Origin of the sequence: Pseudescherichia sp. (assembly GCF_031987975.1) — a bacterium.
Taxonomy (GTDB): domain Bacteria; phylum Pseudomonadota; class Gammaproteobacteria; order Enterobacterales; family Enterobacteriaceae; genus Pseudescherichia.
On record NZ_DALZYX010000008.1, the window covers coordinates 57,672 to 288,357 of the forward strand.

202 protein-coding genes, 1 tRNA gene, 2 pseudogenes and 1 riboswitch (2 of these 206 only partly in view) are annotated in these 230,686 nt (G+C 57.2%); of the genes and pseudogenes, 75 read left to right on the forward strand and 130 right to left on the reverse strand.

From position 1 onward, the window contains the following. The 22 genes from rfbB to RTN40_RS15375 form a co-directional block, all read right to left on the reverse strand. Positions 1–601: the 5' portion of a dTDP-glucose 4,6-dehydratase gene (gene rfbB / locus RTN40_RS15270; protein ID WP_312229205.1), read on the reverse strand. The gene continues 473 nt to the left of window position 1, outside the view; the window shows 601 of its 1,074 coding nt (coding positions 1–601); it begins with the start codon at positions 599–601; the stop codon falls past the left edge of the window. A gap of 362 nt (positions 602–963) precedes the next feature. After that, positions 964–1,866 (reverse strand): GalU regulator GalF, encoded by a 903-nt coding sequence (galF, locus tag RTN40_RS15275; protein ID WP_312229206.1) that lies wholly within the window; start codon positions 1,864–1,866, stop codon positions 964–966. A gap of 165 nt (positions 1,867–2,031) precedes the next feature. Further along, a complete protein-coding gene (wcaM, locus tag RTN40_RS15280) occupies positions 2,032–3,432 on the reverse strand; it encodes a colanic acid biosynthesis protein WcaM (RefSeq protein ID WP_409418534.1) in 1,401 nt (466 codons plus the stop codon). 12 nt (positions 3,433–3,444) lie between these two features. Continuing rightward, a complete protein-coding gene (gene wcaL / locus RTN40_RS15285) occupies positions 3,445–4,665 on the reverse strand; it encodes a colanic acid biosynthesis glycosyltransferase WcaL (RefSeq protein WP_312229207.1) in 1,221 nt (406 codons plus the stop codon). Beyond that, the gene (wcaK, locus tag RTN40_RS15290; RefSeq protein ID WP_312229208.1) at positions 4,662–5,939 is read right to left on the reverse strand and encodes a colanic acid biosynthesis pyruvyl transferase WcaK; all 1,278 of its coding nucleotides are present in this window, start codon (positions 5,937–5,939) and stop codon (positions 4,662–4,664) included. The genes wcaL and wcaK overlap by 4 nt, the downstream gene beginning before the upstream one ends. A 25-nt stretch (positions 5,940–5,964) precedes the next feature. Continuing rightward, complete coding sequence (locus tag RTN40_RS15295; RefSeq protein ID WP_312229209.1) at positions 5,965–7,443, reverse strand: MOP flippase family protein; 1,479 nt, start codon at positions 7,441–7,443, stop codon at positions 5,965–5,967. A gap of 11 nt (positions 7,444–7,454) precedes the next feature. Beyond that, positions 7,455–8,849 carry an undecaprenyl-phosphate glucose phosphotransferase gene (gene wcaJ, locus RTN40_RS15300; RefSeq protein ID WP_312229210.1) on the reverse strand — a complete coding sequence of 465 codons (1,395 nt, stop codon included), beginning with the start codon at positions 8,847–8,849 and terminating at the stop codon, positions 7,455–7,457. A 49-nt stretch (positions 8,850–8,898) separates the two neighbouring features. Continuing rightward, the gene (cpsG, locus tag RTN40_RS15305; protein ID WP_312229212.1) at positions 8,899–10,269 is read right to left on the reverse strand and encodes a colanic acid biosynthesis phosphomannomutase CpsG; all 1,371 of its coding nucleotides are present in this window, start codon (positions 10,267–10,269) and stop codon (positions 8,899–8,901) included. A gap of 54 nt (positions 10,270–10,323) precedes the next feature. Continuing rightward, complete coding sequence (gene cpsB / locus RTN40_RS15310; RefSeq protein WP_312229381.1) at positions 10,324–11,766, reverse strand: mannose-1-phosphate guanyltransferase; 1,443 nt, start codon at positions 11,764–11,766, stop codon at positions 10,324–10,326. After that, a complete protein-coding gene (gene wcaI / locus RTN40_RS15315; RefSeq protein ID WP_312229213.1) occupies positions 11,763–12,980 on the reverse strand; it encodes a colanic acid biosynthesis fucosyltransferase WcaI in 1,218 nt (405 codons plus the stop codon). The genes cpsB and wcaI overlap by 4 nt, the downstream gene beginning before the upstream one ends. After that, positions 12,977–13,450: a GDP-mannose mannosyl hydrolase gene (locus RTN40_RS15320; RefSeq protein ID WP_312229214.1), complete on the reverse strand. Its 474-nt coding sequence runs from the start codon at positions 13,448–13,450 to the stop codon at positions 12,977–12,979. Before RTN40_RS15320 ends, wcaI begins: the two co-directional genes overlap by 4 nt. Positions 13,451–13,452: 2 nt before the next feature. Then, on the reverse strand, positions 13,453–14,418 hold the full coding sequence (locus RTN40_RS15325) for a GDP-L-fucose synthase (protein WP_312229215.1): 966 nt from the start codon (positions 14,416–14,418) through the stop codon (positions 13,453–13,455). Positions 14,419–14,420: 2 nt separating this feature from the next. Continuing rightward, positions 14,421–15,542 (reverse strand): GDP-mannose 4,6-dehydratase, encoded by a 1,122-nt coding sequence (gene gmd, locus RTN40_RS15330; RefSeq protein WP_312213173.1) that lies wholly within the window; start codon positions 15,540–15,542, stop codon positions 14,421–14,423. A gap of 27 nt (positions 15,543–15,569) precedes the next feature. Next, a complete protein-coding gene (wcaF, locus tag RTN40_RS15335) occupies positions 15,570–16,118 on the reverse strand; it encodes a colanic acid biosynthesis acetyltransferase WcaF (protein ID WP_312229216.1) in 549 nt (182 codons plus the stop codon). A gap of 15 nt (positions 16,119–16,133) precedes the next feature. Continuing rightward, the gene (wcaE, locus tag RTN40_RS15340; RefSeq protein ID WP_312229217.1) at positions 16,134–16,880 is read right to left on the reverse strand and encodes a colanic acid biosynthesis glycosyltransferase WcaE; all 747 of its coding nucleotides are present in this window, start codon (positions 16,878–16,880) and stop codon (positions 16,134–16,136) included. Positions 16,881–16,892: 12 nt separating this feature from the next. After that, on the reverse strand, positions 16,893–18,113 hold the full coding sequence (gene wcaD / locus RTN40_RS15345) for a colanic acid polymerase WcaD (RefSeq protein WP_312229218.1): 1,221 nt from the start codon (positions 18,111–18,113) through the stop codon (positions 16,893–16,895). Next, positions 18,088–19,305 (reverse strand): colanic acid biosynthesis glycosyltransferase WcaC, encoded by a 1,218-nt coding sequence (gene wcaC, locus RTN40_RS15350; RefSeq protein ID WP_312229219.1) that lies wholly within the window; start codon positions 19,303–19,305, stop codon positions 18,088–18,090. The genes wcaD and wcaC overlap by 26 nt, the downstream gene beginning before the upstream one ends. Next, a complete protein-coding gene (gene wcaB, locus RTN40_RS15355; protein ID WP_312229220.1) occupies positions 19,302–19,793 on the reverse strand; it encodes a colanic acid biosynthesis acetyltransferase WcaB in 492 nt (163 codons plus the stop codon). Before wcaB ends, wcaC begins: the two co-directional genes overlap by 4 nt. Further along, on the reverse strand, positions 19,793–20,638 hold the full coding sequence (wcaA, locus tag RTN40_RS15360) for a colanic acid biosynthesis glycosyltransferase WcaA (protein ID WP_312229221.1): 846 nt from the start codon (positions 20,636–20,638) through the stop codon (positions 19,793–19,795). The genes wcaB and wcaA overlap by 1 nt, the downstream gene beginning before the upstream one ends. Before the next feature lie 28 nt (positions 20,639–20,666). Then, a complete protein-coding gene (gene wzc / locus RTN40_RS15365; RefSeq protein ID WP_312229222.1) occupies positions 20,667–22,829 on the reverse strand; it encodes a tyrosine-protein kinase Wzc in 2,163 nt (720 codons plus the stop codon). A gap of 2 nt (positions 22,830–22,831) precedes the next feature. Beyond that, positions 22,832–23,275 (reverse strand): low molecular weight protein-tyrosine-phosphatase Wzb, encoded by a 444-nt coding sequence (wzb, locus tag RTN40_RS15370; protein ID WP_312229223.1) that lies wholly within the window; start codon positions 23,273–23,275, stop codon positions 22,832–22,834. A gap of 5 nt (positions 23,276–23,280) precedes the next feature. Further along, positions 23,281–24,420, reverse strand: coding sequence for a polysaccharide export protein (locus tag RTN40_RS15375; protein WP_312229224.1), 1,140 nt, complete (start codon positions 24,418–24,420; stop codon positions 23,281–23,283). A 476-nt stretch (positions 24,421–24,896) separates the two neighbouring features. On the opposite strand from RTN40_RS15375, the gene RTN40_RS15380 reads away from it, so the two are divergent. Continuing rightward, positions 24,897–26,477, forward strand: coding sequence for a TerC family protein (locus tag RTN40_RS15380; protein ID WP_312229225.1), 1,581 nt, complete (start codon positions 24,897–24,899; stop codon positions 26,475–26,477). A 103-nt stretch (positions 26,478–26,580) separates the two neighbouring features. Here the strand turns inward: RTN40_RS15380 and asmA are convergent, their stop codons facing one another. The 3 genes from asmA to udk form a co-directional block, all read right to left on the reverse strand. Next, positions 26,581–28,431, reverse strand: a complete 1,851-nt coding sequence (asmA, locus tag RTN40_RS15385; RefSeq protein WP_312229226.1) for an outer membrane assembly protein AsmA — start codon at positions 28,429–28,431, stop codon at positions 26,581–26,583. 41 nt (positions 28,432–28,472) lie between these two features. Further along, positions 28,473–29,054: a dCTP deaminase gene (gene dcd, locus RTN40_RS15390; protein WP_042389830.1), complete on the reverse strand. Its 582-nt coding sequence runs from the start codon at positions 29,052–29,054 to the stop codon at positions 28,473–28,475. A gap of 118 nt (positions 29,055–29,172) precedes the next feature. Beyond that, entirely contained in the window at positions 29,173–29,814 is a 642-nt protein-coding gene (gene udk / locus RTN40_RS15395; RefSeq protein ID WP_103819136.1) for a uridine kinase, read from the reverse strand. Between the two features lie 343 nt (positions 29,815–30,157). Here udk and RTN40_RS15400 point away from each other — a divergent pair, with 343 nt between their 5' ends. After that, on the forward strand, positions 30,158–33,487 hold the full coding sequence (locus RTN40_RS15400; RefSeq protein WP_312229227.1) for a diguanylate cyclase: 3,330 nt from the start codon (positions 30,158–30,160) through the stop codon (positions 33,485–33,487). Here RTN40_RS15400 and alkA read toward each other — a convergent pair. After that, positions 33,458–34,324 carry a DNA-3-methyladenine glycosylase 2 gene (alkA, locus tag RTN40_RS15405; RefSeq protein WP_312229228.1) on the reverse strand — a complete coding sequence of 289 codons (867 nt, stop codon included), beginning with the start codon at positions 34,322–34,324 and terminating at the stop codon, positions 33,458–33,460. The genes RTN40_RS15400 and alkA overlap by 30 nt on opposite strands. A 113-nt stretch (positions 34,325–34,437) precedes the next feature. Between alkA and yegD the strand changes: the two genes are divergently transcribed. The 12 genes from yegD (at position 34,438) to yegS (ending at position 53,075) form a co-directional block, all read left to right on the forward strand. Continuing rightward, a complete protein-coding gene (gene yegD, locus RTN40_RS15410) occupies positions 34,438–35,787 on the forward strand; it encodes a molecular chaperone (RefSeq protein ID WP_312229229.1) in 1,350 nt (449 codons plus the stop codon). Positions 35,788–35,943: 156 nt separating this feature from the next. Continuing rightward, positions 35,944–37,188: an MdtA/MuxA family multidrug efflux RND transporter periplasmic adaptor subunit gene (locus RTN40_RS15415; RefSeq protein WP_312229230.1), complete on the forward strand. Its 1,245-nt coding sequence runs from the start codon at positions 35,944–35,946 to the stop codon at positions 37,186–37,188. Next, a complete protein-coding gene (locus tag RTN40_RS15420; protein ID WP_312229231.1) occupies positions 37,188–40,322 on the forward strand; it encodes an MdtB/MuxB family multidrug efflux RND transporter permease subunit in 3,135 nt (1,044 codons plus the stop codon). Before RTN40_RS15415 ends, RTN40_RS15420 begins: the two co-directional genes overlap by 1 nt. Further along, complete coding sequence (mdtC, locus tag RTN40_RS15425) at positions 40,323–43,400, forward strand: multidrug efflux RND transporter permease subunit MdtC (RefSeq protein ID WP_312229232.1); 3,078 nt, start codon at positions 40,323–40,325, stop codon at positions 43,398–43,400. 20 nt (positions 43,401–43,420) lie between these two features. Beyond that, positions 43,421–44,836, forward strand: coding sequence for an MFS transporter (locus RTN40_RS15430; protein ID WP_312229233.1), 1,416 nt, complete (start codon positions 43,421–43,423; stop codon positions 44,834–44,836). Continuing rightward, positions 44,833–46,236, forward strand: a complete 1,404-nt coding sequence (gene baeS / locus RTN40_RS15435) for a two-component system sensor histidine kinase BaeS (protein ID WP_312229234.1) — start codon at positions 44,833–44,835, stop codon at positions 46,234–46,236. The genes RTN40_RS15430 and baeS overlap by 4 nt, the downstream gene beginning before the upstream one ends. Continuing rightward, positions 46,233–46,955 carry a two-component system response regulator BaeR gene (gene baeR / locus RTN40_RS15440; protein ID WP_312213215.1) on the forward strand — a complete coding sequence of 241 codons (723 nt, stop codon included), beginning with the start codon at positions 46,233–46,235 and terminating at the stop codon, positions 46,953–46,955. The genes baeS and baeR overlap by 4 nt, the downstream gene beginning before the upstream one ends. A 158-nt stretch (positions 46,956–47,113) precedes the next feature. Continuing rightward, positions 47,114–48,475 carry a tRNA 5-hydroxyuridine modification protein YegQ gene (gene yegQ / locus RTN40_RS15445; RefSeq protein WP_312229235.1) on the forward strand — a complete coding sequence of 454 codons (1,362 nt, stop codon included), beginning with the start codon at positions 47,114–47,116 and terminating at the stop codon, positions 48,473–48,475. A 653-nt stretch (positions 48,476–49,128) separates the two neighbouring features. Further along, the gene (locus RTN40_RS15450; RefSeq protein ID WP_312229236.1) at positions 49,129–50,442 is read left to right on the forward strand and encodes a hypothetical protein; all 1,314 of its coding nucleotides are present in this window, start codon (positions 49,129–49,131) and stop codon (positions 50,440–50,442) included. Positions 50,443–51,321: 879 nt separating this feature from the next. Next, positions 51,322–51,837, forward strand: coding sequence for a type VI secretion system amidase effector protein Tae4 (locus tag RTN40_RS15455; protein ID WP_312229237.1), 516 nt, complete (start codon positions 51,322–51,324; stop codon positions 51,835–51,837). Beyond that, on the forward strand, positions 51,834–52,076 hold the full coding sequence (locus tag RTN40_RS15460) for a hypothetical protein (protein WP_312229238.1): 243 nt from the start codon (positions 51,834–51,836) through the stop codon (positions 52,074–52,076). Before RTN40_RS15455 ends, RTN40_RS15460 begins: the two co-directional genes overlap by 4 nt. A 99-nt stretch (positions 52,077–52,175) precedes the next feature. Continuing rightward, positions 52,176–53,075: a lipid kinase YegS gene (yegS, locus tag RTN40_RS15465; RefSeq protein WP_312229239.1), complete on the forward strand. Its 900-nt coding sequence runs from the start codon at positions 52,176–52,178 to the stop codon at positions 53,073–53,075. A 16-nt stretch (positions 53,076–53,091) separates the two neighbouring features. On the opposite strand, the gene RTN40_RS15470 is transcribed toward yegS, so the two are convergent. The 14 genes and pseudogenes from RTN40_RS15470 to RTN40_RS15530 form a co-directional block, all read right to left on the reverse strand. Next, positions 53,092–53,865, reverse strand: a complete 774-nt coding sequence (locus RTN40_RS15470) for an ABC transporter ATP-binding protein (protein WP_312229240.1) — start codon at positions 53,863–53,865, stop codon at positions 53,092–53,094. A 10-nt stretch (positions 53,866–53,875) separates the two neighbouring features. Then, entirely contained in the window at positions 53,876–54,739 is an 864-nt protein-coding gene (locus tag RTN40_RS15475) for an ABC transporter ATP-binding protein (RefSeq protein WP_312229382.1), read from the reverse strand. Continuing rightward, entirely contained in the window at positions 54,711–55,616 is a 906-nt protein-coding gene (locus RTN40_RS15480) for an ABC transporter permease (protein ID WP_312229241.1), read from the reverse strand. Before RTN40_RS15480 ends, RTN40_RS15475 begins: the two co-directional genes overlap by 29 nt. Continuing rightward, positions 55,613–56,650 carry an ABC transporter permease gene (locus RTN40_RS15485; RefSeq protein ID WP_312229242.1) on the reverse strand — a complete coding sequence of 346 codons (1,038 nt, stop codon included), beginning with the start codon at positions 56,648–56,650 and terminating at the stop codon, positions 55,613–55,615. The genes RTN40_RS15480 and RTN40_RS15485 overlap by 4 nt, the downstream gene beginning before the upstream one ends. Next, positions 56,647–58,275 (reverse strand): ABC transporter substrate-binding protein, encoded by a 1,629-nt coding sequence (locus tag RTN40_RS15490; protein ID WP_312229243.1) that lies wholly within the window; start codon positions 58,273–58,275, stop codon positions 56,647–56,649. Before RTN40_RS15490 ends, RTN40_RS15485 begins: the two co-directional genes overlap by 4 nt. A gap of 36 nt (positions 58,276–58,311) precedes the next feature. Further along, positions 58,312–59,466, reverse strand: a complete 1,155-nt coding sequence (locus tag RTN40_RS15495; RefSeq protein WP_312229244.1) for a mandelate racemase family protein — start codon at positions 59,464–59,466, stop codon at positions 58,312–58,314. Between the two features lie 330 nt (positions 59,467–59,796). Beyond that, the gene (gene fbaB / locus RTN40_RS15500; RefSeq protein ID WP_312229245.1) at positions 59,797–60,849 is read right to left on the reverse strand and encodes a class I fructose-bisphosphate aldolase; all 1,053 of its coding nucleotides are present in this window, start codon (positions 60,847–60,849) and stop codon (positions 59,797–59,799) included. Between the two features lie 157 nt (positions 60,850–61,006). Then, positions 61,007–61,372 carry a hypothetical protein gene (locus RTN40_RS15505; RefSeq protein ID WP_312229246.1) on the reverse strand — a complete coding sequence of 122 codons (366 nt, stop codon included), beginning with the start codon at positions 61,370–61,372 and terminating at the stop codon, positions 61,007–61,009. A gap of 123 nt (positions 61,373–61,495) precedes the next feature. Further along, entirely contained in the window at positions 61,496–62,296 is an 801-nt protein-coding gene (thiD, locus tag RTN40_RS15510; protein ID WP_312229247.1) for a bifunctional hydroxymethylpyrimidine kinase/phosphomethylpyrimidine kinase, read from the reverse strand. Continuing rightward, positions 62,293–63,081: a hydroxyethylthiazole kinase gene (thiM, locus tag RTN40_RS15515; protein ID WP_312229248.1), complete on the reverse strand. Its 789-nt coding sequence runs from the start codon at positions 63,079–63,081 to the stop codon at positions 62,293–62,295. The genes thiD and thiM overlap by 4 nt, the downstream gene beginning before the upstream one ends. A 32-nt stretch (positions 63,082–63,113) precedes the next feature. Beyond that, a riboswitch (TPP riboswitch) is annotated at positions 63,114–63,210 on the reverse strand. 125 nt (positions 63,211–63,335) lie between these two features. Then, positions 63,336–63,401, reverse strand: a pseudogene (locus RTN40_RS21025) (DUF1493 family protein); the annotation flags it as partial. Positions 63,402–63,523: 122 nt separating this feature from the next. Continuing rightward, complete coding sequence (locus tag RTN40_RS15520) at positions 63,524–64,102, reverse strand: hypothetical protein (RefSeq protein ID WP_312229249.1); 579 nt, start codon at positions 64,100–64,102, stop codon at positions 63,524–63,526. Positions 64,103–64,473: 371 nt separating this feature from the next. Further along, positions 64,474–64,614, reverse strand: a pseudogene (locus tag RTN40_RS15525) (hypothetical protein); the annotation flags it as partial. Between the two features lie 346 nt (positions 64,615–64,960). Continuing rightward, a complete protein-coding gene (locus RTN40_RS15530) occupies positions 64,961–65,854 on the reverse strand; it encodes a LysR family transcriptional regulator (protein WP_312229250.1) in 894 nt (297 codons plus the stop codon). 164 nt (positions 65,855–66,018) lie between these two features. Here RTN40_RS15530 and RTN40_RS15535 point away from each other — a divergent pair, with 164 nt between their 5' ends. From RTN40_RS15535 to RTN40_RS15545, 3 genes are all read left to right on the forward strand, one after another. Then, a complete protein-coding gene (locus RTN40_RS15535; protein WP_312229251.1) occupies positions 66,019–67,026 on the forward strand; it encodes a zinc-binding alcohol dehydrogenase family protein in 1,008 nt (335 codons plus the stop codon). Between the two features lie 225 nt (positions 67,027–67,251). Next, positions 67,252–67,581, forward strand: coding sequence for an RcnB family protein (locus RTN40_RS15540; RefSeq protein ID WP_312229252.1), 330 nt, complete (start codon positions 67,252–67,254; stop codon positions 67,579–67,581). Next, the gene (locus tag RTN40_RS15545; RefSeq protein ID WP_312229253.1) at positions 67,578–68,003 is read left to right on the forward strand and encodes a GNAT family N-acetyltransferase; all 426 of its coding nucleotides are present in this window, start codon (positions 67,578–67,580) and stop codon (positions 68,001–68,003) included. The genes RTN40_RS15540 and RTN40_RS15545 overlap by 4 nt, the downstream gene beginning before the upstream one ends. A gap of 58 nt (positions 68,004–68,061) precedes the next feature. Here RTN40_RS15545 and apbC read toward each other — a convergent pair whose 3' ends face one another. Beyond that, positions 68,062–69,171, reverse strand: coding sequence for an iron-sulfur cluster carrier protein ApbC (gene apbC, locus RTN40_RS15550; RefSeq protein ID WP_312229254.1), 1,110 nt, complete (start codon positions 69,169–69,171; stop codon positions 68,062–68,064). A gap of 135 nt (positions 69,172–69,306) precedes the next feature. Between apbC and metG the strand changes: the two genes are divergently transcribed. Together metG and RTN40_RS15560 are read left to right on the forward strand one after the other, a co-directional pair. Next, positions 69,307–71,340 carry a methionine--tRNA ligase gene (metG, locus tag RTN40_RS15555; protein WP_312229383.1) on the forward strand — a complete coding sequence of 678 codons (2,034 nt, stop codon included), beginning with the start codon at positions 69,307–69,309 and terminating at the stop codon, positions 71,338–71,340. Positions 71,341–71,425: 85 nt separating this feature from the next. Then, positions 71,426–71,884: a YehR family lipoprotein gene (locus RTN40_RS15560; protein ID WP_312213251.1), complete on the forward strand. Its 459-nt coding sequence runs from the start codon at positions 71,426–71,428 to the stop codon at positions 71,882–71,884. Between the two features lie 44 nt (positions 71,885–71,928). Here the strand turns inward: RTN40_RS15560 and RTN40_RS15565 are convergent, their stop codons facing one another. The 3 genes from RTN40_RS15565 to RTN40_RS15575 are packed head-to-tail and all read right to left on the reverse strand — an operon-like array spanning position 71,929 to position 74,846. Continuing rightward, on the reverse strand, positions 71,929–72,396 hold the full coding sequence (locus RTN40_RS15565) for a DUF1456 family protein (protein WP_312229255.1): 468 nt from the start codon (positions 72,394–72,396) through the stop codon (positions 71,929–71,931). 48 nt (positions 72,397–72,444) lie between these two features. Continuing rightward, the gene (gene btsR / locus RTN40_RS15570) at positions 72,445–73,164 is read right to left on the reverse strand and encodes a two-component system response regulator BtsR (RefSeq protein ID WP_312229256.1); all 720 of its coding nucleotides are present in this window, start codon (positions 73,162–73,164) and stop codon (positions 72,445–72,447) included. Further along, entirely contained in the window at positions 73,158–74,846 is a 1,689-nt protein-coding gene (locus RTN40_RS15575) for a sensor histidine kinase (protein WP_312229257.1), read from the reverse strand. Before RTN40_RS15575 ends, btsR begins: the two co-directional genes overlap by 7 nt. Positions 74,847–75,062: 216 nt before the next feature. On the opposite strand from RTN40_RS15575, the gene mlrA reads away from it, so the two are divergent. Together mlrA and RTN40_RS15585 are read left to right on the forward strand one after the other, a co-directional pair. Then, positions 75,063–75,794 (forward strand): HTH-type transcriptional regulator MlrA, encoded by a 732-nt coding sequence (gene mlrA, locus RTN40_RS15580; protein ID WP_312229258.1) that lies wholly within the window; start codon positions 75,063–75,065, stop codon positions 75,792–75,794. Positions 75,795–75,852: 58 nt separating this feature from the next. Then, the gene (locus RTN40_RS15585) at positions 75,853–75,960 is read left to right on the forward strand and encodes a protein YohO (protein ID WP_312229259.1); all 108 of its coding nucleotides are present in this window, start codon (positions 75,853–75,855) and stop codon (positions 75,958–75,960) included. Here RTN40_RS15585 and RTN40_RS15590 read toward each other — a convergent pair. The 5 genes from RTN40_RS15590 to bglX form a co-directional block, all read right to left on the reverse strand. Continuing rightward, positions 75,941–76,672, reverse strand: a complete 732-nt coding sequence (locus tag RTN40_RS15590) for an ABC transporter permease (protein ID WP_312229260.1) — start codon at positions 76,670–76,672, stop codon at positions 75,941–75,943. The two genes, RTN40_RS15585 and RTN40_RS15590, sit on opposite strands and share 20 nt — an antisense overlap. Further along, entirely contained in the window at positions 76,656–77,603 is a 948-nt protein-coding gene (locus tag RTN40_RS15595) for an ABC transporter ATP-binding protein (protein WP_312229261.1), read from the reverse strand. Before RTN40_RS15595 ends, RTN40_RS15590 begins: the two co-directional genes overlap by 17 nt. After that, a complete protein-coding gene (locus RTN40_RS15600; protein WP_312229262.1) occupies positions 77,600–78,754 on the reverse strand; it encodes an ABC transporter permease in 1,155 nt (384 codons plus the stop codon). The genes RTN40_RS15595 and RTN40_RS15600 overlap by 4 nt, the downstream gene beginning before the upstream one ends. A 21-nt stretch (positions 78,755–78,775) precedes the next feature. Further along, entirely contained in the window at positions 78,776–79,693 is a 918-nt protein-coding gene (locus tag RTN40_RS15605) for an ABC transporter substrate-binding protein (RefSeq protein ID WP_312229263.1), read from the reverse strand. A 98-nt stretch (positions 79,694–79,791) separates the two neighbouring features. Next, positions 79,792–82,089, reverse strand: a complete 2,298-nt coding sequence (bglX, locus tag RTN40_RS15610; RefSeq protein ID WP_312229264.1) for a beta-glucosidase BglX — start codon at positions 82,087–82,089, stop codon at positions 79,792–79,794. A gap of 186 nt (positions 82,090–82,275) precedes the next feature. On the opposite strand from bglX, the gene dld reads away from it, so the two are divergent. Both dld and RTN40_RS15620 read left to right on the forward strand, forming a co-directional pair. Beyond that, positions 82,276–84,006: a D-lactate dehydrogenase gene (gene dld / locus RTN40_RS15615; RefSeq protein WP_312229265.1), complete on the forward strand. Its 1,731-nt coding sequence runs from the start codon at positions 82,276–82,278 to the stop codon at positions 84,004–84,006. Positions 84,007–84,020: 14 nt separating this feature from the next. After that, entirely contained in the window at positions 84,021–84,575 is a 555-nt protein-coding gene (locus RTN40_RS15620; RefSeq protein ID WP_312229266.1) for an N-acetyltransferase family protein, read from the forward strand. Positions 84,576–84,586: 11 nt separating this feature from the next. On the opposite strand, the gene pbpG is transcribed toward RTN40_RS15620, so the two are convergent. Together pbpG and RTN40_RS15630 are read right to left on the reverse strand one after the other, a co-directional pair. Next, the gene (gene pbpG, locus RTN40_RS15625) at positions 84,587–85,534 is read right to left on the reverse strand and encodes a D-alanyl-D-alanine endopeptidase (protein WP_312229267.1); all 948 of its coding nucleotides are present in this window, start codon (positions 85,532–85,534) and stop codon (positions 84,587–84,589) included. A gap of 154 nt (positions 85,535–85,688) precedes the next feature. Then, a complete protein-coding gene (locus RTN40_RS15630) occupies positions 85,689–86,276 on the reverse strand; it encodes a Yip1 family protein (RefSeq protein WP_312229268.1) in 588 nt (195 codons plus the stop codon). 162 nt (positions 86,277–86,438) lie between these two features. Between RTN40_RS15630 and RTN40_RS15635 the strand changes: the two genes are divergently transcribed. Further along, the gene (locus RTN40_RS15635) at positions 86,439–87,017 is read left to right on the forward strand and encodes a DedA family protein (protein WP_312229269.1); all 579 of its coding nucleotides are present in this window, start codon (positions 86,439–86,441) and stop codon (positions 87,015–87,017) included. A gap of 16 nt (positions 87,018–87,033) precedes the next feature. On the opposite strand, the gene RTN40_RS15640 is transcribed toward RTN40_RS15635, so the two are convergent. Then, complete coding sequence (locus tag RTN40_RS15640) at positions 87,034–87,804, reverse strand: SDR family oxidoreductase (protein WP_312229270.1); 771 nt, start codon at positions 87,802–87,804, stop codon at positions 87,034–87,036. A 180-nt stretch (positions 87,805–87,984) separates the two neighbouring features. On the opposite strand from RTN40_RS15640, the gene yohP reads away from it, so the two are divergent. Beyond that, positions 87,985–88,068: a small membrane protein YohP gene (gene yohP / locus RTN40_RS15645; RefSeq protein WP_000698460.1), complete on the forward strand. Its 84-nt coding sequence runs from the start codon at positions 87,985–87,987 to the stop codon at positions 88,066–88,068. A 69-nt stretch (positions 88,069–88,137) separates the two neighbouring features. On the opposite strand, the gene RTN40_RS15650 is transcribed toward yohP, so the two are convergent. From RTN40_RS15650 to dusC, 3 genes are all read right to left on the reverse strand, one after another. Beyond that, positions 88,138–89,037, reverse strand: a complete 900-nt coding sequence (locus tag RTN40_RS15650) for a hypothetical protein (protein WP_312229271.1) — start codon at positions 89,035–89,037, stop codon at positions 88,138–88,140. Between the two features lie 312 nt (positions 89,038–89,349). Continuing rightward, positions 89,350–90,789, reverse strand: coding sequence for a multidrug resistance outer membrane protein MdtQ (gene mdtQ, locus RTN40_RS15655; protein WP_312229272.1), 1,440 nt, complete (start codon positions 90,787–90,789; stop codon positions 89,350–89,352). Between the two features lie 138 nt (positions 90,790–90,927). Continuing rightward, complete coding sequence (gene dusC, locus RTN40_RS15660) at positions 90,928–91,881, reverse strand: tRNA dihydrouridine(16) synthase DusC (protein WP_312229273.1); 954 nt, start codon at positions 91,879–91,881, stop codon at positions 90,928–90,930. A 208-nt stretch (positions 91,882–92,089) separates the two neighbouring features. Between dusC and RTN40_RS15665 the strand changes: the two genes are divergently transcribed. The 4 genes from RTN40_RS15665 (at position 92,090) to sanA (ending at position 95,080) form a co-directional block, all read left to right on the forward strand. Beyond that, positions 92,090–92,488: a CidA/LrgA family protein gene (locus RTN40_RS15665; RefSeq protein WP_312229274.1), complete on the forward strand. Its 399-nt coding sequence runs from the start codon at positions 92,090–92,092 to the stop codon at positions 92,486–92,488. Next, on the forward strand, positions 92,485–93,180 hold the full coding sequence (locus RTN40_RS15670) for a CidB/LrgB family autolysis modulator (RefSeq protein ID WP_312229275.1): 696 nt from the start codon (positions 92,485–92,487) through the stop codon (positions 93,178–93,180). The genes RTN40_RS15665 and RTN40_RS15670 overlap by 4 nt, the downstream gene beginning before the upstream one ends. A gap of 129 nt (positions 93,181–93,309) precedes the next feature. Continuing rightward, on the forward strand, positions 93,310–94,197 hold the full coding sequence (cdd, locus tag RTN40_RS15675) for a cytidine deaminase (protein ID WP_312229276.1): 888 nt from the start codon (positions 93,310–93,312) through the stop codon (positions 94,195–94,197). A gap of 163 nt (positions 94,198–94,360) precedes the next feature. Beyond that, positions 94,361–95,080, forward strand: coding sequence for an outer membrane permeability protein SanA (sanA, locus tag RTN40_RS15680; RefSeq protein WP_312229277.1), 720 nt, complete (start codon positions 94,361–94,363; stop codon positions 95,078–95,080). Positions 95,081–95,083: 3 nt separating this feature from the next. On the opposite strand, the gene RTN40_RS15685 is transcribed toward sanA, so the two are convergent. Both RTN40_RS15685 and RTN40_RS15690 read right to left on the reverse strand, forming a co-directional pair. Further along, entirely contained in the window at positions 95,084–96,310 is a 1,227-nt protein-coding gene (locus tag RTN40_RS15685; RefSeq protein WP_312229278.1) for an EAL domain-containing protein, read from the reverse strand. 89 nt (positions 96,311–96,399) lie between these two features. After that, positions 96,400–96,732, reverse strand: coding sequence for an EmrE family multidrug efflux SMR transporter (locus RTN40_RS15690; RefSeq protein ID WP_312229279.1), 333 nt, complete (start codon positions 96,730–96,732; stop codon positions 96,400–96,402). Positions 96,733–96,845: 113 nt separating this feature from the next. Between RTN40_RS15690 and RTN40_RS15695 the strand changes: the two genes are divergently transcribed. The 4 genes from RTN40_RS15695 to RTN40_RS15710 are packed head-to-tail and all read left to right on the forward strand — an operon-like array spanning position 96,846 to position 98,799. Further along, positions 96,846–97,043: a hypothetical protein gene (locus RTN40_RS15695; protein WP_312229384.1), complete on the forward strand. Its 198-nt coding sequence runs from the start codon at positions 96,846–96,848 to the stop codon at positions 97,041–97,043. Between the two features lies 1 nt (position 97,044). Beyond that, a complete protein-coding gene (locus RTN40_RS15700) occupies positions 97,045–97,812 on the forward strand; it encodes a hypothetical protein (protein WP_312229280.1) in 768 nt (255 codons plus the stop codon). Between the two features lie 18 nt (positions 97,813–97,830). Then, positions 97,831–98,343 (forward strand): hypothetical protein, encoded by a 513-nt coding sequence (locus RTN40_RS15705; protein WP_312229281.1) that lies wholly within the window; start codon positions 97,831–97,833, stop codon positions 98,341–98,343. A 9-nt stretch (positions 98,344–98,352) separates the two neighbouring features. Next, on the forward strand, positions 98,353–98,799 hold the full coding sequence (locus RTN40_RS15710) for a YetF domain-containing protein (RefSeq protein ID WP_312229282.1): 447 nt from the start codon (positions 98,353–98,355) through the stop codon (positions 98,797–98,799). 137 nt (positions 98,800–98,936) lie between these two features. Here the strand turns inward: RTN40_RS15710 and RTN40_RS15720 are convergent, their stop codons facing one another. The 9 genes from RTN40_RS15720 to RTN40_RS15760 all read right to left on the reverse strand — a co-directional run bounded on the left by RTN40_RS15720 (position 98,937) and on the right by RTN40_RS15760 (position 108,249). Further along, positions 98,937–99,416, reverse strand: a complete 480-nt coding sequence (locus RTN40_RS15720) for a ferritin-like domain-containing protein (protein WP_312229283.1) — start codon at positions 99,414–99,416, stop codon at positions 98,937–98,939. A gap of 144 nt (positions 99,417–99,560) precedes the next feature. After that, complete coding sequence (locus tag RTN40_RS15725; protein ID WP_042389732.1) at positions 99,561–99,740, reverse strand: general stress protein; 180 nt, start codon at positions 99,738–99,740, stop codon at positions 99,561–99,563. 314 nt (positions 99,741–100,054) lie between these two features. Then, a complete protein-coding gene (mglC, locus tag RTN40_RS15730; RefSeq protein ID WP_312213307.1) occupies positions 100,055–101,065 on the reverse strand; it encodes a galactose/methyl galactoside ABC transporter permease MglC in 1,011 nt (336 codons plus the stop codon). A 15-nt stretch (positions 101,066–101,080) separates the two neighbouring features. Next, a complete protein-coding gene (gene mglA, locus RTN40_RS15735) occupies positions 101,081–102,601 on the reverse strand; it encodes a galactose/methyl galactoside ABC transporter ATP-binding protein MglA (protein ID WP_312213309.1) in 1,521 nt (506 codons plus the stop codon). Positions 102,602–102,679: 78 nt separating this feature from the next. After that, positions 102,680–103,678 (reverse strand): galactose/glucose ABC transporter substrate-binding protein MglB, encoded by a 999-nt coding sequence (gene mglB, locus RTN40_RS15740; protein ID WP_312229284.1) that lies wholly within the window; start codon positions 103,676–103,678, stop codon positions 102,680–102,682. 282 nt (positions 103,679–103,960) lie between these two features. Further along, positions 103,961–105,001: an HTH-type transcriptional regulator GalS gene (gene galS, locus RTN40_RS15745; protein WP_312229386.1), complete on the reverse strand. Its 1,041-nt coding sequence runs from the start codon at positions 104,999–105,001 to the stop codon at positions 103,961–103,963. Between the two features lie 140 nt (positions 105,002–105,141). Then, positions 105,142–106,299: a DUF418 domain-containing protein YeiB gene (gene yeiB / locus RTN40_RS15750; protein WP_312229285.1), complete on the reverse strand. Its 1,158-nt coding sequence runs from the start codon at positions 106,297–106,299 to the stop codon at positions 105,142–105,144. A gap of 33 nt (positions 106,300–106,332) precedes the next feature. Then, positions 106,333–106,995, reverse strand: a complete 663-nt coding sequence (gene folE, locus RTN40_RS15755) for a GTP cyclohydrolase I FolE (RefSeq protein ID WP_312229286.1) — start codon at positions 106,993–106,995, stop codon at positions 106,333–106,335. A gap of 120 nt (positions 106,996–107,115) precedes the next feature. Continuing rightward, positions 107,116–108,249 (reverse strand): YbfB/YjiJ family MFS transporter, encoded by a 1,134-nt coding sequence (locus tag RTN40_RS15760; RefSeq protein WP_312229287.1) that lies wholly within the window; start codon positions 108,247–108,249, stop codon positions 107,116–107,118. A 141-nt stretch (positions 108,250–108,390) separates the two neighbouring features. Between RTN40_RS15760 and fghA the strand changes: the two genes are divergently transcribed. The 3 genes from fghA to RTN40_RS15775 all read left to right on the forward strand — a co-directional run bounded on the left by fghA (position 108,391) and on the right by RTN40_RS15775 (position 110,836). Further along, positions 108,391–109,230, forward strand: a complete 840-nt coding sequence (fghA, locus tag RTN40_RS15765; RefSeq protein ID WP_312229288.1) for an S-formylglutathione hydrolase — start codon at positions 108,391–108,393, stop codon at positions 109,228–109,230. Between the two features lie 426 nt (positions 109,231–109,656). Beyond that, positions 109,657–110,541 carry a LysR family transcriptional regulator gene (locus RTN40_RS15770; protein WP_312229290.1) on the forward strand — a complete coding sequence of 295 codons (885 nt, stop codon included), beginning with the start codon at positions 109,657–109,659 and terminating at the stop codon, positions 110,539–110,541. Beyond that, entirely contained in the window at positions 110,525–110,836 is a 312-nt protein-coding gene (locus RTN40_RS15775) for a phage holin family protein (RefSeq protein WP_312229291.1), read from the forward strand. The genes RTN40_RS15770 and RTN40_RS15775 overlap by 17 nt, the downstream gene beginning before the upstream one ends. 48 nt (positions 110,837–110,884) lie before the next feature. Here RTN40_RS15775 and cirA read toward each other — a convergent pair whose 3' ends face one another. The 3 genes from cirA to yieE all read right to left on the reverse strand — a co-directional run bounded on the left by cirA (position 110,885) and on the right by yieE (position 115,550). Then, positions 110,885–112,867, reverse strand: coding sequence for a catecholate siderophore receptor CirA (cirA, locus tag RTN40_RS15780; RefSeq protein ID WP_312229292.1), 1,983 nt, complete (start codon positions 112,865–112,867; stop codon positions 110,885–110,887). A 217-nt stretch (positions 112,868–113,084) separates the two neighbouring features. Then, positions 113,085–114,554, reverse strand: a complete 1,470-nt coding sequence (locus tag RTN40_RS15785) for an amino acid permease (protein ID WP_312229293.1) — start codon at positions 114,552–114,554, stop codon at positions 113,085–113,087. Positions 114,555–114,683: 129 nt separating this feature from the next. Further along, entirely contained in the window at positions 114,684–115,550 is an 867-nt protein-coding gene (gene yieE, locus RTN40_RS15790) for a DNA-binding transcriptional regulator YeiE (protein ID WP_312229294.1), read from the reverse strand. Between the two features lie 124 nt (positions 115,551–115,674). Between yieE and RTN40_RS15795 the strand changes: the two genes are divergently transcribed. Continuing rightward, positions 115,675–116,721 carry a YeiH family putative sulfate export transporter gene (locus RTN40_RS15795; protein WP_409418535.1) on the forward strand — a complete coding sequence of 349 codons (1,047 nt, stop codon included), beginning with the start codon at positions 115,675–115,677 and terminating at the stop codon, positions 116,719–116,721. A 75-nt stretch (positions 116,722–116,796) separates the two neighbouring features. Then, complete coding sequence (gene nfo, locus RTN40_RS15800) at positions 116,797–117,654, forward strand: deoxyribonuclease IV (protein ID WP_312229295.1); 858 nt, start codon at positions 116,797–116,799, stop codon at positions 117,652–117,654. Positions 117,655–117,713: 59 nt separating this feature from the next. On the opposite strand, the gene fruA is transcribed toward nfo, so the two are convergent. Genes fruA through fruB form a run of 3 tightly spaced genes read right to left on the reverse strand, consistent with a single transcriptional unit; the run spans position 117,714 to position 121,495 of the window. Beyond that, complete coding sequence (fruA, locus tag RTN40_RS15805; protein WP_312229296.1) at positions 117,714–119,411, reverse strand: PTS fructose transporter subunit IIBC; 1,698 nt, start codon at positions 119,409–119,411, stop codon at positions 117,714–117,716. Between the two features lie 15 nt (positions 119,412–119,426). Continuing rightward, entirely contained in the window at positions 119,427–120,365 is a 939-nt protein-coding gene (fruK, locus tag RTN40_RS15810; protein WP_042389694.1) for a 1-phosphofructokinase, read from the reverse strand. After that, positions 120,365–121,495, reverse strand: a complete 1,131-nt coding sequence (gene fruB, locus RTN40_RS15815) for a fused PTS fructose transporter subunit IIA/HPr protein (protein ID WP_312229297.1) — start codon at positions 121,493–121,495, stop codon at positions 120,365–120,367. Before fruB ends, fruK begins: the two co-directional genes overlap by 1 nt. Positions 121,496–121,866: 371 nt before the next feature. On the opposite strand from fruB, the gene setB reads away from it, so the two are divergent. Beyond that, positions 121,867–123,048 (forward strand): sugar efflux transporter SetB, encoded by a 1,182-nt coding sequence (gene setB, locus RTN40_RS15820; protein WP_312229298.1) that lies wholly within the window; start codon positions 121,867–121,869, stop codon positions 123,046–123,048. On the opposite strand, the gene RTN40_RS15825 is transcribed toward setB, so the two are convergent. Continuing rightward, positions 123,045–123,299 (reverse strand): YkgJ family cysteine cluster protein, encoded by a 255-nt coding sequence (locus RTN40_RS15825; protein ID WP_312229299.1) that lies wholly within the window; start codon positions 123,297–123,299, stop codon positions 123,045–123,047. The two genes, setB and RTN40_RS15825, sit on opposite strands and share 4 nt — an antisense overlap. A 169-nt stretch (positions 123,300–123,468) precedes the next feature. Between RTN40_RS15825 and yeiP the strand changes: the two genes are divergently transcribed. Next, positions 123,469–124,041, forward strand: coding sequence for an elongation factor P-like protein YeiP (yeiP, locus tag RTN40_RS15830; protein ID WP_312212227.1), 573 nt, complete (start codon positions 123,469–123,471; stop codon positions 124,039–124,041). Positions 124,042–124,102: 61 nt separating this feature from the next. Here the strand turns inward: yeiP and uxuA are convergent, their stop codons facing one another. Then, positions 124,103–125,293: a mannonate dehydratase gene (gene uxuA, locus RTN40_RS15835; RefSeq protein ID WP_312229300.1), complete on the reverse strand. Its 1,191-nt coding sequence runs from the start codon at positions 125,291–125,293 to the stop codon at positions 124,103–124,105. Between the two features lie 209 nt (positions 125,294–125,502). On the opposite strand from uxuA, the gene RTN40_RS15840 reads away from it, so the two are divergent. The 8 genes from RTN40_RS15840 to yejF all read left to right on the forward strand — a co-directional run bounded on the left by RTN40_RS15840 (position 125,503) and on the right by yejF (position 135,556). Beyond that, a complete protein-coding gene (locus tag RTN40_RS15840; protein WP_312229301.1) occupies positions 125,503–126,969 on the forward strand; it encodes a fructuronate reductase in 1,467 nt (488 codons plus the stop codon). 131 nt (positions 126,970–127,100) lie between these two features. Further along, positions 127,101–128,087, forward strand: coding sequence for a GTP-binding protein (locus RTN40_RS15845; protein ID WP_312229302.1), 987 nt, complete (start codon positions 127,101–127,103; stop codon positions 128,085–128,087). Between the two features lie 33 nt (positions 128,088–128,120). Then, positions 128,121–128,834, forward strand: a complete 714-nt coding sequence (locus tag RTN40_RS15850; RefSeq protein ID WP_312229303.1) for a phosphatase PAP2 family protein — start codon at positions 128,121–128,123, stop codon at positions 128,832–128,834. Positions 128,835–129,249: 415 nt separating this feature from the next. Beyond that, entirely contained in the window at positions 129,250–129,816 is a 567-nt protein-coding gene (mepS, locus tag RTN40_RS15855) for a bifunctional murein DD-endopeptidase/murein LD-carboxypeptidase (RefSeq protein WP_312229304.1), read from the forward strand. Positions 129,817–130,024: 208 nt separating this feature from the next. Next, the gene (locus tag RTN40_RS15860) at positions 130,025–131,833 is read left to right on the forward strand and encodes an extracellular solute-binding protein (RefSeq protein WP_312229305.1); all 1,809 of its coding nucleotides are present in this window, start codon (positions 130,025–130,027) and stop codon (positions 131,831–131,833) included. A 15-nt stretch (positions 131,834–131,848) separates the two neighbouring features. Continuing rightward, positions 131,849–132,943 (forward strand): microcin C ABC transporter permease YejB, encoded by a 1,095-nt coding sequence (locus tag RTN40_RS15865; RefSeq protein WP_312229306.1) that lies wholly within the window; start codon positions 131,849–131,851, stop codon positions 132,941–132,943. Next, complete coding sequence (locus tag RTN40_RS15870; protein ID WP_312229307.1) at positions 132,943–133,968, forward strand: microcin C ABC transporter permease; 1,026 nt, start codon at positions 132,943–132,945, stop codon at positions 133,966–133,968. The genes RTN40_RS15865 and RTN40_RS15870 overlap by 1 nt, the downstream gene beginning before the upstream one ends. A 1-nt stretch (position 133,969) precedes the next feature. After that, positions 133,970–135,556, forward strand: a complete 1,587-nt coding sequence (yejF, locus tag RTN40_RS15875) for a microcin C ABC transporter ATP-binding protein YejF (RefSeq protein WP_312229308.1) — start codon at positions 133,970–133,972, stop codon at positions 135,554–135,556. Between the two features lie 24 nt (positions 135,557–135,580). On the opposite strand, the gene RTN40_RS15880 is transcribed toward yejF, so the two are convergent. From RTN40_RS15880 to rsuA, 3 genes are all read right to left on the reverse strand, one after another. Further along, on the reverse strand, positions 135,581–135,925 hold the full coding sequence (locus RTN40_RS15880) for a YejG family protein (RefSeq protein ID WP_312229309.1): 345 nt from the start codon (positions 135,923–135,925) through the stop codon (positions 135,581–135,583). Positions 135,926–136,255: 330 nt separating this feature from the next. Further along, a complete protein-coding gene (locus RTN40_RS15885) occupies positions 136,256–137,446 on the reverse strand; it encodes a Bcr/CflA family multidrug efflux MFS transporter (RefSeq protein ID WP_312229310.1) in 1,191 nt (396 codons plus the stop codon). Between the two features lie 15 nt (positions 137,447–137,461). Then, positions 137,462–138,169: a 16S rRNA pseudouridine(516) synthase RsuA gene (gene rsuA, locus RTN40_RS15890; protein WP_312229311.1), complete on the reverse strand. Its 708-nt coding sequence runs from the start codon at positions 138,167–138,169 to the stop codon at positions 137,462–137,464. A gap of 153 nt (positions 138,170–138,322) precedes the next feature. Here rsuA and RTN40_RS15895 point away from each other — a divergent pair, with 153 nt between their 5' ends. Together RTN40_RS15895 and rplY are read left to right on the forward strand one after the other, a co-directional pair. Further along, positions 138,323–140,083 (forward strand): DEAD/DEAH box helicase, encoded by a 1,761-nt coding sequence (locus RTN40_RS15895; RefSeq protein WP_312229312.1) that lies wholly within the window; start codon positions 138,323–138,325, stop codon positions 140,081–140,083. A gap of 122 nt (positions 140,084–140,205) precedes the next feature. Then, on the forward strand, positions 140,206–140,490 hold the full coding sequence (gene rplY, locus RTN40_RS15900; RefSeq protein WP_312229313.1) for a 50S ribosomal protein L25: 285 nt from the start codon (positions 140,206–140,208) through the stop codon (positions 140,488–140,490). A gap of 48 nt (positions 140,491–140,538) precedes the next feature. On the opposite strand, the gene yejK is transcribed toward rplY, so the two are convergent. Beyond that, positions 140,539–141,543 carry a nucleoid-associated protein YejK gene (gene yejK, locus RTN40_RS15905; RefSeq protein WP_312229314.1) on the reverse strand — a complete coding sequence of 335 codons (1,005 nt, stop codon included), beginning with the start codon at positions 141,541–141,543 and terminating at the stop codon, positions 140,539–140,541. Between the two features lie 133 nt (positions 141,544–141,676). Here yejK and RTN40_RS15910 point away from each other — a divergent pair, with 133 nt between their 5' ends. From RTN40_RS15910 to RTN40_RS15925, 4 genes are all read left to right on the forward strand, one after another. Continuing rightward, positions 141,677–141,904, forward strand: coding sequence for a YejL family protein (locus RTN40_RS15910; protein WP_312229315.1), 228 nt, complete (start codon positions 141,677–141,679; stop codon positions 141,902–141,904). A gap of 19 nt (positions 141,905–141,923) precedes the next feature. After that, positions 141,924–143,681 (forward strand): LPS biosynthesis-modulating metalloenzyme YejM, encoded by a 1,758-nt coding sequence (gene yejM, locus RTN40_RS15915; RefSeq protein WP_312229316.1) that lies wholly within the window; start codon positions 141,924–141,926, stop codon positions 143,679–143,681. A gap of 75 nt (positions 143,682–143,756) precedes the next feature. Continuing rightward, positions 143,757–143,833: transfer RNA gene (locus RTN40_RS15920), tRNA-Pro, on the forward strand. Between the two features lie 183 nt (positions 143,834–144,016). Continuing rightward, on the forward strand, positions 144,017–145,066 hold the full coding sequence (locus tag RTN40_RS15925; protein WP_312229317.1) for a hypothetical protein: 1,050 nt from the start codon (positions 144,017–144,019) through the stop codon (positions 145,064–145,066). Between the two features lie 70 nt (positions 145,067–145,136). Here RTN40_RS15925 and mqo read toward each other — a convergent pair whose 3' ends face one another. Continuing rightward, positions 145,137–146,795, reverse strand: a complete 1,659-nt coding sequence (gene mqo / locus RTN40_RS15930) for a malate dehydrogenase (quinone) (protein ID WP_312229318.1) — start codon at positions 146,793–146,795, stop codon at positions 145,137–145,139. 257 nt (positions 146,796–147,052) lie between these two features. Here mqo and RTN40_RS15935 point away from each other — a divergent pair, with 257 nt between their 5' ends. After that, a complete protein-coding gene (locus RTN40_RS15935) occupies positions 147,053–148,300 on the forward strand; it encodes a SulP family inorganic anion transporter (RefSeq protein WP_312229319.1) in 1,248 nt (415 codons plus the stop codon). On the opposite strand, the gene mgtE is transcribed toward RTN40_RS15935, so the two are convergent. The 6 genes from mgtE to RTN40_RS15965 all read right to left on the reverse strand — a co-directional run bounded on the left by mgtE (position 148,263) and on the right by RTN40_RS15965 (position 155,525). Further along, the gene (gene mgtE / locus RTN40_RS15940; RefSeq protein ID WP_312212248.1) at positions 148,263–149,699 is read right to left on the reverse strand and encodes a magnesium transporter; all 1,437 of its coding nucleotides are present in this window, start codon (positions 149,697–149,699) and stop codon (positions 148,263–148,265) included. The genes RTN40_RS15935 and mgtE overlap by 38 nt on opposite strands. Positions 149,700–149,722: 23 nt before the next feature. Beyond that, positions 149,723–151,366 (reverse strand): multidrug ABC transporter permease/ATP-binding protein, encoded by a 1,644-nt coding sequence (locus RTN40_RS15945; protein WP_312229320.1) that lies wholly within the window; start codon positions 151,364–151,366, stop codon positions 149,723–149,725. A gap of 80 nt (positions 151,367–151,446) precedes the next feature. Next, positions 151,447–152,091, reverse strand: a complete 645-nt coding sequence (gene alkB, locus RTN40_RS15950) for a DNA oxidative demethylase AlkB (RefSeq protein ID WP_312229321.1) — start codon at positions 152,089–152,091, stop codon at positions 151,447–151,449. After that, positions 152,091–153,155 (reverse strand): bifunctional DNA-binding transcriptional regulator/O6-methylguanine-DNA methyltransferase Ada, encoded by a 1,065-nt coding sequence (ada, locus tag RTN40_RS15955; protein WP_312229322.1) that lies wholly within the window; start codon positions 153,153–153,155, stop codon positions 152,091–152,093. Before ada ends, alkB begins: the two co-directional genes overlap by 1 nt. Before the next feature lie 79 nt (positions 153,156–153,234). Then, on the reverse strand, positions 153,235–154,281 hold the full coding sequence (gene apbE, locus RTN40_RS15960; protein WP_312229323.1) for an FAD:protein FMN transferase ApbE: 1,047 nt from the start codon (positions 154,279–154,281) through the stop codon (positions 153,235–153,237). A gap of 113 nt (positions 154,282–154,394) precedes the next feature. Further along, positions 154,395–155,525, reverse strand: a complete 1,131-nt coding sequence (locus tag RTN40_RS15965) for a porin OmpC (RefSeq protein ID WP_312229324.1) — start codon at positions 155,523–155,525, stop codon at positions 154,395–154,397. A gap of 753 nt (positions 155,526–156,278) precedes the next feature. On the opposite strand from RTN40_RS15965, the gene rcsD reads away from it, so the two are divergent. Together rcsD and rcsB are read left to right on the forward strand one after the other, a co-directional pair. Continuing rightward, entirely contained in the window at positions 156,279–158,945 is a 2,667-nt protein-coding gene (rcsD, locus tag RTN40_RS15970) for a phosphotransferase RcsD (protein ID WP_312229325.1), read from the forward strand. Between the two features lie 16 nt (positions 158,946–158,961). After that, entirely contained in the window at positions 158,962–159,612 is a 651-nt protein-coding gene (gene rcsB / locus RTN40_RS15975; RefSeq protein ID WP_103819029.1) for a response regulator transcription factor RcsB, read from the forward strand. 54 nt (positions 159,613–159,666) lie between these two features. On the opposite strand, the gene rcsC is transcribed toward rcsB, so the two are convergent. Continuing rightward, positions 159,667–162,513, reverse strand: coding sequence for a two-component system sensor histidine kinase RcsC (rcsC, locus tag RTN40_RS15980; protein WP_312229326.1), 2,847 nt, complete (start codon positions 162,511–162,513; stop codon positions 159,667–159,669). A 127-nt stretch (positions 162,514–162,640) separates the two neighbouring features. Then, positions 162,641–165,277 carry a DNA topoisomerase (ATP-hydrolyzing) subunit A gene (gene gyrA, locus RTN40_RS15985; RefSeq protein WP_312229327.1) on the reverse strand — a complete coding sequence of 879 codons (2,637 nt, stop codon included), beginning with the start codon at positions 165,275–165,277 and terminating at the stop codon, positions 162,641–162,643. Positions 165,278–165,434: 157 nt separating this feature from the next. On the opposite strand from gyrA, the gene ubiG reads away from it, so the two are divergent. The 4 genes from ubiG to yfaE all read left to right on the forward strand — a co-directional run bounded on the left by ubiG (position 165,435) and on the right by yfaE (position 170,245). Then, the gene (gene ubiG / locus RTN40_RS15990; RefSeq protein ID WP_103819026.1) at positions 165,435–166,163 is read left to right on the forward strand and encodes a bifunctional 2-polyprenyl-6-hydroxyphenol methylase/3-demethylubiquinol 3-O-methyltransferase UbiG; all 729 of its coding nucleotides are present in this window, start codon (positions 165,435–165,437) and stop codon (positions 166,161–166,163) included. Between the two features lie 348 nt (positions 166,164–166,511). Beyond that, positions 166,512–168,797, forward strand: a complete 2,286-nt coding sequence (nrdA, locus tag RTN40_RS15995) for a class 1a ribonucleoside-diphosphate reductase subunit alpha (RefSeq protein WP_312229328.1) — start codon at positions 166,512–166,514, stop codon at positions 168,795–168,797. Positions 168,798–168,860: 63 nt separating this feature from the next. After that, complete coding sequence (gene nrdB, locus RTN40_RS16000; RefSeq protein ID WP_312229329.1) at positions 168,861–169,991, forward strand: class Ia ribonucleoside-diphosphate reductase subunit beta; 1,131 nt, start codon at positions 168,861–168,863, stop codon at positions 169,989–169,991. Continuing rightward, the gene (gene yfaE / locus RTN40_RS16005) at positions 169,991–170,245 is read left to right on the forward strand and encodes a class I ribonucleotide reductase maintenance protein YfaE (RefSeq protein ID WP_312229330.1); all 255 of its coding nucleotides are present in this window, start codon (positions 169,991–169,993) and stop codon (positions 170,243–170,245) included. Before nrdB ends, yfaE begins: the two co-directional genes overlap by 1 nt. 88 nt (positions 170,246–170,333) lie before the next feature. On the opposite strand, the gene RTN40_RS16010 is transcribed toward yfaE, so the two are convergent. After that, positions 170,334–170,771: a helix-turn-helix domain-containing protein gene (locus RTN40_RS16010; protein WP_312212260.1), complete on the reverse strand. Its 438-nt coding sequence runs from the start codon at positions 170,769–170,771 to the stop codon at positions 170,334–170,336. Between the two features lie 354 nt (positions 170,772–171,125). Then, positions 171,126–172,475: a glycerol-3-phosphate transporter gene (gene glpT / locus RTN40_RS16015; RefSeq protein WP_312229331.1), complete on the reverse strand. Its 1,350-nt coding sequence runs from the start codon at positions 172,473–172,475 to the stop codon at positions 171,126–171,128. Between the two features lie 256 nt (positions 172,476–172,731). On the opposite strand from glpT, the gene glpA reads away from it, so the two are divergent. The 3 genes from glpA to glpC are packed head-to-tail and all read left to right on the forward strand — an operon-like array spanning position 172,732 to position 176,790. Next, on the forward strand, positions 172,732–174,357 hold the full coding sequence (gene glpA, locus RTN40_RS16020; protein ID WP_312229332.1) for an anaerobic glycerol-3-phosphate dehydrogenase subunit A: 1,626 nt from the start codon (positions 172,732–172,734) through the stop codon (positions 174,355–174,357). Next, positions 174,347–175,600: a glycerol-3-phosphate dehydrogenase subunit GlpB gene (gene glpB, locus RTN40_RS16025; RefSeq protein ID WP_312229333.1), complete on the forward strand. Its 1,254-nt coding sequence runs from the start codon at positions 174,347–174,349 to the stop codon at positions 175,598–175,600. Before glpA ends, glpB begins: the two co-directional genes overlap by 11 nt. Continuing rightward, positions 175,597–176,790 (forward strand): anaerobic glycerol-3-phosphate dehydrogenase subunit GlpC, encoded by a 1,194-nt coding sequence (gene glpC, locus RTN40_RS16030; protein ID WP_312229334.1) that lies wholly within the window; start codon positions 175,597–175,599, stop codon positions 176,788–176,790. Before glpB ends, glpC begins: the two co-directional genes overlap by 4 nt. On the opposite strand, the gene RTN40_RS16035 is transcribed toward glpC, so the two are convergent. From RTN40_RS16035 to RTN40_RS16075, 9 genes are all read right to left on the reverse strand, one after another. After that, on the reverse strand, positions 176,787–177,989 hold the full coding sequence (locus RTN40_RS16035; protein ID WP_312229335.1) for a nicotinamide mononucleotide deamidase-related protein YfaY: 1,203 nt from the start codon (positions 177,987–177,989) through the stop codon (positions 176,787–176,789). The genes glpC and RTN40_RS16035 overlap by 4 nt on opposite strands. A 112-nt stretch (positions 177,990–178,101) precedes the next feature. Beyond that, on the reverse strand, positions 178,102–178,644 hold the full coding sequence (locus tag RTN40_RS16040; protein WP_312229336.1) for a YfaZ family outer membrane protein: 543 nt from the start codon (positions 178,642–178,644) through the stop codon (positions 178,102–178,104). A 116-nt stretch (positions 178,645–178,760) separates the two neighbouring features. Continuing rightward, a complete protein-coding gene (gene menE, locus RTN40_RS16045; protein ID WP_312229337.1) occupies positions 178,761–180,131 on the reverse strand; it encodes an o-succinylbenzoate--CoA ligase in 1,371 nt (456 codons plus the stop codon). Continuing rightward, positions 180,128–181,090, reverse strand: a complete 963-nt coding sequence (menC, locus tag RTN40_RS16050) for an o-succinylbenzoate synthase (protein WP_312229338.1) — start codon at positions 181,088–181,090, stop codon at positions 180,128–180,130. Before menC ends, menE begins: the two co-directional genes overlap by 4 nt. Continuing rightward, entirely contained in the window at positions 181,090–181,947 is an 858-nt protein-coding gene (gene menB, locus RTN40_RS16055) for a 1,4-dihydroxy-2-naphthoyl-CoA synthase (protein ID WP_312229339.1), read from the reverse strand. Before menB ends, menC begins: the two co-directional genes overlap by 1 nt. Before the next feature lie 13 nt (positions 181,948–181,960). Next, positions 181,961–182,719, reverse strand: a complete 759-nt coding sequence (menH, locus tag RTN40_RS16060; RefSeq protein WP_312229340.1) for a 2-succinyl-6-hydroxy-2,4-cyclohexadiene-1-carboxylate synthase — start codon at positions 182,717–182,719, stop codon at positions 181,961–181,963. Further along, complete coding sequence (gene menD, locus RTN40_RS16065; protein WP_312229341.1) at positions 182,716–184,386, reverse strand: 2-succinyl-5-enolpyruvyl-6-hydroxy-3-cyclohexene-1-carboxylic-acid synthase; 1,671 nt, start codon at positions 184,384–184,386, stop codon at positions 182,716–182,718. The genes menH and menD overlap by 4 nt, the downstream gene beginning before the upstream one ends. A 150-nt stretch (positions 184,387–184,536) precedes the next feature. Further along, positions 184,537–184,839, reverse strand: a complete 303-nt coding sequence (gene elaB, locus RTN40_RS16070) for a stress response protein ElaB (RefSeq protein WP_312229342.1) — start codon at positions 184,837–184,839, stop codon at positions 184,537–184,539. Between the two features lie 53 nt (positions 184,840–184,892). Then, entirely contained in the window at positions 184,893–185,366 is a 474-nt protein-coding gene (locus RTN40_RS16075) for a GNAT family N-acetyltransferase (RefSeq protein ID WP_312229343.1), read from the reverse strand. 60 nt (positions 185,367–185,426) lie between these two features. On the opposite strand from RTN40_RS16075, the gene rbn reads away from it, so the two are divergent. Further along, positions 185,427–186,344, forward strand: coding sequence for a ribonuclease BN (gene rbn / locus RTN40_RS16080; protein WP_312229344.1), 918 nt, complete (start codon positions 185,427–185,429; stop codon positions 186,342–186,344). Positions 186,345–186,419: 75 nt separating this feature from the next. Next, positions 186,420–187,424 (forward strand): chemotaxis protein, encoded by a 1,005-nt coding sequence (locus tag RTN40_RS16085; RefSeq protein WP_312229345.1) that lies wholly within the window; start codon positions 186,420–186,422, stop codon positions 187,422–187,424. Between the two features lie 62 nt (positions 187,425–187,486). On the opposite strand, the gene nuoN is transcribed toward RTN40_RS16085, so the two are convergent. From nuoN to lrhA, 14 genes are all read right to left on the reverse strand, one after another. Next, complete coding sequence (gene nuoN, locus RTN40_RS16090; protein ID WP_312229346.1) at positions 187,487–188,944, reverse strand: NADH-quinone oxidoreductase subunit NuoN; 1,458 nt, start codon at positions 188,942–188,944, stop codon at positions 187,487–187,489. Between the two features lie 7 nt (positions 188,945–188,951). Beyond that, positions 188,952–190,481: an NADH-quinone oxidoreductase subunit M gene (gene nuoM / locus RTN40_RS16095; RefSeq protein WP_312229347.1), complete on the reverse strand. Its 1,530-nt coding sequence runs from the start codon at positions 190,479–190,481 to the stop codon at positions 188,952–188,954. A gap of 66 nt (positions 190,482–190,547) precedes the next feature. Continuing rightward, positions 190,548–192,389, reverse strand: a complete 1,842-nt coding sequence (gene nuoL / locus RTN40_RS16100) for an NADH-quinone oxidoreductase subunit L (protein WP_312229348.1) — start codon at positions 192,387–192,389, stop codon at positions 190,548–190,550. After that, positions 192,386–192,688, reverse strand: a complete 303-nt coding sequence (nuoK, locus tag RTN40_RS16105) for an NADH-quinone oxidoreductase subunit NuoK (protein ID WP_312212278.1) — start codon at positions 192,686–192,688, stop codon at positions 192,386–192,388. The genes nuoL and nuoK overlap by 4 nt, the downstream gene beginning before the upstream one ends. After that, on the reverse strand, positions 192,685–193,236 hold the full coding sequence (nuoJ, locus tag RTN40_RS16110; RefSeq protein WP_312229349.1) for an NADH-quinone oxidoreductase subunit J: 552 nt from the start codon (positions 193,234–193,236) through the stop codon (positions 192,685–192,687). The genes nuoK and nuoJ overlap by 4 nt, the downstream gene beginning before the upstream one ends. Positions 193,237–193,247: 11 nt before the next feature. Further along, positions 193,248–193,790: an NADH-quinone oxidoreductase subunit NuoI gene (gene nuoI / locus RTN40_RS16115; RefSeq protein WP_268107331.1), complete on the reverse strand. Its 543-nt coding sequence runs from the start codon at positions 193,788–193,790 to the stop codon at positions 193,248–193,250. Positions 193,791–193,804: 14 nt separating this feature from the next. Then, positions 193,805–194,782: an NADH-quinone oxidoreductase subunit NuoH gene (nuoH, locus tag RTN40_RS16120; protein ID WP_312229350.1), complete on the reverse strand. Its 978-nt coding sequence runs from the start codon at positions 194,780–194,782 to the stop codon at positions 193,805–193,807. Beyond that, positions 194,779–197,505: an NADH-quinone oxidoreductase subunit NuoG gene (gene nuoG, locus RTN40_RS16125; RefSeq protein ID WP_312229351.1), complete on the reverse strand. Its 2,727-nt coding sequence runs from the start codon at positions 197,503–197,505 to the stop codon at positions 194,779–194,781. The genes nuoH and nuoG overlap by 4 nt, the downstream gene beginning before the upstream one ends. 31 nt (positions 197,506–197,536) lie before the next feature. After that, positions 197,537–198,874 (reverse strand): NADH-quinone oxidoreductase subunit NuoF, encoded by a 1,338-nt coding sequence (gene nuoF, locus RTN40_RS16130; protein WP_154058074.1) that lies wholly within the window; start codon positions 198,872–198,874, stop codon positions 197,537–197,539. Beyond that, a complete protein-coding gene (nuoE, locus tag RTN40_RS16135) occupies positions 198,874–199,374 on the reverse strand; it encodes an NADH-quinone oxidoreductase subunit NuoE (protein WP_042389573.1) in 501 nt (166 codons plus the stop codon). The genes nuoF and nuoE overlap by 1 nt, the downstream gene beginning before the upstream one ends. Before the next feature lie 2 nt (positions 199,375–199,376). After that, the gene (nuoC, locus tag RTN40_RS16140) at positions 199,377–201,179 is read right to left on the reverse strand and encodes an NADH-quinone oxidoreductase subunit C/D (RefSeq protein WP_312229352.1); all 1,803 of its coding nucleotides are present in this window, start codon (positions 201,177–201,179) and stop codon (positions 199,377–199,379) included. An 87-nt stretch (positions 201,180–201,266) separates the two neighbouring features. Beyond that, positions 201,267–201,941 carry an NADH-quinone oxidoreductase subunit NuoB gene (nuoB, locus tag RTN40_RS16145; protein ID WP_042389571.1) on the reverse strand — a complete coding sequence of 225 codons (675 nt, stop codon included), beginning with the start codon at positions 201,939–201,941 and terminating at the stop codon, positions 201,267–201,269. A gap of 15 nt (positions 201,942–201,956) precedes the next feature. Next, positions 201,957–202,400 carry an NADH-quinone oxidoreductase subunit NuoA gene (gene nuoA, locus RTN40_RS16150; protein ID WP_042389569.1) on the reverse strand — a complete coding sequence of 148 codons (444 nt, stop codon included), beginning with the start codon at positions 202,398–202,400 and terminating at the stop codon, positions 201,957–201,959. 648 nt (positions 202,401–203,048) lie between these two features. Continuing rightward, entirely contained in the window at positions 203,049–203,987 is a 939-nt protein-coding gene (lrhA, locus tag RTN40_RS16155) for a transcriptional regulator LrhA (protein ID WP_312229353.1), read from the reverse strand. Positions 203,988–204,846: 859 nt separating this feature from the next. On the opposite strand from lrhA, the gene alaA reads away from it, so the two are divergent. Together alaA and yfbR are read left to right on the forward strand one after the other, a co-directional pair. Beyond that, positions 204,847–206,061, forward strand: a complete 1,215-nt coding sequence (gene alaA, locus RTN40_RS16160; RefSeq protein WP_103819002.1) for an alanine transaminase AlaA — start codon at positions 204,847–204,849, stop codon at positions 206,059–206,061. An 81-nt stretch (positions 206,062–206,142) separates the two neighbouring features. Next, positions 206,143–206,748 carry a 5'-deoxynucleotidase gene (gene yfbR / locus RTN40_RS16165; RefSeq protein WP_312229354.1) on the forward strand — a complete coding sequence of 202 codons (606 nt, stop codon included), beginning with the start codon at positions 206,143–206,145 and terminating at the stop codon, positions 206,746–206,748. A gap of 17 nt (positions 206,749–206,765) precedes the next feature. Here yfbR and RTN40_RS16170 read toward each other — a convergent pair whose 3' ends face one another. The 4 genes from RTN40_RS16170 to yfbV all read right to left on the reverse strand — a co-directional run bounded on the left by RTN40_RS16170 (position 206,766) and on the right by yfbV (position 210,389). Beyond that, a complete protein-coding gene (locus RTN40_RS16170) occupies positions 206,766–208,598 on the reverse strand; it encodes an SLC13 family permease (RefSeq protein ID WP_312229355.1) in 1,833 nt (610 codons plus the stop codon). An 89-nt stretch (positions 208,599–208,687) separates the two neighbouring features. Then, entirely contained in the window at positions 208,688–209,359 is a 672-nt protein-coding gene (locus tag RTN40_RS16175) for a sugar phosphatase (RefSeq protein WP_312229356.1), read from the reverse strand. Next, on the reverse strand, positions 209,359–209,853 hold the full coding sequence (locus RTN40_RS16180) for a YfbU family protein (RefSeq protein ID WP_103818998.1): 495 nt from the start codon (positions 209,851–209,853) through the stop codon (positions 209,359–209,361). Before RTN40_RS16180 ends, RTN40_RS16175 begins: the two co-directional genes overlap by 1 nt. 80 nt (positions 209,854–209,933) lie before the next feature. Next, positions 209,934–210,389, reverse strand: coding sequence for a terminus macrodomain insulation protein YfbV (gene yfbV, locus RTN40_RS16185; RefSeq protein WP_312229357.1), 456 nt, complete (start codon positions 210,387–210,389; stop codon positions 209,934–209,936). A gap of 338 nt (positions 210,390–210,727) precedes the next feature. Here yfbV and ackA point away from each other — a divergent pair, with 338 nt between their 5' ends. From ackA to RTN40_RS16200, 3 genes are all read left to right on the forward strand, one after another. Beyond that, on the forward strand, positions 210,728–211,930 hold the full coding sequence (ackA, locus tag RTN40_RS16190) for an acetate kinase (RefSeq protein ID WP_312212287.1): 1,203 nt from the start codon (positions 210,728–210,730) through the stop codon (positions 211,928–211,930). Positions 211,931–212,010: 80 nt separating this feature from the next. Beyond that, positions 212,011–214,152 (forward strand): phosphate acetyltransferase, encoded by a 2,142-nt coding sequence (gene pta / locus RTN40_RS16195; protein WP_312229358.1) that lies wholly within the window; start codon positions 212,011–212,013, stop codon positions 214,150–214,152. Between the two features lie 125 nt (positions 214,153–214,277). Next, the gene (locus tag RTN40_RS16200; RefSeq protein ID WP_312229359.1) at positions 214,278–216,671 is read left to right on the forward strand and encodes a phosphoketolase family protein; all 2,394 of its coding nucleotides are present in this window, start codon (positions 214,278–214,280) and stop codon (positions 216,669–216,671) included. Positions 216,672–216,733: 62 nt separating this feature from the next. Here RTN40_RS16200 and yfcD read toward each other — a convergent pair whose 3' ends face one another. The 3 genes from yfcD to yfcF all read right to left on the reverse strand — a co-directional run bounded on the left by yfcD (position 216,734) and on the right by yfcF (position 218,590). Beyond that, complete coding sequence (gene yfcD, locus RTN40_RS16205; protein ID WP_103818993.1) at positions 216,734–217,279, reverse strand: NUDIX hydrolase YfcD; 546 nt, start codon at positions 217,277–217,279, stop codon at positions 216,734–216,736. 56 nt (positions 217,280–217,335) lie between these two features. Continuing rightward, complete coding sequence (gene yfcE / locus RTN40_RS16210; protein WP_312212291.1) at positions 217,336–217,887, reverse strand: phosphodiesterase; 552 nt, start codon at positions 217,885–217,887, stop codon at positions 217,336–217,338. Positions 217,888–217,951: 64 nt separating this feature from the next. Further along, the gene (yfcF, locus tag RTN40_RS16215) at positions 217,952–218,590 is read right to left on the reverse strand and encodes a glutathione transferase (protein WP_312229388.1); all 639 of its coding nucleotides are present in this window, start codon (positions 218,588–218,590) and stop codon (positions 217,952–217,954) included. A 133-nt stretch (positions 218,591–218,723) separates the two neighbouring features. On the opposite strand from yfcF, the gene yfcG reads away from it, so the two are divergent. From yfcG to RTN40_RS16235, 4 genes are all read left to right on the forward strand, one after another. Further along, positions 218,724–219,353, forward strand: a complete 630-nt coding sequence (yfcG, locus tag RTN40_RS16220; protein WP_312229360.1) for a GSH-dependent disulfide bond oxidoreductase — start codon at positions 218,724–218,726, stop codon at positions 219,351–219,353. A 74-nt stretch (positions 219,354–219,427) separates the two neighbouring features. Beyond that, positions 219,428–219,790 (forward strand): dihydroneopterin triphosphate 2'-epimerase, encoded by a 363-nt coding sequence (folX, locus tag RTN40_RS16225; RefSeq protein ID WP_312229361.1) that lies wholly within the window; start codon positions 219,428–219,430, stop codon positions 219,788–219,790. Positions 219,791–219,809: 19 nt separating this feature from the next. Next, on the forward strand, positions 219,810–220,703 hold the full coding sequence (locus RTN40_RS16230; RefSeq protein ID WP_312229362.1) for a TIGR01777 family oxidoreductase: 894 nt from the start codon (positions 219,810–219,812) through the stop codon (positions 220,701–220,703). A gap of 76 nt (positions 220,704–220,779) precedes the next feature. Continuing rightward, on the forward strand, positions 220,780–221,307 hold the full coding sequence (locus RTN40_RS16235) for a GNAT family protein (protein WP_312229363.1): 528 nt from the start codon (positions 220,780–220,782) through the stop codon (positions 221,305–221,307). A gap of 16 nt (positions 221,308–221,323) precedes the next feature. Here RTN40_RS16235 and hisP read toward each other — a convergent pair whose 3' ends face one another. The 11 genes from hisP to accD all read right to left on the reverse strand — a co-directional run. Further along, positions 221,324–222,097, reverse strand: coding sequence for a histidine ABC transporter ATP-binding protein HisP (gene hisP, locus RTN40_RS16240; RefSeq protein ID WP_312229364.1), 774 nt, complete (start codon positions 222,095–222,097; stop codon positions 221,324–221,326). 7 nt (positions 222,098–222,104) lie between these two features. Further along, positions 222,105–222,821, reverse strand: a complete 717-nt coding sequence (locus RTN40_RS16245) for an ABC transporter permease (RefSeq protein WP_312229365.1) — start codon at positions 222,819–222,821, stop codon at positions 222,105–222,107. Next, a complete protein-coding gene (locus tag RTN40_RS16250; RefSeq protein WP_312229366.1) occupies positions 222,818–223,504 on the reverse strand; it encodes a histidine ABC transporter permease HisQ in 687 nt (228 codons plus the stop codon). The genes RTN40_RS16245 and RTN40_RS16250 overlap by 4 nt, the downstream gene beginning before the upstream one ends. Before the next feature lie 85 nt (positions 223,505–223,589). Then, a complete protein-coding gene (hisJ, locus tag RTN40_RS16255; protein WP_312212300.1) occupies positions 223,590–224,372 on the reverse strand; it encodes a histidine ABC transporter substrate-binding protein HisJ in 783 nt (260 codons plus the stop codon). A 249-nt stretch (positions 224,373–224,621) separates the two neighbouring features. Next, complete coding sequence (gene argT / locus RTN40_RS16260; protein WP_042389536.1) at positions 224,622–225,404, reverse strand: lysine/arginine/ornithine ABC transporter substrate-binding protein ArgT; 783 nt, start codon at positions 225,402–225,404, stop codon at positions 224,622–224,624. A gap of 286 nt (positions 225,405–225,690) precedes the next feature. Continuing rightward, positions 225,691–226,272 carry a UbiX family flavin prenyltransferase gene (locus RTN40_RS16265; RefSeq protein ID WP_144816925.1) on the reverse strand — a complete coding sequence of 194 codons (582 nt, stop codon included), beginning with the start codon at positions 226,270–226,272 and terminating at the stop codon, positions 225,691–225,693. Between the two features lie 95 nt (positions 226,273–226,367). Continuing rightward, complete coding sequence (gene purF / locus RTN40_RS16270) at positions 226,368–227,885, reverse strand: amidophosphoribosyltransferase (RefSeq protein WP_312229367.1); 1,518 nt, start codon at positions 227,883–227,885, stop codon at positions 226,368–226,370. Between the two features lie 34 nt (positions 227,886–227,919). Then, the gene (gene cvpA / locus RTN40_RS16275; protein WP_103818980.1) at positions 227,920–228,408 is read right to left on the reverse strand and encodes a colicin V production protein; all 489 of its coding nucleotides are present in this window, start codon (positions 228,406–228,408) and stop codon (positions 227,920–227,922) included. 184 nt (positions 228,409–228,592) lie between these two features. After that, positions 228,593–229,291, reverse strand: a complete 699-nt coding sequence (dedD, locus tag RTN40_RS16280; protein ID WP_312229368.1) for a cell division protein DedD — start codon at positions 229,289–229,291, stop codon at positions 228,593–228,595. Continuing rightward, complete coding sequence (gene folC / locus RTN40_RS16285) at positions 229,281–230,549, reverse strand: bifunctional tetrahydrofolate synthase/dihydrofolate synthase (RefSeq protein WP_312229369.1); 1,269 nt, start codon at positions 230,547–230,549, stop codon at positions 229,281–229,283. The genes dedD and folC overlap by 11 nt, the downstream gene beginning before the upstream one ends. Before the next feature lie 69 nt (positions 230,550–230,618). Next, positions 230,619–230,686 carry the 3' portion of an acetyl-CoA carboxylase, carboxyltransferase subunit beta gene (gene accD / locus RTN40_RS16290; RefSeq protein WP_312229370.1) on the reverse strand. Its footprint extends 847 nt past the window's final position, so 68 of the gene's 915 nt are visible here — the last part of the coding sequence; its start codon lies beyond the right edge, outside the window; the stop codon is at positions 230,619–230,621.

The window sequence follows — 230,686 nt, forward strand, 5'->3', positions numbered from 1 at the left end:
ACGGACCGTAGTTATTGGAGCAGTTGGTGACCAGCGTCGGCAAGCCATAGGTACGACGCCATGCACGCACCAGATGATCGCTGGATGCTTTGGACGAGGAGTAAGGACTGCTGGGGGCATAGGCGGTCTGCTCGGTAAAGAGCGGCAGCGCCGTGCCCTGCGGGTGTTCATCTGGATGCGGCAGATCGCCGTACACTTCATCAGTGGAGATGTGGTGGAAGCGAAACGCTTTTTTCGCTTCATCGCTTAAGGTCAGCCAGTAAGCACGGGCGGCCTCCAGCAGAACGTAGGTTCCAACAATGTTGGTTTCAATAAAATCAGCCGGGCCGGTAATGGAGCGGTCAACGTGGCTCTCTGCCGCCAGGTGCATCACCGCATCAGGCTGATGCTCGGCAAAAACGCGCGCTACCTCTGCGGCATCGCAAATATCGACACGCTCAAAGGCATAACGATCGCTGTGTGCGACATCAGCTAGCGATTCCAGATTACCGGCGTAAGTCAATTTATCAACATTCACAACGGAATCTTGGGTATTTTTAATAATATGTCGGACGACCGCAGAGCCAATAAAACCTGCTCCGCCAGTAACAAGGATTTTCACGCTATCAATTCCGTCAATTCAAGAAGTTGCGGGTCGAGGCATGGCGGCTCAAAGAGCAGACACGCTACCGCCCCAGGCTCAACAGCTACCAGTGGACTGATTCAGACCAGATTGTGCAGAAACTCACGCCCAAACCAGTGCTGCTGGGCGATAAATCAGTTGCTAATTGTCATCTTAAACGCGTAGAGAAACAAGGAAAATTCTTAGCGTTTTGCTGTATGAATAATCAACACAACCCTTTGATCTACAAGAATTTGGGGGTTGTAAAACAAAAACGGCAAGGGATTGTTTAGCGCATAATAAAAATGCGTTATGAACAATCTCTTGCCGTCCGGATAAAACAGCGCTTACTTAAGCGTGGCTTAGGCCTGGCTTTGGCTCAGCAGCTTCTGAATGCTATCGCGGAACTTCTGCCCTTCCTTCAGGTTGCGCAGACCATACTTAACAAATGCCTGCATGTAACCCATTTTTTTACCGCAGTCATAGCTGTCGCCGGTCATCAGCATAGCGTCAACGGACTGTTTTTCCGCCAGTCGGGCAATGGCGTCGGTAAGCTGAATACGGCCCCACGCGCCCGGCTCGGTTTTCTCCAGCTCTGCCCAGATATCTGCCGACAGGACATAGCGACCTACCGCCATCAGGTCGGAGTCCAGCGTCTGCGGCTGATCCGGTTTCTCGATAAAGTTAGTAATACGGCTCACTTTACCTTCGCTATCCAGCGGCTCTTTGGTCTGAATGACGGAGTACTCGGAGAGATCGCCCTTCATGCGTTTTGCCAGCACCTGGCTGCGGCCGGTCTCGTTAAAACGGGCCACCATCGCGGCGAGGTTGTAGCGCAACGGATCGGCAGTCGACGTGTCCAGAATGATATCCGGCAGCACCACCACAAACGGGCTATCACCCACGATAGGACGCGCGCAGAGAATGGAGTGGCCCAGACCCAGCGGCTGCGCCTGACGCACGTTCATGATGGTTACGCCCGGCGGGCAGATAGATTGAACTTCCGCCAGCAGCTGACGCTTAACGCGCTGCTCCAGCAGGGCCTCAAGCTCATAGGAGGTGTCGAAGTGGTTCTCTACCGCATTTTTAGACGAGTGCGTAACCAGAACAATCTCTTTGATCCCTGCAGCAACCACTTCATCGACGATGTACTGGATCATCGGCTTATCGACGATCGGCAGCATCTCTTTAGGGATCGCCTTGGTGGCAGGCAGCATGTGCATCCCCAGACCCGCTACCGGAATAACCGCTTTCAAATTAATCATTATCACTTCCACCTATAAAATGGTTGCTGAATTATAGCCCTTTGATCTCGTTTAGCCAGCACGATTTAGCTGGCTAAACGAGATCAATTGCGGCATCTGTAATAGATGTAATACGAAGCCGCGGGTTGAGGCTCCAGGAATCCTCGCAAAGTGGCTCTGGAACTATTATGAGCGCTTTGCTGGCAGGGGAAAGTTTAATTTTTCAGCATTAATTACCTGCTGATCGAGCCGGTCAATATCCACCGAACTCTGCCCTTTCTCATTCACTGCATGAATATTTGCCAGTGAAAGCAGCGTGTCCCGCTTCGCCATAAAGCGTCCGCGAACGTCCTTACGCAGGTCGAAATGGAGCTTCAGCGCCGGGCCTGTCGCCGCCTCCTGCATTACCTGAATATTACGCATAAACAGGTGCTGGGGCTTATTATGCATCTCCAGCGAAGCACGCTGAATATTGAGGTTGGTGAGAGAGACAAACGAGGCGGCATTTCCTGATGAGATCTGAATCCCGCGTAATTTTCGCGTCTCGCCCGCGTTGTCTAAATGAATCGCATTCAGTCTAAAATTTTGTGGTATTGAAAGATAATTACCTTTAATTACCCCGTACCCAATTAGCATTCCGGCGCTGTTGCGCATTTTTACATCATCGATAACGAAATTATCGCAGCCGTAAATGGCAACCGTGGCGTTATCAATCCCCGCCTTTTTACTGTAGTCGGGGGTGATATCCGTGGCGGTGATATGGCGAATCACAAAGTGCTTGCCGTTTTCAACGTGCACCAGCTGACGGCAGTGGCTGCCGGTAATGTTGGCGACGGTAAAATGCTTTACCGCCTGGTCTTCTGGGTAGTCATTGTCGTAGGTGCTGCCCGCCAGCCCAATGCCGATCCCCCAGTTAATTTTGCCGTTGGTACAGTCGATATGGTCGATGATATGGTCAGAGATTAGCAGATTACGATCGTTAATCGCCACGTTCCACTCAATGGCGTCCCCCTGCAGATAGCTGAAACGCCCGTTAGTGATGCGTGCCCCGTCAATCTGGTTGTGAAAGCCCTGCCGCAGAATAGCGTAGTTGGCTTTGGTCACCGTAATGTTATCAATGACGAGGTTGCGCATCACCCGCTTCTCTTTGCCGCCGATATAGATCTGCGTTACCGGACCGTAGCCGCTCATCGCCACGCCCTCGATAGTACAGTCCGATCCGCGCACGTCGAGAGTGATATTATAGAGGCTGCCGCCCTCTTCCCCCCGAACCCGGCAGCCATCCTGCAACACGAAGCGCCCCCGGCCGTTGCCTTTGAGCGCCCCACGGATCAGCAGCGTTTTACCCGCCGGGATAAAAATAGCCGTATTGATATTCTCGCAGACCACGCCCGCTGGAACCAGCACGGTGCTGGCCTCGGCAAAAGCCTGCTTAAAGGCGGCGATAACGTCATCTTTCAGGTAGCGGCGGATATCAACGCTGCCGGACTCTTGGGCATGAAGCAGCGGCGAATGTAACAGGGGCAGCGCCGCCAGGGCAGAGCCTGCACCGATAAAGCGGCGGCGGGAGAGTAAAATATCTGGCATATAACCTCTGGCTTAGAGCGCTTGCAGCAGCGTGGCAAGCCGCTGGTTAATGATCTGCTGATTGAACTCGGTCTCGACTTTCTCCCGCGCGCGGGTTACGACAGGAACCAGAGACTCCTGCTGGATAGCGCTCAGCGCCGCCAGCCGGTCCGCAAGCGCCTCGGGATCGTTCTCCGGCACCAGCCAACCGGATTGGTCGGCGTCAATCAGCTCCGGAATACCGCTGTGTACGGTGGAGACCACCGGCAGGCCCACCGCCATCGCCTCCATCAGCGCTACCGGGATCCCTTCCATATCGCCATCCGCACCGGTGACTGAAGGCAACAGGAAGATATCGGCCTCGTCCAGCATCGCCTTCACCTCGTGGCTCGGCTTGAAGCCCGGCATTTCAATCATCTCCTGCAGATCATATTTTTTGATCATGTCGCGCAGGCGTTGCTCCCATGGCCCGATGCCCAGAATGCGATAGTGAAAATCAATGCCTTGCTCCTTGAGCAGACGACAGGACTCAATGGCCACGTGCAGTCCCTTCTTCTCGGTCAGACGGGCAACGGAGATGATATTCAGCCGGTTCGCTGGTGCCTGCACCGGCCGTCGGGAGAAGCGTGACATATCCACTCCCATTCGCGAGACGGCAATCTTATGCGCCGGGCAGCCCATATTCATTAACCGTCCGGCCCACAGTTCGCTGATGGGCAGCATCAGGTCGCCCCGGCGGAAGAGCTGCTGATATTCCGGCGTGTAGTGGCTGAGCACCGCCCGGCTGGAGACGTCGATGCCGTGGAAGACGGTAGCAATTTTCCCATTCAGCACGCCCAGCTCGCGCAGCTTGGCCGCCGTGACGCCCGCCGGGCCAAAGTGGGCGATAAAGACATCGGCATGGAACGTGCGCGGCGCAAGGCCGCACATCGCCGCCAGGATCAGGTTGCGCGCCTCGGCTCCGTAGCGCCCGACGTTGAGCGCCCGCCAGGTTGCGCCCCGCCCTGCCCCACGCAGCAGCGCCGCACCGCGATAGCGCAGCTTCGCCAGCTTGCCCTGCGGCTCGTCCAGCAGCCAGTGGGTTCTCTCCGCCAACCGATAGTGCTGAAATGCCGCGTGGGTATTGCTCAGATCCCCTTTATGCATCGCCACGATTTCAACGTCGTAGCCCATCTCTATAAAGGCGACAATCTGATCCAGCACGAAGGTTTCCGACGAGAGGGGAAACTTCAGCAAAAAGAAACTGACCTTCATTTACCCTCCCGGACGCGCTTCAGCACCGACTCCACCATCTCCATGCCGTGCTGCCGCTCGTGCGCCACGGCATCGCTGAGACGCTGCTCCAGGGCCGGAAGCTGGCCAAGGGTGTCAGCCACCATCGCCTCCAGCGAGCCGTCCAGCAGGTGACGAATATCGATCGCCATTTCCGGCATGCCCAGCTGCTGCATAATGCCCGCCGACTTGTGTTCGTAGTTGATAGCGATCGCCGGGGTGCCAAAGTTCATGGAGATAATGGCCGAGTGCAGGCGGGTTCCCACGGTCAGATCGCAGGCGGCAAAGATTTTGCCCATCTCAAGGTCGTTCAGCTCGTCCATCACCACGTGATAGCGCGAAGGATCGCTGACGTGCTCGCGCAGGTTGAGCGCCACCATGCGATCGTCCTTGTTGTAGCTGTCGATGCCGGTACAGGTCGAGAGAGCCAGCACCTGGTAGCCGGCATCAATAATGCGGTTCACCACCCCGGCAAAGGCCTGCTCGTAGGCTTTCTGCGTAGTGCCGAGTCGCTTGTCGAAGGGGGCCAGCTCACGCAGGGTAATGGCGACCGTTTTCTCTTTTGCCGCCACGTCGAGCCAGTGGGCGACTGCATAGCCCGGCACAAAGGCCTCGTCGTGATCCACCAGCCAGGCGGTATCCACCCCCTGCTCGACTTTCGCGGTGGTGATCTGGCTGTGCTCCATCAGCTCAAGGCTGACGCGCTCGCGGAGGATCAGCGCGTCGCAGTGGCCGAAGACGTAGTTCGCCAGCTGGTTGAACTGGGCGTCCTGGAAGGGACCAACGCTGTGGCCGATCATATAGATCGGTTTTTTCGCCATAAAGGTGCAGAGGGCATGCTCAAACTGCGGTACGCCATAGAGATCGACAAAGAATGAGCCGCCCACCTGAATGATGGCGTCGTAGCCTGCCAGCAGGCGGACAAAATCAGTGAAGCCCTGGGCGATGGCAATGTTACGCAGCTTGCCGCTGTCGGTGACCCGGGAGAGCAGCACCTGATGCTGGTAGCGGCGGCGCAGGACCTTTTTGACCCGTCCCATCAGCCCGGCGGCGTTGTTGTGCTGTTTCATCTGGCTATAGAGCGGATCGCCCATCACCGGGCGGTTCAGCAGCCAGGAGGAGCTAACCGGGTAGCGGCTCATTACGTCCACTTCGGCATCTGGCTCCAGCACGGAAATTGCGTCCAGCAGCCCGCGCAGGATGGCACTGTCGCCACGGTTCCCGCAGGTATGGTTGCCCAGAATCAATAGTTTCATTATGACCTCATTAGACGAAATTAGATTAGCCCGCCCGCAGGAGCGTTCTTAATTTTTCATTGCGGCATAGCTGGCGTTTGATCTCCACCACCAGCGCGTTACGCGACAGCGCGAGGGTGACCGCAAACGTCAGCGCCCCGGCGGCGATCTGGACGATCAGCAGGGTCACCAGCGGCAGATGGCCGCTCAACGCCAGTCCCAGCCCATAGCTCACCGCCAGCATCGGCAGCGACAGGTAAAACGGTAGCCAGAGACTCAGCACATACTGGCGGTAGCTTGGGCCGAGCACCGGCCTAATCATGACGAAGTAGCTCAGCACGGTATTGATAATCTGCACCAGCAGGAAGCCCAGGGTAACGCCCAGCGCTCCCGCCAGCTGGCCGCCGATAATGATGGCTGGCACAAATAAACAGGTTTTAAAGACGTTGAATTTAAAGCTGATATCAACCCGCGCTTTAGCCATCAGCAGGGAGCCAATCGGGTTCCCCACGGCACGCAGCAGGCCGACGATGCACAGCAGCTGCAGGATGGGGATAATGCCGCGCCATTTCTCGCCAAACACCAGCGGGACCATGTTATTGGCGACCACCATCAGGCCCAGCAGCACCGGGAAGTTGATGATCCCCACCGCCGACAGCAGCTTGTAGAAGTTCAGCCGCAGCTTTGCCGTATCGTCCTGAATTTTGGCAAAGGCCGGAAACAGAACGCGGGTGATGATGGGGTTCAGCTTCATCGGCGGCACCACCGCCACGTTGTAGGCGAGGTTATAGCCCCCGGCAACGCTGGCCCCGAGAATGCGCGCCAGCACCAGCGTGGAGAGGTTAGTGTTGACGTAGTTGATGACGCTGTCCGCCGTCAGCCAGGCCCCGAAGCGCAGGTTGGCGCTGACCGAGGCAAGGGAGAAGTGCAGGCCCGGACGGTAGATTTTTCGGCCGAAGAAGCTAAACAGCAGGGTGCGCACGACAGTGTTGACCAGGTAGCCCACGATGGCGGTCATCGCCAGCGGCCAGAACCATGCGCCAACCACCGTCACGCTAAACCCCGCCACGACGGAGAGCGTTTCGATTGCGCCAATTTTGCCGAACTCTAACTCTTTTTGCATCAGAGCGCGGAACTGCTGGCCGTGGGGGATCGCCACAAAGGCCAGCGACAACGTTTTGATCAGCGGGGCGATGTCCGGGTTGTGCAGCACCCGTGCGAGGGTATCGCTCAGCAGGAACATCGTCACGCAGACCAGCAGCCCCAGCCCGACGTTGAGCCAGTAGAGGGTGGTTAGCTCCAGCTGGCTTATCTCTTTGCGCTGGATAATCGAGTTGGCGATGCCGAAATCGGACAGCGTATCGGCGAGGGCGATAATCGTCAGCGCCACGGTCAGCAGACCAAACTGATGGCTGTCGATAATGCGCGCCAGCCAGGTCATCTGCACCAGCCCGAGGCCAATGATCGTTACGGTGGCCATCGCTGACCACTTGGCCCCGCTCAGGGTTTTCTCTCTCAGGCTCACAGTGTACTCACTCAGTAGGCCGCTTTGTTAACAAAGCCTTTGAAAATGGTCAGGAAAACGATTTTGATATCGAACCAGAGGCTCCATTCGCGAATGTACTCCAGGTCAAATTCGATCCGTTTTTCCATCTTCTCCAGGGTATCGGTCTCCCCGCGCCAGCCGTTGATCTGCGCCCAGCCGGTAATGCCCGGCTTGACCTTATGGCGCAGCATATAGCCCTGGATCAGCGTCCGGTACTGCTCGTTATGGGCGACGGCGTGCGGGCGGGGACCAACAATCGACATGCCACCGGTCAGGACGTTAATAAACTGCGGCAGCTCGTCGAGGGAGGTGCGGCGCAGGAAGTTGCCGACGCGGGTGACGCGCGGATCGTTCTGCGTCGCCTGGGTGACTACGCTGTCGTTCTCCATCACCTTCATGGAGCGGAACTTCCACACCATGATCGGCTTGCCGTCCATGCCGTAGCGGGTCTGACGGAAGATCACCGGACCCGGCGAGGTGAGCTTCACGGCAGCGGCAATGCTGAGCAGCACCGGGGAGATCATCAGCAGGATCAGCGACGACAGCACGATGTCCTCGACGCGCTTCAGCACTCGATTCAAGCCGGAGAGCGGCGTGTCGTACAGCGGCACTACCGGAATGCCGTTCATCTCCTCAATGCGCGAGTGGAGAATGTTAAAGGTAAAGACGTCCGGAATGAGGATCACCGAGCAGGTGGTATCCGCCAGCTCGTTCACCAGCGTTTTAATGCTGGCAGCGTCGTTCATCGACATGGCGATATAGACGTTATGAATTTTGGCGGCCTTAGCATCCTCAATCAGCTGCTCAATATTGCCCGCCCAGTCCGCCGAGACGCCCTCGGGACGCACGTCGTGATAGACGCCCACCACCTCGAAGCCCAGCCACGGCTCGTTACGGAAACTCTCCAGCAGCATCTGGCCCACGGGCAGATCGCCCGCGATGGCGACCCGCCGGGTGTTATACCCCCGGTTACGCAGCCAGCCTGCACCGAAGCGGATCAGCGAGCGGCAGACTACTAAACCAATGCTGCTCAGTACGTACCAGGCGAGAAACAGCGAGAAGTCGTCATTAAAATCTGAATTAAAGGCCATCAGGCCGGCGCTGAAGATCAGGCTCAGGGTCCAGTTTTGCAGCAGCAGCACCAGCTCGGTGGAGATTTTTACCCCGCGCCACGAGCGGTAGAAGTCGGTCATACCGCCAATCATCTGGAAAACCACCAGCGCCATCAGCGCCATCAGCAGATGCAGATAGAAAAAAGGTAAGGCGTTTGCCTTACAAACCACCCAAAGCCCACCAAACAGGATGGTGATGTCCGAAAATCGCTGCACCATAGAGATTAACGATGCATTCGTTTTGGCTCGCTCGCGCTTTTTTAAGTTTGTCATCGTTGTTCCTGTTCATTAATGCCCTCTCCGGAGAGAGGGCTCGCAACGGCTATCTGTCGAGCAGCGCCAGAATTTCCCGCGTCTTCGCCTCCATCAGCGAGGGATCGCCGCACGACTCAACGTTGAGGCGCACCACTGGCTCGGTGTTGGAGGAGCGCAGGTTAAAGCGCCACGATGGGAAGGCGACGCTGAGGCCGTCGGTACGGTCAATCTCCTGCGCCCCGCTGGCGAAGTGCTGTTCCACGCGGGCAATGGCCTGCGCTGGTTCGCTGAGGGTACGGTTGATCTCGCCGCTGGCCGGAAACGCCGCCATGCGATCGCGCACCAGCGCCGACAGCGGCTGGCCGGAGAGGCACAACAGCTCGGTGACCAGCAGCCACGGGATCATGCCGCTGTCGCAGTAGGCGAAATCACGGAAGTAGTGGTGGGCGCTCATCTCCCCGCCGTAGATCGCATCTTCGGCGCGCATCCGCTCTTTAATGAAGGCGTGGCCAGTTTTGGACATCACCGGCGTGCCGCCAGCCTGGGTCACTACGTCCACCGTGTTCCACGAGAGACGCGGGTCATGGATGATCTTCGCCCCGGGGTGCTTCTCCAGAAACGCCTGGGCCAGCAGGCCAACGATGTAATAGCCCTCGATAAACTGGCCGTCACCGTCGAACAGGAAGCAGCGATCAAAGTCGCCGTCAAAGGCGATGCCCATATCGGCACCGTGCTCAACTACCGCGTCGCGGGTACTGTCCCGGCACTCCGGCAGCAGCGGGTTAGGAATACCGTTCGGGAAGTTGCCGTCCGGGGTGTTGTGCACTTTGATAAAGGTCACCGGCACCTTCAGCGCCTGGAAACGCGCCTCAATGGCGTCGATTACTGGCCCTGCCGCGCCGTTACCGGAGTTGATTACCAGCTTTAACGGCTTGAGATTCGCGATGTCGATATAGCCCAGCAGGTGGTCGATATAGACGTCGCGCAGGTCGATCTGCTTATAGCTGCCGCGCTTTGCCGGATTAACCGGCGGGAAGTCGTTGGCCTCGGCCAGGCGTTGCACGTCGCGCAGGCCAGTGTCCCCGCTGATTGGGCGCGCACCCTTGCGTACCAGCTTCATGCCGTTGTAATCCATCGGATTGTGGCTGGCGGTGACTTCGATACCGCCGTCAATGCCGAGATGGAAGGTGGCGAAGTAGATCTCCTCCGTGCCGCACAGGCCAAGATCGAGCACGTCCACCCCGGCGTCCTGCAATCCCTTCGCCAGCGCCAGCTTCAGCGCCTCGCTGGTCAGGCGCACGTCGCCCCCCAGCACAATGGTTTCCGGCTTCAGGTATTCGCCATAGGCGCGGCCAATGCGCCAGGCGATCTCTTCATTCAGCTCCGTACCCAGCCTGCCGCGAATATCGTAGGCTTTAAAACAGGTTAATTTTTCCATAATGGCCTCCATAGGCCCGACTGGCGCAGCGCCGCCGGGCAGAGTTAATGCGTATTAAACTCGCCCGTAGCGGTCTTCAAAGCGCACCACGTCGTCCTCTTCGAGATAGCCGCCGGAGCGCACCTCAATCAAATCCAGCGGGATCTTGCCGGGGTTCTCCAGGCAGTGGGTCGCGCCGAGGGGAATGTAGACCGACTCGTTCTCGCCGATCAGGCGGATCTCGTCGTTGATGGTCACCTTTGCCGTGCCCGCCACCACAATCCAGTGCTCGGCCCGGTGGTGGTGCATCTGTAATGACAGTCCCTCCCCCGGCTTGACGGTGATGCGTTTCACCTGGTAGCGATCGCCGGAGTCGATGGAGTCATATTTGCCCCATGGACGGTAAACCTCGCGGTGAATATGGTGCTCGTGGCGGCCATCGGCTTTGATCTGCTCAACCACCTTTTTGACGTCCTGCACCGCGTTGCGGTCGGCGATCAGCACCGCGTCTTTGGTCTGGACGACCACCAGATCCTTGACCCCGACGGTGGTCACCAGCCCGGATTCGGCGTAGACATAGCTATTTTCGGTTTTGTGGCTGATGACGTCGCCGTGGTGGACGTTTCCCTCCGGCGTATGGGGACTGATCTCCCACAGGGAGGACCAGGAGCCAACGTCGCTCCAGCCTGCGTCCATCGGGACCACCACCGCATCGGCGGTCTTCTCCATCACCGCGTAGTCCACCGACTCCTCGGGGCAGGCGAGAAAGGCCTCTTCATCAACGCGGATAAAGTCGAGATCGGGATCGAGCGTGCGCATGGCGTTTTCACAGGCTTCGAGAATGTCCGGGCGGAAGCGCTTTAACTCTTCGAGATAGCGTCCGGCACGGAACAGGAACATGCCGCTGTTCCAGTAGTATTCGCCGCTGGCAACATAGGCCTGCGCCGTTTCAAGATTGGGTTTTTCGACAAACTGCGCCACTTCGAAGGCCACGGCATCGATCCCGCTCTGGCTCACCTCGCCGCGGCGAATATAGCCGTAGCCGGTCTCCGGCAGATCCGGCACGATGCCGAAGGTCACCAGCTTGCCGCTTTCGGCATAGGGCATCGCCGCCCGCACCGCGTCACGGAATGCTTCTTCCTGTTGAATCACGTGATCGGCAGCGAGTACCAGCAGAAGCGGATCCGCCTCCGGGCTGTTGCGCGTCGCCGCCAGTGCCGCGAGGGCGATGGCAGGCGCGGTGTTGCGTCCCGCCGGTTCGAGAATGATGTTTTCGGTTAGCTTGTTGAGCTGACGCAGCTGCTCAGCAACGATAAAGCGGTGCTCCTCGTTGCAAATAACCACCGGGCTTTCGCACTCGACGCCGTTCAGGCGATTAATCGTCGCCTGCAGCATCGTCAGCTCGCCCTTCAGGCAGAGAAACTGTTTGGGGTAGAGCACGCGGGAGAGCGGCCACAGGCGGCTACCCGAGCCGCCAGCCATGACTACCGGAAAAAGGGTTGTTTGATTCATGATTATCCCTGGATATCGGCAATAAATTGGCTTAACACGCTCTCTTTCTCGAGCGTGCGTTCGGCATATTCACGTGCCACCGTGTTATTTTTAGGCAGGGCAAGCGCCTGCTCGATCCCGAGTATCAGCGCATCGACTGACTCCGGCTCCACGCAAACGGCAATGCCCGGGAACGCCGTGCAGAGCTGCCCCAGCTCGGTATCCGCTTCAGCAGTGATCACCGCGTTACCGCCTACCGCCAGAATGTTGGTTAGCTTGGAGGGCAGCACCGCGTCCGCCGCGCCGCGCTTCTGGATCACCAGATGGCAGTCGCCCATCTTCAGGAGGGCGGGCAGCGCCTCGTAGGGCTGTAGCGGGAAGAATTTGATGTTGTCCAGCCCACGCTCGCGGGCCAGTTTTTCCAGCCGCACCTTGCCGCCGCCATGACCGACAATGACAAACAGCATCGGCTGGGTGCGCAGCCGCTCTGCGGCCTCAATCACGCTCTCCAGGCCCTGCTTCTCACTGATGTTGCCGGAGTAGAGAACAATTCTTTTGTCATTCGGCAGGCCAAGGGAGGCGCGTAGCTGGGCAACCTCGCTCTCGCTGACATCACGAAAGCGCGCCACTTCCGACCAGTTGGGGAAGAAGATGACCCGCTCTTCGGCAACGCCCTTCTCCCGGGCTTTGTTCATCATTGACCGGGAGATGGTGGAGACGTTATCCACCCCAAGCAGGCCGCGGCGCTCAAAGGCGCTGGCCAGCTTCGCCAACTTGCCGCCCTTGCCCGCCATTCCCAGGCCGAGCATGGCGTCTACCTCATAGTCCTGAATGTGCAGCAGCGTGCGCGCCCCGGAGAGCTTCGCCAGCAGGCGCATCCCCGGCGTACAGAACAGCGTCGGTACTACGCCGATGATGCGATCCGGCTTCCAGCGGCGCTGGGCCAGCAGCGGAAAGAAGCTGCTCAGGGCAAAGCTGCCGAGGTGAACCAGACGCTTCAGGGTTGAGAGCTGCTTTGGCACATAGAGCGGACAGCGCCAGACGGTCGCCGCCCCCTCTTCCCGACGGTAGCGCCAGGCCGAGTAGCGTTCACCCACCTTCCACTCCGGATAGTAGGGCGGCGCGGTGATGACCCGCACGTCATGACCCTGGCGAGCCATCCACTCCACCATCTCGCCGGTGTACTTGCCGATACCGGTAAGCTCCGGCGAGTAGTTGATGCCGTACACGAGGATCTTCATATGCCAACCGCCTGACGGTCGGCGAGAAAGTACGCCCGGCTGTTATCGTGTACGTTTTCTTCCGCAATCAGCGCCTCTGGCGTCAGCCAGCGGTAGTCCTCGTGCTGCGCATCCGGCAGGGCCAGGTCCGCCTGGTTTACCTTCAGGCGGAAGCCGAGCACGATGTAGTGGGTGCTGAAGTCAGTGCCGGAGAAGTTGTCGTCATAGAAGTGCTGCCAGACGCCGTAAAACTCCCCCGCTGCCAGCGGCAGGCGAATGCCAAGCTCGGCCAGCGTCAGGCGCTCAAACGCCTCCGCCAGCGGCTCATCCTTCTGCACGCGCCCGCCGGGCACAAACCAGAAGCCCTGCGCCGGGCGGTTGGTCCGCTTGCCCAGCAGAAACTCGCCATTCGCATTCTCGACGATCAAATCGATAGAGATCAGCGGTGTGGCGCGCACCACGGTGGCAAAATCTTCCTGACGTAAAAACATGCCTACCCCCGGAACCGGTGCTGGTTTTCAAGGAACCACTGGTAGGTGCTGGCCAGCCCCTGCTCCAGCGAGATCTCATGACGCCAGCCCAGGGCGTGCAGGCGCGACACGTCCAGCAGCTTGCGCGGCGTACCGTCGGGTTTCGAGGCGTCAAAGACCACCCGCCCCTTAAAGCCCGTCACTTGGGCAAGCGTCTGCGCCAGCTCGCGGATGGTGCAGTCAACCCCGGTTCCGACGTTGATGTGCGACAGCATCGGCTCGGTGTTCTCCAGCCACACCTCGCGATCCAGCTCCATCACATGGATGCTGGCCGCGGCCATATCATCGACGTGGAGAAACTCGCGCATCGGCGTGCCGCTGCCCCACACCACCACGTCGGTGGCGTTCTGCTCGGTCGCCTCGTGGAAGCGCCGAAGCAGCGCCGGGATCACGTGGGAGTTGCTCGGGTGGAAGTTGTCGTGCGGACCATAGAGGTTGGTCGGCATCACCGAGCGATAGTCGCGGCCATGCTGGCGGTTGTAGGATTCGCACAGCTTGATCCCAGCAATTTTGGCAATGGCGTACGGCTCGTTCGTGGCTTCCAAAGTACCCTGCAGCAGCTCGCTCTCAGCGATAGGCTGGGTCGCCAGCTTCGGATAGATGCATGAGGAGCCAAGGAACAGCAGCTTGTTCACGCCGTGCATATGCGCAGCGTGAATGATGTTGCTCTCGATCATCATGTTTTCGTAGATGAAATCAGCCGGATAGGTATTGTTCGCCACAATACCGCCCACCTTCGCCGCCGCCAGGTAGACCTGATCGATACGCTGGTCAGCGAAGAAGGCGTTAACGGCGGCCGCATCCAGCAGGTTCAGCTCATCACGGGTGCGCAGGATCAGCTCGACGTTATCGCGCTGCTCCAGCTGGCGCACGATAGCTGACCCCACCATGCCGCGATGGCCAGCGACAAAGATACGTTGTTTACTCATGCTCAGGACTCCAGCGCGATGGCAACCTCGTAGCCGTGGGACTTCAGCAGCGAGTGTTTCTTAGCCGCTTCAAGATCCTTGGCTACCATCTCAGAGACCATCTCCTGCAGGGTGGTTTCTGGCTTCCAGCCCAGCTTCTCGTGCGCCTTGGTCGGATCGCCGAGCAGAGTCTCTACCTCCGCCGGACGGAAATAACGCGGATCGACGGCAACAATCACATCGCCTGCCTTCACGCCCGGTGCGTCGTGGCCGGTAACAGAAACCACAATGCCCTTCTCGTCTACGCCGGTGCCCTCAAAGCGCAGCTTGATGCCCAGCTGAGCGGCAGCCATCTCAACGAACTGGCGCACCGAGTACTGGACGCCGGTAGCGATAACGAAATCTTCCGGATGATCCTGCTGCAGCATCATCCACTGCATCTTCACGTAGTCTTTGGCATGGCCCCAGTCACGCAGGGAGTCCATATTGCCGAGATAGAGGCAGGACTCGAGGCCCTGGGCAATGTTGGCAATACCACGGGTGATTTTACGGGTTACGAAGGTCTCGCCGCGGCGCGGGGATTCGTGGTTGAACAGGATGCCGTTGCAGGCATACATGCCGTAGGATTCACGGTAGTTAACGGTGATCCAGTAGGCGTAAAGCTTCGCCACCGCGTACGGCGAACGTGGGTAGAATGGGGTGGTCTCTTTCTGCGGGATCTCCTGCACCAGACCATACAGCTCAGAGGTAGAAGCCTGGTAGAAACGGGTTTTCTTCTCAAGCCCGAGGAAGCGGATCGCCTCCAGCAGGCGCAGGGTGCCCATGCCGTCAACGTCGGCGGTATACTCCGGGGACTCAAAGGAGACCGCAACGTGGCTCATCGCCCCCAGGTTGTAGACCTCGTCCGGCTGCACTTCCTGCAGGATACGCGTCAGGTTGGAGCTGTCAGTCAGATCGCCATAGTGCAGATGGAATTTCGGGTTGCTGGCGTGCGGATCCTGATAGATATGGTCCACGCGCTCGGTATTAAACGAGGAAGCGCGACGTTTGATGCCGTGAACCTCATAGCCTTTCTCCAGCAGCAGCTCCGCCAGATAAGAGCCATCCTGCCCGGTCACGCCGGTGATGAGAGCGACTTTAGACATAGTTATTTTCTCCAGACTTATCAGAAATTATTCAGTTTCTACGCGTTCGCGTATCACCACTGCGGGATTGCCACGGCAGACGACATTGGCCGGTAGCGATTTAAAAACGCTGCTTCGCGCCCCTACCACCGTGCCGTTGCCAATCGTGACCCCTGGGGCAACAAACACATCCGTTGCCAGCCAGCACTTCTCGCCAATCACGATAGGCGTCGCGTTAATTGCAAAATGCGCGCTTAAATAGTCGTGACTGCCGGTACACAAATAACACTTTTGTGACACTACCGAATTAGCGCCGAGGGTAATCTCACCCAGCGTATATAAAACGGCTTCGTCTCCTACCCAGCTATAGTCTCCGAGGGTTAATTTCCACGGATAGGTGATCTTTACCGATGGGCGAATGACTACGTTTTTTCCGATTTTTGCGCCAAACAGACGCAATAAAAAAGCGCGCCAGCGATACATAACCTGTGGCGACCAGGCAAATAACGTTGCCTGCACCGCCCACCACAGCTGAACTTTAATAGCTCCCGCCCCCCGGAACCCTTTCGGCACCGAGAATCCTTTTAAATCCTGCATGGTTATCCCTTATATTTAGGCTTTGTGATATAAGGCTTTTGTCTTTCCGGTAGTGCGTACGCGTAAGAAATAAGAGAGCTGCGCCCAGAATCCTGGCACGCGCAATATCTTACGCTGAACTTTTCTGGCATCGTTACAGAGTTCAAGATTATTAGATGTTGAGACGCCGCCCATTGAAAATTCAGACACCAACCCCTTTACACGTTTAAAGGGATAGCCCGCTTTAAACATTCTGGCGGCCAGCGCATAATCTGATGAAACTTTATATTGCAGATCGTAAGGATACGTTTTTAAGCCGCTCACTGGGAAAAAGATCGCCTGATGGCTGGCAGGCAGGCTGTGATAGATATACCAGCCATGCTTGGCGCTGCGGCGTATTTTTGTACCGTCGCCAAAATCCAGCAGCGCGTCGCCAATATACATCGCCTTTTCACGCTCGTCCGCCAGCTGGCGAACCACGTCGGCAACATCCTCATGGAAGATATCGCCCGAATTGAGGAACAGGGCAAAGCGCCCTTCGGCCAGCGCCACGCCCTTGTTCATGGCGTCATAGATGCCGTTATCTCTCTCGCTAACAAAGCGTAAGTTATACTCACCGTTAAGATTTTCCAGAAACTCCCGGGTGCCGTCGTTAGAGCCGCCGTCCACCACAATCCACTCAAAAGTGATATCAGTTGCCCGGGCCAGGTGGGCCAGTGAGGCATGCGTTTTCACCACGCCCGCATAGTTACGGAAGGCAACGGTAATGACACTGAGCAGCATGTTTTTACCTCGTCAGGATTGAGTAATATTTAGCGCTTTGCGCAAAATAAACGGGCAAACGATCAAGAACGCGTATTCCGGGCTAAAAATCGAACCGGTAAAAAAGAGCGACACCGGCATAAAAAGATACAGCTGAACACGATAATTCTGATTATTACCAAATGCGTTGATCATCATTTTTAAGACTTTACTCATGTACCATACGGTCAGTACTACAGCGCACCATGAAAAATAAATAATCAGCAGATACAAGCCATTGTCTATTGTTTTTCCGACGTCCGCACCGTTAAAGATTCCGAATGATGCAACATATTCATAAAGTGAACCAAAACGTACTGCGCCATCAATATTGGTTAACGCGCTGCCGACCATCGCCAGCGGACCGATGATTCGATAATAGGAAGAGGAGCCTTCCGTACCGAGATCGCCGAGTCGTTCGGAAATATACGGAAATGCAAACACGATACCGACCATAAAAACGGCTAACGATATTATTGCCAGCGGCAGCTTTTTCTTAATCGCCTCTTTATTCAGATACTGAAACGCCCACTCCAGCAAATAAAACAGAATAAAGGTCATCACGCCGGAGAAAGAACCTGAAAGAACTATCCCTGCCAGAATCATACCATCAGTTTTAGGGGTCTTGATACCAAACTGTTTGATGCTCAGCCAAATTGAGATTAATGCCAGAGCGAAGAAAGCCGGTTCGAAATAGAGCGCCGTGGTTCGCTTCCCGCCGAACTTGATAAAATTCAGCACGTAGCTGTTGGAGTAGATCAGATATTTCGAAATGGTCTCCATCAGGCTGCTGCCGCCGGAGAGAATAATCTGCGCCATCTCCATTGCCGCCAGGGTCACTATCAGCCCCACTACCATGTAGAAGAAACGCAGGATCTTACGGTAGTTGTGGGGCGAGACGACCTTAAAGCGAATGCTCCACACCATGCCGATAATGATCACAATGTTAATAAACAGCAGCGTGGAGGTGGCATACTTACTGGCGTTAAACGACCGGCCAAACAGATAGTTGAAAACGGTTAGCCCGGTCCCTATCCCCAGCGCAATCAGCAACTTCTTCACGCTGATCTTATCGACAAAGAGCAGCAGCAGCACCGGTAAAAAGGTCACAATGGTGATGGGGAAGCTCTCCCCCAGCTGGGCTATTTTAACGTTGACCAGCAGGTAGGTCAGCGGCAGCAGCAGATAGCTACAGACTCTGATAGAACGCGACATACTCCTCCAGCATCTGCTCTCCGCTATAGGCCTGACGGCTGCGCGCTCTGAACGCCTCAAGCGAGGTACCAAACACCGCTTCGGCAATCTCCGCTTTTGGCCGCTGAACCAGCTCCAGCACCGCCTTCTCGTCAAAGGTTATGCCGCCGGATTTGCGCAGCACCTCATGCGCCGCGTCGCTGTGGGTGGCAATGACCGGCACACCAATCGACAACGCCTCGCACAGGATCAGCGGATAGTTATCGACCCGGGAGCTAAACACCAGGGCATCCATCTGGTTCAGCTCGCTCATCAGCTGGCGCTTGTCGGTTAAGAAGCCGTGATTAGTGACGTTCTCTCCTTCAAAAGGAGAGAACTTGCCAAAGGTGTGCAGCTCAATGCCATTGCCGAGGGCCATCATCTTTCGCACCAGCGCCTGGTTGGTTTTACCGTCGTAGCGCAGATCGTGAGCAACAACAGCAATTTTTGGTGCGCCCTGGGAGTGGGCTACCGGCGTTAGCTCAGCGAGGATCGCTTCGGTAGCGACATCGATACCGTTATTGATGATCTTGCAGCGGCCCCGGCCATAGATGCTGTTAAAGGCGTCGGCCACGTGCTGGCTGGGGGAGATAAAGTGACACCCGAGAGCAATCATCTCGCTGAACAGGCGACGCTTGCCCGCCACCAGGCTATGGGCGCGATCCACCTTCACCGGGGGATAGTTATCCAGCGTCGGGCACGCCTGGCAGTGCGTTTTCCACCCCTCGCAGCCGTCGGTAAAGGCGCAGCGTCCGGTCACGCTCCAGTGATCGTGCAGGGTCCAGACCAGGGTCACATCGCGCCGGCTGGCGGTGATCCGCTGGCAAAATGCGACTACCTTGTCCAGCTTTAGCCAGTAGCTGTGCATCACGTGAAAGTGCAGCACCACCGGCCCCTGGGCGCGGATAACCTCAAGATAGAGGTCGTTGAGATCGCCAAACATATCGCGATTGAAGAGGCGGAACAGCGCCAGATTGGCGATGGAGGTCAGGCGCGGCGTGTGCTTAATGACTTCTGGAAAGCTGTCGTGGCTCACGCTCTTCTTGCCGCCTTTGCCGTAGCCGTAGACGAAGCGCGAGCGCATTCCTTGTTGCAGCGCCCGCTGATGCAGGTCGAGGGCCACGCCAGCCGCGCCGCCTTCGGCCAAACGCACGTTGAACTGTAAAATATTCATTTTCTCACCTTCACCCGCGCTTTCTCTCCTACTACCAGCGCGTTATCCGGGACGCTGTCCAGCACCACGCTGCCCGCGCCGATGGTGACGCCGTTGCCAATGGTGATATCGCCAATGATGACCACATTTGCCCCCAGCTCCACGCCGTTACCAATGACCGGGCAGGCGAGGCTGTCGTCGCCCCGGTTGCCGATGGTGACGCCGTGGCGAATGGTGAAGTCATCCCCCGCCACAACGTTTTTATTGATCACTACGGCATAGCCGTGATGGATGGTAAAACGCCGTCCGATAGTGGCTGCGGCCTGGATCTCATAGCCAAACAGGCACTCGGTCATAAAGCGATAGAGCAGCAGCACCGGCGCGGCCCACACATTGTTAATGACGCTTTTTTTGCGCCACACCGAGCAAAAATGAGCGATACGGTAGGCCAGCACCATGCAGCAGGGGCGCAGGCTCCAGTGGTTAGCGCGAAAATCTTCCAGGCGCATTATTTACTCCGCAGCCCGTAGGCCAGCCGCTTGCCGTTGCGCAGAGAGAACAGGGTCAGCAGCGTGCGCAGGGTCATTCGCTTGTTGCGGATCTGGTAGAGCGTAAAGAGCTGGTACTTCTTGCTGGCCCGATCAAATTTATCTTTATGCTTGCGGTAGAAGTGGAAGTAGCCGGAAAATTTCTTCGGCGACGTGGTGATCTGCATCTCACCGTGGTTGACGTGCAGGATCTGCGTCGCCTCCTCGACCTTCCACGGCTCGCCATACTCCACTACCATTCGCAGGAAGATGTCGTAGTCCTGGGCCGCCTTCAGTTCTACGTCAAACAGGCAGGCTTTGAAGCGCGAGGCCAGCGTAAACACCTGGTTGCCAATAATGTTGCGCTTATAGAACAGCGTCCGCGAATAGGGCGACTTCGGGTAGAGCGGCAGACTAGCCGGCTGAGCATAAACTTCGCCCTCGCAAACGTAGTCGTTAGCATAAAGGAAGGCATGGGTCACCAGCTGGTGCTTATGCTCAAGAAAGACCGACAGGCGGTTCGGCGTCCACTCGTCGTCGTCATCGATACCGGTAATATAGTGGCCACGCGCCTGCAAAATGGCCTGGTTTCGCACCGCGCAGGCCCCGGAGTTGAACGGGTTACGGACGTAAGTCACGCGCGGATCGTTAAGGTCCGCAACGTACTGCTCAAGCTGCTCATAATTCGCCGAGCAGTCATCCACGACGATCATCTCCCAGTGCGGATAGTCCTGGCGTAAAACCGACTTGATAGCGCGGATCGCCAGCTGCTGACGGTTCCATGTCGGCATATAAATAGAGATCGTTGGGTAGTTGGCTGTTGTCATTTCTTTTTTCCCAGGTTGCCTGTAGGTCTTACTTAGAATCCGACTTATATTCGTATTCGTAATAGCCGTAGTCCTGATATCCCGTCGCCCGACGGAAGATAGAGTTCAGGATCACGCCTTTTACCTGAATACCGTTCTGCGCAAAGCGGCTCAGGCTGGTCTCCACCTCTTTCAGGGTGTTAACCGCATAGCGCGCCACCATCAGGGTGGTGCCGGCATGGCGTCCAACTACCGCCGCATCGGTTACCGCCAGGATCGGCGGGGTATCGATCAGCACCAGGTCGTAGCGGCTGCTGGCCCACGCAATCAGCTGCGAGAAACGTTCGCTCATCAGCAGCTCAGAAGGGTTAGGTGGCACCTGGCCACGCGGCACCAGATCGAAATGGGTAATGGCGGTCGGCTTCACGCAGCTGGAGAAATCGCCCTGCCCTGCCAGGATATCGGAGAGACCGTTGACGTTATCGGTGCCGAGCAGCTCGTGGGTGTAGCCTTTACGCATATCGCAGTCGATCATCAGCACGCGCTTGTTGGTCTGGCTGATCACTGCCGCCAGGTTGGCACAGACGAAGGTTTTCCCGATCGATGGGCTAACACCGGTCATCATCAGCACGTTATTGCTGGCCTGCATCATGGCGAAGTGCAGGCTGGTACGCAGGCTGCGGATCGCTTCAATAGCCAGGTCGGTTGGGTTACCCACCGCCAGTAGCTGGCTCTGCTTGAAGCGCTTGCTGCCTTTATGGGTATTGACGCTGTCGCGCGCTTTTTGCCACTCGGAGAGCGGAATGCTGGCATAGACGCTGATGCCGTTCTCCTCCAGCACCTGCGGACTCTCAATTCCACGGTTAAACAGCGAGCGCAGCAGCACGCCAACGATGGAGAGCATCAGGCCGAGAATAATGCTGCCGAGAATAATCAGCGCCTTCTTCGGCTTCAGCACGCCGGGCTGATCGATAGCCGGATCGACAATACGCACGTCCCCTACCGTACTGGCCTCGGTGATCTTCAGCTCCTGCTGTTTATTCAGCAGCTGCATATAGACCTGCTGCCCGGACTCCACGTCACGGGTCAGACGCACGATCTCCTGCTGGGTTTTTGGCATCGCAGAGACGCGCCCGCTGAGGCGACCCTTCTCCTCCTCCAGCGCGCGGCGTTTCTCCAGCAGCGTGCGATAGGCCGGGTGCGCTTTGGTATAGAGTTTGGAGATCTCCGCCTCTTTAAAGGTCAGCTCGTTAAGCTGGGCGTCAATGTTGACCATAGAGTCCAGCACCGCCTTAGCCTCCAGCGGCAGGTCTACCGAATCCTTATCCTGACGGAAAGCGTTAAGCTTGTTCTCCGCCTCATCGAGATTCGCCCGCACCTCCGGGAGCTGTTTCGCAAGGAAGGCCAGGCTTTTCGCCGCCTCTTCCGACTTACGTTCCACGTTCTGCGCCAGATAGTTACGGGTGATGCTGTTAAGAATGGCGCGGATCTGGTTGCGATCCTCACCGGTAAAGCTCAGGCTGAGTACGCCGGTATCCTTACCGTTCTCGGTCACCGACAGGTTATTTTGCAGATTATTGATCACGCCCAGCGTCGAGAATTTCGTCACCGTAAACTCGCTGCCTTCGGAGGCTTTAATCGCGCTAACCTCAAAGGTCACCCCCTCCTTTTGCAGCAGCTTGCCGACTTCGCCACGGGCGCTAAACCCGGCATCGCTGGTTAGCTGATACTGCTGCGGCCCCAGCACGCTGAGGGTAAAGATCTGCTCATTCGCGCCCTTGGGGAGCGTAAAGGTGGTCACCTTAACGGTTTCATTCTGGCGACCCTGTAAACGATCCCAGCCCGCGCCGAAGATCGGGAAGGTGTTTTTCGTCACGCCGATGTCGAGATCCAGATCGTCAACCGTTTTGCCCAGCACCATACGGGACTTAATCAGCTGGATCTCCGCATCCGAGGCGGGAGGCTTATTAGAGAGTGCGCTGTTGAGGTTCTGCACCAGCGAGCCGCCGGCGTCCTGCTCAATCTGTACCAGCGCATCGGCGCTGTAGATCGGGGTAGCGAACAATGTATAGACCGCCGCCGCCAGCGCAAACAGGGCCGTAATGCCCAGCACCCACCAGCGCGCCTCAATAATGGTTCCCACAAGGCGGCCGATATCGATCTCATCACCGCCCGTCTGTGGGGCAGCAGCATGGTGTAATTTCTCTGTCATGGTTATCCCTGCTGAACGTGCAACGCCTGCGCCCACTGGCGGGCCGAGCGATCGAGTAAGGTGTAGACGGCCTCAAAGGCCTCGCGGCTTTTGCGGTAGGGGTCTGGGATCTCGCGCTCGCCGTCCCAGTGACCGAACAGCATCACCTTGCCGCGCATCTCCGGTGCGATTTCACACAGCGCGGCAATATGGCGCTTCTCCATCACCAGGATCAGGTCATACTCCCGGCACATCCGCCCGGTAATCTGCCGCGCGCTGTGCCCGGCCAGCGACAGCTGATTATCCTGCGCCACGCTGGTCGCCGTTGCGTCTGCACCTTTACCTACCAGCGCTCCCAGACCGGCAGACTCCACCGTCAGGGCGGGCTGATAGTGCTTCAGCAGACGCTCCCCCGTCGGGGAGCGGCAGATATTGCCCACGCATACCACCAGAATTTTGTTAAACATGAGCGTTACCAGTTGTGAACGTCGCTGGCGGTGTCGGTCATGTAGCGAACGCCACTGATCGTCGGCAGCAACTGATTGATAAGGCGGTTCCAGCGGGTAACCGGCGCGGTAGTCACGTAGACCACGTCGTAAGGTTGAAGCCGGAACTCCGTCGCCATCACCAGCGAGGTGGCATCGGACATATCGAGCTGGTAAATATTGGCCATCTTGCCGCTGCGGCCGCCCTCGCCTTTCAGCGGACGGATCACAAAGATGCCGCTGGCATCCGACGAGGTGAGATCCAGACCTTCGGCCTGGCCCAGCGCTTCGGTCAGGGTCATGCCGCTGAAGTCCATCTTGAGGGTGCTCTGTTTTTTCACTTCGCCCATCACGAACACTTTCAGATCGTCATTGCGCGGCACGAACAGAATGTCACCCGGATAGAGCAGACGGTTCTGGCTCAGGTCGCCGTTTTGCATCAGCGCCTGCAGGGAGATACGCTGCTCGCGGCCCTCATGGGTGAGTACCACGTTGCGCCAGTCGGCGGCGTCGGTCAGGCCGCCGGCGGCGTTAATCGCATCCAGCACGGTAAGCGGCACGTTGGTAATGGCCTGCTGGCCCGATTTATTGACCTGCCCGGAGATATAGGCTTTCTGCGAGCGGAAAGCGGCGATATTAACGTCCACCTGCGGGTCGGCGATGTACTGCGCTAAGCGGCCGGTAATATCACTGCGAATTTCGCCAAGGGTTTTGCCCACGACGTGGACTCTGCCAATGTAGGGGTAGAACATGGTGCCGTCGGGCTGTACCCAGTTACCGGCGTCGCTGGAGCTGCGGTACTGCCCGGCGGGGGTGGTCAGTTCCGGGTGATCCCAGACGGTGACGTTAAGGACATCACCTGGGCCAACGCGGTACTGGTAGCTGGAGATCTCCTGGTCCAGCGACATATTAGGTTGGGCGACGTTGGGTCGGGGTCGAAGCTGTTCTACCAGTCGGGGAGTCAAAGGATAAACATTCACCATGCGGTCGAGATCGAAATCAGCATCTTGCTGTTTAATCACATCCTTACCCATTGTGGTCATATTGCTTCCGGGGAAAACCGTGCAACCACTCATCAAGGCCACAGATACCAATAATGGCATCAATTTCATTTTGGATTTCATCATTGATTATTTATCACTTTGGCAGAGTAATTATCCTGTGCAATTTAAATAGCGCTGCGTTCGCCGCACATTTAACAGAATGCATTTAATGTCTGTTAAATATAACTGGCATCAGTCCTAAAAAGCGCCTGGTCAAATGCAGCCGACTGATAGTATTAGCAAAGGTGATTAATACCCCTTATGATCCAGAGACATAACGTTAAACCACGGGCGGACAACGCCGGGCAGGACAACGGGAAAATAGTTTAGTAAAGTAGCGCGTTAACGCTGGAAGAATTGTTGCAGCTAAAGGAATTACAGGCAAGGTTCCGCTTTACCTGATGCCAGTTTTTAAGAATAAGATTAAGTCGCTATTTTTAGTGTTTTAGGAATTACTTCATATTGACAAAAAAAATAGACACTTTTACATCTGCGATATATCCTAATTTACATTCCCGCAGAGTCGGGTAATTATTTTTCTGGAGGGTACGAAACGTATTATGGAATGGATTGCCGATCCATCAATCTGGGCCGGGCTGCTGACGCTGGTGGTTATCGAGCTGGTGTTAGGTATTGATAACCTGGTCTTTATCGCCATCCTGGCGGAGAAGTTGCCTCCCGCTCAACGCGACCGGGCGCGGGTTACCGGCCTGGTGCTGGCCATGCTAATGCGTCTGTTGTTGCTGGCCTCTATCTCCTGGCTGGTGACCCTCACCACGCCCCTCTTCTCGCTGCGCGGCTTCAGCTTCAGCGCCCGGGATCTGATCATGCTGTTTGGCGGCCTTTTCCTGCTCTTTAAGGCCACCGTCGAACTCAACGAGCGGCTGGAGGGTAAGGACAGCGATAACCCCACCCAGCGGCGCGGGGCTAAATTCTGGGCAGTAGTGGCGCAAATTGTGGTGCTGGACGCGGTCTTCTCGCTGGACTCAGTGATCACCGCCGTGGGGATGGTCGATCATCTGGCGGTAATGATGGCGGCGGTTGTCATTGCTATCGCACTGATGCTGCTGGCCAGCAAGGCCCTGACGCGCTTTGTTAACAGCCACCCGACGATTGTCATTCTCTGTCTCAGTTTCCTGCTGATGATCGGCTTCAGCCTGATTGCCGACGGCTTCGGCTTCCACATTCCGAAAGGCTACCTGTATGCCGCCATTGGCTTCTCGGTAATGATTGAGGCCCTTAACCAGCTGGCGATCTTTAACCGCCGCCGCTTTCTCTCCGCTAACCAGACGCTGCGCCAGCGCACGACCGACGCGGTGATGCGCCTGCTGAGCAACAGGAAAGAGGATGCCGAGCTGGACGTAGAAACCTCCTCCCTGCTGGCGGATCATGATAATCACCAGATCTTCAATACCCAGGAGCGGCTGATGATTGAGCGGGTATTGAACCTTAACCAGCGCACCGTCAGCAGCATCATGACCTCCCGTCATGATATTGAGTATATCGATCTCAGCGCACCGGAAGAGGAGATCCGTGCCCTGCTGGATAAAAACCAGCATACCCGCATGGTAGTGACCGGTGGCGATGAGCATGAGGATCTGCTGGGCGTGGTGCATATTCTCGACCTCCTTCAGCAGTCGCTGCGCGGTGAGCCGCTCAACATTAACGTGCTGATCCGCCAACCGCTGGTCTTCCCCGAGGGGCTGCCGCTGCTGCAGGCGCTGGAACAGTTCCGCAACGCGCGGACGCACTTTGCCTTTGTGGTAGATGAGTTTGGTTCTATCGAGGGGATCGTAACCCTCAGCGACGTGATGGAGACCATTGCCGGCAACCTGCCGAACGAAGTGGAAGAGATTGACGCCCGCCACGACATTCAGAAAAACGCCGACGGCAGCTGGACGGCAAACGGTCACATGCCGCTGGAGGATCTGGTTCAGTATGTGCCCCTGCCGCTGGATGAGAAGCGCGAGTATCACACTATCGCCGGGCTGCTGATGGAGTATTCACAGCGCATTCCCAAAGTAGGGGAAGAGGTACAGGTGGGTGACTACCTGCTGAAGACGCTGCAGGTCGAAAGCCACCGGGTACAGAAGGTGCAGATTGTGCCGCTGGAGACAGCGGACGAGGAGTACGAAGTTTAACGCCGGGCGGCACTGCGTTTGCCCGGCCTACGGGAACTCGGTGCCGGTTGTATTTTGTAGGCCCGGCAAGCGAAAGCGCCGCCGGGCATCATCATGCAGAGTATTAGAGCTTATCGATCAGCTTCTTAATATCTTTACTGCGCTGGCTATCTTTGTTGCGATCCGCCCAGTCGTTAAGACGGCGTTTCGCCTCATCCTGGAGATGCTTACGTAGCACCTGATCCACCTGCAGATTGTAATTGAGCGCCTGCCATTTACCATAGACGCGCAGCGGGATCGGCGTGTCACGCAGGAACTCAATCAGCTTCCCGTCGCCTTTCCAGCCTTCAGTAACCTGCACGTTAAAGCGGGTATCACAGAGCTGTTTCACCAGGTCGAGCGTGCCCTGGCCGGAAAGATTCAGCAGCGCGGAGTGCCCCTGCATATCGTCGAGCGCCATCTGTCCGCGATCGAGGGTTAAATCAGTACTGAAGCTATCGAGCCGGGTCGCGCTATCGTAGTTCTGCTGCGCTTCTACATCGCTGCTGCGGGCCACCGCCTGCTGGATAAGCTGCTGGAAGTTCAGCCCCTCCATCCGGGTGTTAGCCATCTCAACGTGGGCGCTGCCCTGCCAGCTGCGACGAAACGCCTCGGCGTCCACTCTGTCGCCGTTAAAATCTCCTGCCAGAGAGAGCTTGCCGGTCAACGCCAACGGATAGTCAAAGGCTTTCAGTACCGTGCCAATCTCAACGTTATCAAGCTGCGGCTGAAAGGTGCTTTTCGGCGCTTTACCCCGGACATCAAGGCTGCCCGGCAGGGAGAGCGTGCCCTCCCCCAGCTTCCCGGTCAGGGTCGAAAGGGTTAACAGGCCCGCGTTATTGGTGATGTGGCTGCTGACATCGGTAAAGTCCATCCCCCGCCAGCGGGCTTTTTTCGCGGTCAGCGCCAGGTTTGCCGTAAAGCCGCGCAGGCTGCTGTAATCATCGCTGTCAACGTCCCGGGCAATAACAGGGCGCGGCAGCGTCATCAGGCTCTGGCCCTGCTGCGTCGCGGTGGCGTTGGTGGCCGGGTTAGTCACCGCGCCCAGCAGATTCTCCATGTTCAGATTGTCAAAGGCGAGATCCAGCGCCCAGTCGGGTTGATCTCCCAGCCTCACGCTGCCGCTGCCGGTCACCGCGCTGTCGTTGGCGGTCATAGTCAGCTGGCTAAAGGTGAGCTGCTTTTGTGCTTCCCGCCACTGGGCCTGGAAGCTGCCCTGCCCGGTAACGCCCTGGGCAGGCAGGTCGCCGCCCTGGAGCTGCCAGTTAAGCTGCTCCACGACGGCGGTCAGGTTATAGGGGTAGTCGGCGGCATTAACGTTCGCCTTTAGCGCCAGAGTCAGATCGCGCTGGTTGCGGTTAATCCGCCCGGAGAAATCCACGCTGGCATGGTAGCTTTCATCCTGATCCATTTTGAGATGGATATTACGCACCGTCACCTGCTCGTCATCCTTATGCTGGAAGACAAGCACGCTGTCGGCGATTTGCAGGTGGGAGACCGCCCAGGACCAGCCGCGATCGCTCTCCATCTGCGGCAGCGAGTTCTCCTGCGGCGCAACCGGCGCACCCTCAGGCTCCGACGCCTCGGTCTGCGGGGTAAGCTGAACAACCGCGCCTTTTAACATCACCTGCTTAACGTGCAGCTGATGGGAAAGCAGCGGCAGCAGCTCCACGTCCAGCCGCATATTGTCCGCCGTCACCAGCGACTGTGATGCGCCGGGCGCGGTCAGCGACATGCGTCCAGAGAGAATGCTCAGCCGGGGCCAGACGTGCCAGCGTAGCGGCTCGTCAAGCTTCAGCTGATAACCGCTGCGCGACTCAACCTGTCGCACCATGTAATCCCGAAAGTCGTTCGGGTTCACCAGCAGCACCAACGCAGAAAGGCCGGCGACCAGCACGACCAGTAAAATCATCAGCGTGGTTAACACTCTTCTCATGGCATCCTCAACGAGCAGCTATCACAAGGCGCAACAGGCGCTCAGTCTTTATCGATTCGGCTGGCCACCGCGCCCTGCTGATCGCGGTACTTTGCGTCCTGGCGACGGTTATAGGGGCGCGCGGCCGGACCGGAAAGCGGCTCAAAGCTGAGCGCGCCGATAAGCATTCCCGGACGCAGCGCCAGCGGCAGCTTACCGGAGTTATAAAATTCGAGTACGATGCAGCCAGACCAGCCCGGATCGATACGGTGGGCGGTGACGTGCACCATCAGGCCCAGCCGAGCCAGCGAGGAGCGACCGTCCAGCCAGCCCACCAGATCCGCAGGCAGGGTCACGGACTCAAAGGTCACCGCCAGCGCCAGTTCGCCCGGGTGCAGGAAGAAAGCATCACCTTCCGCGAGCACAATCTCATCGCTCATCACGCGATCCAGTGCGGCGCTCACCTCATCCTTGGGACCACTCAGATCGATAAAGGCAGCAGTGTGGCCACGGAAGGTGCGAAACTTGTTGCCCAGACGAACATCCACCGTCGCACCGTTGATGCGCTCCACCGGGGGGCGCGGAGTGATCGACAGGCGACCATCGTCCAGCCAGGCTTCAATATCGCGGTCACACAAACGCATAGCACTTTCTCCTTAGGTGCTGCCTGCCCGGCTAAGTTCGCCCTGGGCAGACAAGTTATCTCTGAACGGTACACAATTCGCGCCGTTTATTCAAAACCAGACGGCTCAAAAAACCCGGTTATTCAAAAAACTGGCTGATTTTGGCCTTGAGGATATCGATAGCAATGCGGTTTTTCCCGCCGCGCGGCACGATAATGTCAGCGTACTGTTTAGAAGGCTCAATAAACTGCAGGAACATCGGACGCACTGTCTTCTGATATTGTGCCATCACCGAGTCCATAGAGCGGCCGCGTTCGTTAACGTCGCGCTTAATACGGCGCATCAGGCAGATGTCCAGCGGGGTATCGACAAAGATCGAGAAGTTCATTGCCTCGCGCAGGCGCGCGTCGGTCAGCAGCAGAATGCCCTCAAGAATGATCACCTTCTTGGGTTCAATATGGATGGTCTCAGCGGTACGGGTATGCTCAACGTAGCTGTAAACCGGCAGCTCAATGGGATTGCCGCCTTTCAGCGTCTGCAAATGTTCGAACAGCAGATTGTGATCCATGGCGCTGGGATGGTCGTAGTTCGTTTTGACACGCTCTTCCATCAACAGGTGACTTTGATCCTTGTAGTAGCTATCTTCTGGGATAACGCCAATATGTTCATCACCAACCTGTTCGCGCAACTCGCGGTAAAGCGTACTGGCAATGAGACTTTTACCTGAAGCGGATGCGCCGGCGATGCCGATAATGACGCACTGATGGGACTTATCAGTCATAAATTTTGCGACCTGATTAACCTGGAAGTAAAGAAGGGAGACGCTATAGCGTCAAACGCGGCAATTATAGGGATTTCGCTCTCGTGATACCAGTCGAATGCGCAAACGTCTGCCACAACGGCTTCAATCCGGCATAATTACCTTTTCGCAAATTAAAACGGCTATTTTTCCAGCGTTCAGCCGCCTTTTTTGGCAGACTAAGTGATTAATAACACTATGATGTCAAATTATGAGCGGTCACCATAGGAATTGTAAATTGTTTGTACTAGCATAATCCAAATTTCAATTTTACCCGTCCAGGCTTTATGAACCTGGCGGCACAGGGACTGCGGATAAAGCGGTAATGAATAAACAATACCAGCGCGTTTTGGTTACTACCCCAAATCCCCTACTGAGGCTGCTCAGTTTAGGACTGGTGACCTTTATCTTCACCCTGTTTTCCCTTGAACTGACCCGTTTCGGCACCATCCTTGCGCCGCTGTGGTTCCCCACCTCCATTATGATGGTCGCCTTCTACCGCCACGCCGGACGCATGTGGCCGGGTATCGCTATCGCCTGCTCGCTGGGTAGCCTGGCCGCGTCGTCTCTGCTCTTGCAGTCGCACGAAATGAATCTCTGGTATCCGGCAATCAATATTATTGAGGCGCTGGCCGGGGCGGTGCTGCTGCGCAAGATGCTGCCCTGGTACAACCCGCTGCAAAACTTGGGGGACTGGATCCGTTTGACCATCGGCAGTGCCGTGGTACCTCCCCTGCTCGGCGGGCTGCTGGTATGCATGTTACCCGGCAACGAGAACCTGCTGCGCACCTTTATGATCTGGGTACTCTCGGAATCTATCGGCGCGCTGGCGCTGGTTCCTCTCGGGCTGATGTTTAAGCTGCACTACCTGCTGCGCCACCGCAAGCCGCAGCTGCTGCTGGAGACGCTGGTGACGCTGGCGGTTACCCTTTTCCTGAGCTGGCTCTCTATGCTGTATCTGCCGTGGCCCTTTACCGCCGTTATTGTTCTGCTGATGTGGACCGCAGTCCGTCTACCGCGGCTGGAGGCGTTTCTCATCTTCCTCGTCACCATCATGGTGGTGTCGCTGATGATGACCCACGGCCCGATGGAGCTAAACAACTTTAACAGCAGCGCCATGCTGAATGCCCCCTGGCTGCCGTTTATGATGATCCTGCTGCCGGCCAACGTCATGACCATGGTGATGTACTCCTTTCGCGCCGAGCGCAAGCACATTACTGAAAGCGAAGCCCGCTTCCGCAACGCCATGGAGTACTCGGCCATCGGCATGGCATTGGTGGGCACCGACGGCCAGTGGTTACAGGTCAACAAGGCGCTGTGCAATTTTCTTGGCTACTCCCAGGATGAGCTGCGCCTGCTCACCTTCCAGCAGCTCACCTGGCCGGAAGATCTCAACAGCGACCTCGAACAGCTTGAGATGCTGGTGCGCGGCGAAATCGACAGCTACTCCATGGAGAAGCGCTACTATACCCGCACGGGGGATATCGTCTGGGCGCTGCTGGCAGTGTCGCTGGTACGCCATCCGGACGGCACGCCGCTCTACTTCATCTCCCAGGTGGAAGATATCAACGATCTGAAACACACCGAATGGGTCAACAAGCGGCTGATGGAGCGCATTACGCTGGCCAACGAAGCCGGGGGGATCGGCATCTGGGAGTGGGATCTGGAGCCGGACATTATCAGCTGGGATAAGCGCATGTTTGAGCTTTACGAGCAACCGCCGCACGTGAAGCCCACCTGGAAGCTCTGGTATGAGTGCGTGGTTCCGGAGGACAGAGCCGAGGCCGAACGCATTATCCGCGACTCGCTGGTGGCAAGAACCGCGTTTAAGCTTGAGTACCGCATCCATGTTAAAGAGGGCGTTCGCCATATCCGTGCCCTGGCGAACCGGGTGCTGAATAAAAACGGTGAAGTTGAACGGCTGCTCGGCGTCAATATGGACATGACCGAGGTGAAACAGCTCAACGAGGCCCTGTTCCAGGAGAAAGAGCGGCTGCACATCACCCTCGACTCCATCGGTGAAGCGGTGCTCTGTACCGATGTAGATATGAATGTCACCTTTATGAATCCGGTGGCGGAAAAAATGAGCGGCTGGCAGCAGGAGCACGCCATCGGCCAGGCTCTGCTGAACGTGCTGCGCATCACCTTTGGTGATAACGGCCCTACGCTGGAAAACATCCATAGCGGTGATATGTCGCGTTCAGCCATTGAACAGGACGTGGTGCTGCACTGCCGCAACGGCGGCACCTACGATATTCACTACAGCGTAACGCCCCTCAGCACCCTGGACGGGCAGAACATCGGCTTCGTTCTGGTGATCCAGGACGTGACCGAGTCGCGGAAGATGCTGCGCCAGCTGAGCTACAGCGCCTCCCACGATGCGCTGACCCATCTGGCGAATCGCGTTAGCTTCGAGAATCATCTTAAGCGCCTGCTGCTGACGGTGCAGGAGACGCATCAGCGCCACGCGCTGGTCTATATCGATCTCGACCGCTTTAAGGCAGTTAACGATACCGCAGGCCATGCGGCGGGCGATGCCCTGCTACGGGAACTCTCTTCCCTGATGCTCAGCATGCTGCGCTCTACCGATGTGCTTGCCCGCCTCGGTGGGGATGAATTTGGCCTGCTGCTGCCAGACTGCAATATCGAGAGCGCACGCTACATCTCCGGGCGCATCATTCACGCCATCAACGACTACCGCTTTATGTGGGAGGGCCACCTGCACCGCATCGGGGCCAGCGCCGGCATCACCCTGATTGATGAGAACAACTGCCAGGCTTCCGAGGTAATGTCCCAGGCAGATATCGCCTGCTACGCCTCAAAAAACAATGGCCGTGGCGTGGTAACGGTGTACGAGCCGCAGCAGGATCATATGCATCACAACCGCAGCCTGATCTCCCTTGAGGAGCAGACGCGGATGATCCGCGATAACCATCTGCTGCTGGTGGCGCGCGGCGTCGCCTCCCCGCGTGTACCGGAGTCCTGCAACTTCTGGCTGCTCTCGCTGCGCCTGTGGACCAGCGAGGGGGAAGCCATGGAGGAGCGCGCCTTCCGCTCGGGTCTGGCCGAGCCGGAGCTGATCCGCGCCCTTGACCGTCGTGTGATCCATGAGTTCTTTACTAACAGCGCCGCTGGTGTCGTACGCAAAGGGGTCAGCGTCGCGCTGCCGCTCTCCAGCGCCGGGCTGGCCAGCCGGACGGTAGTCAATGAGATCGTCGAGAAGCTGGAGCAGAGCGGGATGCCGGGCCGCCTGCTGCACTTTGTGATCCATGCCGATGCCCTGATGCGCGAAGAGAGCAGCATTGGTGACGGCCTCGCCAAACTTCGTCAGGCAGGCTGCCGACTGATTATCAGCCATATTGGCCGCGATCTGGAGATCTTCAACCATCTTATGCCGCAGATGGCAGACTACATCCTGCTTGAGCCGGAGCTGGTAACCAACGTACACGGTAACCTGATGGACGAGATGATGGTCACTATCGTGCAGGGCCATGCGCACCGTTTGGGAATGAAAAGCATCGCCGGACCAACCAACCAGCCGATGATGATGGATACCCTCTCCGGCATTGGGATTGACTATATCTACGGGGATACTATTTCCCAGGCTCAGCCGCTGGATCTCATGCTAAACACCAGCTACTTTGCCATTAACTGACGGCTGCCAGTCCGGGGTGTACCAGATGTGCAGCAGCGCATAGGAGCGCCAGGGGTGCCAGCGCACCGCATAGTGGCGGATTTGCGCCGGAGTCATTCCCGCGAAACGCTGTTTGATAGCATAGTCATCGGCTAAAAAGACATCTTTCGCCTGCCAGCCACGCATTGCCAGATAGTTTGCCGTCCAGCGCCCGATACCGGGAAAACTCTGCAATAGCTTCACGCCCTGCTCGATATCCGTTGGAGCCTGCAACGGAAACTCGCCCTCAAGGGTAGCGCGGGCCAAATTAATCAGCGCCTCGGCCCGCTTAAGCGGCATCCCCAGCGCTTTTAACGCTACGGGGTCGGCCTTAACCAGCGCCTCTGCCGTCGGGAAGCAGATAAAGCCCGGCGCATCCGCCAGCGGCTCGCCTAAGCTCGCCACCACCTTACCGGTCAGCTTCGCCGCCATCGCCACGCTCACCAGCTGCCCAAGGATTGCCCGCACGCCCTGCTCAAAGGTATCCATCGAGCCAGGCAGCCGCAGGCCTGGTCTTTGCTCGCCCAGCGAACCGAGGGTCTGAACAATCTCCTGCGGATCGCAGGCGAGATCGAACAGACGCTCCAGCCGGGCCAGGCAGGTGTCAGCCACCGGCATTAGCCCGTCGCTGAGGGTGACCCGCAGCGTATGGTTAGCCTCGTCCGGCTCGGCGGTAACGATCCCCCGGTGCTCCCCCAGCGCAAAACTGCGCACGTAGCGACCTTCGCTGACCACCTCCACGCCGGTCACCGCACGCGCCTGTAAAAAACCTAACATCCACGCCCAGTCGTAGGGCGGCTTCCAGCTCAGTGTATACATAGTTACTCCTCTCACTCTCTTTTCAGCTTAAGCCCCCCACCACTTTTTTGCTTTGCTTTCATAATCCTTTCGGCTAAAGTCGCCCCCCTTCTTCACCGGCATGGGGAACTTTCATGTTTATTGGTTTTGACTACGGCACGGCAAACTGCTCCGTTGCGGTGATGCGCGACGGCATCCCGCAGCTATTAAAAATGGAAAACGGCAGCACGCTACTGCCGTCAATGCTCTGCGCCCCGACGCGGGAAGCGGTCAGCGAGTGGCTCTACCGTCACCATGACGTTCCGGCCACCGGCGGCGAAACCCAGGCGCTGCTGCGCCGGGCGGTAAACTTTAACCGCGAGGAAGATATCGAGGTGCTGCCGGGCAGCGTCCAGTTTGGTCTTCAGTCGTTGCAGCAGTACGTTCAGGATCCGGAAGAGGTCTACTTCGTTAAATCGCCAAAATCCTTCCTTGGGGCCAGCGGCCTGAAGCCGCAGCAGATCGCCCTGTTTGAGGATCTGGTCTGCGCCATGATGCTGCATATTCGCCAGCAGGCGGAGAGCCAGCTGCCGGAGGCGATCGATCGGGCGGTGATTGGCCGACCCATCAACTTCCAGGGGCTGGGCGGCGATGACGCTAACGCCCAGGCGCAGGGGATCCTCGATCGTGCCGCGAAGCGTGCAGGCTTTAACGAGGTGGTGTTCCAGTACGAGCCGGTCGCGGCAGGACTGGATTTTGAAGCCACGTTGCAGGCGGAGAAGCGCGTGCTGGTAGTGGATATCGGCGGCGGGACCACCGACTGCTCGCTGCTGCTGATGGGGCCGCAATGGCATCAGCGTCAGGATCGCGACAGCAGCCTGCTGGGACACAGCGGCTGCCGCGTAGGCGGTAACGATCTCGATATTGCGCTGGCCTTTAAGCACCTGATGCCGCTGTTGGGCATGGGCGGTCAGACTGAAAAAGGTATCGCCCTGCCGATCCTGCCGTGGTGGAACGCGGTGGCGATCAACGACGTTCCGGCCCAGAGCGACTTCTACAGCAGCGCCAACGGCCGCCTGCTCAATGACCTGGTGCGTGATGCCCGGGAGGGCGATAAGGTGGCGCGGCTGGTGAAGGTGTGGCGTCAGCGCCTCAGCTACCGCCTGGTGCGCAGCGCGGAAGAGAGCAAGATTGCCCTCTCCGACAACGCGCAAACCGAGGCCCGGCTGCCGTTTATCAGCGACGAGCTGGCGACGGCGATTACGCAAGAGGGGCTGGAGACCGCCCTTAACCAGCCGCTGACGCGCATCCTTGAGCAGGTGCAGCTGGCGCTGGCGAGCAGCAACGAGACGCCGGATATCATCTACCTGACCGGCGGCAGCGCCCGCTCCCCGCTGATCAAAAAGGCGCTGGCCGACGCCCTGCCCGGCATTCCGATTGCCGGCGGCGACGATTTTGGCTCGGTCACCGCTGGCCTCGCCCGCTGGGCGCAGGTGGTGTTTTAAGCAACATGCCCGGCGGCGTTTCGCTTGCCGGGCTTACGCATGTCCCCATTCAGACGATTCCATACGGTCTTTCATATTTCCTCCATTTTTCTGCGGCGTTGCATTACTAAACTAGTATCATTCTGTGAAATGTTTCAGGAAGAGATACGGATAACAATGAAAGGTCGTGTTAATGCCCGCTGGGCGATGGTCATCGGCGTGGCGATTGTTGCTATTGCTGCACTTTGGTACTGGCATAGCCACAACGATACCCAAACCGCCCCGGGCGCCCATGCCCCGCAGGCTGGACGGGGTGCAGCAGGCGGTCGCCGCGGCATGCCGCTGGCTCCGGTACAGGCGGCCACCGCCGTTGAAGGCGAAGTTCCTCGCTACCTGTCGGGACTTGGCACGATCACCGCCGCCAATACCGTCACCGTACGCAGCCGCGTTGACGGTCAGCTGATGGCTCTGCACTTCCAGGAGGGCCAGCAGGTGAAAGCGGGCGATCTGCTGGCAGAGATCGACCCCAGCCAGTTCAAAGTCGCGCTCGCCCAGGCCCAGGGCCAGCTGGCGAAGGATAAAGCCACGCTGGCAAATGCCCAGCGCGATCTGGCCCGCTATCAGCAGCTGGTTAAAACTAACCTTGTCTCCCGCCAGGAGCTGGATGCCCAGCAGGCGCTGGTGAGCGAATCTCAGGGCACTATCAAGGCAGATGAAGCCTCGGTCGCCAGCGCCCAGCTACAGCTCGACTGGAGCCGGATCACCGCCCCGATCGATGGTCGCGTGGGCCTGAAGCAGGTCGATATTGGCAACCAGATCTCCAGCGGCGACACCACCGGGATCGTGGTGATCACCCAGACTCACCCTATCGATCTGGTCTTTACCCTGCCGGAGAGCGATATCGCCACGGTGGTGCAGGCGCAAAAGGCCGGGCAGACCCTCAGCGTTGAAGCCTGGGACCGCACCAACAAGCAGAAGCTGAGCGACGGTACCCTGCTGAGCCTCGACAACCAGATCGATACCACCACCGGCACCATCAAGCTGAAGGCCCGCTTTACCAATCAGGACGATGCCCTCTTCCCTAACCAGTTCGTTAACGCCCGAATGCTGGTCTCTACCGAACAGAACGCGGTGCTGATCCCTACCGCTGCGCTGCAGATGGGCAACGATGGCCACTTCGTCTGGGTGCTGAACGAGCAGAACAAAGTGAGCAAGCACACCGTGACGCCAGGCATTCAAAACAGCCAGCAGGTGGCCATTAGCGCCGGGCTGTCGGCGGGTGACAAAGTGGTCACCGACGGTATCGACCGCCTAACCGAGGGTGCTCAGGTCGAGGTGGTCACCGCCCAGAGCGCCGACGCCGCCCCTGCCGCACAGGCGAAAACTCACGGCACGCGCGCCGCACAGGGAGCCGGTTCCTGATGCAGGTGTTACCTCCCCGCGCCACCGGCGGCCCGTCCCGCCTGTTTATTCTCCGTCCGGTCGCCACCACCCTGCTGATGGTGGCGATCCTGCTGGCCGGGATCATTGGCTACCGTTTTCTGCCGGTCTCTGCTCTGCCCGAGGTAGACTATCCCACCATTCAGGTGGTGACCCTCTACCCCGGAGCCAGTCCGGACGTGATGACCTCTGCCGTCACCGCGCCTCTTGAACGCCAGTTTGGCCAGATGTCTGGCTTGAAGCAGATGTCCTCGCAAAGCTCCGGCGGCGCGTCGGTGGTGACGCTCCAGTTTCAGCTGACGCTGGGCCTGGACGTTGCCGAGCAGGAGGTGCAGGCCGCGATTAACGCCGCCACTAACCTGCTCCCCTCCGATCTGCCTAACCCGCCGGTCTATAGCAAGGTCAACCCGGCGGATCCGCCGATCATGTCGCTGGCGGTGACCTCAACCGCGATGCCGATGACTCAGGTGGAGGATATGGTCGAGACCCGGGTGGCACAGAAGATCTCCCAGGTCTCCGGCGTCGGGCTGGTTACCCTCTCTGGCGGCCAGCGTCCAGCCGTACGGGTGAAGCTTAATGCCCAGGCTATTGCCGCGCTCGGGTTGACCAGCGAAACCGTGCGCACCGCGATCAATAACAACAACGTTAACTCGGCGAAGGGTAGCCTCGACGGCCCGACGCGGGCAGTGACCCTCTCTGCGAACGATCAGATGCAGTCCGCCGACGATTACCGTCGCCTGATTATTGCCTACCAGAACGGGGCACCGATCCGCCTCGGCGATGTGGCAACCATCGAGCAGGGTGCGGAGAACAGCTGGCTGGGGGCATGGGCCAACAAGCAGCAGGCGATTGTGATGAACGTCCAGCGCCAGCCGGGAGCCAATATTCTCTCGACTGCGGACAGCATCCGTACCCTGCTGCCCCAGCTCACCGAGAGCCTGCCGAAGTCGGTCACGGTTAAGGTTCTGTCCAATCGCACTACCAACATTCGCGCCTCGGTGGACGACACCCAGTTTGAGCTGATGCTGGCCATCGCCCTGGTGGTAATGATCATTTACCTGTTTCTGCGTAACGTTCCGGCCACCATTATTCCCGCTGTGGCAGTACCCCTGTCGCTGGTGGGCACCTTTGCGGTGATGGTGTTCCTCGACTTCTCGATCAACAACCTAACGCTGATGGCCTTGACCATCGCCACCGGCTTCGTGGTCGATGATGCCATCGTGGTGATTGAGAACATCTCCCGTTATATCGAAAAAGGCGAGAAGCCGCTGGCGGCGGCGCTGAAGGGCGCGGGAGAGATTGGCTTTACCATTATCTCCCTCACCTTCTCGCTGATCGCGGTGCTGATCCCGCTGCTGTTTATGGGCGATATCGTCGGCCGCCTGTTCCGCGAGTTTGCCGTCACCCTGGCGGTGGCGATTCTGATCTCCGCCGTGGTCTCCCTGACCCTGACGCCGATGATGTGCGCCCGGATGCTCAGCCACGAATCTCTGCGCAAGCAGAACCGGTTTTCCCGCGCCTCGGAGCGCTTTTTCGACCGCGTGATCGCCGCCTATGGCCGCGGGCTGACCAAAGTGCTTAACCATCCATGGCTGACCCTCAGCGTGGCGGTAGGTGCGCTGCTGCTGTCGGTGCTGCTGTGGGTAACCATCCCGAAAGGTTTCTTCCCGATCCAGGATAACGGCATTATTCAGGGCACCTTGCAAGCCCCGCAGTCGGCGTCATTTGCCAGCATGGCGGAGCGCCAGCGTCAGGTAAGCGATATCGTGCTGAAGGATCCGGCGGTAGAGAGCCTGACGGCCTTTGTCGGAGTTGACGGCACCAACCCGTCGCTGAACAGCGCCCGGCTGCAAATCAACCTTAAGCCGCTGGATGACCGGGACGATCGTGTCCAGGCGGTGATCGCCCGGCTTCAGCAGGCGGTAGCGAAGGTGCCGGGCGTGGATCTCTATCTCCAGCCGACTCAGGATCTGACTATCGATACCACCGTCAGCCGCACCCAGTATCAGTTCACTCTCCAGGCGACAACCCTGGAGGCGCTGAGCACCTGGGTGCCACAGCTGATGAGTGAGCTACAGACCCTGCCGCAGCTGGCCGACGTCAGCAGCGACTGGCAGGACAAGGGGCTGGCCGCCTACGTTAACGTGGATCGGGACAGCGCCAGCCGCCTCGGCATTACCATGGCGGACGTGGATAACGCCCTCTATAACGCCTTCGGCCAGCGGCTGATCTCTACCATCTATACTCAGGCCAACCAGTACCGCGTAGTGCTGGAGCACAATACGGCGGCAACGCCGGGCCTGGCGGGGCTGGACTCTATCCGCCTGACCAGCAGCGACGGCGGCGTGGTGCCGCTCAGTGCCATTGCGAAGGTGGAGGAGCGCTATACCCCGCTGGCGATCAATCACCTCGACCAGTTCCCGTCTACCACCATCTCGTTTAACGTCCAGGACGGTTACGCGCTGGGGGATGCGGTACAGGCGATTCTGGATAGCGAGCAGAACCTCAGCCTGCCGGGGGATATTACTACCCAATTCCAGGGCAGCTCGCTGGCGTTCCAGGACGCGCTGGGCAGCACCGTGTGGCTGATCGTCGCGGCGGTGGTAGCGATGTATATCGTGCTCGGCGTGCTCTACGAGAGCTTTATCCACCCGATCACCATCCTCTCTACCCTGCCCACCGCCGGGGTCGGCGCGTTGCTGGCGCTGATGCTGGCGGGCAGCGAGCTGGACGTGATCGCCATTATCGGCATCATTCTGCTGATTGGTATCGTCAAGAAGAACGCCATCATGATGATCGACTTTGCCCTTGCCGCCGAGCGGGAACAGGGCATGTCGCCACGGGAGGCGATCTTCCAGGCCTGCCTGCTGCGTTTTCGTCCGATCCTGATGACCACCCTCGCGGCGCTGCTGGGTGCCCTGCCGCTGATGCTGAGCACCGGGGTGGGGGCGGAGCTGCGCCGTCCGCTGGGGATCGGCATGGTTGGCGGCCTACTGGTGAGCCAGGTGCTGACCCTCTTTACCACGCCAGTGATCTACCTGCTGTTTGACCGTCTGGCCCTGCGGGTTCGCCACCGCTTCCCCCGCCGCGAAGAGCGTGAAGGGGAGGAGGCGTAAGTGAAGTTTTTTGCCCTGTTCATTCATCGGCCGGTCGCCACTATTCTGATTTCGCTGGCGATCACGCTGTGCGGGATCCTCGGCTTCCGCCTGCTGCCGGTAGCCCCGCTGCCGCAGGTAGATTACCCGGTGATCATGGTGAGCGCCTCCCTGCCGGGGGCCTCGCCGGAGACCATGGCCTCCTCGGTGGCGACGCCGCTGGAGCGCTCCCTCGGGCGTATCGCCGGAGTCAATGAGATGACCTCCTCCAGCTCGCTGGGCAGCACGCGCATCATTCTGGAGTTCAATTTCGATCGCGACATCAACGGCGCGGCGCGAGACGTGCAGGCGGCGATCAACGCCGCGCAAAGCCTGCTGCCGAGCGGGATGCCGAGCCGTCCGACCTATCGGAAAGCGAACCCGTCCGATGCGCCAATAATGATCCTGACGTTAACCTCGGACACCTACTCCCAGGGGCAGCTGTATGACTTCGCCTCGACGCAGCTGGCGCAGACCATCTCGCAAATAGAGGGCGTCGGTGACGTTGACGTCGGCGGCAGCTCCCTGCCCGCCGTGCGGGTGTCGCTTAACCCGCAGGCGCTGTTTAACCAGGGCGTATCGCTGGACGACGTACGCAGCGCGATCAATGACGCCAACGTGCGCAGGCCGCAGGGCGCCATTGAAGATGGCACCCACCGCTGGCAGCTGCAAACCAACGACGAGATCAAAACCGCCGAGGCCTACCAGCCGCTGATTGTTCACTACAGCAACGGAGCGGCGGTGCGCCTCGGCGACGTCGCCAGCGTTACCGATTCGGTGCAGGACGTGCGCAACGCCGGGATGACTAACGCCAAGCCCGCGATCCTGCTGATGATCCGTAAGCTGCCGGAAGCCAATATTATCCAGACGGTGGACAGCATCCGCGCCCGGCTGCCGGAGCTACAGGAGACGATCCCGGCGGCCATCGACTTACAGATCGCCCAGGACCGCTCCCCTACCATCCGCGCCTCGCTGGATGAGGTGGAGCACAGCCTGATCATCTCCGTAGCGCTGGTGATCCTGGTGGTCTTTCTCTTCCTGCGCTCGGGCCGGGCGACGCTGATCCCTGCGGTGGCGGTGCCGGTGTCGCTGATCGGCACCTTTGCCGCCATGTACCTGTGCGGATTTAGCCTCAACAACCTCTCCCTGATGGCCCTGACCATCGCCACCGGCTTCGTGGTAGATGACGCCATCGTGGTGCTGGAGAACATCGCCCGCCATCTGGAGGCCGGGATGAAACCCCTCCAGGCAGCCTTGCAGGGCACGCGGGAGGTGGGCTTTACCGTGCTCTCCATGAGTCTGTCGCTGGTGGCGGTCTTCCTGCCGCTGCTGCTGATGGATGGCCTGCCGGGCCGCCTGCTGCGGGAGTTCGCCGTCACGCTGTCGGTGGCGATCGGTATCTCGCTAGTGGTCTCCCTGACCCTGACGCCGATGATGTGTGGCTGGCTGCTGAAAAGCGGCAAACCGAAAGCGCAATCGAAAGTGCGGGGCTTTGGCCGCCTGCTGCTGGGCCTCCAGCAGGGCTACGCTAAATCGCTGAAGTGGGTGCTGAACCATACCCGGATGGTGGGCGTGGTGCTGCTCGGCACCATCGCGCTCAACGTCTGGCTCTATATTGCGATCCCTAAAACCTTCTTCCCGGAGCAGGACACCGGGGTGCTGATGGGCGGTATCCAGGCCGACCAGAGCATCTCTTTCCAGGCGATGCGCGGCAAGCTGGCGGACTTTATGAAGATTATCCGTGACGATCCGGCGGTAGATAACGTCACCGGCTTTACCGGCGGCTCGCGGGTCAACAGCGGGATGATGTTTATCACCCTCAAGTCCCGCGACCAGCGCAGCGATAGCGCCCAGCAGGTCATCGACCGTCTGCGGGTCAAACTGGCGAAAGAGCCGGGAGCCAACCTGTTCCTGATGGCGGTGCAGGATATCCGCGTCGGCGGTCGCCAGTCGAACGCCAGCTATCAGTACGCCCTGCTGTCGGACGATCTCAGCGACCTGCGGGAGTGGGAGCCGAAGATCCGCAAGGCGCTGGCCGCCCTGCCCCAGCTGGCGGACGTTAACTCCGACCAGCAGGATAACGGCGCGGAGATGAACCTGATCTACGACCGGGAGACCATGTCCCGGCTGGGCATCAGCGTGCAGGACGCCAACGGCCTGCTGAATAACGCCTTTGGCCAGCGGCAGATCTCGACCATCTACGAGGCGCTCAACCAGTACAAGGTGGTAATGGAGGTCGATCCGCGTTACACCCAGGACATCAGCGCCCTGGACAAGATGTTTGTGATCAACAGCGAGGGCAAGCCGATCCCCCTCTCCTATTTTGCGAAGTGGCAGCCCGCTAACGCGCCGCTGTCGGTGAACCATCAGGGGCTTTCCGCCGCCTCGACCATCGCCTTTAACCTGCCGACCGGCGTCTCGCTGTCCGAAGCCAGCGAAGCGATTGACCGGACGATGACCCAGCTGGGAGTGCCCTCCAGCGTGCGCGGCAGCTTTGCCGGGACCGCACAGGTCTTCCAGGATACCATGCGCTCCCAGCTGATCCTGATCCTTGCAGCCATCGCTACGGTCTACATCGTGCTCGGCATTCTCTATGAGAGCTACGTCCATCCGCTGACCATTCTCTCGACCCTGCCCTCGGCGGGCGTGGGGGCGCTGTTGGCGCTGGAGCTGTTCGATGCCCCATTTAGCCTCATCGCCCTGATCGGAATTATGTTATTGATAGGTATCGTCAAGAAGAACGCCATCATGATGGTCGACTTCGCTCTTGAGGCGCAGCGCACCGGCAACCTGACGCCGCAGGAGGCCATCTTCCAGGCCTGCCTGCTGCGCTTCAGGCCGATCATGATGACCACCCTGGCGGCGCTGTTTGGCGCGCTGCCGCTGGTGCTGACCTCCGGCGACGGTTCCGAGCTGCGCCAGCCGCTCGGGATCACCATTGTCGGCGGCCTGGTGATGAGCCAGCTGCTGACGCTCTACACCACGCCGGTGGTCTATCTCTTCTTTGACCGGCTACGGCTGCGTTTCACCCGCAAGCGCCAGCCGCTATTGAGTGAGTAAAGGGTAAAGAGGCAGGTGAGATGACCGATCTTCCTAACCAGGTCCGCTGGCAGCTATGGATAGTGGCCTTCGGCTTTTTCATGCAGGCGCTGGATACCACCATCGTCAACACCGCCCTGCCCTCGATGGCGCAGAGCCTCGGCGAAAGCCCGCTGCACATGCACATGGTCGTCGTGGCCTACGTGCTGACGGTAGCGGTGATGCTCCCCGCCAGCGGCTGGCTGGCGGATAAGGTCGGGGTGCGCAACGTCTTCTTCAGCGCGATTGTACTCTTTACGCTGGGATCGCTGTTCTGCGCTCAGGCCAGCACGCTGGACGGACTGGTGATGGCGAGAGTATTACAGGGCGTCGGCGGCGCAATGATGGTGCCGGTGGGCAGGCTGACGGTGATGAAGATCGTTCCCCGGTCGCAGTATATGGCGGCGATGACCTTCGTCACCCTGCCGGGGCAAATTGGCCCCCTGCTCGGCCCGGCGCTGGGGGGTATTCTGGTGGAGTACGCCTCCTGGCACTGGATCTTCCTGATTAACCTGCCGGTGGGCATTGTCGGGGCCATCGCCACCCTCTGGCTGATGCCCAACTACACCCTGCAAACCCGCCGCTTCGATATGCCCGGCTTTCTGCTGCTGGCCTTCGGCATGGCGGCGCTGACTCTCGCCCTCGACGGCCAGAAGGGGTTAGGCATCTCAACGCTTACTCTTATCGCGCTGGTCATCGCGGGCGTCATCGCGCTGGGGGCGTACCTGTGGCACGCCAGACGCAACGAGGCGGCACTCTTTCCCCTCGGCCTGTTTGGTACCCGCTCCTTCTCCCTTGGCCTGGCCGGCAGCTTTGCCGGACGCATCGGCAGCGGCATGCTGCCCTTTATCACCCCGGTGTTTTTACAGATCGGCCTGGGCTTCTCGCCGTTCCACGCCGGGCTGATGATGATCCCGATGGTGCTGGGCAGCATGGGCATGAAGCGAATTGTGGTGCAGATCGTCAACCGCTTCGGCTACCGCCGGGTGCTGGTGGCCAGCACGCTGGGGCTGGCGCTGGTGAGCCTGCTGTTTATGGCAACGGCGCTGGCGGGCCTCTACTATCTGCTGCCGGTGGTGCTTTTTGTGCAGGGGATGATCAACTCGATGCGCTTCTCGACCATGAACACCCTGACGCTGAAGGATCTGCCGGATGCGCAGGCCAGCAGCGGCAACAGCCTGCTGTCGATGATCATGCAGCTGTCGATGAGTATCGGTGTCACCGTCGCCGGGCTGCTGCTCGGCCTGTTTGGTCAGCAGCATCTGGCGACCGACAGCACGCTGGTGCACCACGTTTTCTTTTCCACCTATCTGTGCATGGCGGTGATCATCGCCCTGCCCGCGCTGGTCTTTGCCCGCGTGCCGAATGACGCCGGCACCAATACCGTGATTGCCCGGCGCAAAAGGAGTTCACGATGAAATTCTGGCGACCCGGTATTACCGGCAAGCTCTTTCTGGCGATCCTCGCTACCTGTATTGCGCTGCTAATCACCATGCACTGGGCGGTGCGGATCAGCTTTGAGCGCGGCTTTATCGACTACATCAAGCACGGCAACGAGCAGCGGTTACAGATGCTCAGCGACGCGCTGGGGGAGCAGTATGCGCTGCACGGCAACTGGCGTTTTCTGCGCAATAACGACCGCTTCGTCTTCCAGATCCTGCGCTCCTTTGAGCATGAAAGCGACGACGATCGGCCCGGCCCCGGCATGCCGCCCCACGGCTGGCGGACGCAGTTCTGGGTGACCGATCAGAGCGGCGACGTGCTGGTTGGCCCGCGCTCCCCGGTGCCGAAAGAGGGTACCCGGCGGGCGATAACGGTTAACGGTGCGGTGGTTGGCTCGGTCATCGCCTCCCCGGTGGAGCGGCTGACGCGCAACACCGATATCAACTTTGATCGTCAGCAGCGGCGCACCAGCTGGCTGATTGTCGGCCTCGCTACGCTGCTGGCGGCGCTGGCAACCTTCCCGCTGGCGCGCGGCCTACTCGCCCCGGTCAAACGGCTGGTAGAGGGGACGCACCGGCTGGCAGCCGGGGACTTTACCACCCGCGTGGCGACGTCCAGCCCGGATGAGCTGGGCAAGCTGGCCCAGGACTTTAACCAGCTCGCCAGCACCCTGGAGAAGAACCAGCAGATGCGCCGCGACTTTATGGCCGATATCTCCCACGAGCTGCGCACCCCGCTGGCGGTGCTGCGCGGTGAGCTGGAGGCGATTCAGGACGGCGTGCGCCAGTTCACCCCCGAGTCGGTAGCCTCCTTACAGGCCGAAGTGGGCACGCTGACCAAGCTGGTTGACGATCTGCATCAGCTCTCGATGTCCGACGAGGGGGCGCTGGCCTACCAGAAGGCCCCGATGGATGTGATAACCCTGCTGGAGATTGCCGCCGGGGCGTTCCGGGAGCGCTTCGCCAGTCGGGGACTAAGCCTTAACGTCTCGCTGCCGGAGAGCGCCATCGTGTTCGGCGACCGCGACCGTCTGATGCAGCTCTTTAATAATCTGCTGGAGAACAGTCTGCGCTATACCGATGCCGGGGGCCAGCTGATGATTAGTGCGACCGTGAAGCCAGATGCCATGGCGATGACCTTTGCCGACAGCGGCCCCGGCGTCAGCGACGAGCAGCTCAGCCGCCTGTTTGAGCGTTTCTACCGCACCGAAAGCTCGCGCAACCGCGCCAGCGGCGGCTCCGGACTGGGGCTGCCTATCTGCGTAAACATTGTTGAAGCCCACGGCGGCACCATCCACGCGGCCCATTCGCCTTTTGGCGGGGTTAGCATTACAGTTGAACTACCGCTGGAACGCGATTTACCGAGAGATGTATGACTGAGTTACCGATTGACGAAAATACCCCGCGCATTTTAATCGTGGAAGATGAGCCGAAGCTGGGACAGCTGCTGGTGGACTATCTGCGGGCGGCGGGCTATGCCCCGACGCTGATTAACCACGGTGATAAGGTGCTGCCCTACGTGCGCCAGACGCCGCCGGACCTGATGCTGCTGGATCTGATGCTCCCCGGCACTGACGGCCTGACCCTGTGCCGGGAGATCCGCCGCTTCTCCGATCTGCCGATTGTGATGGTGACCGCCAGAATTGAGGAGATCGATCGCCTGCTGGGGCTGGAGATTGGCGCCGATGACTACATCTGCAAACCCTACAGCCCTCGGGAGGTGGTCGCGCGGGTGAAAACCATTCTGCGCCGCTGCAAGCCCCAGCGCGAGCTGAAAGAGCTGGATGCAGTCAGCCCGCTGATGATCGACGAGAGCCGCTTCCAGGCCAGCTGGCGCAGCAAGGCGCTGGATTTGACGCCCGCCGAGTTTCGCCTGCTGAAGACCCTCTCCGGCGAGCCGGGGAAAGTCTTCTCCCGCGAGCAGCTGCTGAACCACCTCTATGACGACTACCGCGTAGTAACCGACCGCACCATCGACAGCCACATCAAAAACCTGCGCCGCAAGCTGGAGGCGCTGGACGAGGAGCAGTCGTTTATCCGCGCGGTATATGGCGTTGGCTACCGCTGGGAGGCGGACGCCGGCCGAATGGCATAAGTCGCGAATTAACCCAAGCCGGGTAAGGCGCAGCCGCCACCCGGCGCTTTACCTGCCAGCCCCGCAGCGCTATAATTCCCGCCCTTAAAACAGGGGATTACCCCCTGCCCGCCCACTGAACTGCGGCGGATCTGACCTGTCATCAGAACGAGAACATCATGTTTAAACCGGAACTCCTCTCCCCGGCGGGAACGCTGAAAAATATGCGTTACGCCTTCGCCTATGGCGCGGATGCCGTCTACGCGGGCCAGCCCCGTTACTCCCTGCGGGTGCGCAATAACGAATTTAATCACGAGAACCTTCAGCTGGGGATCAACGAAGCCCATCAGCTTGGGAAAAAGTTCTACGTGGTGGTGAATATTGCGCCGCACAACGCCAAGCTGAAGACATTTATCCGCGATTTAGCGCCGGTGGTAGCGATGGGACCGGATGCGCTGATCATGTCCGATCCCGGTTTAATCATGCTGGTGCGCGAGAACTTCCCGGAGATGGACATCCACCTCTCGGTGCAGGCTAACGCGGTTAACTGGGCGACGGTGAAGTTCTGGCAGCAGATGGGCCTGACCCGGGTGATCCTCTCCCGCGAGCTGTCGCTGGATGAGATCGCCGAGATCCGCCAGCAGGTGCCGGAGATGGAGCTTGAGATCTTCGTTCATGGTGCGCTGTGTATGGCCTACTCGGGCCGCTGCCTGCTCTCGGGCTACATCAACAAGCGCGATCCTAACCAGGGCACCTGCACCAACGCCTGCCGCTGGGAGTACAACGTGCAGGAGGGTAAAGAGGACGCCGTGGGTAATATCGTCCACGTCCACGAGCCGATCCCGGTGAAAAACGTCGAGCCGACGCTGGGTATTGGCGCGCCTACCGACAAGGTGTTTATGATCGAAGAGGCCCAGCGTCCTGGCGAGTACATGACCGCGTTCGAAGATGAGCACGGTACCTACATCATGAACTCGAAGGATCTGCGCGCCATCGCCCACGTTGAGCGCCTGACGCAGATGGGCGTGCACTCGCTGAAGATCGAGGGCCGCACCAAGTCATTTTACTACTGCGCCCGTACCGCGCAGGTTTACCGCAAGGCCATTGACGACGCCGCCGCGGGTAAACCGTTCGACACCAGCCTGATGGAAACCCTGGAGGGGCTGGCACACCGGGGCTATACCGAAGGCTTCCTGCGCCGCCATACCCATGACGACTATCAGAACTACGAGCAGGGCTACTCGATCTCCGATCGCCAGCAGTTTGTTGGCGAGTTTACCGGCGAACGCAACGGCGCGCTGGCGGCGGTGAAGGTGAAGAACAAGTTCTCCGTGGGCGACAGCATGGAGCTGATGACCCCGCACGGCAACGTCAACTTTACCCTCGAGCATATGGAGAACGCCAAAGGCGAAGCGATGCCGGTTGCACCGGGGGATGGCTATACCGTCTGGCTGCCGGTGCCTCCCGATATGCAGCTGGAGTATGGCCTGCTGATGCGTAATTTCAACGGCCAGACGACGCGCAATCCGCACGCTGCTTAGCCGCTAACTAGTTCATTCGGGTTATTTTTTCAGATGATATGAATCTTAGAATCGGATCACATACCGTTTCGTTTGTTAAGGGTATTATCTCAGCGCTGAAAAACATAACCCATAAATGCTAGCTCTACCAGGAACCACCTCCTTGGCCTGTGTAATCTCCCTTACGCAGGCCTATTTTTTTCAATCATATGAAATTAAAGGGTTTTTTGAAATCACACCCGAAGGTTGGCTATATCAGCAAAAAAGTCGCATAAATGCGGGGCTTTGATTTGTGATGTAGATCAATTTCCAAATTTCATTGATATTTCCCTAGGCTCCACTGTCCTCAGCACAATATCTATCAGCCCATAAACATTATATGGTAATGCAAACAAATTTTGAGGCAGACCATCATAACCATTTGATAAATAATGCAAAGCCAAACCTACTGTCGTGGTATTCTAGACTTAAGTATGATTTTTTTATCCCAATTTGATGTAATCTCTTTTCTGTCTGCTTTGATAAAGAGGGTGAAAAAGACTCCAAAAGAAGTTATCATTAGGGTAACAATTGTGATGATTCTATGATTTAATGCCAATAGTACAAATAACGACAAAAAAATGTTATAGGATCTTCAATAGCTTTGATTCTTATTTACTTTAACTTGGAAAAAGATGAAATTTTTAGACGATATTTTTTCCTCTATAGCCGGGAATGCTAAAACAAGGATAAATGACCCATTCATTGGAACTTTTATCTGTACTTGGATTGCTTGTAACTGGAATCACTTAGCCCTACTTTTTTGGGGCGATGGAAAAGTTACCGAGCGCATTAATTTTTTCTACAATTACCTCTATGAAACACCATTATTAAGAATAAATTACATATTTACAATTCCATTTGCAATTACATTATTCTATCTCTTAGCATTTCCCTGGGTGTCAGTAGCTATTAATTTTATGCAACGCTGGGCCAGCGAAAAATTACATGGGCAAGCGGTGAGCATAGAATTAGCAAAAATAAATCAGCAAAAGGAACTTAATAAAGAAAAACTTAGAGCAAATCCAAATAAACAATTTTTGGAACAATTGGTTCAGCAAGACATTAATAAAAGGAATGAAATACAAGAACATCTAAGACAAAGAGGAATACGTTTAGCAGCGAAAAGTGATGAGGCTAATAATAAAGCAAAAGAACAAGCGGCAAGAACACAAGATGCAGAAAATACAGAAAAATTGTCCGCTTTAGATCTAGACAAAAAAATTAAACAAGCTGAATTAGAAAAGATCCGTTTTGAAAGCAGCACTGCCAAGGCGAGGGCGACTTTGGCTTCTCACCGCTTCCCTTCAGCTTATTTTCTTATGCTTAAAATTGAAGAAAGTTTAAAAGAAGATGATATTAAGATATCATTACAATCATTAGGAAATATTGTAGCTGCGCTCTTCGGATATGATCACTTTGATGAACTACTTGCAGATAAAAACTTTAACAATGAGAACTTAGATAAAATTGAATATGTTTATTATGATGATGAGCTAGCTAAACGACTAGAGCAAATTATCTTAGAAGAGGATTCTGAAAATGATGATTTATCTGCAGACATGCTTTTTGATCATTTTGAAAACCTCTTTGCTGATATACCTTTTAAATTAATCTCTGGTGATGAGCTTGCTGAGAAATGTAAAGAAAGTTTCGAAAGTAATCGATATGACGTATTCCAATCTGAGGGGCTCTCAGATGCGATAGCAGAATCAAATACTATTTTTGATGAGATTGAAGATATTAATATTGAGCAATTTGAATTTGATAATGGCTTCTATACAGATCTTTCGGCGAGTGCAAGCGGTTATCATTATAAAGAGGAAGGAGTTACAGGCCGGACAATGTCAGTAATCATTCAAATGCAGAGTAATGTATTAATTGGTAAATTTGGTCTTGGTGCAATAGAAGAAGGGCAAACCTCAGGTACTCTAGATGATTATGAATAAGTCTCTACAATTTTTTTGTAGGTACAAAAGCGAGAAATTTTTAGAACAGTGTTCTAAATACTATTTTATGGGAACGTTCATATTAGCTACATCTCGCACATTCATTCTGACCTCAACATTTCCGGTGCGTTTGGGCTATAGTTAACACTGCAGTTGAAACGAGCCACGCTACTGTAGTAATGCTTAAAGATCTAAATGGTTAGCTCTGGATGAAAGTGCCTCGCTTTAAATATTCAACATTAATACTACTGTTCAACCTTGTTTCGGCTGCACGATTCATTTTTTTTAATGCAATTGCCTTTTAGGCGTACAAATTTTTGACGTCCATAAAAATGAAAGCACGCCCCCTGCGCTTTGCTTCATACCGCTGTCGTGTGATTCCCTGTAAAGCCTGCTTGAATTCATAGCCATTGACCTCATCTGTCTCATACGCACAACTCTCAAGGCCTGAGCATTACGCGGCATTTTGTCCACCCAGAGTAATGACTTAAAGATTTAAAGCATCACCATTTTCAGCAACTCGCGTATCCTTGACCCTATCTTCAAATCAGCTTGCGGTACTCCCACCACACGGCAGATTGCGAAGTTAGCGATACAATCTATCGTTGGGAGGAGAGTCGATTTCAACTAAGGCATACGCAATCTAGCTCCCCATGCGGTTACGGTTACAGCTGAAAGAATATAATCTCCCTTACGCAGGCCTATTTTTTTGTGTGATACCTTTAAACCCCCTACTCACCCAAGTCATTCACGCCTGACTGATAAGATAACCTTATATTATTTGTTGCTTTTTGTTCAAACTCCCGTATCGCTTTTACTTATAGTAGATAACGGCAAGTGATTGTATCTATTAGATGTTTTAGTAACAGGAGATTACCGATGAGTATAACTTTCTCAGCACTTTGGAATGCGCATCCGGAAGTTAATGGGGATGATAATCCCTGTCGGCGGCGTGATGGACATAAAGCGTTTGATGATCAATGTGCCATTAGGCTTGGCACCGCCCTTGCCCGTTGTGGTTACGATGTAACAAAACTTCATGTTCACTTTTGCTGGTTACATCCTAAAAGTGCGGGCCATATTTTACGTGCAGAAGAACTGGCCGATGCGCTTAAACGTACACCAATACCCGGTGTGTTCCCTGCAATAAAAGTTCACGCAGATAATTTTGCAGATGTGCTGGAAAACCGGACCGGTATCATCTTCTTTAAGGATTACTGGCGGCGCGGAAATGAGAGTTTTGCAAACCGCAGCGGTGATCATATAGATTTATGGAATGGCTCTCGTTTAACCTCTTTCTTTAGCTATGCTCGCATACAGTGGGGCCTCAGCGTCGAAGGGTATCTAAGTGATTTTTTCAACTCTAAAGAAGTCTGGTTTTGGAGAGTGTTATGAGAAAGCTAAAAATCTCCATCTGCGCTATCGTCGGTGCCCTCTGCGGTGCTCTTTTGATGTACCTGTTATTGCCAACGATATGTGACTACTTTGTTGGCCCCATCTACGGCGAAGATCAGATGTCGGTTAATGCATCTATCTTTTTTATCGGCACGCCTGTGATGTTTATCATTGGCGCAATCGTTGGGTGGTTCCTGGGTAGGAAGTACATCAAACGTACCGAGCATCGTTCGTGCTAAGCAAGGCCTATTTTTTTTCGTGCCTTTCAGCCTCTTCTTACACGCTCCCGTTCCAGCTAAGATACACTCTTTCCATTCTCTCTAATTCAGGGTGTTAGGATGACCAGCGATCCGTCGAGTTTACTTATTCTGAATGGCAAAAGTGCAGGTGATGACACCCTGCGCGAGGCGGTTACTCTGTTGCGTAACGAAGGTATCGAACTTCACGTCAGGGTCACCTGGGAAAAGGGTGACGCAGCCCGCTACGTCGCGGAGGCCGTGGAGCTTGGGGTTGCCACGGTGATCGCCGGCGGCGGCGATGGCACCATTAACGAGGTCGCCACGGCGCTGGTCAACACCGCGAGCGAAAACGTTCCGGCACTCGGCATTTTACCGCTCGGCACCGCCAACGACTTCGCCACTAGCGCGGGCATACCGGAAACGCTCGATAAAGCCTTGCAGCTGGCAATTATCGGCAAGGCTGTGCCAATAGATGTTGCCCGGGTGAATGGCGAGACCGGGTTTATCAACATGGCTACCGGCGGGTTCGGCACGCGCATTACCACCGAAACGCCGGAGCGGCTGAAGGCTGCGCTGGGCAGCGTGTCCTACGTCATTCACGGCCTGACACGCATGGATACTCTGAAAGCCGACAGCGTAGAGATCCGCGGTGAGAACTTCCAATGGCACGGTGACGCATTGGTGATCGGTATCGGCAACGGCCGCCAGGCGGGCGGCGGACAGCAGCTCTGCCCGAGCGCGCTGATCAACGACGGTCTGTTACAGATACGCATTTTTACCGGCGATGAGATCCTGCCTGCGCTCTTTACCACCCTTATTAATCCGGATGAAAATCCGAACCTGGTAGACGGCGAATCGGCCTGGTTTGAGGTGACCTCCCCTCACGAGATCACCTTCAACCTTGACGGCGAACCGCTGAGCGGGCAGCATTTCCGGATGGAGATCCTGCCCGGCGCATTGCAGTGCCGCCTGCCGCCAGATTGCCCGTTGCTGCGGTAGAGTAGATGCCCTGCGGCTAATAGGCCGCCACCTCCCGCGCCATCTCCCGGCTATACTGCTGACTGGCATTGACCAGCATCCGCGTATAGTCGGTTTTTGCCTGACCGCTCACCAGCTCATCCACCGCCAGCGTCTCGAGGATCTTGCCGTACTGCATCACGGCAATCTTCTGGCACAGGTGGGCGATCACCCCAAGATCGTGGGTCACCATCAGGTAGGTCAGCTTCGACTCCTGATGCAGCTCCGCCAGCAGGTTGAGGATCTCCGCCTGCACCGACACGTCCAGCGCCGAGGTTGGCTCATCCAGCAGCAGCACCTGCGGCTCAAGGATTAATGCCCGGGCGATGGCCACGCGCTGGCGCTGACCACCGGAGAGCTGGTGCGGGAAGCGATCGCGGAAGGCGCGGTTTAGCCCGACCCGATCCAACAGGCGGTTTACCCGCCGGTCCCGGTCGCCAATGCCGTGAATAAGCAGCGGCTCCTCCAGAATATCGCCGATGGTATGCCGCGGATGCAGCGAGCCGTAGGGATCCTGAAACACCATCTGCACCAGCCGGCAGCGCTGCGGATTGAGTCGGTGCTCTAACGGCTGGCCGTTGATAGCCAGCTCGCCGTCCCAGTGGGTAAACAGCCCCGCCAGGCACTTCAGCACCGTGGTTTTACCCGAGCCGGACTCCCCCACCAAGCCGTAGATCTCTCCCGGCTGCACGTTAAAGCTCACGTCATACAGCACCTGGTTACGCTTCTCCCCTTCGCCAAAGGCCAGGTTCAGGTTTTTCACATCGATCATAATGCGCTCCTCACTCGCTAAGCCAGCTGGCCTGGCGCTGCAATACCGGCAGCACAGGACGGCGATGGTGGATCTCCGGCAGGGCGCTGATCAGCCCCTGAGTATAGGGATGCTGGGCGTTATGCAGATCGCGGGCGGCAATCGACTCCACCACCCGTCCAGCGTACATCACCAGCACCCGGTCACAGAAGCTGCGCACCAGGTTGATATCGTGACTGATAAAGATCAGCCCCAGCCCGCGGGACTGGACCAGATCGTCCAGCAGCCCCAGCACCTGTAAACGCACCGAGACGTCGAGCGCAGAGGTAGGCTCGTCGGCGATCACCAGCTCAGGATCGGTGATCAGCATCATGGCGATCATGATGCGCTGGCCCTGCCCGCCGGAAATCTCGTGCGGATAGAGGTTATAGACGCGCTCCGGCTGGCGAATGCGCACCACGTCGAGCATCTCCAACACCTTAGCCTTCGCCTCGGCCTTGCGCCCCGGATGATGGGTCAGCCAGGCCTCGGCAATCTGATCCCCGACGCAGACCACCGGGTTCAGAGAGTATTTAGGGTCCTGCATAATCATTGAGATGCGTTTCCCGCGCACGGTGCGCATCTGCGCCTCGCTGGCGCTGCGCAGATCGATATCGCCGAAGTGCATCCGTTCAGCGGTGATGCGGGCCTTGGCCGGATGCAGGCGCATCAGCGCCCGTCCGACCGTGGATTTACCGGAGCCGGACTCACCGACGATGGCGAGCTTCTCCCGGCCCAGCTGAAAGGAGACGCCGCGCACCGCGTTGGTGACCGCGCGTCCGTTAATAAAATCGACATGGAGATTGCGCACGTCGAGCAGAGGTACGTTATTCGCTGCGAGGATCGAGGATGTCACGTAGGCCATCTCCTAAGAAGTTAAACGCCAGACTGTTGATCAGGATCGCCAGCCCCGGAATAGTCACTACCCACCAGCACTCCATCATGTAGGTGCGGCCGCTGGAGATCATTGCCCCCCACTCCGGCTCCGGCGGCTGCGCGCCAAGGCCGAGGAAGCCCAGCCCGGCAGCGGTCAGGATAATCCCCGCCATGTTCATAGTGATGCGGATGATCACCGACGGCAGGCAGAGCGGTACAATATGCCGCCACAGCACGCGTACCGGTGATGCCCCCTGCAAGCGCACCGCCGAGATAAAGTCGGCCTGGCGTAGGGAGAGGGTTTCAGCCCGCGCCAGACGAGCAATCGGTGGCCAGGCGGTCAGGGTAATGGCGATCACTACATGCTCAAGGCCGGGGCCGAGGGCGGCAACGAATGCCAGAGCCAGCACCAGGCTTGGGAAGGAGATAAAGATATCGGTGACGCGCATCAGCACCATATCAACCTTGCCGCCGAAGTAGCCCGCGCTCACGCCCAGCAGCAGACCCAGCGGCCCGACGGTGACCGACACCAGCAGCACAATGTAGAGCGTAATGCGCGCCCCGTAGACCAGGCGGCTAAAGATATCCCGGCCAAACTCGTCGGTACCAAACCAGTGCTGGGCGTTTGGTGCCTGCAATGCCGCGTTAAGATCCTGCACCAGCGGATTATAGGGGGCGATCCACGGCGCAAAGGCAGCCACCACCAACAGCAGGAAAATAATTCCTCCCCCGATGGCAGTTAGCGGATTGCGGGCCATTTTGCCAATGAAACCGCCGGTGCGGGCCAGGGTACGTTTGAGACGCAGGCGGCTTTCATTTCCGCCACCGGTTACGGGCGTATCCAGAGAGACCGTCATGATTTCGTCCTCGGGTCAAAGAGTTGGTAAAGCATGTCGGAGAGCAGGTTGAGCATCACGAAGATCACCCCCACCAGCAGCACACAGCCCATTACCGCATTCATATCCCCCAGCAGTAGGCTGCCGGTAAGGTATGAGCCAAAGCCCGGCCAGGAGAAGACGGTTTCGATCAGCACCGCGCCCTCCAGCAGCGAGCCGTAGGCCAGCGCCACCACCGTTAGAAGCTGCACGAGGATGTTGCGAAACGCGTGATTCCAGATCACCTGCCGCTCGGTTAAGCCTTTAACCCGGGCGGTGATGATGAACTCCTGAGAGAGCTGAGCCAGCATAAAGCTGCGGGTCATCCGGCTGATGTAGGCCAGGGAGTGGAAGCCGAGCAGCGATGCGGGCAACACCAGGTGATTGATGGCGTTCCAGAACACCTGCCCGTTCCCCGCCAGCAGAGCATCGATGGTAAACAGCCCGGTGCGGCGCGGCACCAGCCCTTCAAGGCCCATATCCAGCCGTCCGGCCCCGCCTACCCAGCCCAGCCAGGCGTAGAACAGCAGCAGGCCCATCATCCCCACCCAGAAGATCGGCGTGGAGTAGCCCGCCAGGCTGATAATGCGTACCACGTAGTCGGAGACCGAGTTGCGGCGCGCCGCCGCCAGCACCCCCAGCGGAATGCCGAGGCCCGCACCGACGATGATCGCCATCGTCGCCAGCTCCAGCGTCGCCGGGAAGACGCGCAGAATATCGTCCGTTACCGGCTTGCCGGTCAGCAGCGCGTTACCAAGATCGCCATGCAGCAGGTTGTTAAAATAGATACCAAACTGGGTCAGGAGTGATTTATCAAACCCCAGTTGCTGGTAGACCTGCTGGTAGGTGCTCTGGTCGGCGTCCGGGCCGACGATCGCCAGCACCGGATCCACCGGCATCACCCGGCCAATAAAGAAGGTCAGCAGCAGCAGGCCGAACAGGGTGATCGCTACCTGGCCGAGCCGGTTTGAGAACCGTCTGGCGCGGGAGCCAGGCGCTAAGATTGCTACACTCATCCTTTGGTTCCTCCGGTATGAATCGGCTCTTTATAAACCTCACGCAGGAAGGTAGTGGCGGAGGGGTGAGACTGGAAATTTTTCACCTCGTTACGCACCACCACCGAATCCACCATCTGGGAGAGCGGCACCAGGGCGGGGATCAGCTGGTCGTAACGGGTCTGGATCTGCTGATAGTCAGCAATCTGTTTTTGCGGATCGCGCTCCAGCAGCGCCCGGTCGATCATCTCGTTGAGCGGCTTATCGTAAAAACCGGTGCGCCAGCCCTGGAAATTGGTCAGCCGCGCCTCGTCGCTGTTGTCCGGGTTGTAGACCAGCGCACGCAGGCTGGAGTGCGGATGCGGCTCCACGCCGCTGCCGCCGCGCCCGACCAGGATGTCAAACTTACGCTCGCGCATCGCGCCGTAGATCTGGTTCCCGGTGCCGGTGATGATTTTGGCGTTAATGCCCGCCTGCATCAGGGTGGACTGCACGGCAATGGCGATATTGAGGAACGGCTGATCCGCCAGCACCCGCAGGGTGGTATCAAAGCCGTTCGGGTAGCCCGCCTCGGCCAGCAGCTTTTTTGCTTTCGCAATGTCCAGCCGGTAGCCAGGGTCTGGCAGCGTGGACGGCATCCCGGCCTTGATCGGGCGCTGGTGCAGCACGCCATAGCCCGGCATCAGCGCCTTATTGATCCCCTGGTAGTCAATCAGGTAGCGCACCGCCTCACGCACCTTCGGATTAGCAAAGTGCGGCTCCTTCATGCTCATCGCCACGTAGTAGACCGTCCCGCGCTGCACCGCCTCAACGGTGACGTCGGGATCCTTACGCAGGGCGTTGATGTCTGACACCGCCATGCTGTTAGCGATATCGAGATCGCCCTTGGCAATCATCAGGCGCAGGGTCTGAGACTCCTGGAAATGACGCAGCACGATGCGGCTCATCTTCGGCTCTTCCCGCCAGTAGCTCGGGTTACGCTTCATACGCAGCACATCTTTTGCCTGCCAGGTCTCGAGCATAAAGGGACCGGAGCCAGCTTCGTTGGTGGTCAGCCAGCGGTTGCCCCAGTCGTTGTTTACCTCGTGGCTCTGCACCGTTTTGCTGTCGAGCACGCCAAGGTTGCCCAGCGCGCCAAGGGAGTAGATCACCAGCTGCGGATCGTTGGCCTTCGGCAGGACGATCTGCACGGTATAGTCATCCGGGGCGCTTACCTGATCGTCAATGTTCTTTTTGCTAAAGCCGTAGGATTTCCACACTGAAGCCTGGGCAAGGTTGAGATGCAGCAGGCGGCGCATCGACCACACCACGTCCTGGGCGGTTAGCGGATTGCCGGAGTGAAACTTTACGTCCTTGCGCAGGTGAAAGGTTAGGGTTTTGCCATCCGGACTGATGGCCCAGGATTCGGCCAGCGCCGGGCGGACGTTGGTGAGCTGGTTGGGATCCAGCTCGACCAGCGAGTCGTAGAGATTAACGACGATGCCGACCACTTCGTTGCCGGTCATCGCCGCCGGATCGAGGCTCAGCAGGTTGTTCATGTTCATGCCGATGATGAGCTGATCCGGCGGCGTGGCCGCCAGCGTCGCCCCACTCCCCATCATCAGCGAGAGCGCCAGCAGGCTAGCCCTCAACACGTTTTTTTTCATGTATACCGCCATAAGGTAAGAGGTTTTTATTATTTGTCAGTCGTGGCTGACGGTATTGGCTTCGATATACGCAAAATTGATGTCTTCGCCGAGGCCGGGACGCTGCGGCAGGTGAACAAAGCCCTCGTCATCCATCGGATCGACAATGCTGTTGAGATAGGCGGCAGGTTCGTCGTAGTCGAGGAACGGGTGCAGCAGTCCGCGTTCATACCAGCGGCAGTTGCGGATCGCCCCGACCACCGCCAGGCTGGCCGCACCGTTGCCATGCACTTCGCAGTCCATGCCAAAAGCTTCCGCAAGGCTGGCGACCTTCAGCGTCGGTGAGATACCGCCTACGCCGTTGGATCCGGCACGCAGGATGTCGCAGGCGCCAGCTTTTACCCAGTCGGCGCGGCTATGGTGCTTGCCGCCCAGGCTCTCCGGCCCAATGATTGGAATAGAGAGGTTCTCTGCCAGCCAGGCGTAGGAAGACATGCTCTCCTCCTCCATTGGCTCTTCAAACCAGGCAAAGTTGAGCTTCTCCAGCTCTTTGCCGATATAGAGCGCCTCGGTACGGCTATACCAGTGGTAGCCGTCGATCATCAGGTCGATATCCGGCCCGACGGCTTCACGCACGGCGGCACAGGCCTTAACGTCCATCTTAGGATTAGGGGCAAACGACACCGGCGGCATCCAGGTGTGCAGCTTGATCGCCTTATAGCCACGGGCGACCAGGGTTTCGGCAAAGGCGGCGTACTCCTCTGGCGTGGATAGTCCACCCGGCAGATCGTCCCCGCACATGGTGCTGCCGTAGGCCGGAACCTTGTCACGGAAACCGCCGAGCAGCTTATAGACCGGGACGTTAAGCTTGCGACCCATCAGATCCCACAGCGCCTGTTCAACAAAGGAGAGCGCCCGCTCGGTGAGCTGATGAGCGCTGCCGCGCTGCCAGTGAACCAGATCCTGCCAAATGCGCTCGCGGTTGAACGGATCCTGGCCCACCATCACCTTGCGGAAGAAGGTGTTCACGACAAAGGGACGCACCACTTCCGACGGCGCAAAAGAGAATCCCTGGCTGCCATCATCAGCGGTGATGGTCAGCATCGCCATCTTAGCCATGCTCTCCGGGCCAGGATGGGAGTGACCTGCGCTATCGGAAACACGACGGGTGGGATACTGAAAAACGGTGACGTTTACAGATTCAATTTTCATTACGGATCCTTGTCTCAGGTGGTCTGCTTCATTTTGAAAAGCTGTTTCAGGTGTAAATGTATGCAGATTTTTTAGCCGATGCCTCAGACAATTTCCGCTAAGCAGCAGGTGATTTTTGGGCAATAGCACAGGGCTGAGTGACACTTTTCACAAAAGAGAGGGGAAATGTGATGCAGATCGGGAGGGAGTTAACTGCGAATTGAAATGGTGTTTCGTTCTGTAGGCCGGGTCGGCATCAGCGCCGCCCGGCATTGCAGCTGTAGCACATTCACGCCCGGTGGCGCTACGCTTACCGGGCCTACTAACCTGTTATTAGTATGTTGTAACTAACTACGCGATGGTCACTTTATTGTCCAGGTAGACATCCTGCACGGCATTTATCAGTTTCACACCGTCGGCCATCGTTTTCTTAAACGCTTTCCGGCCAAGGATCAGCCCCATGCCGCCCGCGCGCTTGTTGATTACTGCGGTACGCACCGCTTCGGTGAGGTCAGCCTCGCCTCCCGATGCGCCGCCGGAGTTGATCAGCCCCGCCCGGCCCATGTAGCAGTTAGCCAGCTGGTAGCGCACCAGGTCGATAGGATTATCGGTGGTGAGTTTGCTATAGACGCGCTCGTCGGTATAACCATACTTGACCGCGTTATAGCCGCCGTTATTTTCCGCCATCTTCTGCTTAACGATATCCGCCCCGATAGTTGCCGCCAGGTGGTTAGCCTGCCCGGTCAGGTCAGCAGAGACGTGATAGTCCACGCCATCCTTTTTAAAATCGGCGTTGCGCAGATAGGCCCATAGCACGGTTACCATTCCCAGCTCATGAGCGCGCTCAAAGGCGCTGGAGATCTCTTCGATCTGGCGGCGCGACTGCTCGGAGCCAAAATAGATTGTCGCCCCCACGGCAACCGCCCCCATATTAAACGCCTGCTCTACGCTGGCGTAGAGCGTCTGGTCAAAGGTATTGGGGTAGCTCAAGGTCTCGTTATGGTTAAGCTTCACAAGGAACGGAATGCGGTGCGCGTAGCGACGCGATACCGAAGCCAGCACGCCATAGGTTGAGGCCACGCAGTTACAGCCCGCTTCAATGGCCAGCTCAACGATGTTTTTCGGATCAAAATATTGCGGGTTAGCGGCGAACGACGCGCCCGCCGAGTGCTCCACGCCCTGGTCAACTGGCAGAATCGACAGGTAGCCGGTTCCTGCCAGACGGCCGGTATTGTAGAGGGTTTGCATGTTACGCAGTACGGCGGGGGGACGGTTATTATCGACCATCACGCGATCGACATAGTCGTGTCCTGGCAGGTAGAGCTGGTCGGCTGGAATGGTCATACAACGATGCTGCAACAGGCTGTCGGCATCTTTGCCAAGCAGCTGCGTAATATCAGTCATGATGAGGCTCCCGTAAGGTTCGCCCGCAGGCGAACGTGGTTAGTCCTGCCCTGAGTTTGCAGGCAGAGTAAGCCTGGTACCGGGGGGCGGATTTTTCCAGCGTGCAGGGAATTTTGGTACTTTTGAATTAATGAAAATTTATCTCTAAACGGCTTCTTTAAGACGCTTTTAAAACGGTTATCCTGCCATTTTCATCGCTGAAAAAGCGAAAGTGATACCAGTCGCCTTCCACTTGATAATTAAATGAGTAGATATAGCCCTTATCAAAGCGTGCTAAAAAGCAGACGCCCGGAGCATGGACACGAATAGGTTCCTCTCCTACAGGGGAATAGGTGGACTTGAAGTTATCTTTAGATGAGGTGAGGTTGTACGCCTCTATCTCTCCATTCTCAGCCGCCGTTAAGCAGATATAGTTTTCATAGTGCTTAGTGCCAATGTGGCCCGTATAGGGGGATGGCCCTTCGCTCGCGCAGGCGCTCAGTAAGAGAGCGACCAACGGTAATAGTAAAGCGTGTAGTTTCATATCATCAGCCCCTTATTACGCGTTGATGCTTCCGAGAGCCTGTGACAATATCTGAGAATAGTTAATTACAGTAAATATTAAATCCCCTTCCGTAAGCCGGAAGGGTTATTTATGTGTCAGCTTTTACCACCAGGCGTGGAAATGGTGCACGGGACCGATGCCCTTCCCTACCTCCAGCGAGTCCGCCTGCGCCAGAGCGTTAGTTAGCCAGGCTTTGGCTTCGGCCAGGGTATCGGCCCAGTTAGCGTGACGCGGGCGCAGCGCCGCCAGCGCCGCCGAGAGCGTACAGCCGGTGCCGTGGGTGTTTTTAGTGGCGATGCGCGGGGCGGTGAAGCGCGTTGCTCCCTCTTGAGTAAAGAGCCAGTCCGGGCTTTCCCCGTCGGTCAGATGGCCGCCCTTCATCAGCACCGCTTCACAGCCGAGGGCCAGCAGCGCCCTTCCCTGCTCATGCATATCCTGCTCATTGCGGGCGTGATCGGCATCCAGTAGTGCCGCCGCCTCCGGCAGGTTAGGCGTGATCAGCGAGACCTGCGGCAGCAGCCGAGTACGTAGGGTAGCGACCGCCGAAGGCGTTAAAAGCGGATCGCCACTTTTTGCCAGCATCACCGTATCCAGCACGATATTCTCTACCCGATAATAGGCCAGCCGCTCGGCCACTGCCTCAATGATATCGGTATCTGCCAGCATACCGATCTTAGTGGTATCGATACGTACATCGCTGAGTACAGAATCCAGCTGTGCGGCGACAAACTCCGGCGTAATACGGTAAACCGACTGCACGCCGAGGGTGTTCTGCGCCACCAGCGCGGTAATGACCGAACAGCCATAGGCTCCGAGGGCGGAGAAGGTTTTCAGATCCGCCTGGATGCCCGCCCCGCCGCTTGGATCGGTTCCGGCAATGGTCAATGCATTAACTCTTTTCATGCTGACGCGCCTCCATCCAGGGTATAGAGAGCATCAAGAAAAGCCGCGACAAAGGATCCGGGACCATGGCTGGCTGCTGCCGCCTCGCCTCCCGCCTGGGCGAACAGGCCGCAGGCCGCGGCGACGTTGACCATCCGCTCGCCGGGCAGCGCACAGCCTGCCGCCACGACCGCCGACAGCGCGCAGCCGGTGCCCACAACACGGGTCATTATCTGCGCACCGCCGATGACCTTCAGCGTGCGGCTGCCATCGGTGATGTAGTCCACCTCTCCCGTTACTGCGACCACGGCTCCGGTTTCCCGTGCCAGTTGCCCGGCCGCCGGAAGCGCCGCGCTGGCTGAGTCAGTGGTATCCACCCCGCGCCCGCCCGCGCTCACGCCCGCAAGGGCCATGATCTCAGAGGCATTACCGCGAATTGCCGCCGGACGGAGAGAGAGGATCTCCCGGCAGAAGCGGGTGCGAAAATCGAGCGCGCCAACGGCCACCGGATCGAGGGTCCAGGGCTTGCCCGCTTCATTAGCGCTGTGGATCGCTGCGCGCATGGCATCGGCGCGATCGGCGGTGAGCGTACCGACGTTAATCAGCAGTGCATCGGCGATAGCGCTGAACTGAGCGGCCTCTTCGTGCTCAATCACCATAGCCGGGGAAGCGCCGAGGGCCAGCAGAACGTTAGCGGTAAAGGTCTGCACAACATCATTGGTCATGCAGTGAACAAGCGGGGAACAGATACGGAATTGCTGTAAAACAGACGCGATATGCGCGTGGCTCAGCAGGTCAGGTTGCATAGTTAGCTCCTGCCCGGCGCGAAGAAGGGACGCCGGCAGGCATCTGACTTCCCTACGCTGGCATTATCCAGATCAGGTGGTACGGGTATTTCTCAGCCTTCACAAAGAAGGGCACCCCGAGTCATGTTGATTACATCTTTGAACTTTTTGCCAGATTAGGGGAAGTGGCTTGTTGATGCAAGCGTGCTTTCGGGGTTGTCGCTTCTTCATACTGTACTTCCCTTTACACAAAAATATTGATAGCAAGACAAATTTTAATCGTTCAACCATTCGCCTGCTTTTGCAGATTCGACCAGCATGCGTATTGTTAGCAGTTTTAGCGGCCGCTGACGATGCCCGTCAGGCTATTACCGGTGGTCGGCTCGACATTTATGTCAGGATACTCGTGGAGAAAATGTTCTCTCCCATCTTCCTTTTCTCATGCAATTGTTTATTAAGATCATTAACTCGTTGTGATCTGGCTTATAAAAATCCCTTGAATTACCGCTCCTTTAAGATAATACTGAACACAGTTCCCCCGTATGTAATCACCCGAGACCTTTGTATCATTACAATACATAACAATATCTTTTTTTGGCTTGTTAGAAAAATAAGAAGATACTTTTTCTTTAGACGCATTTAATAATGGCACATCATTAATGGACACCTCCAACCTATCCTTAAATGCTTTACAGCTTGAATTCCCCGCTGCGATACCTATCGCAGTAAGATTCCCCTGACCCATTTCATTATCCGATATAAACCAATAATTGATACCTTCACTTTTTAGACAAATCCAGGATGCTTGATCATCTTTATTTACAGTAATGCCAGTATGTTTAGCAATATCATCCAGCGTACTAGACTCCATTACATAACTATTCCCCCCTATAATAACATCAGGTATCAGAGACTTATTTGTATCATGTTCATCTGAGTAATTCTCTGTATCCTCATCATAGTACCTTGCCCCAAAACCTTCCATACGGACAGCAAAACAAGCATTACTCAACAGGATTAATATTAACAGAGTATATTTCATATTAATCTTCAACCACTAGAATCTTATCTGAACTATCATTAATTTCTTTACGATACCGAATATCTAAGATAATGCACCCATCAGAAGCATCTCGTGGGTGCTTCCCACTATTGTCATGTATCATAAATCCATCCCTTCCACACATTTGATTCTCGATAAAGGGGGGGTCAAACGCATTGTCATGGCCCGTGTTTTATGATGATAGAAAGCAGGCCCAATAGAGTAAGTACCTCTTGGCAAAGGACCTTTACCACTTACACACTCATTTGCAGAATCATTCCAGTATCCCGGCCTGCCTGAGTATTCAGCATCAAATTTATAAGTACCATTTAGGTAGAATGCGTGTGCCCTAACTTTATATACCCACGGCATTATGTGACCTCCATGCTGTTCCATGAGTCGGAATGAATAATATTCCCGTCCAGGTAGTGCCACGTAATCTTTTCATAGGCCAGGTAGAAAGCCTCAAGATGGTTGTGTTTCTCGTAGCGGGGATTCTTTATATCCATCATAAAGGTTCAACTTGGTTTACCTTTAACAAGGTTGCCCCTATCATCCTTTGGCCATAAATAAACTGGAATTGCCATCCTTTTCCCTCATTTAATATTTCTAATAAAACATTAATTTCAATATCGGCACTAACATTTATAGGATTTTCATGGAAGCCTATTCCTTCCGAAAAGAATATCAATAAATTAATGGTAACAAAATTTAATCGATTAACAGATAAGAATGCTAAAGTGCAACTTGCTTGATTGAAAAGAACGCCGTTAAGATAAGTGTATTTCTCTTACTGCTTAAGTTAATAACTACCGGAGCTTAAGAGTGCCTTTTGCCATACATCTTGCCAGCCACCCCCTACCCCTTATACCTCAGCGCCTCGATAAGCCGTGCAAAGGCCTGGGTGTGTTGCTTACGGCTAGGATAATAAAGGTAATACCCCTGAAACGGTTCGCACCATGGCTCCAGCACCGCCTCCAGTTTCCCCTCGGCAAGCGCATCCGCGACCGTATCCTCTGGCACAAAGGCCAGCCCCATGCCGGAGATCGCTGCATCAATACGGGCAGGCAGATGATTAAACGTCAGTTGCCCCTCGACCCGTACCCGTAAATCCTGTCCATTGCGGGAGAACTCCCAGGCGTAAAGCCCGCCCAGGGTCGGCAGACGGATATTGATGCAGCGGTGATGCTGAAGATCGTGCGGCGTGTCTGGTCTGCCATGACGGGCAAAGTAGTCCGGGGAGCCGACCACCAGCATCCGCCAGTCCGGCCCGATCCTTATCGCCACCATATCCTTCGCGACCTGCTCCCCCAGCCTTACGCCGGCATCAAAGCGGCCGCTGACGATATCCGTCAGGCTATTATCGGTAGTCAGCTCTACGTTGATGTCAGGATAGGCGTTGAGAAAAGGCTTCAGCGCCGGCCAGACTGTAGATTGCAGGGCGTGCTCGCCAAGGTTGATACGAATATTACCGGCAACGCGATCGCGCATCTCGGTCAGCGAAGTTAGCTCGCTCTCGATCTCGCTAAAGCGGGGTGCGATGGTGTTAATGAGCCTCTCCCCCGCCTCGGTTGGGGCAACGCTGCGGGTAGTGCGCGTTAACAGGCGGATCTCAAGGCGCTCCTCCAAGCCCTTAATAGCATGACTCAGGGCAGACTGAGATACGCCAAGCTTTGCCGCCGCCCGGGTAAAGCTCCGCTCCTGCGCCACCACGGTCAGATAGTAGAGATCGTTAAAATTATCTTTGAGCATCAATACCGTCTCACTATTTATGAGTAAGGCTCAACAATAGCGTATTCGCAGGCTATTTTCACTCCTGGAGGATAAGTGCTGCTGTTTTAAGCCGCTGTTTCCCGCGCCCCGCGCTGGTTACCCTAAACTCATTCATCTGAAGCCACTCATGCTATGGAGTATTTATGAAAGCTATTGCTATTACCGCAGCGGCGCAGGCCGACGGCAACGTTGATGCCCTGCAGGAGATTGAGATTGAAAAACCGGTCGCGCAAGGCCACGACCTGCTGGTACAGGTTAAAGCCATCTCCGTTAATCCGGTCGATACCAAAGTTCGTGCGGGCTTTAACGCCGATAAGCCGCGTATTCTCGGCTGGGATGCAGTAGGGGTTGTCGCCGAAGTGGGTGACGCGGTCACCCTGTTTAAGCCAGGCGACACCGTGTGGTACGCCGGGGCGCTGACCCGTCCGGGCAGCAATAGCGAATATCAGCTGGTGGATGAGCGCATCGTAGCCCTGAAGCCCACTTCCCTGGATAACGCCTCTGCCGCCGCGCTGCCGCTAACGGCTATCACCGCCTGGGAGATGTTATTCGATCGCCTGGGCGTGAGCGAAAACGGTAACGAAGGCGACGTGTTGCTGATCGTCGGTGCGGCGGGCGGCGTCGGTTCAATCATGACCCAGCTTGCCCGTAAGCTCACCAAAATGACGGTGATCGGCACGGCTTCACGCCCGGCAAGCCAGAAGTGGGTGACCGATCTCGGGGCGCACCACGTTATCGATCACAGCAAACCGCTCAGTGAAGAGCTGGCCCGAATCGGTATTCAGCATGTTACCCACGTTGCCAGCCTGAACAGTACCGATGAGCACTATCAGCAGCTGATTGAGGCGCTAATCCCGCAGGGTAAGCTGGCGCTGATTGACGATCCGGAGACGCTGGACGCGCGTCCGCTGAAGGCAAAGAGCATCTCTCTGCACTGGGAGTTTATGTTTACCCGCTCGATGTTCGAAACCGAGGACATTATTGAGCAGCACCGTCTGCTGACCCGCGTGGCCTCGCTTATCGACAGCGGCGTGATCCAGACCACCCTGGGCGAACACTTTGGTACAATTAACGCCGACAATCTGCGTAAGGCTCATCGTCTGCTGGAGTCCCGACGGGCGGTTGGCAAGATTGTGCTGGAAGGCTTTTAACGCCAGGATTTTTCCCAAAAGATATTTCCCCCGCCAGCGGATGGCTATTTTAGCGATCCGCTGCTTCTGCTTTCTCCGGCATTTGCTTACACTTTTTTTCTAAGGCACGCGCGGGCATGACAGCTTTTGCTATTGCTTTCAGAGAGAAATCGCAGCGATGATAGCGCGCACGTAATACGAAAGGGCCAGATGAAAACAGCCCGCCCGGCAAAATATGGAGAGACCATGGGTAAGACTAAACTGATGCTTCTTGGTGCGCTGCTGGTATCAGCAAGCGCCGCTTTCGCAGCGCCACAGACTGCTGCTGCCACGGGCATATCAAAATATGAACTGCAGGAATTTGTTGCTGACTTTACCAAATTCAAAATCGGCGACACCGTTCCGCCGATGTACCTCACCGACGAATACAACATCAAAGCGTGGCAGCAGCGCAACCTGCCCGCGCCGGATGCCGGCAGCCGCTGGACCTATATGGGCGGCAACTACGTGCTGATCACCGAACCCGAAGGTAAGATCCTCAAAGTCTATGACGGCGAGATTTTCTACCACCGATGATTATTCGTCCCTGGCAGGAGAGCGATCGCCCTTTCCTACGCACGCTCTACCTGCATGCCCGCCGCACCTGCTGGACCTGGAAAGATGGCCGTGACTGGCAGCTGGAAGATTTTGATGCTGCTACCCTCGGGGAGCGCATCTGGGTTGCCGAAGAAGATGGACACCGTCTGGGCTTCGCCTCGGTCACGCTGAACGATAACTTCGTCCACAACCTGTTTGTTGACCCGGCGTATCAGGGCCAGGGCGTGGGCAGCGCGCTGCTGAAGAAGGTGCAGTCGAATTTTACCAGTTCGGGGTCGCTGAAGTGTCTTGCTGAGAACAAAGCCGCGCTGGCGTTTTATCGCCATCACGGCTGGCATATCGAGGCGCGAGGCGAAGCGCCGGAAGGGGATTACTTTTTACTGCACTACAAATTGCTTTAAGTAACGCCGGGTGGCGGCTTCGCCTGACCCGGCCTACAAAATGCAAATTCGACCCCGCTTACACCGCGCGGAAGGCGATCTCGGACGGGATCACGTCGCCCTGCCAGTAGAGCTGAGCGGCTACGCGCCCGGCAAGTTTACGGTAGAGCGCAGTAAATTCGCTATCCGGACGGTGGATCACCGTCGGCGTACCGTTATCGAGATCCTCACGCAGGGTAATATGCAGCGGCATCTGCCCAAGCAGTTCTGTATGGTACTGCTGCGCCAGCTTCTCTGCGCCACCGGCGCCGAAGATGGCTTCGTGGTGGCCGCAGTTGCTGCAAATGTGCATGCTCATGTTCTCAACGATGCCCAGCACCGGGACCTCCACCTTCTCAAACATCACGATGCCTTTTTTGGCGTCGATCAGCGCAATGTCCTGCGGCGTGGTCACCACCAGCGCCCCGGTCACCGGGATGTTTTGCGCCAGGGTCAGCTGAATATCCCCGGTGCCCGGCGGCATATCCAGCACCAGGTAGTCGAGGTCCGGCCACATTGACTCCTGCAGGAGCTGCAACAGCGCCTTGCTGGCCATCGGGCCACGCCACACCATGGCGTTATCGTCGGTAACCAGATAGCCGATAGAGTTGGTTGCGAGGCCGTGGGCCATGATCGGTGCCATATGGGTGCCGTCCGGGGAAGTAGGACGATTGCCCTCGGTCCCCAGCATTGCCGGGATTGACGGGCCGTAGATATCGGCATCCAGAATACCGACCTTCGCTCCTTCGGCGGCCAGCGCCAGCGCCAGGTTGACGGCAGTAGAAGACTTCCCTACCCCACCCTTGCCGGAGCTAACGGCAATAATGTTCTTCACGCCGTTGATGCCCGGCTGATTTTTTACACGCTTCAGCGTGGCGATGGTATGGGACAGCTTCCAGTCGATGGCTTTTGCGCCGGTGATGCGCAGCAGCTCGGCGCTGCACTGCTCCTTCAGCTCCTCAAACGCGCTGCGCCAGGCGAACGGCATCAGCAGTTCAATGTGCACGGTATCATCCAGCCAGGCAACGTGGTGCACAGCTTTAAGCGCGGTGAGATTATGCTTCAGGGTGGGGTGCTGAAAATTCGCCAGCGTTCCGGCAACCATTGCTCGCAGGGCTTCCGGTGATTTGGCCTGGGATTGAGAGTTCATCCCGACTCCTCTGTTCTTGTAGGTGAAAAGCTCGTGTAGCAAGTTTACCTGAAAGAAAAAGGTTTGTGCTTACTTAATAGTGCCCCATTTGGTAATATCAAAACCCCTTTTTTTACAGAAGACGTAATGCTCACTATGACTCAAGTCGCGAAAAAAATTCTGGTAACGTGCGCGCTGCCGTACGCAAACGGCTCAATCCACCTCGGCCATATGCTGGAGCACATCCAGGCTGATGTCTGGGTCCGTTACCAGCGAATGCGCGGCCACGAGGTCAACTTCATCTGCGCCGACGACGCCCACGGTACGCCAATCATGCTGAAAGCTCAGCAGCTGGGCATCACCCCGGAGCAGATGATCGGTGAGATGAGCCAGGAGCACCAGACCGATTTTGCTGGCTTTGATATCAGCTATGACAACTACCACTCCACGCACAGCGAGGAGAACCGCGAGCTGTCCGAGCTGATCTACGGTCGCCTGAAAGAGAACGGTTTTATCAAGAACCGCACTATCTCTCAGCTCTACGATCCAGAGAAAGGCATGTTCCTGCCGGACCGTTTTGTGAAAGGCACCTGCCCGAAATGTAAGTCACCGGATCAGTATGGCGATAACTGCGAAGTCTGCGGGGCAACCTACAGCCCGACCGAGCTGATCGAGCCGAAATCCGTGGTTTCCGGCGCGACGCCGGAAATGCGTGACTCCGAGCACTTCTTCTTTGATCTGCCGTCGTTCAGCGAAATGCTGCAGGCGTGGACCCGCTCCGGCGCGCTGCAGGAGCAGGTTGCTAACAAAATGCAGGAGTGGTTTGAATCCGGCCTGCAGCAGTGGGATATCTCCCGCGATGCGCCCTACTTCGGCTTTGAAATCCCGAACGCGCCGGGCAAATACTTCTACGTCTGGCTGGATGCGCCGATCGGCTACATGGGCTCCTTCAAGAACCTGTGCGACAAGCGCGGCGACACCGTAAGCTTCGACGAATACTGGAAGAAAGACTCCAGCGCCGAGCTGTATCACTTCATCGGCAAGGATATTGTCTACTTCCACAGCCTGTTCTGGCCAGCAATGCTGGAAGGCAGCAGCTTCCGCAAGCCGACCAACCTGTTCGTTCATGGCTACGTAACGGTAAACGGCGCGAAAATGTCCAAATCGCGCGGCACCTTCATTAAGGCCAGCACCTGGCTGAACCACTTCGATGCCGACAGCCTGCGCTACTACTACACCGCCAAGCTCTCTTCGCGCATCGATGATATCGACCTGAACCTGGAAGATTTCGTTCAGCGCGTGAATGCCGACATCGTCAACAAGGTGGTGAACCTCGCCTCCCGTAACGCGGGCTTTATTGCCAAGCGCTTTGACGGCGTGCTGGCGGCCGAGCTGGCGGATCCGGCGCTGTATAAAACCTTCACCGATGCGGCTGCCAGCATTGGCGAAGCGTGGGAGAGCCGCGAGTTTGGTAAAGCGGTGCGTGAGATCATGGCCCTGGCCGACGTGGCTAACCGCTACGTTGACGAGCAGGCACCGTGGGTGGTGGCCAAGCAGGAGGGCCGCGATGCCGATCTGCAGGCTATCTGCACCATGGGGCTTAACCTGTTCCGCGTGCTGATGACCTGGCTGAAGCCGGTGCTGCCGCAGCTGTCTGCGCGCGCCGAAGCGTTCCTGAACACCGAGCTGAGCTGGGATGCTATCCAGCAGCCGCTGCTGGGCCACAAGGTGAATACCTTCAAGGCGCTCTACAACCGCATCGAGATGAAGCAGGTTGAAGCCCTGGTCGAGGCCTCAAAAGAGGAAGTGAAAGCCGCCGCTGCCCCGGTTACCGGCCCGCTGGCGGACGATCCGATTCAGGAGACCATCAGCTTTGACGATTTCGCGAAAGTCGATATGCGCGTGGCGCTGATCGAGAACGCCGAGTTCGTTGACGGCTCCGACAAGCTGCTGCGTCTGACCCTCGATCTCGGCGGCGAGAAGCGTAACGTCTTTTCCGGCATTCGCTCTGCCTATCCGGATCCGGCCGCGCTGGTGGGCCGCCTGACGGTAATGGTCGCCAACCTGGCGCCGCGTAAGATGCGCTTTGGTATTTCCGAAGGCATGGTGATGGCTGCCGGTCCTGGCGGGAAGGATATCTTCCTGCTTAGCCCGGACAGCGGTGCACAGCCGGGACAACAGGTTAAATAATCCGCAAAGGGTGCTCTAAACAGAGCACCCTTTTTTTATTGCGCTATGATTTTAGGGACAGGGTTATTTTAAATAAGGGAAAAGTATGAATATCGTAAAAAAAATCATTGCTACGGCGTTTACTGCACTGCTGGTAATTACCTTGAGCGGCTGCGGCGACAAAGAAGAGAGTAAAACCTTCACCTGGTCAGACGGTAAAACCAACGTTGAGCTGACCTACTACTATAAAAACGATGTGGTGCTGCGCCAGACGGCGAAAAATACCCTGCACTATGATGCGCTGGGGATCCCAAATAAAGAGGCGGCCATGCAGCGTCTGGGACCAATCAGCGAGCAGTATAAAGAGATTAAAGGCGTGGATGAGAGTCTGGACTATCAGGATACCTACGCCACCGAGACCTTAACCGTTGATTACACGAAGGTCGATCGCGATGCGCTGCAGAAAGTGCAGGGCACGGCGTTTACCGGTGAAATCAAAGAGGGTATCAGCATGAAGAAATCAGAGGAGCTGCTGGAGTCCCGTGGTTTTAAAGAGGTGAAATAACCTGCTTAATGCCCGGCAGCGCCAGCTGCCGGGCCAGTCATATCTTATTTAGCCGCGTGCAGACGCACGGCCAGACCCCGCAGGAAATAACGGAAGAACTGATCCCCACACTCACGATAATTCTTATGATCGGGTGCCCGCATCATGGCGGTAATTTCTGGCATCGACACACGGAACTGCTGCTCGGTCAGAATAGCCAGAATATCGTCGGTTTTTAACGCAAAGGCGATACGCAGCTTTTTCAGCACGATATTATTATTTAGCTTGCGCTCGGCTTTCAGCTCCGGAGCTGTTTCGTCTTTGCCCCGGCGAGCGTAGATCAGCCCGTTGAGAAAGGTTGACATGACGATGTCCGGACAGGCCTGAAAACCTGCCTCCTCCTCTTTACGCAGCCAGGCGGCAATTTGCTGCTCGCTGGCCTCTGCGCCGCCAAGGGTAAAGATCCGTTGCAGCTCGGTGTTGTTGGCTTTCAGGGTGTAGCGCAGGCTACGTAAAATATCATTGTTCAGCATAGTCTCTTCAGCGGTGATTTTCGCAAACGCACAGTGTACCACTGAAGTTTACAACCCCAGCGCCTCTTTTAAATTTTTCAGGTAGCGGCGGCTGACCGGTACGGTGTGACCGTCCCGCAGCAGCAGTTCCGCCTGACCGTTATCCTCAAGGCGGATCTCCTGCAGATGGGCCATATTCACCAGATACTGACGATGGCAGCGTATCAGCGGCGTCCGTTGCTCCAGGGTGCGTAGCGTCAGCTCGGTAAAGCCCTCTTTGCCTTCGTGGCTGGTGACGTAGACGCCGCTCATCCGGCTGCTGACAAACGCTACGTCATCCATTTGCAGAAGCCAGATGCGGCTATGGCCGGTACAGGGAATGAACTTCAGCGCCTGCTGGTTCTCCGGCAGCAAGGAGATGTCCTGTACGCCGCGCTCCTGGCGCAGGCGCTGGAGTGTCTTTGCCAGCCGCGGTGCCTCAATAGGCTTGAGCAGATAGTCAAAGGCATGCTCTTCAAACGCCTTCACCGCATACTCGTCAAAGGCGGTGAGAAATACCACCCAGGGACGCTGGTCTGGATCGAGCATGCCAACCATCTCCAGACCGCTGATGCGCGGCATCTGGATATCGAGAAATAGCACGTCCGGGCGCAGCTTATGCACCGCCCCCAGCGCCTCTATCGCGTTGGCGCACTCACCGACGATCTCAATGTCGCTCTCATCCTCAAGCAGCACGCGCAGGTTCTCCCGCGCCAGCGGCTCGTCATCGACAATCAACACTTTTAGCATGCGTTCTCCTCCAGGGGCAGTCGCAGGGTAATACGGGTAAAACTGTCCGGCTCGCACTGCACTGTAATGCCGCAGGTATCACCAAACCGCGCCCGCAGGCGCTTGTCTACAAGGCTCATACCCAGCCCGCTGGCGTCGGCTTTTGGCTGGTAGAGTCCTGCGTTATCTTCGATATCCAGCACCAGATAATTTTCCTGCTGGCTGGCCTGTATCGTAATCATCCCAACCCCCAGCAGCTGCGAGGTACCGTGCTTAATGGCGTTTTCCACGATTGGCTGTAGAGTGAAGGCCGGGAGCTGCTGATGGGCCAGCGCATCGGGCACGAACAGCGTTACCTGCAAATTGGCCTGAAAACGCGCCTTCTCAATTTGCAGATAGGCGTTCACATGCTCAATCTCATCCGCCAGGGTGACCACCTCCGACGGACGCTTGAGGTTTTTACGGAAAAAGGTCGAGAGATACTGTACCAGCTGGCCTGCCTGATCGCTGTCGCGGCGGATCACCGCCTTCAGGGTATTAAGGGCGTTAAACAGAAAGTGTGGATTCACCTGGGCATGGAGCAGTTTGATCTCCGACTGGGTTAGCAGTGCCTTCTGCCGCTCATACTGCCCGGCAAGGATCTGCGCTGACAGCAGCTGAGCGATCCCCTCCCCTAGCGTACGGTTGATGGAGCTAAACAGACGGTTCTTGGCTTCGTAGAGCTTGATGGTGCCCATCACCCGCTGATTTTCCCCGCGCAGCGGGATCACTAGCGTTGAGCCGAGCTTGCACTGAGGATGCAATGAGCAGCGGTACGGCACCTCGTTGCCATCAGCATAAACCACCTCGCCGGTCTCCAGCGTTTTTTTGGTCCAGGCCGATGAGATGGGGCGGCCCGGCAGATGGTGATCGTCACCAATCCCCTTGAAGGCCAGCAGCTTTTCCCGATCGGTGATCGCTACCGCGCCGATATCCATCTCCTGATAAAGCACCTGGGCCACCTTCATACTGTTCTCTTCGTTAAACCCCTGGCGCAAAATCCCCTCCGTGGAGGCTGCCACCTTTAAGGCGGTGGCGGAGAAGGCCGAGGTGTACTTTTCGAACATGGCGCGCTTGTCCAGCAGAATGCGCATAAACAATGCCGCCCCCACGGTATTGGTGACCATCATCGGCGCGGCAATACTGCCCACCAGATGCAGGGCGTCAGCAAAGGGCCGGGCGATGAGCAGAATAATCAGCATCTGCACCAGCTCCGCCACCAGGGTGATCGCCCCTGCCGTCAGAGGGTTGAAGACATAGTCGGTGCGGCCACGTTTGATCAGCATGCTGTGCACCAGCCCGCCGAGCAGCCCCTCCACCATAGTGGAGATCATGCAGCTCAGGGCGGTCATGCCGCCCATTGAGTAGCGGTGCAGACCGCCGGTGAATCCCACCAGGCCACCCACCAGCGGGCCGCCCAGCAGGCCACCCATGACTGCACCTATCGCCCGGGTATTGGCGATAGAGTCTTCAATATGCAGGCCAAAGTAGGTTCCCAAAATGCAAAAGATCGAGAAAGTGACATAGCACAGCAGCTTGTGGGGTAGCCGGACGGTAACCTGCATCAGCGGGATAAAGAGCCGGGTTTTACTCATTAGCCAGGCGATAACCAGAAAAACGCACATCTGCTGTAGCAGCAGCAAAACCAGGTTAAATTCATACATAACTGTGCGTCCATCACGGTAAAAACGCGTAACATACAGTGAGTGAGTGTAACTTTCTTTTAAGCATTGCAATAAATCGGCAAATCGTGCTCACTATCACAAAATCGGACCGCTGATTTGACGAAATTGTTACGAAGAGAATAAGACGGTCAATCTCCTCTGCTACGCTAGATATTGACCTCCGGACAAATGGAATATCCTGGCAAAGGTGGGATCATGGCGCTTTACACGATAGGTGAAGTGGCTTTGCTCTGTGATATCAATCCCGTTACGCTGCGCGCCTGGCAGCGGCGTTACGGACTGTTGAAGCCGCAGCGCACGGATGGCGGACATCGGCTATTTAACGATGCGGATATCGATCGCATCCGGGAGATAAAACGCTGGATCGACACCGGCGTACCGGTGAGTAAAGTTCAGGCCCTGCTGCTTAATGAGTCGCTGGACGGCTCGAGCGGCTGGCGCGATCAACAGGAGGTGCTGCTCCAGCTACTGCAGAACGGCAATATTCCTCGCCTGCGCCAGTGGCTCAAGGAGCGAACGCGTGACTATCCTGCAGAAACGCTTACCCTCCACCTGCTTATTCCCCTTCGCCGCCGTCTGCGCTGTCAGCAACCGACCCTGCTGGCAATGCTCAGCCTGCTTGACGGCATTCTGATCAACCACATCTCGGCCTCCCTGGCTTCAGCCCGAAAGAAGCACAATAAGGATGCGCTGGTGGTGGGCTGGAACATTCACGATACTACCCGGCTATGGCTGGAAGGGTGGCGGGTGAGCGAGCAGGGATGGCGCGTGGAGGTGCTGGCCAACTCGTTAAACCAGCTGCGTCCGGATCTGTTTGAGGGCCAGACTATGATGGTGTGGTGCGGCGACGCCCCCTCTACGGCCCAGCGTCAACAGCTGGCGGCGTGGCAGGCGGCCGGGCATGCCATCTATCCGCTCGGCATTTAATGTTTTATTAACAGCTGCGCTTCACGTTATACTTATTCGCCTAAATAAGGAGCACACCATGAACGCAGCCAAAATTTCCATCATTACCCTTTTCTTTCTTATGGCCGTGGGCGGCATCGGCGGCGTGATGCTAGCGGGCTACACCTTTATTTTGCATGCTGGCTAAGACGGCGCGCCAGCCGTTCAAAGCAGCGATCGACAATAATTGCCGCCAGCGCCACCAGCAGCGCGCCCTGTAGAACGTAGGCGGTATTAAACCCGCTCAGGCCGATAATAATCGGCGTCCCCAGCGTATTTGCCCCTACCGTTGAAGCAATCGCCGCCGTGCCAATGTTAACGATCACCGACGTCCGCACGCCGGCCAAAATCACCGGTGCGGCCAGCGGTAGCTCAACCTTGATCAGGCGCTGCCATCCGCTCAGCCCCATTCCTTCCGCCACGCTAACCACCCCACCGGGAAGCGCAGCCATGCCCGCCAGTGTCCCCTGCAACACCGGTAGCACGCCGTAAAGAGTAAGGGCAATGATAGCTGGCTCTTTGCCGAAGCCCATCACCGGCACGGCAATCGCCAGCACCGCCACCGGTGGAAAGGTCTGCCCTACGGCGGCAATCGTCTCCACCAGCGAGCGAAACTCCAGCCCCGCTGGACGGGTGACGGCGATGCCCGCCCCGATACCAAGCACGACCGCTATCGCGCTGGAGACGCCCACTAGCCAGAAGTGGGCCAGCGTCAGGGAGATAAAGCTCTCCTGCTGGTAGAGCGGCCGGGAAAGCTCGGGAAAGAGTGCGCTAAACAGGCTGCCGCTGTAGGGCAGCGCCAGCAGCAGGGCGACAAACAGCGCGATAAGCCACAGAAGCGGATCACGAATGGCTTTCACGGCTGGCCTCCGCACGCAGCAGATCCTGGAAATGGACCGCGCCGCAGGGCACTCCCTCAGCGTTAGCTACCGGCAGCACCTCACAGCGCCGGGCAACAAACGCAGAAAGCGCATCACGCAGGGTCATGGCGGCATCGAGCGGCTCCCCGGCGACCTGTTCGCCTGGGCGGACGTAGTCACCCACGCTGCGCAGGGAGAGCAGACGCACCCCCAGCTCGCTGCGGCCAAAAAAGGTACGAACAAACTCATTGGCGGGCCGGGTGAGCATCTCCAGCGGCGTCCCCTGCTGCACTACCCTGCCCTCATCCATCAGCACCAGATTATCCGCCAGCTGCAACGCCTCGTCGATATCGTGGGTCACCAGCACAATGGTGCGTCCCAGCAGACGGTGGATACGCTTCATCTCCTGCTGGAGCGCGCCGCGGGTCACCGGATCCAGCGCGCCAAAAGGCTCGTCCATCAGCAGCACCTCCGGATCGGCCGCCAGGGCTCGCGCCACCCCGACGCGCTGCTGCTGCCCTCCCGAGAGCTGATGCGGATAGCGCCCGCGCAGCTGCGGATCCAGCCCCAGCAGGGCCATCAGCTCGTCAATGCGGGCGTCGATTTTTGCCCTGGGCCACTTCAGCAGCTGCGGTACGGTGGCGATGTTCTGCGCCACCGTCCAGTGGGGAAAGAGTCCGATGGACTGAATGGCGTACCCCATGCGTCGCCGCAACGCCAGCAGGGGCAAGCTGCGGATCTCCTCTCCGGCAAAGCGGATAGTGCCCGCGTCGTGCTCCACCAGACGGTTGATCATCTTGAGGGTGGTGGATTTTCCCGAACCTGAGGTGCCGATGAGTACCGAAAAAGCCCCGGTTTTGAAGTGCAGATTGAGATCGCTGACCGCGCTCTGCCCGTTGAACGTTTTGCTAACCTGCGTGAATTCGATCATGGCTGTTTTACCTTCAGCAGCGCTATCCATAAGCCAAAAAGCGCGTCGACGACCACCGCCAGCGCGATGGTTGGGATCACCCCCAGCAGGACCAGATCCAGCGCGCTGCTCAGCAGCCCCTGGAAGACCAGCGCCCCGAAGCCACCTGCGCCAATCAGGGCGGCAATTACCGCCATGCCCACCGTCTGCACCGTTACTACCCGCAGGCTGCGCAACAGCACCGGCAGAGCCAGCGGCAGGCGTACCTGGAAAAAGCGCTGACGCGCGCTCATTCCCATCCCGGCGGCGCTCTCCAGCACCTCCCGGGGAACCTGGTTCAGGCCCGCCACTACCCCGCGCACCAGCGGCAACAGCGCGTAGAGCACAAGGGCGATCAACGCGGGCGTCAGGCCCGTTCCGGCGATGCCGATGCGGCCAAGAGCGGGAAAGTGCTCAACCAGTCCGGCCAGGGGGGCGATCAGCAGACCAAACAGCGCCACGGAGGGCACGGTCTGGATAATGTTGAGCACGGTAAACACCGGCGCCTGACGCGCAGGATGGCGATAGCACCACAGCCCCAGCGCGCCGCCCAGCAGCAGCGCCGGGACCAGCGTCCCCAGCAGCAGAACCAGGTGCTGGGCCAGGGCGTTGTTAAACACGTCCTGGCGGTTGGCGTACTCTTTCATCAGCGAGAGATGATTCAAGGCCCCTAAGTGCAGGAGCAGCAGCGGCACCAGCCAGATCTGAGCCTGTAACAGCCAGCGCCAGAGGGGATTGGCGGTAAGACGGCGGATAGCATCGCTACAGACAAGCAGCGCAAGGGCCATCCACAGCCAGAGGCCGCTGCCGATAGAGGTGCGTGCCAGCGCGCTGCCAGACTGGGCCAGATCGGTGGCCGCTTTACCCGCTCCCCACACCAGCGCAATGAAGCACAGCTCCGCCAGCACCAGCGTCGCCGCCAGCGGCCAGCGGCGGGGGAGAAAACAGAGCACAAGAAAGAGCAGCGGTACGGGAAGCCACAGCGCGGGCGAGTGCGGCCAGATCTGCCACAGCGCCCGGCTCTCGCCGGACACCAGCCGGTTTGGCGCGTAGTTAACAAAAGGCAGCATGGCTGCCGCCAGGGCAAGCGCCACCAGCAGCAGCACGACGCGGTTATGACAGCGTATAGACACGTTCCTGTCCTGTCGGGCGGGTTACTTCACCAGCCCTTTCTGTTTCAGGTAGTCGGCGGCGACTTTTTTAGCATCCAGCCCTTCAACGGCGATACTGGCATTGAGCTGCTGGAGCGTTTTCTCATCCAGGCTGGCAAAGACCGGCTTCAGCCACGCCTCCATCTGCGGATACGCCTTCAGCACCGCCTCGCGCACCACCGGCGTCGGGGCGTAGATCGGCTGGACGCCTTTCGGATCGCTCAGGGTTTGCAGGCCCAGCGCTGCAACCGGGCCATCGGTACCGTAGGCCATCGCTGCGTTCACGCCGGACGTCTGTTGGGCCGCCGCTTTAATCGTTACCGCCGTATCGCCCCCGGCGAGGGAGAGAAGCTGCTTCTGATCCAGCTTGAAGTCGTAGGCTTTCTCAAACGCTGGCAGGGCATCAGCGCGCTCGATAAACTCTGCCGATGCCGCCAGCTTAAAGTCGCCGCCCTTTTTCAGATAGCCGCTGAGATCGGCCAGCGAGGTGAGCGTGTTCTTCTCCGCCAGATCCTTACGTACGGCTATGGTCCAGGTATTGTTAGCCGGGGCCGGGGTCAGCCACACCAGCTTGTTCTGCTCAAAATCGAGCTTTTTCACCTTCTCGTAGCCCTGCTGAGCGTTTTTCCACGCCGCATCGTTCTCGTCCTTAAAGAAGAACGCACCGTTGCCGGTATATTCAGGGTAGATGTCCAGCTCGCCGGAGGTGATCGCTCCGCGCACCACCGGCGTGGTCCCCAGCTGAACCTTATTGACGGTTTTTACGCCATGGCTCTCCAGCACCTGGAGGATAATATTCCCGAGCAGCGCCCCTTCCGTATCAATCTTCGAGCCGACTTTGACCGGCTCAGCCGCCAGCGCAGGCAGGCTCACGGCTGCCATCAGTACCAGTGAGCCGAGACTTCCTTTAATCATTGCCATTGCACTTTCCTCATTATTGTTGAAATTGCGGGTCGCTATTACTCTTCTCATAAAACGAAGGGCCAGTAAACTGACCCTTTTGGTTATTGCTATTCTGATTATTGCAATTCGAACTGCGCCTGTTTCACGCGGGCGGAGTCGGTACCGATAAAGACGTTAAACTTGCCTGGTTCGGCGTCGTACTTCATCTTCTGATTCCAGAACTTCAACGCGTTAATATCGATCGGGAAGCTGACGGTCTGGGTCTCACCTGGCTTAAGGGTAACCTTATCGAAGCCCTTCAGCTCCTTCACCGGACGGCTCAGGGAAGCGGTCACGTCCTGAATGTACATCTGCATTACCGTGGCCCCTTCCCGCTTGCCGGTGTTGGTCACGTCAACGCTGGCGGTGACCGTACCGTCACGCGACAGAGTCGGTGCCGAGAGCTTCACGTCAGAGACGCTAAAGGTGGTATAGCTCAGGCCGTAGCCAAAAGGATAGAGCGGGCCGTTAGCCTCGTCAAAGTAGCGCGAGGTATACTTGTTCGGGTGTTCGGCATTGTACGGACGACCGGTATTCAGGTGGCTGTAGTAAACCGGGATCTGCCCTACCGAGCGCGGGAAGGAGATCGGCAGCTTGCCGGACGGATTGTAGTCGCCAAACAGCACATCGGCCACGGCATTGCCGCCTTCGGTACCGGCGAACCAGGTTTCCAGAATGGCGTCCGCCTGCTGATCCTGCTTCACCATCGCCAGCGGACGGCCATTCATCAGCACCAGCACCAGCGGCTTGCCGGTGGCTTTCAGAGCGGTAATCAGATCCTGCTGGCTCTGAGGAATAGTGATGTCAGTCCGGCTGGACGCTTCGTGCGCCATTCCCTGAGACTCGCCGACCACCGCAACCACCACGTCGGACTGATTCGCCGCCTTAACCGCTTCGTCAATCATCGCCTGCGGCGTGCGCTCGTCAACCTGGATTGCCGGCTCGTACTGGTTGAGGAACTCAACAATATCTTTGTCGTTGGTGACGTTCGCGCCTTTGGCGAAGATCACTTTTCCTTCGCTGCCAACGGCATTTTTGATCCCGGTGAGAACGGTGACTGACTGTTCAGTGACCCCGGCCGCAGACCAGCTGCCCATTACGTCACGCTTGCTGTCGGCCAGCGGACCGACCACGGCAACGGTGGCGGATTTTTTCAGCGGCAGCGTCTCGAGGCGGTTCTTCAGCAGCACCATACTTTCGCGTGCCACCTCACGGGCCTCTTTACGGTGCAGCCGGCTCTCGGCGTTGGTATCCTGCGGATCGCTCTCTTTCGGACCAAGGTGGCTATAGGGATCGTTAAACAGCCCCATATCATATTTAACGTTCAGCACGTGGCGGGTAGCATCGTCCAGCTCGGCCATGGTCACCTTACCGCTCTTGATCAGTCCCGGCAGGTATTTGCTGTAGTACTCATCGGCCATGCTCATATCGACGCCGGACTTGATCGCTACGCGCACCGCGTCCTCAGGATCCGCCGCCGTACCGTGCTTGATCAGCTCTTTAATCGCCCCGTGATCGGAGATGGTAATGCCTTTAAATTTCCAGTCGCCGCGCAGCAGATCCTTCAGCAGCCAGGAGTCTGAGGAAGCCGGGGTACCGTTGAGGGAGTTAAGGGCGATCATTACCCCGCCGCTGCCGGCATCAAGAGCCGCTTTATAGGGCGGCATATAGTCGTTGAACAGGCGCTGCAGGCTCATGTCCACGGTGTTGTACTCCTTCCCGCCCTCCACGGCACCGTAGGCAGCAAAGTGTTTGACGCTGGTCATGACCGAGTAACGATCCGCCGGGCTTTTGCCCTGCATCGCTTCGACCATGGTTTTGCCCATCATCGCGGTGAGGTAGGTATCCTCCCCGAAGCCCTCAGAGCCACGGCCCCAGCGCGGATCGCGCGTCACGTCTACCATCGGCGCCCAGGTCATGTTCAGACCGTCGTCCGCCGCTTCCCAGGCGGAAATGCGGCCCACGGTTTTTACCGCATCAAGATTAAAAGAGGAGGCCAGGCCTAAGCTGATAGGAAAAACGGTACGCTGACCGTGTACCACGTCATAGGCGAAGAAGAGCGGGATCTTCAGGCGGCTAAGCTGCATCGCCTGATCCTGCATCGCACGAATATCCTGGCGGGTAACGGTATTAAAAATCGCCCCTACCTGGCTGGCCTTGATCATGTCGCGGATCGCCTCTTTCGGGTTATCCGGGCCTACGCTTATCAGGCGCAGCTGACCAATTTTTTCGTCAACCGTCATTTTTTTGAGCAAATCCGTGACGTAGGCATCCCGGGCCTGCGGCGTCAGGGGATGGTTACCGGACGTATCCTCTGCCAGTGCGGGTTGCAGCGCCAGCCCTACGGCGACACCTACTGAACATAGCCATTTCATGTCGTTCACTCTCTTGTGTTAACAGCCGACTCAGCGGCCTGACCGTGCGAAAAAACGCAGTGTGCCATAATCGTAGCGCGCCTTGCAGGGTTATTCTCTTATTTTTCTGACGATTAGTCCGTCCGGATAGATTTTCCCGCGCTATGCTTTATCAGATGATTCTGGCCCTGCCACAAGGAGTGGAAAATGTCTGCTGTCTCCCTACAAAATAACAACCTCTTTCTTAGCGAACTTGCCCGGCTGGTAGGGCATGCGCAGCTGCTTACCGATCCGGCTAAAACCGCCCGCTACCGTAAAGGCTTCCGCTCCGGCGAGGGCAAGGCGCTGGCGGTGGTGTTCCCTGAAACGCTGCTGCAGCTCTGGCACGTGCTCAACCTCTGCGTGCGTAACGATAAGATCATCTTAATGCAGGCGGCGAATACCGGCCTCACCGAAGGCTCGACGCCGAGCGGCAACGACTACGATCGCGATATCGTGATTATCAGTACCCTGCGCCTTGACCAGCTTCAGCTGATTGATGAGGGCAAGCAGGTGCTGGCATGGCCTGGTGCAACGCTCTATTCGCTGGAGAAGGCGCTGAAGCCGCTGGGCCGGGAGCCACACTCGGTAATTGGCTCGTCGTGCATCGGGGCGTCGGTGATTGGCGGAGTGTGTAATAACTCCGGCGGCTCGCTGGTGCAGCGCGGCCCGGCCTACACCGAGATGTCGCTCTTTGCCCGCATTGACGAGCAGGGGCAGCTACGGCTGGTGAACCACCTAGGCATTGACCTGGGCGAAACGCCGGAGCAGATCCTCAGCAAGCTTGATGACCGACGCATAACCGACGCCGATGTGCGCCACGATGGCCGCCATGCGCATGATAGCGACTACGTGCAGCGGGTGCGCGATATCGAAGCTGATACCCCCGCGCGCTACAATGCCGATCCGGATCGGTTGTTTGAGTCCTCCGGATGCGCAGGCAAGCTGGCGGTTTTCGCCGTGCGTCTGGATACCTTTCCCGCCGCCAAGCGCCAGCAGGTGTTCTATATCGGCACTAACCAGCCAGAGGTGCTGACGGAGATCCGCCGCCATATGCTGGCCAACTTTGATAACCTGCCGGTGGCGGCAGAGTATATGCATCGGGATATCTACGATATCGCTGAGCGCTACGGCAAAGATACCTTCCTGATGATCGACAAGCTCGGCACTGACAAGATGCCGATGCTCTTTACCCTGAAAGGGCGCGCCGATGCCATGCTGGAGAAGGTCACGCTGTTTAAGCCCCACTTTACCGATCGCCTGATGCAGCGTGTCGGCAGCGTTTTTCCCGGTCATCTGCCGCCGCGGATGAAAAGCTGGCGCAATAAGTATGAGCATCACCTGCTGCTGAAAATGGCTGGAGACGGCATTGCCGAAGCGCAGAGCTGGCTGAAAGATTACTTCACCGAGGCCGAGGGCGGCTTCTTCGCCTGTACCACCGAGGAGGGCAACAAAGCCTTTCTACATCGCTTCGCGGCGGCGGGGGCGGCTATTCGCTACCAGGCCGTGCATGCCGATGAGGTAGAGGAGATCCTGGCCCTCGATATCGCCCTGCGACGCAACGATACCGAGTGGTTTGAGACGCTGCCAGAGGCGATCGCCAGCAAACTGACGCATAAGCTTTACTATGGCCACTTTTTCTGTCACGTTTTCCATCAGGACTACATCGTCAAAAAAGGCGTGGATGTCCATGAGCTAAAAGCGCAGATGCTGTCGCTGCTGCAGGAGCGTGGCGCGCAGTATCCGGCTGAACATAACGTCGGGCATCTGTATGAGGCGGCGGAGAGCCTGAAGCGCAACTATCGCCAGCTCGATCCCACCAACAGCATGAATCCCGGCATTGGCAAAACCAGTAAGCAGAAATACTGGGGCGAAGGCGGTGACCTGCCCCATTCGTAAAGGAGTGCAGAGCGATGTCTGCTGTTGATGTTTTAGCCATAACCGATGTTGAAGTCCGCGACGCCTTGCCGGACGACGTACACGCTATCTCAGCGATCTACGCCTGGCACGTGCTGCATGGCCGCGCCTCCTTTGAGGAGGTGCCTCCCACTATTGACGAAATGCGCCAGCGGATAGCGAAAATTACCGGCGAGGGGCTGCCGTGGCTAGTGGCACTCTATCGCGGCATCATTGTGGGCTACTGCTATGCTGGACACTACCGTCCGCGTCACGCCTATCGCTATACCCTTGAATGCTCTATCTACATTGAGTCCACTATGACTGGAAGGCGGATCGGCAGCGCGTTGATGCAAGCCCTGATTGCCCGCTGTGAAGAGGGTCCCTGGCGGCAGATGGTGGCAGTCATTGGCGACGGCCATCAAAATGAAGGCTCGCTACGCCTGCATAAGAGCCACGGCTTTGAAGTGGTAGGACAGCTGCGCAGCGTTGGCTATAAGAAGGGCGACTGGCGGGATACGCTAATCATGCAGCGTCCGCTCAACGATGGAGACTGGACGCTGCCGGAGTAGCTAATCACTCATTAATCATTCTGCGCGGTTTGTGCCGCGCTGCCGGTGGCATTGATTGCCATCTGGGCCGCCTTCTGGCGTTTGTAGCTCAACGCCGACGCCGGAACAGGCTGGACTTTACCGGTCTCAATCCAGGTCCGCAGACGGCTGGCATCGGCGAAATGGGTATATTTGCCAAAGGCGTCCATCACCACCAGCGCCACCGGTTTGTTATTGATCACCGTACGCATTACCAGGCAGTGCCCGGCGGCGTTGGTGAAGCCGGTTTTGGTCAGCTGAATATTCCAGTTGTCGCGATAGACCAGGTGGTTGGTATTGCGAAACGGCAGGGTGTAGGCCGGGCTGGAGAAGGTCGCCATCTCTTCGCGCGTGGTGCTGAGCTGGCCGATGAGCGGATACTGCTTGCTGGCAATCAGCAGCTTTGTCAAATCGCGCGCGGTTGAGACGTTATGGATCGACAGCCCGGTCGGCTCCACAAAGTGGGTATTCACCATGCCCAGGGATTTTGCCTTCGCATTCATTGCCCGAATAAACGCATCGTAGCCGCCCGGATAGTGATGGGCGAGGCTGGCAGCGGCGCGGTTCTCCGAGGACATCAGCGCCAGCAGCAGCATATTCTTACGGCTGATCTCACTGTTCAGACGCACGCGGGAGTAGATGCCGCGCATCTCCGCCGTCTTGCTGATATCCACCTTCAGGCGCTCATCCAGCGGCAGGCGGGCGTCCAACACCACCATTGCCGTCATTAGCTTGGTGATAGAGGCAATCGGCCGCACCAGATCCGGATGGCTGGCGTAGATCACTTTATTGGTTTGCAGGTCGACAATCATCGCGCTGCCGGAGGCAATCTCAGGCTGGGCAGCGGCGGTGGCAGGAGCAGTTTTTGCCAGCGCCTGGGGCGCGACGGGGACGGCCAGCAGCAAGGCAAGACTTAACAGGGAAACTCGACATTTCAGCATGGTGAGACTTCTGATGATTATTCACGCGCGTGATGACGCACACCGCTTTTGCAGGCAAATAATGGCAAAGGCTGGCTAACGCATGATAGCTGCCATCATGCGTTGTCGCCAGAGAAGATTGTTTGCTGAACGTTACGCGCCAATCGCGGCAGGTTCAGAACAGACGATAGCCATAACCCCAGAGTATCACCGTCAGCGCCAGCAGTACCTCCAGTACCAGCACGCCAATAGCTAACGTCGAACTGGAGAAGCTCAGCCCCTCCTCCTGGTTAATATTCAGGAAGGTCGGGATACCAACGTAGAGCAGATAACCGGTATAGAACAGCGCCACCGTTCCCACCAGTGCGCAGAGCCAGACCAGCGGGTAGAGCGCCACCAGACCGCTTAAGAAGAGCGGCGTTGCAACATAGCCAGCAAAGACCATGCAGCGGGCAAGCGATGGCCGCTGCGGAATGTTACGCGCCATCCAGTAGATAACCCGCCCCATCACCGCCACGCCAGCCAGCATCAGACCATAGAAAAGAATGCCAAGTAACAGCGCCGTGGTAAGTGACAGCCTTGAGAAGACGCCTTCCCCAAAGTGCCAGCCAAGCTGAGTGGTACCGATGAATGCGGAGACAACCGGGATGGCCGCCATCAGCAGAACGTGGTGGGTATAATGATGCGAAACCGTTTCGTTTTCGCCTCTGATCACCTTCATTTCACGATCGGGATGGGACAGGAGTCCCCAGACATGGTTCATAACGCCCCCTTGCTGTCAGCCCAGATAACTACGTCTTTAGTATAATGCACTTCTGCTTATTTTTTGGGCTAATGGACCGGGTCTGCTGCCGTCCGGGGCCGCTGTGTATTCACAAGAGCTATGCTTAAACAACCTTTTTCGTCTGGAGGAGACGTAATACGCATGGATATCAACAACCTGATTGCGCAGTATGGTTACGCCGCGCTGGTGGTTGGCAGCATGGCGGAAGGTGAAACCATTACCCTGCTCGGCGGCGTGGCGGCGCATCAGGGCCTGCTGCGCTTTTGGCTGGTGGTCGTGGCGGTCGCGCTGGGTGGGATGATTGGCGATCAGCTGCTCTACCTGCTTGGCCGCCGTCTCGGGGATCGTGTACTCAGCCACTTTTCGCGCCATCAGGCTAAGATCGATCGCGCCCAGCGTTTAATCAACAAACGCCCCTGGCTGTTCGTGATTGGCACCCGCTTTATGTATGGCTTTCGCATCATTGGCCCGCTGCTGATTGGCTCAAGCGGCCTGCCGCCACGCCTCTTTCTGCCGCTCAATATTGTGGGTGCTATCGTCTGGGCGCTGATCTTTACTACCCTGGGCTACGTCGGTGGTGAGGTGGTGGGTCCGTGGCTGCATGCCCTTGATCAACATCTGAAGCACTGGATATGGCTGATCCTGGCGATCGTTCTCGCCTTTGTGCTGCGGGCGGTGATTAAACGCTGGCTGGCAAAAAATAGAGAGGCGGGAGAGTAACCTCTCCCGCCTGCGCTTACTGAGGCTTAAATTGCGGGTTGGCCAACATAAAGCCGCCGTCAACGATAAATGACTGGCCGGTGGTGTAGCTGGCATCCTCAGAGCTGAGCCAGCCGACCAGGCTGGCAATTTCCTGGGTTCTGCCCGGCCGGGCCAGAGGAATGTTTGGCATTGAGCCTTCCTCGACATCCTCATCCTTCATGTCGTTCATCGGGGTGGCGATTGCCCCCGGCGCAACCGAGTTCACCAGGATCTTGTGCTGCACCAGCTCCATTGCTATCGACTTGGTCAGGCCGCCGAGGGCGTGCTTAGCGGCGGTGTAGGCGCTGGCATCCGGCAGCGGGGTGTGCTCATGCACGGAGGTGATATTGATAATGCGCCCGCCCTCGCCCTGCTCCACCATTTTTCTGGCAGCGATCTGCGCGCACAGGAATGCGCCGTCAACGTCTACGGTGAAGACGGTGCGCCACTCTTTGAACTCCATCTCCAGAAACGGGGCTTTGCTCATCGCCCCGGCGTTATTAACCAGCACGTCGATGCGCCCGAACTTGTCGATCAACGTTTGAATGGCCTGCGCACCGTCGGGCAGGTTACTGAGATCGAGCTGGACCATTTCGGCGCGACGGCCCAGCGAGGCGACGGCCTCAGCAGTTGCTTTCGCTCCTTTGTCGTCCGAGTGCCAGGTGATCCCAATGTCATATCCCTGCTTAGCCAGCACCAGCGCGCACTGCTTGCCGATACCTGAATCCGATGCCGTGACGATGGCAACCTTGTTTGTCGTGCCCATAAGAACCTCCGTAAAAAGAAGTGATAAGGGTAGAACGCGAAAAAGCTGAACAGTAAGTATAGAGAGTTCCCGGCTATCGCAAGGGCTGAGGCCATTTTCTGCTTCCGCCAGGCAAAACGGCAGATAATTGCCTATGCTTTCAGAGGCATCAGTAAGACGTCACAACAAAAGGACACGACGATGAAAATTTTACTTTGGGCTATTTTGATTATTTTTCTGATTGGGCTGTTGGTGGTAACCGGCGTGTTTAAGATGATTTTCTAAGGTGTTCGCGTGAACATGGCCCCCGTAAGGGGGCATACATAAGCATAATTGTTAACTGAGCTATAAGTTCTAAATGGTATCCGCCGCTAACTTTTGATAACGATAATACTCTTGCTCAAGAAACATAACCTTTCTCGGCAGCTCATTAAGATAAAACTGCGGTAATACATAATCCCCCGGCGATTTAGCAAGCTCCTTCACCAGATGTGCAAGAATGACATAAAGGGGTATGCTGTACTCTACTTGAAAGCGCCGAAATTCGCGTCGCCATATTATTGTACTAAAATAATCAACATATTTTCTTGCTTCCCTAAAGGGTAAACTTTGTAATTTTTCCAGTAAAAAGTTGAATGCCGGAAGCGCCAACACTTTGATACGCATCGCCTCAGTAAATCTGTCTTTACCCATTGGTACGGTTGCGTTTGATAGACGAGACAGGATACACGCCACAGGATTTAACACTCTGACAAAGTCGTGACTCATTGCTGCGCCATGTCGATCTGGCATAACTAAAAATGGTTCGGTATTGAGAAAAAGCTTGTCACCTGTAAAATCATCATGCTCGAAACCAGAGGGTCGGTCGATAATATCGACTATATTTGCCTCGTTAAGTTGGTCATTCAGAAATTGCCCCTGCGCATTTTCTTTTACCTTCCCGGTATCTTTGTCTATCAGATTAAATACAGCGATAGACGGCGGATTAAATATTTCCTGCATTTTGCTATCAACGTTGAATATTTTCGCAATAGCTTCCGCCCCTTCTTTTTTCGCTACATAGTCAACGTCAATTGATGTGATAAATGTCATATCCGGCTGGTCGGGATAAAAATCCATGTAAGTGGCATACCAATACATAACGGCTTGTCCACCTACGGTTATGACAGGAGAAGGAAGCTGATCCGCATTATCAATCAGATAACGGTTAAGCATAACCAGCTGATTTTCAGGGGGTATCACCATTTTGGTCATAAAAAAGCTCACCTGTTAAGATGAGCTGATTTTAACATTACTCTATCTGGTAAGATGGGATGGCTAGTGGATTTCAGAAAAAAGAGACGCTACGTCCGCTTTTAGCAGGCACGATACCATCAGGGCGTTGCTGTATTACACGCCCCGATGCCTGACCGTTACGAACGGCCTCCACTCGCTGTTGATACTCACGCTGATGCCTGACTTTATCTTCTTTAGCTGACATAGCCTTCACCGACTAACTGAATATGTATGAGACTTATAGCTCAAATATACGCCTGTTTATTGCGCCTCGCAAACAAAGCTTAAATTTTACCCCTGATGATATCCCCCGCCCAGCGCGGAGGTGAGCTGCAGGGTGGCATCCAGCCACTGACCGTGCAGGGCAATACCGTTAATCTGCTCCTGAAGCAGCGGCAGCCGGCTCTGACTGACCCGCATGCCGGGAATAATCCCCACCTTAAAGCGCGCTTCAGCTAACGCAACGATGCGTCCAGCATCCTGCTCGATCTGCCGCTGGCGCTGATTCTCCTCCGCCAGGGTCTCGACCTGTACTGCCGCTTTCTCTACCTCGTTGACCGCATTCACCACCGCCTTGTTGTAGCTGGCGACAGAGAGGTTATGCTCCTCTTCAGCAATGTTCAGGCTGGCATTCAGCCGACCACTGTCGAAGATCGGCAGCGTCAGCCCACCGGTAACGCCCATCTGCTGGGCCGAATGGCGAAAGAGATCGCTCAGATGCAGGGCATCCTGCTGGAGAAACGCCATGAGGTTAAGATCTGGATAGAAGGCTGCCTTCGCCGCCTCTACGCTGCTGAGAGAGGACTCAATATACCAGTGCGCCGCCTGCAGATCCGGGCGACGAGCCAGCAGATCGTAGCCCAGCCGTGGAGGCATCTTGTCTTCAACTTTCGGCAACCCGACTGGCTCCAGATGCAGCGTGGCCGCGCTGCTGTCCGTCAATGCCACCAGACGTGCCTCAATCACCCGCATTTTACCCCTGGCCTCGCTCTGCTGCTGGCGGGTCTTCTCTTCGTCGATGCTGTTTTCGGCGTCCGCCACCGAGGAGGTAATACCCGCCTGATGAAGCTGGCGGTCGGCGGCAACGATGGTCTGCTGGTCGCGCTGGATCTCATCCAGCACCCGATCGACAGCGGCCTCGGTTTGCCATTGCCAGTAGAGTCGCGCCACGCTGGTGGCCAGCAGCTGTCGCGTCTGCTGCCGCTCGGCTTCATGGGCGCGAACGTCGCCAATGCGGGCGGCCACCTCATCGCGATTTTTACCCCACAGATCCAGATCCCAACCGGCAGTTAAGCCAAAGGTGCCGTTGGTATACCACGGGCCGGTTGTCCCGGCAGCGGGATCGGTTATGGCAAACGGTCCCATCAGCCCCTCGGCGGACATACGCTGCCGCTCGACGTCGGCGGAAAAATCGACCTCCGGGCCATCGTTGGCGGCGACGCGCTGGGCCTGCGCTTCGGCGAGATGGATCCGTTGCTCTGCAACCTGCATATCTGGAGCCTGTGCAAGAGCGCGCTCAATCAGAGCGTTAAGCTGGGGATCGTGATATGCCTGCCACCACTGGCTCTGCGGCCAGCTGGCGGCGAGCGCCGGAGGTAAGCTATCGGTAGCCGCCGCTGCCGGGGCGTGCTCTTTTAAGGGGGTAACGCTGTCGTGCATTGGCGCACACCCGCTGAGGATCAGTACCAGTGGGAAATACGCTACAGCGGCGGTAATAAAGGGACGACTCATAGACACGCTCTGTCAAACCAGGGCGTTGCAGAGTACACACACTTTTAGCTGGTTTTTTAGGTAAGCGTGGCAAAACACAGCCGGTCATAAAAAGACACAGCCGGAAAAATATTCACTATATCAATAGCATGAATGAATCTATTCTTGCAGCATATGATTAGCGGCAGCCTCAATGGCAATCGCAATCTCCGCTGAACGCTTCAGGGTACGGATCTGGCTGAACAGGCCGTCGGCCTCCGCATACTCCTTGCGTAGATAGCCCAGCCACTGCTTGATGCGCGCCACGTGGTACATCCCGGTATCGCCCTGCTTCTCCAGCTGGCTATAGTGCTGAAGCAGACCCACCACCTCCGGCCAGGGCATACGCGGCGCGTTATATTTGATCACCCGGCTGAGGTTAGGTACGTTCAGCGCACCGCGGCCAATCATCACCGCGTCGCAGCCGGTGGCCGCCAGACAATCCTGCGCGCTCTGCCAGTCCCAAATCTCGCCGTTAGCAATCACCGGGATAGCCAACCGCTTGCGGATCTCGCCGATCGCCTGCCAGTTGATGCGCTCTGCCTTATAGCCATCCTCTTTGGTGCGGCCATGGACCACCAGTTCAGTGGCCCCCGCCTGCTGTACCGCGTCGGCAATCTCAAACTGCCGCGCGCCGCTGTCCCAGCCAAGGCGTATTTTAACGGTCACCGGCAGCGAGGCGGGCACGGCTTCGCGCATCGCCTTTGCGCCGCGGTAGATAAGCTCAGGATCTTTGAGTAGCGTCGCGCCACCGCCGCTGCCGTTCACCAGCTTCGACGGACAGCCGCAGTTGAGATCGACCCCGTACGAGCCTAGCTCTACGGCGCGGGCGGCGTTCTCCGCCAGCCATTGTGGGTACTGGCCCAGCAGCTGGATCCGCACCGGGGTGCCGTTGAGCGTGCGGCTCTGACGGTGCAGCTCCGGACAGATTTTATAGAACGATTTTACCGGCAGCAGCTGATCGACCACGCGTAGAAACTCGGTGATGCAGAGATCGTAATCATTTACCCCGGTCAGCAGCTCGCGCACCAGCGAATCGAGCACGCCTTCCATTGGTGCCAGTAATACACGCATAACGTTACCCGTCAGAAAAGAGGCGCGTATGGTAGCGCCTCTGGGGCACAGGTGAAAGGGGCTTTATCGCGCGGTTTACGCCTAATCTTGTATGAATGACTGACGTTCCATTAGGGAATATTTGGTATGCTCACAATTCATGATGTGATCGATAGCACAGTTATCGAATCAATTGTATGATGAATGCGTTTCATCAGAGGCTTGAACCATGTCTAAATCGTTGATCGTTATCTGGCAGTATCTTCGCGCCTTTGCGCTAATTTATGCCTGCCTGTATGCCGGGATCGCTATCTCTTCTCTGCTGCCCATTACCATCCCCGGCAGCATTATCGGCATGTTGATCATGTTCTTCCTGTTGGCGCTGCAAATCCTGCCGGCAAAATGGGTTAATCCCGGCTGCTACGTGCTGATCCGCTATATGGCGCTGCTGTTTGTGCCCATCGGTGTTGGCGTCATGCAGTACTACGACGTGCTGCGGGCGCAGTTTGGTCCGGTAGTAGTCTCCTGCGCGATCAGTACTCTCGTTGTCTTCCTGGTGGTGAGCTGGAGTTCGCACCTGGTCCACGGCGAGCGCAAGGTGACGAGTGAGAAAGGAGCAAAACCGTGATAGAGAATATCTGGTGGTCGCTACCGCTGACTCTGGCGGTCTTCTTTGCGGCCCGCAAGCTGGCAGCACGCTTCAGGATGCCCCTGCTCAACCCGCTGCTGGTGGCGATGGTGGTGCTGATCCCCTTCCTGCTACTGACCGGCATCCCCTACTCGCGCTATTTCGCGGGCAGCAAAATTCTTAACGATCTGCTCCAGCCCGCCGTGGTGGCGCTGGCCTACCCGCTCTACGAGCAGCTGCATCAAATCCGCGCCCGCTGGAAATCGATCATCACCATCTGCTTTGTCGGCAGCGTGGTGGCGATGGTCACCGGCACCACTATCGCTCTGCTGATGGGCGCCTCGCCGGAGATCGCCGCCTCGATACTGCCAAAATCGGTCACTACACCGATCGCCATGGCGGTAGGTGGCAGCATCGGCGGTATTCCGGCCATTAGCGCGGTCTGCGTCATCTTTGTCGGCATCCTCGGGGCAGTGTTTGGCCATACCCTGCTTAATCTGATGCGCATTCGTACCAAAGCGGCGCGCGGCCTGGCGATGGGTACGGCGTCTCACGCTCTGGGCACGGCGCGCTGCGCGGAGCTGGACTATCAGGAAGGCGCGTTCAGCTCGCTGGCGCTGGTGATCTGCGGGATTATTACCTCGCTGATTGCCCCCCTGCTCTTCCCGCTGATCCTCGCACTGGTGGGCTAAAATTTGCGATGCGTCGCGCATTTTTAATTTGAATTTCATAAGTTGCATATACAGTGTGATTTGAATCACATATAAAGCGCCTCGTGCTCTTTACACTAGGCTCCCATTACACTGCTATGAGGCAACGCCATGCATTCACGTTTTCACTCGGCTTTCGCTACCCTTGCGGAGGATCTGCAATCCGCTTTAGCACCTATTCTTGCGGATGACCATTTTCCCGCCATGCTGAGCGCGGCGCAGGTGCAGGCGCTGACAAGCGCCACGGGACTGGATGAAGACGCGCTGGCCTTTGCGCTCCTGCCGCTGGCCGCCGCCTGCGCCCGGGCCGATCTCTCGCATTTTAACGTCGGCGCTATCGCCCGCGGCGTGAGCGGCACATGGTACTTCGGCGGCAATATGGAGTTTATCGGCTCTACCATGCAGCAGACCGTTCACGCCGAACAGAGCGCCATCAGCCACGCCTGGCTGCGGGGCGAAACATCCCTGGTCGCCATCACCGTTAACTATACGCCCTGCGGCCACTGTCGCCAGTTTATGAACGAGCTGAACAGCGGCCTCAACCTGCGAATTGCCCTGCCGGGCCGGGCACCGCATACTCTGGCGGACTACCTGCCCGATGCTTTTGGTCCTAAAGATCTCGACATTAATACCCTGCTGATGGATAACGAGAACCACGGCTTCCCGGTAGAGGGCGAAGAGCTGGTCAAGGCGGCCATCACCGCTGCTAACCAGAGTCATGCGCCTTACAGCAACGCCCCCTCCGGCGTCGCCATCGAGCTGAGCAACGGGCAGATTTTCGCCGGTCGCTATGCGGAAAATGCCGCATTCAACCCGTCCCTGCCACCGCTGCAGGGGGCGCTCAATCTGCTGAGCCTGAACGGCTACGACTATCCGGATATGCGTCGCGCCGTGCTGGCTGAACGCCCGGATGCGCCTCTGACCCAGTGGGACGCCACCTCCGCCACCTTGCGAGCGCTGGGCTGCCGCTATGTTGAGCGTGTAGCGCTTTCAGCCTGATATGCGGCAGGCGATGCGCCTGTCGTAAATCCGCTAACGCTTAACCCGTAACACAATGAAAAGGTTGTGATGAAAATCGCCGCAGTTGAATCGCTGATTCTTGCGCTTCCTCTGCGGGTAAAGTAGCCTGAATGAAATTTCATCCCTGTACCGAGCTATCTGCATGTTAAAGCGTTTGTTATACAGCCTGTTAGTCATTGTCGGCTTGCTGCTGTTAACTGCGCTTGGTCTCGACCGCTGGATCAGCTGGAAAACCTCCCCGTGGATCTACGACGATTTGCAAGACCTGCCCTATCGTCAGGTCGGAGTGGTGCTGGGTACCGCCAAGTACTACCGCACCGGGGTGATCAATCAGTATTACCGCTACCGCATTCAGGGGGCGCTGAACGCCTATAACAGCGGCAAGGTGAACTACCTGCTGCTGAGCGGCGATAACGCCCTGCAGAGCTATAACGAGCCGGTAACCATGCGTAAGGATCTGATTGCCGCCGGGGTTGACCCGCAGGATATCGTGCTCGATTACGCCGGTTTCCGCACTCTGGACTCCATCGTAAGAACGCGTAAGGTGTTCGACGCCAACGACTTTATTATCATCACCCAACGCTTCCACTGCGAGCGTGCGCTGTTTATCGCCCTGCACCGGGGCATTCAGGCCCAGTGCTATGCCGTGCCCTCGCCGAAAGATATGCTGACCGTGCGGGTGCGGGAGTTTGGCGCACGTCTTGGCGCACTGGCCGATCTCTATATCTTTAAACGCGAGCCGCGCTTCCTCGGCCCGCTGCTGCCCATCTCGTCCCTGCAGGACGTGCCGGACGATGCCCAGGGCTACCCGGCAGTGACGCCGGAGCAGCTGCTGGATATTCAGCCGAAAGCGAAAAAATAGTGCTCAGAAGGCGATATTATCCGCCCAGGCGGTGGCGCGCTTCATGGTCTCTATTACCGCTTCCGGAGCCAGACCGAGATTTTTTGCCACCGCGTTCACCTCCTCCCACAGCTGCTGTTCATAGAGGCGGGCCAGGTGCAGGAACGGATAGAGCACCCCCTTGTCCTCGGTTAAGGCCTGCATAACCCGCTCCGACAGGGCGATCTGCTTAACCAGATCCCCCAGCGCGATGCCGAGAATAGCGTCCAGCAGCGAGAATAGCCCGCAGAAAAAAGCGTCATGGGAGAGCGGCTCCCGCCCCGCCGCTTTAGCAAGCAGCTCGCAGAACATGCCCCGTACCAGGCTCATATGATACAGCTCAGTGGTCTTAACGTTGGCGATGCTGGTCAGGCAGGAGATTGAGACAAAGCGGCGCAGCTCGTTAAAGCCCAGATAGAGCAGCGTGTCCTTAAGAGTGCTATTTTTCACCATCTCAATGCCACGGGTGTTATAGACCACATTGCGGGTGTAGCGCATCAAGGTGTAGGAGAGGCTAATATCGCTCTTCAGATAGTTTTCGATTTTCGCCAGGTCGGGATTCTGCGCGTTAACCTCGGCAATAAGCTGGATCTGTAACACCTTATTTTGCGATAGCCGCCTGTTTTGCAGCACCTCTGGCTTGCTGTAGAAGTAGCCCTGAAAGAGATCGAAGCCGAAGGTCTTGTATCTATCGAACTCTTCTTGAGTTTCGACCTTTTCAGCAAGCAGCGTAACCTTGCCCAGTCGATCGCGATTCTGCGTCACATAGCTCGCTATCTCATCAAAGCTTTGCGCCTGGATATCGAATTTGATAATGCTGATATAGGGGAAAAAGCGCTCCCACTCGCTTTTTAGCGCAAAATCATCAAGCGCTATCTGGAAGCCGCCCGCATAGAGGCGGCGCACGGCGGCCAGTAGATCGTCGTCCGGCGTTGCCGTCTCCAGGATCTCAATGACTACCTTGTCGTGGGGCAACGCATCGGCAAAGCCCTGTACAACCATCTCACCGGGAAAGTTGATATAGCAGGCATGTTTGCCCACCAGCGACGGCAGCGGCGTTGAAAAGAAGAGATCGGAGATAATTTGCTTCGTCGCATATTCAGACGAGACGTCCGGAAACCGATTGGTCAGCCCGTCACGAAACAGCAGCTCCCAGCCAACGGTCGCCATGTTTTTGTCGAAAATAGGTTGTCGCGCAACGAATGAGTACATACTCCTCTCCATGGCATATGTCAGCAGAAAATTTAACTATAGCTAAACCCCTCGTGAGATCGAGCATTCAGGCCGCACTAGCTCACACTTTAGTGCGCAACACTTTTGGAAAAGAGGTTAATCACCAGTACGCCAGCACAGATCAGCGCCATTCCGCCAATAGCGGGCAGATCCAGCTTCTGACCGCTGAAAATCCACCCTGCGGCACTAATCAACACGATCCCTACTCCCGACCAGATGGCATAGGCAATGCCGGTAGGGATGTACTGTAGGGTCTGGGAGAGAAACCAGAACGCCACCCCATAGCAGCCCAGCGTTGCCGCCGTCGGCCAAAGTTTGGTGAATCCTTCTGAATAGCGCATCAGCGTCGTACCGATCACCTCTGCAATAATCGCGATCCCCAGATGAACATAAGCGTGCATAACCCCTCCTCTTTTGATTCAATTTGTAAAATATGCCACTTGCCGTTACATATCGCTACTTCTTAACCTCCCCCGTAGGGCATCTATACTGTAACTGACACAGGAGGTTATTAATTGTGAGAATACTAAGCTATCTATTCACCAGTCCGGAAAAGCTGCTCCAGGTGACCGATCACCGCAACGTTCAGGAATCGATCGACGACGGCGAGCGAATCATCATCGATGAAGACGGCAGAGCGCGAGTTAACGTCCGCAGCGAAGCCGTAAAAGAGGATTTTACCCGCCATGTTGAAGCATTAAAGAGGGCTTAAGATGGCGACAGCGATATTCATGGTATTGATGGTTTCCGGCTACTGGTATACCAGCCGCGATCTCTCGACCCGCTTCAAACTACGGCGCTCTTTTGGTTGGGACGTCTACTTCCTGGTGGCTCTCTACGGCTGTATCTTCATGCTACAGGGGATTATTGCCACCGCCCTGCTGTGGCTGCTGCTGCTGTTCACGTCTATGGGCATGGATGCGCTACCGCAATGGTTTGGCTCTGAAGAGCACCGGCTACAGGTGACCTTCATGAACTGGAGCTTCCTCGGCATCCAGGCTCCGGTGGTGATCATGCTGGCATTTGCCACGCTCTTTTGCCTTTACCGCTCCAACTGGGCGGGTAGCGCCCGTCTCGACAGCAACAGTCGTCGTCAGCTGTATAAGTTTCTGACGCGCGGCAACGGCGTCGAGGGCCTGCTCTACCAGTGTATGGAGACGGGCCAGCTGGCGTGGATCACGTTGAAGTCGCAGCGGGTCTATATCGGTATGATCCATGGCGCAACGCTTGACGATACCGAAGTCAGAAATATTGAGCTGATCCCGATGCTGAGCGGCCACCGGGACCGTCACTCCCACCAGCTCAATATTGAGAACAACTATAGCGCCTGGTATGCCAAGCATAATATTAACCTCGACACCGAGCCGCAGTCGGCGCTCGATTTTCGCAAGGTCATCCTGCTGGATGAGGTTGAGAGCCTGTCGCTGTTCGATCCGGCGCAGGTGCTGGCGATGGGCATTAAAGAAGAGCCGCAGGCATAACGTTAACAGGGTGGCATAATGCGTAAAACGTCTCCCCCGGATCAGAATCCTCCGCCGGTGCGTGAGAAGCATGTCTGGTTAAGTTTCGAAGCCAACGTACGGCGGATTGGCTTTTTCCTGTTGCTGTTCATCGTGCTGGCCGCCCTAAGCGGTCTTTTTTCCCGCGGCCATTTTAGCCACGTTGAGCGCAGCAACGCTGACAATACGTTGACCCTGAGCTACGAGCGCTTTAACCGCCAGCAGAGCGATGTTGATATGGAGATTTCAACTACGGCGGCCAGCGGCGATACCCTTACCATCACCCTGGGCGGCGATTTTATGCAGACGTTTAAGATCGACACGCTTCAGCCGCAGCCGGATAAAACCTGGAGCCAGGGCGACAGCCTGGTGCTGGAGTACGAGCGCAGCAGTCTGTCGTCCAGCGGAAAAGTGTGGCTGGGGCTGCTCCCACAGCAGCCCGGCGTCAGCACAAGCACCGTCACCGTCAACAACGGCCCGCCTCTCTCTTTCTGGCAATTTACCTACCCTTAGGAGCGCAATATGGAAATGGTTCTCAGAGCGTTGGCCATCTATCTGGTGTTAATGGTGGTGTTTAAGATTGCCGGACGGCGGGCGCTAATGCAGATGACCTCTTTCGATCTGATCTTACTGCTCATTATCAGCGAGGCGACGCAGCAGGCGCTGCTGGGCAATGATTTCTCCGTTACCGGCGCCGCACTGACTATTATTACGCTGGTGGTAGTGGATATGCTGTTTGGCTATCTGAAGCGGTATCTGCCTGGCGTTGAGGCGACCATCGACGGCACGCCGGTGATCCTTGTAGAAAACGGTCGACTGCTTGAGAACAAGATGAAGCAGGCAGATATCTCCTACGACGATATAATGGCTTTTGCCCGCAATGGTCAGGGGATCGATAAGCTGGCGGATATCAAGTACGCCATTCTGGAGCAGAACGGCCATATCTCTATCATTCCGGCCACAAAATAAAAACCGGCCAGCATGGCTGACCGGTATTCTCTGAGCCTGAGCTATTTCTTCTCAGGCTTTTTGTCACCCGATTCAGGGGACTCAGAGGGATCGTCTTTTTCAACGTTCAGAATGTAATCGATACGCATAACGTCTCCTTATTTTTTGCCTTCGGCGATGCCGGTCAGCTTCACGTCGGTCTCTTTCTCTTCGTTCAGCGTCTCTTCCAGCAGCTTAGCTGCTTCAGTGTAGCCCAGCTTCTGTGCCAGGGTACGCAGAGTACCGTAAGAGGCGATCTCGTAGTGCTCTACCTTCTGCGCCGCGCCAATCAGCCCCTCGTCACGCAGTTCGCCTGCGGTAACAGAGTCAATGATCTCCTGGGCCTCTTCCACCAGCCCCTCAAGAGCATGGCATTTCATACGGCGAATGCGCAGACCTTCAGTCACTTCGACAATCTGGTCAATTCGTTCAATCTGCCCGCGGGTCTCTTCCAGGTGCGTTTCAAAAGCAGCAACCAGTTTTTCTGACGTTGCCGCACGGGCCATTTTCGGCAGTGCTCGGGCAATCTGTTTTTCTGCGCTGTATATATCTGAAAGCTCGTGAATAAATAGATCTTCAAGTGTTTTAACCGCTGGCATAATAAATTCCTCGTTATTTCGCCGAAATAGATCCTTAAAGGATTGTGGCAATCCTGTAAATTTCATTACAGGATTGCCACCGACAGTCAATGCATATTTATTTAATTGGTCTGGCGTTAATTAAATAAAATATGTTTGCACGGGTCAGGAGGAACGACCACCGCTGTGACTGTTTTGACCGCCTTTCTTACCTGCTTCAGATGCGCGCTGCGGGTCGTTTTTAAAGTTCCCACCGCTCTGCTGCCCGCCTTTACGGCCTGCTTCAGATGCACGCTGTTTATCTTCTGCAAAGTTTCCTGAACCGCCACGATGTTGTTGGGCCATAATATACTCCTTCCACATACAGTTTTGGTTAAAAATAGAGGGAAGTTATTCCCCCGTCAGGCATGTTTAACTGTAGCCATAATTCCCCCGGCTTCAAGTCAAAAATCCATGGAAATATCGTCAGCGAAGCATACCAGGAGCATTCTGAGAGGAATAATTTTTCCTTATAATGATAAATCAAGCAGATAGGAGAATATATATATCAGCGAAGCGGCAAATATATTCTTACGGCTAAATATTGCAAAATATGTCTGTGCGTAATAAAAAAGCCCGCCGGTATGGCGGGCCTTGATAAGCAGACAAAAAAGATAAGGTTATTTTTTACGCGCGTACTTCAGCGAGTCCAGCGCCACCGCGAAGATAATGATGCCGCCTTTAATGATGTACTGCCAGTACGGGTTAACGCCGATATAGGTCAGACCGTAGTTGATAACGGTAAAGATGATCACCCCGGTCACTACCCCGAGCACCGTACCGACACCCCCGCTGAAGGAGACCCCGCCCACCACGCAGGCGGCAATCGCATCCAGCTCGTACATAAAGCCAAGGTTATTGGTCGCCGAGCCGATACGGCCCGCTTCCAGCATCCCGCCGAAGGCATAGAAGACGCCGGACAGGGCATAGATCATCAGCAGGTTCAGCGCCACGTTAACGCCGGAGACCTTAGCCGCTTCCGGGTTGCCACCGATAGCGAAGATATTTTTACCGAAGCGCGTCTTGTTCCAGAGGATCCAGACAAAGGCCACGGCGATCAGCGCGTAGAAGGTGATGTAGGAGAGACGGAAGCTGCCCAGCGCGACAAACCCTTGCGTAAAGGTCGAGAAACCGCTGTCGAAGCCCGAGATCGGCGATGCGCCCACGAAGTCATAGTAGAGGGAGTTGATACCGTAGACGATGATCATCGTACCTAACGTGGTGATAAACGGCGTCACGTTCAGATAGGCGATAATAATCCCGTTCACCAGACCAATGATCGCGCCAATCACGCAGACGATAGCGATCACCGCGATAATCGGCATGGTCGCCATCTCAGGGAACACCTTGTTGGCGTTTTCCATCGACTGAAGCAGCGTTGCCGCGACAACCGCCGCGAGGCCAACCTGGCGTCCGGCGGAGAGGTCGGTCCCCTGGGTAACGATCAGGCCCGCTACGCCCAGCGCAATGATAATACGTACCGAGGACTGGGTCAGAATGTTACTGAGGTTCAGCAGGCTCAGGAACGTCGGATCCTGGAAGATAATAATGGCCAGCAACACCAAAAGAACGACGTAGAGACCGCCCTCTTTCAGGTAAGTGAGAAAACTCTTTTTATTTAGCGCACTCATGAGAAGCCCCTGATCTTAAAGGTGCAAAGACGCAAGACGTAAAATTTCGTTTTGCGTTGTCGTTTTAGTGTCAACAATTCCGGCAACGAGGCCATTGCTCATAACCAAAATACGGTCGGTAATACCTAACAGCTCCGGCATTTCAGAGGAGATGATAATGATCCCCTTATCCTTCTTCGCCAGTTCAGCTATCAGCTGATAGATCTCAAACTTTGCCCCAACGTCGATACCGCGCGTAGGCTCATCCAGCATCAGGATCTCCGGCTGGGTCAGCAGCCAGCGGCCAATGATGACCTTCTGCTGGTTACCACCAGAGAGCGATCCAATCTGCGTACGGTGGCCTGGGGTTTTCACGCGCATCGAGTCGATCACCCACTGGGTGTCACTCTTCATGCGGCTGTTATCCAGCAGACCAACTTTGTTTTTATAGTTCTGGATGTTGGAGATTAATGAGTTAAAACCGATATCCAGATAGGCATAAATCCCCGTCGAGCGCCGCTCTTCGGTAACCAGCGCAAAGCCGTTGTTAATCGCTTCGTGGGCGGTATGGTTATTGATGGTTTTTCCGTGCAGGGTAATGGTGCCGCCCGATTTCTCACGGATGCCAAACAGGGTCTCCACGATATCGGTACGCTTGGCCCCTACCAGCCCGGCAATGCCAAGAATTTCACCCTTGTGCAGGTCAAATGAGATGTCGCGAATGGAGGGCTGACGCAGGGAGGTCAGGTTGCGCACCTCCATAATCACTTCCCCCGGCTTGTTCTGCTTATCGGGGAAGCGCTGGTTCAGCGAGCGCCCTACCATCATGGCGATGATTTTGTCCATATCCAGCCCTTCCAGCGGCTGGGTGGCAATCCACTGGCCGTCACGCAGGATGGTGATCTCGTCGCAAAGCTGGAAGATCTCTTCCATCTTGTGTGAGATATAGACGATACCGCAGCCGCGCTCTTTCAGCTTGCGGATAATTTTAAACAGATGGTTGACCTCTTTTTCGGTCAGCGACGAGGTTGGTTCATCCATAATGACAATTTTGGCATCATAGGAGAACGCCTTCGCAATTTCGATCATCTGCATTTGCGAAACGGAGAGGGTTCCCACGCGAGCGCGCGGATCGATATCGATATCCAGCTCGTCGAAAATGGCCTTTGTGTCGCGATACATTTTATCCTGATCGACAAACACGCCTTTGGTGGGGTAACGACCCAGCCACATGTTGTCCATCACCGACCGCTGCAGCACCAGGTTAAGCTCCTGATGCACCATAGATATCCCGTTTTCCAACGCCTCTTTGGTCGAATGAAAATCGATCTCTTTGCCCTGGAATAGAATGCTGCCGGAATCTTTTTGATAGATCCCAAAAAGGCATTTTAATAACGTTGATTTCCCTGCGCCGTTTTCACCCATCAGGGCATGAATAGAGTGTGGACGCACTTTTAAATTAACGTTATCGAGTGCCTTAACGCCGGGAAATGACTTGTTGATGCCGCTCATTTCCAACAAGAATTCACCTGACGACTGAGTAGTATCGCTGACCATAATTATACCTTGTTGGCCTCGCACATCGCGTTATAAAAGGGCGCATCAAGATGCGCCCAGTGAAAGCAGAACAATTAATTATTTATTGCTGAACTCAGAGAGGTTCTCTTTATCCACGCCTACGTAAGGGATACGGACGATTTTCTCTTCCAGCTTCCAGTTGGTGCCGTCAGCTGCGCCTTTGCCGTCAGCGAGGTTTTTCGCCAGATCGAAGGTCGCTTTCGCCTGGTTGTTAGCGTCGTTCAGCACGGTACCGGCCAGCGCACCAGATTTCACCAGCGCCAGCGCTTCAGGCAGGGCGTCAACGCCGAATACCGGAATAGCGGATTTGTTGTGTGCCTTCAGGGCTTCTACCGCACCCATCGCCATGGCGTCGTTGTTCGCGATAACCACTTCAATTTTGTTGGCGTTCGGGCCAGAGAGCCATGCATCCATCTTATCTTTCGCCATCGCGGTATCCCACATGGCGGTATCCAGCTGCAGCTGCTGAGTTTTCACACCCTTGTCGTTCAGCTCTTTGATAACGTAGGTAGTACGCGCTTCAGCATCCGGGTGGCCCGGCTCGCCTTTCAGCAGTACGAACTGGATCTGACCATCTTTGTTCAGATCCCAGGTCGGGTTCGCCGCCCAGTGTTTAGCAATCAGGTCGCCCTGAATAATGCCGGACTCTTTCGAGTCGGTACCAACATAGTAAGCTTTGTCATAGCTATCCAGCGCCTTGCGGGATGGCTCTTTGTTGAAGAAGACGATCGGCACGTTCTGGCCGCGCGCTTTCTCGATAACCGTACCTGCGGCTGCCGGGTCAACCAGGTTAATCGCCAGCGCTTTAACGCCCTTCGCCAGCAGAACGTCGATCTGGTCATTCTGTTTTGACTGGTCGTTCTGCGAGTCGTTCATCAGCAGCTGAACGTCCGGCGTCTCTTTAGCATCTTTCTCAATTGCTTTACGCACAACCGACATAAAGTTGTCGTCATATTTATAAATGGTCACGCCAATACGGGTATCTGCCGCATGTGCTGCCGCGCCAAAAAGCATGCTTGCCATTACGGCAGACAGAGTTAAAACCTTCTTATTCATGGTATCTCCGGTTTATGCAGGGTAGTTCTTGTGAATAAAGATCGGCGGGCAGCAGAATAGTGAAACGTTACTGTCGCCGAAGGTCACTCTAAAAATTGGGTCTTCCGTGTACGGTAACGCTCCAGAAAAGCTTTATTGATTGTCCATTGCGAAGCATCCTGCCTGACCGAACGGCCTGTATTACATGATGTTTCAGGCTCTGGAACGCTGACATCATAGTCAGCGCATTGTTAAGATACTGTGAATTTACTCACAGATTGAAAACGGTTACATGCAGCTATGTTATAAGTTAGTGATCGGAGCCACAGTTTGCCGCAGCGCTACCGAATGGCGGCGCACCAGGGTCGGCATAAAGCAGTGGGTAGCGGCCAAATCCTGCGTCCCCGCCGCTCCCTGTAACGCCAGTTCGGTAGCCAGCCGGGCCATGGATGCAATGGGATAACGCACCGTAGTCAGCTGCGGATCGGTATAGCGGGCAATGGGAATATCGTCGAAGCCTATAAGGGAGAGATGCTGCGGTACGGCGATGCCGTTATCCTTCAGCGCCGTCAGCGCTCCGGCGGCCATGCTGTCGTTATAGGCGAAGACAGCGGTGAGGTGCAGATTCCGGCCAAGCAGTTCAACCATCGCCGCCTCACCGCCCTGCATATCCGGCGCGCCTACCCCTACCCAGCCATCCGGTGCATTAATGCCCTGCTCGGCCAGCGCCTGCCGCCAGCCCTGCTGACGCAGATCGTTATCTTCGATACGGTGGCTGGAGCCGAGATAGCCCACACGCTGGTGCCCCTGAGCAAGCAGCATCCGGGTGGCCATCACCGCCCCGCTGACGTTATCCAGCGCAACGCAGCGGTGGGCATAGCCGGGAACCACGCGGTTGATCAGCACCATACCGGGGATCTGCTCCATAAAACCGGCCAGCTCTTCATCGCTTAAGGCTTTAGAGTGAACAATCAGGGCGTTACAGCGCTGGCGGATGAGGATCTCGATAGCGTGACGCTCTTTTTCCGCTTCATGATAGCTATTGCCAATCAGGAGGTACTTCTGATGCTGCTGGGCCACGGTGTCTACTGCCTTGACCAGTGCGCCAAAGAAGGCATCGGAAACGTCCATCACCACTACGCCAATAGTATCGCTGACCTGGGTCGCCAGCGCCTGGGCGTTGGCGTTGGGCCGGTAGCCCAGCTGCGCCACGGCTTTCATTACCGCTTCACGGGTGTCAGGACTGACCATCGCGCTATTGTTAAGCACGCGGGAGACCGTAGCGACAGAAACGCCCGCACGACGGGCCACGTCACGAATGGTAATCATGCCCGGCCTCCTGATTGAGATTGCAGCAGCTCACAGTTTCCCCCTGGGTTTAGCAAGAGCGCTATTCTGGCAGGGGGAGCGGAGCCGCTACGTGAGGAAGGTCACAGCACTGAAAACGGTTACATCCGTTTTGTTAATGATTGTGATCCAGATCGTTATCTGGATGTATGAGAGAGTGAAACACCAGCCGCACGGGCGGTTAGCTTGCGCCACAGCCACTCCACCGGCCCCTGGCGGAAAGTACGCAGCCAGAGCACGGAGAAGAGAATATTCACCGCCCAAATAGGTGGAATAAACGCCAGCAGCTGTAAGCGGTTAAAGTGCATAAACAGGCCGAAGCGATAGAAGATCGTGGTGCAGATCAGGGTCTGGAGTAGATAGTTGCTCAGGGCCATCCGCCCTACGCAGGCCACCGCCACCACGATACGCCAGCGACAAATCTGCGGCCAGAAGCCATAGGCCAGCGCCGCATAGCCGATGGTTTGCAGCGGTGCCCCCAGCTCGCGCGGAGCCTGCAACAAAAAGGCGCACCAGCGGTACGACCAGCCCAGCTGCCACTGGGCAACAATGGCCGGCAGGTTGATCGCCACGCCGGCAAGGATCAACAGCAACCCGGTTTTACGGTAGTGCCGTAGGCTAAACTGCCCTTTCAACCAGCCGCTGCGCATCAGCGCCGCACCCATCAGCATCATGCCCGCCAGCTGCCAGCCGTACTGCGCCCCCAGCGCAATCAGACTGTTAGAGAGCATATCCGCCCGGTTGCTGATGGCTTCATAACCACCGTTGGTCTTCCACCAGTACTCATACTGAAGATTTGCCGTATCGGGTATCCATGAGCGGCTGGTCTGATTGCCGGAGATAAAGCCCAGCAGCAGCAGCACGCCAATGCCAACCAGATAGAGCATGATACCGGTGTTAAACAGGCTCTTTATTCCCGGCGCGTCGCGCACCAGCCGCCAGCTGATTAACCCAATCAGCCCGTAGGCCAGCAGAATATCGCCGTCCCAGAACAGCAGGCCGTGAATAAAGCCCAGCAGCACCAGTAGAGTAAGCCGCGCCTGGATCCAGCGTTTGCCTTTGGCGAGCAGCAGCTGTAGCCCCGCGCCAAACAGCAGCGCAAACAGGGTGAGGAATTTAACCTGAGCAAAGAGATCGAGCACTGCCCAGGTCCAGGCATCGCGCAGGGTGATGTCGCCATACCAGGCCGGGTTAAGATAGGCCGCCTTTGGCAGGCCAAAGGCGTTGATATTAAGCAGCAGAATACCGAGGATGGCGACGCCGCGAATGAAATCCAGCGTAACGTTTCGTTCCATGGCGTCGCCTCTGCGCGTCAATGACGGGATCGGTTATGGGTGACGCACGGCGCGCAGAAACTCCTGGCGCGTATTCTGGCTGGATTTAAACAGCCCACCCAGCGAGGTGGTAGTGGTTGCACTGGTAGCATCACGAATGCCGCGCGCTTTCACGCAGTAGTGTACCGCATCAATAGAGACGGCCACATTGTTTGTGCCGAGCAGCGTTTGCAGCGCGGTGAGGATCTGCTGCGTCAGGCGCTCCTGCACCTGCGGACGCTGGGCAAAGAACTGCACAATACGGTTGATCTTCGAGAGACCAATCACTGCATCTTTCGGGATATAGGCTACGGTCGCCTTGCCGTCGATGGTGACGAAGTGGTGCTCACAGGTGCTGGTCAGCGTGATGTCGCGCACGGTAACCATCTCATCCACCTGCATTTTATTCTCAATGACGGTGATCTTCGGGAAATTAGCGTAGTCGAGGCCGGAAAAGATCTCGTCAACGTACATTTTGGCGATACGATGCGGCGTTTCCATCAAACTGTCATCGCTCAGATCGAGATTTAACAGTTGCATGATCTCGGTCATGTGTCCGGCAATAAGACGTTTGCGAGTTTCGTTGTCCAGATCGACTGGCGGACGCAGTGGGGTTTCCAGCCCGCGCGCGACCAGCGCCTCATGGACAAGGGCGGCTTCTTTACTGAGTGATGGCATTCGTTATTCTCCTGCAGGTGGCGCTCTCCTTTGCCGCTAAGGGGGCAAAGTGCGCGATCATTGTGCGTGAGGACGCGGGCAGAATCTAGTATTGCGTCATGATAATTATTGAAATTGCTATTACCTTTCATCATGACGTCGCCAGACCAGCGCCCCGGCAATAAAAAGTGCTGCGCCTGCCAGACCCAGCGCAGGCTCCAGGCGATGGGTTAGCCAGGTCGAGAGCGCCGACGTCATCGGTCCCACCAGCTGGCCAACGGCATAGCCCGTGGTAAGCAGTCCGGCCATATAGCGGGCATGTCCCGCCGCCAGCTCACGGCCATAGAGCAGCGACAGCTGCACGGCACAGAGAAAGCCGCCCCCTACCAGCAGCGCGCCGCAGACCAGCCCCGCCATGCCCGGCAGCAGCCAGGCGGCAATCACCCCGACTCCCTGTAACCAGAGCACCACGGCGAGACGCTGATGGCTCTCACCTTTATGACGCAGCGCCACGCTGATGGCGATACCCACTACGGCGGCCAGGCCAAACACCGGCCAGACGAACTGGGCAAACAGGCTCCCGGGAAAGCGCAGCGCTGCCATCTGCGACAGAAAGGTGGCGGGCAGGATATAGCCGAATCCGGCCAGGCTGTAGCTCCATGCCAGCCGTTTAATATTTCCCGTTAGGCGCAGCGGCTGAGGCTGCTCGCCGCTGCGGTGCAGCGCGCCCGGTCGGGGGAGATCGCGCGCAATCAGCATAATGAGCACCAGCGCCAGCACGCCATACACCAGCCAGCCCGCCGCTGCCGACAGCCCCTGCGCCTGGATCGCCACCGCCAGCAGACCGCTGAGGGCAATACCCGCGCCGGGACCGGCAAACACCGCTGCGTTAAGACCTGGCCTACCCGTATGCGCCAGCCGGTCGCCGACCCACGCGGCGGTCAGCACCATCGCCCAGCCGCTCATCACGCCGATGACAAGCCGCAGCGCGCCGTGCAGCAGTGGATTCACTGCCAGCGCCGAGAGAAAGGTCAGCAGCACCGCCCCCACGATGCCAACGTAGAGCCTCTGCTCAACGCGATGGCGAGCGCGCATAGCATCCCACGCCCCGATAAGGTAGCCAAGATAGTTCATCGCCGCGACCAGTCCCGCGCTGGTCAGGCTCAGCTGACCGTCGCGGATCATCAGCGGCACCTGAGGAGTGAAAGCAAAGCGTCCAATCCCCATCGCTACAATCAGCATCACAAACCCGGCCAGCGCAATGCGTACCGCCATAACCGCCTCAAATGTTAATAAAAAGTTGCGTTTATGATGCTTGATATTGCTTTTATGCGGAAGTGAAAGTTTCTCCCGGCTTACGAATTATCTGTATGATTAATCAAACAGACGAAAGTATGACGATCCGAGGAGACAGGCATGGAAATGCTCGAACAACATCGTTGCTATGAAGGCTGGCAACAGCGCTGGCAGCACCACTCCGCCGTACTGAACTGTACGATGACCTTCAGCGTTTTTGTTCCGCCGTCGGCGAACGATGCGCCGCTGCCGGTGCTCTACTGGCTGTCCGGCCTGACCTGTAACGATGAGAACTTCACTACCAAGGCCGGGGCGCAGCGCGTGGCCGCCGAGCTGGGGATCGTACTGGTGATGCCGGATACCAGCCCGCGCGGTGATGATGTGGCCGATGACGCCGGTTACGATCTGGGTAAAGGTGCAGGCTTCTACCTTAATGCGACTCAGCAGCCCTGGGCGGCCCACTACCGGATGTATGACTACCTGTGCGACGAGCTGCCGGCGCTGGTGAAAGAACACTTTAACGTCAGCGATCGCTGCGCCATCAGCGGCCACTCTATGGGTGGCCACGGTGCGCTGATCGTGGCGCTTAAAAATCCAGGCAGATTTACCAGCGTTTCAGCCTTTGCGCCTATCGTTAACCCGGCGCAGGTTCCGTGGGGCGAGAAGGCCTTTAGCGCCTACCTGGGTGATAACCGCAACGACTGGCAGGCATGGGACAGTTGCGCACTGATGCAGGCCAGCCAGCCGGGAGACGCTATCCCAACCCTTATCGATCAGGGCGACGGCGACGCGTTTCTGGCCGAGCAGCTTCAGCCTGCCCGCCTTGCCGAAGCGGCACGCCAGACCGACTGGCCGCTGACGCTACGCGTGCAGCCGGGCTATGACCACAGCTACTTTTTTATCGCCAGCTTTATTGAAGACCACCTGCGTTTTCATGCCCAATATTTGCACGCCAGCTAAGTACCATACTAATACCACTACCCCGCTTAGCGTGGGGTAGTTAAATAACGTTAAACTGGTCAGCTAACTCCGCTAAATATTTTTCTGGCTGGCGACAAAATATATCCGTGATCTAGCCAGCAGTATCTAAAACGACATTCCAGAAATAAACCACCCGTTTACTTCTCCCTAAACTTGACCCTCACTCTTCCGCCTCAAGCGCAACGCGCGATGGCGACCAATTATTGATAAATCAAATGAATAGTTGAAATTGATTGATTAAATACATGAATCGTAACGATCTTTATTTTTTGAAGTTAAAAAAATGTAGCGCGATACAATGGCCGCACCTTTCTCAGGCATATGCCCATAGAAAATGCACATCTTCATCATGTTGTTCAGTGTTAACTTACCTGTGATGCAGTATTCACACTGTCGGAGGGAGTAATGAACCTTTTTATCTCTAATAAGCTTAAATACTTTATAGCGGTAATGGAGGAAGGCAGCGTAAGTAAGGCCTGCCAGCGGATGCATATATCGAGAACGCCGATGAGTAAGGCGATTTCCGATATTGAGCAGTCGCTGGGGGTTCCCCTGTTTATCAGAACCAAGGAGGGAATGACGCCCAGTAAATTCGGCACAATCCTATATAATAAAATTGTGCCCTACTATAACGATCTGGTTAAAATTGAGCACTGCATGTATACCGACGACGGGCTGCCTGTCACCCGCATCATGTGCAGCCGAAATATTCCCAGATCAATTATAAGCCACCTAAGCGTTGCGCTGTCTAATAGTAACATTAACAATGAATTTACTCTGGCAGATGAGATAAAGCAGGACGATCTCTCTTCAGAGCTTCACTTCTATGATATTGTTATTGCAGATAAAAATTTTACTAGCCAGTACGCCAGAGCCGAGCCAGTATCCTTTGATATCTATATTAACTCGACGCATGCCGCCTGTGAAAAGATGATCCGTGGAGGGGAGGTTGACATTTATCATGACTTTGACTCCGACAGTAGCGTAACCGATCTCTTCACGCGTGATAAAATAAAATTCAGAAATATCAAAAAAATTTCTGACAGCGATCTGATTGATATGATGTATAGGGTCAATAATCATCATGCAGTAATCATCTCAACAGATCCATTATTGAGCCTGCTCAACGTAGACGGGGCTACCGTATTAAAGCGCAGCGTCATTAACAAAACGTTATGGTTCTACTCGCAGTGGAAAGCTAAAAACAATAAAGAGACAGCACAGGTGATGTCCAGGGTATTTGCTGATTTAAAGAAATCAGGCCATACCAGCAATGAGCTATCTCGTTAATTTAATTATTTTTTTAACTAATCACCCATTGGCCACTTTTTGCGGTCTGAGCGCTTTTATCGTCTCCTGCTGGTCAGGGTACGTTGAAAAAGCTTCTCCGGGGAATATTTTTATAAGCAGTCTGGTCTGCGTCGTTAGCGCGCTGGCTTTTTTAGACGTATTACTTCATGGCAGCCATTATCACCTGTTTTTTCCTTTAGTCGGAATTATTACCGGCTTTGTTGGGCCTTATAAAATTAGAGGCCTGATTGTTGGCATAATAAAGTACTATATCTCCTCCGATAATAAGAAATAAGTCGTAGTTTTTTAGGGGGGCTGGCACCCCCCTTTTTTTTATTTACTGCTAAAAACGGTAATCAACAGCCATAAAATAGCGTCGGCCATCTTCGTTATAGCTGTAGTCGTCGCGGCTCAGATCTTTATCCGTAAGGTTAAGCACCCCGGCACGCAGCTTAACGTTTTTCGTCGCCTGCCATGCGCCACCCGCATTCCAAATTACGTAGCCGCCCGGCGTTTTACCCGTGTTGCTTACGTCACGCTTCTCTCCGGTATAGTTACCGGAGACGTAGAACGACCAGTCCTGCAACGCCTGCCAGTCCAGGGTACCGTTTGCAGTATGGAACGGCAGCTCCTGCAGCGGTTTATCACCGCCGTCGCTAAGATCGCGGCCATAGTTATAGGTGTAGTTCAGGGTCAGCTTCCACGCCTCGTCAAACGGCACCTTCAGCTCGGTCTCTATGCCGCGAATACGGGCCTTATTGACGTTGAAATAACGGAACGTCGGTACCCGGCTGCCGTTGGCGTTGGTGTAGAAGCCAACAAAGTTTGAGTAAGACGGCGCAGCGGCGGCATCAGCGGTACGGTTGATGCTGATCATGTCGTCTATGTCGTTCTGGAAGGTGGTAATGCTTCCTTCCACGCCCTCCAGCCAGCCCTCTTCCCCACTGTAGTAGAGTCCCAGCTCAAAGCTTTCGCTGGTCTCCGGCTTCAGATCCGGACTACCTACAATCCGGCAACTGCCGCGACAGGAGTTTGTGGCCCAGTCCGGGCTGAGCTGTAACAGGGAGGGCGCTTTAAACGCTGTTGCCCAGCCGCCCTTAACGGTTACGGTATCGGTGGCGTTATAGACGAGGTAGGCGCGCGGGCTGTAGTGATCCCCGTAGGTTTCGTGATCGTCCATACGAATGCCGGTCGTCAGCGCCAGCGGCTCGAAAATACGCCACTCGTCTTCAATGAAAAGCGCGTACTGGCTGGCGGAGGTACTGCTGCTGCTGCCACCGGTGAGGTTAACCGGATCCTCGAGCTTATCGTGACGCCACTCGCCGCCAACGGTCACGAACTGGTTAATCATCTCCAGCGGCAGAACATATTTACCATCCACGGTATTATTTTCTGAGGTAATGCCTTTACTGCCCGGATTTTTGTTGTCTACCTTTTCGCCGTAAAATTTCAGCTCGCTGTTGCCTGTATCCCAACGGCCGTTATGGCTAAGAGAGTAGTTTTCGCGCTCCAGACGGTTGCGATCGAGGGAGTCGGAGTCGCGATCCTGGCGATCAAAGCCATATCCGGCGGTGAAGTCGTGGTTCTCGGACGGCGTCCAGGCAAACTCTACGTTCGCGTCGCGGCTGGTGAAGCCTTCGATGCGCGGTGTCTCACCGGTTGCAGTGGTGTCTGATGGCTCCTGCTTATCCTTCTCGCGCTTCGCCACGCTGCCGAAGGCCTTCACGCCGAGTACGCCATCCACCAGCGGACCGCTGGTATAGAACTGGCCGTTCCAGGTATCGCCGCGATCGCGCTTCTCCTGGAGGGTGGTATCCGCAGAGAGGGTGCCGGTCCACTGCTGGCCGACCTTTTTGGTAATTATGTTGACGACGCCGCCCAGGGCGTCAGAACCATAGAGCGAAGACATCGGGCCGCGTACCACTTCAATACGCTCAATGGCATCCACTGGGATCCAGTTCAGGTCAAAGTCATTATGGCGGAAGACCGCGTTACGGGAGTTAACACGCTTGCCGTCGATCAGGATCAGCGTATAGCTGCTGCTTAGGCCGCGAATACTGACGCCTTTACGGTTGTCGCCCTCGTTGGTGAGCTGTACGCCCGGTACGTCCTGAAGCACATCCTTCAGATTATTGACCGGCCGACGCTGCAGATCCTGCTGCGTCACAACGCTAATACTGGCCGGGGCATCCTTCAGATTTTGCTCCGTGGCGGCGGCAGTGACGACCAGAGTGTCGGACTCGCTATCAACTGCGAAAGCTGGCAGCGCCAGCGCCATTGCGGACGCACAAAGCCCTCCCCGCACGATGGGATTCAACCTAAACATTCCATTTCTCCATGAGATAACCACAACAAATCTAAGAAGTTTTGCTCACAAGGTTTTATCTTCTCCCCGCTACGTTGGCGAGTCGGCCGTAACGATAAAGCAAATAATAATGATTATCAATTTAATTGTTAAAAGTTATGTCAAGGTGAGGATTTATGGAGAAATTGTGGGCAAAAAAAAGCCCTCTCAAAATGAAAGGGCTTGATAGTGAAAGGATTTATTTGTTAAATCTTTTCGGGAACTCCATGTCCTTGTAGCTGACAAATTTCGTTCCGCGAGTCAGCTTGTAGCCGAACCAGATGATCAGGAACAGCGGGATACCAATATAGGTCGCTGCGACTCCGCCCCAGTCAATAGTATCCTCAAGGAATGCCTGATAGTTCTGGCCCAGAGTAATAATCAGGCAGAGCACAAAGGCAAAGATCGGTCCCAGCGGGAAGAAACCGGAACGGTACGGCAGATCGCTCAGGTTATGACCCTGCATAACGTAACCACGGCGGAAACGGTAGTGGCTGATAGCAATCCCCAGCCAGGCGATAAACCCGGTCATGCCCGAGGTGTTGAGTAGCCACAGGTAAACCGTCTGGTTGCCAAACATCGAGGTCAGGAAACAGAGCGCGGCAATTACCGTGGTGGCATACAGGGCGTTACGCGGTACGCCGCCCTTAGAGAGACGGGCGAAGATACGCGGCGCTTTACCGTCGCAGGCCAGGGTGTAGAGCATACGCGTGGAAGCGTACATACCCGAGTTACCCGCAGAGAGAACCGCCGTCAGGATCACCGCATTCATTATCGCCGCCGCCGAGAGCAGGCCCGCGTGTTCAAATACCAGGGTGAACGGACTGACGCTGATGTCTTTCACATCGTTACGCAGCAGGCTCGGATCGGTATAGGGAATGATCAGGCTGATAATCAGGATAGCGAATACATAGAACAGCAGGATACGCCAGAACACCTGGCGCACCGCGCGCGGGATGTTCTTCTCGGGATCTTCCGACTCACCTGCCGCAATACCAATCAGCTCGGTTCCCTGGAAGGAGAAGCCAACAATCATCGCCACGCCGATCATGGCCGCAAAGCCACCGGCAAACGGCGCGTCGCCAATGCCCCAGTTGCTCCAGCCAGCCGGTTTCGCGCCCTGGAAGATGCCAAGGATCATCATCACGCCGACGATGATAAAGATAATGACGGTGGCGACCTTAATTAACGAGAACCAGTATTCCGCCTCGCCAAAGCCTTTTACCGAGATCCAGTTCAGCAGTACGATGGCGGCCAGGAACAGCGCGCTCCAGATCCAGCCCGGCGTATCCGGGAACCACCAGTTCATCACCAGCTGGGCAGCTACCAGGTCAACGGCGATAGTCACCGCCCAGTTGTACCAGTAGTTCCAGCCCAGCGCGAAGCCAAAGCCCTCTTCCACATATTTCTGCCCATAGGTGGCGAACGAACCGGATACCGGCATATAGGCCGCCAGCTCACCGAGACTGGTCATCAGGAAGTAAACCATAAGGCCAATCAATACATAAGAGAGCAGCGCGCCGCCGGGACCCGCCTGGGAGATGGTTGCGCCGCTGGCAACAAAGAGACCTGTACCAATTGATCCGCCAATAGCGATCATTGTCAGGTGTCGCGCCTTGAGTTCACGGCGAAGCGTGGGCGCTTGTGTGGTTTTAGTTTCGGAAACCATATGAAAATGCTATCCATCAAAAAAATGAGGCGGGATTGTAGCAGACGTCACCACATCCTTCTGGCTCAAATATGCGGTTATAAGAGACCTTCATGATCGGTAATGAATTATAAGTAAAGCATCAAATCTTTAGATCTCACAGTAGCGCAGGAAGCGCTTCAGGGCGCTGGAGAGATGCTTCTGGCGATGATGAATACGCCAAAGGGTACGCACCAGACGCGGCAGCGGAATGGCGATTTCCTTGAGCGTGCCGGCCTCCAGCTGCTCGGCAATCACCCGGCGCGACAGGCAGCTTATCCCCAGCCCGTGGCGCACCGCATGTTTGATGGCTTCCGAGTTGCCCAGCTCCATGCCCAGATGAAACTGCGGCAGATGGGAGAGCAGCAGGTAATCAACCAGCTCCCGAGTACCGGACCCGCGCTCGCGCAGGATCCAGGGGGCGCTGGCGAGGCGCTCCAGCGTTACCTCCCCCCGCAACAGCGGTGAAGCCGGAGAGGCGAACACCACCAGCTCATCCTCCAGCCACGGCTCCGATATAATCTCGGCGGTATGGCACGGTCCCTCAATAAGGCCGATATCGACGCGAAAATCCGCTACGGCGTTGATCACGTCCTGGCTGTTGCCCACGCTCATCTCTAGCGGCAGTGCCGGAAAGTCGCGGCGGTAGCGGGCAATAATCTCAGGCAGAATGTAGTTGCCAACGGTGCTGCTGGCATAGACGCGGATCGCGCCGTTATCTTCCCGGAACAGCTGCTCAATCTCCGTAGCTTGCTCCAGCAGCGCCAGCGCCTTTGGATAGAGCAGACGCCCATGTTCGTTGACCACCAGCCGTTTACCAACCCGGTCGAAAAGCTGTACGCCCAGCTGCCCTTCCAGATCGGTCAGGGCCGCGCTGACCGCCGACTGGGAGAGAGCCAGCATCTGGGAAGCCTGGGTTGTCGAGCCGCTTTTCAGCACTTCAGCAAAGACGGCCAGCTGGCGCAGGGTGATATGCATGGTCACGATCCTGTAGGGCAAGCACCATCGCTTACCACTTATATAGATTAATTATAAATATATAATCAATTTTATTTTTAAACCAGCCCGACGTAACCTTTTTATCCTGACTGAGGAGAAGGTTATGGCTGAACTGGTATTAAAACATCATCATAGTGCGAGACATCTTATTCCAGGCCTGGCCCTCAGCGCAGCCGTCGCTGGCGTAGCGCTGTGGAGTGGCAATATTCCCGCCGTATCCGGAGCCGGCTTTAGCGCCCTCTCGCTGGCCATTTTAATTGGCATGGTGCTGGGTAACACCCTTTATCCGCAGATCGGACGTCCCTGTGAGAGCGGCATCCTGTTTGCTAAACAGCATCTGCTGCGGCTGGGTATTATATTGTATGGCTTTCGCCTGACGTTCACCCAGATTGCTGACGTCGGCGTCAGCGGCATCGTTATTGATGTGCTGACCCTTTCCAGCACCTTTTTCCTGGCCTGTTTTTTAGGTCAGAGAGTATTTGGCCTCGACAAACAGACCAGCTGGCTGATCGGGGCTGGCAGCAGCATCTGCGGCGCAGCGGCGGTGCTGGCCACCGAGCCGGTGCTGAAAGCCGAATCCAGCAAGGTCACGGTGGCCATCGCCACGGTGATGATTTTCGGCACGCTGGCGATTTTCATCTATCCCGCCCTTTATCCTCTGCTTGCGCACTGGTTTACGCCAGAGAGTTACGGCATCTATATAGGATCGACCATGCACGAGGTGGCGCAGGTGGTTGCCGCAGGTCACGCCGTTAGCCCGGAAACGGAGAGCGCAGCGGTGATCGCTAAAATGCTGCGGGTGATGATGCTGGCTCCGTTCCTGATCCTGCTGGCTGCCCGCGTAAAGCAGCTGGCCCCCGCTGACGCGGGTCAACGCAGCAAAATCACTATTCCGTGGTTTGCGATCCTGTTTATTGTGGTGGCGGTGTTTAACTCCTTCGGGCTGCTGCCGAAAGCCGCTGTCGATATGCTGGTCACGCTGGATACCCTGCTGCTGGCCATGGCGATGGCGGCGCTGGGCGTTACGACGCACATTAGCGCGATCCGCAAAGCGGGGGCGCTGCCGCTGCTGATGGCGCTGCTCCTGTTTGTCTGGCTGATTGTCGGCGGCGGTGCCATTAACCTGGCGGTTCATCAGCTGATGGCATAAATCAATACATTCTGCTGCCGCGAACCCGCTATCATACGCCTTTGTTTTTACCTGCGGGTTTTACAGGAGTTGTAGATGAAATTTATTGGCGCGCACGTTAGCGCGGCGGGCGGCGTAGCAAATGCCGCCGTGCGTGCGGCAGAGATTGGGGCCACCGCCTTTGCCCTGTTTACTAAAAACCAGCGCCAGTGGCGGGCAGCCGCGCTCAGTCGTGCAACCATCGACGAGTTCAAGGCCGCCTGTGAAAAGCACCGCTTTGGTCCAGGCCAGATCCTGCCTCACGACAGCTATCTCATTAACCTGGGGCATCCGGTAGCCGAGGCGCTGGAGAAGTCCCGGGAAGCCTTCATCGATGAGATGCAGCGCTGCGAGCAGCTGGGTCTGACCCTGCTGAACTTCCATCCCGGTAGTCACCTGATGCAGATCCCGGAGGATGAGTGCCTGGCGCGCATCGCTGAATCTATCAACATCGCGCTGGATAAAACCGAGGGCGTCACGGCGGTAATTGAAAATACCGCTGGCCAGGGCAGCAACCTCGGCTTTAAGTTTGAGCATCTTGCGGCAATTATCGACGGCGTGGAGGATAAATCCCGCGTTGGCGTCTGCATCGATACCTGCCACGCCTTCGCGGCGGGGTACGATCTGCGCGGCAGCGAGGCCTGTGAAAAAACTTTTGCCGAGTTTGAGCGCATCGTCGGCTTCCAGTATCTGCGAGGAATGCACCTCAACGATGCCAAAAGCGCTTTTGCCAGCCGCGTTGACCGCCACCACAGCCTGGGCGAAGGCAATATTGGCCACGAGGCCTTTAGCTGGATCATGCAGGACACCCGCTTCGACGGTATTCCGCTGATCCTCGAGACCATTAACTCAGATATCTGGGATGAAGAGATTGCGTGGCTGAAGGCGCAGCAGGTGCAGACAGCCACGGTTTAAGACTGTTGTACCGGACATAAAAAAGGCAGCCCGTGGGCTGCCTTTTTGATCCAGCAACGTTACGCGGTTTTCACTGCCATTTCCGCTTCCGGACGTTTCAGGAAGGCGTAGGCCAGACCTGCCAGCAGCGTACCGGCGACGATTGCCACCAGATAGCCCAGCACCGGCGTAATCGCCCCCGGGATCAGCAGCACAAACAGGCCGCCGTGCGGCGCCATCAGCTTCGCGCCAATCGCCATTGAGATGGCCCCGGTCACCGCACCACCCACGATACAGCACGGGATCACACGCATCGGATCGCGAGCAGCGAACGGAATCGCCCCCTCGGAGATGAAGCACAGACCCAGCACCAGCGCGGCTTTGCCCCCTTCCTGCTGCCCTTTATCGAACTTCTTACGGGCAACCATGGTTGCAACACCCATCGCCAGCGGCGGTACCATACCTGCGGCCATGATGGCAGCCATCGGCGCATAGGTTTGGGTACTCAGCAGGCCAACACCAAAGGCATAAGCCGCTTTGTTAACCGGACCGCCCATGTCGGTACACATCATGCCACCGAGGATCGCCCCCAGCAGTACCGCATTCGCCGTACCCATGGTTTGCAGCCAGTGGGTCAGGCCAGTCAGGATACCCGCGACCGGTTTACCGATCAGGTAGATCATCGCCAGGCCAACCACCAGGCTGGAGAAGAGCGGAATGATCAGGATAGGCTTCAGCGCCTCCATGCTCGGCGGCAGCTTCAGCTTCTGGCTGATCGCTTTCGCTACGTAGCCCGCAAGGAAACCTGCAATGATACCGCCGATAAAGCCGGAACCGGTGCTGACCGCCAGCATGCCGCCAATCAGGCCTGGGGTCAGACCCGGACGGTCGGCGATAGAGAAGGCAATATACCCAGCCAGCACCGGCACCATCAGCGCGAACGCTGAACCGCCGCCGATCTGCATCAGCGCAGCGGCCAGAGTGTCAGGGGTTTTAAACGCTTCGATACCGAAAGCGAAGGACAGGGCGATACAGAGACCGCCCGCCACCACCATCGGCAGCATATAGGAGACGCCGGTCAGCAGGTGACGGTATGCGCCCGCGCTCTCTTTCTTCCCTTCCGTTGCCGTCTGGGCTTTGCCGGAAGGCTGATAAGGCTTCGCTTCCGCCTGGGCTTTATCCAGCTCCTGGGCGGTTTTCTTCAGCGCCAGTCCGGTGGTGGTGCGGTACATCGGCTTACCGGCAAACTTCGCCAGATCCACCTCGATATCCGCCGCCACGATCACCAGATCCGCCTCGGCCACCTCTTCCGGGGTGATGGCGTTACCGGCACCCACGGAACCACGAGTTTCAACCTTCACCCACCAGCCGCGTTTTTTGGCTTCGGTTTCGATCGCTTCCGCCGCCATAAAGGTGTGCGCCACGCCGGTCGGGCATGCCGTCACCGCCACAATGCGCTTCACACCGCTGCTTGTCGCCTGAGCGGCTGGAGCAGCAGCGGCGACCGGGGCGCTGTAGACTGCGGCGTGGCTTTTCGCCTCGCTCAGGAACAGTTCCGGATGCGCGACGGCGCGGTTCACGTCCCCGAGCCACACTTTCTTGCCGCTCAGGGCGCTGTCGTTTGGCATGCTGGAGCCAAGCACGATGGCCAGCTCCGCTTCATTCGGGTTGTCGATAAATTGCAGATTTGCTTTTTGTGCCGCCGCACCCAGCAGGGTTTTCGCCATATAAGCGCGAGCCTGTCCAAGCGCGGAGTCAATAATCAGCAGCGTTTTCATTATGCTCTCCTGCTGTTAGTTAAAAGGTTTTAAGTCAACGCGCGCCATCATCGCGGCTAACTGGGTACGATCGGTAATGCCGACGTTACTCTGGCTGACTGCCAGCGCCGCGACCGCGGTCGCAAGGCGTAACGTATGCTCACTGGACTCACGCATCAGCAGGCCGTAAATCAGACCACCAACCATCGAATCCCCTGCGCCAACGGTGCTTACCACTTCCATTGACGGCGGTTTGGCGATCCATTCGCCTGAAGCGTTAACCCACAGCGCGCCTTCCGCCCCCAGCGAGATCACCACGTGGGCGATCCCCTGCTCACGAAGGGCATGAGCGGCTTCAATCACATCTTTCAGCTCAGGCAGCTTACGCCCGGCCCAGATCTCCAGCTCGCGACGGTTCGGCTTCACCAGCCACGGCGCAGCTTTCAGCCCGGCGACCAGCGCCTCGCGGCTGCTGTCAAAGATGATGCATGGACACTGGCTGCGCAGGCGGGTCATCCAGTCGGTAAAGGCTTCCGGGCTGACGCCGGCCGGCAGGCTGCCGCTGACGCAGACCATATCGAACTGGCCCAGCCAGCTCAGGGAGTCGGCAACAAAGCGTTCCCAGTCCGCCGGGGTCACTTCGAAACCGGAGAAGTTAAAGTCTGTGACCTCACTGTCTTTTTCGGTCAGCTTAACGTTGATACGGGTACGGCCCTGCACCACCTGGAAACGGTTGGCAATGCCCAGCTCGCTAAACAGCTGCTGGAAGCCATCCTGGTTATCTTTGCCGAGGAAACCGCCGACGGTAACGTCAATGCCTAAATCCTTCAGCACCTTGGCGACGTTGATCCCTTTACCTGCCGCGTGCAGGCCGGTAGTCCGGACAAGGTTTACTTCACCGCGTTCAATTTCCGGCGTAAATCCCACCAGGTCGTAGGCCGGGTTAAGGGTGATTGTGGCAACACGTCTGCTCATTATGCGCCCTCCCCCAGACCGCTCGCGATGGCTTCGCCAATCGCCTGCAGCGCCTGTTCAGCATCTTCACCCTGTGCAGTAAAGCGCAGACGATGCCCTTTCTTCACGCCCAGCGCCACCACCTTCATCAGGCTGCGGCCGTTAGCAGGCTTGCCGCTGCCGTCCAGGTTAGTGACGGTCACGTCGCTGTTAAACTGTTTAATGGTATTGACCAGCATCGTCCCCGGACGAGCGTGCAGACCGTGCTCGTTGCGCACGACAAACTCAGCGTTCAGCACGTCAGCCTTCAGCGCGTCATCGCTGGTCAGCAGCGCCAGCAGCGTGGCGGAATCAGCGGACAGCAGGCGGTCAGCTTTATTGGCCAGCAGAATGTCAGCCAGACGCTTCAGCACCGCTTCCGGACCGGTGTCGGTCATCGCCACGCTCACCAGCAGCGCCGCGCGCTCGCCGTTGACGTCAAAAGCGTTTGCCGCCCGGCTGACGGCAATGGCGCTTTGCAGGTTACCTTCAGCGCTATCGTTCAGCCAGATCCCCTGGCCGAGGTTCAGCGGCTGTTCGCTGATGGCGCGAGTCACAAAGTTAACGTCAACTGCGCCAGCCTCTTTCAGGCGTCCGGCGTTCAGCGCCTGCAGGGTCACCAGATCGTTGGCCGCCACGTCGAGAGTCAGCGTGTCGTTATCCAGCTTCATGCCAGCACTCTGTTTTTCACCCATCAGCAGGGCGCGCAGCTCTTCAGCGGTAGTCGCTGATTGCAGCTGAGCGGCAACGTCATCATCGCTCAGAACGTGAGTCAGCTGGCGCAGCAGGCCCAGGTGCTCATCCGAGCTGGCGGCGATGCCGATAGCAACATAGGCTACCTGGCCTTCACCCCACAGCACGCCCTGCGGGAACTGATAGACCTGGACGCCGGTTTTCAGTACCTGGTCGCGGGTATCGGTAGTACCGTGCGGAATAGCGATGCCGTTGCCAAGGAAGGTTGAGGTCTGCTGCTCGCGCGCGAGCATACCGGCCACATAGCCATCAGCTACGTTGCCCGCCTGCACCAGCGCGCCCGCTATCTGGCGAATAGCCTCTTCTTTGTTATTGGCCTGCTGGCCTGGATGGATGTCCTGAACGGATAACTGGAACATGAATCTCCACTCCTGCTGAACTTGAATCGTTTCAGCTAGCTGGTGAAATGGAGCGTCATCGGCGCGGAGAACGATCGGGCAGATGACGCTGAAACGTTTCACGAAGTCTTGCGCAGTACGCCCAAGGGATCAAGGAAACTCTTAATTTCGGTATTAAAATTTAGAGCTAATGCACATTTCTGTACCTTCTGCCGACGCGCTGCTGAACACGACGCCCTGGCTTTACGGTCTGTTTCAGCAACGTCAGCCTTAATGATAATTATTTCAAAATACTGTTTTGCTTTTTTGTGGCAAAAGCCATTTCGACAGCTGTCTATTTTCGCTCCAGCGGCGTAAAATCCGCGTCTCTCTACGATAAACGATAGTCAAAGATGCAAACTTCTCCTGCTGACGCAGCCCCAAGACCCGTTGATTTCACCTCTGCCGCATTTCTGATCGTTGCCTTTTTAACCGGCATCGCCGGGGCGTTACAGACCCCAACCCTGAGCCTGTTTCTGACCAACGAGGTGCACGTTCGTCCGGCGATGGTTGGCTTCTTCTTTACCGGCAGCGCGGTGATTGGCATCCTGGTCAGTCAGTTTCTGGCCGGGCGCTCCGACCGTAAAGGGAGCCGGAAAAACCTGATCGTCTTCTGCTGCCTGCTTGGCGTGCTGGCCTGCGTGCTGTTTGCCTGGAACCGTAACTACTTTATCCTGCTGTTTGTTGGTGTCTTCCTGAGCAGCTTTGGCTCTACCGCCAACCCGCAGATGTTCGCCCTCGCCAGAGAGCATGCCGACCATACTGGCCGGGAAGCGGTGATGTTCAGTTCAATACTGCGCGCCCAGGTGTCGCTGGCATGGGTGATTGGCCCGCCGCTGGCCTACGCGTTGGCAATGGGATTTGGTTTTACGGCGATGTATCTCAGCGCGGCGGTAGCCTTTATTGTCTGCGGGGTAATGGTCTGGCTCTTTCTGCCCGCCATGCGCAAGGAGCCACGCCTCGCCACTGACGTAGCTGAAGCACCGCGCACCAATCGCCGCGACGCGCTGCTGCTGTTTACCGTCTGCACCCTGATGTGGGGCACCAACAGCCTCTACATTATCAATATGCCGCTGTTTATTATTGAGGAGCTGCATCTGCCGGAGAAGCTTGCCGGCGTGATGATGGGTACCGCCGCCGGGCTGGAGATCCCGACCATGCTGATTGCGGGCTACTATGCAAAACGCTTCGGTAAGCGTTTCCTGATGCGTATTGCAGTCGCGAGCGGCCTGCTGTTCTATATTGGAATGCTGACGGTGCATACTCCTGCCCTGCTGCTGGCCTTCCAGCTGCTGAACGCTATCTACATCGGTATTCTGGCGGGGATTGGCATGCTCTATTTTCAGGATCTGATGCCGCGCCAGGCTGGCGCAGCCACCACGCTCTATACCAATACCACCCGCGTCGGCTGGATCATCGCCGGTTCGCTGGCCGGGGTGGTAGCGGAGATCTGGAGCTATCACGCTGTGTTCTGGATCGCGCTGGCGATGGCGCTGTTAGCCGCCGTCTGTCTGGCTCGAATTAAGGACGTTTAGGGTGCAGTTGCCGCTTCGAGCGTCAGCAGGTACGTCATCGCCTCGTCGCGGCTGGTGAGGCACATCTCCCGCGACGGTTGCAGGCCGGAGCAGACCTTCGGGCGCAGGGGGGAGCCGAAGATATTACAGAGGTTGTCCGCAGAGAGCTGAACGCAGCGCGTATTGGCCGGTTTGCCGTTGGGCATCCCGGGGATAGGACTACTGATTGACGGGGCGGTACAGCAGGCTCCGCAGTCCGGGCGACACTCCATAAAACGGCTCTCTTTTCGTAGTGAATAGCGCGGCAGATGCCGACGCTTTGCCGCACGCTAACACTTTTCGTAGTGAAGATGCAAAACCTGGCGAAGAGGCTTGCCAACCGCGCCCCTCGCGAGTACTTTGTCGCGATATTTTTCCCACTTTTCCCGCACAGGATCCATCATGGCAAGAGCGAACGAAATCAAAAAAGGTATGGTATTGAATTACAACGGTAAGTTGCTGATTGTAAAAAATATCGATATTCAATCCCCCAGTGCCCGTGGTGCAGCAACCCTCTATAAAATGCGCTTCGCTGACGTCCGCACCGGGCTGAAAGTTGAAGAGCGTTTTAAGGGCGATGATATCGTTGATACCGTAACCCTGACCCGTCGCTTCGTTGACTTCTCCTATGTGGACGGCAACGAATACGTCTTTATGGATAAAGAGGATTACACCCCGTATATCTTTACCAAAGAGCAGATTGAAGAAGAATTACAGTTTATGCCGGAAGGCGGCATGCCGGATATGCAGGTTCTGACGTGGGATGGCCAGCTGCTGGCGCTGGAACTGCCGCAGACGGTGGATCTGGAGATTGTGGAGACCGCGCCGGGTATTAAAGGTGCATCAGCCAGCTCGCGTACCAAACCAGCAACCCTGAGCACCGGTCTGGTGATCCAGGTGCCTGAGTACCTGACCACCGGTGAGAAGATCCGCATTCATATCGAAGAGAGCCGCTACATGGGCCGTGCGGATTAATATCCCATAAGCGCTATAAATGCCGGGTGGCGGCTAACGCCCTACCCGGCCTACCTCTGACCTATAATAAATCGCGGAACAGCGTCTGCTTCAGCGCCAGCTCGACGCCGCGCACTTCCGCCATCCCCTTCAGGCGACCAATTGCCGAATAGCCCGGGTTGGTTTTCTTACGCAGATCATCAAGCATCTGATGGCCGTGATCCGGACGGAACGGGATCGGACGCAGATCGCCCGCCTGTTTACGCCGCTGCTCTTCGGTCAGAATGGCTTTCACCACCGACACCATATCAACGTCGCCCTGCAGATGCGCCGCCTCGTGGAAAGTTTTTGGATTCTCTTCCCGGCAGGTTGCGCGCAGGTGGGTGAAGTGAATACGATCGCCAAAGGTTTCCACCATCATTACCAGATCGTTATCGGCGCGCACGCCGTAGGAGCCGGTGCACATGGTGAAGCCGTTATTGATGCTATCGACGGTCTCTTTCAGCCACTGCATATCGTCAATGGTAGAGACGATGCGCGGCAGGCCGAGGATCGGGCGCGGCGGATCGTCCGGATGCACCGCCAGGCGCACGCCAGCCTCTTCCGCCACCGGCACAATCGCCCGCAGGAAGACGGCCATGTTCTCACGCAGCTGCGCTTTATCGATGCCGTCGTACTCCGCCAGGCGGGCGCGGAACTGGTCCAGAGTATAGCCCTCTTCCGCTCCCGGCAGGCCAGCAATAATATTGCGGGTCAGCTTGTCGATCTCCGCCGCGCTGGCGTTGTCGAACCACGCCCTGGCCTGGCGCTGCTCTTCTTCGCTATAGTCCGCTTCCGCGCCTTTACGCTGCAAAACGTGCAGCTCAAAGGCAGCGAAGGCGATCTGATCGAAACGCAGGGCTTTCGAACCGTCCGGCAGCTCATACTCCAGATCGGTACGGGTCCAGTCGAGGATCGGCATAAAGTTGTAGCAGACGGTATCAATGCCGCAGGCCGCCAGGTTACGGATGCTCTGCTGGTAGTTGGCAATCCAGGTGTCAACCTGGCCGCTATGGGTTTTAATCTCTTCGTGTACCGGAATGCTCTCGACGACCGACCAGGTTAACCCTTTTTCAGCCAGCAGCGCCTGGCGCTGTTTAATCTCTTCAACCGGCCATACCTGACCGTTGGGAATGTGGTGCAGCGCAGTGACCACGCCCGTAGCGCCCGCCTGGCGGACATCATCAAGTGAAACCGGATCGTTCGGACCGTACCAACGCCAGGTTTGTTCCATCGCCTAATCCTCAGATAAAGTTGTTATACCAATATGACGCACACAGATGACGACTACCATACATGTTTCCCCGACATGGTCAATTGGTCCACCAGCTTTGATTGATCCAGCTCACGTTCCGCAGATATTTGAGGCACACCAATTTAATTTGCTGTCATATAACTTTACACTGCATTTTGTTAATTATTGGTTAATCAGGTGTATTGGTCATGAAAACTATTGCCTCTGTTGCCCTCGCGGAAAACGTTCAACAACCCGGGTACGATCGTCAGGCGCTGCGCTCGCGCATTGTTCACTTTGGATTTGGCGCTTTTCACCGCGCCCACCAGGCGCTATTAACCGATCGGGTGCTCAATGCCCGGGGTGGCGACTGGGGGATCTGTGAAATCAGCCTGTTCAGCGGCGATACGTTAATGACCCAGCTCCGCGAGCAGGACCATCTCTTTACCGTGCTGGAAAAAGGGGCCGAGGGGAATCATGCGATTATCGTCGGGGCGGTAAAAGAGTGTCTGAACGCGAAGCTCGACTCACTGGCGGCCATCATTGAGAAGTTTTGCGAGCCGCAGGTGGCGATTGTGTCCCTGACCATTACCGAAAAAGGCTACTGCATCGATCCGGCCACCGGCAAACTGGATACCCGTAACGAACGCATCGTGCACGATCTGCAAAACCCGCAGGAGCCGCACTCCGCACCGGGCATTCTGGTTGAGGCTCTCGCCCGCCGCCGCGAGCGGGGACTGCCCCCGTTCAGCGTTCTCTCATGCGACAACATTCCTGACAACGGTCACGTAGTTAAAAACGCCGTGCTGGGGATGGCGCAGCAGCGCTCCGCCGAGCTGGCAGCGTGGATCGGCGAGCAGGTAAGCTTCCCGGGCACGATGGTCGATCGCATTGTACCCGCCGCCACCGACGCCTCGCTGGCTGAAATCGCTGACGTGCTGGGGGTAGAGGATCCGTGCGCCATCAGCTGCGAGCCGTTTATCCAGTGGGTCATCGAAGATAACTTCGTTGCCGGGCGTCCGGAGTGGGAAGCCGCCGGCGTGCAGATGGTCGATGACGTTCTCCCCTGGGAGCAGATGAAGCTGCGGATGCTCAACGGCAGTCACTCCTTTTTAGCGTATCTCGGCTACCTGGCTGGCTTCGCCCACATCAATGACTGTATGGCTGACACGCATTTCCGTGCCGCCGCCCGCAGCCTGATGCTGGATGAGCAGGCGCCAACGCTGCGCATTACCGGCGTCGATTTAACAGATTATGCCGAGAGTCTGCTGGCGCGCTTTGCCAATCCGGCGCTTCAGCACCGCACCTGGCAGATTGCAATGGACGGCAGCCAGAAGCTCCCCCAACGTATGCTGGAGAGTATTCGCCTGCATCTGGAGCGCGGGACCGACTGGCCGCTGCTGGCGCTGGGCGTGGCGGGCTGGATGCGCTACGTCAGCGGCGTTGATGATGCAGGCCGGGCCATTGATGTGCGCGATCCGCTGGCTGAGACGTTCCGTGAGAAGGTCGCCCAGAGCAGCGAAGACGAGCGCGTCGCGGCCCTGCTCTCGCTCAGTGAAATATTCGGCAGCGATCTGCCGGACAATCCGGCCTTTGTCTCCGCCATCGAGAGTGCCTGGCAGCGTATCGCGACCCAGGGCGCGCATCAGGCGGTCATTACCACGCTACAGCATTAACCTTTCCTGCTTTTATCGCGGACGGAAAATGCTGCCGTCCGCGGTTACCCTTCTCTTTTCACTCTTTTTTCGCCAGGATGGTGGGATCGTTTTGACGCCCCTACGCGGGCGGGACTATTTCTGGAGTGAATGTGACTAAGACCAACCTAATTACCGGCTTCCTGGGCACCGGCAAAACCACCTCGATCTTGCATCTGCTGGCAAACAAGCCGGCGGGGGAGAAGTGGGCCGTGCTGGTCAATGAATTTGGTGAAGTCGGCATTGACGGCGCGCTGATGGCTGAGAGCGGCGCGCTGCTGAAAGAGATCCCCGGTGGCTGCATGTGCTGCGTCAACGGCCTGCCGATGCAGGTAGGACTGAATACGCTGCTGCGCCAGGGGAAACCCGACCGCCTGCTGATTGAGCCAACCGGGCTGGGCCATCCGAAGCAGATCCTCGATATCCTCACCGCTGAGGTCTACGAGCCGTGGATCGACCTGCGCGCCACCCTCTGTCTGCTCGATCCGCGCCAGCTGCTGGATGAAAAGGCGGTCACTAACGAGAACTTCCGCGATCAGCTGGCGGCGGCGGATATTATCATCGCCAATAAAAGCGATCGCGCAACCCCTGAAAGCGAGGCGGCACTGGCTACGTGGTGGCAGCAGTTCAGCGGCGATCGCCAGCTGCTAACAGCTACTCAGGGCGAGATCGATCCTGCGCTGCTGGACACGCCGCGTCGCAACCGCCGCGAGCTGCCCACCAGCGCCGAGCACAATCATAGCCACGGCGAGAAAAAGGGGCTGGCAGCGCTGAGCCTGCCCGCCCACCAGCGCTGGCGGCGCAGCCTGAACAGCGGCCAGGGTCATCAGGCCTGCGGCTGGATTTTTGATGCTGAAACGCGGTTTGACACCGTGGGGATCCTGGAGTGGGCGCGTCTGGCCCCGGCTGGACGGGTAAAAGGCGTTATGCGCATTGCCGAGGGGCTGGTGCGCATCAATCGCCAGGGGGAAGATTTTCGCATTGAGACGCAAAACGTCGCCCCACCGGACAGTCGTATTGAGCTGATTGCGGATCATGACGTGGACTGGAACGCGCTTCAGTCCGCTCTGTTGAAGCTTCGTTTAGCGGATGCGGATTAACGTTGCGGCTTTAGAATCTGCCGTGATGGAATAATGAAAAACCGACTGTCTCTTATATTACTGCTTAACGTTGCCGGGCTGGCACTGTTTTTATCCTGGTACCTGCCCGTCAATCATGGCGCCTGGTTTACGCTGGACTCCGCGATTTTTCATTTTTTCAATCATCTGCTGGTGGAGAGCCGCGCCTTTCTGTGGCTGGTGGCGATTACCAATAACCGGGGATTTGACGTCTGTTCGCTGCTGGCAATGGGTAGCGTCATGTTCACCTTCTGGCTACAAGCGGACGGCGCAGGCCGCCAGCGGATAGTGGCAATCGGCTTCATGATGCTGCTGACGGCGCTGATAGTAAACCAGCTGGCGCAGCATCTCTATCCAGTTAAACGCGCCAGCCCTACACTCTATTTCAGCGATATCTGGCGGGTAAGCGATTTACTGGATATATCCACCAAGGATGCGTCAAAGGATAGTTTCCCTGGCGATCACGGTATGATGCTGCTTATTTTTTCCACAATTATGTGGCGCTATTTCGGTGTTAAAACCTTTTTAATTGCCCTGATTATTTTTGTGGTTTTCGCTTTTCCGCGGGTAATGATTGGCGCCCACTGGTTTAGCGATATCGCTGTCGGATCGCTCTCTGCGGTACTTATTGGCCTGCCGTGGGTCTTGCTTACGCCATTAAGCGATGGGGTAATTTCACTGTTTGATCGTTATCTCCCCAGCAAAAATAAACAATTTAATAACATTTAAACACGTGTAATTAACAACGTTAATCAGGGATTCTTTAGGATCCCTGACACAAATTTTTACCGATAGCCGCAAACTGTCATCGTTTTGTCATTTAAATTTCTTTACAAATTAGCGTGTTGAATGATTTTCGCGCCAGACAGGCCACTTTTCATACAAATCATTTTTTTCACTTTGTCTATCATAATTTCTTATAAAAAATCGTATAAAACCACTCGCAATGGGGGAAACGATCGGGTAATCTCGATGACGTTTCGCCTCACAGAGATAAATATTCCCGCTGTGAATTAATTTGTGCGTTTCACCACAGATTTGACCAAGAGGAATTGTCTCTCAGTGCGCAAGTAATTAGGCTCGTCACGTTTGGCATTTTTATAACGATATTTATCGTTAAGGACTTCAAGGGAAAATAAGCAACATGGTCAAATCTCAACCGTTCCTGAGATATCTCTGGCGGGCTATCCCCGCGATCGCAGTAGCGGCACTGCTTTCAGCTTGTTCGACAAATACCGCAAAGAATATGCACCCTGAGACGCATGTTGTGGGCATGGAAGATGCCTCTTCACTGCAAGCCTCTCAGGATGAATTTGAAAATATGGTACGTAATCTCGACGTTAAGTCGCGACTCATGGACCAATACGCCAGCTGGAAAGGCGTGCGTTACCGTCTTGGCGGTGATACCAAGCGTGGCATCGACTGCTCCGCTTTTGTACAGCGCACCTTCCGTGAACAGTTTGGCCTTGAGCTGCCGCGTTCGACCTACGAACAGCAGGAGATGGGTAAATCGGTATCACGCAGCGGCCTGCGTACCGGTGACCTGGTTCTCTTCCGCGCCGGCTCTACCGGACGCCACGTTGGCATCTATATCGGTAATAACCAGTTTGTTCATGCTTCCACCAGTAGCGGTGTGATGATCTCCAATCTGGACGAGCCATACTGGAAAAAGCGCTACAATGAAGCGCGCCGCGTTTTAGTTCGCAGCTAATTAATACGCAGCTAGCTCCCCAGGACCGGTTTTCCCTTGGCCAGTACCGAGAGAGCATAAATGAAAGCGTTGCTTCGGCAGCGCTTTTTTTTGCTCTTTTGCCAGGCCAATTCTACACAACGTAATAACACGCAAATGATATTCACAATATCCGCAAGGTCACTTATCATTCATTGACTCATAGCGCCCGGTAAAAGGACACTGCCTGATGACGTTTGCGCGCCTCTCTGCTCTGCTGCTTGCCCTGCTCTGCTTAACCTGCCAGGCGCAGACCATTAAAGAGAACTATGCTTTTGCCGTCATTGGCGAACCGAAATACGCCATCAACTTTACCCACTTTGACTACGTTGATCCTGCGGCGCCCAAAGGCGGCAACGTCACGCTGTCGGTTATCGGTACCTTTGATAACTTCAACCGCTTTGCCCTGCGTGGTAATGCCGGGGTGCGCACGGAGTCGCTCTATGACTCGCTCTTCACGACGTCCGACGACGAGCCGGGCAGCTACTATCCGCTGATTGCCGAAGTGGCGCGCTATGCCGATGACTATTCGTGGATGGAGATCTCCCTCAACCCACGCGCCACCTTTCACGACGGTTCACCGATTACCGCCCGCGACGTCGCTTTTACCTTCCATAAATTTATGACCGAAGGGGTGCCACAGTTTCGCCTGATCTACAAGGGCACCACGATGGAGGCCATTGCGCCGCTCACGGTGCGCATCCAGCTTGCGAAGCCGGGCAAAGAGGATATGCTCAGCCTGCTTACCCTGCCGGTGATGCCAGAGAAGTTCTGGAAAGATCACAAGCTCAGCGATCCTCTCGCCACGCCGCCGCTGGGCAGCGGGCCGTACCGCATCAGCAAATGGCGAATGGGGCAATATATTATCTACAGCCGGGTGAAGGATTACTGGGGAGCCAATCTGCCGGTTAACCGTGGGCGATGGAATTTCGATACGATCCGCTACGACTACTATCTTGACGATAACGTGGCCTTTGAAGCCTTTAAGGCCGGTGCGTTCGACATGCGTACCGAGGGCGATGCCAAAAACTGGGCCACGCGCTACAGCGGAAAAAATTTCAGCAATCACCAAATCGTTAAACAGGAGCTGAAAAATGAATCGGCTCAGGATACGCGCTGGCTGGCGTTTAATAATCAACGTCCCCTGTTTAGTGACCGTCGCGTGCGCGAGGCGCTGACCCTCGCCTTTGATTTTGAGTGGATGAACAAGGCGCTGTTCTATAAAGCCTACAGCCGCACCAACAGCTATTTCCAGAATACCGAGTACGCCGCGCGCGGCTATCCGGATGCGGCGGAACTGACCCTGCTTGCGCCGATGAAGGCCGACCTGCCGCCGGAGGTGTTTAACACTATCTACCAGCCGCCGGTGTCAAAAGGCGACGGCTTCGATCGCCCTAACCTGCTGAAGGCCAACAAGCTGCTGGACGATGCCGGATGGGTGTTGAAAAACAAGCGGCGCGTAAACGCTAAAACCGGTAAGCCCTTCAGCTTTGAGCTGCTGCTGCCTGCCGGAGCCAATAATCTGTGGGTAATGCCTTTCCAGCATAATCTGGAGCGACTGGGGATCACGATGAACGTCCGTCAGGTGGATAACTCCCAGCTCACCAACCGCCTGCGCAGCCGCGACTTTGATATGATGCCGCGCACCGTGCGCGCCACGCCGTGGCCCGGTACCGATCTGCAGATCTCCTGGGGGTCGCAATACCTTGATTCCACCTATAATACGCCAGGCGTTAGCAGCCCGGTGATTGATACCCTGCTGGCGCAGATCGTTGCCAACCAGGGGAATAAAGAGAAGCTTGTTCCGTTAGGGCGCGCGCTGGATCGCGTTCTGACCTGGAATTACTACATGCTGCCGATGTGGTATATGGCCGCCGATCGTCTTGCGTACTGGGACAAGTTCTCTATGCCTGAGGTGCGACCGATCTACTCCCTCGGGTTTGATACCTGGTGGTATGACGTCAATAAAGCGGCGAAACTGCCTGCCGACAGGCGCTAAGGAGCATACGAGACGATGGGTGCTTATCTGATCCGCCGCCTGCTGCTGGTGATCCCTACGCTGTGGGCGATCATCACCATTAACTTTTTTATCGTCCAGATTGCCCCCGGCGGGCCGGTGGACCAGGCGATTGCCGCCATCGAGTTTGGCAGTCAGGGCGGCGTGCCGGGCAGCGGCGGCGAAGGCATGGGCGCTACCCACGCCCGCACCGGCGTCGGCAACGTTGGCGAGGGCCAGTATCGCGGCGCGCGCGGGCTGGATCCGGAGGTGATCGCCGAGATCACCAAACGCTACGGCTTCGATAAGCCGCTGTACGAGCGCTACTTCTCTATGCTGTGGAACTACATCCGCTTTGACTTTGGCGACAGCCTGTTCCGCAGCGCCTCGGTATTACAGCTAATCAAAGACAGCATGCCGGTTTCCATAACCCTTGGGCTATGGGGAACCCTGATTATCTATCTGGTGTCGATCCCGCTGGGGATCCGCAAGGCAGTTTACAACGGCAGCCGCTTCGATATCTGGAGCAGCGCGTTTATTATTATCGGCTACGCTATTCCCGCTTTTCTGTTCGCTATTCTATTGATCGTCCTGTTTGCGGGCGGTAGCTACTACGATCTCTTCCCGCTGCGCGGGCTGGTGTCAGCTAACTTTGATACCCTGCCCTGGTATCAAAAAATTACCGACTACCTGTGGCATATCACCCTGCCGGTGCTGGCGACGGTCATCGGTGGCTTTGCGGCGCTGACCATGCTGACCAAAAATTCGTTTCTCGATGAGATCCGCAAGCAGTATGTGGTGACCGCCCGGGCGAAAGGGGTGAGCGAGCGGGGCATCCTGCATAAACACGTTTTCCGTAACGCCATGCTGCTGGTAATCGCTGGCTTCCCGGCCACCTTTATCAGCATGTTCTTTACCGGCTCGCTGCTGATCGAGGTGATGTTCTCTCTCAACGGCCTCGGCCTGCTGGGCTATGAGGCGACCGTGTCCCGGGACTATCCGGTGATGTTTGGTACGCTCTATATTTTCACGCTGATTGGCCTGCTGCTAAATATCCTGAGCGATATCAGCTATACGCTGGTCGATCCGCGTATCGATTTCGAGGGTCGCTGATGCGTCGATTAAGCCACGTCAACCAGGCCCGCTGGGCGCGCTTTCGCCATAACCGCCGCGGCTACTGGTCGCTGTGGATCTTCGCGGTGATTTTTCTTCTGAGCCTCGCCTCAGAGCTGATCGCCAACGATAAGCCGCTGCTGGTGCACTACCACGATCGCTGGTACGTGCCGGTGCTAAAGGATTACAGCGAGACAGAGTTCGGCGGCGCATTTGCCACCCCAGCGGATTACCAGGATCCGTGGCTGCAAAGGCAGCTCGCCGCCCACGGCTGGGCGCTGTTTGCCCCGGTGCGCTTTGGTGCCACCAGCATTAATTTCGCCACTGATACCCCCTTTCCTTCTCCCCCCTCGGCGCAGAACTGGTTTGGAACCGATGCCAACGGCAGCGACGTGCTGGCGCGTATCCTTTACGGCACGCGCATCTCGGTGCTGTTTGGTCTGATGCTGACTCTCTGCTCCAGCGTAATTGGCGTGCTGGCGGGTGCATTACAGGGATACTACGGCGGCAGGATCGATCTCTGGGGCCAGCGCTTTATTGAAGTCTGGTCAGGCATGCCGACCCTGTTTTTGATCATTCTGCTCTCCAGCGTGATCCAGCCCAACTTCTGGTGGCTGCTGGCGATCACGGTGATCTTCGGCTGGATGAGCCTGGTGGGCGTGGTGCGGGCGGAGTTTCTGCGCACCCGCAACTTCGACTATATCCGTGCAGCGCAGGCGCTGGGGGTGGGCGATCGCGACATCATCCTTCGCCATATGCTGCCAAATGCGATGGTCGCCACCCTCACTTTCCTGCCCTTTATTCTCTGCGGCTCCATCACTACCCTGACCTCCCTCGACTTTCTCGGCTTTGGTCTGCCGCTGGGTTCACCCTCGCTGGGGGAGCTGCTGTTACAGGGTAAAAACAATTTGCAGGCACCGTGGCTAGGCATTGCAGCCTTCCTCTCGGTGGCGGTGCTGCTCTCGCTGCTGATCTTTATTGGCGAAGCCGTGCGTGATGCGTTCGATCCCAACAAGGCGCTCTGATATGACTCCCCTCCTCACTATTGATTCGCTCTCGGTCGCCTTCCGCCAACAGGATCAGCTGCGCACCGTGGTTAGCGATCTCTCGTTACAGGTCGAGGCTGGTGAAACCCTGGCGCTGGTTGGGGAATCCGGCTCTGGCAAAAGCGTTAGCGCCCTGTCGATTCTGCGCCTGCTTCCCTCGCCGCCGGTGGTCTATCCCAGCGGCGATATCCGCTTTCACGGCGAGTCGCTGCTTCACGCCAGCGAGCAGACCCTGCGCGGCGTGCGCGGGAATAAGATCGCCATGATCTTTCAGGAGCCGATGGTCTCACTCAACCCCTTGCACAGCCTGGAGAAGCAGCTCTATGAGGTGCTCTCCCTGCATCGCGGTATGCGGCGTGAGGCGGCGCGCGCCGAGATCCTGACCTGTCTCGATCGGGTGGGGATCCGTAACGCCCGCGCGCGGCTGGGGGATTTCCCCCACCAGCTCTCCGGCGGCGAGCGTCAGCGGGTGATGATTGCGATGGCGCTACTGACCCGTCCGGAGCTGCTTATTGCCGATGAGCCTACCACCGCACTGGACGTGGCGGTGCAGGCACAAATTCTACAGCTACTGCGCGAGCTGCGTGATGAGCTGAATATGGGCCTGCTGTTTATCACTCATAACCTGAATATCGTACGCAAACTGGCGGATAGCGTGGCGGTGATGCATAACGGTCGCTGCGTGGAGCAGAACCGGGCGACGACACTATTTAGCGCGCCGCAGCATCCTTACACCCAGCGCCTGCTGGCAAGCGATCCGGCGGGCGATCCGGTTCCCCTGCCGCCCGACGCGCCGCCGTTGCTTGAGGTAGATCGCCTCGGCGTCGCCTTCCCGCAGCGAAAGGGTATTTTTAAGCGCATCGTCGGCCATAAGCCGGTGGTCAACAATCTGAGCTTTACCCTGCGGGCGGGGGAAACCTTAGGCCTGGTGGGCGAGTCAGGCTCGGGCAAGAGCACCACCGGGCTGGCGTTGCTGCGTCTTATCGCTTCGCAAGGAATCATTCAATTTGACGGCCAGCCGCTAAATCAGTGGGGGCGTAAGCAGATGCTGCCGGTGCGTCATCGGATGCAGGTGGTTTTTCAGGATCCCAACTCCTCCCTTAACCCCCGCCTTGACGTGCAGCAGATTATTGAAGAGGGGCTGCGCGTGCATCAGCCAGCGCTGACCCCGCAGGCGCGTGAGGAGCGGGTCATTGCGGTGATGCAAGAGGTGGGCCTCGATCCTGAAACCCGTCATCGCTACCCGGCCGAGTTCTCCGGCGGCCAGCGCCAGCGCATCGCCATCGCCCGGGCGCTGATTTTGCAGCCAGAGCTGATTGTGCTGGATGAGCCGACCTCGTCGCTGGATCGCACCGTGCAGGCGCAGATCCTTGCCCTACTGAAGTCGTTGCAGGAGAAGCACCGGCTGGCCTATCTGTTTATCAGTCACGATCTGCAGGTGGTGCGGGCGCTATGCCATCAGGTGATTATCCTGAGGCAGGGAGAGGTCGTTGAGCAGGGAGAGTGCCAGCGCGTGTTTGCCGATCCGCAGCATGACTATACGCGCCAGCTGCTGGCGCTCAGCTAGCGTGTTCTTAACAGGCGTGATGTCTTAAAAAGGATTATTGCTGGCAAACGGCTCGGCAATGGCCACACCGAAATTTTTCAGCCGACAGGTAGCAGCAAATTCATCCTGGCGATTAACGAACAGGCACGGCTCGCCTTCGCACTCCAGGACGGAGCAATCAACTTCGATATCGCTCAGCGCCTGGCTCAGCTTGTGCATCACCGGCCAGGCCATATCGCCGTCCGGACTCAGCAGCTTTAACGCCACCAGGCAGTTATCACCACTCTGGCCGTTCGATGGGATCGGTTCGACTTGCGAGCCAGCAGCACCTGCCAGCCAGCGGTAACTTTGGGGTAACCGATGCACAATAGAGAGATTTAAGCTATTCATGTTCTTCCCCGAAGCAATCACTTCACAATTCATTTACATCTATATTAACACATCATTGACATTTCAGCCTGCCACGATGTAGTAACCGCTTACATCCTTGAATTTACAAGGTTAGCAGCCTCATTATTAGGGTGGGAGGATGATCTCCCGCCTCACCTTTTGGGGGTATATGTACCCGTTTCTGCGATCTAACTCAACCTTTTTAACTACAATAGTGTGACATTTACACAAATGGATTTTACATAAAAGAAACAAATGATAGCAATCTAACAATAGATTGGAATGATATGTGTCAAAGAAGGGGGCAGTTTTGCCCCCTGAAGGCGTACGCTAGCCGCGTTTAGGCCGGCTGGCGTAGAGATAGAAGAGAATCGAGCTGGTTGCGCAGAAGGCAATAGACCAGATCATCGGCCAGGCGCTGTTAAAGGTGGCCAAAGAGAGCAGCGCGCCTACGATGGCACCGATACCAAAGCGGAACGTCCCCGCCAGCGAGGAGGCCGTTCCCGCCATATGGGGAAACTCATCCAGGATGACCGCCATGGCATTCGAGGCCACCAGCGAAACGCAGCCAACAAAGGCGGCCACGCCCACAACCAGCGCCCAGAAACCGACATCGAACGCGGCACTTAGCACCATCCATAGCGCCATCACGAACTGGATCCACAGCCCGGTGCGGAACATCCTCAGCGCCCCTACCCGCCGCACAAATCGGCCATTGATGATGGTCATCATAAACAGGAAGACGATGTTTAGCGCGAAGTAGTAGCCAAAGTTCTGCGGCAGGACGTGGTTAAGCTCAATATAGACAAAGGGTCCGGCGCTCAGGAACGAGAACATACCTGCAAAGCTGAAACCGCTTGCAAGCATATAGCTCAACACCCGCTTGTGACGAAACAGCGTAGCGAAGTTACCGAGGGTGGTACGAATGTGAAACGGCTGACGTCGCTCAACCGGCAGCGTCTCGCTAATAAAGAAAAAGATCATTAGCGAGGCCAACAGCGCCGCGATGGCCAGGATCCAGAAAATGGCATGCCAGCTTAGCCAGACCAGCACCGCACCGCCAATCATCGGGGCCAGCAGCGGCGCAACGGTGGTCACCAGCATGACAAACGACATCATCCGCGAGAACTCCTCTTTCGGATAGATATCGCGCATCAGGGCGTTGATCACCACGCTCGCAGCTGCAGCCGCCAGGCCGTGGAAAAAACGCAGGGTGATAAGCTGATCGATACTCTGCGCCAGCGCGCAGGCCCCTGCCGCCGCCGCGAAGATCAGCGTGCCGCCGAGGATCACCGGCTTACGCCCGATGCTGTCCGCCATTGGACCATAGAGCAGCTGCCCCAGCGCAAAGCCAAGAATATAGGTGCTCAGGGTCATCTGGGCACTGCCGGCAGGAACGCCGAACTGCTGGGCAATCACCGGCAGCGCGGGCAGGTACATATCGATCGAGAGCGGCATCAGCATGGCCAGCAGGCCAAGAATAAAGACAATGCGCAGGGAAGAGTGCTTCCTGGTGGTCACTACGGGCTCCTGAAGTTAGCTGGAAGTGAGGCCTACGCTGGCAATCTCTTCTTCGGTCAACGGACGATACTCGCCCGGGGCCAGGTCAGCGTCGAGTACAATCGCCCCGATGCGCTCGCGGTGCAGCCCAACAACGTGGTTACCCACGGCGGCAAACATACGTTTAACCTGGTGATAGCGTCCCTCGCTGATGGTCAGACGCACCTCGGTGGGGGTAATCACCTCCAGCACGGCGGGCCTGGTCAATTCGGGTTCGTTATGCAGCTGTACGCCTTTAGCAAACTGCGCCGCGGTGTCGTCGCTAACCGGGGATTCCAGCGTCACCAGGTAGGTCTTCTCGCAGTGATGGCGCGGAGAGGTAATGCGATGCGACCACTGGCCGTCGTCAGTCATCAGCACTAGCCCGGTGGTGTCGATATCCAGCCGTCCGGCGGCATGCAGCTTATGGGCCACCGGCTCGTCAAGGAAGTAAAGCACCGTCGGGTGATCGGGATCGTCGGTAGAGCAGACGTAGCCCTGCGGCTTATGCAGCATAAAGTAGCGCGGGCCGGTCTGCTGCACCAGCGTATTGCCGTCATACTCTACCTCGTGTTCGGGCAGGAGTTTGAACGCGGCGTTTTTAACGATATCGCCATCTACGGTAACGCGGCTGCCGCGGATTTCACGCCCGGCAATAGCCCGGCTGACGCCGAGTTGCTGAGCGATAAACTTATCAAGTCGCATGAAGTCTTATTAGCCTGTAAAGAGTGCTGGAGTCGGACAGAAGTCCGAAAAAAATGAAGCAATTGAGAATCTCTCAGTATAACGGTGTCTCAGCAGCGCTCAAGCGAAAATATCGTGGCATAATATGAGCAGACTAATGAACGCCGAGAGACAATGACCTTTACGCTACGCCCCTACCAACGTGACGCGGTAAACGCTACCCTCACCCACTTTCGCCATCGCCATGAGCCGGCGGTGATCGTCCTGCCCACCGGTGCGGGCAAAAGCCTGGTTATCGCCGAGCTTGCCCGCGTAGCGCGTGGACGCGTGCTGGTGCTCGCCCACGTGAAAGAGCTGGTAGCGCAAAACCATGCAAAATATCTGGCGCTGGGGCTGGAGGCGGATATCTACGCCGCCGGGCTGAAGCGCAAAGAGAGCCATGGCAAGGTCGTGTTTGGCAGCGTGCAGTCGGTAGCCCGCAACCTTGACCACTTTCAGGGCGAGTTCTCCCTGCTGATCGTCGACGAGTGCCACCGCATCAGCGATGACGATGAGAGCCAGTATCAGCAGATCCTGGCCCACCTCTCGAAGGTCAACCCTCGCCTGCGCCTGCTGGGCCTGACCGCCACGCCGTTTCGCCTCGGCAAGGGCTGGATCTATCAGTTCCACTACCACGGCATGGTGCGCGGCACCGACAAGGCGCTGTTTCGCGACTGCATCTATGAGCTGCCGCTGCGCTATATGATCAAGCACGGCTACCTGACGCCCCCCGAGCGGCTGGATATGCCCATTGTGCAGTATGACTTCAGCCGGCTGCAGGCGCAGAGCAGCGGCCTGTTCAGCGAGGCGGATCTTAACCGCGAGCTGAAAAAGCAGCAGCGTATTACGCCGCACATCATCAGCCAAATCGTAGAGTTTGCCGCCGAGCGCCAGGGAGTGATGATCTTTGCCGCTACCGTCGAGCATGCCCGGGAGATTACCGGCCTGCTGCCCGCTGGCGAAGCGGCGCTGATCACCGGCGAGACCCCCGGCCCGGAACGGGACGCGTTAATCGAGGACTTTAAATGTAAGCGTTTTCGCTATCTGGTGAACGTCTCGGTGCTGACTACCGGCTTCGATGCCCCCCACGTCGATCTGATCGCTATTCTGCGCCCGACGGAGTCCGTCAGCCTTTATCAGCAGATCGTCGGCCGTGGCCTGCGTCTTGCGCCGGGTAAAACCGACTGTCTGATCCTCGACTATGCCGGTAACCCGCACGATCTCTATGCCCCGGAAGTTGGGGAACCCAAAGGAAAAAGCGATAACGTGCCGGTGCAGGTCTTCTGCCCCGACTGCGGTTTTGCTAACACCTTTTGGGGCAAAATGGCCGCCGACGGCACCTTAATTGAGCACTTTGGCCGCCGCTGCCAGGGCTTTTTTGAGGATGACGAGGGCCACCGGGAGCAGTGCAGCTACCGCTTTCGCTTTAAAAACTGCCCCCAGTGCAATGCCGAAAACGACATTGCCGCCCGCCGCTGCCGGGAGTGTAATACGGTGCTGGTGGATCCGGACGATATGCTGAAGGCGGCGCTGAAGCTGAAGGATGCCCTGGTGCTGCGCTGTAGCGGCATGGATCTACAGCACGGCGCGGACGCCAAGGGCGAGTGGCTGAAGATCACCTATTACGATGAGGACGGCGCCGACGTCAGCGAGCGCTTCCGCCTGCATACCCCGGCCCAGCGCACCGCCTTTGAGCAGCTCTTTATCCGCCCGCACACCCGTACGCCAGGGGTGCCGCTGCGCTGGATCGTGGCTGCCGATATCGTCGCCCAGCAGGCGCTGCTGCGCCATCCCGATTTTGTGGTAGCGCGCCTGAAGGGCCAGTACTGGCAGGTGCGGGAGAAGGTGTTTGATTATGAAGGCCGCTTCCGCCGGGCAAACGAATTGCGTGGTTAGCGTACTTTTCGTTGAAGAAAAAGCAATTCAGGGCTACTATATCGCCCGCTTTACATCCGTAAAGCCAGAAATCTGCCTGCTGCTGGGTCGCCTGTAGCAGGAATTATTGAAGAGAAATTGATATGTTCACTATCGAAGCACAAGCACGTAAAGAGCAGGGTAAGGGTGCGAGCCGCCGCCTGCGTACCGCTAACAAGTTCCCGGCGATCGTTTACGGTGGCACTGAAGCCCCGATCGCTATCGAACTGGACCACGACAAAGTCATGAACATGCAGGCCAAAGAAGGTTTTTACGGCGAAGTTCTGACCCTGGTTGTTGACGGTACCGAAGTTAAAGTTAAAGTTCAGGCTGTACAGCGTCACCCGTACAAACCTAAACTGACTCACATCGACTTCGTTCGCGCTTAATCGCTAACGTGTTGAAAAAAAACCCCGCTTCGGCGGGGTTTTTTATTGCTACTTACCTGACGTTCTGCGTTGCAGCTGATCGCGCAGGTTGGGCGGCGTACCCTTAATGGTCAGCGTATCCGTTGCCGGATCCCAGAAGATACGCTCGCCGAGCAGCATCGCATCAAAGTTGATGGTTAAGCCGCCGCCGCTGCCGGCGTACTTGGTCAGCTGGCGCAAAGTGCTGCGATCCGCCGGGAAGCTCTCCTCCAGCTCGTAGCCTTTATCGGCGGTAAACGCCTGGAAGCTCACCTCGCTAACGCCCCCCAGCTCCTGCGACAGCGATGCCAGCTCGATCTCCTCTCCGGCCTGTAACTGCTCGTTGCAGTAGCTGTAGACCTGCTGACGCACGCTCTGGCGCTCGGCTTTATCCAGCTGCGCTTCGGCGGTAAAGTCATCCACCGCCTGCAGCAGGCCGCGGTTCTGCGCCTTGGCGTTTAGCCCCTCGCTGGCCCCGAGGAAATCCATAAAGAAGTCGGCAACCTTGCGCCCTACCCTTCCCTTCAGGAAGGTCAGGTAACGCGTAGACTCTGGATTGGTCTCCCACTCGGTGAGATCGATCCGCGCCACGATATCCGCATGGTTAATGTCGAGATAGTGGGTCGAGCTGATATCGAGCTGCTCATTAACGCGCATGCTGCTGAGGTTGTTCAGCACCGCCACCAGCAGATACTCCACCGCCAGGTAGCGGTAGTGGCAGAACAGCACAATGCCGCCGTCGGCAAAGGGGTATTTTGCCAGCTCGTCGCGCAGGCGTCCGGTCGCCGCCCGGCTAAAGGCGAGGAAATCTTCGTTACCCTGGCGCTGCAGGCGCAGCGCGTCTGCCAGCTCGCTCTCGTCGTTAAACAGGCCGTAGGCTTTATTTTTTGCACTGTAGATCCGGTGCAGCTCGGCCATCATCTCAACAACGGTGGCCGTCGGCTCCAGTAATGAATCGCGCAGCACCAGCTCAAGGGTTTGCTCATCACGCTTGATAAGCTGGTGCAGGGCAATCTGGTTGATATCCAGACTCATGATAAACTCTCCTTTTAGACCGGCGTATTCAACCACCGCAAAGCTAACAGCGCAACCAGAGATAAAAAAGCAGAAAAAAAGCTGTTGCTACGGTAATATGTTGCCCTTTCATAAAGAGACTGATTCTGATTTTATGCCACAGATTTCCCGTTATAGTGATGAACACGTTGAACAACTGCTGAGCGAGCTGGCGAACGTGTTGGAAAAACACCATGCTCCGACCGATCTCTCCCTGATGGTACTGGGAAACATGGTCACGAACCTGATCAACACCAGCGTTGCCCCGGCACAGCGGCAGGCTATTGCGAAATCCTTCGCCCAGGCGTTGCAGTCCTCCGTGGCTGACGATAAAGCGCACTAAAGGACTACGACGGCATTTTATGGTGACTCATCGTCAACGCTACCGAGAAAAAGTCTCCCAGATGGTTAGCTGGGGGCACTGGTTTGCCCTGTTCAACATTCTGTTGGCCATGGTTCTTGGCAGCCGTTACCTGTTTGTCGCCGACTGGCCGACCACGCTTGGCGGCAGGATCTACTCCTGGCTGAGCGTCATCGGCCACTTCAGCTTTCTGGTCTTTGCCACCTATCTGCTGATCCTCTTTCCGCTCACCTTTGTGGTGATGTCGCAGCGGCTGATGCGGGCGATCTCTGCCGTGCTGGCCACCATCGGCATGACGCTGCTGCTGATCGACAGCGAAGTTTTTACCCGTTTCCACCTGCACCTGAACCCCATCGTCTGGGAGCTGGTGATCAACCCGGACCAGAACGAGATGGCCCGCGACTGGCAGCTGATGTTTATCAGCGTGCCGGTGATCCTGCTGCTGGAGCTGCTGTTTGCTAACTGGAGCTGGCAGAAGCTGCGCAGCCTGACGCGCCGCCGCCGTTACGCCAAGCCGGTGGCTGCCCTCTTCTTTACCGCCTTTATTGCCTCGCACCTGACCTATATCTGGGCGGATGCCAATTTCTATCGGCCAATCACCATGCAGCGCGCTAACCTGCCGCTCTCCTACCCAATGACCGCCCGCCGCTTCCTGGAGAAGCACGGCCTGCTGGATGCGCAGGAGTATCAGCGTCGGCTGGTTGAGCAGGGTAATCCGGAGGCGGTCTCGGTGCAGTATCCGCTGAGCGATCTGCGCTACCGCGATATGGGACCGGGTCAGAACGTGCTGCTGATCACCGTCGATGCGTTGAACTATGCGCGTTACGAGAAAGAGATGCCGTCGCTGGCAGGCTTTGCCGCTGAAAACATCACGTTCACCCAGCACATGAGCGCCGGTAACGATACCGATAACGGTCTCTTTGGCTTGTTCTACGGCATCTCACCCTCCTACATGGATGGGGTGCTGTCGGCGCGCATCCCGGCGGCGCTGGTGACCGCGCTTAACCAGCAGGGTTACCAGCTGGGCCTCTTCTCATCGGATGGCTTTAGCAGTTCACTCTACCGCCAGGCGCTGCTCTCCGACTTCTCTCTGCCTGCGGCGAAGGCGCAGTCCGATAAGCAGACCGCGGATCAGTGGATTAACTGGCTGGATCGCTACGCTCAGGAAGATAACCGCTGGTTCTCCTGGGTGGCGCTTAACGGCACCTCTATGGAGGCCGACAGGCAGGACTTTGAGCGCCGCTACGCGCGGGCAGCAGGTAACGTGGATGCACAGATTGAGCGCGTGCTAAACGCCCTGCGCGAGTCTGGCAAGCTGGATAAAACGGTGGTCATCATCACCGCGGGCCACGGCGTCTCCGCCGAGAGTGGTGAAGTGGATGAAGGCTGGTCACGGGGCGATCTGCACGTGCCGCTGGTTATCCACTGGCCGGGCACGCCTGCCCAGCGCATCAGCAAGCTGACCGACCATAAGGACGTGATGACCACCCTGATGCAGCGCCTGCTGCACGTCAGTACCCCGGCGAATGAGTACTCTCAGGGACAGGATCTGTTTAACGCCGCGCGCCGCCACAACTGGGTTACCGCCGCAGATAACAATACGTTGGCAGTGACCACGCCGGAGATGACGCTGGTGCTGAAGCACAACGGCACCTATCAGACCTACAACCTGAAAGGCGAGAAGATCCGCGACCAGAAGCCACAGCTCAGCCTGCTCCTGCAGGTGCTGACGGATGAAAAACGCTTTATCGCTAACTGATTGATTAATTATAAATCAGTCAGCGTGCTGCCCCTTGCAATCGGTGGCGAAAGGGGTACTATTAGCGCCACAGTTCGGCACGTAGCGCAGCCTGGTAGCGCACCGTCATGGGGTGTCGGGGGTCGGAGGTTCAAATCCTCTCGTGCCGACCAAAAACTCCAAAAAAACCAACCGCGTAGGTTGGTTTTTTTATGCCTGCATTTTATCCCTTTCCCCTTCAGCCTGGCATCGCTGACTATTAATAGTGCATTTTCTACAGCCCTTGTTTGGCTCATGCTGGAGTTAAGAGTCGTCTCTTGTCGCAATCGCGAGCCATCAATATGAGGTAATGCACTATGTCATGGGATAATGTTACTGGCGTTAGCACCGCATATATCTGGACTGATAACCCGGATATGACGCAGGCTTATCTGTTTGCCAATGGAAATCATCAGGTGAAAGTCACCGTCGGCGTGAGTTTTAACCTGCAGGGTGAAGGTCCCACCGAGGATGAAGTAAAAGCAGCGCTATCTTTACTCAACTATAATACCGGCACTGGAATTTCACATCTTCAATCTGTTGAGCAAGGTGAATACCTGTCTGTTTACCTGCCTAATATGCCCGAGCAACCTAAGGCCATGGCCGACAGCAGCGGCAAAGCATATCAGTACGAATTTGACTATTATCTTTCGAGCAATAGCGACATCAACCCGAACTTTTCGTCAGAGCAAGTTGCGGTGCTGATATCTTATACGAATGCTGATGGCAAGACGGAATACAGCACCGCAAGCGACAGCAGCAGGCAAAGCTATGTAGCGGTAGCGGTTTATCCGCCGAAAAAATATGGTATGCCTAATTCAGGCCTGACACCTGTTATCTTCACAATAATAGACGACCAATTTAAAATTGATGAAACGCTAGTTTCTGGTTGGATAAATCACCTTTATGAACCTTCTGCGACACTTTATGGTATCAGAATAGATGATAGTTATTTTATATTTTCGCAGTTTAAAGTGGACAATTCGCTTTTAGCACCTAACGCATTCATTCAGCACACAATAACAAATTTTTCAGATGACAATGACTATAACTATGTATTTGCTCATAGTTTCTTTCCACAAGAGAATCATCTCTATTTAGATAACGAATATGATGCATCGATGTATATTATGAGTTCGGATAGTGAGATTCTAGTTGAGTACACGGGTCACTTTACTCAACAGTCTGGTGAAATACTTATTGCCCGCATTTATAACGAGGTGATCTATGCTAAGGGTGGCCCTGATGCTATAGCAAGTTCAAACAATAAAGCAAACATTACCGCTTACGATCAATTTGGTAATGCAATGGATATTTTAATAGATGGGCATGGTGATGGCTATCCAGAACTCGTAAGCGTAGCTTAAAATCCACTTAATTTTTATTAACCAAAACCACACGAACCATGAGGTAAGTGTGGTTTTGCATTAATTAAGCTCAAGCCGGATCCGTCACCGCTTCAACCTCAACCTGCGGCTGCTTCTGCGGCTGGGCCTTCGGTGCAGGCGCTACATCAACTACCGGCGGCTGCTCGTAGGACAGGCCCAGCGCTTCGCTGGTCTGCTGCAATACGCGCTGGGTAGCTTCGACGTTGCCGTTCAGCTGCGTGCCAAAGCTCGGGATAATCTCCTTCAGCTTTGCCTGCCATGCGGATGAGGCAAACTGGTCTTTAAAGACCTTCTTCATCAGCTCCAGCATGATCGGTGCGGCGGTAGAAGCCCCCGGCGACGCGCCGAGCAGTGCGGCAATAGTGCCCTGCTGGTCGCTCACTACCTCGGTACCAAGACGCAGTACCCCGCCCAGCAGCGGATCGCGCTTGATGATCTGCACCCGCTGACCCGCCTGCCACAGACGCCACTCCTCTTTCTTCGCCTGCGGATAGTACTCCCGAAGAGCAGCAAGGCGCGCATCGTCGTTCTGCAGCACCTGCCCTACCAGATACTTCACCAGACTAAAGTTGGTCAGGCCCACTTTCACCATCGGCATCAGGTTAGACGGCGTGGTTGAACGCGGCAGATCCCACAGGGAGCCGTTCTTGAGGAACTTGGTAGAGAAGGTCGCAAACGGTCCAAACAGCAGCACGCGCTTGCCGTTAAGGATGCGGGTATCGATATGCGGAACCGACATCGGCGGCGCGCCTACCGACGCCTGACCATAGACCTTCGCCAGGTGGCGGTTGACCACCTCCGGATTGTCCGACACCAGGAACTGGCCGCCCACCGGGAAGCCGGCGAAGTCGCGCGCTTCCGGAATGCCGGATTCCTGTAAGAGTTTCAGCGCCGCGCCGCCCGCGCCGATAAAGACAAACTTCGCCACAATAGTGCGCGTGCTGCGAGGATGATTGACATCGGCAACGGTGACCGCCCAGCGGCCGTCGGCGTTGCGCTTGATCCCGCGCACTTCGGTGCTCAGATTAAGCGAAAAGTTGTCGCGTTTTTGCAAAGAGGCCACCAGCTGGCGGGCAATCTCGCCAAAGTTGACGTCTGTTCCCAACTCGGTGCGGGTGGCGGCAATCTTCTGCTTCGCGTCGCGCCCTTCCATCACCAGCGGTGCCCAGCGCTTGATCTGCGCGTGGTCTTCACTGTAGCGAATGCCGCTGAAGAGGTTGCTCTGCTGGAGCGCGGCGTAGCGAGCACGCAGGAAGTTGACGTTCTCTTCGCCCCACACAAAGCTCATGTGCGGCACGGTGTTGATAAATGAGCGGGGATTGTTCAGCACGCCCGTTTTAACCTGGTGCGCCCAGAACTGACGGGAGAGGTGAAACGCCTCGTTGATCTCAACGGCTTTCTCAATGCTTACGCTACCGTCGGCCTTGCGCGGCGTGTAGTTCAGCTCCATTAATGCAGCGTGCCCGGTGCCGGCGTTGTTCCAGCCCTCGGAGCTCTCCTTTGCGACTTCATCCAGGCGCTCAATCATGGTCATCGACCACGTTGGTTCCAGCGCCTGCAGATAGGTTCCCAGCGTAGCGCTCATAATGCCGCCACCCAGGAGGAGTACATCAGTTTCTCGCTTCTTCGCCGCAGTGGTTTTCCCTGTCCGTGAGGCAGCGCGACTACCCGTAGCCACAGAAGAGAGCACGGCACGCATTTTTTTCATAATGTTAATGCCCTACAATTAGTACTGCTTTATTGGAATTTATTGGAGTGAAATTACCCGTTCAACTAACCTACCACCATCGTCGGGCAATTTAAATATTGTTGAGATAGTACACAGCAAGTTGATAGATGTTAACAAAAAGTTAGATTTTTATAACGGCTATGACAAAAAAACTGGTATCTCCTGCGCCGCGCCGCTACTATTCTTCGCTTTGCTACACTGCACACTTTCCGTCCGCTTTGACTCTGTGAAATTCTATGCCTGATGCCCAACAAGCTTTAACTCCTGTACAAGCTAGCAGCGTTAGTACGGTGCTGCGCTCGCCGTCGCTGCTGATGCGCGAAACCCTTGCCGGGGTCATGACTGCCCTGGCGCTAATCCCGGAAGTGATCTCCTTCTCGGTGATCGCTGGCGTCGATCCAACCGTAAGCCTAATCGCCTCCGTAGTGCTCTGTCTGGGGATGTCTTTCCTGGGCGGGCGTCCGGCGATGGTCACGGCTGCGGCTGGCTCCGTGGCGCTGGTGATCGGCCCGATGGTGCATCAGCACGGCGTGGAGTACATCCTGCCTGCCGTCCTGCTGGCAGGCGTGATCCAAATCATCTTTGGCCTGACGGGGATGGCGCGCCTGATGCGCTTTATTCCGCACACGGTCATGACCGGCTTCGTTAACGCTTTAGGGATCCTGATCTTCTTCGCTCAGGTACCCCACTTCTGGACCCGCGATCCGCTGATCCTCGGGCTATTTGTCCTGACGATCCTGATAGTGCTCTGGCTGCCGAAAGTGCTGAAGAGCATCCCCTCCCCGCTGGTAGCCATCGTGGTGCTGACCCTCTTTACCGTCTTCTCCGGGCAGATCCTGCCGGTAGTGGGCGATGAAGGCCCGATGCAGGGCGGCCTGCCCGGCCTGACCCAGTGGCTGGTACCGTTCAACCTGACCACACTGAGCATCATCTGGCCCTGCGCACTGAGCATCGCCTTTGTCGGTCTGATGGAGTCGCTGCTGACGGCCAAGCTGGTGGACGACCTCACCGAAACCCCGTCCAACAAGGGCCGCGAAAGCGCAGGTCTCGGCATCGCTAACATTCTGGCGGGTTTCTACGGCGGGATAGCGGGCTGCGCGATGATCGGCCAGACCATCGTCAACGTAGAGATGGGTAAAGGGCGCAGCCGCGTCTCGACCGTCGCGGCGGGCCTGGTGCTGCTGCTGCTGGTGACTGCGCTGAGCAACGTGATGGCGAAGATCCCGATGGCGGTGCTGGCCGGGATCATGGTGATTGTGGCGGTGAAGACCTTTAACTGGCACAGCATTCAGCCTGCGCAGCTAAAACGCGCCCCGATAACCGAGACGCTGGTGATGCTGGTCACGGTGATGGCCACCGTCACCACCGGGAACCTGGCGATTGGTGTAGTCGCTGGGGTGGCGCTGATGTTTGTGCTGCCCCCGTTCTTTAGCCGTAAAAAACGCGCTAAAGCAGAAACAGCGTCGCCAGACCCAGAAAAATAAAGAAGCCGCCGGTATCCGTCAGGGCGGTGATCATCACGCTGGAGCCGACCGCCGGGTCGCGCCCCAGCCGCACCATGATCATGGGGATCAGTACCCCCATGGTCGCGGCCAGCAGCAGGTTTAGCACCATCGCCAGGGTCATCACCCCGCCGAGGGCCATATCGTCATAGAGCCACCAGGTTACGCCGCCCATAATCCCGCCCCATACCAGGCCATTGATCAGCGCCACGCCCAGCTCGCGGAAGATAAGAAAGCGGTAGTTCCCCGGCTGGATGTTTTGCAGCGCCAGCGCGCGCACGATCATGGTGATGGTCTGGTTGCCGGTGTTGCCGCCGATCCCGGCGACGATGGGCATCAGCGAGGCCAGGGCCACCAGCTGGGAGATGGTATGCTCGAAGCCATCGATCACCCGCGAGGCGATAAAGGCGGTGCAGAGATTGATCGCCAGCCACGCCCAGCGGTTCTTGACCGCTTTGCCTACCGGGGCAAAGACATCCTCCTCCGGGCTGAGGCCGCCCATCAGGCGCATGTCGTTATCGCTCTCCTCATAGACCACGTTAACGATCTCATCGATGGTCACCCGCCCCAGCAGCTTGCCGTCGGGGTTAACCACTGGCGCACTCACCAGGTTGTCACGCTCAAAGGTACGGGCGGTCTTCTCGGCATCGTCATGGGGCGAGAAGGTGACGGGATCGGCCTTCATCACCTCGCTGACCAACGCCTGGGTATCACTGAGCAGGATCGTTTGTAGCGGCAACTCCCCCAGCAGCTGCTCATCGCGATCGGTGACAAACAGCTTGTCGGTGTTCTGCGGCATAGTGCCGAGGCGATGCAGATAGCGCTGCACCGTCTCAAGAGTGACCTCCGGGCGGACGGTGATCACCTCAAACTCCATCAGCGCACCCACGCTGTTCTGCTCGTAGCTCATCACCTGATGTACGCGGGCGCGATCGTCCGGCGGCAGCGAGGCCACCAGCCGCCCGGTCAGATTACGTGGCAGGCGCTTAACCAGATAGATCTGCTCGTCGATATCCAGCCCGCGTAGCGCCTCCAGCAGCGCTTTGTCGCTCATCTCCTCGATCAGGTCCTCGCGCACGCTGTCAGTCGCTTCTACAAGCACCTCGCCGCGCTTCAGATCCTCCACCAGACGCCACAGCGCCCGCCGCTCCTCGGTGGGCAGTGCCTCCAGCGCATCCGCCAGGTCCGGGGCAGGAAGATGGGCAACCAGCACGCCCACCTCGGCAATATCATCGTTTAGCGCGCTGCCGTCGAACTGCTCAACCAGAGTCAGCTTGCCGAGAATTTGGGAGGTAATGGCGCTGTTGGTATTCAGCAGCCAGATGAGGCGCGCCCGCTCCTCGTCGCGTAGGCGGGCGCTATTTTTCGGGGTGGCGGACATTAACGACTCCTTATCCTTTATCCTTATGCGGTGCGTGAAACGGCGTCGCGTGAAGCAAGCGCCCGCTCTTCTCCTGTCAGCTCTGTGAGCACGCCGCTGCGCATCTCCAGCAGGCGATCGGCATGTATAAAGTAGTGGTCGTCGTGACTAATAGCAAAAATGGTTTTCCCTTCGGCCTGCATCAGGGGCAGGATCGTCTGGTAAAATTCGCGGCGGAAGTGCGGATCCTGATCGGCGGCCCACTCATCCAGCAGGATGATATCGCGCTCCTCCGCCAGCGCCAGCAGCAGCGCCACGCGCTTCTTCTGCCCTTTCGACAGCTTGAGGTTGAGGATCTTGCCGTTATCCAGCTCCAGCTTGTGCGCCATCTTCAGCTGCGCCAGCCATCTGTCAACGATAGCCGGATCCGCCTGCTTGCCTTCCGGGCCAATCAGCTGGTCAAACAGCCAGACGTCGGTAAATACCGCCGAGAAGAGCTTGCGGTAGTCCTCTTCACGCCCGGCGGCCAGCGGCTGGCCGTCAATCAGAATGGTGCCCGACACCGGCTGATAGAGTCCGGTCAGCAGCATCGCGAGGGTCGATTTGCCGCTGCCGTTGCCGCCGATAAGAAATACCAGCTCGCCGCGCTTCAGGGTCAGGTTAATCGGCCCAACGGAGAAGGCACCCTCCTGATAGGTGAAGGTGACATCACGCAGCTCAAGGGTCTGCCAGCCGGTAAAGGCGGTCGGACGCGGGAAATCGGGCTGGTAGGGGGCGAGGGAGAACTGCTTCAGTTTGTTGAACGCTACCTGGGCGCTAAGTAGGGTGGGCAGCGCCCCTACCGCCGAGAGCAGCGGCGTACGCAGGAACAGCACCGTCAGGGAGAAGGTCGCCGCGACGTTGGTATCCGCCCAGCCGAGACCATTGGCCATCCAGAACACCAGGCCAATTGCCCCCAGCATCATGATGTTTGACCAGTTAACGGCGCTGAGGTGGAAGGTGTCCGCGCGAATAATATGGTGGCGATACTCACGGGCATCCGGCAGGTAAGCGTTGTTAAAGATCGCCTCCGCACGCTCGCGGTTGAGGGTCAGCTCTTTGCGTCCCTCCAGCACCGTCTGGTAGTCGTGGTGCAGCTTGTCCTCGGTTTCGCGCAGGGTTGCTAAATGCTTGTAGACCCGCGACACCAGCACAAAACCACCCCAGATGGTGAGCGCCATCCACAGGGCGGTGACCAGCAGCATTTTACCAGAGAGCCAGCCCAGATAGGCTGCCGATCCGGCGGTAAGAATGATCCCCTGCACCAGCTCCGGCAGGCGCACAAAGGCGATGGTGATGTTACGCACGTCGCTGGTCAGCGCGGCCAGCAGCGCGGCGTTGCCCAGCTGTTCAACCCGCTCTACCTGAGTGTCGAGGATACGCTTAATAAACTCCCCGCGCAGGCGGTAGACGAAGTGATGGCCGAGGGCGGTCAGCGCCAGCTGCGAGCCAAGGGTCACCGCCATCAGCAGCAGCAGCAGGCCGAGGAACTCCGGCAGCACCGTCAGGGAGATATCCACATTCTCGATCAGCCGCGCGTTGATAAAGGCGATCAGCCCGATGCCCAGCGCTGCGCTGAGCAGGGTTAGCAGGATGACGGCAATAAAAGGCCAGCGGTACTGCCGCCAGACAAGAAGAAGAAGTTCCATGAGAGCGATCCGGCAAGAAAAATCAGCCCGCAGTGTAAACTGCTATCGCACTGAATCAAGAATAATTCTGATTTATATTCTTAATTACCTGCCCGGCGAAAGGTTAAGTTGTAGCGGCATTCACCAGTGGCCGGATGCTGGCCTGGCTTAAGCGGCTGTATGCCGTGATAGAAGAGCCGGGACGGGCCGCCCCACACCACTACGTCGCCATGCTCCAGCAGCAGGCGCTTAAGCGGATCGCTGCGTTTGCTCCCACCAAACTGGAAGATAGCGGGCAGGCCCAGCGAGACCGAGACGATGGGCGCAGCCAGATCCGGCTCGTCTTTATCCTGATGCAGAGAGAGCTTTGCGCCCGGTAGATAGCGGTTGATCAGACAGGCGTCCGGCTGAAAATCGCTGTACCCTGCCGCCGCCGAGGCCTGCTGGCAGAGCGTAGCAAAGGCCTGAGGCATGGCGGGCCAGGGCTGGCCGGTGAGCGGATCGTCAGGGGCATAGCGATAGCCACGCGCATCGGTTGTCCAGCCGAGACCGCCACAGTTGGTCATCGCCACCGACATGGTATAGCCGCCGGGAGTAACCATCTGGCGAAACGGCGACGCGCTGGCGACCGCGCCGATCGCCTCCAGCAGCGCATCGGCATCGGCAAGGGCAAAGCGGCGCAGAATGGTCGCTCCTGGGGCCAGCGGCTCCTGCCAGGGTTCGGCATCAGCAAACAGATCGAGCATCAGGTCTCCTCTTTTAATGCTTCACGCGCTAGCAGCTGGGCCTTGCGTGCCGCTCCCCAGCGGTAGCCAGAGAGCAAGCCATCGCCGCGTACCACGCGATGGCAGGGAATAATGATAGCCAGACGATTGGCCGCACAGGCGCTGGCGACGGCGCGGATTGCCTGCGGCTTGCCGATGGCGGTGGCGATGGCCCGGTAGCTGGCCGTTTCCCCCGCCGGGATCGCCTGCAATGCTTTCCAAACCTGCATCTGAAAGGCGGTGCCGCGAATATCCAGCGGCAGAGCCAGCGTACGACCGGGATGTTCAATGGTCGCCACAACCTCGGCAACCCGGGCGCTAAATTCGGCGTCGTCCTGCATAAGCTGCGCGTGAGGGAACAGCGTATTCAGCTCGGCGGTGAGCAGCGATTCGCAGTCCGCCAGCAGGATCGCACAGATGCCGCGATCGCTTTCGGCGACCAGGCAGCGCCCCAGCTCAGAGTGCGTCAGAGCATAGCGGATCGCTGTTCCCTCCCCGCCCTGCCGATACTGCCGGGCGGTCATTCCCAGCACCTCGTCAGCCTTACGGTAGTAGCTGCCCGTGTCCGGAAAACCGGCGGCCAGCACCGCGTCGGTAACCGTTGTGCTGTTCTGCAATGCGCTGCGCAGGCGTTTCGCCCGGGCGGCCTGCTGCCAGGCCTTTGGCGTCATGCCGGTGACGGCTTTAAACTGGCGATGAAGATGGTATGGGCTGAGTCCTACCCTGTGCGCCAGCGCCGGCAAAGCGATCGGGGTCTCCTGCTCCAGCAGACGGCAGGCGGCGGCAATTTTTTGCGCCAGGCTGCTCTCGTCGGCGGGCTTGTGAGGCTGGCAGCGCTTGCAGGGGCGAAAACCTGCCTGCTGCGCCGCCTCGGCGTCGTTAAAGAAGCGCACGTTTTCGCGCAGAGCGTGGCGCGCCCGGCAGGAGGGACGGCAAAAGATACCGGTAGTAATGACAGCAAAGACGAAACGATCGTCCGCGTCGGGGCGGCGTTCCAGCACCGCCTGCCAGCGGTGTTCATCGTCGAGTAACGTTGTTACAGTCATAGTCAGGCTCCTCTATTCAGCTTAGCTTGACTATGCCCTGGGCGGGTTCCGCCTTCACCTGAAATCTTGCGCTCTAATTCTATTTACTCTGTAAAAAGGCGGCAAACTGCGGCGACATCCACGGCGTAAAGGTATCTCCCTCTTTGGTGATCATATAGATCGCCAGCCCTTCACGCATCGCTACCTCGCGGGCCTTCTGCGGCCCCAAGACCATCAGGCCGGTATCCCAGGTATCGGCCTCCAGCGCCGTCGGGGCGATCACCGTGACAGACACCAGGTTATGTTCGATAGGATGCCCGGTTTGCGGATCGATCACGTGCGACAGGCGTTTGCCGTCCAGCTCGTAGTAGTTGCGGTAGCTGCCGGAGGTGCTGATGCCGTGTCCGTTAATATCCACCACCGCCTGCACTGCGTTCTCGCGATCGGTCGGCTTCTGGATCGCCACTCGCCAGGGTTTGCCTTCGCCGTTCATACCCCGGCTTACCAGCGCCCCGCCTACCGAGACCAGATAGCGAGGGATCCCCTCCTGCTCCATCAGCCGCGCCAGATGATCGGCCGCGTAGCCTTCGCCTACCGTGGAGAGATCGACATAGAGATCGGGGATATCCTTCTGGATAAACTGCTGCCCCGCCAGATAAGAGACCGACAGATGCTGCAAACCCACGCGCGTTTTTGCCGCGTCAATTTGCGACGGCGTTGGGGTGGTTTCCGGCTGCTTATCCGGACCGAAGCCCCACAGGTTAACCAGCGGGCCGATGGTAATATCCATCGCGCTGTCGGTTTTGACGCCAACACGCAGGGCGAGAGTGACAATATCCGCCAGCGCGGGATCAACGGGCCACGGCGTGGTGCTGGTAGAGGCGTTAAAGCGGCTCAGGGCCGAATCGCTCTTCCATGTAGAGAGCAGCATATCGTCAGCGTCGAGCTGGGCGGTGATCTTCTCCCGCAGCGCATCGGCCTGGGGTTTATCAATATCCACGACGCTGACACGCCAGGAGGTGCCCATCGTTTTGCCGTCGAGAACGGTCACGGCTGCGCCAGTCTGCGGTGTTGGCGGCGTCGGATCGCAGCCGGTCATAATCAGGGTCAGCGCCAGCAGCGCGGCGCGAAAAAGAGTCGTATCCATAGCAATCATTCCCTTACGCAATGGGCGCAAGAGTACACGAAAAGTGGGCCTGTTCAGAAAAAAGTCGATAAAAAAGGGGCCAGCGCGGCCCCTTCATGCAGACAGATAACGTTTTAGAACTGGTAAACCAGGCCCAGCGCTACGATATCATCGGTGCTGATACCGGTCTGACGGGTGAAGTCGTTGTCATCCAGCAGGTTGATTTTGTAGTCAACGTAGGTAGACATGTTTTTGTTGAAGTAGTAAGTCGCACCAACGTCGATGTACTCCAGCAGATCCTGGTCGCCGTAGTTAGCGCTGCCCGGAATGCCGTTGCCGTTGATGTCTTTGCCTTCAGACTTCAGGTAGGCGATGGATGGACGCAGGCCGAAGTCGAACTGGTACTGAGCAACCACTTCAAAGTTCTGCGCTTTTTCAGCAAAGCCGTATGCCGGCTGGTCATCGCCGCGAGAGCCGAAACGGGTTGCGTTATAGGTCTGGGAGTACTGTGCCGCCAGGTAGAGGTTGTTGGCGTCGTATTTCAGGCCGCCAGTGTAAACGGTTGCACGATCGCCGCTGCCGTAGACGCCATCTGCGTTCTGGTCAGCAGTACGTTTAGAGGAAGTAATAGCACCACCGACGCTGAAGCCTTCGCCGATGTCATAAGTCAGGGAGCCGCCGTAGCCGTCGCCGTTCTGACGCAGGAGGCTGCGGCCGCCAACGTCTTCGCCACGGGTGCTGCCGTTTTTACCCTGGTACTGCAGAGCAAAGTTCAGGCCGTCAACCAGACCGAAGAAGTCGGTGCTGCGGTAGGTCGCCACGCCGTTAGCACGGGACTGCAGGAAGTTGTCGGAACCGTAGGTGTCGCCGCCGAACTCAGGCAGAACGTCGGTCCAGGCGGTCACATCATAGGTTACGCCGTAGTTACGACCGTAGTCGAAAGAGCCAGCGTCGCCGAATTTCACGCCGGCAAACGCCAGACGAGTCCAGGACTGGTTTTCGCTTTCAGGGGTGTTGCCCTGGATCTGGTATTCCCACTGGCCGTAGCCGGTTACCTGATCGTTAACCTGGGTTTCGCCTTTGAAGCCAAGACGCATGTAGGTCTGGTCGCCATCGCTACCGTCGTCATCAGAGAAATAGTGCAGGCCATCAACTTTACCGTAGAGGTCTAATTTGTTGCCGTCTTTGTTGTAAATTTCAGCCGCGTTCGCTGCGCCCGCTACCAGCAGAGCCGGTACCAGGAGGGACAGTACTTTAACTTTCATGTTATTAACCCTCATTTATATGCTTTTATTATTGCCACTGCTTACTGATTGAGCGTCAAATCAGTCGGCCAAGCCATTCTCCTAAAAAATACAGAATAATCCAACAAGAAAATGCTACTAAAACTTTTAATATGTTTCAGAAAGACTGATAGATGTTTCATTTTGTAAATTTTGGGGAACTTTTTTCAGCATCAATGGATAAAAAATAACGCACCAATAATCAAAAAATAATAATTTTCATTATAAATCATAATCTTGAGTGTTTTTGAAAGCATAGCACTGAAAGACAAAACAAATGGCATGCGGGCGACTAAAATAACCCTCGCTATCATCATTAACTTTTATTTATTACCGTCATTCGACTCTGAATGTCCGTTTACCCCAATTCTCGCCGGATGCTCTGCATTCGGCTTTTTTTTACCTTTCTTTACGTTGCCCGCCCATTTTTGTGCTACCACCCCGTAATGATAACGACTATTAACTAATAGCGGCTGAAAGTAAATACATTTTCCCAAGCAGAAGCCATGGCCAATATCTTGTTATTTCGTGCTATTTCTCGGACAATATCGGTGACTATTTATACCGTGACGGGCGTGCTGTACAATTTTACCGCTTCGCTGTCGCAGAATACCGTTTTACGGGTTAAGTTCTTCATAAGGCGTGAAGAGAGTCTGGAAATTCAGTCATTACCCTTTATACTGCCTGCTGTACGCCACCCAGTAGCCTAACTTTTACCAGCCTGATGACACACTGATGAGTCGATCCGACAGCATGATCCCTGGCAAGTTTTCCCTGATACCAGGCAATATTACCCGTTTCTTCCTACTACTGATTATCGTTCTGCTGGTAACCCTGGGCGTCATGGTGCAAAGTGCCGTCAATGCGTGGCTGAAAGATAAGAGCTATCAAATCGTTGATATCACCCATGCGATGCACAAGCGCATCGATACCTGGCGCTACGCGACGTGGCAGATCTATGACAATATTGCCGCTGCCCCTGCCGCTCCTGCTGATGGCCTGCAGGAGACGCGTTTAAAGCAGGACGTCTACTACCTTGAGAAGCCGCGCCGTAAAACTGAAGCGCTGATCTTCGGCTCCCACGACAGCTCTACGCTGGAGATGACGCAGCGCATCTCTACCTACCTCGACACGCTATGGGGCGCAGAGACCGTTCCCTGGTCGATGTACTATCTTAATGGCCAGGATAACAGCATGATCCTGGTCTCCACCCTGCCGCTTAAGGATCTCTCGTCGGGCTTCAAGGAGTCGAGCATCGACAGCATTGTCGATTCACGCCGGGCAGAGATGCTGCAGCAGGCTAACGCCCTCGACGAACGAGAGAGTTTCTCCCCGCTACGCAGCTTAAGCTGGCAGAACGGGTACTACTTTACCCTGCGCACCACCTTTAACCAGCCGGGACATCTGGCGACGGTGGTGGCGTTCGATCTGCCTATTAACGATCTCATCCCTCCCGGCATGCCGATGGACAGCTTCCGCCTTGAGCCGGATAACGGACCTACGACCCTCCGCGCTTCAGATAAGGAGTCGGCTGACAGCGTCTCGGTCAACTTTAGCGGGGCAAAAATTGAGATCTCCGCCTCGCTGAACTCTACCGATATGCGCCTGGTATGGCAGGTACCTTTCGGTACCCTACTACTGGAGACGCTGCAAAATATCGTCCTGCCGCTGCTGCTCAATATCGGCCTGCTGGCGCTGGCGCTGTTTGGCTTTACTACCTTCCGCCACCAGCCGGGCCGCCAGCTTGACGGCCAGCCCACGCCAGGGGCGAATAATGAGCTGCGCCTGCTGCGGGCGCTGAACGAAGAGATTGTCTCTGTTCTGCCGCTGGGGCTGCTGGTACACGATCAGGAGGCCAACCGGACGGTCATCAGTAACAAGATCGCGGACCATCTGCTGCCGCATCTCAACCTGCAAAACATCACCAGCATGGCGGATCAGCACCAGGGGGTGATCCAGGCGACGGTGAACAACGAGCTGTATGAGATCCGCCAGTTCCGCAGCCAGGTGGTGCCGAGAACGCAGATTTTCATTATTCGCGATCAGGACCGTGAGGTGCTGGTGAATAAAAAGCTCAAGCAGGCCCAACGGCTGTATGAGAAAAACCAGCAGGGTCGCTCGGCGTTTATGCAGCATATTGGCGAGGCGCTACGCCTGCCGGCCCAGACGCTGGCCGGTGAGGCCGCGACAATCGATAGCGAAGAGAGCCGCCACCTGGCACAGCATGCCCAGATGCTGGTGCAGCTGGTTGAAGATATTCAGCTGGCGAACATGCTGGAGACCGACAGCTGGAAGGGGACGCTTACCCAGTTCTCCATCCAGGATCTGATTGACGAAGTCGTGCCCGAGGTGCTGCCGACCATCAAGCGCAAAGGGTTGCAGCTGCTGATCAATAACAATCTGCCCGCCAACGAAGAGCGGCACGGCGATCGCGAGGCGCTGAGGCGTATCCTGCTGATGCTGATCCAGTACGCGGTGACCACCACACAGATTGGCAAAATTACGCTGGAGGTTGATACCGACGAGTCGGCGGAGGATCGCCTGACCTTCCGCATCCTTGATACCGGCGAAGGGGTTACCGCCAGCGAGGTAGATAACCTGCACTTCCCGTTCCTCAACGATACCCAAAGCGATCGCTTTGGCAAGGCCAACGCCCTCACCTTCTGGCTGTGCGATCAGCTGGCGCGGAAGCTTGGTGGACATCTGAACATTAAAGCGCGCGAAAGCTTAGGCACTCGCTATACGCTGCACGTGAAGATGGCCGCCCAGGCACAGGAAGTTGAATCTGACGAGAAGCTGCTGGATGACGTGGTCGCGATGATCGACATTACCTCCAACGAAATTCGCCAGATCGTGGTTCGCCAGCTGGAAAATTGGGGGGCAAGCTGCATCACGCCGGATGAAAGGTTAATTAGTCAAGAGTATGATCTCTTTTTAACGGATAATCCGTCTAATCTTACAGCCTCGGGCTTGCTTTTAAGCGATGATGAGGCCGCCGTGCGGAAAATTGGCCCAGGCCAGCTGCGCGTGAACTTTAATATCAGTAATGCGATGCAGGAAGCGATACTGCAACTTATCGAAGAACAGCTGGCGCAGGATGAGGTCTCTCCCTCACCGATGGGCGGAAATGAAAATGCCGAACTGCATGCCAGCGGCTATTATGCGCTGTTTGTCGATACAGTACCCGACGATGTTAAGAGGTTGTATACTGAAGCGGCTGTAAGCGATTTCGCGGCGCTGGCGCAGACAGCGCACCGCCTCAAAGGGGTGTTTGCCATGCTAAATTTGGTTCCCGGCAAGCAGTTATGTGAAACGCTGGAACATTTAATTCGTGAGAAGGATGTTTCAGGCATAGAAAAATACATCAGCGACATTGACGCCTACGTCAAAAGCTTGCTGTAGCAAGGTAGCCTTATACATGAACAATATGAACGTAATTATTGCCGATGACCATCCGATTGTACTGTTCGGTATTCGCAAGTCACTTGAACAGATCGAGTGGGTGAATGTAGTCGGCGAATTTGAAGACTCAACACAGCTTATCAATAACCTGCCAAAACTGGATGCCCATGTTCTGATCACCGATCTCTCCATGCCCGGTGATAAATATGGCGACGGCATTACCCTGATTAAATACATCAAGCGCCACTTCCCGAACCTGTCGGTGATCGTGCTGACCATGAACAACAACCCGGCTATCCTCAGCGCGGTGCTGGAGCTGGATATCGAAGGGATTGTCCTGAAACAGGGTGCGCCAACCGACCTGCCGAAGGCGCTGGCCTCGCTGCAAAAGGGTAAGAAGTTTACCCCGGAGAGCGTCTCTCGCCTGCTGGAGAAGATCAGCGCTGGCGGCTACGGCGACAAACGTCTGTCACCGAAAGAGAGTGAAGTGCTGCGTCTGTTCGCCGAAGGATTCCTCGTGACCGAGATCGCCAAGAAGCTGAACCGCAGCATTAAAACCATCAGTAGCCAGAAGAAGTCGGCGATGATGAAGCTGGGTGTGGATAACGACATCGCCCTGCTGAACTACCTCTCCTCCGTAACCTTAAGCCCAGCGGACAAAGATTAATCCTGTCTGCTCGTTAAGCCGGGCAACGCATTGCGCTTGCCCGGCCTACCTCACCTATCCCCTTGCCTTTCTCACCCGTTCCGCGTAGGTCGCTAACGTCTGCTGCAGCACGTCCAGCGTAACCGGTTTCGACAGACAGCTGTCCATGCCCGATTCCAGACAGCGCTGCTTCTCTTCCGCCAGCGCGTTAGCCGTGACGCCCACCACCGGCAGGGTCAGGCCCAGCTGGCGAATGCGCTGCGTCAGGCGATAGCCATCCATATTCGGCATGTTAACGTCGCTCAGAATAATATCGATATGGTTTTTGCTCAGCACGTTCAGGGCATCCACACCGTCGTTGGCGGTTTTGCACTGGTAGCCGAGAGAGCCAAGCTGATCGGCAAGCAGCCGTCGGTTGATCGGGTGATCGTCCACCACCAGAATCATCATGTCATCATTGTGGGCATCCTGCGTCTCAGCAGCGGAGAGCACCGGCGCGGTTTCGCTGGTATCCACCTTGACGCTGTAGATACGCGCCAGCAGCGCCAGCAGCTCATGGGGTGACGCCACGCTGTGTGTCCATTCGCCAGGCTTGCGCTCCTGCGGAATGCCAATGTGACGACGGCAGAAAATTACCGCCGCTCTGCCCTGCCAAGGCTCCTCAAGGGCATCATCGGTAAGCAGCATATCGTCCGCATCCGGGATCTGTCCTTCATAGCGCTCGGTACGAATGCCGTTGCGCGCCAGCAGCGACTCCACGAAGCTGCACAGCGAGGCGTTGCGGATCGCCAGCCAACAGCGGGTATTCGCCAGGCCATCGACATCGATCGCCTGCGGTGACTGGGCGCAGTAGAGCGGGATGCGCACGGTAAACTGGCTCCCCATCCCCGGCTCGGTATCCACGGAGATATCGCCGTCCATCATGCTGATCAGCTTCTCGCAGATGGCCAGCCCCAGTCCGGTGCCCTGGAAGTTGCGCTGCACGCCGGTACCCACCTGGAAGAAGGGATCGAACAGACGCACTACCTCTTTGGCTGGAATGCCGACGCCGGTATCGCGCACCTGAATTGAGAGATACTCCCCTGCCCGCTGCACGTGCAGCACAATACAGCCCACGTCGGTAAACTTGATGGCGTTGCTCAGCAGGTTGGAGATCACCTGCTGAAGGCGCATCGGATCGCCCTGCATCATCACCGGCACGTCTGGCTCGATAAAGCAGTACAGCCCGAGCTGCTTGCGCACCACCAGCGGCAGGTAGTTGGCGGTGATATGGTTCATCACCTCGCGCGGGGAGAACTCCCGCGGCTCGATCTTCAGCTGCTCGGACTCAATTTTTGAGAAGTCGAGAATATCGCTGATGATCTTCAGCAGCAGGCTGGAGGAGTTGTTCATCGCCGTCACCAGCCGATCCACCCCTTTCGGCAGCGCCTTGGTTTGCAGCAGATCGAGGTTACCGATAATACCGTAGAGCGGCGTGCGCAGCTCATGGCTAACGGTCGCCAGGAACATCGATTTCGACTGGCTTGCCTGCTCCGCCGCCTGGGCCATATCCTGCAGCGACTCCTCCATTTTGACGCGGGCGGAGACATCCACCAGCACGCAGATGGCCACGTTCTCATTGCGATAGCGCGAGTGAACAAAGCTGATTTGCAGATTGGTGTTATTGCTGGTCAGCACATCGACAAAGTTGACCTGCTGACCACAGATAATCTGCGTCAGCCGCTGCCGATCCTCGTGGGTCAGCATATTAAGGTAGTTATGCGCCAGCTCGTTACTCAGAATATTGGTGCCATCCAGGGTGCGTAAAATACAGATCCCCACCGGCGCAGAGGCAACAATCTTGCGGTTAAACTGCTCATGCTCTTCCAGACGCTGGGCATCCACCTCCGCCGGAATAAAGATGCGCCGCTCATACATCCGCGCCAGGGTAAAGAGCGCGATCCCTACCAGCACGTTCAGCAGCACCGCGTTGAGGATCAGCATGCGGATATGCTCCAGCACCAGATCCACCGGCACCGAGTAGACCACGCTCAGAGATGAGGGCTGCAGGCTCTTCTTCAACACCAGATCGCGGAAGCCGGAGGTGTAGCCAAACCAGGAGCGCTCCTGCATCCAGCGTGGATCGATCTCTGGGCGATTATCCGGCCCGGTCAGGGAGATCAGCGCATGGCCGTTCTCATCAAGAATGGTCACGCTTATCGGCAGCGTACCCGGCGTAAAGAAGTTATCCATGCGGATAGACTGCTCAACGCCCAGCAGCGCCTGCAGGCGGTTGGCCAGGTAGACCGGCGTCAGGGCATAGAAGTAGCCGATGCCGGGACGTGCGCCCTGGCTTATCCAGAAGATGTTGTTGCCGCGCTCTTCCTGCGGTGCGTTGCGGTATTTCAGAATGCGCTCGTGCAGGTTTTTCAGGGCGCTCTCGCGCTCTAACGGCACATCGCGCAGGCCGAAGTCAGCCATACAGAGATTTTCACTACCGATTAAGAATACCCGGTTGAGATCGTAGGCGGCAGAGAAGTTGTCTCGCCAGTAGCGCATAAACCATGCTAGCGACTCCAGTGAGCCGCGCCATGCGTTACCCATTGCCGAGCAGTCGGAGTCCGGGAACAGCGGCTGAAAATCGGGGACGTCGTTTTGCGCATTCTGGGTCCGGGAAGCCATGATGCCGTTTTCCGCCGTCAGGCGATTCTCCGCGATGTATTTAAGCTCTTTCATCACGTCCGAGGTGCGCTGAATGTAGCGCTGGGCCTGATCGGAGCTGAGGTTAAACTCCTTGCGGATCTCAGACTCTTTCTGGTGCAGGGCGTTAACGATGTAGAACACCGAACAGAGGACAATCAGCAGCCAGAGCAGCAGCGCCAGCGCCCGGAACAGATAGCGTGAAACTTTGAGAGTGGTACGAAAAGAGACGAGGTATTTCAACGTGGCGATGCTCCGCCGTCAGGGTCACAAAAGGATGTCGATAAGGTAGCGGTAAAACGGGCAGACCGCAAAGAAAAAGGGCCGGATTACCGGCCCTTTCATCAATGCTCTGACTTATTACGCCGAATTACTCTTCGCCGTCGTCCGCTGCATCATCATCGGCTTCCGCTTCCGGGGCGATATCGTCATCGCCCTCGGCAACCGTGCCGTCGATAGCGTCCAGCTCTTCGTCATCTACCGGCTCGGCCACGCGCTGCAGACCCACTACGTTCTCATCTTCCGCCGTGCGGATGAGGATCACGCCCTGAGTGTTACGCCCAACCACGCTGATCTCCGAGACGCGGGTACGCACGAGGGTACCGGCATCGGTGATCATCATGATCTGATCGCAGTCGTCAACCTGTACCGCGCCAACAACGGAGCCGTTACGCTCGGTGACCTTGATAGAGATAACGCCCTGGGTACCACGCGACTTGGTAGGGTACTCTTCCTGCGCCGTGCGTTTACCGTAGCCGTTCTGGGTCACGGTCAGGATAGCGCCTTCGCCGCGTGGAATGATCAGAGAGACGACCTTATCTTCGCCGGCCAGCTTGATACCGCGCACGCCGGTAGCCGTACGGCCCATCGCACGCACCGCATTATCCTTGAAGCGCACCACTTTACCGGCTGCGGAGAAGAGCATCACTTCGTCGTCGCCGGAGGTCAGGTCAACGCCAATCAGCTCGTCGCCTTCGTTCAGGTTCACCGCGATGATCCCGGCCGAGCGCGGACGGCTGAACTCGGTCAGCGCCGTTTTCTTCACCGTACCGCTGGCGGTCGCCATAAAGACGTTGACGCCCTCTTCATACTCGCGCACCGGCAGAATAGCGGTGATACGCTCGTTGGCTTCCAGCGGCAGCAGGTTGACGATCGGACGACCGCGCGCGCCACGGCTCGCTTCCGGCAGCTGGTAAACCTTCATCCAGTAGAGACGGCCCCGGCTGGAGAAGCAGAGGATCGTGTCGTGGGTGTTGGCCACCAGCAGACGGTCGATAAAGTCCTCTTCCTTAATACGGGCGGCAGACTTGCCTTTACCACCGCGGCGCTGGGCCTCGTAGTCGGTCAGCGGCTGATACTTAACGTAGCCCTGATGCGACAGCGTGACCACCACGTCTTCCTGGCTGATCAGATCTTCGATATTGATATCGGCGCTGTTGGCCGTGATCTCGGTGCGGCGTGCGTCGCCAAACTGATCGCGAACCAGCTCCAGCTCCTCGCGGATCACCTCCATCAGGCGATCGGCGCTGCCGAGAATGTGCAGCAGCTCAGCGATCTGCGCCAGCAGCTCTTTGTACTCGTCAAGCAGCTTCTCGTGCTCGAGGCCGGTCAGCTTCTGCAGACGCAGGTCAAGGATCGCCTGGGCCTGCTGCTCGGTCAGGTAGTACTTACCGTCGCGTACACCGAACTCCGGCTCCAGCCACTCCGGACGTGCGGCGTCATCGCCGGCGCCTGCCAGCATGGCCGCCACGTTGCCCAGATCCCACGCCTGCGCTACCAGCCCTGCTTTCGCTTCGGCCGGGGTCGGCGCACGGCGGATCAGCTCGATGATCGGATCGATGTTGGCCAGCGCAACCGCCAGCGCTTCGAGGATGTGCGCACGGTCGCGAGCTTTACGCAGTTCAAAAATGGTACGGCGGGTCACCACTTCACGGCGGTGACGCACGAACGCGGAAAGAATATCTTTCAGGTTCATGATCTTCGGCTGGCCGTGGTGCAGCGCAACCATGTTGATGCCGAAGGAGACCTGCAGCTGCGTCTGGGAGTAGAGGTTGTTCAGCACCACCTCACCCACCGCATCGCGTTTAATCTCAATCACGATGCGCATACCGTCTTTATCGGACTCGTCGCGCAGGGCGCTGATGCCCTCGACGCGCTTGTCTTTCACCAGCTCGGCAATCTTCTCGATCAGGCGCGCTTTGTTCACCTGATACGGGATTTCGTGCACGATGATGGTTTCACGCCCGGTTTTCGCATCGGCTTCGACTTCCGCGCGCGCGCGAATGTAGATCTTGCCGCGGCCGGTGCGATAGGCCTCTTCGATACCGCGACGACCGTTGATGATCGCCGCCGTCGGGAAGTCCGGCCCCGGAATGTGCTCCATCAGCCCTTCAACGCTGATGTTTTCATCATCGATGTAGGCCAGGCAGCCGTTGATCACTTCCGTCAGGTTGTGTGGCGGAATGTTGGTGGCCATACCGACTGCGATACCGGACGCGCCGTTAACCAGCAGGTTCGGGATTTTGGTTGGCATGACGTCCGGAATTCTTTCGGTACCGTCGTAGTTATCAACGAAATCGACCGTCTCTTTTTCCAGATCGGCCATCAGCTCGTGGGCAATTTTCGACATACGGATTTCCGTATAACGCATCGCCGCGGCGGAGTCGCCGTCTACCGAGCCGAAGTTACCCTGACCATCGACCAGCATGTAACGCAGCGAAAACGGCTGCGCCATACGGACGATGGTGTCATACACCGCCGTGTCACCATGGGGATGATATTTACCGATTACGTCACCAACGACACGGGCAGATTTTTTGTAGGCTTTATTCCAGTCGTTGCCCAATACGTTCATGGCGTAAAGTACGCGACGGTGTACCGGTTTCAGGCCATCGCGGACGTCTGGCAGCGCACGGCCAACAATGACCGACATCGCATAGTCCAGATAGGAGCTCTTCAGCTCTTCCTCGATGTTAACCGGTGTAATTTCTCTCGCAAGGTCGCTCATCTAACCGCTATCCCTCTACTGTATCCCGGATTCAAAGGTCGCAAATTATAACACAGCCGACGTCATTCCGGTAAAGGAAACACCCCCTCCGGTGCTTTATTGATGCTTCTCTCCTGATATACTCAATGCACTGATTGATTAAGGAGTAAAAGCGCCAATGAATGCTGAAAAACCGCCGGTGGCTCAAAACGTTGACTATGAAGAGATCGCCAAATTTGAAGCCGTGGCGTCACGCTGGTGGGATACCGAAGGTGAGTTTAAGCCGCTGCATCGTATCAACCCCCTGCGCCTGGGCTATATTGCCGAGCGCGTCGGCGGCCTGTTCGGCAAAAAAGTGCTGGACGTTGGCTGCGGCGGCGGCATTCTGGCCGAGAGCATGGCCCGGGAAGGGGCGAACGTCAGCGGCCTGGATATGGGCTTTGAGCCGCTGCAGGTTGCCCGCCTGCACGCCCTCGAATCCGGCATTCATGTTGACTACGTCCAGGAGACGGTTGAGGAGCATGCGGCAAAGCAGGCGGGACAGTATGACGTGGTGACCTGCATGGAGATGCTGGAGCACGTACCGGATCCGCAGTCGGTGGTCCATGCCTGCGCCCGCCTCGTTAAGCCCGGTGGCCACGTCTTCTTCTCGACGCTTAACCGCAGCGGTAAAGCCTGGCTGCTGGCGATTGTCGGCGCGGAGTACGTGCTGCGCATGGTGCCGAAAGGCACCCATGACGTGAAGAAGTTTATTAAGCCCGCCGAGCTGATCGGCTGGATCGATCCTACCCCGCTACAGGAGCGGCACATGATCGGCCTGCACTATAATCCGCTTACCGATCGCTTCAAGCTGGCCCCCGGCGTTGACGTAAACTACATGCTCCACACTCAGGCAAAAAACAGCTAACGTTATCCGAAAATGTGATGACCATTACGCAGTGTCATAGGCTGCGTAATGGGCTTTTGCCACTTCCCCGATGAAGATTTCAGCGTTCGATCACATTCAGTTTTTTTTTTCGCATGCGTTGACTTTCCTGTAGCCCTTATCGTTCGCGGACTTAGCGATTATTACCTTTCCGCAACCGCAATTTAACCTCAAAATCAACTCTTGTACTGAAAAGAATCCAGACTAAAATACTCACCATATTGTGACGTTTTCATTAAACACCCCCTATATATAGTATTTATCCACAGGTTTAACCACAGCGCCGAACTGTGGATAAGCGGGGGATACTTTTTTCTTAAGGACAGGTACATGAATCAGAGTCTGCTGGTGACGAAGCGTGATGGTCGTACTGAACGCATCAATCTGGATAAAATCCACCGGGTGCTGGATTGGGCGGCAGAAGGGCTGAATAACGTATCGATCTCTCAGGTTGAACTGCGCTCCCACATTCAGTTCTACGACGGCATTAAAACGTCCGACATCCACGAAACCATTATCAAAGCCGCGGCGGATCTCATCTCCCGCGACGCGCCGGATTATCAGTATCTGGCCGCCCGCCTTGCTATCTTCCACCTGCGTAAAAAAGCCTACGGCCAGTTTGAGCCGCCGGTGCTGATCGACCACGTGCGCAAGATGATCGAGCTGGGCAAATACGATAATCATCTGCTGGAAGACTACACGGAAGAAGAGTTCCAGCAGATGGATGGTTTCATCCAGCATGACCGCGATCTGACCTTCTCCTATGCGGCAGTGAAGCAGCTGGAAGGTAAATACCTGGTCCAGAACCGCGTCACCGGCGAAATCTACGAGAGCGCCCAGTTCCTCTACATTCTGGTTGCTGCGTGCCTGTTCTCTAACTATCCGCGCGACACCCGTCTGGACTACGTGAAGCGTTTCTATGACGCGGTCTCCACCTTTAAAATCTCGCTGCCGACGCCGATCATGTCCGGCGTGCGTACCCCGACCCGCCAGTTCAGCTCCTGCGTACTGATCGAGTGCGGTGACAGCCTGGACTCCATCAACGCCACCTCCAGCGCGATTGTGAAGTATGTCTCCCAGCGCGCCGGTATCGGCATCAACGCGGGCCGCATTCGCGCGCTCGGTAGCCCGATCCGCGGCGGTGAAGCGTTCCACACCGGCTGTATTCCGTTCTACAAGCACTTCCAGACTGCGGTGAAGTCCTGCTCCCAGGGCGGCGTACGCGGCGGTGCGGCGACCCTCTTCTACCCGATGTGGCATCTGGAAGTTGAGAGCCTGCTGGTGCTGAAAAACAACCGTGGCGTCGAAGGCAACCGCGTTCGTCACATGGACTACGGCGTACAGATCAACAAGCTGATGTACACCCGTCTGCTGAAGGGCCAGGATATCACCCTCTTCAGCCCGTCAGACGTTCCAGGCCTGTACGACGCCTTCTTTGCCGATCAGGATGAGTTTGAGCGCCTGTACGTGCAGTACGAGCAGGACGAGAGCATCCGTAAACAGCGCGTGAAGGCGGTTGAACTCTTCTCACTGATGATGCAGGAGCGTGCCTCTACCGGTCGTATCTACATCCAGAACGTTGACCACTGTAACACCCATAGCCCGTTCGATCCGGCGGTTGCCCCGGTGCGCCAGTCTAACCTGTGCCTGGAGATCGCCCTGCCGACCAAACCGCTGATGGACGTCAACGACGAAAACGGCGAGATCGCGCTCTGTACGCTGTCGGCGTTTAACCTTGGCGCAATCAGCAGCCTGGACGAGCTGGAAGAGCTGGCCGTGCTGGCGGTACGCGCCCTGGATGCGCTGCTGGACTATCAGGACTACCCGATCCCGGCCGCTAAACGCGGGGCAATGGGCCGCCGCACGCTGGGTATTGGCGTGATCAACTTTGCCTACTGGCTGGCGAAAAATGGCAAGCGCTACTCCGACGGCAGCGCCAACAACCTGACCCACCAGACCTTCGAAGCCATTCAGTACTTCCTGCTGAAGGCCTCTAACGAGCTGGCAAAAGAGCAAGGCGCGTGCCCGTGGTTCAACGAGACCACCTATGCACAAGGTATCCTGCCGATTGATACCTATAAAAAGGATCTCGATGGCATTACCGACGAGCCGCTGCACTACAACTGGGAAGCGCTGCGTCAGTCTATCAAGACCCATGGCCTGCGTAACTCCACGCTCTCCGCCCTGATGCCGTCCGAGACCTCGTCGCAGATCTCTAACGCCACCAACGGCATCGAGCCGCCGCGCGGCCACGTGAGCATTAAAGCGTCAAAAGACGGCATCCTGCGCCAGGTCGTGCCGGACTATGAGCACCTGAAAAACAACTATGAGCTGCTGTGGGAGATGCCGAATAACGACGGTTACCTCCAGCTGGTGGGTATCATGCAGAAGTTTATCGACCAGTCGATCTCTGCCAATACCAACTACGATCCGTCCCGCTTCCCGTCTGGCAAAGTGCCGATGCAGCAGCTGCTGAAGGATCTGCTCACCGCCTATAAGTTTGGCGTTAAGACCCTGTACTATCAGAACACCCGTGACGGTGCGGAAGATGCGCAGGATGACCTGGTGCCTTCTATTCAGGACGACGGCTGCGAAAGCGGCGCATGTAAGATTTGATATCATTTAGCCGGGTGGCGCTTCGCTAACCCGGCGTATAATGGCAGGACAGGAAACACTCGCATGGCATACACCACCTTTTCACAGACGAAGAACGATCAGCTGAAAGAGCCGATGTTTTTCGGCCAGTCGGTCAACGTCGCCCGTTACGATCAGCAAAAATATGACATCTTTGAAAAGCTGATTGAGAAACAGCTCTCCTTCTTCTGGCGTCCGGAAGAGGTTGACGTCTCGCGCGACCGCATCGACTTTCAGGCGCTGCCGGAGCATGAAAAACACATCTTCCTCAGCAACCTGAAATATCAGACGCTGCTGGACTCTATTCAGGGCCGCAGCCCGAACGTAGCCCTGCTGCCGCTGATCTCTATCCCTGAGCTGGAGACGTGGGTTGAAACCTGGGCGTTTTCCGAGACCATCCACTCGCGCTCCTACACTCATATTATCCGTAACATCGTTAACGATCCGGCGATTGTCTTCGATGATATCGTCACCAACGAGCAGATCCTCAAGCGTGCAGAGGGTATCTCCCACTTCTATGACGATCTGATCCAGCTGACCAGCTACTGGCACCTGCTGGGCGAAGGGACGCATACCGTCAACGGCCAGACCGTGACCGTGAACCTGCGCGAGCTGAAGAAGAAGCTCTACCTCTGCCTGATGAGCGTTAACGCGCTGGAAGCGATCCGTTTCTACGTCAGCTTTGCCTGCTCCTTCGCCTTTGCCGAGCGCGAGCTGATGGAAGGCAACGCCAAGATCATCCGTCTGATCGCCCGTGACGAAGCGCTGCACCTGACCGGCACCCAGCATATGCTGAACCTGCTGCGCAGCGGCGTGGACGATCCGGAGATGGCGGAGATCGCCGAAGAGTGCAAGCAGGAATCTTACGATCTCTTCGTGCAGGCAGCCCAGCAGGAGAAAGAGTGGGCAGAGTATCTCTTCCAGGGCGGCTCCATGATCGGCCTGAACAAAGATATTCTCTGTCAGTACGTGGAGTACATCACCAATATCCGCATGCAGGCGGTGGGTCTGGATCTGCCGTTTAAAACCCGCTCCAACCCGATCCCGTGGATCAACACCTGGCTGGTCTCTGACAACGTGCAGGTTGCACCGCAGGAAGTTGAAGTTAGCTCCTATCTGGTTGGCCAGATCGATTCGGAAGTGAACACCGACGATCTCAGCGACTTCCAGCTCTGATGGGAGCGGTGACGCTGCGCATCACTGGCGCACAGCTGCTGTGCCAGGATGAACATCCGTCGCTGCTGGCGGCGCTGGAGTTCCACAAGATCAACGTCGAGTACCAGTGCCGGGAGGGCTACTGCGGCTCCTGCCGCACCCGTCTGATTGCCGGCCAGGTTGAGTGGCTTACCGAGCCGCTGGCCTTTATCCAGGCGGGGGAGATCCTCCCCTGCTGCTGTCGGGCGATGGGCGATATCGAACTCGACCTGTAATGACTGGCCGACAAATATAAAAAATCCCTGAGCACATATATATGTTCAGGGATAAATTTCCGGGTTGACATCACTCACGCCGGAATAGCTAACTCTCCGTTATTTTCTCAGGGCTGCGCTGGAGTTCACTGACCCTGTAATAGATTGGCGTAATATCAACGTAGTTAATGATATAGCCGCTTCCCCTGACGTTGACGATAAAATCATCCGGTAATCCCAGCAGGCTAAGGCGTCGGTTAAGATTTTTTAATACCTGCCACAGGCGCTGGCTCGACGGCACCAGATCGTTCTCTTCCCACACCACGCGCAGCAGCTCTTCGCGCGGCACCGTCGTATGGCGGCCATGCTGTAATAGATAAACAAAAAGATGCAGCATCGTATGGTTAAATAATACCGAGCCAAAGATAAATGATTTATCGGCACGTCCCTGCGGCAGGCGATAGAGCCTTCGGTTTTCAATTTCGAAGTGAATTTCTTTGCCTATTACGTAACCGTATAGCCGATATCCCATCGTATCTTTACTCATATCTCTTAAAACTGTCCGTAGAGTGCCGTTCGATCCTTATTTCATAAGCCGCACTGATAATAAGAATGATTATATGGCGATAGTGAATACTTGCAACATACAGCCCGGCGCTTATTTTTTCACGCCACCGTACATGTAAATAAATTATTATTCGACGTTAACAGCAATATTTAGCGTTAAATAGTGAAAAAAGGTAAACAGAGAGTCGCACTGGGTCATCCAGGATCGCTGCGCGGATCATCAACATAATCTATTGATTTTACATGGTTTGTAAGAAGTAAATGCTGTGCGAACCTTACCTTTTTCTCAGGCATAAAAAAAGGGCCTTGCGGCCCTTTTCTATTTTAGCGCTTATTAGCGACGCGCCAGTACTTGCGCATGGTGACGTTTTTCACCGAACATCACCACTGTGAGCAGTAATACCGCCAGCACGCTGCCGCCAATCATCACCATGAAGCCACCGTCCCAGCCGAAGTAGTCAACGGTATAACCTACAATAGCACTCGCCGCGACCGAACCGCCCAGGTAACCAAACAGACCGGTAAAGCCTGCCGCCGTCCCGGCCGCTTTTTTCGGTGCCAGCTCCAGCGCATGCAGGCCGATTAGCATCACAGGACCGTAAATAAGGAAGCCGATAACAATCATGCAGGCCATATCCACGCCAGGGTTGCCCGCCGGGTTGAGCCAGTACACCACGGTAGCGATAGTCACCAGCGTCATAAAGAAGACGCCCGTCGCGCCACGGTTACCTTTAAACACCTTATCCGACATCCAGCCGCACAGCAGTGTGCCAGGGATCCCCGCATATTCATAGAGGAAGTAGGCCCAGGAGGATTTATCCAGCGCAAAGTGCTTCACCTCCCGCAGGTAGGTTGGCGACCAGTCGAGGATGCCGTAACGCAGCAAATAGACGAAGACGTTTGCCACTGCGATGTACCACAGCAGCTTGTTGGGCAGGACATACTTCATGAAGATCTGTTTGGCGGTCAGCTCCTCTTCGTGGTCTTCGCTGTAGTCATCCGGATAGTCATTTTTGTACTCTTCAATAGGCGGCAGACCCTGGGACTGCGGCGTATCACGCATCAGCGCAAAGGCAATCATCGCCACGACAATTGCACCAAACGCCGGCATATAGAGCGCCGCTTTCCAGTCGTTGAACCACGCCATCCCCAGCAGGAACAGCAGGGGCGGAATACCGCCGCCAACGTTATGCGCACAGTTCCACACCGAGACAATACCGCCGCGCTCTTTCTGCGACCACCAGTGAACCATGGTACGTCCGCACGGCGGCCATCCCATCCCCTGGAACCAGCCGCACAGGAAGAGCAGCACAAACATAACGGCAATGCTTGACGTCGCCCAGGGCACGAAGCCCATAAACAGCATCACCGCTGCCGCCAGAATCAGGCCGGCAGGCAGGAAAACGCGCGGGTTAGAGCGATCGGATACCGAGCCCATGATGAACTTGGAGAAGCCATAGGCAATGGAGATGCCCGATAGCGCAAATCCAAGGTCGCCGCGCGAAAACCCCTGCTCCACCAGATAAGGCATGGCGAGAGCAAAGTTTTTACGTACCAGGTAGTACGCCGCGTAACCAAAGAAGATGCCGATGAAGATTTGCCAGCGCAAACGACGGTACAGCGGATCAATTTCTGCCTTTCCCAGGCGCGCCTGATGTGGCGCTGGTTTAAAGATACTGAGCATGTAGCCTCCGTGGCTAAGTATTAAATTTGTAGGGGTTTAAGTGCCTCACCACTCCAGCGAGGCGGCGATGTTAAGGAATATCGGTAATTGTTACTGTGAATCCACGCACAGATTGTTACAGAAATATGACAGAATGCGCAAAAAAGCACATTAACCCACAAATTTATTTTCGAATTACGCTCGGTAGTGTTCGAAATCAAACAAAAAGCCGTTTCAACATGGCTAAATGATAAAAAAACGAACATGAGGGCAAAGAGTGACCATTCACGATCCTCACCATAGCGATGTGATAATCATTGGCGGCGGCGCGACCGGGGCGGGCATAGCACGCGACTGCGCCCTGCGTGGGCTAAACGTTGTGCTGGTCGAGCGCCATGATATTGCTACCGGTGCCACCGGACGTAATCACGGCCTGCTGCACAGCGGCGCACGTTATGCGGTTACCGATAACGAATCCGCCCGCGAGTGTATTGCGGAAAACCAGATCCTCAAGCGCATCGCCCGCCACTGTGTTGAACCTACCGACGGGCTGTTCATTACCCTTCCTGAAGACGATCTTGCGTTCCAGCAAACCTTTATTACCGCCTGCACCTCGGCAGGCATTGATGCCGAGGCCATCGATCCCCTTCTCGTTCGTCGGCTGGAGCCTGCCGTCAACCCGGCACTCATTGGCGCGGTTAAAGTCCCGGATGGCACCGTCGATCCCTTTCGCCTGACGGCGGCCAATATGCTGGATGCCCGGGAGCATGGGGCACGCATCCTGACGGGCCATGAGGTCACCGGACTGATTCGTCGCGGGGATAGCGTGTGCGGGGTGCGGCTCTTCAATACGCACTATCGTGAGCACAGCGAACGGTATGCCAGCATAGTCGTCAATGCGGCAGGCATCTGGGGGCAGCGCATTGCGGAGTATGCCGATCTCTCTATTCGGATGCTTCCGGCCAAAGGATCGCTACTGATCCTCGATCACCGTATTAATCACCACGTGATCAACCGCTGCCGGAAGCCTGCCGATGCCGATATCCTGGTGCCCGGCGATACCATCTCCTTAATTGGCACCACCTCCACCCGCGTTGACTATAGCGAAATCGATGCCAACCGGGTCACCGCTGAAGAGGTCGATACGCTGCTGCGCGAGGGTGAGAAGCTGGTCCCCATTATGAGCAGAACTCGCATTCTGCGCGCCTATGCCGGGGTACGCCCGCTGGTGGCAAGCGATGATGACCCGACCGGGCGCAGCGTCAGCCGCGGCATCGTGCTGCTCGATCATGCCCAGCGTGACGGGCTGGAGGGGTTTATCACCATTACCGGCGGGAAGCTGATGACCTATCGCCTGATGGCGGAGTGGGCTACCGACGCCGTGTGCCGCAAGCTCAATCATAACGCCCCCTGCACGACCGCCCGCGATCCGCTCCCCGGCTCACGGAAATCTATCAATGCAGCACGGAAGACCCTCTCGCTCCCCGCTCCGCTGCGCGGCTCGGCCCTCTATCGCCATGGCGACCGTATCTCTGCCTGGCCTGAAGATAGCCGCCACAGCCGCAGCCTGGTGTGCGAATGCGAGGCCGTTACCGCCGGAGAGGTACAGTATGCGGTTGAACATCTCAACGTGCGCTCCCTGCTCGATTTGCGCCGCCGGACCCGTGTCGGTATGGGCACCTGTCAGGGCGAGCTATGCGCCTGCCGGGCGGCGGGACTGCTCAACCGCCTCAACGTCACCAGCGAGGCGCAGACCCTAAGCCAGCTTTCGCAGTTTCTTAACGAGCGCTGGAAAGGGATCCAGCCCGTCGCATGGGGGGATGCGCTGCGGGAAAGCGAGTTTACCCGCTGGGTCTACATGGGGCTGTGCGGGCTGGAAAAGGGAGATTTAGATGAACTTTGATACGGTGATCATCGGCGGCGGGCTGGCTGGCCTGCTGTGCGGCATAACGCTGGCAGGTCGCGGCCAGCGCGTCGCCATCGTCAGCCGGGGACGGAGCGCGCTCAGCTTCTCCTCTGGCTCGCTGGATCTGCTCTCCCACCTGCCCAACGGCGAGAAGGTGACGGATCTTAACGCCGGGCTGGCGAGGCTGGCTGACCTTGCCCCGATGCACCCCTACGCGCTGCTGGGACCTGAGCGGGTAATTGAGTATGCACAGGAAGCCCAGCGCCTGCTGGCCAACTGTGGCCTGGTGATGCAGGGCCGCGTAGAGACGCCCCACTTGCGCGTAACGCCGCTGGGCGGGCTTCGCCAGGCATGGCTTAGCCCGCAGGAGGTGCCGGCTGCGCCATCGCCGGGCATGCACGTTGGCATCGTCGGCATTGAAGGTTTTCTCGACTTTCAGCCCGCGCTTGCCGCCGCCGGGCTGCGCAGGCTGGGAGTCACCGCTACCGCCCACGAAATGACTCTCCCTGCCCTCGATATTCTGCGTGACAACCCGAGCGAGTTTCGCGCCGTCACTATCGCCCGGGTGTTGGACGACGAGGCACAGTTTGCTCCGCTCTGTGACGCGCTCCGGTCTTTAAGCCGGGAGCATGATGTGCTTTGGCTACCCGCCTGCTTTGGCCTGGCGGATAGCTGCGTCTGGACCCGCCTCAATGAGGTTCTACACTGCAAAGTGCAGCTCCTGCCCACCTTACCGCCCTCGGTGCTCGGCATGCGGATGCACACGCTGCTCCAGCGGCAGTTTATTAAAAACGGTGGCGTCTGGCTGGCCGGTGACGAGGTGGTGAACGCTACCATCAGCGCAGGCCGGGTCAGCGCGCTATGGACGCGCAAGCATGAGGATATTCCCCTGCGTCCGCGGCATGTGGTGCTGGCCAGCGGCAGCTTTTTTAGCAACGGTCTGGTTGCCGAACGCCAGGGCATTCGCGAAGCGGTGCTGGGGTTAGAGGTTCAGCAGCCTGAGAGAGGCGATAGGTGTCGCGACGATCTGTTTGCTGCCCAACCGTGGCAGCAGTCTGGCGTACATACCGACGGTACGCTGCGTGGCTGGCAAAACGGCGAGCGGCTTGAAAATCTCTATGTTGCCGGTTCGGTGCTCGGCGGTTTCGATGCCATTACTCAGGGATGCGGCGGCGGGATCTGCGCCGTGACAGCGTTACACGCGGCGCGGCAGATTTGCGTCAGGGAGAAATTGCAATGAGCATGACGCAATTCGAGAGCTGTATAAAGTGCACCGTCTGCACCACTGCCTGTCCGGTAAGCCAGGTGAATCCGGCCTACAGCGGGCCAAAACAGGCCGGGCCGGACGGAGAGCGTCTGCGGCTTAAAGATCCGGCGCTGTTTGACGAGGCGCTGAGCTATTGTACCAACTGCAAGCGCTGTGAAACCGTCTGTCCGTCCGGGGTCAAAATTGGTGATATTATCCAGCGCGCACGCGCGCAGTACGCGCCACCTAAAAACACACTGCGCAATACCCTGCTCAGCCATACCGATCTCCTCGGCACGCTCTCCTCTCCGGTCGCGCCGCTGGTTAACGCTACGACCGGGCTAAAACCGGTACGCCAACTGCTCGACAAGGTGCTTAAAATTGATCATCGCCGGACGCTGCCTAAATACGCCCGCGGCACTTTTCGTCAGTGGTACCGGCGGCAGGCCGAGCGCCAGGCGGCATTCCCTGAGCAGGTGGCCTTTTTCCACGGCTGCTATGTCAATTACAACCAGCCCCAGTTAGGGAAAGATGTGGTGAAGGTCGCCAACGCGCTGGGGATCGGCGTACGGCTGCTGGATAAAGAGCGCTGCTGCGGCGTCCCGCTGATGGCTAACGGCTTCTATGATAAAGCCAAAAAGCAGGCGGCGGTGAACCTTCGCGCTCTTGAGCAGGCGATTATCGGTGACGGGCTGACGACGATTGCTACCTCCTCAACCTGCACCTTCACGCTGCGCGATGAGTATCCGCACCTGCTGGATCTGCCTAACGATCAACTGCGGCCGCATATTGACCTCGCCACGCGCTGGCTATGGCGCAGACTGGATGAGGGACGTACCCTGCCGCTGCGCACGCTACCGCTGACGGTGGCCTACCACACGCCCTGCCATATGGAGAGGATGGGCTGGACGCTCTACAGCCTGGAGCTGCTGCGGAAAATTCCGGGGGTGAAGGTGATTGTGCTGGACTCCCAATGCTGCGGCATTGCCGGGACCTACGGTTTCAAAGCGGAGAACTATCCCACCTCGCAGGCAATTGGTGCGCCGCTGTTTCGCCAGATTGAGGCGAGCGGCGCAGATATCGTGGTGACCGACTGCGAAACCTGCAAATGGCAAATCGAGATGTCCACCAGCAAACGCTGTGAACATCCCATTACTCTGCTGGCGCAGGCCCTGGCGGATTAGCCAACAAACAGGGAATCGACGACGTTTACCCAGCCGTGATCGCTGGCGACCTCTTTACCGCTGAGCCAGCGGCGTAGCATGTTCAGCGCCATCATGGCACACACCTCCTGGCGCGCCGCCACGCCGTGGCGTCCGGTGGTGAATTTAACCCGCAGAGCATGGGTGCCCTGCGGCGTGGCAAGAGCAAAGTTAATATGCTGCTCCTCATCCATTCCACCAACGGTCAGCGCCAGCCCGGCCAGATGACGGTTACGCAGCTCGACTGCCCAGCGTGCGGTCTGCTCCAGCGTGTCGGCCTGGAACGGCAGCACCTCACTCGCCAACAGCGGGGCGGAAGCGCGGGAGAGCTGCAACGCCAGCAGGCCGCTGGTGAACTGCTCGCTGACGGTCAGGCTGAGCTGCTGCTCACGCATCTTCTCTGCCAGCAGGGCCGGTAGCCCCTGGGTTCCTTCAAAAATCAGACTTTCCCCGGCGACGCGCTGCACCTCCGGCCACAGCGCTTCCATCGCCTCGCGCTGCTCCGCCGGGCCGGTCAGCTTCAGCTCAATAATCGGCATGGACGAGCGATAGCCCATCACCACCCCTTCCGGCAGCTGGAGGTGATCGAGACTCTGGGCCAGATCGCTCTCAGAGCGGCCAAAGGTGGTCAGGCGCAGGCAGACTGGCGGCGACGGCAGGCTAAAACGCGCCCGCAGACGCGGCAGGATCTCCTGCTGCACCATCACCTTAAATTCAGAGGGCACGCCTGGCGTAAAGAACATCAGGCAGCGGTTAAGCTTAACGGCAAAGCCGCATGCGGTGCCGACCGGGTTATCAATCAGCTCCGCGCTGGCCGGGATCTCCGCCTGCTTACGGTTGCTGGGCGCCATTACGCGTCCGCGTTCGGTAAAGAAGCGCTCCATGTGGCTGAGCCACTCTTTATGCAGCACCAGCTCTTCGCCTGCCGCAGTCGCTGCCGCCAGCGCGCTAAGATCGTCGCTGGTCGGGCCGAGACCGCCGTTAACGATGAGAACATCAGCATGTTCGCTGCGCTCGCGCAGGATGGCGACCAGATCGTTCAGGCTGTCGCCCACGGTGTTGCGGCGCGTCAACGGCAACCCTTCGGTGAAAAACAGATCGGCAAGCCAGGCGGCGTTGGTATCAATAATCTGACCGTGCAGGACTTCATCGCCGGTAGACAGCATTTCCACGTTTATCATCGTTACTCCGTACTCTCCCTTACCTGTTGTCGGAGTACTATAACGCATGAGGAAACAAATAGCGGCAGGATCCCGTGAGGGAAATGGCGCGGCAGATCGCCGCGCCGGGAGATTAGAAGCTGGCGCTAACCCCAACGTAAGGGCCATCGGCAAGTGCGTTATCACGGTTGCCGTCTTTACCTGCCAGGTTCAGGTAACGATAGCCGGCTTCAATGCTCAGCGGACGCATGATAGTCCAGCGCGCACCGGCGTTGGCTTCCTGATAGCTGTCGATACCGCTGGAGAGCGAATCTGGAGAGTAGTAGTACTCGCCAAACAGGCGGAAGCTGTCGCCGATCGGCCACTGCAGGCCGCCGCCGACCGCTGCGGCATAGCCTTCATCACCGTCGTTCGGGTTGGTATAGATACCTTTGCCGCCAACGGTGGCCAGCAACGGCCCGAGCGGAATATTCAGGCCCAGCCCCAGACCCGCAGCGTCGCCGTCGTCATCGCTGTGCGTCCAGTTGCCGCTTAACGCCAGGCCGCTGGTTTCGGTCCCAAACCCGGCCGCCAGGTTGGTGTAGTTTTCCCCCGCCTGACCGCTAAGGCTCAGCGCGCTGGCCGATGCTGATACCAGCATCAGGCTGGCCACTCCCCACAAAATTCTTTTATCCATTGCCCTTTTCCATACTAAAAATGTAATACGCCCCAAAACCGGCACAGTGTACAAGCCTTTACGCCCTGCCGATGGGCGAAAAGTGTTTTACACGGTTTAGCGACGCAGGGGAAGCGCTATCCGTCGCGCAGAGTCTGCTGCACCCAGTCGGCCAGCGACCGGCGGGAAATTTTAATCCCCCCGCCGTTAAGGCGCTCGGGCAGGGCCAGCCAGTGCACGGGCTGTTGGAAGCGAGCGAGTTTGCCACTGACCCACTCCGCCAGCGCGTCGATAGCAAAGCCGCTACTGCACGCCACCACGGCCACCGGACGCTGACCAAATTCGCGATCGGCCAGCGGCACCACAAACGCCTGCTGCACGTGGGGATGAGCGACAATGACCCGCTCCACCTCCTCAGGCTGGATCCCCTCCCCACCGCTAAAGAAAAGATTATCTATGCGCCCAAGAATGCTTAGCCGCCCGTCGCTCAGCACGCCGCGATCGCGAGTGGCAAACCAGCCCTCGCCGTTAACTAGCGGAATAAGCTCGCCATGACGCCAGTAGCCTGCGGCCATGCTCTCGCCGCGCAGCCACACTTCGCCGTTGACGATCCGCACCTCGCGCCCCGGCAGCGGCTGGCCAACGTCCGGCTCGCCGTCGGCTATTTTTGCACACACCGTAGAGGCAAACTCGGTCAGTCCGTAGCCGCACCAGGTGCGGATCCCTTGTTCGCGGGCGCGAGTGGTAAGCTCAACCGGAATGGCCGCGCCTCCCAGTAAAACAGCCTTAAGGCTTACGCTGGCGCTCTCCTCCAACAGGCGCCAGAGCTGGGTTGGTACCAGCGAGGCGTGGGTACACCCCTCCAGTGCCTGTGCCAGAGGCTGTTTGTCGCGTACCGTCAGCCGCCCTCCTGCCAGCAGCCAGCGCCACAGGATCCCCTGACCGGAAACGTGAAACAGCGGCAGGGAGAGCAGCCAGTCATCCTCCTGACCATAGGGGAGCAGGGCCAGCACACCTCGCGCGCTGGCCAGATGCGCGGCAGCAGTATGTACCGCTGCCTTCGGCAGGCCGGTAGAACCAGAGGTTAAGGTCATGGAAGCCAGTCGCTGCGGCTGCCACGAGGCGTCTCCATCGCCCTCTGCTTCGCCCATGACGAGCGCCGGAAGCCCAGTGGCGTGACAGTTATTATCAAAACTCAATGTATGTTGTAACGAAAGCGGCGACAGCAGCGCTGTCAACAGCGCCTCAGGCAATTGAGGATTGATATGCAGCACCCGCGTCCCGCACTGGAGCAGCGCCAGCCAGGCCAGCAGCGTCTGCGGTGAGTTGTCCGCGCGCAGCAGCACGCCATCTCCAGGCCGAACGTTCTGCAGGGTAAAGCCCGCCGCCAGCGCATCGATGCGCGCACAGAGCACACGCCAGCTTAGCGTTTCGTTATTCAAACGCACGGCGGCGGCATCGCCCCGCAGCCTACACCAGTGGCGCCAGGGCCAGTCGGCAAACATCATCGCAGCGGCTCCAGGGAGGCAATATCAAGGCACGGTAGAGCGCTGCCCGGCCAGCGGCGAACCTGCTGGGCCTGCATCAGACTCAGCGTGTCGAGACCCGGGATGGTCTGCGGCGTCAGCCAGGCGGCAATTCGCGCCAGCTGGGTCAGGCCGAGGCTTGACTCAATGGAAGAGCTGATTACCGCCGTCATCCCCAGCGCGTGAGCGACCTGCACCTGATGACACACCTTCTCCAGCGCGCCGGTAAGCGTCGGCTTGATTACCACCGCCTTGACCCCCGCCTCTGCGACAAACGCAAAATCAGCCTCGCGCAGGCTCTCATCCCAGGCGATGGCGATCCCGGTGTCGCGAGCAAAGGCTAACGAGTCGGCACGAGTTCGGCACGGCTCCTCCAGAAAAGCGATGCGGCCGCGATGCTCCGGATGAACATACTTCGCGAACTGCTGCGCTTTTTGTGGGGTCCAGGCGCGGTTAGCGTCCAGCCGCAGCTTAAGTTCAGGTACCGCTTCGAGGAGGAGATTGACCACCATGCCGTCGCGGACCGCTTCATAGAGGCCAACCTTCACCTTCGCGACCTTCTCGCCAGACATTTTAGCCAGCTGTAACACCAGCTCATCAGGATCGCCGGTGCAGAGCGGCACGGCGCGGTAGTCCGCCCTCTCAGGCAAGTTTCCGGCCAGCTCCGCCTGCGCGCAGCTAATGCCAAAGGCTACCGACGGCATCTCCGGTAGCGTCTCTGCGCCCTGTAACCAACGCTCAACCCACGCCAGCAGGGAGATCTCCGCTTCGTCACGGGTTTCATGGCTGAAACCCGGCAGAGGTGAAATTTCGCCCCATCCTTCACGATTGCCGTCACTCAGGCAGAGATAGAGACCCTCGCGAGTTTTCAGCCGCCGCTCGCGCAGCACGACCCCCGCATCCATCGGGAGCTGCCAGCGGTAAACCTGCGCCCGACGCATTACGGGTTCCGTTTAAATTTACTGAAATCAGGCTGGCGCTTCTCGTTGAAGGCGTTGCGCCCCTCCTGCCCCTCTTCGGTCATGTAGAAGAGCATGGTGGCATTGCCCGCCAGCTCCTGGAGACCTGCCTGGCCGTCGCAGTCGGCGTTGAGGGCCGCCTTCAGGCAACGCAGCGCCATCGGGCTGTTTTGCAGCATCTCACGGCACCAGCGCACCGTCTCTCTCTCCAGGTCGGCAATCGGCACCACGGTATTGACCAGCCCCATATCCAGTGCCTGCTGCGCGTCGTACTGACGGCACAGGAACCAGATTTCACGCGCCTTTTTCTGCCCAACGATGCGGGCCATGTATGCCGCGCCCCAGCCGCCGTCGAATGAGCCTACCTTTGGGCCGGTCTGGCCGAATATCGCGTTCTCTGCCGCAATGGTCAGATCGCACATCATATGCAACACATGTCCGCCGCCGATCGAGTAGCCCGCTACCATCGCCACCACCGGTTTCGGACAGGTGCGGATCTGGCGCTGGAAGTCGAGCACGTTAAGGTGGTGCACTCCGGAATCGTCCTGATAGCCGCCATAGTCGCCGCGTACCTTCTGGTCGCCCCCGGCACAGAAGGCTTTTTCACCTTCGCCGGTGAGGATAATCACCCCAACCGCATCATCGTAGCGGGCGTCCGCCAGCGCCTGGAGCATCTCTTTCACCGTCAGAGGGCGAAACGCATTGCGCACCTGCGGGCGGTTGATGGTGATTTTGGCAATGCCGTCAGAGGATTTGTGGTAGCGAATATCGCTGTAGCCTTCAGAGCAGTCCTGCCACTCAACCGGCGCATAAAGCATGGATTCATCGGGGTAGATCATCAGGGTTCCTTAATCAGTAGCGCAAAATATGCGCCAGACAGGCCGCCGTCCCGCCAGGGTTTTCCCGGTGGGCGTTGTGTCCGGCGTTGTTAATCAGCTGGCAGGAGGCCGCAAGCTCTGCGCCGAGGGCGCGGAATTTGCGATCGTGCTCGCCGCACAGATAGTGAAAGGGGAAATGGCACCGGTGCAGCGCCGGACGGAGATCGGGCTGCACCGCCAGCGAGGTGGCCTCCAGCATCGCAGCCAGCGCCGCGCCGCTGTTTTCGCTGCGTAGCGTCACCAGCTCATGGCGCTGTAATGCACTCAGCCCGGCAAAAACCGGCTGTCGATACCAGTCGGTAAAGACGTCTGAAAGCGGTTCATGACGGAAGCGCTGCGCCCAGCGGGCATCAGAGAGCCAGCGTGCCTCGCGAGCAGCGGCATGGGTTAGCCCTGGATGCGCTCCCTCCACGATCGCGCCTTCTAATCCAGCGGGATGCTGGCAAGCGAAAAACATGGCGATGCGCCCGCCGAGGGAGTATCCCACCAGCCAGCACTTAAGTATGTTGTAACTAACAAGGGTGGCGCTCAGCTGCAAACACACTTCATCAAAGTCGCGTGCGAAAACCGCCGATGAACCGCCGTGACCGGGAAGATCGATATAGAGCCGAGGGTGGCGGGAGAAACGCTCCCCTACTGTCATCCACTCCCGGCAATCGCCAGCGAAGCCGTGCAAGAATACCAGCCAGGGCAGCTCGGCCTGTCCCGCTTTCGCCACCGCGTGGAGGATCATAGCTGGCTCACCTGGGCAAGGAGCTGCTGCAAGGTTTGCGCCCCCGCCTGCGGATCAACCACCACCTCAATAAGCGTCGCCTGCGGCGTGCGCCAGGCTCCCGTGAGCGCCGTCTCCAGCCCTGCCCAGCTCTCTGGGCGGTGGTAGGCCAGACCGAACATCGCCGCCGCATGGTCAAAGTGAACGTTCTGCGGCATCAGGTAGAACTGCTCGCGCTCGGCCTGCGGGGTCGGTAGCAGAGAGAAGATCTGCCCGCCGTTGTTGTTCACCACGATCAGCACAAAGGGGGCAGAGACCTGGCGCAGCAGCGCCAGCGCGTTGAGATCGTAGAGAGCTGAGAGATCGCCCACCAGGGCCAGCGTCGGCCTTGCGGTGGCGCGCTGCACCCCGGCAGCGGTAGAGAGCAGACCGTCAATGCCGCTGGCCCCTCGGTTGCTGTACACCGGATAGCCCGCAGGCAGCTGTCCGAGGGCATCCACCAGACGCACGACCAGGCTATTGCCGAGGAAAAGCTGCCCCTGCTGCGGCAGAAACTCCGCCAGGCGGTGTGCCAGCTGCGCTTCGCCAAAGGTTTCACGCCGGGCAGTGGCAGCCTGCCAGGCCTGCTCCGCCAGGGGTGAGAGGGTCGTATACCACGGATGGCGTTTTTCTGCGGGGTGCAGGGCCAACCACTCGCCGATGCCGGATAGCAGCCGCCGTCCGCGATGGTGCGCCGGATCGAGACGGCCTGCAATGTTATCAACCAGCCAATACTCTTCGGGGGTACAGGTCGCCTGCCAGTGTAACAGCCGTTTTCCGGTCAGGCTGCTGCCCAGCTGAATGACAATCTGCGCCTCGGCCAGCTCGCTCACCGCGCTGGCGTTGCCCAGCCACAGATCGGCGCAGGGCAGCGGCTGCCCGGTTTGGGAGAGTACGTCACCTATCAGAGGCCATCCCAACGTTTGTGCCCACTCCGCCACCCGTTTGCCCTCGGCGGCACTCATCCGCCCGGCCACCACAACGCCGCGCTTCTGCCGCCAGAAGAACCAGTCCCGCTGTTTTTCGCTCTGGCGACGGATATCCTCCCGCAGCCAGGGTCGGCCGCTCTGCCACCAGTTGCCCAACGTGCGCTGCCACTCAAGGCCGGAGTCATCCAGCTCGCCGTAAAGCGGTTCCGCAAAGGGACAGTTGATATGCACCGCACCACCGTGCAGCGCGCCAAGCGCGTTATCCAGCGTAGAGACCAGCCAGCGGGCCGGGATCTCCTGGGCCGGACGCGGCAGCGCGACTGTCTGTGCCGGATGAGAAGCAAACATGCCCGGCTGACGGATCGCCTGATTCGCACCGCAGTCAATAAGCTCTGGCGGGCGATCGGCAGTCAGCAAAATCAGCTTTTCACCTGTCAATCCGGCTTCGATAAGCGCTGGATAGAGATTCGCCACCGCCGTACCAGAGGTGACAATTACCGCCACCGGCTGCTGGCTGGCCTTTGCCAGCCCGAGTGCCAGATGGCCCAATCCGCGTTCGTCAAAATGGGTGTGGTGGATAAAGGCCTTATTCTGCGCAGCCGCCAGGGTGAGCGGCGTTGAGCGGGAGCCGGGCGCGATGCAGACGTGTCTGACCCCGTGCCGCGCCAGCGTTTCGAGGATAACCTCCGCCCAGCGCCGGTTGAATGAGCTTGCTGACATGAGTTTGTCCGGTATCAAGAATACGGACCAGTATACGGAAACGTAGAGGCGGGATTTTTGATGTAAATCGGTAAGGCGTGAGGAAGCGAGAAAAAACAGCGGGCGCTGCCCTTAAGACAGCGCCCGCGTCGGGAAGCGCGTTACGCAGTATTAGCGACGCAGCAGCAGACCTAAAACCAGACCCGCCGCGGCACCAATACCAACGCCCTGCCACGGTTTTTCATGCACGTAATCATCTGCACGGTACGCCGCCTGCTTAGCACGCACGTAATAGGTGTCAGATGCCTGGCTAACGCGGGTTTTCACATCGTGCAGGGCCTGCTCGGCGCGTGCTTTCAGCTCGACATATTTCTGGTCGGCCGGATCGCCGGAGGAGCGTAGCACTTCTTCCAGCGTGTCGCTTAGCAGGGTCAGGTCGTCATCGATACGGGTACTCGTAAATTGGTTAGACATTAGGTTTCTCCATGTTTTGCACCTGTCAGCTAACTATAGACAATGACTTGCGGTTACGCCTGGTCAACTTTAGGTGTCATTTCACGCGCCATACCAATATGTGGGATGCCATCTTCATCATAGACGTCGGTCACTGGAACAAAGCCAAAGTGGCGATAGAAGTTCTGTAGATGTGCCTGCGCGCCCAGATATATCGGGCTTTGCGGCCAGTTTTGGTTACAGCGGGCAACCGCCCTCTCCATCAGTTGGTAACCGAGTTTTTCTCCCCGCACCGCAGCGCTAACGATGACGCGGCCAATGGTCACTGGAGCAAAATCATCCTCGCTTTTCAGAATCCTCGCATACGCCACCAGCTGATTATCCTGCCAGCCCAGCAGGTGACGGTTTTCACCAACCAGATCGTCGCCATCCACGTCGAGATAGACGCAGTTCTGCTCAACGACGAAAACTTCACAGCGCAGCTTCAGCAGGGCGTAGAGTTCAGGGACGGTTAGTTCAGAATGATGCAGGTCTTGCCAGCGGATCATGGTGCGCTCCTTTTTATGCGTAGCTCGCTATAATAAGGCTTTTACCGACCCAGAGCGCATATGGAACTGATATTTTTAGGCACTTCGGCAGGCGTCCCCTCGCGCACGCGAAACGTCAGCGCGACGCTGCTCAATCTCCGTCACCCGACCCAGCCCGCGCTGTGGCTGATTGACTGTGGAGAAGGTACCCAGCAGCAGATGCAGCGTACTGCCTGGCATCCCGGCAAACTGGATCGCATATTCATTACCCATCTCCACGGAGATCACATCTTTGGCCTGCCGGGCCTGCTTTGCAGCCGCTCAATGGCGGGAAACGTCCATCCGCTGACTATCTATGGTCCTAAAGGGTTGCGGGAGTTTATCGATACAGCGCTGCGCCTGAGCGGCTCCTGGACCGACTATCCGTTAACGGTAGTGGAGATAGAAGCGGGTTCGGTGGTGGATGATGGCCTGCGCCGCGTCACCGCCGTTGCCCTTAACCATCCCGTAGAGTGTTACGGCTATCGCATCGAAGAGCACGACAAACCCGGCGCGCTCGATGCCGCCGCGTTGATGGCACAGGGCGTTAAGCCCGGCCCGCTGTTTCAGCGTTTGAAAGCCGGCGAGAGCGTTACGCTGGAAGATGGCCGACGCATTAACGGCAAAGATTTTCTTGCCCCCGCCGTGCCGGGAAAAAAGCTGGCGATGTTTGGCGACACCGCTCCCTGCTCCGGCGCGCTGACGCTGGCCCGGGGCGTAGACGTGATGGTGCATGAAACGACGCTGGAAGCGGAAATGGAGGCGAAGGCCAATAGCCGGGGCCACAGCTCGACGCGTCAGGCGGCACAGCTGGCGCAGGAGGCAGGCGTAGGCAGGCTGATTATGACGCACATCAGCTCACGCTACGATGTCGAGGGCTGCCAGAGACTGCTGGCGGAGTGTCAGGTCATCTTCCCTGAGACGCTGCTGGCCGAGGATTTTGCGGTGGTAGCAATTTGATGTAAAACGCGCCTCCACTTTTTCCCCAGCGTGCCGATAACTGTCTAAACGCAGGTACTTCACTCTGAGGGCATAATGGATAGTTTCCAGAAAGATATTGACGACAGGGCCAATCTCACCCTGTCCAACCGCTTTGAGCTGTTACTGTTTCGCCTTGGCACGTCACAACATGAACAGAAATCAGAACTCTACGGCATCAACGTATTTAAGCTGCGTGAAATTGTCCCCATGCCTGTGTTTACCCGCCCTGCCGGGATGAAATCGCCCCTGCTGGGAATGGTCAATATTCGCGATCAGGTGATCCCAGTTATTGACCTCCCTGCCGTGGCTGGCTGCAAACCCACCACCGGCCTGAACATTCTGCTGATTACCGAGTACGCCCGCAGCGTGCAGGCGTTTGCCGTCGAGTCGGTTGAGAACATCACCCGTCTGGACTGGAAGCAGGTACATACGGCGGAAAAAGCGATTAACGGCCGCTACATTACCAGTATCGCCTGCCTCGACGAGGAAAAAGACACCAACAACCTGGCGCTGGTGCTGGACGTTGAGCAGATCCTCTATGATATTGTGCCGTCCGATCATGACGTGCACGCCAACAATGCCGCAGTGCAGAAATTCAATATCAAACCGGGCGCGGTAGCGATCGTCGCCGAGGACTCAAAGGTAGCACGCGCGATGCTGGAGAAGGGACTGGAGACGATGCAGATCCCGAACCAGATGCACATAACCGGCAAAGACGCATGGGAGAAGATCCAGCTGCTTGCCCAGCAGGCGGAAGCAGAAGGCGTACCGGTGAGCGATAAGATTGCCATGGTGCTGACCGACCTCGAGATGCCAGAGATGGACGGCTTTACCTTGACGCGCAAAATCAAGACCGACCCGCGCCTGAAGCACATTCCGGTGGTGATCCACTCCTCGCTCTCCGGCAGCGCCAATGAGGACCACGTCCGTAAGGTACAGGCCGACGGCTACGTCGCCAAGTTTGAAGTGACCGAGCTGTCGGCGGTGCTGAAAGAGGTACTGGATCGTGCGGCAAGCAAGGCCAACGGTCCGCTGATCAGCCACAAGCAGGCGGTATAGCCTACCGAAGGACATAAAAAAACGCCGACAAGTCGGCGTTTTTTATTAGTATTACAGCACGGTTACATCAGCGGCTGGGCCATCTGTACCAGGCTGATTAGCGGCTGCGGATAGACACCCAGCAGCAGCACCAGCAGGGCAGAGATCAGCACTACGATCCCGCCCGCGCTGTAGGCCCAGTCCGACGGCGCATCGCGGTTAAGCTGCTGCGGCGCGCTGAGATAGAGGCTTACTGCCACGCGCAGGTAGTAGTAGAGACCAATGGCCGAGCCGATTACCACTGCCGCCGTCAGCCACCACAGGTGGGCATTCACACCCACCGCCAGCACGTAGAATTTACCGATAAAGCCAAGCGTCATCGGGATCCCCGCCAGGGAGAGCATCATCACCGTCATCACCGCAGAGAGGATCGGACGGTGCCAGAACAGACCGCGGTAGGAGTAGAGCGAGTCGGCATCCGGGCCACGGTACGGGCTGGACATCAGGCTCACCACGCCGAACGCGCCGAGGCTGCTGAACAGGTAGCCTGCCAGGTAGACACCCACCGTCTCCATCGACATCTCGCCGCTCTGCAGGGCAATTAGCGCCACCAGCAGGTAGCCGAGGTGAGAGATAGAGGAGTAGCCAAGCAGACGCTTGATGTTGGTCTGGCTCAGCGCCATCAGGTTACCGAAGATGATCGAGGCAAAGGCAATAACGCCCAGCACCACGCGAACCGCTTCGCTCTCACCCACCGGTGCGTAGAGGAACAGACGCATCACCACGCCAAAGATGGCGATCTTGCTGGCGGTCGCCAGGAAGGTGGAGACCGGAGCAGGTGCGCCCTGGTAGACGTCTGGCGTCCAGAGATGGAACGGCACCAGTGACAGCTTGAAGCCAAGACCGACGATCATCAGGCCGAGACCGATAAGCAGCAGCGGCTCGTGCAGCATACCGTCACCGAGGCTCTTACCAATTGCCAGGAACGACAGGTTGCCGGAGTTGGCATACACCAGCGCCATACCGAACAGCAGGAACGACGATGCTGCGGCAGAGAGGATGGTGTACTTGATGCTCGCTTCCAGAGAGCGTTTCTGGCGGAAAGCATAGCCAATCAGGCCAAACAGTGGCAGGGAGATCAGTTCAATGCCGAGGAACAGCGCTGCCAGATGGTTAGCGTTGGCCAGCAGAATGCCACCAAGGGCGGCAATCAGCACCAGCAGATAGAACTCCTCTTTATTGTCTTTATACCCTTCCAGCCACGGGTAGGCAAAGGTACAGGTCGCAAGGCTCGCCAGCAGGACCAGACCCGTATAGAGCATGGAGAAGCCGTCAACGCGCATTAGCGGCGTCACGTCCATTGCGCCCGCCTGGCCCACCAGCCAGAGTGAAACCAGCGCGGCGTTCAGGCCGACAACGGCGATCGTGGCGTTCAGGAAGTGGTTGCGTCGCCACGCAATGGAGAGCATCACAACCACCACCGTCAATCCGACGATCAGCAGCGGTAGCAGCGCGATCAGGTGTTGTGGAGTAAGAGTCATATGCGCTTTACGGCCTTGTAGTAGTAACGGAATTAACAAACCACTGCTGGATATTGCTCATCGCAGAGTGCGAGGTATCCAGAATCGGCTGCGGATAGAAGCCAAGCAGTACCAGAAGTACCACCAGCAGCAGGATGATGAACAGCTCACGCAGCGACATCCCTGGCAGATCTTTAGCGGCAATTTCACTCTTCGCCTTACCGAAGTAGGCGCGGTGCAGCATCGCCAGCGAGTAAACCGAGGCGAAAACCAGACCAAAGGTCGAGATAACGGTAATGACCGGTACGACGCCGTAGCTGCCGAAAAGGATCATAAACTCGCCCACGAAGTTACCGGTACCCGGCATCCCAAGGGTGGCAACGGCAAAGAACATCGACAAGGCTGGCAGCCACTTAATCTTGCTCCACAAACCGCCCATCATGCGCATATCACGGGTGTGCAGGCGCTCATAGAGCTGGCCACAGATGATGAACAGACCGGCCGCAGAAAGACCGTGAGCAATCATCTGGATCACCGCGCCCTGGTAGGCCAGCTGGTTGCCGGTATAGATGGCGATCAGCACGAAGCCCATATGGGAGACGGAGGTGTAGGCAATCAGACGTTTGATATCGGTCTGGGCAAAGGCCATCCACGCGCCGTAGAAGATACCGATCACACCCAGCCACATGGCGATAGGCGCAAACTCGGCAGAGGCGTTGGGGAACAGCGGCAGCGCAAAGCGCAGCAGACCGTAGGCGGCGGTTTTCAGCAAAATCCCTGCGAGGTCAACGGAACCCGCGGTCGGTGCCTGAGAGTGTGCGTCCGGCAGCCAGCCGTGCAGCGGTACCACCGGCATTTTCACCGCAAAGGCGAGGAAGAAGCCCAGCATCAGCAGGTATTCCACGCCGTGGGACATCGGGGTGTTCAGCAGCAGCTCGTAGTTGAAGGTCCAGACGCCAGTGGCGCTGTAGTGGACAAACACCAGCCCGAGGATTGCAATCAGCATCACCAGCCCGCTCGCCTGGGTATAGATGAAGAATTTGGTGGCCGCCGTGATACGCGTTTTACCGTCGGAGGCCTTGTGGCCCCAGAGCGCGATCAGGAAGTACATCGGCACCAGCATCATCTCCCAGAAGAAGAAGAACAGGAACATGTCGATGGCAAGGAACACGCCGATCACGCCGCCCAGGATCCACATCAGGTTGAGGTGGAAGAAGCCCTGGTACTTTTCGATCTCACGCCATGAGCAGAGAACCGCCAGCACGCCAAGGAAGCCGGTCAGCACCACCATCAACAGCGACAGGCCGTCCAGCGCCAGGTGAATAGTGATGCCGAAGCGTGGGATCCACGGCAGCACAAACTCCGATTGCCACTGCGGCAGGCCCGAAGCCTGGGTAAGCGAATAGCCGCCCTGCATCCAAAGCTGCAGAGAGAGCGCCAGCGTCAGCCCCATTGTTACCAGCGCGATCCAGCGCGGCACTTTCACGCCGAAGCGTTCAGTCAGCCAGCACAGGAAGCCGCCGATAAAGGGAATCAGTATTAGCCAGGGTAATAACATGGCGATATTTGTTCCTTGTTAAAGTCTAAATTGCCCGGTGGCGCTAGCGCTTACCGGGCTTACCGATTAACGCAATACCACCAGCAGGGCAAGCACCACGACCGCACCAACGCTCATGGATGCCACATACCAGCGTAGCTGTCCGTTTTCGCTGAACAGCAGGCCTTTTCCAGCAAAGCGGGAGAGAATAGCCGGCGTGTTCATCACTGCATTCAGCGGATCGCGCTTAATCAGCCACGCAATGCCGAGGAAAGGCTTAACGAAGATTTTGTCGTACAACCAGTCGAAGCCCCAGGCGTTGTACCACCAGGTACCCAGCAGACGGCCCGGCGCGCTGTTGGCAATGGAAGTCACCAGCGTACGCTTGCCTAACCACAGCCATGCGGCTATCAGGATCCCGGCGATAGCCACCACGCCCGATGTGATTTCCAGGGTCAGTACGCGACCGTGTTCAAGCTCGGTGGTATCCGGGAGCACGCCCTGCAGCGGCGGTACAATCATCGCCCCAACAAAGGTCGAGAGCACCAGCAGTACAAGCAGCGGCAGGTGGTGGGTGATCCCCTTCCCTGCGTGGGCATGGATCTGCTCTTTGCCGTGGAAGACGATAAAGATCATCCGGAAGGTATAAAGCGAGGTCATGAACGCACCGACCAGGCCCGCCACCATCAGGTTGATATGACCGTTAGCCATCGCTCCGGCAAGGATCTCATCCTTACTGAAGAAGCCCGCGGTAATCAGCGGCAGGGCCGCCAGCGCCGCGCCGCCTACCAGGAAGCAGACGTAGACCAGCGGAATCGACTTACGCAGCCCGCCCATCTTGAAGATGTTCTGCTCATGGTGGCAAGCAAGGATCACCGAACCGGACGAGAGGAACAGCAGCGCTTTAAAGAACGCGTGGGTCATCAGATGGAAAATCGCCGCATCCCATGCCTGCACGCCCAGCGCGAGGAACATGTAGCCAATCTGGCTCATGGTGGAGTAAGCGAGAACGCGTTTGATGTCGGTCTGTACCAGCGCCGCAAAACCGGCCAGCACCAGAGTAATCGCGCCAATGATACCGACCAGATGCAGGATCTCCGGCGTCATCAGGAACAGGCCGTGGGTACGGGCGATCAGATAGACACCGGCGGTCACCATCGTTGCGGCATGGATCAGCGCCGAGACCGGTGTCGGACCAGCCATCGCGTCTGCCAGCCAGGTCTGCAACGGCAGCTGTGCGGATTTACCCACCGCACCGCCCAGCAGCATCAGCGTCGCCCACGTCAGCATATTGTTACCCGCTTCGAAGTGCGCAGGTGCCAGCTCGACCATCTCACGGAAGTTCAGCGTGCCCAGCTCGGTGTAGAGGATGAACAGGGCGAAAGCGAGGAAGACGTCACCCACGCGGGTTACAACGAACGCTTTCATTGCTGCCGCGCCGTTCTTCGGATCGGTGTAGTAGAAGCCGATCAGCAGATAGGAGCAGAGACCCACGCCTTCCCAGCCGAGGTACATCAGCAGCAGGTTGTCCGCCAGCACCAGCACCACCATGCTCGCGATGAACAGGTTGGTGTAGGCGAAGAAGCGGGAGTAGCCCTCCTCCCCGCGCATGTACCAGGAGGCAAACATGTGGATCAGGAAGCCAACGCCGGTGACCACCGAGAGCATGGTCAGCGACAGGCCGTCCAGCACCAGGTTGAAGCCGATGTTGAAATCGCCTACTGCCATCCAGGTCCACAGCGGCTGGCTGAACGCTTCGCGTCCGTTGTTAAAGAAGTCAACGCCCGCAATCGCCGTTACCAGCGCCGCCAGCCCTACAGAACCCATCCCCACCGCAGCGGAGAGGTTTTCCGACCAGCGGCCACGGGAAAACGACAGAAGCAGGAAGCCAATCAATGGCAAAATAATGGTTAAGGCAAGCATGTTCATCCACGCAACTCACTTACTGAATCGATATTCAGGTTCTGGCGACGGCGATGCAGCTGGAGCAGCAGCGCCAGGCCAATGCTGGCCTCTGCGGCCGCGAGGCTAATCGCGAGGATATACATCACCTGGCCGTCGGTCTGGCCCCAGTAGCTGCCCGCAACGACAAAAGCCAGCGCGGCGGCGTTAATCATGATTTCCAGCCCGATCAGCATGAACAGCAGGTTGCGGCGGATGATAAGCCCCGTCAGCCCGAGCACAAACAGAACGGCGGCGAGGATCAATCCGTGTTGTAAGGGGATCATACGTGCTCCTCCGTTTTTCTTTTCGCATCCGCCGGACGATTGCTGAGCACCTCGCCCGGACGCTCTTCGCGGCCAACGTGGAAGGCCACAACCAGACCGGCCAGCAGCAGCATAGACGCCAGCTCAACCGCCAGAACGTATGGCCCAAACAGCGTGATGCCCACCGCTTTCGCGCTAATCGACGTGCCGTCAATGCCCTGATCGTTAACGGTAAGAATGGCGTAAATCATCACCGCCAGCAGTACGGCAGAGACCAGCCCAGGGCCGATCCATACCTGCGGCTTCAGCCACTGGCGTTCCTGCTCGATTTCGGCTCCGCCAAGGTTAAGCATCATCACCACGAACACAAACAGCACCATGATGGCCCCGGCGTAGACGATAATCTCCAGCGCACCGGCGAAGTAGGCGCCAAGGGAGAAGAAGACCCCGGAAATGGCCAGCAGGGAGACAATCAGGTACAGCAGCGCATGCACCGGATTGGTATGCGTGATCACGCGTAGCGTAGTCACGATGGCGATAAGGCCACAGATATAAAAAGCGAACTCCATTGCCCCTCTCCTTACGGTAACAGGCCCTTGACGTCGATAGGTTTGGCTTCGTTCTCCGCCTCGCCCTTATCCTTGCCGTCGATTGCCATACCTGCCATCCGGTAGAAGTTATATTCCGGGTATTTACCCGGACCGGAGATCAGCAGATCCTCTTTTTCGTACACCAGGTCCTGACGCTTGTACTCGCCCAGCTCGAAGTCTGGCGTGAGCTGAATAGCGGTAGTCGGACAGGCCTCTTCACACATGCCGCAGAAGATACAGCGTGAGAAGTTGATACGGAAAAATTCCGGATACCAGCGGCCATCGACGGTTTCCGCTTTTTGCAGCGAAATACAGCCTACGGGACAGGCTACCGCACACAGGTTACAGGCAACGCAGCGCTCTGCGCCGTCCGGATCGCGGGTTAATACAATGCGGCCACGGTAGCGCGGCGGCAGATAAACCGGCTCTTCCGGATACATACGGGTTTCGCGTTTGGCAAACGCGTGCAGGCCGATCATCCAGATACTGCGTACCTGGGTGCCGAAGCCTACGATTAACTCTTTTAAGGTCATGGTCTTTTCATCCCTTATTGCGCCTGCCACAGAATGACAGCCGCCGTTACCAGCAGGTTGATTAGCGTAAGCGGCAGGCACACTTTCCAGCCGAAGGACATCACCTGGTCATAACGTGGACGCGGTAATGCTGCGCGAATCAAAATGAACATCATCATGAAGAATGCTGTTTTCAGGGCAAACCAGACGAACGGAGGTAAGAACGGACCGTGCCAGCCACCGAAGAACAGGGTGACGATCAGCGCGGACACGGTAACGATAGCGACATACTCACCCACGAAGAACAGACCGAACTTCATGCCGGAGTATTCAATGTGATAACCGTCCGCCAACTCCTGCTCGGCCTCTGGCTGGTCAAACGGATGTCGGTGACAGACCGCAACGCCTGCAATCGCAAAGGTGATGAAACCAAAGAACTGGGGAATGATGTTCCACAGGTGCGCCTGGTTGTTGACGATGTCGGTCATGTTAAATGAACCGGCCTGCGCCACCACGCCCATCAGCGACAGCCCGAGGAACACCTCGTAGCTCAGCGTCTGGGCTGAGGCGCGCATCGCCCCCAGCAGCGAGTATTTGTTGTTACTCGCCCAGCCGGCAAACAGCACTGCGTAGACCGTCAGCCCTGCCATCATCAGGAAGAACAGGATGCCGATGTTGAGATCCGCGACTACCCACGTCGGGCTGACCGGCACAATGGCAAAGGCCAGCAGCAGCGAGGTAAAGGCGATCATTGGTGCAAGCGTAAAGATCATGCGATCCGAGAAACGCGGGATCCAGTCCTCTTTAAAGAACATCTTGATCATGTCCGCCGCCAGCTGGAGTGAGCCACCCCAGCCTACGCGGTTCGGTCCATAGCGGTTCTGGAACAGGCCGAGCAGACGACGCTCGGCAAAGCTCATGAACGCGCCGCAGATGACCACCACCAGCAGGATCGCCAACGCCTTAAGAATGCCGATCAGGATATCAATCAGCTCCGGTGTTAACCAACTCATTGCTGTGCCTCCTGCAAGTTCTCAAGACGTGCGCCCGCCAGCACCGGTGCGATGCCCGGCATCCCCATTGGCAAGCCCACCTGCCCTGCTGTCAAACCGTCTGCGATCACCAGCGGCAGGGTTACCGTCTGGCCCTCATAGCTAAATGCAACCTGCGCGCCCGCGTTGACGCCAAGCTTCGCGGCATCCGCCGGGTTGAGCTTGATGTACGGCTGCGGCATCCGGGTCTGGAACACCGGAGAGCGCTGGGACATCTCGTCGCTACCGAAGAGATGGTAGTACGGAGCCACGCGCCATTTCCCCTCTTCCGCCTGGAAGCCCGTCGGTACGCGATCGAAATAGTCCAGCCCGTTGGCAGAGGCTTCGATCAGACGCACGCCCGGATCGCCATGACGCAGTTTGCCCCCCACTTCGGCCTGGAACTTGTTCCACGCCTGCGGTGAGTTCCAGCCCGGTGCCCAGGCAAACGGAATTTGCGAGCGTGGTGCAGACGGCTGGTTGTTCCCTTCCATTGAGAAGGCAAACATGGTGTCTTTATCCTGCGGCTGACGCGGCTCGTGCACGTTGATATTGGCGCGCATCGCCGTCCGGCCACTGTAGCGGTGCGGTTCACGGGCCAGTTTCTGGCCGCGAATGCGGAAGCTGGCATCCGGCGCGGCATCTTTGATACCGGTCAGCTGCGGCAGCTGGGCAATGGCGGCGTCGATCACGTGATCGAGCTGGGTCCAGTCGACCTCGCGGTTCAGCACGGTGCTGTGCAGGGAGTGCAGCCAGCGCCAGCTCTCCAGCATCACGGCGCTGCTGTCGTAGTAGGCCGGATCGTAAACCTGGAAGAAGCGCTGGGCACGGCCTTCGTTGTTGATCACCGTCCCGTCGCTTTCGGCGAAGCTTGCCGCCGACAGCACCAGATGTGCCTTATCCATGATCGCCGTGCGCTGATGGTCAATGACCATTACCAGCGGCGCTTTAGAGAGCGCAGCGTCAACGCGGGCCGCAGAGGCGTGACGATGGAGATCGTTCTCCAGCACCACCACGGCATCCGCCGCGCCGCTCTCCAGCTCGCTCAGGGCGTCGTCAAGGGAGCCGCCGCCGATCATACCGAGGCCGACGCTGTTCACCGCCCGGGCAATCATGGTCACGCCAACGTCCGCGCCGCGCCCCTTCAGGGCTTTGGCCACGTTCGCTGCCGCCTGGATCACCTCGGCGCTGCCAGCGTTGGTGCCGGAGATAATCAGCGGTTTTTTCGCCCCGGCCAGCGCCTGGACAATCACATCAATTTTGTTCTGCAGATCGCGATCGATACCCTCGACCGCTGGCGCAGCACCGTCCAGCGCGTTGGCGATGGCAAAGCCTAAGCGCGCCTGGTCCTCTACCGGGGCACGGTAGGTCCATGCGGCGATATCGTCCAGACGGGTGCTGTCAACGTTGGTCACGAACAGCGGATGCTTGGCACGCTGGCCGATGTTAAGGATCGCGGCGATCTGCCAGTCGGCCACTTTCTGGGCCGCAGCCATCTCACGCGCTTTGCCTTTCACCGCCTGACGCACCGCCAGCGCGGCACGGGCGCCGGTCTGGGTAAGGTCTTCACCGAGGATCAGCACCGCGTCGTAGCTCTCAATTTCGCGCAGCGCAGGAGTATGGATGCCCCCTTCGCGCAGCACCTTCAGGGCCAGCTCAAGACGCTCCTGCTCACCTTTGGCGATGCCGGTATAGAAGTTCTCTGCACCTACCAGTTCACGCAGGGCAAAGTTGCTCTCAACGCTGGCGCGCGGGGAGCCGATACCGATCACTTTCTTCGACTGGCGCAGAATATCCGCCGCACCCTGCATCGCCTGCTCGGCGTTGAGGGCGATCAGATCGTCGCCGCGGCGCTGAACCGGCTGGCGCGGACGATCTTTCAGATTCACGTAGCCGTAGCCAAAACGGCCGCGGTCGCAGAGGAAGTAGTGGTTAACGGTGCCGTTATAGCGGTTTTCGATACGACGCAGCTCGCCGTAGCGTTCGCCGGGGCTGGTGTTACAGCCGAGCGAGCACTGCTGGCAGATGCTCGGCGCAAACTGCATATCCCACTTACGGTTGTAACGCTCCGAGTGCGTTTTGTCGGTAAAGACGCCGGTGGGGCAGATCTCAACCAGGTTGCCGGAGAACTCGCTCTCCAGCACGCCATCTTCCGGGCGGCCAAAGTAGACGTTGTCATGCGCACCGTAGACGCCCAGATCGGTACCGTCAGCATAGTCTTTGTAGTAGCGCACGCAGCGGTAGCAGGCGATGCAGCGGTTCATCTCATGGGAGATGAATGGCCCCAGGTCCTGGTTACGGTGGGTGCGTTTCGTAAAGCGATAGCGGCGGAAGCTATGACCGGTCATGACGGTCATATCCTGCAGGTGGCAGTTGCCGCCCTCTTCACAGACCGGACAGTCATGCGGGTGGTTGGTCATCAGCCACTCTACGACGCTCTCACGGAACTGCTTTGCCTCTTCGTCATCGATAGAGATAAAGGTGTTGTCCGTCGCGGGCGTCATACAGGACATCACCAGCCGACCGCGCGTATCTTCCGCGTTCTGGTACTGCTTCACCGCACACTGGCGGCAAGCGCCGACGCTTCCCAGCGCCGGATGCCAGCAAAAATACGGAATATCAAGACCTAACGAGAGACATGCCTGTAGCAGGTTGTCCGCCCCGTTGACCTCGTAATCTTTGCCGTCTACATGAATCGTAGCCATTTGCGTGCTTCCAAATTAAAAAATCGTAAACTCACCAGCGCGTCTTGAGCAGGTTTGGCTGAATACCGTTGATCAGATGGGTATTGCTAAACTGCTGCTTGATGCCTGCTTCGAATTCTTCGCGGAAATATTTTATTGCACTCTGCAGAGGCTCTACCGCGCCTGGCGCATGGGCACAGAAAGTTTTACCCGGTCCCAGGAATCGACAGAGCTGCTCAAGCGTCTCGATATCGCCAGGCTGACCTTCACCGCGCTCAAGGGCGCGCAGGATCTTCACGCTCCACGGCAGGCCGTCGCGGCAAGGCGTACACCAGCCGCAGGATTCACGGGCAAAAAACTCTTCCAGGTTACGCACCAGCGACACCATGTTGATTTCGTGGTCTACCGCCATCGCCAGCGCGGTACCCAGACGACTGCCGGCTTTGCCAATGCTGGCAAACTCCATCGGCAGGTCAAGGTGCGCATCGGTAAGGAAGTCAGTTCCCGCCCCGCCCGGCTGCCAGGCCTTGAACTTCAGGCCATCACGCATGCCGCCAGCGTAGTCTTCCAGGATCTCGCGTGCGGTGGTACCAAACGGCAGCTCCCAGACGCCCGGATTTTTCACCCGGCCGGAGAAGCCCATCAGCTTGGTACCGTTGTCTTCGCTTTTCGAGATGCCCTGGTACCACTCGACGCCGTTAGCAAGGATTGCCGGGACGTTGCACAGGGTTTCAACGTTGTTCACGCAGGTCGGCTTGCCCCATACTCCAGAGCTGGCCGGGAACGGTGGCTTGGAGCGCGGGTTAGCGCGGCGGCCTTCCAGAGAGTTGATCAGCGCCGTCTCTTCGCCGCAGATGTAGCGCCCTGCCCCGGTGTGGACAAACAGCTCGAAGTCAAAGCCGGTGCCGAGAATGTTTTTACCCAGCAGCCCCGCTTCGGTCGCTTCGGCGATGGCGCGGCGCAGGCGCTCGGCAGCCTCAATGTATTCGCCGCGCAGGAAGATATAGCCCCGGTACGCTTTCAGCGCGAAGGCGGAGATCAGCATCCCTTCTACCAGCAGGTGCGGAAGCTGCTCCATCAGCAGGCGGTCTTTATAGGTGCCCGGCTCCATCTCATCGGCGTTACACAGCAGGTAACGGATGTTCATGGATTCGTCTTTCGGCATCAGGCTCCACTTCAAACCGGTGGAGAAGCCCGCGCCGCCGCGCCCTTTCAGACCCGAATCTTTCACCGCGTTAACGATCTCATCGGGTGCCATGCCGGTGAGCGCCTTACGCGCCCCGGCGTAGCCGTTTTTGCTCTGGTACTCATCCAGCCAGACCGGCTGCTTGTCAGCACGCAGACGCCAGGTTAGCGGATGGGTTTCAGGAGTCAGGATAATGTTTTTCATTATTTATACTGCTCCAGCAGGTCAGGGATGGCTTCCGGCGTCAGATAGCTATGGGTATCGTCGTCGATCATCATCGTTGGCCCCTTGTCGCAGTTTCCCAGGCAGCAGGTCGGCAGCAGGGTGAAACGGCCATCAAAGGTTGTCTGTCCCGGCTTGATATCGAGCTTTTTCTCAATCGCGGCCTGGATGCCCTGGTAACCGGTGATGTGGCACACCACGCTATCGCAGTAGCGAATAACGTGACGGCCTACCGGCTGGCGGAAGATCTGGCTATAGAAGGTGGCGACACCCTCTACGTCGCTGGCCGGAATATCCAGCACCTCGGCGATGGCGTAGATCGCCCCGTCCGGCACCCAGCCACGCTGCTTCTGAACGATTTTCAGCGCTTCGATGGACGCCGCACGCGGGTCTTCGTAGTGGTGCTTCTCGTGCTCAATAGCATCACGCTCTGCCGCACTCAGCTCAAAAGCCTCGGTCTGTGGTTGTTGATTCTCGTGCATAATTAGCGGTCCACGTCTGACATAACAAAATCGATACTACCCAGATAGACAATCAGGTCAGAGACCAGGCTGCCACGGATCGCCGCAGGGATCTGCTGCAGGTGCGGGAAGCTCGGCGTACGCACGCGGGTGCGGTAGCTCATGGTGCTGCCATCGCTGGTCAGGTAGTAGCTGTTGATACCCTTGGTTGCCTCAATCATCTGGAAGGATTCGTTGGCCGGCATGACCGGACCCCAGGAAACCTGCAGGAAGTGAGTGATCAGGGTTTCGATATGCTGAAGCGTGCGCTCTTTCGGCGGCGGCGTTGTCAGCGGGTGATCCGCCTTGAACGGGCCTTCCGGCATGTTGTTGAGGCACTGCTCAAGAATGCGCAGGCTCTGGCGCAGCTCTTCCACTTTCAGCATTACGCGGGTATAGGCATCGCTGATGCCGCCGCCAACCGGGATCTCAAAGTCGAAGTTTTCATAGCCAGAGTAAGGACGCGCCTTACGTACGTCGAAGTCGATACCGGTGGCGCGCAGGCCAGCTCCGGTGGTGCCCCACTCCAGCGCCTCTTTCGCGCCGTAGGCAGCTACGCCCTTCGAACGGCCAATCAGAATGGTGTTGCGCAGCGCGGCCTTCTCGTAGGAGTCCAGACGCTTCGGCATCCACTCGAGGAACTCACGCAGCAGGCGGTCCCAGCCGCGCGGCAGATCGTGCGCCACGCCGCCAATGCGGAACCAGGCCGGGTGCATACGGAAGCCGGTGATGGCCTCAACCAGATCGTAGATTTTCTGCCGATCGGTGAAGGCGAAGAAGACCGGCGTCATCGCCCCGACGTCCTGAATAAAGGTCGAGATATAGAGCAGGTGACTGTTGATACGGAACAGCTCGGAGAGCATGACGCGGATAACATCAACGCGCTCAGGCACCTTGATACCTGCCAGCTTCTCAACCGCCAGCACGTACGGCATCTCGTTCACGCAGCCGCCGAGGTATTCGATACGGTCGGTGTACGGAATGTAGCTGTGCCAGGACTGACGCTCGCCCATCTTCTCTGCGCCACGGTGGTGGTAGCCAATATCCGGTACGCAGTCGACGATCTCTTCACCGTCAAGCTGCAGGATAATACGGAACGCACCGTGCGCTGACGGGTGGTTCGGCCCGAGGTTGAGGAACATAAAGTCCTCGTTGGCGGTGCCGCGTTTCATTCCCCAGTCTTCTGGCTTGAAGGTCAGCGCCTCCATCTCCAGATCCTGCTTGGCTTTGGTCAGCTCAAACGGATCGAACTCGGTGGCGCGCGCCGGGTAGTCTTTACGCAGCGGGTGGCCGGTCCAGGTCTGCGGCATCATGATGCGCGTCAGGTGCGGATGGCCTTCGATATTGATGCCAAACATCTCCCAGGTTTCACGCTCGTACCAGTTGGCGTTGGGGAAGAGTTTGGTGAAGGTCGGCACGTTGAGATCGTTTTCTGACAGCGCGACCTTGAGCATGATGTCGCGGTTACGCTCAATGGAGAGCAGGTGGTAGAAAACGGAAAAATCCGCGGCGGGCAGACCGTCGCGGTGCGTGCGTAGACGTTCGTCCATGCCGTGCAGATCGTACAGCATGACGTAAGGCTTCGGCAGTTTCTTTAAGAAATCGCCCACTTCCAGTAACTGTTCACGCTTTACCCAAACAACAGGGACGCCGGTGCGGGTCGCCTGAACGGTAAAGGCATCCGGCCCAAAACGGTTGCGCAGTTCGCCAATAACTGGGTCATCCAGGTGATCCTGGGTTTGCCAGAACGCATCTTGCGCGGTTAAGTCGGTCATAATGTTCACCATTGCAAAGGGTCCGTGGTGACTGCCGGGCGTGGCTTCGCGCTATAAGTTTATTATGCGAAGGGGTTTTCCACGGCCCGCAGGCGCAAATTAAATCTCGTCCGGCGTACGCAGGTTGGTAACAGCAATGCGTTCGCCGCGTTTGCGCTCGCGCTCTGACTGCATGTTGGCGCGATAGACGCCCTGATCGCCCACTACCCATGAGAGCGGACGACGCTCTTTGCCAATCGACTCCTGAAGCAGCATCAGCGCCTGCATATAGGCTTCTGGACGCGGCGGACAGCCCGGGATATACACATCAACCGGGAGGAATTTATCAACGCCCTGCACTACGGAGTAGATATCGTACATGCCGCCGGAGTTGGCGCAGGCACCCATGGAGATAACCCACTTCGGCTCCAGCATCTGATCGTACAGACGCTGAATAACCGGGGCCATTTTGGTAAACGGCGTACCGGCGATTACCATCAGGTCGGCCTGGCGTGGCGAGGCGCGCAGTACTTCAGCGCCAAAGCGTGCCACGTCGTGCACCGCCGTAAAGGAGGTCACCATCTCAACGTAGCAGCAGGAGAGGCCGAAGTTGTATGGCCAAATAGAGTTTTTACGGCCCCAGTTAACCATGCCGTGCATGACGTCTTCGAGCTTGCCCATGAACACGCTGCGGTTAACTTCTTGCTCGAGGGGGTCGGTTACGATCTCCTGTTTTTGCAGGGGGTAACGGTCGTTCTCACCGTTGGGATCGATGCGGGTGAGCGTGTAATCCATCTTATTGCCTCGCTGTTAGCGTTGACGGTTAGTGATATTGCCTGACTCAGGGTTGAAGCGCTCGCGGCGTGAACGCGCGGGCGTCCAGTCCAGCGCGCCGATACGCACCAGATAAACCAGACCAGCCAGCAGCACTAAAATAAAAATTGCAGCCTCAACAAAGCCAACCCAGCCGCTTTCGCGAATGGAGGTTGACCATGCAAACAGGTAGAGCGCTTCGACGTCGAAGATGACGAAGAACATGGCGACCAGATAGAACTTAGCAGAGAGGCGCAGACGAGCGGTGCCTACGGAATCGATACCCGATTCAAAAGGCGTGTTCTTGTGCCGCGCGCGGGCGCGCCCGCCCAGTAACCAGCCGCCGACCAGCATCAGGCAGCATAAGCCAATGGCAACAATAAGAAAGATCGCGAATGCCCAGTGATGAGCAATAACTTCAGTGGATGTTGACATACGCATTGCTTAACTCAAAAAGTGGCACCGTTACCTCTGCTCTTCTCGGCAGATGGACGCCACACTGTTTAAGGGAGGAACAAAAAAAACCTTACACTCACTGTTAGAAACGGCTTAGACAGCTAAATGATGGGGTTTTTTACTCCTTTCTATAACCTTTTGTCAACTTAGAACAAAAGTTCCTTCACATTAGTTTACAGCGGTAGCAATTCATTAACATAAAATGCCTTTTTTTCCATCAACACCCATTTTTTATAGGGTGTTTAGCGCTGTTGAATCGTGTCCGTTGTGCGCTGAAACAAAAAGTACCCTCTTATTTTGACAGGATTTTGGCAGGATTCCTCCCCCTCTATGGGAGTATTTTCTTGATCTGTGACACGCTTTTGTTAATTCACACAAAAAAACGGCAACAATCAGACTTGTTTTTTAACATGAACTTTCGCTATGCATAGTAGCATATAAAATAGGGTTTACTGGCGGCGGGCGTGTTTAACTCACTGATATACAACGCAATAAAAAATGATTCTTGATAATAAGTGCTGAAATGGCGTTTGAAACACGCCGCTGGCGAATTTTATGCTACCAGCGGCCCGCCCGGTTTTTTAACAGAATATGACCTGCGTCAGGCAACCCTACTACCTTATCTTCCCCGGCTTAGTCAAAGCCCCCTTCTACCACAAGCGAACCGTCCCCGCCCTGTGGCGTCGTGGCACCATAGTGCCAGGGGGCCTGATAGTCAGCCATGGCCTGGAAAACCACCTGGGCCAGTTCGTTCTGGCTTTGCGGATTATGGCAGAGAAGATATTCGGTTTCCGCCAGCACCGGCAAACCGTCGCTCGGTCCCAGCACGCGCAGATCGGAACTCATCATCTCTACCGGCCTGGCGGTAATACCCAGTCCGGCTTTGACTGCCGACTTCACCGCTGAGAGCGTCGAGGCCACGTAGGCCATCCGCCAGGGAATACCGGCTGCATCAAGCGTATTCAGTACGCCGTCGCGGAAGGGATTAGGATCGTCAAGGAAGACCAGCGGCAGCGTCTCACCCTTCTGCAGAACATACTCTGCAGCGCAGTACCAATGCGTTGGCGAAGTACGCAGCGTCAGGTGTTCAAACGGATGGGGCTGATGGGTGGTGACCATAAGATCGACTTCCTGGGCCGCCAGCATCTCAACCATCGAGAGGTTACGCTTTACCCGCACATCCAGCGCCAGTCTGGGATAGATCGCACTGATACGGTTTAACAGAAACGGCAAAATAGTATCCGCAGAGTCGTCCGAGGCGCCGACGGTCAATACCCCCTGCAAATTATTAAACATTAATGAGCTACAGGCTTCATCATTAAAGCGCAGGATTTTTCGGGCATAGCCCAGCAGCTGGATGCCGTGTTCAGTTAACAGCTTATTCCGGCCGTGGCGAACGAAAAGTTCCTTGCCCACCAGCTGCTCCAGACGCTGCATCTGCTGGCTTACCGCTGATTGCGTTCGGCATACCGCCACCGCGGCAGCCGCAAAGGTGTTGAGGTCGGCAACGGCAACGAACGTTCTCAGCAGATCGAGATCGAGATTGAGTATCGGACGATTTGCATTAATCATATGTTTTCACTTACAGGGTGCTCCTGACGAGCACCCCGGCTTTTGCTGTGTTCAAAGATTTAAGCAATCTCCGTTGAGAGACAGGCTGCACGAACGGAACAAAAACCGATCGTTGCTAATAATTCGCTTACGTTCGCGAACCTCTATATATACATACAGCACTACACTGCAAATTATTTTACGAAGTCCCATGCTATTACGGCATCACTGAACGCAATCGAAAATCATTTACCGAATCATCTCAGGAAGATTAGCGGGAAAAATTTCTTAATATCAATTAATTGTATATTCAGCCAGAGAATTAAGCGTGTGGCATTATCGCTTTTAGCCGTCGTCTCTGCTGGTCATCTTACCTCATACCCGCATTAGTTATAAGTACCCATGCGGATGACCTTAACCCCCTGGTGTTATACCGGAGAGCCTGATGCTATTAATATTAACAATCCTCCATAATCGCAAGGTATCGTATTAAATAATTATTAATTAATAATAGAACCTGTCCTGAATAGGACTTAACTTTCCCTTTACCCTTCTGCTCTGTTTACGCTGGATCTCTCCCCATTTCTCTGCACCGGCACTTAAGGTAATAACAAAAAGCGGTCTGCCAGCGATACGCAACACAGTGATAACAGCGGTAATTTTGCGATCGAGCAACAGATTAAGCCAAAATTGATATTTTTGACGAAATTATTAGCAGTTTCATCCGCGCATCCGCAGCGTAAAAAACCGGTGTCGCCACACAGTCAGCGGCAAAATCTTCTTCTGTGCACCCTTCTAAACTGGCATTCGGGGGAGTACATTGTTCCGTGCTGACTTCCACGGCAGGAAGTAGCACCAACAGCTAAAAGGTCAACGATTCATGTCCCCCATCGAAAAATCCAGCAAATTAGACAATGTCTGTTATGACATTCGTGGTCCGGTTCTGAAAGAGGCAAAACGTCTTGAAGAAGAGGGTAACAAGGTACTGAAGCTTAATATCGGTAACCCTGCCCCCTTTGGCTTCGACGCCCCCGATGAGATCCTCGTAGACGTTATCCGTCATCTTCCGACGGCGCAGGGCTACAGCGACTCCAAAGGACTCTACAGCGCACGCAAAGCGATTATGCAGCACTATCAGGCACGCGGCATGCGCGACGTCACCGTAGAAGATATCTATATCGGTAACGGCGTTTCTGAGCTGATCGTGCAGTCCATGCAGGCGCTGCTGAATAGCGGCGATGAGATGCTGGTTCCGGCCCCGGACTATCCCCTGTGGACGGCGGCTGTGTCGCTCTCCGGTGGCAAAGCAGTACACTATCTTTGCGATGAATCGTCTGACTGGTTCCCGGATCTGGATGATATCCGGGCGAAAATCACCCCCCGCACCCGGGGAATTGTGATCATTAACCCAAACAACCCCACCGGCGCGGTCTACTCCAAAGAGCTGCTGCTGGAGATAGTGGAAATCGCCCGCCAGCACAACCTGATTATCTTCGCGGATGAGATCTACGATAAGATCCTCTACGACGAGGCGGAGCACCACTCCATTGCCGCGCTGGCCCCCGACCTGCTGACTATTACCTTTAACGGTCTCTCTAAGACCTACCGCGTGGCGGGCTTCCGTCAGGGCTGGATGGTGCTTAACGGACCGAAAAAGCATGCGAAAGGCTATATTGAAGGGCTGGAGATGCTGGCTTCCATGCGTCTGTGCGCCAACGTGCCGGCCCAGCACGCGATCCAGACCGCGCTTGGCGGCTATCAGAGCATTAGTGAATTTATCGTGCCCGGCGGACGGCTCTATGAGCAGCGTAACCGCGCCTGGGAGCTGATCAACGAGATCCCAGGCGTAACCTGCACCAAGCCGAAAGGCGCGCTCTATATGTTCCCGAAAATTGACATCAAGCGCTTCAATATTCATGACGACCAGAAGATGGTGTTGGATTTCCTGCTGCAGGAGAAGGTGCTGCTGGTACAGGGAACGGCATTTAACTGGCCGTGGCCGGATCACGTGCGTATTGTGACCCTGCCGCGCCTGGACGATCTGGAGATGTCTATCAACCGCTTTAGCCGCTTCCTCTCCGGCTACCATCAGTAAGCTTAACAAGGGGAAGATTTGCATCTTCCCCTGCTCTCTGCGCACAATGGTTCCTTAGCGCCGTTACTGACAGGGTCCATTATGAGTACGAGTCAAAGCCACTTTTTCGCCCATCTCTCCCGCCTGAAACTAATCAACCGCTGGCCGCTGATGCGCAACGTGCGTACCGAAAACGTCTCTGAGCATAGCCTGCAGGTGGCAATGGTTGCTCATGCTCTGGCGGCAATTAAAAACCGTAAGTTTGGCGGCCAGGCTAACCCTGAACGTATCGCCCTGCTGGCTATGTATCACGACGCCTCTGAGGTGCTGACCGGCGACCTGCCGACGCCGGTAAAGTACTTCAACTCGCAGATTGCCCAGGAGTATAAGGCTATCGAGAAGATCGCCCAGCAGAAGCTGGTAGATATGGTGCCGGAGGAGCTGCGGGATATCTTTGCCGGGCTGATCGATGAGCAGCACTACAGCGAGGAGGAAAAGTCGCTGGTGAAGCAGGCCGATGCCCTCTGCGCCTATCTGAAGTGTCTGGAGGAGCTATCCGCCGGCAACAACGAGTTCTCGCTGGCGAAGTCCCGGCTGGAGAAGACTCTCGCCGCCCGCCGCAGCCCGGAGATGGACTACTTTATGGCGGTATTTGTGCCGAGCTTCCATCTGTCGCTGGATGAGATAAGTCAGGATTCACCGTTATAGGAAGTTGTCCGGAAAAATCAAAATGGAAACAGCACGGGGATCAGCACCACGCACACCACCATTACAATCAATGTGAACGGTACGCCAATCTTCACGAAATCGCTGAAGCTATAGTTCCCCGGCCCCAGCACCAGGGTGTTAACCGGTGAGGAGACCGGGGTCATAAAGGCTGCCGACGCTGCCATGGCCACCATCATGGCAAAGGGGTACGGCGAAACGCCCATCGATTTGGCCGTCGCCAGCGCTATCGGGGCCATCAGCACTGCCGTAGCGGTATTGGAGATAAACAGTCCGATAGTGGCGCACATGATGAACAGGCAGAGCAGCATCATATACGGTCCGTAGCCGCCACCAAACTGCATCAGCCCCTTCACCACCAGATCGACGCCGCCGGTTTTTTGCAGCGCCAGGGCGAACGGCATCATACCCACAATGAGAATGATGCTCGGCCAATGGATCGCTTTATAGGCGCTGGCGGCATCAATACAGCGAAATTTGCCCATCAGCAGACAGGCAATAATCGCCGCCACCGGGTTGGGGATCTCATCGGTAAGCATCAGGGCGACCATTAGCAGCAGACAGAAGATGGCGTGGGGAGCCTGGCTGTGAGCGGGCGAGGCGTCCCCGGCCTCGATAGGCATATTCAGCACCACAAAATCGCGCCCTTTCTGCGCCAGCTGGCTAATCAATTTCCAGTTACCGACTACCAGAAAAATATCTCCCAGCTGTAAGGGTTCATCTCCCACCGGCCCGCTAATAGCGCTCCCGTCACGCTTAATGCCTACCATGTTCAGGCCGTAGCGGGTACGAAAGCCCATCTCGCGCACCGTTTTTCCAATTAGCTCTGAGTCGGGGATCAGCGATACCTCCGCCATCCCCACGTCCAGCGCCTGATCGGAAAAGTACTCGCCGCGCAGGATCATCGGCTCCAGCAGCTGCTCGCTGCAAAACTCCCGCAGATCGACCTCGGCGGCGGACATATCGATCAGCAGTACGTCTCCGGCGCGAAACTCCGATACGCCGTTGACGTTGACGATCACCCGGCGAAAACGACGCCAGCGTTCAACCCCAATGACGTTGGCCCCGTAGCGCTCCCGGAGTTTAAGATCGTCGAGGCGCTGACCAACCATCGGCGAGCCGGGACGGATAGCCAGCCGCCGGGCACGCCCCGCCAGACGATACTCTTTGATCAGATCGCGGAAGGTGCGCCGCTTCCAGCCGTCATGTGGTCCCTCCTGCCCTTCGCTCTTTAGGGTAAAGCGCATAACCAGCATATAGACGATGCCCAACAGCAGAATGGTGACCCCCAGCGGGGTGACGCTAAAGAAGCCAAAGCCCGGCAGCCCCTCTCGCAGCAGCTCGCTATTCACCACCAGGTTTGGCGGCGTGGCGACCAGCGTCATCATACCGCTGATAAGACCGGCGAAGCTCAGCGGCATCATCAGGCGCGACGGGGAGATCTGCATCCGCATTGAGACGCTGAGCACCACGGGAATAAAGATGGCGACCACCCCGGTGGAGCTCATAAAGGCCCCCAGCCCGGCGACGGTGAGCATCAGCAGCACCAGCATCTTGATTTCGCTGCTGCCCGCTACGTTCACCAGCCAGGCCCCCATACTGGTGGCGACCCCGGTACGTACCAGCCCGTCACCAATAATAAACAGCGCGGCAATAAGAATGACGTTGGGATCGCTAAAGCCGGAGAAGGCCTCGCTGAGGGTCAGGGTGCCGCTGAGGCTGAAGGCGACGATCACCAGCAGTGCGACGGCATCCATGCGCACCTTGCCGGTGGCAAAAAGCACCACGGCAATGGCCAGCAAACACAGCACCCAAATCAGTTCACCGTTCACAACGTATCCTTGTTAATTGCGGGGATAACGGAAGTGTGCCATAAAAAAGCCCCGCGCAGGCGGGGCTAAATCAATAGGATGAGCGGTTATTACCCATTTTTACTTATTTGCGCGCTGCCGTCGGCCTGGCGGGTCACGGCGATCTGCTCCAGACTTTGCAGGACGAAATCGGCGTCGCTCAAGCAGGGGGTCTCCGCCGGGGCGTTAACAGCAATCATGCGACAGCCTGCGGCGAGGCCGGAGAGGATCCCGGCAGGCGCATCTTCCACCACCACGCAGGCCTGCGGTGCAAGCCCCAGCAGCTCCGCCCCCAACAGATAAGCATCCGGCTCCGGTTTGCCCCGCTTAACCCGCTCGGCAGTGACAAAAACCTCCGGCAGCGGCAGGCCCGCCGCACGATGGCGCGCGCGCGCGACCGGCATCGATCCCGAGGTTACTATCGCCCACGGGATCGCCAGATCGTTAAGTCGATTAAGCAGCGCTACCGCCCCGGGCAGCGCCACGATGCCGGTGGTGTCGCTCGCCTCTATCTCCTCCAGGCGAGTAAACTCGGCGGCGATCTCCGCTTCGCTGCGCCCAGCCATAAAGTGGCGTAGCGAGGTAATCGCCTGCTTGCCGTGGATGAAACCCAGCACCTCGTCGTGAGAAAGGTTGAAGCGATCGGCCCAGTTGCACCAGGCTCGCTCTACGGCTGGCAGAGAGTCCACCAGCGTACCGTCTAAATCAAACAAAAAACCCTGATACTGCACGGCGGCCCCCATCAGGCGTTAACAATCTGGTTGATTTCGTTTGCGCTCAGGTGGTACTGGCGTGGACAGGCGTGCCATGCTCCCAGCATACGCTGATATTTTTCCCACATTGGCGTCTGGGCATTAAAGCCGTGCGTTCCCGCGTCAAAGTGGGTGTAGCGCCCTTCGGTATTGACCATAAAGCGCACGTAGCTCAGATAGCGCGCCTCGGTGGCGGCATCAAAGCCTAAAAACGTGACCCGGCGCTCGTCGATGGACTGGGTATCTTTCAGGTTGGCCCAGGAAACATGCAGCGCGTGATACATCTCCATGATATCGATAACGGTGCGGCAGGTCTCCTCCGGCAGCTCGCCAAACTCGCGGTCCAGCTCGCGCATTTGCAGGCCAAAGCCGCGCTCGACGATGGTTTGCAGACGGCGGTAGCGTTCGGCATTGGTGGGATCGAGCATCGTCATCATTTTGTACTGATTGGATAAAATCAGCCGTTGGGCATTGGTCATTTCCATCTTACACTCCCGTATCACATCGGAAAAAAAAGAGGCACATAGATTATGTGCCTTCTTTTATATGCGTAATCAGGGGTCAATTACAAATCATCAAGGAAAGTTTTGTCGAGCTGGCCAAAAGCGCGCTTAAGCGTGTCAGCTAAGGCCTGATAATCCGGTTTGCCGGTGACCGGCGCCATTGTCTGGCCCGCATCCTGTAATTTACCACGCACCTCATAGAACCAGTGCAGAATACCCGGCGGCAACGGCGTAACGGAGCGCTTGCCCAGCCACCACAGTCCCTGTAGCGGTAGGCTCAGGGCAAAAAGCGCGGTCGCCACCGCAGGACCCAGCTGGCCGCCAAGGGCTATCTGCCAGCAAAGGGTGAAGACAGCAACAGGGGGCATGATGCGGATCGCGTAGCGAGTGGCGCGAATAATACGGTTATCAATAAAGACGGGAGCGAGGCTTTTTTCCATAGGCCAGGTCTTCGAGTAATGCTGACCCAGGCGAAACAAACTGAAAAAGCTCACAGGCCGATTCTCAGGAGTGTTCATGGCGTTACCTCAACTTCACATATAAAAATTAAAAAATTTGTGCAAAACAACAACTGCTCATGACAACGTTCAAAATATTTTGTCATCGCTACCCAGTATCGGGTATTCTGTGCCCGCCTGAGTGGGCCTTAGACGAAGAACGCAACGTCGTCAATGTAACGCCCAGTATGCCAACTCCTCACATGGGGTCAAAATGGCATAAACTCAACAGTATTCTCTTTCATCGTGCCAAAAAATCGTTCTGGCATGATGTTAATCATAAATGTCAGCGTCAACATGCGCTACGCTGAAAGACTCACTGACGTTTTTTTAGCCACGTATCAAAAATAGGTACTTCCATGTCGAGTAAGTTAGTACTGGTTCTGAACTGCGGTAGCTCCTCACTGAAATTTGCAATCATCGATGCAGTGAACGGTGAAGAGTACCTCTCTGGTTTAGCCGAATGCTTCCATCTTCCTGAAGCACGTATCAAATGGAAAATGGACGGTGGTAAACAAGAAGCTGCTTTAGGTGCAGGTGCCGCTCACAGTGAAGCACTGAACTTTATCGTTAACACTATTCTGGCACAAAAACCAGAACTGTCTGCACAGCTGACCGCAATTGGTCACCGCATCGTGCACGGTGGCGAAAAATACACCAGCTCCGTGGTTATCGACGACTCCGTTATTCAGGGCATCAAAGACTCCGCCTCTTTTGCACCGCTGCATAACCCGGCTCACCTGATCGGTATCGCTGAAGCGCTGAAATCCTTCCCGCAGCTGAAAGACAAGAACGTGGCCGTATTTGACACCGCGTTCCACCAGACTATGCCGGAAGAGTCCTACCTCTATGCCCTGCCGTACAAGCTGTACAAAGAGCACGGCGTTCGCCGCTACGGCGCACACGGCACCAGCCACTTCTACGTGACGCAGGAAGCAGCAAAAATGCTGAACAAGCCGGTAGAAGAGGTGAACATTATCACTTGCCACTTGGGCAACGGCGGCTCCGTTTCTGCAATCCGTAACGGTAAATGCGTTGATACCTCTATGGGTCTGACCCCGCTGGAAGGCCTGGTGATGGGTACCCGTTCCGGTGATATCGACCCGGCTATCATCTTCCACCTGCACGATACCCTGGGTATGAGCGTGGAAGAGATCAACAAAATGCTGACCAAAGAGTCCGGCCTGCTGGGCCTGACCGAAGTCACCAGCGACTGCCGCTATGTTGAAGACAACTACGCGAGCAAAGAAGACGCTAAACGTGCAATGGACGTTTACTGCCACCGCCTGGCGAAGTACATCGGCTCCTACACGGCGCTGATGGAAGGTCGTCTGGACGCGGTTGTCTTCACCGGTGGTATCGGTGAGAACGCGGCAATGGTTCGCGAACTCTCTCTGGGCAAACTGGGCGTGCTGGGCTTCGAGGTTGACCACGAGCGTAACCTGGCTGCCCGCTTCGGCAAATCCGGCTACATCAACAAAGAGGGTACCACCCTCGCGATGGTCATCCCGACCAACGAAGAGCTGGTGATCGCCCAAGACGCCAGCCGTCTGACTGCCTGATTCCACACCGCCAGCCCACGCTGGCGGTGCTGTTTTGTATCGCGCCAAATTATTGGCGGTAACGAAAAAGAGGATATACCGTGTCCCGTATTATTATGCTGATCCCTACCGGAACCAGCGTCGGCCTGACCAGCGTCAGCCTTGGCGTGATCCGTGCTATGGAACGCAAAGGCGTTCGTCTGAGCGTCTTTAAACCTATCGCCCAGCCGCGTGCCGGTGGCGATGCGCCAGACCAGACCACCACTATCGTGCGTGCGAACTCCAATCTGCCTGCCGCTGAACCGCTGAAGATGAGCCACGTTGAGTCTCTGCTCTCCAGCAACCAGAAAGACGTGCTGATGGAAGAGATCATCGCCCGCTATCACGAGAGCGCGAAAGACGCGGAAGTGGTGCTGGTTGAAGGGCTGGTCCCGACCCGCAAACACCAGTTTGCCCAGTCGCTGAACTTCGAAATCGCCAAAACGCTGAACGCTGAGATCGTCTTTGTCATGTCTCAGGGTACCGATACCCAGGAGCAGCTGAAAGAGCGTATCGAGCTGACCCGCAACAGCTTCGGCGGCGTCAAGAACACCAACATCACCGGCGTGATCGTTAACAAACTGAACGCCCCGGTTGATGAGCAGGGCCGTACTCGTCCGGATCTCTCTGAGATCTTCGATGACTCCTCCAAAGCGAAAGTGATCAGCATCGATCCGGCTCAGCTGAGCGAATCCAGCTCCCTGCCGGTGCTGGGCGCCATTCCGTGGAGCTTCGATCTGATTGCCACCCGTGCAATCGATATGGCGAAACACCTGAACGCCACCATCGTTAACGAAGGCGACATCAACACCCGCCGCGTGAAGTCCGTGACCTTCTGTGCGCGCAGCATTCCGCACATGCTGGAGCACTTCCGCGCAGGCTCTCTGCTGGTGACCTCCGCTGACCGTCCGGACGTGCTGGTTGCCGCCTGCCTGGCCGCGATGAACGGCGTTGAGATCGGCGCGATCCTGCTGACCGGTGCCTATGAGATGGACGCTCGCGTGGCTAAGCTGTGCGAACGCGCCTTTGCCACCGGCCTGCCGGTATTCATGGTTAACACCAACACCTGGCAGACCTCGCTGAGCCTGCAGAGCTTCAACCTGGAAGTGCCGGCTGATGACCATGCACGTATCGAGAAAGTGCAGGAGTATGTAGCAGGCTACGTCAACGCGGACTGGATCGAATCCCTGACCGCAACCTCCGAGCGTAGCCGCCGTCTCTCCCCGCCTGCGTTCCGCTATCAGCTCACCGAGCTGGCGCGCCAGGCTGGCAAACGCGTTGTGCTGCCGGAAGGTGACGAGCCACGTACCGTTAAAGCGGCAGCCATCTGCGCCGAGCGCGGCATCGCGACCTGCGTGCTGCTGGGTAACCCGGATGAGATCACCCGCGTTGCGGCCTCTCAGGGCGTTGAGCTGGGCGCTGGCATCGAAATCGTTGACCCGGAAGTGGTGCGTGAAAGCTACGTTGCCCGCCTGGTTGAGCTGCGTAAGAGCAAAGGCATGACCGAAGCCGTTGCCCGTGAACAGCTGGAAGACAACGTGGTTCTCGGCACCCTGATGCTGGAGCAGGACGAAGTTGACGGTCTGGTTTCCGGTGCGGTTCACACTACAGCGAACACCATCCGTCCGCCGCTGCAGCTGATCAAAACGGCACCGGGCAGCTCGCTGGTCTCCTCCGTGTTCTTCATGCTGCTGCCGGAGCAGGTTTACGTTTACGGCGACTGCGCAATCAACCCGGATCCGACCGCTGAACAGCTGGCCGAAATTGCGATTCAGTCCGCTGACTCCGCGATTGCCTTCGGTATCGAGCCGCGCGTAGCCATGCTCTCCTACTCCACCGGTAACTCCGGCGCGGGTAGCGACGTAGAGAAAGTGCGTGAAGCGACCCGTCTGGCGCAGGAGAAACGTCCTGACCTGATGATCGACGGCCCGCTGCAGTATGACGCCGCGGTAATGGCTGACGTCGCGAAATCCAAAGCGCCGAACTCACCGGTTGCTGGTCGCGCTACCGTGTTCATCTTCCCGGATCTGAACACCGGTAACACCACCTACAAAGCGGTACAGCGCTCTGCCGACCTGATCTCCATCGGGCCGATGCTGCAGGGTATGCGTAAGCCTGTGAACGACCTGTCCCGTGGCGCGCTGGTTGACGATATCGTCTACACCATCGCCCTGACCGCGATTCAGTCCTCTCAGCAGCAGTAAGCTTATACCTCGCTGCTTAAGGGTCATGGCGCTGCCGTGGCCCTTTTTTTTGGTGCAAATTCGCCCTCCTCCGCTTCTTCTATTAGGGTTAACAGGAACGATTTAACCTGATAACGGGAGAAAGCATGACGCAATCTGCAACCGGCCACGATAACGACTTCACGTTACTGGATCGCTACTGGCGCGCCGCAAACTACCTCTCCGTCGGCCAGATCTACCTGATGGATAACCCGCTGCTGCGCGAGCCGCTTAAGCCGGAACATATCAAGCCCCGCCTGCTCGGCCACTGGGGCACTACGCCAGGACTGAACTTTATCTACGCACACCTCAACCGCGCTATCCGCCAGCGCGATCTGGATATGCTCTACGTCTGCGGTCCCGGCCACGGCGGCCCTGGCATGGTGGCGAACACCTGGCTTGAGGGCAGCTATAGCGAGATCTATCCCGACATCAGTGAAGACGCGCCGGGGATGCAGAAGCTGTTTAAGCAGTTTTCGTTTCCGGGCGGTATTCCCAGTCACGCCGCGCCGGAGACGCCTGGCTCCATCAACGAAGGGGGCGAGCTGGGCTACTCTCTCTCCCACGCCTTCGGAGCCGTATTTGATGCCCCCGACCTGATTGCCGCCTGTGTGATTGGCGACGGTGAAGCCGAGACCGGCCCGCTCGCCGCCAGCTGGCACGGGATCAAGTTTCTTAATGCCGCCCGGGACGGGGCGGTGCTGCCCATTCTGCACCTCAACGGCTACAAGATCGCTAACCCAACCCTGCTGGCGCGTACCAGCGATGAGGATCTCACCCAGCTGTTTCGCGGCTACGGCTACGATCCGGTCTTTGTCAGCGGACACGAGCCGGAGAAAATGCATCCGCAGATGGCCGAGGCGCTGGATAACGCCCTGGATAAAATCCGTGATTTCCAGCAGCGCGCCCGTCGGGGTGAAGCCGCTGAGTCGATACCGCGCTGGCCGATGATTATCCTGCGCAGCCCCAAAGGGTGGACCGGCCCGCAGATCGTTGACGGCAAAAAGGTGGAAGGCTTCTGGCGCGCCCATCAGGTGCCGGTCTCCTCATGTCGGGAGAACGACGAGCATCGACAGATCCTCGAGCGCTGGATGCGCAGCTACCAGCCGGAAGATCTCTTTGACGAGCAGGGGCGGCTTAAGCCCGAGCTAAAAGCGCTGGCACCTGAAGGTGACAAGCGGATGGGCGCTACTCCCTGGGCCAACGGTGGACGGCTCCGGCGCGAGCTGGTGACGCCCGAGCTGCGCGAGTTTGCTCTTGATATCGCCTCCCCCGGCGAGACCCAGGCGCAGTCTACAGAGGTGCTGGGGCGCTACCTGCGCGGCATCTTTACGCGCAACCCGGACAACTTCCGTCTCTTTGGTCCGGATGAGACCGCCTCCAACCGGCTGGGGGACGTGTTCGACGTCACTAACCGCACCTGGGAGGGAGAGATTGAGCCTTACGATGAGCAGCTCGCCCCGGATGGGCGGGTGATGGAGATCCTCAGCGAGCATCAGTGTCAGGGCTGGCTGGAGGGCTATCTGCTCACCGGTCGCCATGGCCTGTTTAACTGCTACGAGGCCTTTATCCATATCATTGACTCAATGTTCAACCAGCACGCCAAGTGGCTGAAGGTAACGCGCAAGCTGCCGTGGCGCGAACCCGTCGCCTCGCTGAACTATCTGCTCTCGTCTCACGTCTGGCGACAGGATCACAACGGCTACAGCCATCAGGATCCCGGCTTTATCGATCACGTCGCCAACAAGAAAGCCGATATCGTGCGCATCTATCTGCCACCGGATGCTAACACCCTGCTTTGGGTGGCCGATCACTGCCTGAAAACCTGGGATCGCATCAACGTCATCGTCGCGGGCAAGCAGCCGGAACCGCAGTGGCTGACCATGGAGGAGGCGGCGAAGCACTGTGAAGTGGGGATGGGCATCTGGCCCTGGGCGGGCAATGAAGAGCCGGACAGAACGCCGGACGTCGTGATGGCCTGTGCCGGGGATGTTCCTACCATGGAGGCGCTGGCGGCAGTGGATCTGCTTCGCGGCTATCTGCCGGATCTCAGCGTGCGGGTGGTAAACGTGGTGGATCTGATGGCGCTCCAGACCCAGGATCAGCATCCGCACGGGCTGAGCGACGAGGCGTTTGAGGCTATCTTCACCGCTGATAGGCCGGTGATCTTCGCCTTCCACGGCTACCCGAGCCTGATCCATCGCCTGACCTATCACCGTAATAACCATCGCAATTTCCACGTACGCGGGTTTATGGAGGAAGGCACCACCACCACACCGTTTGACATGACGGTGATGAACGAGCTGGATCGCTTCCATCTGGCGCAGGAGGCGATCCTGCGGGTAGAGACGCTGGCGGGCAAGGCCGATGCGATCCTTGACGATTTACAGGAGAAGATCGCCGAGCATCACCGCTACGTACGCGAGCACGGGGAAGATCTGCCCGAGGTACGCAACTGGAAGTGGCCCTCGCAGCAGGGCAGCGGCGACGTGCCGGAGTAAGTTAAGGCATTAAAAAAGCCGGCCACTGCATGGCGTGGCCGGCTTGATGCTTTTATACAGGCCTACTCGGTTTCAGCCAGCTTCAGCGTATCGTTGTTGGCGTTGCGGCTCATCCACAGCGCCAGCGCCTTGAGCGAATCCGGCGTGAACTCATCGCAGCGGGCGGTGATCTCTTCCGGCGTCATCCAGATCGCTTCGCTGACCTCATCCTCCTGCAGGGCAAAAGGCCCATGGGAGACGCAGCTGAATAGCCCACCCCAGACGCGGCAGTGATCGTCTTCGTAGTAGAACTGCCCATGCTCGGCAAACGGCACACCGGCAATGCCCAACTCCTCTTCCGCTTCACGCCGTGCGGATTCCAGCATCCCCTCGTCCGCCTGCACTACGCCGCCCGCCGTCGCGTCCAGCAGGCCAGGCAGGTAGTCTTTTGTTTCGGTGCGACGCTGCACCAGAATTTTTCCCATGCCGTCATGCACGACAATGTAGGTGGCGCGATGGCGCAAACACTGCGCGCGCATCTGTTCGCGACTGGCCTGCGCGATCACCTCGTTGTCCTCATTGACGATATCCACCCACTCCGTGCCTGTAAAATGACTCTGTTCCACCATCGGAAAAACCTTCTCTGCATAGCGCTCTGGTGGCGCGTTTCTGGTTGAGAGCTAACTTACGGATTAATGGCGACCTCTGCAATAATCCGTTGATCGTTCAGTGCGATTACGCGAAAAATACCGTCCTCAAACATACCGTAGCTCGCGGCGAAGCCCCCCTTCGGTATGCTCACCGAGCCGGGGTTGAAGTGAATAATCTCGCCGCGCTTTTCCGCCACCGGAATATGAGTATGACCGGAGATCAATACATCGCCAGCGGCGAGCGGTGGTAAATTTTCTGCATTATAGAGATGGCCGTGAGTCAAAAACAGCCGGGAATTATCCAATAATACCTGCTGCCAGGGGGCGGTGATAGGAAACGTGAGCAGCATCTGATCCACTTCGCTGTCGCAGTTGCCGCGCACAGCGATGATTCGCGACGCCTGGGTGTTCAGCCGCTCGGCCACCTGTGCAGGCGCATACCCTTCCGGCAGCGCATTGCGCGGCCCGTGATTGAGCAGGTCGCCAAGGATCACCAGCCACTGCGCGCCGCTCTCGGCAAACAGCGCCAGCACGCGCTCCGTCGCTGGCAGCGAGCCGTGAATATCGGAGGCAAACATCAGCTTCATCGCTTACACCCTTATCGTAAAGACATCCGCTCTATCATAATGGATCTGCCTGCGCTAAGCAGCTTCAGCGCACCGCAGAAAGTGCGATATAGCGCTGCACCGAGGAGCGCTGCCACTGGAAGGTAGCGTAGTCTACCAGGCGCTCCGGAACCTCGTCGCCGTTCAGCACCAGCCGGTTGAGCATCAGTGCCAGATCGGCGTCGGCAATGCACCACTCGCCAAACAGATTGGGATTGCCGTGGGTTAACAGCGCGCTGGCGATGGTAAACAGTTTTTCAGCGCTCCGCTGGCCAGCCTCGCTGAGCGGTCCCTTCTTCGCACCGGCGAAGATCACGTCCGTTGAGCGCTCCTCGCGAATGGGCATCAAATCGCTGCGCAGCCAGGCCTGGATCTGCCGCGCCCGGGCGCGCTTCTGGATATCGTGAGGGTAGACACGCTCCCACTCCGGCGGCGCAAAGCGCTCTTCAAGATATTCGCTAATCGCCGAGGATTCCGTCATCTCAAAGCCGTCAATCTCCAGCAGCGGCACGCGGCGGCTGAGGCGATAGCCTTTCCACTCCGGGTGCAGGTGCTCCCCGCTGTTGAGATCGATGGTCTTTAGCGTAAACGGCAGTCCCTTTTCGTGCAGGGTGACGTATACCGACATGACGTAAGGAGAGAAAAAGTCCGCATCAGACCACAACGTTATTGCTGGCTCGCCCATGGTATCCTCATTGAATTGTCGAATTTCATCTAAAATATAGCGTCCTGTGCGGGCTGTCACTGCCTGAAAATCCCGCATCTCCCGGCAGCGCCTATACTCCTGTGTGCGACTTTATTCCCAGACAGGAGTTGAGATGATCGATCTCTATTACGCCCCCACCCCTAACGGTCACAAAATTACGCTGTTTCTGGAGGAGGCGGAGCTGGATTACCGCCTGATCCGTGTTGATATCAGCAAAGGCGATCAGTTCCGCCCCGATTTTCTGGAGATCTCGCCGAATAATAAAATTCCGGCCATCGTTGACCATGCCCCTGCTGACGGCGGCGCGCCGCTTAGCCTGTTTGAGTCTGGGGAGATCCTGCTCTATCTGGCAGAGAAGAGTGGCAAGCTGCTCAGCGGCGAGCTGCGCGAGCGACATCTGACGCTGCAGTGGCTCTTCTGGCAGGTGGGCGGCCTGGGTCCAATGCTGGGACAAAACCACCACTTTAACTACTTTGCGCCCAAGCCGGTGCCTTATGCTATCGAACGTTTTCAGGTCGAAACGCAGCGTCTCTACAGCGTGATGAACAAGCGGCTGGAGCGCGTGCCCTGGCTCGGGGGTGAGCACTACAGCATTGCCGATATCGCCGCCTGGCCGTGGATCAACTCCCATGAACGCCAGCGGATCAACCTCGCCAGCTACCCAGCGGTGAACAACTGGTTCGAGCGCATTCGTACCCGGCCGGCCACCCTGCGTGCGATGCAAAAAATTACGCAGAGCTAACCCACGCGTCCGCATGGGCTAGCCGTTTAACCTCGTGTATGATAAGGCCGTTCACTACACAGAGGGAGTTTGCTATGTCGCAGCCAGACGCTGTCATTAGAATAAAAAATTTGCGCCTGAGAACCTTTATCGGCATCAAAGACGAGGAGATTGCCAATCGCCAGGACGTTGTAGTCAACGTAGCGATCCACTACCCCGCGGACAAAGCGCGGGCCAGCGAAGATATCAACGATGCGCTGAACTACCGGACGATCACCAAAAATATCATTCAGCATATTGAAAACAATCGCTTCTTCCTGCTGGAAAAATTAACCCAGGATGTGCTCGATATCGCACGGGAACATCACTGGGTCACATATGCTGAAGTAGAGATCGATAAACTTTACGCGCTACGGTATGCCGACTCGGTGTCGATGAGCATGAGCTGGCGACGATAAGCGCAGCCCTGGAGGTTGCATGAGGATTTTGATTACCGGCGGTACCGGCCTGATTGGCAGCCATCTTGTCCCCCGCCTGCTGGCGTTGGGGCATTCGGTGACGGTGATCACCCGCAACCCCGAGCGGGCGCGTCAGAAGTTGGGCAATGGCGTCACCTTCAGCCAGGGGCTTGACGATCGTCACGATCTTAACGACATCGATGCGGTCATTAACCTGGCGGGGGAGCCTATCGCCGACAAGCGCTGGACTGAGGAGCAAAAGGCGCGTCTGTGCAATAGCCGCTGGCAGATCACCCAGAAGCTGGTGGATCTGATCAAGGCCAGCGACACGCCTCCCTCAGTGCTGATCTCCGGCTCGGCGACGGGCTATTACGGCGATCTCGGCGAGGTGGTGGTTACCGAAGAGGAGCCGCCGCATAACGAGTTTACCCACAAGCTCTGCGCCCGCTGGGAGCAGATCGCCTGCGGCGCGCTGAGCGATCGCACCCGCGTCTGCCTGCTGCGTACCGGCGTGGTTTTCGCGCCGAAAGGCGGCGTGCTGGCGAAGATGCTGCCGGTGTTTCGCCTCGGCCTCGGCGGCCCGATCGGCAACGGAAGGCAGTACCTGGCCTGGATCCATATCGATGATATGGTTAACGGCATTATCTGGCTGCTGGATAACGATTTGCGCGGCCCCTTTAATATGGTCTCCCCCTACCCGGTACACAACGAGCGCTTTGCCCACGCCCTCGGCCACGCCCTGCACCGCCCTGCTTTTATGCGCGCCCCGGCCAGCGCCGTGCGGCTACTGATGGGCGAATCCTCAGTGCTGGTGCTCGGCGGTCAGCGCGCCCTGCCCAAACGTCTCGAGGCCTCCGGGTTTGGTTTTCGCTGGTACGATCTGGATGAGGCGCTTGCGGATGTCTTGCGCTGAATCGTTAAAATAAATAGCACCATTTTATCATTCTGGTGCTAATGTAAATAACCTATTCACCAGATTAATGATTTCAATGCCTACGCTGACGACTTCACGCCTGATCCTCTCCCAATTTCAGGAGTCTGACTGGCCTTTTTTCCTGCGCCTGCGCCGCGATCCGGCGATTATGCGCTTTATGGCGGATATTGCCTCACAGGAGGATATTCGTCGGGTATTTGACGCACGCTTAATCGATACAGGCGCCTTTGTTATTCGCCAGCAGGGAATAGCGACCCCGGTCGGGGATATTGGCTTGAGCAGGTCAGCGGAAAATCGGCAGGAGGCAGACGTCGGCTATAGCATTGCCACCTACGCCCAGGGTCAGGGCTACGCCAGCGAAGCATTGAATGCTGTTTGTCACTACGCGTTTAACGAGGCGGACATCACAGCGCTGAACGCATGGGTGCTGGCGGGCAATACGGGTTCACAGCGCGTGCTGGAGAAGCTGGGGTTTAATCGGGTGGAGATGCTGCAGAAGGTCTATCGTCTGAACGGCGTGTTTCACGATGACTGGGTCTACCGTCTGACTGCGCAGGAGTTTAGTTCAGCCCTCCCCGGTTAAGGAGAGGGCCGGAAGGCTACTTCAGCGAACCTTTCAGGAACTGCTGCAGGCGCGGGCTTTGCGGATTGTCAAACAGCGCCTCCGGTCTGCCCTCCTCCTCAATTTTCCCCTGATGCAGGAAGATGACGTGGGAAGAGACGTGCCGAGCAAAGCCCATCTCATGGGTCACCACCACCATGGTTTTCCCCTCCTCCGCCAGCTGCTGCATGATGCGCAGCACTTCACCCACCAGCTCAGGATCCAGCGCGGAGGTCGGCTCGTCAAATAGCAGCACCTCAGGCTCCATCGCCAGCGCGCGGGCAATAGAGACGCGCTGCTGCTGGCCGCCGGAGAGGTGCACCGGGTATTTAGCCTGAGCGCGCTCGTCGATGCCTACCTTCGCCAGATACTTCACCGCCCGCTCACGGGCCTCCTGCTTGCTTAGCCCCAGCACCTGAATTGGCGCCTCCATCACGTTCTCCAGCACCGTCATGTGGCTCCAGAGGTTAAAGTGCTGGAAAACCATGGTCAGACGGGTGCGCAGCAAGCGTAGCTGATGTTTGTCAGCCACCTTCAGCTGGCCGTCTTTATCCCGTACCAGGGTGATATTCTGTCCGCTAACCACAATCGAGCCTTCGCTCGGCTTCTCGAGGAAGTTGATGCAGCGCAGGAAAGTACTCTTGCCGGATCCGGACGAGCCAATAATGCTGATCACATCGCCCGCGTTCGCCTGCAGCGATACTCCTTTCAGCACCTCGTGTTCGCCGTAGCGCTTGTGCAGATCTGTAACGTTTAATTTATTCTCGGACATCGTATTCTCAGTGCGTCGAAGAAGGTTTCACATGCTTCAGCCAGCGTTTTTCCGCTTTGCGGAACAGGCTGATCAAAACATAGGAGATGATCAGGTACAGCACGGCGGCGATACCAAATGCGGTAAAGGGCTGGTAGGTAGCCGAGTTAATATCACGCGCAATTTTCAGCAGATCCGGGACGGTGGCGGTAAAGGCCAGCGCCGTGGAGTGCAGCATCAGGATCACTTCGTTGCTGTAGGCTGGCAGCGCAATGCGCAGCGCCGACGGCAGAATAATGCAGCGGTACATCTTCACCGATGAGAAGCCGTAGGCTCGCGCTGCCTCGATCTCACCGTGTGGCACCGAGCGGATCGCCCCGGCAAAAATCTCGGTGGTGTAGGCGCAGGTGTTAAGGGTTAACGCCAGCACCGTACAGTTCAGGCCGCTGCGGAAAAAAGCGTTCAGCAGCTCCGTACCCTTCACAATCTCCAGCGTGTACATTCCGGAGTAGAAGACCAGCAGCTGGACGTAGAGCGGCGTACCGCGAAAAACGTAGGTAAAGAGCCAGATCGGAAAGCGGATAAATTTATTGCTGGAGACGCGCCCGATGGCGAGAAACAGCGCGAGGACGCCGCCCATCACCACCGATAAGATCAGCAGCCAGAGGGTGATCGCCACGCCAGTAAAGCGATAGCCGTCGGTCCACAGCAGGGCGCGCCAGTACTCCTGAATTATCTCGATCACAGGTCAGCCCTCTTCACGCCCACGGAGTAGCGGCGTTCGAGCAGAAGCAGCACACCATTAGAGACAGTGGTAAACACTAAATAGATCAGGCCGCAGACCACGGCGAAGTAGAACGGCTCCCAGGTACTTTTTCCGGCGAGCTGGGTGGCTTTCACCACGTCCTCAAGGCCCAGCAGGGACACCAGCGCGGTAGCCTTGAGGATCACCTGCCAGTTGTTACCAATTCCCGGCAGGGCGTAGCGCATCATGGCCGGAAAGAGAATGCGACGGAAGATCTGTCCACCGGTAAAGCCAAAGGCGGTAGCGGCCTCGATGTGCCCTTTCGGCACGGCCATAAACGCCCCGCGAAATGTTTCAGTAAAGTAGGCCCCGTAGATAAAGCCGAGAGTGATGATACCGGCGATCATCGGATCGATATCAATCTGCGCCATGCCGACGGCGTCGGTGATGCTGTTAAGCGCAATTTGCAGCCCGTAAAAAATGAGCAGCATCAGCACTAGATCGGGCACGCCACGGATAAGCGTAGTGTAGCCTTCAAAAAGAGTGGCCAGCAGGCGGCTGTGGGAGAGCTTAGCCCCCGCGCCAGCCAGGCCTATCAGCACGGCCAGCACAACCGAGCTGAGCGCCAGCTCCAGCGTGACGACAGCGCCCTGGAATATAACTTGAGAAAACCCGTACAGCATGCAGCCTGCCCCGTGGTGTGTAGTGTCTGCCGTGTCTTTTCCCCTCCCGTCATGGGAGGGGCCGCACGTTTGTCACAGGTGGGGATTAGCCACCGTAAACATCAAAATCGAAATACTTTTTCGCCAGCTTTTCGTAGGTGCCGTCGGCACGCATATCGGCAAAGGCTTTGTTCAGCGCTTCGCGCAGCTCGTTGTCCTCTTTGCGAATGCCCATGCCGGTACCTACGCCAAACAGCTTCTCATCTTTGATGGACGGGCCACCAAATTTGTACTCTTTGCCCGCCGCAGTTTTCAGGAAACCTTCGCTGGCAGCCACTTCATCCTGGAACGCGGCGTCGATGCGGCCCGCAGTCAGGTCGGCATAGATAGAGTCCTGGCCCTGATAGGAGACGATTTCAACGCCTTTTGCCGCCCAGTGCTCGTTGCCGTAGGTCTCCTGGGTGGTGCCCTGCAGAACGCCAACGCGTTTGCCTTTCAGGGTCGACAGGTCCGGCTGGATGTTAGAAACTTTCGCCACCACCAGACGTGAATCTGCCGCATAAAGCTTGTCAGTAAAGGCGATCTCCTGCTGACGCTTCTCGGTGATCGAGAGCGACGACATGATGGCATCGATTTTCTTGGCTTTCAGCGATGGGATCAGCGCATCCAGCGGGTTCTCGATGAAGGTACACTGGGTATTAATGCGTTTACACAGCTCTTTAGCCAGATCGATATCAAAACCGATTAATTCACCCTGCGCATTCTTCGATTCGAACGGTGCGTAGGTAGGATCGGTGCCAATGCGCAGTTTTTGCGGAATGGCAGCAAAGGCGCTGGACGCGCTGGAAAGAGCAAGCACCAGAGAAAGCGATAATACCAACTTATTCATAAACATCCTCAACTGACGGTCTTATAACGGGATTTTGAACAGAATACGGTACGGCTATCGTGCCATTATTCGGCCCGGCAAGGCAAAATATTCTACCCTGCCGGACGATTTTTTTTGCAGCGCCACTGCTTAACTATGCTGATTTATGTCCCGTTGCCTTACAAAAGCACGTTCACCGCACCGCCGCAAGGCATCAACCGCATCAATGCCTCACAATGGATCCCCATCATGGTGCATCGCATCTGCTTGTTAATCGCCGTAGACGTTAAAGTCGAAGTATTTCTTCGCCATCTTGTCGTAAGTACCGTCTTTGCGGATTTCACCCAGCGCTTTGTCGAATGCGGCTTTCAGCTCGGTATCGTCTTTGCGCAGGCCAACCCCGGTGCCTTCCCCGAAGAAGTTTTTATCTTTTACTGACGGACCAGCAAAGGCGAACTCTTTCCCGGCAGGCTGTTTAAGGAAGCCTTCACTGGCGGCAACTTCATCCTGCAGGGCAGCGTCCAGACGACCAGCGGCGAGATCGGAGTAGATCAGATCCTGGTTTTGATAGGCAACAACATCAATGCCTTTGCTACGCCAGTTAGCGTTGCCGAAGGCCTCCTGGGTTGAACCCTGCAGCACACCGACGTGCTTGCCCTTCAGCGACTCAATGGTCGGCTGGATCGGTGAACCTTTGGCTGCGATCAGGCGTGAATCTGCCGCGTAAAGCTTGTCGGAGAAGGCGATCTCCTGCTGGCGCTTTTCAGTAATGGAGAGGGAGGAGATGATGGCATCAATTTTCTTGGCTTTCAGGGAGGGGATCAGCGCGTCAAAGTCGCTGCCCACCCAGGTGCACTTAACCTGAATACGCTTGCACATCTCGTTACCGAGGTCGATATCAAAGCCGACAAACTCACCCTTCGCGTCTTTAGACGAGAATGGCGCATAGGTCGCATCCGTACCAATGCGCACGGTCTGGGGAAGCGCAGCGTAAACGCTGGCGGCGCTGGAGAGACCCAGCAGTAAAGAGAGAGCTACAGCCGTCTTCTTCATACATTACCCTCGAGTTTCTGATTTTATTATCTATTGCGTGTTGTTGTTATATAACGTTGTGTTGTGTTACCCGCTGATGCTTGCACGTCTTATGCCACTTTCTCATGACCCATAATAATCGCCGTAAGAAATGTTAATAAAAGGTTGCAGCATTACCGTTAGGGTGAAAGATAGCAGGTCTGTTAAATGAACCGCAGCGTTACAAACTGAAAACAGCGGTTAAATGTCGAGGATATGATCGCGCTTGCAGATTTGCCCTGAAACAGGGCAATCCAGGTATGATGCACTATTTTGACGCAGCGGGTCCCTGCCAGCGGGTAAAGAGATCTTCCGGCAGGTCAATGTCGAACTGATCGATCACGCGGTTAACCGTCTGGTTAATGATGTCATCGAGGGTCTGCGGGCGGTGATAGAAGGCCGGAACCGGGGGCATGATCGCCGCACCCAGCTCCGCCGCCTGGGTCATCAGCCGCAGGTGGCCAAGATGCAGCGGGGTCTCGCGCACGCAGAGTACCAGCGGGCGGCGCTCTTTCAGCACTACGTCAGCCGCCCGGGTCAGCAGGCTGTCGGTGTAGCTGTGAACGATACCGGAGAGCGTTTTAATGGAACAGGGAAGGATCACCATACCGGCGGTCTTGAACGAGCCGGAGGAGATGCTGGCAGCGATATCACGCGAGTCGTGGACCACGTCCGCCAGGGCCTGCACGTCACGCAGGGAGAGATCGGTCTCCAGCGCCAGCGTCTGGCGAGCGGCGTTGCTCATCACCAGATGGGTTTCCACCTCGGCCACGTCGCGCAGCACCTGCAGCAGACGCACGCCGTAAATGGCCCCGCTGGCACCCGAGATGCCAATAATCAGTCGTTTCATATTCCCGTCCTTTTACTTACGTGAGAGGACTTTGCCGGATTATGGCGGGCGTTGCAACGTTGAAGCGCCCTGCGAACGCAGGGCGCGAGAGAGGATTAACCCTCGTTATGCATCTCTAAGCTTTCGAGATCGTTTTGCATCTGCACGGCTTTGACATCGTCATTGCGCAGGGAGTCGAGGTAGTCGAGGTACTGCTGGTTAACGTCTTTCGTTACGTAGACGCCGTTGAACACCGAACATTCAAACTGCTGGATATCCGGGTTCTCAGCACGCACGGCGTCGATGAGATCGTTGAGGTCCTGGAAGATCAGGCCGTCAGCACCGATGATCTGGCGGATCTCGTCAACCTCACGGCCGTGGGCGATCAGCTCGTTCGCGGTCGGCATATCGATGCCGTAGACGTTCGGGAAGCGGATCTCCGGCGCCGCAGAGGCGAGGTAAACCTTCTTCGCCCCGGCTTCGCGCGCCATCTCGATAATCTGTTCCGAGGTGGTGCCGCGCACAATAGAGTCATCCACCAGCAGCACGTTCTTGTCGCGGAACTCGGCGCGGTTGGCGTTCAGCTTGCGGCGCACGGACTTACGGCGCAGCTGCTGTCCCGGCATGATAAAGGTGCGGCCAACGTAGCGGTTTTTCACGAAGCCCTGACGGTAGGGTTTATCCAGAATATGAGCAATTTCCAGCGCGATATCGCAGGAGGTCTCCGGGATCGGGATCACCACGTCAATGTCGAGGTCTTCCCACTCGCGGGCTATCTTCGCGCCCAGCTTTTTACCCATATTGACGCGGGCGCTGTAAACGGAGATTTTGTCGATAAAAGAGTCCGGACGGGCAAAGTAGACGTACTCAAACAGGCACGGATTGCTGACCGGATTGTCGGCGCACTGGCGGGTAGAGAGCTGGCCCTTCTCGGTGATGTAGACCGCTTCACCCGGGGCAACGTCACGCAGGAACTCAAAGCCCAGGGTATCCAGCGCCACGCTTTCGGAGGCCATCATATACTCGGTGCGGCCGTCGCCAACGTCGCGCTTGCCCAGCACCAGCGGACGGATGCCGTTAGGATCGCGGAAACCAACCATGCCGTGGCCGATAATCATCGCTATGCAAGCGTACGCGCCGCGGATCTGGCGGTTGGTCGCGGCAATAGCGGCAAAAATATTATCCGCCTCTAACGGGTAGTGGCGGAAGTTATCCAGCTCGCTGGCGAAAATATTGAGCAGGATTTCAGAGTCGGAGGTCGTGTTGATGTGGCGACGCTTCTCCTGGAACAGCTTCTTACGCAGCTCGTGGGCATTGGTCAGGTTGCCGTTGTGGGCAAGCGTGATGCCATACGGCGAGTTGACGTAGAAGGGCTGGGCTTCAGACGCGCTGGAGCTACCGGCCGTTGGGTAGCGCACATGGCCGATACCCATGTTCCCCTGGAGGCGCTGCATGTGGCGGGCTTCAAATACATCGCTAACCATCCCGTTCGCTTTACGTAAACGGAAGCAGTTATTTTCATCGATAGTGATGATGCCTGCGGCATCCTGACCACGGTGCTGGAGCACCGTTAACGCGTCATAAATCGACTGGTTTACCGGCATAACACCGGCGATACCGACAATACCGCACATACGTCTCTTTCCTCGCTAGGCCACATCGCAGGGCTTACGCCCTGGGCAAAAAACTAGACGAGCTTTGCAGATAGTCAAAGAACCACCTGATGATAACACTGAACTGCGGGATCAGCTGCGAACGCTGCCAGTCATCGCTTTTCGAGAACCCGGTAAAGGTATCGAGAAAGAACAGGATTGCGGCGACGATCAATGCTCCACGTAGCGCACCGAAGCAAATCCCCAACACCCTGTCGGTTCCCGACAGGCCGGTTTTATCGACCAGCGCGCCGAAAATATAGTTAACAATCGCGCCGACAATCAGCGTTGCGATAAACAGGACTGCAATAGCAATGCCGTTCCGCACCAGTGCGTCTTCAAAGCCCGTGAACCAAACAGACAGGTAAGTGTAGTAGTGACTGGCAACAAAGAAAGCACAGCCCCAAGTCACCAGCGATAACGCTTCACGAACAAAGCCACGGATCAGGCTAACCAGACAGGAAAAACCTATTACCGCGATGATGGCGTAATCAATCCAGACCATATGTGTCCCTTGATTTACGCCCTGTCGTCCAGTTCGGGGCGCATTCTAACAGAAAAAGAAAACGTTTGCGTAGCGATTTCCGTGCCGCGCAGAAATAAAAATGGCGCTGAAAAAATATTCAACGCCATCAGACCTTTTGCCTCTTCGGGCCTGCCGGTCGCTCTTTTTTTACCCTGCTAAAGGATCAGTTTGCGCTGTAGTTCATCACCACGCCGCTTAACCCTGAGAGCTGTTTTAGCTCACCGAGCGAACCCTTTAGCTTATCTCTGGAGGCGTCCGGGCCGACCAGAATGCGGGTTATTTTACCCTGTACCGGCGTGTTTGGGATAGTGTAAACGCGATACCCTGCCCCGCGCAGCTTGCCGACAATCTCAGTGACTTTATCAGCATTTTTCAGCGCCCCGAGCTGAACCACCCAGGCCTTGCCGGTTGGCGCAGGCTTCTCCTCCGCCGTCGGTTTAGGCGGTGCGGCCGGGGCGTCGTTGGCGGCCGCCAGCTGCTCGCTGGCTTTGTCCCGCTGCGGCTGTGGTTGCGGCTTAGGCTGCGCCTTCTCAACCGGCTTCGCTTTTGGCGTCTCCACCGGATACTGCTCCGCCTCGCCGCTTTCAAACGCCTGCCGGGAGGTCTCCAGCGACGGCGCGGCGGCATCGCCAGCACGTACCTCTTCCGCAGCCCCTTCCGGCGGCTGGGCCGGCAGCGCCTGCGTTGCCGCAGGCATCATGTCCGGCTCATCGCGATCCCCCGGCTTCGGCACTAGCGGAATAGCCGCAAACTCGTCCTGATAGTGTTTCTTCTGCCCGTCCAGCAGCCCAGGCAGGATAATGACCCCCAGCGCTACCAGCACAATGGTTCCCATTAAACGGTTCTGAAACTTACTTGCCACTGGCTCTCCCCGCGTCCATCGCTTCCATGACATGTGCCACCGTGTGGAATGAACCACACACCAGCACGGTATCTTCAGGTCTGGCATCTGCCATCGCCGCATGCCACGCCTGCACAACGTCAGCAAATGCAGCCCCCTCTTTCAGGTGGGCCAGCAGCTGCTCTGCCGTCGCGCCGCGCGGCCCCTCCAGAGGGGCACAATACCAGCTATCGACGCAGCGCTCCAGACAGGCCAGCGTGCCGCCGATGTCTTTATCGTGCAGCATTCCTACCACCGCCAGCACACGCCCGCGTGACGGCAGTGTGGCCAGCCGCTCGGCCAGGTAGGCCGCCGCATGTGGATTATGCGCCACGTCGAGGATCAGGCGCGGCGATTCGCTCACGATCTGAAAACGACCCGGCAGGATCGCCCCGGCGATGCCGTCGCGGATCGCCTGCTCGCTGACCGTCAGCCCGCTGGCCCGCAGCGCTGCCAGGGCCGTCGCCGCATTCGGCTGCGGAACCTGAGGCAGCGGCAGTGCGCCTAGCTCGCCCGCCGCATCCTGAAACGTCCAGCTATTATCCGCCACCGCATAGTGCCAGTCGACCCCGCGGCGCAGCAGGTTGGCCCCCTTCTCGCTCGCCACCTCGGCAATGGTGTGCGGCATATCGGGTTCACCTACCACAGCAGGTTTACCACTGCGGAAGATCCCTGCTTTTTCCCGGCCAATGCTTTCGCGATCCGGTCCCAGCCAGTCGGTATGATCGAGAGCAATGCTGGTGACTACCGCCACGTCGGCATCGACCATGTTGGTGGCATCAAGGCGTCCGCCCAGCCCGACTTCAAGGATCACCACATCCAGCGCGGCTTGCTTAAACAGCCACAGCGCTGAGAGGGTCCCGTACTCAAAATAGGTCAGGGAGGTTTCGCCGCGGGCAGCTTCAATAGCGGCAAACGAGCGAGTATGCTCCAGCTCCGACAGCTCGCCGCCCTGCACCCGCACGCGCTCGGTATAGCGTACCAGATGGGGTGAGCTATAGACGCCAACCCGGTAGCCCGCCGCCAGCAGAATCGACTCCAGCGTCCGGCAGGTGGTGCCTTTACCGTTAGTGCCTGCCACGGTAAAGACGAAAGGCGCAGGCTTCAAGACATCCAGCGCAGCGGCCACCCGGCTGACGCGCTCAAGTCCCATATCGATGGTTTTACCGTGCAGGTTTTCCAGATAAGAAAGCCACGTGGCCAGGGGCGACGTGGCTTGAGGAGTGCTTTTCGTTTCCATAGTGCCCGGGGATTGCTGCCAGTGTGAAAAGAAAAAAGGCAGAGCCGGCTGGCCCTGCCCTCTGTATTATCAGATGCCGACTTCCTGATCCGGTACCGGCGGTACGACCACGCTTTCACGCGGTGCATCCGGATTTG

What these genes read in the sequence shown, in the direction of transcription:
- RTN40_RS15630 (WP_312229268.1), bottom strand. Translation starts at nt 86,276, where the DNA reads ATGAACCATGTCTGGGGACTCCTGTCCCATCCCGATCGTGAAATGAAG.
- nuoG (WP_312229351.1), bottom strand. Translation starts at nt 197,505, where the DNA reads ATGGCTACGATTCATGTAGACGGCAAAGATTACGAGGTCAACGGGGCG.
- wcaC (WP_312229219.1), bottom strand. Translation starts at nt 19,305, where the DNA reads ATGAATATTTTACAGTTCAACGTGCGTTTGGCCGAAGGCGGCGCGGCT.
- RTN40_RS15495 (WP_312229244.1), bottom strand. Translation starts at nt 59,466, where the DNA reads ATGAAAATTGAATCTGTAAACGTCACCGTTTTTCAGTATCCCACCCGT.
- ubiG (WP_103819026.1), top strand. Translation starts at nt 165,435, where the DNA reads ATGAATGCTGAAAAACCGCCGGTGGCTCAAAACGTTGACTATGAAGAG.
- yegQ (WP_312229235.1), top strand. Translation starts at nt 47,114, where the DNA reads ATGTTTAAACCGGAACTCCTCTCCCCGGCGGGAACGCTGAAAAATATG.
- rplY (WP_312229313.1), top strand. Translation starts at nt 140,206, where the DNA reads ATGTTCACTATCGAAGCACAAGCACGTAAAGAGCAGGGTAAGGGTGCG.
- RTN40_RS15945 (WP_312229320.1), bottom strand. Translation starts at nt 151,366, where the DNA reads ATGGAACTTCTTCTTCTTGTCTGGCGGCAGTACCGCTGGCCTTTTATT.
- ada (WP_312229322.1), bottom strand. Translation starts at nt 153,155, where the DNA reads ATGACTGTAACAACGTTACTCGACGATGAACACCGCTGGCAGGCGGTG.
- yfaE (WP_312229330.1), top strand. Translation starts at nt 169,991, where the DNA reads ATGGGAGCGGTGACGCTGCGCATCACTGGCGCACAGCTGCTGTGCCAG.
- baeS (WP_312229234.1), top strand. Translation starts at nt 44,833, where the DNA reads ATGAAATTCTGGCGACCCGGTATTACCGGCAAGCTCTTTCTGGCGATC.
- nrdB (WP_312229329.1), top strand. Translation starts at nt 168,861, where the DNA reads ATGGCATACACCACCTTTTCACAGACGAAGAACGATCAGCTGAAAGAG.
- metG (WP_312229383.1), top strand. Translation starts at nt 69,307, where the DNA reads ATGACTCAAGTCGCGAAAAAAATTCTGGTAACGTGCGCGCTGCCGTAC.
- nuoF (WP_154058074.1), bottom strand. Translation starts at nt 198,874, where the DNA reads ATGAAAAACATTATCCTGACTCCTGAAACCCATCCGCTAACCTGGCGT.
- RTN40_RS16075 (WP_312229343.1), bottom strand. Translation starts at nt 185,366, where the DNA reads ATGATCCGCTGGCAAGACCTGCATCATTCTGAACTAACCGTCCCTGAA.
- RTN40_RS15490 (WP_312229243.1), bottom strand. Translation starts at nt 58,275, where the DNA reads ATGAAAAAAAACGTGTTGAGGGCTAGCCTGCTGGCGCTCTCGCTGATG.
- RTN40_RS15505 (WP_312229246.1), bottom strand. Translation starts at nt 61,372, where the DNA reads ATGAAACTACACGCTTTACTATTACCGTTGGTCGCTCTCTTACTGAGC.
- glpT (WP_312229331.1), bottom strand. Translation starts at nt 172,475, where the DNA reads ATGCTCAGTATCTTTAAACCAGCGCCACATCAGGCGCGCCTGGGAAAG.
- nrdA (WP_312229328.1), top strand. Translation starts at nt 166,512, where the DNA reads ATGAATCAGAGTCTGCTGGTGACGAAGCGTGATGGTCGTACTGAACGC.
- yfbR (WP_312229354.1), top strand. Translation starts at nt 206,143, where the DNA reads ATGAGTACGAGTCAAAGCCACTTTTTCGCCCATCTCTCCCGCCTGAAA.
- hisJ (WP_312212300.1), bottom strand. Translation starts at nt 224,372, where the DNA reads ATGAATAAGTTGGTATTATCGCTTTCTCTGGTGCTTGCTCTTTCCAGC.
- gyrA (WP_312229327.1), bottom strand. Translation starts at nt 165,277, where the DNA reads ATGAGCGACCTTGCGAGAGAAATTACACCGGTTAACATCGAGGAAGAG.
- RTN40_RS15545 (WP_312229253.1), top strand. Translation starts at nt 67,578, where the DNA reads ATGATTATTCGTCCCTGGCAGGAGAGCGATCGCCCTTTCCTACGCACG.
- fghA (WP_312229288.1), top strand. Translation starts at nt 108,391, where the DNA reads ATGGAAATGCTCGAACAACATCGTTGCTATGAAGGCTGGCAACAGCGC.
- nuoL (WP_312229348.1), bottom strand. Translation starts at nt 192,389, where the DNA reads ATGAACATGCTTGCCTTAACCATTATTTTGCCATTGATTGGCTTCCTG.
- RTN40_RS15785 (WP_312229293.1), bottom strand. Translation starts at nt 114,554, where the DNA reads ATGGTTTCCGAAACTAAAACCACACAAGCGCCCACGCTTCGCCGTGAA.
- rbn (WP_312229344.1), top strand. Translation starts at nt 185,427, where the DNA reads ATGGAACTGATATTTTTAGGCACTTCGGCAGGCGTCCCCTCGCGCACG.
- RTN40_RS15770 (WP_312229290.1), top strand. Translation starts at nt 109,657, where the DNA reads ATGAACCTTTTTATCTCTAATAAGCTTAAATACTTTATAGCGGTAATG.
- yohP (WP_000698460.1), top strand. Translation starts at nt 87,985, where the DNA reads ATGAAAATTTTACTTTGGGCTATTTTGATTATTTTTCTGATTGGGCTG.
- RTN40_RS15910 (WP_312229315.1), top strand. Translation starts at nt 141,677, where the DNA reads ATGCCACAGATTTCCCGTTATAGTGATGAACACGTTGAACAACTGCTG.
- RTN40_RS16085 (WP_312229345.1), top strand. Translation starts at nt 186,420, where the DNA reads ATGGATAGTTTCCAGAAAGATATTGACGACAGGGCCAATCTCACCCTG.
- RTN40_RS15850 (WP_312229303.1), top strand. Translation starts at nt 128,121, where the DNA reads ATGAAAAACCGACTGTCTCTTATATTACTGCTTAACGTTGCCGGGCTG.
- RTN40_RS16035 (WP_312229335.1), bottom strand. Translation starts at nt 177,989, where the DNA reads ATGATAAACGTGGAAATGCTGTCTACCGGCGATGAAGTCCTGCACGGT.
- RTN40_RS15430 (WP_312229233.1), top strand. Translation starts at nt 43,421, where the DNA reads ATGACCGATCTTCCTAACCAGGTCCGCTGGCAGCTATGGATAGTGGCC.
- rsuA (WP_312229311.1), bottom strand. Translation starts at nt 138,169, where the DNA reads ATGCGACTTGATAAGTTTATCGCTCAGCAACTCGGCGTCAGCCGGGCT.
- cirA (WP_312229292.1), bottom strand. Translation starts at nt 112,867, where the DNA reads ATGTTTAGGTTGAATCCCATCGTGCGGGGAGGGCTTTGTGCGTCCGCA.
- RTN40_RS15775 (WP_312229291.1), top strand. Translation starts at nt 110,525, where the DNA reads ATGAGCTATCTCGTTAATTTAATTATTTTTTTAACTAATCACCCATTG.
- RTN40_RS15470 (WP_312229240.1), bottom strand. Translation starts at nt 53,865, where the DNA reads ATGATCGATGTGAAAAACCTGAACCTGGCCTTTGGCGAAGGGGAGAAG.
- btsR (WP_312229256.1), bottom strand. Translation starts at nt 73,164, where the DNA reads ATGCTAAAAGTGTTGATTGTCGATGACGAGCCGCTGGCGCGGGAGAAC.
- alkA (WP_312229228.1), bottom strand. Translation starts at nt 34,324, where the DNA reads ATGTATACACTGAGCTGGAAGCCGCCCTACGACTGGGCGTGGATGTTA.
- mglC (WP_312213307.1), bottom strand. Translation starts at nt 101,065, where the DNA reads ATGAGTGCGCTAAATAAAAAGAGTTTTCTCACTTACCTGAAAGAGGGC.
- RTN40_RS15760 (WP_312229287.1), bottom strand. Translation starts at nt 108,249, where the DNA reads ATGGCGGTACGCATTGCGCTGGCCGGGTTTGTGATGCTGATTGTAGCG.
- yeiB (WP_312229285.1), bottom strand. Translation starts at nt 106,299, where the DNA reads ATGGAACGAAACGTTACGCTGGATTTCATTCGCGGCGTCGCCATCCTC.
- glpB (WP_312229333.1), top strand. Translation starts at nt 174,347, where the DNA reads ATGAACTTTGATACGGTGATCATCGGCGGCGGGCTGGCTGGCCTGCTG.
- yejF (WP_312229308.1), top strand. Translation starts at nt 133,970, where the DNA reads ATGACTCCCCTCCTCACTATTGATTCGCTCTCGGTCGCCTTCCGCCAA.
- RTN40_RS15725 (WP_042389732.1), bottom strand. Translation starts at nt 99,740, where the DNA reads ATGGCCCAACAACATCGTGGCGGTTCAGGAAACTTTGCAGAAGATAAA.
- wcaJ (WP_312229210.1), bottom strand. Translation starts at nt 8,849, where the DNA reads ATGACAAACTTAAAAAAGCGCGAGCGAGCCAAAACGAATGCATCGTTA.
- nuoI (WP_268107331.1), bottom strand. Translation starts at nt 193,790, where the DNA reads ATGACCTTAAAAGAGTTAATCGTAGGCTTCGGCACCCAGGTACGCAGT.
- yfcG (WP_312229360.1), top strand. Translation starts at nt 218,724, where the DNA reads ATGATCGATCTCTATTACGCCCCCACCCCTAACGGTCACAAAATTACG.
- RTN40_RS15460 (WP_312229238.1), top strand. Translation starts at nt 51,834, where the DNA reads ATGAGAAAGCTAAAAATCTCCATCTGCGCTATCGTCGGTGCCCTCTGC.
- menD (WP_312229341.1), bottom strand. Translation starts at nt 184,386, where the DNA reads ATGTCAGCAAGCTCATTCAACCGGCGCTGGGCGGAGGTTATCCTCGAA.
- RTN40_RS15535 (WP_312229251.1), top strand. Translation starts at nt 66,019, where the DNA reads ATGAAAGCTATTGCTATTACCGCAGCGGCGCAGGCCGACGGCAACGTT.
- wcaI (WP_312229213.1), bottom strand. Translation starts at nt 12,980, where the DNA reads ATGAAGATCCTCGTGTACGGCATCAACTACTCGCCGGAGCTTACCGGT.
- RTN40_RS15700 (WP_312229280.1), top strand. Translation starts at nt 97,045, where the DNA reads ATGGCGACAGCGATATTCATGGTATTGATGGTTTCCGGCTACTGGTAT.
- RTN40_RS16010 (WP_312212260.1), bottom strand. Translation starts at nt 170,771, where the DNA reads ATGAGTAAAGATACGATGGGATATCGGCTATACGGTTACGTAATAGGC.
- fbaB (WP_312229245.1), bottom strand. Translation starts at nt 60,849, where the DNA reads ATGACTGATATTACGCAGCTGCTTGGCAAAGATGCCGACAGCCTGTTG.
- wzb (WP_312229223.1), bottom strand. Translation starts at nt 23,275, where the DNA reads ATGTTTAACAAAATTCTGGTGGTATGCGTGGGCAATATCTGCCGCTCC.
- alaA (WP_103819002.1), top strand. Translation starts at nt 204,847, where the DNA reads ATGTCCCCCATCGAAAAATCCAGCAAATTAGACAATGTCTGTTATGAC.
- RTN40_RS15840 (WP_312229301.1), top strand. Translation starts at nt 125,503, where the DNA reads ATGAAAACTATTGCCTCTGTTGCCCTCGCGGAAAACGTTCAACAACCC.
- RTN40_RS15560 (WP_312213251.1), top strand. Translation starts at nt 71,426, where the DNA reads ATGAATATCGTAAAAAAAATCATTGCTACGGCGTTTACTGCACTGCTG.
- yejK (WP_312229314.1), bottom strand. Translation starts at nt 141,543, where the DNA reads ATGAGTCTGGATATCAACCAGATTGCCCTGCACCAGCTTATCAAGCGT.
- RTN40_RS15690 (WP_312229279.1), bottom strand. Translation starts at nt 96,732, where the DNA reads ATGCACGCTTATGTTCATCTGGGGATCGCGATTATTGCAGAGGTGATC.
- mepS (WP_312229304.1), top strand. Translation starts at nt 129,250, where the DNA reads ATGGTCAAATCTCAACCGTTCCTGAGATATCTCTGGCGGGCTATCCCC.
- wcaB (WP_312229220.1), bottom strand. Translation starts at nt 19,793, where the DNA reads ATGCGCCTGGAAGATTTTCGCGCTAACCACTGGAGCCTGCGCCCCTGC.
- wzc (WP_312229222.1), bottom strand. Translation starts at nt 22,829, where the DNA reads ATGACAGAGAAATTACACCATGCTGCTGCCCCACAGACGGGCGGTGAT.
- RTN40_RS15710 (WP_312229282.1), top strand. Translation starts at nt 98,353, where the DNA reads ATGGAAATGGTTCTCAGAGCGTTGGCCATCTATCTGGTGTTAATGGTG.
- rcsD (WP_312229325.1), top strand. Translation starts at nt 156,279, where the DNA reads ATGAGTCGATCCGACAGCATGATCCCTGGCAAGTTTTCCCTGATACCA.
- menB (WP_312229339.1), bottom strand. Translation starts at nt 181,947, where the DNA reads ATGATCTACCCCGATGAATCCATGCTTTATGCGCCGGTTGAGTGGCAG.
- baeR (WP_312213215.1), top strand. Translation starts at nt 46,233, where the DNA reads ATGACTGAGTTACCGATTGACGAAAATACCCCGCGCATTTTAATCGTG.
- RTN40_RS15375 (WP_312229224.1), bottom strand. Translation starts at nt 24,420, where the DNA reads ATGATGAAATCCAAAATGAAATTGATGCCATTATTGGTATCTGTGGCC.
- yejM (WP_312229316.1), top strand. Translation starts at nt 141,924, where the DNA reads ATGGTGACTCATCGTCAACGCTACCGAGAAAAAGTCTCCCAGATGGTT.
- wcaM (WP_409418534.1), bottom strand. Translation starts at nt 3,432, where the DNA reads ATGCCAGATATTTTACTCTCCCGCCGCCGCTTTATCGGTGCAGGCTCT.
- RTN40_RS15420 (WP_312229231.1), top strand. Translation starts at nt 37,188, where the DNA reads ATGCAGGTGTTACCTCCCCGCGCCACCGGCGGCCCGTCCCGCCTGTTT.
- RTN40_RS15595 (WP_312229261.1), bottom strand. Translation starts at nt 77,603, where the DNA reads ATGATCGAATTCACGCAGGTTAGCAAAACGTTCAACGGGCAGAGCGCG.
- RTN40_RS15620 (WP_312229266.1), top strand. Translation starts at nt 84,021, where the DNA reads ATGTCTGCTGTTGATGTTTTAGCCATAACCGATGTTGAAGTCCGCGAC.
- RTN40_RS15540 (WP_312229252.1), top strand. Translation starts at nt 67,252, where the DNA reads ATGGGTAAGACTAAACTGATGCTTCTTGGTGCGCTGCTGGTATCAGCA.
- menC (WP_312229338.1), bottom strand. Translation starts at nt 181,090, where the DNA reads ATGCGTCGGGCGCAGGTTTACCGCTGGCAGCTCCCGATGGATGCGGGG.
- wcaD (WP_312229218.1), bottom strand. Translation starts at nt 18,113, where the DNA reads ATGTCGCGTTCTATCAGAGTCTGTAGCTATCTGCTGCTGCCGCTGACC.
- nuoA (WP_042389569.1), bottom strand. Translation starts at nt 202,400, where the DNA reads ATGCGTATGTCAACATCCACTGAAGTTATTGCTCATCACTGGGCATTC.
- RTN40_RS15415 (WP_312229230.1), top strand. Translation starts at nt 35,944, where the DNA reads ATGAAAGGTCGTGTTAATGCCCGCTGGGCGATGGTCATCGGCGTGGCG.
- RTN40_RS15650 (WP_312229271.1), bottom strand. Translation starts at nt 89,037, where the DNA reads ATGACCAAAATGGTGATACCCCCTGAAAATCAGCTGGTTATGCTTAAC.
- nuoN (WP_312229346.1), bottom strand. Translation starts at nt 188,944, where the DNA reads ATGACTCTTACTCCACAACACCTGATCGCGCTGCTACCGCTGCTGATC.
- folX (WP_312229361.1), top strand. Translation starts at nt 219,428, where the DNA reads ATGTCGCAGCCAGACGCTGTCATTAGAATAAAAAATTTGCGCCTGAGA.
- wcaF (WP_312229216.1), bottom strand. Translation starts at nt 16,118, where the DNA reads ATGCAGGATTTAAAAGGATTCTCGGTGCCGAAAGGGTTCCGGGGGGCG.
- RTN40_RS16040 (WP_312229336.1), bottom strand. Translation starts at nt 178,644, where the DNA reads ATGGATAAAAGAATTTTGTGGGGAGTGGCCAGCCTGATGCTGGTATCA.
- nuoK (WP_312212278.1), bottom strand. Translation starts at nt 192,688, where the DNA reads ATGATCCCCTTACAACACGGATTGATCCTCGCCGCCGTTCTGTTTGTG.
- RTN40_RS15485 (WP_312229242.1), bottom strand. Translation starts at nt 56,650, where the DNA reads ATGAGTGTAGCAATCTTAGCGCCTGGCTCCCGCGCCAGACGGTTCTCA.
- RTN40_RS16235 (WP_312229363.1), top strand. Translation starts at nt 220,780, where the DNA reads ATGCCTACGCTGACGACTTCACGCCTGATCCTCTCCCAATTTCAGGAG.
- nfo (WP_312229295.1), top strand. Translation starts at nt 116,797, where the DNA reads ATGAAATTTATTGGCGCGCACGTTAGCGCGGCGGGCGGCGTAGCAAAT.
- argT (WP_042389536.1), bottom strand. Translation starts at nt 225,404, where the DNA reads ATGAAGAAGACGGCTGTAGCTCTCTCTTTACTGCTGGGTCTCTCCAGC.
- mdtQ (WP_312229272.1), bottom strand. Translation starts at nt 90,789, where the DNA reads ATGAGTCGTCCCTTTATTACCGCCGCTGTAGCGTATTTCCCACTGGTA.
- nuoC (WP_312229352.1), bottom strand. Translation starts at nt 201,179, where the DNA reads ATGGTGAACATTATGACCGACTTAACCGCGCAAGATGCGTTCTGGCAA.
- gmd (WP_312213173.1), bottom strand. Translation starts at nt 15,542, where the DNA reads ATGTCTAAAGTCGCTCTCATCACCGGCGTGACCGGGCAGGATGGCTCT.
- RTN40_RS15565 (WP_312229255.1), bottom strand. Translation starts at nt 72,396, where the DNA reads ATGCTGAACAATGATATTTTACGTAGCCTGCGCTACACCCTGAAAGCC.
- yfcE (WP_312212291.1), bottom strand. Translation starts at nt 217,887, where the DNA reads ATGAAGCTGATGTTTGCCTCCGATATTCACGGCTCGCTGCCAGCGACG.
- mglB (WP_312229284.1), bottom strand. Translation starts at nt 103,678, where the DNA reads ATGAATAAGAAGGTTTTAACTCTGTCTGCCGTAATGGCAAGCATGCTT.
- dld (WP_312229265.1), top strand. Translation starts at nt 82,276, where the DNA reads ATGTCTGCTGTCTCCCTACAAAATAACAACCTCTTTCTTAGCGAACTT.
- RTN40_RS15895 (WP_312229312.1), top strand. Translation starts at nt 138,323, where the DNA reads ATGACCTTTACGCTACGCCCCTACCAACGTGACGCGGTAAACGCTACC.
- RTN40_RS15400 (WP_312229227.1), top strand. Translation starts at nt 30,158, where the DNA reads ATGAATAAACAATACCAGCGCGTTTTGGTTACTACCCCAAATCCCCTA.
- RTN40_RS15480 (WP_312229241.1), bottom strand. Translation starts at nt 55,616, where the DNA reads ATGACGGTCTCTCTGGATACGCCCGTAACCGGTGGCGGAAATGAAAGC.
- RTN40_RS15520 (WP_312229249.1), bottom strand. Translation starts at nt 64,102, where the DNA reads ATGAAATATACTCTGTTAATATTAATCCTGTTGAGTAATGCTTGTTTT.
- RTN40_RS15320 (WP_312229214.1), bottom strand. Translation starts at nt 13,450, where the DNA reads ATGTTTTTACGTCAGGAAGATTTTGCCACCGTGGTGCGCGCCACACCG.
- nuoB (WP_042389571.1), bottom strand. Translation starts at nt 201,941, where the DNA reads ATGGATTACACGCTCACCCGCATCGATCCCAACGGTGAGAACGACCGT.
- lrhA (WP_312229353.1), bottom strand. Translation starts at nt 203,987, where the DNA reads ATGATTAATGCAAATCGTCCGATACTCAATCTCGATCTCGATCTGCTG.
- yfbV (WP_312229357.1), bottom strand. Translation starts at nt 210,389, where the DNA reads ATGAACACTCCTGAGAATCGGCCTGTGAGCTTTTTCAGTTTGTTTCGC.
- purF (WP_312229367.1), bottom strand. Translation starts at nt 227,885, where the DNA reads ATGTGCGGTATTGTCGGTATCGCCGGTGTTATGCCGGTAAACCAGTCG.
- apbE (WP_312229323.1), bottom strand. Translation starts at nt 154,281, where the DNA reads ATGGATACGACTCTTTTTCGCGCCGCGCTGCTGGCGCTGACCCTGATT.
- galF (WP_312229206.1), bottom strand. Translation starts at nt 1,866, where the DNA reads ATGATTAATTTGAAAGCGGTTATTCCGGTAGCGGGTCTGGGGATGCAC.
- RTN40_RS15635 (WP_312229269.1), top strand. Translation starts at nt 86,439, where the DNA reads ATGGATATCAACAACCTGATTGCGCAGTATGGTTACGCCGCGCTGGTG.
- dusC (WP_312229273.1), bottom strand. Translation starts at nt 91,881, where the DNA reads ATGCGTGTATTACTGGCACCAATGGAAGGCGTGCTCGATTCGCTGGTG.
- yeiP (WP_312212227.1), top strand. Translation starts at nt 123,469, where the DNA reads ATGGCAAGAGCGAACGAAATCAAAAAAGGTATGGTATTGAATTACAAC.
- menE (WP_312229337.1), bottom strand. Translation starts at nt 180,131, where the DNA reads ATGATGTTTGCCGACTGGCCCTGGCGCCACTGGTGTAGGCTGCGGGGC.
- thiM (WP_312229248.1), bottom strand. Translation starts at nt 63,081, where the DNA reads ATGCAACCTGACCTGCTGAGCCACGCGCATATCGCGTCTGTTTTACAG.
- RTN40_RS15880 (WP_312229309.1), bottom strand. Translation starts at nt 135,925, where the DNA reads ATGAATAGCTTAAATCTCTCTATTGTGCATCGGTTACCCCAAAGTTAC.
- RTN40_RS15530 (WP_312229250.1), bottom strand. Translation starts at nt 65,854, where the DNA reads ATGCTCAAAGATAATTTTAACGATCTCTACTATCTGACCGTGGTGGCG.
- RTN40_RS16250 (WP_312229366.1), bottom strand. Translation starts at nt 223,504, where the DNA reads ATGCTGTACGGGTTTTCTCAAGTTATATTCCAGGGCGCTGTCGTCACG.
- RTN40_RS15605 (WP_312229263.1), bottom strand. Translation starts at nt 79,693, where the DNA reads ATGGCAATGATTAAAGGAAGTCTCGGCTCACTGGTACTGATGGCAGCC.
- yegS (WP_312229239.1), top strand. Translation starts at nt 52,176, where the DNA reads ATGACCAGCGATCCGTCGAGTTTACTTATTCTGAATGGCAAAAGTGCA.
- cdd (WP_312229276.1), top strand. Translation starts at nt 93,310, where the DNA reads ATGCATTCACGTTTTCACTCGGCTTTCGCTACCCTTGCGGAGGATCTG.
- folC (WP_312229369.1), bottom strand. Translation starts at nt 230,549, where the DNA reads ATGGAAACGAAAAGCACTCCTCAAGCCACGTCGCCCCTGGCCACGTGG.
- RTN40_RS16265 (WP_144816925.1), bottom strand. Translation starts at nt 226,272, where the DNA reads ATGAAACGACTGATTATTGGCATCTCGGGTGCCAGCGGGGCCATTTAC.
- RTN40_RS15685 (WP_312229278.1), bottom strand. Translation starts at nt 96,310, where the DNA reads ATGTACTCATTCGTTGCGCGACAACCTATTTTCGACAAAAACATGGCG.
- rcsB (WP_103819029.1), top strand. Translation starts at nt 158,962, where the DNA reads ATGAACAATATGAACGTAATTATTGCCGATGACCATCCGATTGTACTG.
- wcaK (WP_312229208.1), bottom strand. Translation starts at nt 5,939, where the DNA reads ATGAAACTATTGATTCTGGGCAACCATACCTGCGGGAACCGTGGCGAC.
- RTN40_RS15450 (WP_312229236.1), top strand. Translation starts at nt 49,129, where the DNA reads ATGAAATTTTTAGACGATATTTTTTCCTCTATAGCCGGGAATGCTAAA.
- nuoH (WP_312229350.1), bottom strand. Translation starts at nt 194,782, where the DNA reads ATGAGTTGGTTAACACCGGAGCTGATTGATATCCTGATCGGCATTCTT.
- RTN40_RS16175 (WP_312229356.1), bottom strand. Translation starts at nt 209,359, where the DNA reads ATGGGGGCCGCCGTGCAGTATCAGGGTTTTTTGTTTGATTTAGACGGT.
- RTN40_RS15575 (WP_312229257.1), bottom strand. Translation starts at nt 74,846, where the DNA reads ATGTATGAATTTAACCTGGTTTTGCTGCTGCTACAGCAGATGTGCGTT.
- RTN40_RS15705 (WP_312229281.1), top strand. Translation starts at nt 97,831, where the DNA reads ATGCGTAAAACGTCTCCCCCGGATCAGAATCCTCCGCCGGTGCGTGAG.
- RTN40_RS16200 (WP_312229359.1), top strand. Translation starts at nt 214,278, where the DNA reads ATGACGCAATCTGCAACCGGCCACGATAACGACTTCACGTTACTGGAT.
- RTN40_RS15795 (WP_409418535.1), top strand. Translation starts at nt 115,675, where the DNA reads ATGGCTGAACTGGTATTAAAACATCATCATAGTGCGAGACATCTTATT.
- ackA (WP_312212287.1), top strand. Translation starts at nt 210,728, where the DNA reads ATGTCGAGTAAGTTAGTACTGGTTCTGAACTGCGGTAGCTCCTCACTG.
- RTN40_RS15720 (WP_312229283.1), bottom strand. Translation starts at nt 99,416, where the DNA reads ATGCCAGCGGTTAAAACACTTGAAGATCTATTTATTCACGAGCTTTCA.
- RTN40_RS15935 (WP_312229319.1), top strand. Translation starts at nt 147,053, where the DNA reads ATGCCTGATGCCCAACAAGCTTTAACTCCTGTACAAGCTAGCAGCGTT.
- nuoE (WP_042389573.1), bottom strand. Translation starts at nt 199,374, where the DNA reads ATGCACGAGAATCAACAACCACAGACCGAGGCTTTTGAGCTGAGTGCG.
- alkB (WP_312229321.1), bottom strand. Translation starts at nt 152,091, where the DNA reads ATGCTCGATCTGTTTGCTGATGCCGAACCCTGGCAGGAGCCGCTGGCC.
- mglA (WP_312213309.1), bottom strand. Translation starts at nt 102,601, where the DNA reads ATGGTCAGCGATACTACTCAGTCGTCAGGTGAATTCTTGTTGGAAATG.
- yfcF (WP_312229388.1), bottom strand. Translation starts at nt 218,590, where the DNA reads ATGGGCGAGCCAGCAATAACGTTGTGGTCTGATGCGGACTTTTTCTCT.
- uxuA (WP_312229300.1), bottom strand. Translation starts at nt 125,293, where the DNA reads ATGGAACAAACCTGGCGTTGGTACGGTCCGAACGATCCGGTTTCACTT.
- wcaA (WP_312229221.1), bottom strand. Translation starts at nt 20,638, where the DNA reads ATGACAACAGCCAACTACCCAACGATCTCTATTTATATGCCGACATGG.
- RTN40_RS16230 (WP_312229362.1), top strand. Translation starts at nt 219,810, where the DNA reads ATGAGGATTTTGATTACCGGCGGTACCGGCCTGATTGGCAGCCATCTT.
- RTN40_RS15325 (WP_312229215.1), bottom strand. Translation starts at nt 14,418, where the DNA reads ATGAGTAAACAACGTATCTTTGTCGCTGGCCATCGCGGCATGGTGGGG.
- hisP (WP_312229364.1), bottom strand. Translation starts at nt 222,097, where the DNA reads ATGTCCGAGAATAAATTAAACGTTACAGATCTGCACAAGCGCTACGGC.
- RTN40_RS15825 (WP_312229299.1), bottom strand. Translation starts at nt 123,299, where the DNA reads ATGGAGTGTCGCCCGGACTGCGGAGCCTGCTGTACCGCCCCGTCAATC.
- RTN40_RS15860 (WP_312229305.1), top strand. Translation starts at nt 130,025, where the DNA reads ATGACGTTTGCGCGCCTCTCTGCTCTGCTGCTTGCCCTGCTCTGCTTA.
- fruK (WP_042389694.1), bottom strand. Translation starts at nt 120,365, where the DNA reads ATGAGCAGACGTGTTGCCACAATCACCCTTAACCCGGCCTACGACCTG.
- udk (WP_103819136.1), bottom strand. Translation starts at nt 29,814, where the DNA reads ATGACTGATAAGTCCCATCAGTGCGTCATTATCGGCATCGCCGGCGCA.
- yegD (WP_312229229.1), top strand. Translation starts at nt 34,438, where the DNA reads ATGTTTATTGGTTTTGACTACGGCACGGCAAACTGCTCCGTTGCGGTG.
- wcaL (WP_312229207.1), bottom strand. Translation starts at nt 4,665, where the DNA reads ATGAAGGTCAGTTTCTTTTTGCTGAAGTTTCCCCTCTCGTCGGAAACC.
- asmA (WP_312229226.1), bottom strand. Translation starts at nt 28,431, where the DNA reads ATGAGAAGAGTGTTAACCACGCTGATGATTTTACTGGTCGTGCTGGTC.
- RTN40_RS15585 (WP_312229259.1), top strand. Translation starts at nt 75,853, where the DNA reads ATGAACGCAGCCAAAATTTCCATCATTACCCTTTTCTTTCTTATGGCC.
- yfcD (WP_103818993.1), bottom strand. Translation starts at nt 217,279, where the DNA reads ATGGTGGAACAGAGTCATTTTACAGGCACGGAGTGGGTGGATATCGTC.
- sanA (WP_312229277.1), top strand. Translation starts at nt 94,361, where the DNA reads ATGTTAAAGCGTTTGTTATACAGCCTGTTAGTCATTGTCGGCTTGCTG.
- nuoM (WP_312229347.1), bottom strand. Translation starts at nt 190,481, where the DNA reads ATGTTATTACCCTGGCTAATACTGATTCCCTTTATCGGCGGCTTCCTG.
- yieE (WP_312229294.1), bottom strand. Translation starts at nt 115,550, where the DNA reads ATGCATATCACCCTGCGCCAGCTGGCCGTCTTTGCTGAAGTGCTGAAA.
- setB (WP_312229298.1), top strand. Translation starts at nt 121,867, where the DNA reads ATGCAAACTTCTCCTGCTGACGCAGCCCCAAGACCCGTTGATTTCACC.
- RTN40_RS15925 (WP_312229317.1), top strand. Translation starts at nt 144,017, where the DNA reads ATGTCATGGGATAATGTTACTGGCGTTAGCACCGCATATATCTGGACT.
- elaB (WP_312229342.1), bottom strand. Translation starts at nt 184,839, where the DNA reads ATGTCTAACCAATTTACGAGTACCCGTATCGATGACGACCTGACCCTG.
- glpC (WP_312229334.1), top strand. Translation starts at nt 175,597, where the DNA reads ATGAGCATGACGCAATTCGAGAGCTGTATAAAGTGCACCGTCTGCACC.
- pbpG (WP_312229267.1), bottom strand. Translation starts at nt 85,534, where the DNA reads ATGCTGAAATGTCGAGTTTCCCTGTTAAGTCTTGCCTTGCTGCTGGCC.
- folE (WP_312229286.1), bottom strand. Translation starts at nt 106,995, where the DNA reads ATGCCATCACTCAGTAAAGAAGCCGCCCTTGTCCATGAGGCGCTGGTC.
- cpsG (WP_312229212.1), bottom strand. Translation starts at nt 10,269, where the DNA reads ATGGAAAAATTAACCTGTTTTAAAGCCTACGATATTCGCGGCAGGCTG.
- fruB (WP_312229297.1), bottom strand. Translation starts at nt 121,495, where the DNA reads ATGTTCCAGTTATCCGTTCAGGACATCCATCCAGGCCAGCAGGCCAAT.
- RTN40_RS15965 (WP_312229324.1), bottom strand. Translation starts at nt 155,525, where the DNA reads ATGAAAGTTAAAGTACTGTCCCTCCTGGTACCGGCTCTGCTGGTAGCG.
- wcaE (WP_312229217.1), bottom strand. Translation starts at nt 16,880, where the DNA reads ATGCTGCTCAGTGTCATTACCGTTGCCTTCCGTAACTATGCGGGCGTG.
- mqo (WP_312229318.1), bottom strand. Translation starts at nt 146,795, where the DNA reads ATGAAAAAAATGCGTGCCGTGCTCTCTTCTGTGGCTACGGGTAGTCGC.
- cvpA (WP_103818980.1), bottom strand. Translation starts at nt 228,408, where the DNA reads ATGGTCTGGATTGATTACGCCATCATCGCGGTAATAGGTTTTTCCTGT.
- fruA (WP_312229296.1), bottom strand. Translation starts at nt 119,411, where the DNA reads ATGAAAACGCTGCTGATTATTGACTCCGCGCTTGGACAGGCTCGCGCT.
- nuoJ (WP_312229349.1), bottom strand. Translation starts at nt 193,236, where the DNA reads ATGGAGTTCGCTTTTTATATCTGTGGCCTTATCGCCATCGTGACTACG.
- RTN40_RS15665 (WP_312229274.1), top strand. Translation starts at nt 92,090, where the DNA reads ATGTCTAAATCGTTGATCGTTATCTGGCAGTATCTTCGCGCCTTTGCG.
- mlrA (WP_312229258.1), top strand. Translation starts at nt 75,063, where the DNA reads ATGGCGCTTTACACGATAGGTGAAGTGGCTTTGCTCTGTGATATCAAT.
- RTN40_RS15455 (WP_312229237.1), top strand. Translation starts at nt 51,322, where the DNA reads ATGAGTATAACTTTCTCAGCACTTTGGAATGCGCATCCGGAAGTTAAT.
- dcd (WP_042389830.1), bottom strand. Translation starts at nt 29,054, where the DNA reads ATGCGTTTGTGTGACCGCGATATTGAAGCCTGGCTGGACGATGGTCGC.
- thiD (WP_312229247.1), bottom strand. Translation starts at nt 62,296, where the DNA reads ATGAAAAGAGTTAATGCATTGACCATTGCCGGAACCGATCCAAGCGGC.
- menH (WP_312229340.1), bottom strand. Translation starts at nt 182,719, where the DNA reads ATGATCCTCCACGCGGTGGCGAAAGCGGGACAGGCCGAGCTGCCCTGG.
- RTN40_RS16180 (WP_103818998.1), bottom strand. Translation starts at nt 209,853, where the DNA reads ATGGAAATGACCAATGCCCAACGGCTGATTTTATCCAATCAGTACAAA.
- RTN40_RS15640 (WP_312229270.1), bottom strand. Translation starts at nt 87,804, where the DNA reads ATGGGCACGACAAACAAGGTTGCCATCGTCACGGCATCGGATTCAGGT.
- RTN40_RS15380 (WP_312229225.1), top strand. Translation starts at nt 24,897, where the DNA reads ATGGAATGGATTGCCGATCCATCAATCTGGGCCGGGCTGCTGACGCTG.
- RTN40_RS15865 (WP_312229306.1), top strand. Translation starts at nt 131,849, where the DNA reads ATGGGTGCTTATCTGATCCGCCGCCTGCTGCTGGTGATCCCTACGCTG.
- RTN40_RS15870 (WP_312229307.1), top strand. Translation starts at nt 132,943, where the DNA reads ATGCGTCGATTAAGCCACGTCAACCAGGCCCGCTGGGCGCGCTTTCGC.
- mgtE (WP_312212248.1), bottom strand. Translation starts at nt 149,699, where the DNA reads ATGTCCGCCACCCCGAAAAATAGCGCCCGCCTACGCGACGAGGAGCGG.
- apbC (WP_312229254.1), bottom strand. Translation starts at nt 69,171, where the DNA reads ATGAACTCTCAATCCCAGGCCAAATCACCGGAAGCCCTGCGAGCAATG.
- bglX (WP_312229264.1), bottom strand. Translation starts at nt 82,089, where the DNA reads ATGAAATGGCTATGTTCAGTAGGTGTCGCCGTAGGGCTGGCGCTGCAA.